Source organism: Cupriavidus sp. BIC8F, from assembly GCF_032465815.1.
GTDB lineage: Bacteria > Pseudomonadota > Gammaproteobacteria > Burkholderiales > Burkholderiaceae > Cupriavidus > Cupriavidus necator.
On the sequence record NZ_CP136094.1, the window covers coordinates 907,861 to 1,131,532 of the forward strand.

Here is a 223,672-nt window from a genome sequence, read left to right on the forward strand (position 1 = left end):
GAACCGATCGACGCGCTGACCGACCACGACGACGGCCTGTCCGACCTGCGGGCCATCGTCAGCGGTGCCGGCGCCCGGCTGCTGGCTGGCGGCTGGCTGCTGATGGAGCATGGCTACGACCAGGCGCAGGCCACCCGCCAGTTGCTGGAGGACGCCGGTTTCACCGGGGTCTTCACCGCCCGCGACCTGGCCGGCCTGGAGCGCTGCACCGGCGGACGCTGGCCAGGCGCTCAGCCCGGCGGCACCACTGCCACTCACTGAAGCCCGGCGGAGATTCCGGTAAAATCGTCGTCAGATCCCCGCCACGCGGCCAGGCCGCATGGTGTCCCATTCTCCCCAGGCGGCGCCCGCGACACGGCATCGCCCCACTGAAAAGCAAACCATGAGCGACGTGCAGCAAAAGATCGATCAGATCGTCAAGGGCAACCCGGTAGTCCTGTTCATGAAGGGCACCGCGCAATTCCCGATGTGCGGCTTCTCGGGCCGCGCCATCCAGATCCTGAAGGCCTGCGGCGTGGACGCGCCCACCACGGTCAACGTGCTGGATGACGAAGGCGTCCGCCAGGGCATCAAGGAATACGCGAACTGGCCGACCATCCCGCAGCTTTACGTGAACGGTGAGTTCATCGGCGGCTCGGACATCATGATGGAGATGTACCAAAATGGCGAACTGCAAACCCTGCTGAAGGGCTGAGCTCCTTCATGTCCGTGACTGGCGGCACACCCAAACGGCTGATCGTCGCCATCACGGGCGCCACCGGCGCCATCTACGGCGTGCGCCTGCTGCAGGTGCTGCGCGCGGCGCCTTCGGTGGAAACCCATCTGCTGATTTCGCCGGCTGGCGTGATGAACCTGCAGCACGAGCTGGACATCAGCCGTGCCGAGGTGGAGGCACTGGCCAGCGTCGTGCACAACGTGCGCGACATCGGCGCGACCATCGCCAGCGGCTCGTTCAGCGCACAGGCGATGGTGGTGGCCCCCTGCTCCATGCGCACGCTGGCGGCGATTGCGCACGGCCTGTCCGACAACCTGATCACGCGCGCCGCCGACGTCACGCTCAAGGAGCGGCGCAAGCTGGTGCTGATGGTGCGGGAAACGCCGCTGAACCTTGCGCACCTGCGCAATATGACGGCGGTGACGGAAATGGGCGGGATCGTGTTCCCGCCGGTACCGGGCTTCTACCAGAAGCCACAGAGCATTGCCGAACTGGTCGACCATACGGTCGGGCGCGTGCTCGACCTGGTGGATTTGCCGGAGATCGGCCAGACGCTCGCGCCCAGCTGGGGCGGGCTGAATACCCGGGCCGGCGACGCCGCCGGCAACTGAAATGCCGCCGGCGCGCAGCCTCTCTCTACGCGCCGGCATCCTCCCGCATTGTCGTGCCAACCGCGCTCATTACCAGCGGCGGTAGCCCCGGCCATAGTAGCCATAGCCATAGCCGCCGTAGTAGTACGGCCGCGGTGCCACCACCACCGGCGCAGGCGCCACGTACACCGGCGCAGGGCCGACCGCGGGGCCGGCAGGCGTGGGATAGACGGCGCAGCCGCCCAGCAGGGTGACGGATGCCGCAGCGGCAGCCAGTCCAATCGTCAGCATTCTCATCATTCGTCCTTGGGTCGGAACGGGCATGTGCCTGCCCTGCTGACGTTATACGGGCAGAAACCGTAATACGGCGTCAAAGGCGTGTAAAGCTTGTTACCGTTCCCTACGCGCCCTGTAACACACCCAGGGATGCCCGTCAGATCTCGAACCGTATCCCCTGCGCCAGCGGCAGCGAATCGCCATAGTTGATCGTGTTGGTGGCGCGGCGCATATAGCCCTTCCACGCATCCGATCCCGACTCGCGGCCCCCGCCCGTCGCCTTTTCCCCGCCGAAGGCGCCGCCGATCTCCGCGCCGCTGGTGCCGATGTTGACGTTGGCGATGCCACAGTCGCTGCCTGCCGAGGACAGGAAGCGCTCGGCCTCGCGCATCGATTCCGTGAAGATGCACGACGATAGCCCGTGCGCCGCGGCATTGTTCAGCGCGATGGCCTCATCCAGCGTGGTGTACGGCATCAGGTACAGGATCGGCGCGAAGGTTTCGGTCAGCATGGTGTCGTGCTGGGCGTCGGTCATTACCAGCGCGGGCCGCACGTAGTACGCATGTGGATAGCGGTCGGCCAGCAGCCGTTCGCCGCCGGTGACGATATTGCCCTGCGCGCGGCAGGCTGCCAGCGCATTGGCCATGGCATCGCCCGCGGCGGTGTCGATCAGGGGGCCGACCAGGGTGCTGTCAGCGAGCGGGTCGCCGACGGGCAGGCGGTCGAACACCGTGATCAGCCGGCTCGCCATGGTGTCCATCAGGTCGGCGTGGATAAAGCAGCGACGCAGTGTGGTGCAACGCTGGCCCGCCGTGCCGGCCGCGGCGAAGGTGATGGCCCGCACCGCCAGCTCGATGTCGGCCGAGGGTGCGACGATGGCGGCATTGTTGCCGCCCAGCTCCAGGATGCTGCGCTTGAAGTGCCCGGCGCAGGCAATGCCGACCTCGCGGCCCATGCGGGTCGAGCCGGTGGCGCTGACCAGCCGCACCGCCGGGTGCGACACCAGGTGGGTGCCCAGCATGCGCCCGCCCGGCAGCACCGCCGAGATGCCGGTGTGCTGCGGCGCCGCCGCGGCCAGCACGCGCTCCAGCAGGCCATGCGCGGCCAGCGCGCACAGGGTGACTTTTTCCGAAGGTTTCCAGATCACACCGTTGCCGCACACCAGCGCCAGCGCCGCATTCCACGCCCACACCGCCACCGGGAAGTTGAAGGCAGAGATCACACCACACAGCCCATACGGATGCCAGGTCTCGCGCATGGCGTGCTGCGGGCGCTCGGAGGCAATAGTCAGCCCGTGCAGCTGGCGCGACAGCCCGACCGCGAAGTCGCAGATGTCGATCATCTCCTGCACCTCGCCCAGGCCTTCCTGCAGGATCTTGCCGGACTCCAGCGACACCAGCCGGCCCAGCGCCGGCTTGTGTTCGCGCAGCACCTCGCCGAAGCGCCGCACGATCTCGCCGCGCGCGGGCGCGGGCAGCAGCGCCCAGGTGGTCTGCGCCGCGTGGGCACGGGCGATCAGCGCATCGGCCTGCGCCGGCGTGCAGGCCGGGACATGGCCGATGGCCTCGCCATCGACCGGCGAGCGGACCGTCACGGCGCCGGCCGGCGTGCCCTCCCGCCACGGCCGCGGCAGGCCCAGCGAATCCCAGCAGGCAGCAAACTCTTGCGCTTTCATATGACGGTCTCCTGGAGCGGATGCTGCGTGTAATGGCGGCCGAAGCGATTGGCAAGGAAGGCGTCCAGCGGCATCGACTCCTGCCGCACGAAGCCGGATTGCGGCAGCGCGCCGGTGGCCACCATGTCTAGCGCGGTGCAGATGCCCGCGGCAGTGGTCAGCTGGATGGCGTTGACATGACCACCCTTGCCATCCACCCCGCCGATGCGCGCCGAGAACGAAGCCTGCGTCAGCGGCCCGCGCCCGCGTTCGCCCCCGGCCGGGTAGCCGGTGGCGGTGGCGAACACGATCACCACGTCCTGGTCGGTCACCGGGATGGCGCGGTCGAAGATATCGCGCAGCCATTCGCGGCGTTCGCGCAGGCGCAGGTCGTTGAGCAGCAGTTTCATCAGCGCGCAATGGCCCGGATAGCGGATGGACTTGTAGTCGACATGGCGCGCGCGGCCGGCCAGCGTCTCGGGCAGCGTGCCCAGGCCGCCAGATGTATTAAAGGCTTCGTACTCGATGCCGTCCAGCGCGAAGCTCTCCAGCCCCTCCAGCGCCGTCAGTTCCACGCGGCGGCCGTCGACGATGGCCTCGCACGGGTTGCAGTACTCGTTGATCAGTCCCTCGGTGCTCCAGGTCAGGTTGTACTTGAGCGCATTGCTGGGGTAGCGCGGCAGCGCGCCGACCCGCATCTGCAGGTCCAGCAGTTCCCCTCCGCCGCGCAGGAAGCGCTGCGCCAGGTCATGCCCGACCACCCCGATGAAGCCCGGCGCCAGCCCGCACTGCGGCATCAGCACCGAGCGCGCGCTTTGCGCCAGCTGGCGGATGGCCTGGGTCGCGGCCACGTCCTCGGTCAGGTCGAAGTAATGCACGCCCAGGCGCGCCGCCACCGAAGCCACGCTGATCGCGGCATGGAAGGGCAGCGCGTTGAGCACGGCATCGGTGCCGGCCAGCAGCGCGGCGCAGGTGCCGGGCTCGGTGGGGTCGCCGGCGCGCGCCAGCACGCCACGCGGCAGGCCGTCGAGGCGGCGTGCGTCATGGTCGACCACGCTGACGCGGTAGTCGCCACTGTCATGCAGCATGCTGGCAATGGTGCGCCCGATCTTGCCCGCGCCCAGCACCGCCACGTGCAGCGGGCGGGTCGCCTTGGGCAGGTCGCGCGGGGCCTGCCGGCCCAGGTTCGAGGCTTGCATGGTGTCTCCGTCCACAAGATAGGGTTGTCCTGTTGACTGGAGTATGGATAGCCCGCGCGACACAATGAAGCCACAAGAACGACGAAAACCCGCCATAATCGAACGAAACGACGAACTATCCCGACGCAATGACCGAGCTCGACACCACTGACCGGCACCTGCTGTCGCTGCTGCAGGCCAATGCCCGCGAAAGCGCCGCCAACCTCGCCCGGCACCTGGGTATCGCCCGCACCACCGTGGTCGCGCGCATCGCGCGGCTGGAGCGCAGCGGGGTGATTGCCGGCTATGGCGTGCGGCTGGGGCAGCGCATGGAAGACAACGCCATCCTGGCCTACTGCGGCCTGTCGGTGCAGCCCAAGGCCGCATCCGCCATCCTGCGCGCGCTGCAGCGCCTGCCCGAGATCGAAGAGGTCAATTCCGTCAGCGGCCCGGTCGACTACCTGGTGGCGATCCGCTGCGACACGCATGACCGGCTGGACCGGCTGCTCGACGAGATCGGCATGCTCGACGGCGTCAACCACACCACCACCTCGATCGTGCTGGCGCGCAAGCTCGACCGCCGGCGCGCCGCCGGCTGACGCGGTATGCTGCCAACCCGATCAAGCGTTTGCGGAGCAAAAAGATGAACAACCCGATCCGTGTCGCCGTGGGCGGCGTGACCGGCTGGGCCGGCGGCGAACTGGCGCGCGGCGTGGCCCATGCGGCCGACATGACCCTGGTGGCCGGCTTGTCGCGCGGCGCCGCCGGGCAGCCTCTGGCGCAGCTGACCGGCCATGCCGATACGCCGGGCGTGGCGGCCGCCAGCATCGAGACCCTGGGGGCAACGCCCTACGACGTCTATGTCGAATACACCAAGCCGGGCATCGCCAAGCACAACATCCTGCAGGCGCTGGCACACGGCGCGCACGTGGTGGTGGGCACTTCGGGGCTGACCGACGAGGACTATGCCGAGATCGATGCGGCCGCGCGCCAGGCCGACCGCGGCGTGCTCGCCTGCGGCAATTTCGCCATCACGGTGGTGCTGCTGCAGAAGTTTACCGAGATGGCCGCGCGCCACCTGGAACACTGGGAGATCATCGACTACGCCAAGGCCGGCAAGATCGACGTGCCCTCCGGCACCGTGCGCGAGCTGGCCTACCGGCTCGGCCAGGTCAAGGCCGCCGCGCAAGCGGTGCCGGTCGACCAGGTCAACGGCCCGAAGGAAACCCGCGGTGCCACCATGTCGGGCACGCAGGTGCATGCGGTGCGGCTGCCGGGCTACCAGCTTGGCGTGGAAGTGATCTTCGGCGCGGACGGCCAGCGCCTGCATCTGAAGCACGAGGCCGGCGACGGCTCCACGCCCTATGTCGCCGGCGCGCTGCTGGCGATCCGCAAGGTCCACACCGTACGCGGCGTGGTGCGGGGGCTGGACAAGGTGATGGAAGGGCTCTGAGGCCAGGTCAGCAGGCGGCCAGGCCGCCTGCTGCGGGTGTTACCAGCTGCCAGGCTTCTCCGGCTTCGCGGCTGGCTTCGGCGCGGGCTTGGCGGCGGCAGCCTTGCCGCCCTTGGCCGCGGGCGCCGAGGCCGGATTGAGCTGCTTGTCCACCTCGGCATCCTTGTCCGCCATCAGCACGCGCGCCTGCGGCAGCAGCATTTCGATGGTGCCGGTGTTGGGGTCTTCCGGCATGGCGTAGAGCTCAACCGTCAGCGGCTTGTGCATCCAGCCGGCGTGCAGCGTCTTGACACTCTTGCCAGCCTTGTCGGGCATGTCGACCTGCTCCTGCCGGAACGGCTTGCCGTACAGCGCGCTGACGCTGTCGGCCGCGGCCTGCTGCGAGTTGGCGCCGGCGGTCGGCACCACCAGGCCGACCAGCGCGTTGCGGTCGACAAAGGCCAGCACAAAGGGGCCGTCCATGAAGGACGGGCGCTGCGCGCGCGGCACGCCGACCTGGCGCATCAGGCCATCGCCCTTCAGTTCGACACAGAATCCGGTGACATCGCGGCCATCGGGCGTGCGCTTGTCGGCGCAATCCGGCAAGGCCGGCAGCGGGTTGCCGATTTCCAGCATGGCCAGCAGCGGCGACAGCGCGCTGTTCTCGGCCTGCGCCTTGGCCGGTGCGGGGGCTGGCTTGGCGGCAGGGGCGGAAGCAGGGGCGGCAATGGCGCCGGCTGCGGCGCCCAGCAGGCCGGCAAGCGCCAGCCCGGCAACGGGGAATTTCAAATCGGACTCCTGATGAACGGCTCCGGGTTGGAGCCCGCCCCGGCCGGGTTGTTCCTGCGGGGCGCGGGCGGTGACGGAAAAGTCACCGCCGGCCTGCCGGGCCAGGGGCGAGCAGTAGCTTACCCCATGGCCTTGGCGGCTCCCGCACTTCCAGTCAGTCCAACGAAATGTTATTGGCCTTGATGACCTTGCCCCAGTGCTCGCGGTCGGCTTCGATATAGCGGTCGATCTCGGCCTGCGTGCGCGGGGCCTGCACGACCAGTCCCAGCGCGCTGAAGGTGGAACGGAACTGCGCGTCCTTGAGCACGTGGGCAGCGGCGGCCTGCAGCCTGGCCAGCGCATCGGGCGGCGTCTGCGCGGGCACGGCCAGGCCGAACCAGGTGGCGGCCTGGAAGTTGGGATAACCGCTTTCCGCCACGGTCGGCACGTTGGGCAGCACGTCCAGCCGGGTGCGGCCGGTGACCGCCAGGGCCTTGAGCTTGCCTGCCTTGATATGCGGCAGCGAGGTGCTGACCACATCCACCATCAGCTGCACGTCGTTGGCCAGCAGCGCCGACAGCGCCGGGGCGCTGCCGTTGTAGGGCACGTGGGTGACGCTGATGCCCAGCTCGGTCTTGAGCATTTCGGTGGCCAGCTGGAGCGCGTTGCCCAGGCCGACCGAGCCATAGTTGAGCTTGCCACCCGCGGCCTTGGCGTAGGCCGCGAACTCGCGGATATTGCTGGCCGGGACCTTGGGGTTGGTCACCACCACCAGCGGCACCTCGGCGCCAATGCTGAAGATCCTGAAATCCTTGGGCGGATCGTAGTTGATCTTCTTGTACAGCATCGGGTTGAGCACCATGCTGCCGTTGGTGGCCAGCACCATGGTGTAGCCGTCTGCCGGCGCACGCGCCACACTGGTGGTGCCGATCATGGTGGCAGCGCCGGGGCGGTTTTCCACCACCACGGTCTGGCCCAGCTGGCGCGACATGCCGTCGGCCAGCGCGCGGCCGAACTGGTCGGTCGAGCCGCCTGGCGTGTAGGGCACCACCAGCTTGATCGGGCGATCGGGATAGGCGGCCTGCGCGGCCCCGCCCCACATGGCCAGCGCGCACCCCGCGCCGGCTGCCATCGCGGCGAGCCAGGCGCGCCGTCCGCTCGGTTGGTTCTGCATCGCGTCTCCTCCTGTTGTTATCGGTCGTGATCCATGCAGGCCGGGCAGGCGCTCAGACGCGGCGCTGGCGGCCTTCCCAGTATCGGTCGCGCAGCCGGCGCTTGGCGAGCTTGCCGGTTTCATCGCGCGGCAGCTGCGTCTCGACCACGATGCTGCGCGGCACCTTGAAGCCCGACAGCCGCTGGCGCAGCCAGTCGATCACCTCGGCCTCGCGGATCTCCACGCCCGGCATCGGCTGCACCATGCCCAGCAGGCGCTCGCCGTATTCGTCGTCGGGGATGCCGAACACCACGCAGTCGGCCACGCCGGGGTAGCGCACCAGCTCGTGCTCGATCTCGGCCGGGTAGATGTTCACGCCGCCGGAGATCACCATGTCCGAGGCGCGGTCGCAGATAAACAGGTAGCCGTCGGCATCGACATAGCCCATGTCGCCCAGCGTCACCAGCCCGTCGCGGTCGATGGCGGCGCGCGCGGCGTCGTTGTTGCGGTAGCTGAAGTCGGGATAGGCGGGCTGGCGCACGTAGACCAGGCCGACTTCGCCGGGCGCGCACTGGCGGCCATTCTCGTCGAGGATGCGCAGCTGCGCGTCATCGACCGGCTTGCCGGCGGTCCCCGGGCGCGCGGCGGCATCGGCCGGCGTGGCCACGGTGATCATGCCGGCTTCGCTGGAGGCGTAGGTCTCATGGATGACCGGGCCCAGCCATTCCAGCATCGCGCGCTTCACGTCGGGCGAGCACGGCGAGCCGGTGGAGGCGACGAAGCGGATCGAAGACAGGTCGTACTTCGCGCGCACCTCGGGCGGCAGCTTGAGCAGGCGCACGTACATGATCGGCACCAGGTAGAGCACGTCGATGCGGTGCTTCTCCACCAGTGCCAGCACCTGCTCGGCGTCAAAGCGCGACGTGAGCACCAGGCGTTCGGCCATCTGCAGCGCGTTCTGGATAAACGAGCCCGGCGCACTGTGGTACAGCGGCGCCGACATCAGCGTGCGGCAGCCCGGCTCGATGCCGTAGGTCTGCCGCACCACCGAGCGCATGCGCGCGAGCTGTTCCTCCAGCCGGTCCAGCGGCAGCGGTTGGCGCACCACGCCCTTGGGCCGGCCGGTGGTGCCGGAGGTGTAGGCCATATGGCCGCGCGGCGCCACGCGCGGGCCGTCGTAGGCCGGCTGCTGCGCCAGCCAGCTTTCATAGTCGATGGCGCCTTCGGCGGGGCCGTCCACCGCCAGCACCGCCATGCCGGCCGGCACCGCGTCGCGCACGGCGGGCAGCAGGTCGGCCTGCACCAGCAGCACCCTGGCGCCGCTGTCGGTCAGCAGAAAGCGCACTTCCTCGGCCGTGAAGTGCCAGTTGATCGGGCAGTAGTAGCAGCCGGCGGTGCGGCAGGCATGGACCACGTCGGCATAGGCCGGATCGTTGCGCAGCAGCACCGCGACCACGTCGCCTTCCTGCACGCCCAGCGCGCGCAGGCCGCCGGCCAGCCGGGCGCCGCGCGCCAGCAGTTCTTCGCCGCTGCGGTGCATGTCTTCAAACCAGAGGTCCGTGGCCATCCGTTGTCTCCTGTATGCGATCCGTTCTGTCAGCCGACCACTGTATCGGCGTAGCCGTGGATCGACAATCACGCGCATCGGAATCACAATGTTGCACCATACGCGACAATCCTGCAGGCAATCCCCGATGGACCTCAACCTGATCCAGGCCTTCGTCGACATCGTCGATGCGGGCAACCTGGCCGAAGCCGGCCGGCGCCGCGGCGTGACGCGCTCGCAGGTCAGCCGCCAGCTGCGTGAGCTGGAGCACCAGGCCGGCGCCCAGCTGCTGCGCCGGACCACGCGCCGGCTGGAGCTGACCGGGCCCGGCCATGCGCTGTACCAGCATGGCGTGCGCATCCTGCAAGAAGTGGCCTCGGCGCAGGCGGAGATCGACAGCCTGGGCCAAACCCTGCGCGGCCACGTGCGCGTGAGCGTGCCCACCGGGCTGGGCGATGCCTATATCGCGCCGCTGCTGCTGCAGTTTGCGCAGAAGCACCCCGGCATCACGCTGCGCGTGTTCTTCGCGAACCGCGTCAACGACCTGATCGCGGCCGAGATCGATGTCGCGCTGAAGGTCACCTCGGCGCCGCCGCTGGATCACGTGGCGCGTGAAATCTGCGACATCCGCTGGCAACTGTATGCATCGCCGGAGTACCTCGCAGGCATTCCGCCGGTACAAGTGCCGCCGGACCTGACCGGCTGCAACTTCCTGTGCCCGCCGTACCCGCCGCGGCAGTTCCCGCTGTCGCTCTACCGCGACGGCCAGCGCGTGGACGTGGCGCTGACGCCAAAGCTGCAGTCGGAACACTTCCTGTTCCTGGCGCGCGCCGTGCGCGAGGGCCACGGCATCGGCATGCTGCCGGTCTACATCGGCTGGGAGGAAGTGCGCGCCGGCCGGCTGGTGCCGGTGCTGCCCGACTGGCGCCCGGAGGGGCTGGGCAACAAGCTCTTCATCATCACCACGCCCAACCTGCACCCGTCGATGGCCACCCGCGCGCTGATCGGGTTCCTGCGCGAGGAGCTGGACAAGCTTGAGGTGTTCCGCGACGCGGTGGCGTAGCCGGCACCGCTGGCCGGTGAACGAACGCTTTCCGGAGCCAAGGTCGCAGCCCGCCCTGCAAACTTTCGTTTTGCAAGCTATGCTCCAGAAAACTTGCATTTTGAAAGCAAGCCGACAGGACCAGAACGGCGGAAACCATGCCCCCTACCGATTTCACCTCGATGCCCTGCCCCGTGGCCCGCTCCATGGCGGTGCTGGGCGAACGCTGGGCCATCCTTGTGCTGCGCGAGGCCTTCTACGGCAGCACGCGCTTCGACGAGTTCGAACGCAACCTTGGCATCGCCCCCAACATCCTCAGCGCGCGCCTGAAGACACTGGTGGCGCATGGGCTGCTGGCCCGCGTCACGCCCGAGGGCGGCGCTCGTCACGTCTACCAGCTGACCGACAAGGGCAGCGACTTCTTCCCGGCCTATGTCGCGCTCAAGGCCTGGGCCGACCGCTGGATGACCGATGAAAAGGGTCCGCTGACGCTGCTGCAGGACCGCCGCACCGGCGCCGAGATTGCCGAGCCGGCGCTGGCGCGCGCCGACGGCAGCGCGATCACGCTGGACGACGTGCGCGTCTTGCCCGGCCCGGGCGCCGGCCGCTTCCTGCGGCAGCGCTTTGGAGAGGCCGAGACCGCTGGCGAGCAAGGGGAGGCCCGCCATGACTGACACCCGCGCATTGCCTGTGGGCGCCCTGCCCGCCGAGGCGGTACCGGCCACTGAAATTGCACGCCGCATCGGCAGGCTGGCCGGGCCGACCGCGCTGATCGCCGTGCTGCAGGCCTCGGCCCAGTTAATCGAAACCTGGCTGGCAGCGCGCCAGGGCACGGCGGCGCTGGCCGGCTGGGCGGTGGTGCTGCCGTTTGCGCTGCTGCTGCAGCAGATGTCGACCGGGGCCATGGGCGGCGGCGTGGTCGCGGCCATCGCCCGCGCGCTTGGCGCCAACAAGCGCGCGGAAGCGTCATCGCTGGTCGTGCACGCGCTGCTGATCGCGGTGACCGCCGGGCTGGCCTTTGCGGTGGTGCTGGCGGGCTTCCCGCGCGGCGTGCTGGGCGCGGTGGCCGGTGCCACGGCGGCGGACGCCGCTGCCAACTATGCGATCTGGCTGTTCGGTGTCGGCGCCATTCCGGCGTGGCTGGCCAATACGCTGGCCTCGGTGCTGCGCGGCGGCGGCCGCCATGCGCTGGCCGCACGCGTGCTGGCGCTGATGTGGATCGCCTTCCCGGTGCTGTCGTGGCTGCTGGCCGAGCCTGCCGGCATGGGGCTGGCCGGCATCGGCGCCGCGCTGGCGGCGGTGTCGTGGGCCGCGGCCCTGGCCATGGCGATCGTGGTGGCGCGCGGCGGCGCGGGCTTCGTGCCAGTGCTGCGGGTGCGGCCCTCGTGGGAGCTGTTCGCACGCATCCTGTCCGTCGGCCTGGTGGCGTGCGCGCTGGCCTCGGTGGCCAACCTGACCACCATCCTGGTGACCGCGCAGCTGCGCCACCACGGCACCGCGGCAGTGGCGGCCTATGGCATATCGGCGCGGCTGGAATTCCTGATGATCCCGCTGGCCTTTGGCGTGGGCTCGGCGCTGACCGCGCTGGTCGGCCGCGCCGTGGGCGCCGGCGACTGGCATACCGCCCGCCGCACGGCATGGGTCGGCGCGTTCCTGGCGCTGGTCATCGCCGGCACCGCCGGCATTGCCGTGGGCCTGGCGCCGGTGCGCTTTGCCAGCCTGTTCACCCATGACGCCGAAGTGATCGCCATCGCCGCGCGCGCCCTGTCATGGGTAGGGCCGGCCTTCGGCGGCTTCGGCCTGGGCATGGCGCTGTACTTTGCCTCGATGGGCGCGGGCCGCATGCGCTGGCCGGTGGCCGCGGGGCTGTGCCGGATCGCGCTGGCGGTAGGCGGCGGCTGGCTGCTGGCCAACGTGTTCGGGATGGGGCTGGACGGACACTTCCTGGGGGTGGCGCTGGGGATTACGGCCTATGGCGTGGTCACGGCTCTGGGGGTGCGGCAAGGGGAATGGTCGGCGCGGTAAGTGCGATGCGGCTGGCAGGCGCCAGCCGCCCCTGCTACCGTCTCAGGACCTTCGCATCTCCCTGCATGCCCGCCTCGCGCACATCCTGCGGCACCGACGGCCAGCCGCCGCCCAGCGACTTGTACAGCGCCGCGGTGCCGGTCAGCACATCCACCTGCCCCTGCACCGCCGCCAGCTGCGCGTTGAACAGCTTCTCCTGCGCCGTGGTGACCTCGAGGTAACTGGAATAGCCGCCCTCATAGCGCGCGCTCGACTGGTCGGCATAGACCACCAGGCTCTTCTCCTGCTGGCGCAGGCTGACCAGGCGGTTGCGGGTCTCGAGGCCATTGGACAGCGCGTTGTTGACGTCGGCCAGCGCCGCCAGCACGGTGCCCTGGTAGGCCAGCATGGCCTGCTCGCGCTGCGCCGAGGCGGTCTGCACCTGGCCGCGGATGGCGCCGCCCTGGAAGATCGGCTGGGTCAGGCCCGCGCCGAACCCCCACACCTGCGATGCGCTGTGCCACAGCCCCGCCGGTGTGCTGGCGACGGCGCCGAACAGGCCGCTCAGGTTGACCGCCGGCAGGTACAGCGCCTGCGCCGCACCGAGCTGCGCATTGGCGGCGATGGCGGCTTGCTCGGCCTGCAGCACATCGGGCCGGCGCGACAGCAGCGCCGCCGGCAGGTCGGCCCCCACGGGCGGTGGCTGCAGCTCATTGACGGGCTTGCCGCGCTCGATCGGTCCGGGCGCCCGGCCCAACAGCACCGACAACGCGTTTTCAGTCCGCATGATGGCGGTGCGTATCGGCGGGATGGACGCTTCCGTGGCATAGAAGTCGTCTTCCGCCTGTGACAGCTCCACCTGCGAGATCACCCCGCCCTCATAGCGTTGCCGGAAGATATCCAGCCCGTCCCCGCGCGCCTTCAGCGTCCGCTGCGCGATCTCCAGCTGCGCGTCCAGCCCGCGCAGCGTGGCATAGCCCTGCACCACCGACGCCGCCAGCGACAGCACCACGCCGCGGCGTGCGTACTCGGCGTTCCACAGGCTGGCATCGGCGGACTCCGCCTGGCGCCGGATGCGGCCCCACAGGTCGATCTCCCAGCTGGCATTGGCGAGCAGCTGGTAGGAATTGCGCGGCCCGTCGAGCGACGCGAACGGCGTGCCGTTGAAGGTGCCCAGGCGCTGCCGCGCGGCTGACGCCGACAGGTTCACCTGCGGGAAGAAGCCCGAGCGCGCCACCATCAGCTGGCCGCGGAACTCATCGATCCGGGCCGCGGCGATGCGCACGTCGTAGCTGTCGTGCAGCGCCGTCTCCACTAGCCCGTTCAGCACCGGATCGCCAAAACTGTCCCACCAGGCACTGTCCGCGGCGATCGACAGCACCCCGGTGTCGACGCGGTACTGCGCCGGGTCGGGCGTCTGCGGCCGCTGGTAGTTGGGGCCGATGGCGCAGCCGCCGAGCGCCACCGCCAGGCAGACCGCGGCCAGCTTGCGGCACGCGCTCATGATGGCTCTCCCGCTGCCGGCGTGGTGGGTGGCGCGGTCGGCGAGGCACCGGCCTTCGACTTGGGCTTGCGCTCGGCCATGACCTCCAGCCCCCAGAAGAACATCGGGATGAAGAACAACGCGATCACCGTGGCCCCCAGCATGCCGCCGATCACGCCCGTACCCAGCGATTGCCGGCTCGCCGCCGAGGCGCCGCTCGCGATGGCCAGCGGCACGCAGCCCAGGATGAATGCCAGCGAGGTCATGATGATCGGCCGCAGGCGCAGCTTGGCGGCGTGAATGGCCGCATCATAGGCGCTGAGCCCTTCCTTCTCCCGCATTTCCACCGCAAACTCGAAGATCAGGATGGCGTTCTTGGCCGCCAGCGCGATCAGCACGGTCAGGCCGATCTGGAAATAGACGTCGTTCAGCATGCCGCGCATCAGGATGGCCAGCAGCGCGCCAAACAGCGCGAACGGCACGGCCAGCAGCACCCCGATCGGCAAAGACCATTTCTCGTACTGCGCCGCCAGGATCAGGAACACCATCAGCAAGGCAAAAGCGAAGACGTACACGGCCGTGGAGCCCGCGGTCTTTTCTTCATAGGCCTGCCCGCTCCAGGAGTATGCATACCCCGACCCGAGCACTTCCTGGGCGATTTCCTCCATCGCCGCGATCGCCTGCCCCGAGCTGTAGCCGGGTGCGGCATCGCCCATGATCTTGGCCGCAGGGAAGTTGTTGAAGCGCGTGACGATATCGGCCCCAGGGATGTACTTGGTGGTGGTCACCGCCTTGATCGGCACCATGTCACCCTTGCTGTTGCGCACGTAGACGTTGTCCAGGTCCTCGGGGCGCGAGCGGTACTTCGGCTCGGCCTGCAGGATCACCTGGAAGAGCCGGCTGTTCTTCGGGAACTGGCTCACGTACAGCGAACCGAACATGGTCTGCAGCGCGGAGTACACCGACTCCACCGGCACGCCCTGCGTTTCGGAGCGCTCGCGGTCGACCTCCACCAGGAACTGGCGCGAGCGCGAATTGATGGTGGAGTTCACGCCGGTCAGCTCCGGCCGCTGGCGCGCCCTGGCAATGAACTGGTGCACCTTCTCCTCGAGCTGCTGGTAGGTGCCGTCCGCCGTGCTCTGCAGCCAGAACTCGAAGCCGCCGGTGGTACCCAGGCCCGGGATGGAAGGCGGATTGATGGGAATGGCCACGCCGTCCTGGTAGGTGGAGAACTCCTTCTTGGCCTTGAGGATCAGGTCCTCCGCGCTCTCGCCCGGGCCGCGCTCGCCAAAGCCCTTGAGCGTGATGAACAGCGTGCCCGCATTGGCCTTGTTCTGGGAATCGATCAGGCTGTAGCCGTCCACCGTCGCCACCGAGGATACGCCGGGCTGCCTGGCCAGCCACGCTTCGGCGCGTGCTGACAGATTGCCGGTTCGGTCAAGGCTGGCGGCATCCGGCATCACCACGGCACCGAACAGGTAGCCCTGGTCTTCCACCGGCAGGAAAGAACCCGGAATGCGCATGAACATCAGCACACTGACCGCCACCATCGCGATGATGATGGCGATCGACATCACGGTGCGCTTGATGACAACCTGCAGCGATTTGTCATAGCCGCCCACCAGCCGGTCGAACGAATTGTTGAACCAGGTGAAGAAGCGGTTCTTCTTGTGCTCGCCAGGCTTGAGCAGGATGGCCGCCAGCGCCGGCGACAGCGTCAGCGCCACCACGCCCGACAGCACCACCGACACCGCGATCGTGACCGCAAACTGCTTATAGAGCTGCCCCGTAATGCCCGACAGGAAGGCCACCGGGATGAACACGGCCAGCAGCACCAGCACAATGGCGACCACGGGTCCGCTGACCTCGTCCATCGCCTTCTTGGCGGCCTCCTTGGGTGGCAGCTTGAACTCGACCATGTTGCGCTCGACGTTCTCTATCACCACGATGGCGTCGTCCACCACGATGCCGATCGCCAGCACCATGCCGAACAAGGTCAGCATGTTCACCGAGAAGCCAAACGCGCTCATGCCGACAAAGGCGCCGATGATCGACACCGGCACGGCCAGGATCGGCACCAGGGTGGCGCGAAAACTTTGCAGGAACAGGTACACGACCAGGATCACCAGGATCACGGCATCGCGCAGCGTATGCACCACCTCGTCGATCGACTCCTGCACGAAGTTGGTCGTGTCCAGTGCGATTTCATACTCCAGCCCGGGTGGGAAGCTCTTCTTCAGTTCAGCCAGCGAGGCGCGCACCTGCTTCGACACGTCCAGTGCGTTAGCGCCCGGCTGCTGGTAGACCGCCATCAGCGTGGCGGTCTTGCCCTTGTAGCGGCTGCGCAGCGAATAATCCTTGGAGCCGAGCTCCGCGTGCCCGATATCCTTGAGACGCACCAGCGCCGCGTCGCCGGACTGCGCGCGCAAGATCATGTTGTCGAACTCGGCGGGCTCGGTCATGCGGCCCTTGGTCGCGATCGGGAAGGTCTGCTGGACCGGGCCGGCCGTGGGTGACTGCCCGATGCGTCCGGCCGAAAACTGCTGGTTCTGGTTGGCGACCGCATTCTTCACGTCCTCGGTGGTGATGCCGAGCGACGCCATGCGGTCCGGCTTCAGCCAGACGCGCATGGCGTAGTCCGGGCTGCCGAAGATGGAAGACTGGTTGGCGCCGGGAATGCGCTTGAGTGCGTCCAGCACGTAGATGTTGGCGTAGTTGCCGACAAAGGTCTGGTCGTAGCTGTTGTCCGGCGAGAAGATGGCGATCACCATCATGAACGCCGACGAGCGCTTCTGCACCGACACGCCCTGCGCCGTCACCGCCTCGGGCAGCGTGGGCAGCGCCAGGTTGACGCGGTTCTGCACGTCCACTTGCGCCAGTTCCGGATCGGTGCCGATCTCGAAGTATGTGGTCAGCGTCAGGTCACCCGTCGAGGAACTCGTCGAGTTCATGTACATCATCCGGTCCGCGCCGTTGACCTGCTGCTCGATCGGCGCGGCCACGTTCTGCGCGACCACCTCCGCGCTGGCGCCCGGGTACTTCGTGGTGACGGTGATCGACGGTGGCGTGATGTCCGGGAACTGGGCGATCGGCAGCTTGGTCAGCGCCACCAGCCCGCCCACGGTGATGATGATGGAGACGACCGACGCAAAGATGGGCCGGTCAATGAAAAAATGGGCGAGCTTCATGGCTTGCCTCCGCCGCTGCCGCTGCCCCCGACGCCGGCGCAGCGAGGCGCGGCCGGCGCGCCGCTGGCCGCGGCGTGCGCAACGCCCGGCCCGGCCTGCATCGCCTTGACGGGCGCCCCGGCGCCAGGCGCAGCGTGCCGCTCACGGCGACGCGCTCACCGGGCTTCAGCCCGGATCGCACCACCCAGTTGTTGCCGGTCCACTCGCCCACGTCCACCACCCGCTGCTGCGCCTTGTTGTCGGGCCCGACGATCCAGACCATCTGGCCGCGCTGGGTCTGGACAATCGCCTCCTGCGGCACCGCAATGGCCTTGGTGCGCATCGCGCCATGCACCTTCACCCGCACGAACTGGCCGGGCCGCAATGTGCCTTCCGGGTTCGCCACCTCGGCACGGACCAGGTAGGTGCCCGTTTCCGCATTGAACGACGCATCCGCAAAGGCGATCCGCCCGTGGTTCGGGAACTCCCTGCCGTCCGCCATCACCACCACGATATCGAATGCGTCCTGTTCCGGGTACTTGATGGCGCCTGACTCGCGCTCCCCCTGCATCTTCAGGACTTCGTTCTCTGACAGGCTGAAGTTGACCCACATGGGATCCAGCTTGGCCACGTAGGTCAGCAGGCTATTGCTGGGATCGATGTACGAGCCCGCCTGCCGCTTGGCAAAGCTCGACAGCCCCGCCACCGGTGACTTGATCGTCGTATAGCCCAGGTTGAGTTTGGCACTGATCACATTGGCGCGTGCCGCCTCCACGGCGGCAGCGGCGGCGTGGGCCTTGCCGGTGGCGTCATCCAGGTCGCGCTGGCTCAGGGCGTTGCGCTCGGCCAGCGGGCGCACGCGCTTGAGGTCGGCCTGGGCCGTGGTCAGGCGCGCCTGCTGCTGCGCCAGTTCCGCCTCGGCGGCCTGCAGGGTGGCCTGGAACGGCTTGGGATCCATCAGGAACAGGGTTTCTCCGGCCTTGACCAGGGCGCCTTCGGTGTAGACGCGCTTGTCCAGGAAGCCACTCACCCGGGCACGGATTTCCACCTGCTGCGAACTCTGCGTCTGGCCGACAAAGTCATAGACGATGGGCACGTCGCGCAGCGCCACGGTGATCACGCTGACTTCCGCCGCAGGCGGCGCCTGCGCTGCCGGTTTGTCCTTGCCGCAGGCCGCCAGCGTCATTGCGCAGGCAAGCCAGAGCGCGCCGCGCCAGTAGAAAGCAGTGTCCACAGATCCCTCTCCCGCCATAGTTATGCATGCGATGTCTGCGCGCGCACGCCGGGGGCTGGCAACGTTCCGTCGCGCCGTACCGGCGTCCGCGCTCGCGTCTTCTCTGGCAGGGTAAGGCCCGGCCCGGCAAGCGCCAATTCAATTCTTTTGTTGACGTCTTTACTGCTTTCGAATGCACCGTGTCAGCGGCGGAACCCGCCATGGAACCCACCACGCAAGCCCCCGGCACGGCCACCAAAGCCGCCGCCGAAGCCGCGCCCCTGCCACTGCTGGGCCGTGCCCTGGAAGCGCTGCTGGCCGGTTTCGCGTGCCTGGCGCTGCTGCTCCAGCCTGGCGGTCGCGTCGTTGTTGGGCTGCGCCGGCTCCCAGCCACTGGCGGTGTGCTTCTGCCAGCCGTCGTCGGTGTGCTGGTACACCGAGCCGTCGTGGCCCGCATACACGTTGCCGTTGTTCCACACCACCGCATTGTTCTTGTCCGGATTGGCGACAAAGCCACGGCTGCCGGCGGTGTGCTGGCCGGTCTGCGTATTACCGGCAATGCCCGCCTCGGCCGCGCCGACGCGGCCGGTCTGCGCGTTGTAGCCCGCCGCCTGGCGGCCGGCGGCATAGTTGCCGGTGTAGGTGTTGCCGGCCACGCCGCCGCGCGCCGCGCCCTCGCGCCCGGTCGACGGATTGGCGAACGAGCCCTGGCGGCCTGCCGCATAGTTGCCGGAATAGGGATTGAACGCCGCACCGCGGCTGCCCTGGTAGCGCGCCCCGGTGGCCGGGTTGTAGCCGGCGCCGGCGGTGCCGCGCCATTCGGTGCCGGTCCAGGCGTTCCAGCCCTGGGCGTGGGTCACGGTGCCCTGGCCCCAGCGTCCGTAGAAATTGGCCTGGTTCACGTTGACGTAGTTCCAGTTGTACGCGCCGCCCCACCAATAAGGGCCCCAGTACGGCGACGCCGCCCCCCAGAACGCGCCCGCGGCGAAGCCGAAGGCAAAGCCCTCGGCCATGCCGATGCCAAAGCCGGCGCCATAGCCATAGGTGGCCGGGTAGCCGTAGTAGACCGCGCCCACATAGGGCGGATAGACATAGCCGGTGCCATACACGACCGTGCCGTCGGCGCTGACCACCACGCCCATATAGCCGGGGGTATAGCCCACCACCACCGTCTCCGGCGTGACCGAGTAGATGCGCACGTAGGTCACGTAGTACACCGGCGAGGTCGGCGGGATGGTGTAAATCGCCGACGGCACCTCGGTGGCCACATGCCACGGACCGGACGGTGCCGGCGCGGTGAACCAGACGCCGTTGGCGACCGCGTAGTAGTGGCTGCTGTCCACCTCGATCACCGGCGTGCCGCTGTTGACCGCGTAGCTGAGCGAAGTGCCGGTGATCGGCGTGAAGCGCGGCGCGCCGTCATACGCCACCGTCACGCTGGCCTTGCTGCGCGACACCGTGGCGGTCTGCGGGATGGTCGCGGCGATCTCGGCCTCGCGTGCCTGCGGCGTGCCGGGCACCGAGACCAGCACATTGGCCTTGGGGTCGGTCGCCGGGATCCTGGCGAAGTCCGCCGGCAGCTGGCTGCCGGGCACGTACTCCCACGGCCCGGTCAGCATCGGCGCGCGGAACCAGCGGCCCGAGACCAGCACGTAATACTGGTTGGCAGCCGGATCGACAAAGACCGCGTGGTCGGCGTTGGACATCGTCAGCAGGCTGACGCCGCTGACCGGCGTCATCTGCGGCGCGCCGCTGGTAATGACCAGTTCAGTCGGCCGCGTGGCAAAGAGGATCGCCGGCGCCCTGGCCGGCCGCTTGCCGTCGGCCGGCAGCATCGTATCGGGCTTCATGCCGGCCGCCGCCTTGGTGGCCGCGCTCTCCAGCGTCTTGGGCACGGTCGTCATCACTTCCCAGGCGCCGCCGGCCGATTCGGAGCGATACCAGTAGCCGGCCGCCTTCAGGTGCAGCTCGCCGCCGGATTCGCGCAGCAGCAGCGCGCGGCTGTTCAGCGCCCGTTCGTACTGCGTGCCCGGCACGGCGCGCCAGGCCGGCTCGCCGTCGACCAGCACCAGCAGCGTCGGCGTGGTGGCAAAAAGGATCTGGGGCACGTCATTGCGCACCGCCACGCGGCCAGCCTTGGGCAGTTGCTGCGATACCGCGTAGCTGGCCTGCAGTTGATCCAGCGGCACCGTCAGCCCGTTGGCCGGCAGGCGCGACACCAGCGCCTGGCGCACCCGGTCGGCGGCGTCGGGCCGGGTCGGGACTTCGACGCTGTCCACCGTGATCCGGGTCAGCTGCACCAGCCCGGAGGGCTTGTCGATATCGCCGGTGGCCGAGAAATGCACCACGCCGTAGGTCGGCGAACCTGACTTCTCGCCCACCGCCACCGCCGCGCGCCCGGACAGCCGGTTGCCGTCCCAGGTCTCGATCTGGGGCTGGTACAGCTCCACATGATCGGTGGCGGCGTCAAAATTGCGCGGCCAGCTCAGGGCAGCCGCGGTTGGCCTGGACGGCGTGGCAGCCTGCGGGCTGAGCGGGGCGAGTGCAAGCCACGCCGCGGCAATCAGGGCGCTGGTCTGCTTCAGGCGAAAAGACATCGGTTTCTCCGGGAGGAAGCCGCCTGCGCCGGCGGATCGGCACCGCGGGCACGATGCTGCACAACAGGCAGCCCATCCCGCGAATCTAAATTAGGCCGCAAAGGCGAACAATCTGATTCGAAAACATTCAGGATCCGCCAGAAAAAAGACAGATCAGCCGGCCTCGACAGCGGCCTTCGTACAAGAAGGAGTCGGGGCGGCGGGCCGCCATGTCAAGCCGCAATGCGCCGTTGCGACGCGCGCAGGCAAGGCGGGTGTGCATCTTGCTTGGCCTGACACCACCCCACCGCCCCTTGAAGCCGCCCCCCGCGGCCTCATCTTCAAAGACTCCCTCCTGGCCCCGCCCCCATGCCTCCACGCACCACCATCCTGACCGCCGCCCTCGTGACAGCCCTGCTGCACGGCTATATCGGGCTGCGCCTGCTGCCGGCGATGCCGGTGCCGATGGCGGCCAAGGCATTGGCCGTCGCCTGGCTGGCCCTTTCCTGCGCCCTGCTGCCGGCCGGGCTGCTGGCGCGGCGCGTCAGCCAGCCCTGGTCGGACCTGGTTTCCTGGATTGGCATGCTGGCAATGGGATTCTTCTCATCCCTGCTGGTGCTGACGCTGGTACGCGACGTGGCACTGGCCTCCGCCTGGCTCGCCGGGCAAGTGCTCGGCTGGCCGGCGCCCGGCCTGGCCGCGGGCAGCGCCGTGGCCGTGCCGCTGCTGGCATTGCTGGTCACGCTGGCCGGCTATGTCAATGCCCGCCGGCTGGCGCGCGTGGTCGAAGTCGATGTGCCCGTGGCCGGCCTGCCCGAAGCCCTGCATGGCTTCACCATCGCGCAGATCAGCGACATCCATGTCGGGCCCACCATCAAGCGGCCCTACCTCGACCGCATCGTCGACCGCGTCAACAGCCTGCAGGCGGACGCCGTCGCCATCACCGGCGACCTTGTCGACGGCACCGTGCGCGAGCTGTCCGCCCACACCGCGCCGCTGGCCCGGTTGCAGGCGCGCCACGGCACCTACTTCGTTACCGGCAACCACGAGTACTACTCCGGCGCGGAACCATGGATCAGCGAACTGCGCCGCCTGGGCGTGCGCGTGCTGATGAATGAACACGTAGTGCTGCGGCACGACGGCGAGGCGCTGGTGCTGGGCGGCGTAACCGACTACTCCGCCGGCCGCTTCCACGAAAGCCACCGCAGCGACCCGCACCGCGCCATCGCCGGCGCCCCGGCACACGCCGGCGCGCGCGTGCTGCTGGCCCACCAGCCACGCACGGCTTCCGCCGCGGCGGAAGCCGGTTTCGACCTGCAGTTGTCCGGCCACACCCACGGCGGCCAGTTCTGGCCGTGGAACCTGTTCGTGCCGATGCAGCAGCCGTACACCGCCGGACTGGTGCGGCATGGCTCGCTGTGGATTTATATCAGCCGTGGCACCGGGTATTGGGGGCCGCCGAAGCGGTTTGGGGCGCCGTCGGAGATTACGCGGGTTAGGCTGGTGAAAGCGGGCTAGGAGATTGCCGTAGACGGCCGAAGAATAGTCGCAGGGGATGCGCAGCAAAAAGCCCCGCTCATTTGAGTCGGGGCTTTTGCTTATGGCACGAATGCTGTCCGCTCACCGCCGGCGCCGCTCGGGAGCTAACGTCAAGAGTGGTGTATGGGCATTTGATGGCGGTCGATTTCAAGCGGCGAGTTTCTGCTGAGCCGGTCGATCGTCTTTTACCGGTTCGCCGTCCTTGAAGGCAATGCCTTCCAGCAACGGCTTGATCTGTTCAGCGCCGTTGATGCGACGCCAGGTCTTCTCCGCTTCCTCGATCAGCTTGAACGCCAGGCCGAGGAAGGTCGCTCGGGACACGCAGTTGCGCGTGCGCGTCGTACGGTGGCGCACCGTCGCGAACGTCGACTCAATCGCATTCGTGGTTCGGATGTGCTGCCAGTGCTCGGCTGGGAAGTCGTAGAATGCCAGCAGACTATCTCGATCCTTGCTGAGCACACCCACAGCCTTGGGGTATTTGGCACCGTAAATCGTCGCAAAGCGGTCAAACGCCACATAGGCATCCGCCCGGGTAGCCGCCATCCAGATCGCCTGCAGATCCGCTTTGGCGCGCCCCTGTTGCGACTTCGGCAGCGCGTTGAGGACGTTGCCCATCTTGTGGAACCAGCAACGCTGAGGCAGCGTGGCAGGGAACACTTCCGAGAGCGCCGCCCAGAAGCCCATCGCGCCATCGCCGACCGCCAGCAGCGGGCCCGCTTGCAGACCGCGCGCTTTCAGATCCAGCAGCACTTCCTTCCAGGAATCCTTCGATTCCCGATAGCCGTCACCGATCGCAATGCGCTCCTTCTTGCCTTCCGGCGTGACCCCGATGATGACCAGCAGGCATTGCCCATCCGAGCCCTCGCTACGCAGACCCGTGTGGATGCCGTCGGCCCACCAGTACACGTAGCGCGACTGCGCCAGGCTTCGTTGCCCCCAGCGCGTATGCTCGTCTGCCCACTGCGCCTTCAGCCGACTCACCACATTGGCCGACAGTCCCTTGGCTTCCTCACCCAGCAGCACCGACAGCGCCTCGCTCATGTCGCCTGTCGAGATTCCCTTCAGATACAGCCAAGGCAACGCCGCGCTCACCCGCGGCGACTTCCTCACATACGGCGGCACGATCGATGAGTTGAATTTCACGCCAGACCCGGACCGGTCGCGCACCTTGGGCACCTTCACCGCAATCGGTCCGGCTGCCGTCAGCACCTCCCGTTCCGGGAGGTAGCCATTGCGCACCACAGCCCGCTGCCCACGCAACGTCCTGACGTTACCGAATCGCTCAAGCAATTCCCCAAGCTCCAACTCGATCGCCTCCTGGATGACCTGCCGGGCCCCGCGCCTGATCAGCTCGTCGAGCCCCAGACCGATTTCCGATAGACCGACAGCCTGTTTTTCCTTATCCTTACTCATGGTGGAGCGTTTCCTTGTGCTGGTTTCTGACTTCGACAATCAGATTCTCAGTTGAAACCTCCACCGCCTTCAACTCCCTGCCTCAACTCCCCGCCCGTACACCACTTTCAACTCTAGCTCGCCGCTCGGGGCCCATGGGCTTTACTTGCCCTTCAGGTTCATCGAGCTGAATGCCTTTCGAGCCAAGTCTGAGATGCGTTTCTTGTTCCGCCTTAGCTCGGCGATTTCGGATTTCGTCAGATGTACGGAAACCGATGAGGTAACCCGCTTCATCCGCGGTGAGGGCGTGGGTGGCAATGCCGAAGATCTCGCGGATTTCATCGCCGTACCTCCTTTCCAGTTCAAGAATTACCTTCCTGGGTGCCACCAGTCTACCAGAGCGTCCTGCGCACACCAGGACGACCGCAGCAACCACGCCGCCACGGTGGCTCTGGATATAGCTGGCCAGCTCGGCAAGCGTACCCCCCATCGTAGTGACGTCGTCCACCAGCACATAGCGCCCACCCGGCACCACATGCCCGGAGAAGCAGGCACGCAAACTCATCCGCTCCATTGGATCTGCGCCGGTGTGGAAGACCTTTGTTGTCTGCACGATGGATTCATCGACCGCCCCGTCCAGAACATGGTGCAAATACATCGCAAGGACCTGCGGTATGGCATTCTTGCCCTCGGCCTCTCTCGCGTGGGGCGCCACGAAGATGCATGAACTCGGGAAACCATCCTCCAGCAACCTTGCCACCAACGGGGGCGCGAGGTCGACAGCCAGTTGTATCGCCGCGTCGATGCTTCCGGCTTTGGCAGCCTTGTAGCTCGGATGCGCCTTGAGTTCGGCATCGGACCGATAGAGGAAGTGTGGGGACTCGACCGACGCCGGGAAGGGATATTCACGGTCCTGCCGTACTTCGAGGGGCCGTCTGCCATGACACCAGCGTGGCCGCTTCAGGATGAGGAGGTGGGCTGACTTTCGTATCCGCCCAACTTATCCGGCATCACTCCAATGCCGACGGATCGGCGGCATTTTTCAGAATCGTGGACAGCCAGCCCACTGCCTCCTGAAGCGAAGCACCACAAAAAAACCAGGCCCACAGGCCTGGTTTTCTCTCACACCCAACAACCCATCACCGCACAATCGGCTTATACCGAATCCGCTTAGGCTTGGCCCCTTCCTCACCCAGCCGCCGCTTCTTGTCCGCCTCATATTCCTGGTAGTTCCCCGGGAAGAACTCCACATGCGAGTCGCCCTCGAACGCCAGGATGTGGGTAGCAATCCGGTCCAGGAACCAGCGATCGTGCGAGATCACCATCACGCAGCCCGCGAATTCCAGCAACGCATCTTCCAGCGCCCGCAGCGTTTCCACGTCGAGGTCGTTTGACGGCTCATCCAGCAGCAGCACATTGCCGCCGGCGATCAGGGTCTTGGCCATGTGCAGGCGGCCGCGTTCGCCGCCCGACAGCGTGCCGACCTGCTTCTGCTGGTCGCCGCCCTTGAAGTTGAAGCGGCCGATATAGGCGCGCGACGGCGTTTCATACCTGCCTACCGTCAGGATGTCAGAGCCGCCCGAGATCTCTTCGAACACGGTCTTGGTGCCATCGAGCGCGTCGCGGCTCTGGTCGACGAAGGCCATCTTCACGGTCGGCCCGATCTTGATCTCGCCGCTGTCGGGCTGTTCCTTGCCCGTCAGCATCTTGAAGAAGGTCGACTTGCCGGCGCCGTTGGGGCCGATGATGCCGACGATGGCGCCCGGCGGCACCTTGAAGCTTAGGTTTTCGATCAGCATGCGGTCGCCAAAACCCTTGCTGACGTTGTCGAACTCGATCACCTCGTTGCCCAGGCGCTCACCCACGGGGATGAAGATTTCCTGGGTTTCGTTGCGCTTCTGGTAGTCCTGGCTGTTGAGCTCGTCAAAGCGGGCCAGACGCGCCTTGGACTTGGCCTGGCGGCCCTTGGGGTTCTGGCGCACCCACTCCAGTTCCTTGTGCAGCGCCTTCTGGCGCGCCGATTCGCTGGCCTCTTCCTGCTTCAGCCGCGCTTCCTTCTGGTCCAGCCACGAGCTGTAGTTGCCCTTCCAGGGAATGCCCTGGCCGCGGTCCAGTTCCAGGATCCATTCGGCGGCATTGTCGAGGAAGTAGCGGTCGTGGGTCACGGCCACCACGGTGCCGGGGAAGCGCGTCAGGAATTGCTCCAGCCATTCCACCGATTCCGCATCCAGGTGGTTGGTCGGCTCATCCAGCAGCAGCATGTCGGGGCGCGACAGCAGCAGGCGGCACAGCGCCACGCGGCGCTTTTCACCGCCGGAGAGATGCTCGATCCTGGCGTCCCACGGCGGCAGGCGCAGCGCGTCGGCGGCGATTTCCAGCTGCAGTTCGACGTTGTTGCCATCGCTGGCGGCGAGGATGGCTTCGTACTTGGCCTGGTCGGCGGCCAGCGCGTCGAAGTCGGCGTCCGGCTCGGCATAGGCCGCGTAGATCTCGTCGAGCTTCTTGCGCGCCTCGAACACGCCGCCCAGCGCCTCTTCCACCGATTCGCGCACGGTCTGCTCGGGATTGAGTTGCGGTTCCTGCGGCAGGTAGCCGATGTTCAGGTTCGGCATCGGCGTGGCTTCGCCCTCGATTTCCTTGTCGAGGCCGGCCATGATCTTGAGTACCGTGGACTTGCCCGAGCCGTTCAGGCCGAGTACGCCGATCTTGGCGCCGGGGAAGAACGACAGCGAGATGTCCTTCAGGATGTGACGCTTGGGCGGGACGATCTTGCCCACGCGGTTCATGGTGAAAACGTACTGTGCCATGGGTGCGTGTTGGAGGGTTGTTCGGGAATGGCGGGAGTGTATCAGGCAGGCGCGGCGCGCTGAGGTGCTCCTGCTTGATTCCGCCCTGGCCGGTACAATGCCAGGTTCGATTTTTCGCCGCTTTCCCGAGCCATCGCCATGAGCAAACCCGCCCTGACCCTGAAGTTCAAGTGCAAGAAGTGCACCAAACCCGTCACGCTGTACCTGCAGAAGACGTCGGCCTGCTCGCACATCACCCCGTACCAGGGCTTTTGCAAGTGCGGCGAGATGATGCGCCACGCCACCGGCGACAAGGACGCGGTCGAGTCCTTCGTCAATTCGCTGGACAACAGCTGGATGCACCACCATCACCACCACCACTGAGCAGGCCTCTGCCGTGAGTGAAACCTGGCGCCCCGCCGGCAAGGACCCGATGCGCTTCCTGGGCGGCTACCCGCCCGGCGTGCTGGAACAGGTGCGCGAGCTGATCGCCGCCGGCCGGCTCGGGGACCATATCGCTCGGCGCTACCCCGGGCGCCATACCGTGCAGACCGACCGCGCGCTGTACGAATACACCACGGACATCAAGCAGGAATACCTGCGCAGCGCGCCGCCGCTGCACAAGGTCGGCTTCGATGCGCGCCTTGATTCGGCCCAACGTGCGCTGGGCCTGCACACCGCGATCTCGCGCGTGCAGGGCGGCAAGCTCAAGGCCAAGAAGGAAATCCGCGTGGCGTCGCTGTTCAAGGAAGCGCCGCCGGAATTCCTGCGCATGATCGTCGTGCACGAGCTCTCCCACCTGAAGCAGAGCGATCACGACAAGGCCTTCTACCGGCTCTGTGAACACATGGAGCCGCGCTACCACCAGCTGGAGTTCGACACCCGCCTGTGGCTGGCGTGGCGCGAACTGGACAAGGCGGGGACGGCGGCCGCGCCCGCCCCGGCAATTACTCAGTCGCAGGCGTAGCGCGAGCTGCCGTCCAGGTTGGCCGGCATCACCAGCGTGCGCAGGTTCGCTGCCCTGGCCGCGGCACACAGCGCATTGCGCTGGGACACGGTCTTGTACCTCGACTTGTACTCGATGTTGAAGACCGCCTTGCCCTGGCCGGTGAACGCCGAATAGGCGCCGCACTCCTGGTACTGGAAACACTGCTCGTTGACGGCGAAATCAAAGTCCGCCGCCAGTTGCCCGACCTGGTCGATATCGTTTTTCAGGCCGATGGCAAGGCCGCGCGCATGCGCCTCAGTCGCCAGGAAGCGGTTGTAGTCCAGCTGCGTGTCGGCCGTCAGCGGCAGACCCGTGCTGTTGGTATAGCCGTCGACATTGTCCGCATCCACGCCATCGCAGCGCTTGGACACGGCCAGGTCCATGCGCGCCTGCATGATCCGTCGCACGTTGGCCGAGCGCGTATCCACCCAGCGCTCGCCGGCCCAGCCCGACAGCGGGCTGCCCAGATCGCTCGCGGTGAACTGGCTGTAGTCCGGACGCCAGTCTTCCGCGCTGCCGGCCGAGAAATAGCAGACCACGCGCTGGCCCTTGGCGTGCAGCGCGTCGATGGTGGCCTGCGGCGTGTCGAACAGGTCGAAGTCGTACATCACGACCGGGTAGCTGGTATTGAGCTTGCCGGTGAGCTGGATCTGCCAGGTGTCGGTGATCGCGGGCATCCAGCGCGTGGTTGTGCTGGTGACGGTGGTAGCCGTGGTGCCATACTTTGTGGCTTCCGTTGCCGTTGCTGCGGCTGGCGACGCCATCTCCGTCGCGCCCCCATCCCCGCCGCAGCCGCCCAGCGCCATTGACAGGGCAACAGACAGCGTGGCCCCCGCCATGGCTGCATATTTGCCGTGCATGATTCCCCCCCTTCCTTGTCGTAAACCCCGTCGAAAAGCAATCGGCCCATGTTGTCCCCGCCCTGCAGCGGCGGGCCTGCCGCTGTGGTTTATGCAATGTAGCGGATTGGTACCATGGTTTGGAATGCCCGTGCGCCTGCTGTTCGTGCGGCGCAACACATGATGCGCTTGACGCAACGCTGAGGCGCTATGTATAAAGAGCGCGTGGGTAGAAGCGGTCGATTGGACAGCAGCGGTGCAATGCCGCGAGGTTCAACTGGAGATTGCTCACTGACGGAGGGTTTCGTCGGTGGCGCAGTGGTCCAACAGCTCCCCTGACAAAGACTCCCGATAGCAGCATGCAAGGCCGGCCCGCGCGTTGTTCGCGCACGCCCGCCGCATGCGTGTCCAACCTAGTCATTGTTAGGGGATCTCCCATGATCATCGACACCAGCTGTTATCCGACCAACCTGGTGGACCTGGCCTGGCGCCACGACGGCGACCCGTTCACCGGCGAGCGCCTGATCCGGATGATGGACGGCCCGTTCACCATCAACGGCAAGCCGCGCCGCATCGACAAAGCCTTTATCCAGCCCCCGCAGGGCAACACCATCTACACCTACACCGACGGCGTGAAGTCAGGCAGCGAGTCCATCGACGCGTACATGGCCTACACCGTGGAGATGGTAAAGAAGTACCCGGAACGCTTTATCGGCTGCTTCGTCTACAACCCGCGCTGCGGTGTCGAGAACGGCGTCAATGCCATGGAGCACTACGTCAGGAAGCTGGGCTTCAAGATGGTCCAGTTCCAGGCCAACATGCATGCCTACCGCCCGGACCGCGCCCTCGACTGGCTGCGCCCGGCGCTGCAGAAGTGCGCCGAGCTGGGCGTGCTGGTCAAGCTGCATACCGGCGACGGCCCCTACAGTATCCCGACCGAATGGGTGCCGATGATGAAGGAGTTCCCGACGGTGAACTTCATCATGGCCCACTTCGGCGTGCAGACCGGCGGCGTGTATTGCTTCGAGCCGTTCCAGATGGCCATGGACATGCCCAACGTGTACTGCGAATCGGGCTGGTGCCTGCAGTCGCGCATCGTTGAGTTCGCCAAGGTGCTGCCCAGGCACAAGATCCTGTTCGGTTCCGACACCCCGCCCAACGAGCCCGGCATGTGGCTGCGCCTGCTGGAAGTGCTGTGCTTCGAGCCGCCCCAGGGCCTGAACCTGGATGAAGACACGCTGGAGGACTACCTCGGCAACAACGTCGCCCGGATGATCGGCCTGGAGCCGACGCCGGTCCCGCGCACGCTCGACGAAGCGAAAGCGCGCCTGGCCGCGTAAGCGCACACAAGCCCGCGCCACCGACAACGGACTCCGGAGCACACAACATGATTATCGATACCCATCTGCACCCGACCAATCTCGTCGACGAAGCCTGGCGCCACACCGGCGAGCCCTTCAACGGCGAGCGCATGCTCAAGATGATGGACGGCCCCTACATGATCAACGGCAAGCCGCGCCGCATCGACATGGGCTTTATCCAGCCGCCGCCGGGCAACACCGGCTACCGCGACGGCAACCGCCGCGGGCGCGAAGGCATCCGCGACTACATGGCCTACATCGCGGAGCTCTGCCAGAAGTACCCCGACCGCTTCATTGGCAACTTCACCTTCAACCCGCGCTGGGGTCCGGAGGAAGGCGCGCTGGAGCTGGAATTCCACGTGAAGGAATACGGCTTCAAGATGCTCAAGCTGCATGCCAACATGCACGGCTACCGCCCCGACCGCGCGCTGGACTGGCTGCGCCCGGCGATGAAGGTCTGTGCCAAGTACAACGTGGTGGTGCTGATCCACACCGGCGACGGCCCGTACACGATCCCGACCATGTTCTACCCGATCATCCGCGAGTTCCCGATGGTCAATTTCATCATCGGCCACTTCGGCATCCAGACCGGCGGCAACTACTCGTTCGAGGCCTTCTGGATGGCGATGGACACGCCCAACGTGTATTGCGAATCCGGCTGGTGCTTCCAGTCGCGCATCGTCGAGTTCGCGCGCCAGCTGCCGCGCGACAAGATCGTGTTCGGCACCGACACCCCGCCCAACGAGCCCGGCATGTGGCTGCGCGAGCTGGAGATGCTGTGCGGCCCCGCGCCGCAGGGCATGGACCTGGACGAGGACGGGCTGGAGGACTACATGGGCAACAACATCGCCCGGCTGGTCGGCATCGAGACCACGGCCCCGCCCAAGACGCAGGACGAGGCGCTGGCGCGGCTCAAGGATACGTACGCCAGCACGCGCTGACGCATGGTCCCTAGCCGTTAGCCACAAGCAGTTCGGCAGGCAGGCACGGCACGGCGGCCGGGAGTCTTCCCGGCCGCCGGGGCAGCCTTCGCCCTGGCCAACCCTGACCACAGGAGCCGATCCATGAACACACCCTCAGCGCCCTTTGCCTCAGCGGCATCGGCGCGCAAGCCCTTCCACGACACCTCGCAGGACTTCCACCAGTTCCTGGCCGCCTACCGCGAGGCCTTTCCCGAAGACGTGCTGCATATCCGCGAACCGGTCGGCGCCGACCAGGACCCGACCGCGCTGGTGTGGGCGCTGGCCGCGCAGGGCCGCCAACCGGCCTTGCTGTTCGACCATGTCGAAGGACTGGGCACGTCGCTGGCGACCAACCTCTTTGCCTCGCGCAAGCGCGTGGGGCGCATGCTGGGCGGGGTGCCGCCCGCCGGCATCCATGCCGAATACCAGGCCCGCAGCCGCCGCATGGTGGCGCCGCGCGTGCTGGACAGCGGCGCCGTCACCGGCCATGTCGAGACCCGACACATCGACCTGCGCACGATCCCGGCCATCAGGCACTTCGCCACCGACCGCGGCCCCTACATCACCAACGCGATCCTGATCGCGGAAGACCCCGACACCGGCATCGGCAACGCCAGCTACCACCGCTCGATGCTGCACTCGCCCACCGAGATCGCCACCAGCCTGCATTCGCGCGGGCACCTGTGGCGCATGCAGCAGCGCGCCACCGAACTGGGCCGGCCCCTGCCAGTGGCCATGGTAATCGGCGCGCATCCGCTATTCATGCTGGCCGGCGCCGCGCGGCTGCCCTACGGCGTGGACGAGCGCCACGTTGCCGGCGGCCTGTTCGGCGCGCCGCTGGAAGCGGTACGCACCCCGCGCCACGGCATCCTGGTGCCGGCGCATGCCGAGATCGTGCTTGAAGGCGTGATCGATCCCGACGCGCGCGTCGAGGAAGGCCCCTTCGGCGAATTCACCGGCTACTCGTCGGACCGCTCGACCAACAACCTGCTGCGCGTGGAAAGCGTAATGCGCCGCACGGATGCATGGCTGGTCGACGTGGTCGGCGGCAACTCGGCCGAACACCTGAACCTGGGCCGCATCCCGCGCGAATCGGAGATGGTCGAAAAGCTCAGGGAGCGCTTTCCCGGCGTCACCGCCGTGCACTACCCCAGTTCCGGCACGCACTTCCACGCCTACGTGGCGCTGCACCAGAGCCGCCCCGGCGAGGCGCGCCAGGTGATGCTGGGCCTGCTCGGCTGGGATCCATACCTGAAGACGGTGGTCGCGGTGGATGAGGACGTCGACATCACCCGCGATGAAGAGGTGCTATGGGCGATGGCCACGCACCTGCAACCGCACCTGGACGTGGTGGTGGTCGACGGCCTGCCTGGCAGCGCACTCGACCCCTCGGCGTCGGGTGCAGGCACCACGTCACGCATGGGGCTGGACGCCACGCGCGGGCCTGCCTTCGACGGTATCCGTGCGCGCATCGACCCTGCCGCGATGGAACGCGCGGCAGCACTGCTGAAGCGGCTGGAACGTGCGGGCTCCCACATGCCGTAAGGGATAACCCGCTGAAACCAGCGGATTCATCGTTTCACCCGATCGATAAATCCGCCGCGAACGTTGTACCTTCCCGCCGCCGCTGTCATGCTGGACCGACAAGACAGGACAGGCGCGGGCATCGCACGAGAAGGATGGCGACTGACCATCCCGGAAAGGAAACTGCCGGCGACCTTGGCGACACGTGAGCGCAATGCGCGACCGGCGTGGTACCGACCAAAGGAGACAGTATGAATTCCACCCTGCCTACGCAAGGGAATGCCCCCGTGCATCCCGTCGACGAGGTCCTGCCCCCGCCCCGCCTGCTGGCCCTTGGCCTGCAGCACGTGCTGGTGATGTATGCGGGCGCCATTGCCGTGCCGATGATCATCGGCGGCGCCCTCAAGCTGCCCAAGGACCAGGTGGCCTTCCTGATCGCCGCGGACCTGTTCTGCTGCGGCCTGGTGACGATGATCCAGAGCATCGGCATCTGGAAGATCGGCATCCGCCTGCCGGTGATGATGGGCGTCACCTTCACCGCCATCGCGCCGATCATCGCCACCGGCTCCAATCCGTCGCTGGGCCTGCCGGCCGTGTTCGGCGCGGTGATGGTGGCGGGCATCTTCACCTACCTTGCCGCGCCCTATGTCGGCAAGATGGTGCGCTGGTTCCCGCCGGTAGTGACTGGCACCGTGGTGCTGGTGATCGGCGTCTCGCTGATGCGCGTCGGCATCAACTGGGCGGCGGGCGGCAACCCGACCCTCAACACGGCGGCCGGTCCCGTGCCCAATCCCAACTTCGGCCTGCCGGTGAACATCGCCATCGCCACCGCGGTGCTGTGCACGGTGCTGGCGCTGGTGGCCTTTGCCAGGGGTTTCCTGTGCAACGTGGCGGTGCTGATCGGCATTGCGGTGGGATTCGTGATCGCGCTGTCGCTGGGCAAGGTCAACTTCGAAGGCCTGCACAACGCGCACTGGGTGGAGTTCATCACGCCCTTCCACTTCGGCTGGCCCACCTTCGATGCCATGACCGCGGTCACCCTGTGCGTGGTGATGATCGTGATCATGATCGAGGGCGTGGGCCAGTTCCTGGCGCTGGGCGAGATCGTGGGCCGCCCGGTGGGCTGCGACGACCTCGCGCGCGGCCTGCGTGCCGACGGCGTGGGCGCGCTGGTGGGGGCGGTGTTCAACACCTTCACCTACACCTCGTATGCGCAGAACGTGGGGCTGGTGCAGGTCACCGGCGTGCGCAGCCGCTGGGTCTGCGCCACCGCCGGCGGCATCCTGATCGTGCTGGGCTGCCTGCCCAAGCTGGCCTTCTTTGCCGCGTCGATCCCGCAATACGTGCTGGGCGGCGCCGCGCTGGTGATGTTCGGCATGGTGGCCGCCACCGGCGTGCGCATCCTCGGCCATGTGGATTTTGTCGAGAACAAGAAGAACGCCTATATCGTCGCCGTCAGCGTGGCGCTGGGCATGATCCCGCTGGTGTCGGACAAGTTCTTCGCGCAGATGCCGGAGCTGCTGGCCAAGTTCTGCCAGAACGGCATCCTGCTCGGCACGCTGACCGCGGTGCTGCTGAACCTGCTGTTCAACGCCCGCTCGCCGGCCCCCCAGGCCCACGGGCTGGCGAAGGAGCCGGCATGACGTAGTCAGGCTGCGTCGGCCAGTTTGGCGCGATAGCGCATCAGCAGATCGCGGAAAGCCTGGGCCGGCGGTGACAGCGACCGGTCCGCGTGCACCAGCAGCGAGATCTCGCGGTGGATCACCGGATCGGTCGGCATCACCGTGGCCAGCCCCAGCGCGGAAGTCAGCCGCGTGACCGCCGCGCTCATCACCGCGATGCCCAGCCCGGCATCCACCATGCCCACCATGGTCAGCGGCAGGAACACCTCGTGCACCCGCTGCAGCGAAATGCCGCGCGCGGCCAGCGCGGTATCCAGGCAGTCGCGGATCGGGTTGCCCTTGTGCGGCCCGATCACGGGCAGGCCCGCCACGTCTTCCCAGCGCAGCGTCTTGCGCCGCCGCAGCGGGTGGTGAGCCGGCATCACGATCACGAAAGGATCGGACATCAGCCGGTGCGCGCTCAGGTCGGGCTGGCCCTCGGGGATGGTGCCGATGCCGAAATCCACCTCGCCCGAGCTGACCATCTTGGTCACCTCATGCTCGGACACATCGTGCAGTTCCACCTTCACGCCGGGATGGCTCACGCAGAACTCGCGGATCACGCGCGGCAGCATCAGCGCCGCCTGGATCGACGAGGCCGAGATCGACACACGCCCGCGCCCCAGCGTGCGCAGCTCGCTGGAGTTCTCGATCACGCTGTCGATATCGGCCACCGCCTTCTTCACCAGCGGCAGCAACTCCGCGCCCGCCTGCGTGATGTGCAGCTGGCGCGTATGGCGGTCGAACAGCTTCAGGCCGAGGTTGCCTTCCAGCTCGTGGATCAGCGCGCTGACCGACGACTGCGACAGGTCCAGCTTCTCGGCCGCGCGGGTGAAGTGGCGCTCCTGCGCCACGGCAATGAACGCGCGCAGCTGGCGCAGCGACACGTTCATGTTGCTGAGGTTGGGCACGTTGTCTACCTCCGGGATGTCGGGGTGCGCGCTTGCTCTGCCAGGTTTGGCCGGCGCGTCTGATTCAGAGGGTAACACGATCAATTAATCCGTTTCCGGGTCTTTACCGATGAAGGCCATCCGCCCATGATGACTTCAACGGTGCGGCCCCACACGACAGGCAAGACGCCGCCGATGGCACAGACCAGGAGGAGCAATGAGAGCGTTTGAATACTTCGAACCGGCAACGCTGGCGGAAGCCTCGGCCATGCTGCACCGGTGCGGCGGCAAGGCCAGCGTGCTGGCCGGCGGCACGGACCTGCTGGTCCAGATCAAGGAGTCCGTGCGCAAGCCCGAGCAGGTGATCAACATCAAGAAGATCCCGGGCATGGACGTGCTGACGTTCGACCCCGTCAACGGCCTGCGCATCGGCGCGCTGGTGACCACGCGCGCGGTGGAGACCTCGGGCTTCGTGCAGCGCCACTATGCCAGCCTGGCGAAGGCCGTGACGGACTTCGCCTCGATCCAGGTGCGCCATCGCGCCACCGTGGTGGGCAACGTCTGCCGCGCGTCGCCGTCGGCCGATTCGATCGCGCCGCTGGTGGCCGATGGCGCTTCGGTGCACCTGTATGGCCTGTCCGGCTCGCGCGAGCTGCGCGTGGTGGACTTCGTCACCGGCGTCGGCAAGACCGCCATCGCGCCGGACGAGATCGTCACCCGCATCACCGTGCCGGCACCGCGCCCCCACACCGGCAAGGTCTACCTCAAGCATGGCCGCCGCGCGCAGATGGAACTGGCCACCGTCGGCGTGGCGGTATCGCTGACGGTCGAGAACGACTACTGCGCCGAGGTCGGCATCGTGCTCGCCGCGGTCGGCCCGACCCCAGTACGCGCCGTGCGTGCCGAACAGGTGTTGCGCGGCCAGCGCGTGACGGACGCGCTGATCCTGCAGGCCGCGCACGCCGCTATGGGCGAAGCGCGCCCCATCAGCGACGTGCGCGCCAGCGAAGCGTACCGGCGGCAGATGGTCAGCGTGCTGACCCGCCGCGCTCTCGAACAAGCCCTGGAGGCCGCAACATGCGAAAGATAATCGAACTCGTCATCAACGGCGAGCCGCGCGAACTGGCGGTGGAACCGCACGGCACGCTGCTCGACGCCCTGCGCAACGACGCCTGCCTGACCGGCACCAAGAAGGGATGCGACGTGGGCGAATGCGGTTCGTGCACCGTCATCATCGACGGCCAGCCGATGAATTCCTGCCTGGTGCTGGCACCCGAAGCGCACGGCTGCCACATCACCACCATCGAAGGCGTGCAGCCCGCGCCCGACACCGTGCACCCGATCCAGGAGCAGTTCATGCAGTGCGGCGCCGCGCAGTGCGGCTTCTGCACGCCGGGCTTCGTGGTGATGGCCAAGGCGCTGCTGGATGAGAACCCGCGTCCCACGCGCGACGAAATCCGCTTTGCCATTGCCGGCAATATCTGCCGCTGCACCGGCTACACCAAGATCATCGAGGCCATCGAGAGGACCGCCGAGGCCATGGACTTCGCGGGCTGCAAGGCCCGCGCCAGCGAGGAGGCATGATGACCCACGCCGTGATCGGACACAGCGTCAAGCGTACCGACCTGCTCGACAAGGTCACCGGCAACGCCAGATACGTTGCCGACATGCCCTTCCCCGGCCTGCTGTTCGGCAAGATGAAGCGCTGCAACCTCGCGCACGCGAAAATCCGCCGCATCGACACCTCGCGTGCGCTGGCATTGCCAGGCGTCAAGGCCGTGCTGACCCATGAGAACGTGCCGCGCGTGCTGCACGCCGGCTCGCCCCACCCGCGCTCCGCCTCGGTGACCTGCGACCAGTACATCCTGGATGACAAGGTGCGCTACTGGGGCGAAGGCGTGGCCGCGGTGGCCGCCATCAGCGAAGAGATCGCCGAGCGCGCGATCGAGCTGATCGAAGTCGAATACGAAGCGCTGCCCGCCGTCTTCACCACCGAGGACGCCGAGCGCTCCGATGCCCCGCGCATCCACGAGCGCGAACCCGGCGGCAACCTGGTGCTGCCGCCGGTGATCATCAAGCGCGGCGACGTCGAAGCGGGCTTTGCCGAGGCGGACTTCATCCTCGAAGGCATCTACGAAGGCGGCCGCCCCACCCCCGCCTACATGGAGCCCAACGTCTGCACCACCAGCTGGGACGGCAACGGCAACCTGACGGTGTGGATCTCCACCCAGACCGCCTTCATGGTGCGCGGCATCATGGCCGAGGTGCTGGGCCTGCCGCTGCACAAGGTGCGCGTGCTGGTCGACCACATGGGCGGCGGCTTCGGCGCCAAGCAGGACCTGTTCCAGCAGGAGTTCCTGTGCGCGCTGCTGGCGCGCGAGACGCGCCGCCCGGTGCGCATGGAATACACGCGCGAAGAAACCTTCCTCGGCGGCCGCACGCGCCATCCGGCCAGGATCTGGCTCAAGCAGGGCTTCCGCAACGACGGCACCATCACCGCGCGCCAGGCCAAAGTGGTGTTCAACTCCGGCGCCTATGGCTCGCATGGCCCGGGCGTGACCAATGTCGGCACGGCCGCCATGGTCTCGCTGTACCGCTGCGACAACGTGCTGCTGGAAGGCCGCTGCGTCTACACCAACAGCCCCATCGCCGGCGCCTTCCGCGGCTATGGCGTAGTGCAGACCTATTACGCGCTCGACGTGCAGATGGACGAGGCCGCCGAGCACCTGGGCCTGGACCCCGCCGGGCTGAAGCTGAAGAACGCCGTGCGCGAAGGCGACATTGCACCGTCCAACCATCCGCTGATCGGGCACGGCCTGGAGGCCTGCATCGAGAAGGGCATGGAACTCGTCGACTGGCCCGCGCTGCGCGGCCGCCAGCGCGACACCAGCGGCCCGATCCGCACCGGCTGGGGCCTGGGCTGCGAGATGCACGGCAGCAGCGCCTATCCCGGCATCAAGGAGCAGGGCAACGCCATCATCAAGATGAACGAGGATGGAACAGTGGTTCTGCTGACCGGCGCGGCCGGGCTGGGCACCGGTGCGCATACGGCCCTCGCGCAGATCGTTGCAGAAGAGCTGACCCTGCCGTTCGAAGCGGTGGCGGTCGTGCACGGCGATACCGACGTGGTGCCCTGGGACATCGGCGCCTTCGCCAGCCACACCACCTATATGGTCGGCAAGGCCGCGCAGATGGCAGCGGGCGAGATCAAGCGCCAGCTGTTCGATCGCGCCGCCAAGCTGATGGAATGCGAGCCCGCGGCCCTGACCCTGACCGCCGGCGTGATCGCCGTGCGCGACCGCGACGGCCCGACCCTGACCGTGCGCGAGGCCGTGATGCCGCGCAAGGGCATCCCCGCCGCGCAGCTGGTGGGCACCGCCACCTATCACCCGACCAAGTCGTATTCGTTCGCCGCGCATTTTGCCGAGGTGGCGGTCGATACCGAAACCGGCTTCATCACCGTGCAGCAGGTGGTGCCTGTGCATGACGTCGGCAAGGTGATCCACCCGGTCGCGGCCGCAGGGCAGATCGAGGGCGGCATCCAGCAAGGCATCGGCCATACGCTGTATGAGGACTACCAGATCGACATGCGCACCGGCCGCTCGCTCAACGCCAACTTCGTCGACTACAAGATGCCGCTGGCGATGGACATGCCGCCCATCCACACGGTGATCCTGGAGGTGGCGCCCGACCCCGGCGGCCCGTTCGGCGCCAAGGGCGTGGGCGAGGACCCCATCGTCGCGATCGGGCCGGCGATTGCCAACGCGGTGTTCGACGCCATCGGCGTGCGCTTCCGGCACTATCCGATCAAGCCGGAGCAAGTGCTGCAGGCACTGGCGGAGAAGGCAGCGAAGGAAGGCGCCACTCCATGACCCGCAAGCAACGCCTGGTGGTCGCCATCACCGGCGCCAGCGGCGCGGTGTACGGCGTGCGCGTGCTGCAGGCGCTGTCGGCGCTGGACGGCTGGGAGACCCACCTGGTCTGCTCGCCGTCCGGCCTGCTGACCGCGCACCATGAGCTGGGATTGCAGCGCCCGCAGATCGAAGCCATGGCCGACGTGGTGCACAACGTGCGCGACATCGGCGCCACCATCGCCAGCGGCTCGTTCCGCTGCGATGGCATGGTGGTGGCGCCGTGCTCCATGCGCACGCTGGCCGCCATCGCCACCGGGCTTGCCGACAACCTCGTCACCCGCGCCGCCGACGTGATGCTCAAGGAGCGCCGCCGGCTGGTGCTGCTGGCGCGTGAGACGCCCCTCCACCTGGTGCACCTGCGCAACATGACCGCGGTGACCGAGATGGGCGCCATCGTGCTGCCGCCGGTGCCGGCCTTCTACACACATCCGCAGTCAGTGGACGACATCGTCAACCACACCGTGGGGCGCGTGCTGGACCTGTTCGACGTGCCGCACGACGGGCTGGTGGAACGCTGGCAAGGCTTGCGCCCCAACGTGGCCACCGCTTGAAAAGAACTCTCGCCTCGCGGTAGCGAGGAACGCAGTACCCAACTCGGTACAAATCAGGAGACAACATGAACGCACCTGCCGTCGCACAACAGCCGCCCGTCCCGGTCACCATCCTTACCGGCTTCCTCGGCTCGGGCAAGACGACGCTGCTCAACCACATCCTGACGCAGAAGCACGGCCACCGCATCGCCGTGATCGAGAACGAGTTCGGTGAGGTCGATGTCGATTCCGACCTGGTGATGACCTCCGACGAAGAGATCTACCAGATGACCAACGGCTGCATCTGCTGCGTGGTCGATGTGCGCACCGACCTCGTGCGCATCCTGCAAAAGCTGCTGGAACAGCCCGATCGCTTCGACCATATCCTGGTCGAGACCAGCGGCCTGGCCGATCCCACGCCGGTGGCGGCCACCTTCTTCATGGACAACGAAGTCGCCAAGCAGGTCACGCTGGACGGCATCCTGACGCTGGTGGACGCGGTGCATATCGAGAGCCACCTCGATGATCCCCAGCTGACCGGCTTCGACAACCAGGCCGTCGACCAGATCGTGGCGGCCGACCGCGTGATCCTCAACAAGTCCGACCTGGTGAACGCCGCGCGGCTCGACCGGCTGGAGGCACGCATCCACCGGCTGAACGAGGGCGCGCAGATCCTGCGCTCCAGCTTTGCGCAGGTGGACCTGGGCAAGGTCCTCGGCATCGGCGGCTTTACCACGGGCACGATCCAGGCGGACGCGCACGATGACCACCACGATCATGCGCACGACCATGACCACGACCATCACGATCACGTTTGCGACGAGCATTGCGACCACGTGCACGATGACGACGCGCATGGCCACCGCCACGATCCGTCGGTCACGTCCGTATCGCTGGTGTTCGACCAGCCGTTCGACCGCCAGCGCCTGGAGCATGGCCTGAAGGCCCTGCTCGCGGCGCAGGGCGACGATGTGTTCCGGATGAAGGGGATCGTGGCCGTGGAGGGCGATGACCGCCGCTACGTGCTGCAGGCGGTGCACCGGCTGATGGATTTCCATCCCGCCGATGCCTGGGGACCGGAAGCCGCGCAAAGCAAGTTCGTGTTTATCGGCCGGCACCTCGACAAGCTGCGCTTGCAGACGCTGCTGAAGGTCTGCCTGCCTGTGGCCCAGGCAGCCTGACGGTCCTGACCAGCAGCGGGGGCTGACCTCCCGTCAGTCGCCGCTGCTGCCCGGCACGCGCTTGCGCAGCAAGTACCTTTGCGTCCCCTCCATGACGCAGACGTCGTTCTGGTTTCGCACCTCCGACCGCATCGCCAGCACGCCGGTCGTACGACCGGGAACCAGCTCGGTGACGGTGAGGCGGCAGTACAACGTATCTCCGACGTATACAGGTGCGAGGAAGCGGCTGCTCTGCTCGATGAAGCCCTTCAGGGACTCCTCGACCATATGGGGGAACAGGCCTGCCCCCGCGGCAGTCTGTATCACGACCTGGAAGCCGTGTGCCAGCATGTGCGGCATGCCGTGAGCACGGCAGTACTCGACATCGTAGTGAACCGGATGGTTGTCCCCGCTTGCCAGCTGGAACGCCGCGAACAGCGCGTCGGTCATGGTGCGGGACGGCAGATTGAAGTGCTCTCCGAGTTCGAAATCCTCAAAGTAGCGTTGCGGACAAAGTTGATAGGCATTCATGGCTTCTCCGTGTTCCTGATGGTTCGTTCCGGCGCTGGCGTGCGCGGATTTTGCTCAGTCGGCTTTCATATTCGTAGCGACGGCCACCCGCTTCCACTTCTCCAGTTCCGCCCGCAGGAATTTGTCGAGCCCCGCTGGTGTAGGCTGGGTCTCCAGCTGCAACCCGAGCTCGAAGGCCTTGCTTTGCAGGGCGGGATCGCTGAGTGCATCGCCAAGTGTCGAGACCAGCTTCTGGACAACTGTCGAAGGTGTTCGGGCTGGCACGAATACCGCATTCCAGGTGTACGCCTCATAGCCGGATACGGCTTCCGCAATCGCCGGCGTCTCCCTGGTCTGCGGCAGGCGTTTTTCCATCGACGTTCCCAGCAAGCGCACCGTTCCTGCCCGCACCTGCGCCAGCCCTGTCGGTGCGCTGTCGATCATGAATTCGACATGGCCACCGATAAGATCGGCCATGGCAGGCGCGCTCCCCCGATATGGGACATGGACCGCTTTCGTTCCTGCCGTGTAGTTCAGCAGTTCCCCGGCGAGATGCGGGGCACTGCCAACTCCGGCTGAGCCATAGTTGACCTGACCGGGACGCGACTTCAGATAAGCGATGAATTCCGGCAGTGTTTTCGCCGGAATGCCCTTGTTCACGACCAGCACCAGGGGCGCACGAGCTGCCAGCCCGACTGGCGCAAAGTCCTCGATCGTGCGATACGGCAGGCTGGCGTGAATGCTTGGGTTCACGGCGTGCGCGACGGTGGTCAGCAGCAAGGTATATCCGTCCGGTGCGGCCTTCGCCGCGAGCTCGGTGCCGACTATCGTGCCGGCCCCCGACTTGTTCTCGACAACCACCGAGGTGTTCAGCTTGCGGCCCCAGCTTGCAGCCAACGATCGGGCGAACGTGTCCGTCGGCCCGCCAGCGGGGTACGGAACGATGAGTCGGACAGGCCGCGCCGGGTAGTCTGTCTGCGCCACGGACGGGGACGCACAGGCCAGGAGTGTCGCGGCGCTCCCCAGCGCGCTGGTGATCCTGCGGAAGAATATGGTCATGTTGGTCTCCGATTCTTTTTTGCGTAGCACAGCGGTAGCTGCGGTGACGAGCCGAAATATAGAATCGGACCCTGCAAGGACACCAGTCGAAAGCTCCTGGGGTGTCGTTAGAATTCTTCTAAACATCCCCAGGAACTGTCGGGCAACGGAGACAAGCGTGCGTTTCGAACTCACCGATCTGCGAGTATTCCTCGCCATTGCGCAGGCCAAGAGTGTGACGGCGGGAGCGTCAGATGTGCATTTGACGGCGCCTTCCGCCAGCTACCGCCTCAAGAACCTCGAACAGGCGATGGGCGTTCCGTTGTTCAACAGAACACAGAAGGGCATGGCCCTGACGCCGGCGGGCGAGACGGTACTGCGCTATGCCGAGGCGATCATGGAGAACGTCGAACGCTTGCAGTCGGAGATGCGGCGCCATACCGACGGCATTGAAGGGCATATCCGTGTCTACGCGAACAGCAGCACCATGGCCAGCTTGCCCGCGGCACTTAGCCGGTTCCTGGCGGCGTACCCGAATGTCAATGTCGACCTGGAGGAGCACCTCAGCGAGGACAGCGTGCGCGCAGTGATCGAGGACCGTGCGGACGTCGGCTTGGTGGCCGGCGCCATCGACATGCGGGGCCTGGAGTTCATTCGATATGGCGTCGATGAGCTGATGTTCGTGGTTCCGGCACGCCACCCGTCAGGGTTGCTCGACAAGATGTCCCTTGCACAGGCGTTGGCGTACGATCTGGTATCCGTCGGCAGCAAGAGCAGCAATTTCCTCTTCCTCAATGACATGGCAGCGCGTGCCGGCATCAAGCCACGCGTTCGCGTGCATGCACCCGACTTTGCCGCGGCCATGCGTTGCGTACAGGAAGGCGCCGGCATCTCCCTCGTGCCACGTTCCGTAGCGGGTCCCCTGATTGAGCAAGGGGTGGTGGAAGGGGTCGCCCTGGATGAGCCATGGGCCCGGCGCGAGCAGCGGATAGTCGTGCGGAGCCAGAAGGCGCTCCCAGCCTATACGCGGGACTTTATCCGCTATGTCGCCGAATGGGGTGCACCGGACGCCGCGCCGTAAGGCCACGCATGCGACCGGTTTCGAAGACTTCGAAGCCGCCTTAGGAATTCTCGACTGTTCGGGGGAAGAGGACCGTTCCTATACTTCGTCGTCCGGCCCGCGTGCCGCCAGGTTCCCTCATTCTCCCTCCATGAAACCCAGCCTACGCCCCCTTGATGGCATCACCGTTCTGGCGCTCGAGCACGCTGTAGCGGCACCCTTTGCCAGCCGCCAACTCGCCGATCTCGGCGCCCGCGTCATCAAGGTGGAGCGCCCGGTTGTTGGCGATTTCGCCCGCGACTATGACCATTCCGTGCACGGCCAGTCGTCGTTCTTTGTCTGGGCAAATCGCGGCAAGGAAAGCCTCACGCTGGATCTCAAGAAGCCCGAGGCCAAGGCGATTATGCACAAGCTGCTCGCCGAAGCGGACGTGTTCATCCAGAACCTGGCGCCGGGCGCCGCCCAACGCATGGGGCTGGACTTCGAGTCATTGCATGCTGACTATCCTGAGCTGATCGTCTGCGATATCTCAGGGTATGGCGACAGCGGGCCATACCGCGACAAGAAGGCCTATGACCTGTTGATCCAGGCCGCTGCAGGCCTGATCTCGGTAACCGGTACGGAAGCTGCGCCGTCGCGCACCGGCATTTCCATCGCGGACATTGCCGCTGGCATGTACGCCTATACCGGCATCCTGTCCGCCTTGCTGCAACGCGCGCGGACTGGCGCTGGCCTCAGGGTTGAAGTCACCATGCTCGAGGCATTGAGCGAATGGATGTCATATCCCCTGAACTTCGCTCACTATGGCGGCATGCCGCCGGCACGCAATGGCGTTGCGCATCCGGGTATCGCCCCCTACGGCCAGTATCAGACCGGCGATGGGGCCAGCGTCATCTTCGGGCTGCAAAACGAACGGGAATGGGAGCGCTTCTGCACCGAGGTGCTGGAGGACCCGGCCCTGGCGGCAGATGCCCGCTTCAACTCCAATCTCCAACGCGTCGCCAATCGCGCGGCATTGGACCAGGAGATCGCCAGTCATCTCCGGTCCATGACCCGGGAGCAGCTGGTCAAGCGTCTCGATCGCGGGGGCATTGCCAACTCGCCCCTGAACGATATGCATGATGTGTGGCAGCACGCGCAATTTGCCGCACGCAATCGCTGGCGGGAAGTCCAGACGCCGGGTGGCGCGATCCAGGCACTTCTGCCGCCGGCAACGCTGTCGGGCGTGCCAGCTGCCATGGGGAATGTGCCGGCAGTCGGCGAGCACTCCACCCTTGTCCTGAAGTCACTCGGCATGAACGAGGCGGAGATCGAAGCCCTGGCGGCCGCGGGCACGATCTGAGCGCTGAAGGCCTTCCTGCCTGTGGCGCCGGCAGCCTGATGATCCTGAGCAACAGAGGGCTGGCTCGCCGTCAGCCCCCCTGCTGCGCTGCCGACCGCAAGGTCTGCGACGGCAGCTCGCCGAACTCGCGCCGGTACTCGCGCGAGAACAGGCTCAGGTGGGTAAAGCCGTGCCGCAGCGCAATCGCGCTGACCATCCCCTTCTGTTGCCGCGCCCGCTGCAGATCAGCGCGTGCGCCATGCAGGCGCAGCAGACGCAGGTACTCCATCGGCGTGGTGTTCTTGCTCTTGCGAAAGCCCAGCTGCAAGGTGCGCGCCGATACGCCGCAATGTGCGGCGATCTGCTCCAGCGTCAGCGGCTGGTCAAGATTGGCTCGCAGGTAGGCGATGGCATTGCGCACATAGTCCGGCAGCACCGCCTCGAACCGGCGCGGCAGCATATTGCCGTCCGCGGCAAAGCGGTCTAGCAGCAGTGTCGACAGCACGATGCGCTCGATGCTGCCATCCACCGCCGGCACGCCGCTGCCTTCGCGCCGCACCCGCGTTTCCGCGCGCAGGTAGCTCACCAGCGCCTGCCAGCGCTCGGCACGGCCATCGTCCGCCACCGGCTGCATGTCGAATTCAATCGGCACCGGCGGCTCGAAGCTGAACTGCTGGCGGAACGCCTCGTCGATCAGCTGCCGGCGGATCACCACGCTGAAGCGCTCGCAGCCAGGGTCCAGAGACAACGTGGCCGGCACGGTGGGCGAGAACACAAAGGTCGCCCCCGGCGGCATCAGCATCGCGCCACGCGGCGTCTGCACGCGACACGTACCCGCCAGCACAGTCTGGATTACGAACTCATCCTTGTTCGGCTGCGGCTCGATCTGCACCGCCTGGTTGTAGGCAATGGTGACCAGCGTCAGCCGACCGATGGTGCTGGTGTCGATACGGGCATCGAGCGCCGCATCGGCTTGCGTCGCGCGCAGCCGCGCAGGGCCGAACACGCGCCCGGAAAGCGACTGGATGCGATCCAGGTCACCGCCGCGGCTGACTGGCGAGCGGGAGGCTGCAGCAAACCATCCTGCGGTGGGCGACATGGCATTGGGAAAGTGGTGGAAGGAGCCGGAAATACGCCTTCGCTCTCAGCGCATTCGGATAGCAATGAAGGAGCGCATCCATCCTATGACCACCCCCGCCCTCACGCAACCCAAGGGAAACCCCTGATGCCCCGGGCGCGCATTTTGCAAGCGCGATTGCGGCCCGGTGCCAGGGCCTTCGCAATAACGCTATGACGGCATGCCGTGCATCACTACTGTGCAAGGCATGCGTCGGCCATGCGCCGAGCATGGCACCGTGACGGACCGAGCCCGGCAACCAACAGACCGGGCCAGCCGCCGCCGGCATGGCGCACTTTCCCCCAGCACGCGGCAGGAGACAACATCATGCAAGCAGCGGTTCACCCCGTCGACCAGGTCCTGCCGGCACGCGCCATGGCGTCGCTCGGCTTCCAGCACATGCTGGTCAGTTATCTCGGCGCCATCGCGGTGCCGATGATCGTGGCCGGCGCGCTCAAGATGTCGCCGGCGCAGACCACCATGCTGATCAGCACCGCCCTGTTCACCTCCGGCATCGCCACCCTGCTGCAGACCGTCGGCTTCTGGAAGTTCGGCGTGCGCCTGCCGCTGATGCAGGGCGTGGCGTTCAGCTCCGTGGGCCCGGTCATCGCCATCGGCACCGATCCGTCGCTGGGCTTCAACGGCGTCTGCGGCGCCATCATCGCCGCGGGCGTGATCGCGATGTTCCTTGCGCCCATCATCGGCAAGCTCAAGCGCTTCTTTCCGCCGGTGGTCAGTGGTTGCACCATCACCGCCGTGGGCCTGTCGCTGTTCCCGGTTTCGTTTCACTGGTTTGGAGGCGGAAGGGGGGCGCCGGATTTCGGCGCCCCCATCTTTTTCATCGTCGCCTTCGGCGTGGTGGCGCTGATCCTGTTCATCAACCGGCACGGCGGTGAACTGATCCGCAACCTGTCCGTGGTGATCGGCCTACTGGTTGGCGGCGCGGTGGCGTGGATGCTGGGCATGGGCAGCTTCGATGAAGTCGCGCGCGCACCGTGGTTCACCATGGTGACGCCGTTCGCCTTCGGCATGCCCACCTTCAACGTGGGCGCCATCACCACCATGGTGATCGTGATGGTGGTGCAGATGGTGGAATCGATGGGCCTGTTCATCGCCGTCGGCGATATCGTCAAGCGCCCCCTGACCGAGCGCGACGCCACCCGCGGCCTGCGCGCCAACGGCCTGGCCAGCGCCATCGGCGGCATGTTCGCGGCCTTCCCGTATATCGCGTTCATGGAGAACGTGGGGCTGGTCATCGTCACCGGCGTGCGCAGCCGCTGGGTGGTGGCCACCTGCGGCGCGATGTTGTGCGCCGTGGCGCTGGTGCCCAAGATCGGCGCGCTGTTTGCGTCGATCCCGGCAGCCGCGCTGGGCGGCGCCACCATGGTCATGTTCGGCGTCGTCGTCGCCGCCGGCATCAAGACCCTGGGCGAGGTCGAATACGACCGCAACCCCAACAACCTCTCCATCGTCTCCATCACGCTCGGCTGCGCGATGATGCCCGTGATGCTCCCCGTCATGCTGGAGAAGCTGCCCGGCTTCCTGCAGCCCTTTGTCCACAGCAGCGTGATCATCGCCTGCGTGGTCTCCGTGGTGCTCAACCTGATTCTCAACGGCGTGCCCGCCCGTGAAGCCGACGAGCTGCCCGCCAGTGCCGACAACGTCCAAGGAGTCTGAAACATGGTGCAGAACACCAACGCCACCACCAACGCGCCCGCCGGCGACCTGCTGATCCGCAACGCCGCTGCCGTGATGACGGGCAGCACCGGCAATGCCGCGCGAGCGGGCGCCGCCGACATCCGCATCCGCGACGGCCGCATCGCCGAGATCGGCGCAGCCCTGCCGCGCCAGGACGGCGAGGCTGTGCTCGACGCCACCGGCTGCGTGGTCTACCCGGGCTGGGTCAACACCCACCACCACCTGTTCCAGAACCTGCTCAAGGCCGTACCCAGCGGCATGAACGTGGGGCTGGAGCAATGGCTGGCCTCCGTCGCCTACCCGCGACTGGCACGCTTCACGCCGGAGATCTTCCGCACCGCCGTGCGGCTGGGGATGGCTGAGCTGCTGCTGTCCGGCACCACCACCTGCGCCGATCACCACTACCTGTATCACCACGGTCATGGGGCAGAGACCGGCGACGTGCTGTTCGAAGTAGCGGAGGAGCTTGGCATGCGCCTGGTGCTGTGTCGCGGCGGCGCCATCCAGTCAGCCTCAGATCACCCCGGCATGCGCGCGACTGCACTGGAGCCGGAAACGCTGGACGAGATGCTGGCCGATATCGAACGGCTCAAGGCCCGCTACCACGATGCCTCAGCAGATGGCCTGCGCCGCGTGGTGGTCGCGCCAACCACACCGACCTTCTCCCTGCCCCCCGCCCTGCTGCGCGAGCTGGCCGCCTTCGGGCGCGGCATGGATTTGCGGCTGCATTCGCACCTGTCCGAGACCGACAACTACGTGAAGTTCTGCCGCGAGAAGTATCAGTGCACACCGGTACAGTTCGTGGCTGACCACGACTGGCTGGGGCCCGATGTCTGGTTCGCGCACCTGGTTACCGTTAGTCCCGAAGAGATCCGCATGCTGGCCGTGACCAACACCGGCATGGCGCACTGCTCTGTCAGCAATGCGCGGCTTGGCAGCGGTATCGCACCAGTGCGCGCGATGGCCGATGCGGGCGTGCCGATCTCACTGGGCGTGGATGGCGTGGCGTCCAATGAATCGGGCAGCATGGTGCATGAGGCCAATTTCGCCTGGCTGGTGCACCGGGCACTGGGCGGGGCCGCGCAAACCCGCGTGGAGGAAGTCATCCATTGGGGCACCGCAGGCGGCGCGCAGGTGCTGGGGCTGCCGGGAATCGGCACGCTCGCGCCAGGGCAGTCTGCCGACCTGGCGATCTATGACGTCAACGGGCTGCGGTTCCATGGGTTCCATGACATCGGCACAGCTCCGGTGGCGGCTGGCGAGCCTGCGCCGGTGCGGGATGTGCTGGTGCGTGGGCGTCAGGTGGTGCGTGATGGCGCGATCGTGGGACTGGATCTGGAGAAGCTGCGCCGGGAGGCGCGGGAGGCATTGGCAACGCTGGTGGATTGAGGGAGGGTTTAGGCGTTTGGCTATTTGCTGGCGGGCGGAGGTCGGGCAGGATGCGGCGTCCGTGTGGGAATGCGAAGTGTCTTATCGAGTCGAGCGCCGTGACGCGGGAGACTGGGGCTGTCATCGAACAACGGTGACCGAGTGTGGAAACTCGACAGCTTCATCCAGGGCGATCGCTGCATGCGATTGCCCTCTTCCGCGTACGCGCCATTTCTCCATATGGCGGGCCGGACGAGGCAGCCGCAAGGCTGACCGGGATTGGGTGAAGCACCGGTTTTCCACCCTCGTCGTCAGGCCCGCCGCCCTCCCCTAACGTCGTGCGGCGGACCTTCACTCAACGATAGGAGGTCCTATGTCGGAAATCGATCTATCCACGGCGCGGTACAGCCTTCAGTCAGTTTCGGCTGGTATGGATGGTGTGCTTACCCTGCTGGAACAGCAGAGTGTGCAATTCGAGGGCTGCTTTAGTGCATTTTGCTTGTTGGGGCTGGTGAAAGCGCAGCTGGAGAGTGTGTTGGCGGATGAGCTGCCTGCGTCTTAACGGGTAGGCTTCCCGGCAAAGGCGCTGACAGTGAAGTCGGGAAGCCTCTCCCACCCCTGGTGTCGGCTCGCAGCGAATGCACCAATCCCAGAGCGTGGGAGCGCGCAGGTACACTTCAACCCATAAAAATAGTAGGTGGGTAAGGACGATGTACCACTACACAGACGGCGGCCTTAAAGACGTTTGGCTGGCCAATGGATACAAGATCCAGAGCACGCTCCACGGCAAAGGCGTATCGATCGAAGATCTGGATGGTCTTTGCGTCGCCATCTGCCTCGCCCTGGCCAAGAAGCCATCCCCTCTCACCGGTACCGAATTCCGCTACATCCGCAGCGCAGGCTTGATGCAATCGCAAGCCGGTCTGGCAAAACTGCTTGGGAACAATGAGCAGGCCGTCGCTCGTTGGGAGAAGACCGGCAAGTTGCCAAGGTGGGCCGACAAACTGGTACGCCTGCTTTACCTGGCCCGCGCAGAAGGCAGTGCCCCTATTGCCTCAGTCATCGAACGCATCAACGCAGTCGAGCGCGCGGAAAAGCAGAAGATCATGCTACGCGCGGCGAAATCCGGGTGGGCGTCTAAGGTCGAGTCACAGGGCAGTGACGAAGGCATTGCGGCATAAGAAGCGATGCGCGCGAAAAGCGCCTTCACCGCCGGCTGCCGACTCAGGGGCGAGAACTTCTATAGTTTCGGCAACTGGGAAACGACGGCGACTTGCGATCAAGCGTCCCAAGGGTTCAGGATGCTCACGCCAGTTGCCATGAAGTCGGCGACATTTCGTGTAACGACGGTCATACCGTGCACGATTGCTGTTGCGGCAATCAACGCATCCCGCTCCGATTGCCGGTCTGGTACGTGCAGCCGAGCGCAACGCAGGGCCACGGCGGTATCAATGGGCAAAACGCGGCCTGCGAATTCGGGCAATACATGGTGGTCCAGCCACGCCCGCAGCAGCGCGCCCTGGCGGGCATCCCGCCGCTCGATTTGCAAGACACCGGTTTCCAGTTCCATGATGGTGACGGCCGACACAAAGAGCCAAGCTGCATCAACGCTGGCAGACCACGCTGCAACGTTTGCATCAGCCTTACCGGCTCGGACCTTGCGCAGTTCGGAAACGACATTGGTATCGAGCACGAACATCATGTGAGATCAGCGGGGCGGAATTTGATGTTGGCACGTGGCGGATTGAACTCGATGTCTTCAATTCCGGGCATCGCGAGTGCGTCCGCAATATTGCGACGCTGCTGGGTGAGCCTCTGATATTCCTCGAAGCTCAACAGCACATGCGCCGGTTTGCCGCGGTCCGTGATGAAGACCGGACCATCCTTCGTCGCCTTCTTGGCTCTTGTCACGTCCTGATTGAGTTCTCGGCTCGATAGGGTTGTGATCGTCATGATGACACTCTCAGCAACTTCAATGTAGTTACGTTACTACAATGAAAAGAGCGGCGCAACCATGCTTTGCCTACATCACGAGGACATGGCCCGCCTATGTTGATATGCCCGCGCTGAGCTGCAAACCCTTGGTGGGGCCTCGCGGCGGTATCCGTGACTGGACGCACAGGCACTCGCGCTTCCCGCCCGCCCATCCACGAACTTAACCCGTCTATTCGGCCCATAGGCCTGGTACTGCTCTTTGTGGTGGCCTACCTCACGCATGACAACGAACTCCATGACGAGGTATCCCATGCACCACGCCTTCCCGCCCAATGACCCCAATGCCATGGCCTACTGGCGGGCGCGCCGCATGGTGCATGCCCTGCGCGGCTGGCCACCGCGATCCGGGCACTGGTACGGGGCTGGCGTGAAGCAACAGAATGGCGGCGCGATACTTCTCAATCACCCTTAAAGCCCGACGCCTTGATCACCGGCGTCCACCGTGCCGAAAGCGCGCTCGCATACCTGGCAACCTCATCAGAAGTGCCGCCCGGCAAGATGTCATACCCGGCGCGCGCCAGCTTCTCGCGCACGTCCGGCATGGCCAGCACCTTGCGCACGGCCTGATACCACTGCGTGGTCACGTCGGGCGGCGTGTTGGCGCGGACATAAAGCAGGTAGCGCGACGACGTCACCAGGTTGGGGAAACCAGACTCCGCAAACGTAGGCACATCCGGCAACGCATCGGCGCGCTTTTCCCCTGCCACGGCCAGCACGCGGAGCTTGCCGCCGCGATGCAGCTCGGTAAAAGTCGTGATGGCGTCCATGCCTGCCGCGATCTGGTTGCCCATCATTTCCGTTGCCATCGCCGAGCCACCGCGATACGGCACCAGCGTGCTGCCGGTGTGCGACTGGCTGACGAACTCCACGGCAAGGAAATGCAGCAGCGTGCCAACCGTGCTGATGCCAATCGAGTACTCGGCCGGCTTGGCCCTGGCAGCCTTGACGAAGTCGGCCAGCGTCTTGATGGGTGAGCTGGCGCTGACCGCAATGCCGAACTGGACGCCCGTCACATCGGTGATCGCCGTGAAGTCGGTGGCGGGGTTGAAACGCATATTGCTGTAAATCAGCGGCCCGATGAACATCGGATCGACGGGTGCAAGCAGCACGGTATTGCCGTCGGCCGGGGCGTTCTTCAGGAATTCGGCCGCCACGCGCGTCCCGGCACCGGGACGGTTGTCGACGATGACGGTACGACCCATGGCGTCCTTCAGCTTCTCGGACAGCAGGCGGCCCATGTAGTCGGCCGGCCCTCCCGGCGGGAACGGCACGATGATGCGCGATACGGTCTGCCCCCATGCGGCTCGGGAGAGCAGGCCACCGGTACACAAGGCGGCGGCGGTGCCGGCCAGCATGGCGCGGCGGGAAAGCCGTGGGGCGTAAGCAGGTTTGCGTTCGTTCATGGGAAGCTCCTGGGTCTAGATGCCGGTTTGCACGTCGGTGAAAGGGGTAAAACGCGCCGCGTCTTCAATGGCCTGGCCGGCGCGCAGCAACAGGTCTTCGCGGAAGCGCCATGCCATCAGTTGCACGCCGACGGGCACGCCGCCGGCCATGCCTGTCGGCACGGACAGCCCCGGCATGCCGAGCATGGCCGTTGCCAGCAAGGGGCTCTGCGCGTCCAGCAAGGCCTGGTTCTCATCTGGCGTGCGGATATCCGCGTCTTGCACGCTCGGGCGCTGCCACGACACCGGCATCAGGACCAGCGGATACGTTTGCATGAACAGCGACCAGTTGCGTGCGATCGCCTGGCGCCGCGCCAGGGCATCCAGAAAGCCATCGCGATCGGTTTCCTGCATCCCGTCAAGCATGTTGCGCTGGCTTTTCCGCATGGCCTCGTCACCATGCTGGTCAACGCCTGCGATGATGTTGCGGCGGCTGTCGTCGACCGTCAGCGTGCGCCACAGCGCCGCCGCTTCCATGAAGTCAGGCAGGCTGGCCTCCTCGACCGCGTAGCCCGCTTGCTGCAGCCATTGCGCGGCACTGTCCAGCGCTGCGCTGACCGCGGGGTCGACGGGAATGCCCGGACAACGCCGGAACAGCGCGACGCGTGTCGGCCCGGGCGGCAGCGGCAGTTCCAGCGGCACCGGCACCCATGCCGGGTCGCGCCCGTCATAACGGGCCATGGCGTGGTAGCCGAGCCGCAGGTCGGCAATGCTGCGCGCAAGCGGCCCCTGCACGGACATGAGTTGTGGCGTGATGCTGCGCTCGGCAGTGGCCGACGGGTTGTACGCGGGCACCCGCCCCGTCGTCGGCCGCAAGCCGACGACGCCGCAGGCATAGGCCGGATAGCGGATGGAGCCGCCGATGTCATTGCCATGCGCCAGCGCGCCCATGCCGGAAGCGACCGCGGACGCGGCACCGCCGCTGGAGCCACCGGGCGTGATGTCCGCATCCCACGGGTTCAGCGTGCGCCCGTGCAGGCCGTTGTCGGTGAACCAGCGCGAGGAATAGGTAGCCGTATTGCTGCGCCCGACGATGATGGCCCCGGCACTGCGCAAGTTTGCGACCACGGGGGCATCCTCACGCGCGATGTTGTGCTTCAGCGGGATCACGCCGTTGGTGGTGGCATGGCCTGCCTGGTCGACATTGATCTTGATCGTGACCGGCACGCCATGGAGCGGCCCCAGTTCTGCGCCCTCAGCAAGCTGGCGGTCCGCCGCATCCGCGCTGGCCAGCGCCTCTTCTGCCAGCACCTCCGGCAACGCATTCAGACGAGGGTTAAGGGCATCGATGCGGGCCAGCACACTGGCGGTGACCTCGCGGCAGGAAATCTCGCGCCGCCGCACGGCATCGGCAATGTCGACGGCGCTCCAGCGCCAAAGCAATTCAGCAGGTTTCACGTCAAGGCTCCCAGGATTCAGGCAATAGGAATCCCACCCGCCGTGTCGGATGCGACGATGGCGGTTGGGTGTGCGGAAAAAGGGGGGACGCTAGCGCGTCAGGGGATCAGTCGACCGGGCTCATCAGCAAGCTCCCGCGGTCCACCCGGGATTCGGCCTCCAGGGCCAGGGATTCCGCATGCTCCATGTGCTCCTGCATCAGGGCACGCGCACGCTCCGGGTCGCGCGACCGGAAGGCTTCGATCAGCGCGTTGTGACTGTGGAAGATCTCTTCATCAAAGTCGTCGAAATCATCCTGCGCATTACGGACCACGATGACGCGGCGGATGATGTCGTTGAGCAGGCGGCAGAACAACGCCAGCATCGGGCTGCTGCAGGCATCGGCCAGCCGGTCGTGGAACAGCAGGTCGGCCTCGCGCCGCTCATTCCAGTCCGTGCTGCCGCCATGTTCCGGGTGGCTCAGCCCGACCAGGGCTTCGAGATCGGCGATATCGGCATCGGTCAGGCGCAAGGCGGCGTTGGCGGCCAGCTCGGGCTCAACCGCGCGGCGCAGGGCGTACAGCGTGACGATATCGACCGACTGAAAGTACAGGAAGTTGGAAACCGCCTCCAGGCATCGCTCATAGGGCGGCTGCGTCAGCGTGGCACCGCCGTTCGGCCCTGTGCTGACCTTGACCAGCCCCTGCGCCTGCAGCGACGCAAGCGCCTCACGCACCGTCCCGCGTGCGACGCCCATCTGTTCGATCAACGCTGCTTCCTGCGGCAGCTTGTCTCCGACCTTCTGGTGCGTCTGCACGATCCAGCGCTTGATATCGTTGACCACCTGGTCCGAACGCTTCACGCGCCTGCTGCCCTCTATCTGCGGGGTTGGCTTGGAATCCATCACTTCGTATTTATGATCATAATTACCATGATTATGGTGAAGGACTGGGCTTTTCCTATGCGGGTATTCCCGGCGGCACGGGCGAAAAGTTGATCGGTCACAACATGTCGGGGGGCATGGAGGGAATGGACCCGCCGACATTCGCGGTATCCGCGCGCACACCGGCGAACGAAATCCGTCGATTCGGCCCATGGGCCTGGAGCGGCGCTTTGCGGTGGCCTATACCTGAGGCAAGCCAACCATCTTGATCACGAGGTATCCCATGCACCACGCCCTCCCGCCCAACGACGACCCCAACGCCATGGCCTACTGGCGCGCGCGCCGCATGGTGCGTGCCCTGCGCGGCTGGTATATCCACCTGCTGGTCTACGCTGTGGTCAATGGCTGGCTGTGGTTCCGCTTCTTCTACTTTCCCTTGCCGCGGTGGTCGCACTACGCCAGCACCGGCTGGCCGTGGCCGCTGACCACCACCCTGGCCTGGGGCCTGGCGCTGGCGGTGCATGGGTTGCTGGTATGGACGCGGCTGTCGCGCCGCGGACGTGACTGGGAACAGCGCAAGATCCAGGAATTCATGGATCGCCAGTGAATCCGTCAGCCGGCGGCGCAGTGGCGCCGCTGGCTGCCTTACATCTGCCGGAACCGGTGCATGTAGGCGCGAGATACCGGCAGTTCGGCTTCGCTGTCGCGCATCCGGACAAAGAGCCGCCCCGCCTCATCGCGGCGCGTGCCGGCCACGAATTCCATGTTGACGATGGACGAGCGGTGGATCTGCCAGAACACCTCGGGATCGAGGCCGGCAATCAACTCCGCCAGCGGCGTGCGGATCAGGTGTTCGCCATCGCGGGTATGCACGACCACGTACTTGTCGTCGCTCTGGAAGTACATCACCTCCTGGATCGGCACATGGCTGGTGGTATTGCCGCGGCTGGCGCGTACCCAGCGCAACTGGCCGCCGTTTTCCGCGCGCGGCTGGGCGCGCGTGAGCTGGTTCAGTAGCTGTGCCAGTTCCGGCAAAGGTGCCGCTTCCTGCAACGCCTTGCGCAGCCGCTCGATGGTGCGGCCGAGCCGTTCCTCGCTGACCGGCTTGACCAGGTAATCAACGGCCGCGCGCTCGAACGCGTCGAGCGCGAATTCGTCATAGGCCGTGACGAACACCAGCCGGGTATCGGTTTCAATCCCCTGCGCCACCTCCAGGCCGGACAGGCCCGGCATCTTGATATCGAGGAAGGCCACGCTCGGCGACAACCGTGCGATGGCGTCGGCAGCTTCGAGGCCGTTGGTCGCCTCGGCAACGATCTGCAACTCCGGCCAAAGGCGTTGCAGCTTGCTGCGCAGATATGCGCGCAGGTGCTCTTCGTCGTCGGCAATCAGGGCGGTGGGCGTCATGGAGCGTCTCCGTATCAGGATGCACGCGGCAGCGGGATTTCGATCAGCACAGCGGTGCCGGACGAGCGTTCTTCAATCCGTACGTGGGCGTCACCGTCATACAGCACAGCCAGCCGTTCACGCAGGTTCGAAAGCCCGACACCGGCGCCGGCCGAGGGGCGAAAGCCCATGCCATCATCCTCGATGGTTGCCAGCATGCGCGGGCCTCGCCGCTCCAGCCGGACCAGCAGCCGCCCGCCTTCGATCTTGGGCTCCAGCCCATGCTTGATCGCATTCTCGACCACGGGCTGCAGCAGCATCGGTGCGAGCGGCATCAATTCGAGTTCCGGGTCGACATCGACCGAGTAATGCAGCCGGTCCCCCATGCGGATGCGGATCAGCGCCAGATAGTCACGCAGCAGCTTCGCCTCCTGCGCCACCGTGCCTTGCGTGGCGCGGCTGGCTGCAAGCGATGCGCGCAGGTAGGCGATGAAATGCTCCAGCATCAGCGTGGCCTTCTGTGGCGCGGGCTCGATCAGGCTGACTACGTTGGCCAGGGTGTTGAACAGGAAGTGCGGTTCGATCTGCGCCTGCAGCAGGCGCATGCGGGCTTCGACCAACTGCTTCTCCGTCGACAGCGTGCGCACCTGCTCTTGCGCCATGTATTCCGCGATCTTGCGTTCTTCCCACTGCCGCCCGAGCAGGCCGACGCGACCCCAGGTCATGACGCCGTGTATCGCCAGGCCGATGCCCCAGCCCATGAGCGGTCCACCGGACCATGGACGATGCGGCGATCCCACCAGATGGAAGCCGATCAACAATGCATTGACCGCCACGTAGACCATGGCGTGCATGTAGAAGAAGCGCAGCGCGCGCACGCGGCGGCGGGCGTCTTCGTAGGCGCGCTGCTCGGGGGCGGATCGCCAGATGCGGGAGTCTGGGGAGTGCACGGGCGGGTGGTGGTGGGGGCGGAGATAGCGGGAGGTTACCACTGCGATCCGGGCTCTGATATGGGGGTGGCGGGAATCGACGGATCGGCGGCGCGGATCGCAGGAAAGCAGGCGCAGACCGCTTGGCAGCCCCGCCGGAGCCGCCGGCTCGCCAGTGTCGCCAGTGTCGCCAACCAGCAAATCACCAAAACTACCGAAATAGCCACCGTTACCGTTTTGTGCCTACAATTGCCGCATAACAAACTTGCCTGACCGCCGTCGCACCGGGTCCGCGGCACCAACCGTGGTCAGCGCAGTTCCTGAACGGGCAATAAGAAGAGCAACAACGCATGGCCACGCTGATTCCCGCGCTGGGTTCGGTCACTTCGCGCATGACCAGTGGAGAGAGACGCTTCGCCGAGCGTCTGGAGACAAAGCTGGAGGACGACTACCTGTGCTGGTATGACGTCGCCATCGGCGAGAAGACCAGGCATCCGGATTTCATCGTCTTCCATCCCAGCCGGGGTCTGCTGGTGCTGGAGGTCAAGGACTGGCGGCTGGATACCATCCGGGAAATCGACCAGCGCGATGTCACGCTGCTGACGGATCGCGGGCAGGTGCGGGAGATGAATCCCCTCGAGCAAGCCCGGCAGTACATGTTCTATGTCACCAACCTGCTGCAGCGTGATCCGCAACTGGTCTGGCCCAGCGGCTCACTGAAAGGCAAACCCTTCTTTCCCTACGGCTGCGGCGTCGTCCTGTCCAACATCACGCGTGCCCAGTTCGACAAGACCAACCTCGGGGACGTCCTGCCGCCGCACCTGGTGATCTGCCAGGACGAGATGTACGAGACGGTCGACGCAGAACACTTCCAGCAGCGCCTGTGGGAGATGTTCCCGGTCAAGTTCACCTTCAAGCTTTCCCTGCCGCAGATCGAGCGGATTCGCTGGCACCTGTTCCCGCAGATCCGTATGCCGGAGCAACGCGCGCTCTTTCCGGAGGATGCCGCTGAGCCGCTGGATATGCCCGACATCCTTCGCGTCATGGATCTTCAGCAGGAGCAGCTGGCACGCAGTCTCGGCGACGGCCACCGGGTCATTCATGGCGTCGCCGGCTCCGGCAAGACGATGATCCTCGGCTACCGGGCTGAGCATCTGGCAAAGATCGTCACACGGCCGGTCCTCGTGCTTTGCTACAACAAGACCCTCGCCGCCAAGCTGGCGGCGACGATGATCGAGAAAGGCATCGAAGAGAAGGTCCACGTCTATAACTTCCACGCGTGGTGCTCGCGGCAGTTGGAGACTTACAACATTGACCGCCCCAAGGGCCGCCCCAGTGATGCGCTGTTTGAGGAAATGGTGAATCGGGTCATCCAGGGCGTGGACCGAAAAGCGATCCCGGCCGGCCAGTACGACGCCGTGCTGATCGATGAGGGGCATGACTTCCGGCCGGAGTGGTTCAAGCTGGTCGTGCAGATGGTGAATCCGGAGAGCAATTCCCTGTTGGTGCTCTACGATGATGCGCAGTCCATTTATGGCGGCGCCAGGAAGCGCGGGATGACCTTCGCCAGCGTGGGCATCCAGGCCCGAGGCCGTACGACCATCCTCAAGCTGAACTACCGCAATACGCAGGAGATACTGGCCGTCGCGCGTAGTTTTGCGGATGAGTTGCTGCGGCCGACTGAGGCAGCCGAAGACGAAGCGCCTACCGTGCAACCTGTCGGTGCCGGGCGCCGCGGCAACAAACCGCTGCTGATCGAATTGCCAAACGTAGAGGCGGAAGCTGAGCGCATTGCGCAGATCCTGACTGACGAGAACCGGGCAGGCACGCCCTGGTCAGAGATGGCGGTGCTCTATCGTCATTGGGACACGGTCGGCCACGTCACCAGTGCGCTGACACGGAAAGGCATACCGTTCGAATGCCCCCAAATCACCAAACGATTTACGCCCGGTGCGGACAGCGTCAAGGTGATCACCATGCATAGCAGCAAGGGGCTCGAGTTTCCGCTGGTGTGCATTCCGGCCACGGGGATGCCGCATAAACATGATGAGGCCGATGAAGACGAAGCGCGGCTGATGTATGTGGCGATGACGCGGGCTACGCGGCAGTTGGTGATGACGTTTGGGGATGGGTCGCGGTTGGCCGGGAAGCTGCGGGACGCGGTTGAGCGCCTGCAGCAGTAGCTTGTTGGCGCATTGGAATTCCGTCCGGCGAGCGGCAGGGAGCCTGGCGCGGAAACCAAAAGAAAACGGCCTCCCGCATTGGGAGGCCGTCTCAATTCTGGTGCCGGCTGCAGGACTCGAACCCGCCACCTGATGATTACAAATCAACTGCTCTACCTGATGAGCTAAGCCGGCATATCTGGTGCAGACCGCGATTCTACTGCATTGCGGTCCGCTTTGGGATGGCTTACTTCACCACTTTCAGTGCGGGCTTCTTGCTGCCGATGCGCGGCACCGGGGGCGGCGTGTCGTCGTCGCCGGGGCCGGTGTCGGCGGTAGTTGCCGAGGTCTCGGCTTCCACCGGGGCCAGCTTGGGCGGCGGGTTGTTTTCGCGCTCGGTGGCGGCCTGGGTTTCGGGCACGCTGCGTTCGACCGGGAAGGCCATGCCCTGCCCGTTCTCGCGGGCGTAGATGGCCAGCACATTCTCGACGGGGACGTCGATCTTGCGCGAAACGCCGCCGAAGCGTGCGCTGAAGGTGATCCACTCGTTGCCCATGTCCAGGCCGCTGGTGGCGTCGAAGCTGACGTTGAGCACGATCTCGTTGTTCTTGACGAACTCACGCGGCACGCTGGTGTTGGCGTCGACGAAGACAGCGATGTACGGCGTGAAGCCGTTGTCCGTGCACCATTCATAGATGGCGCGGATCAGGTAGGGCTTGGTGGAGGTTTCAGGCATTGTGCTTCCAATGGCGCCGCGATGGCCCGAGGGCGAATGCCGTCGGGCCGTTGCCGGTTAGCGGCGCATCACCTTTTCGGACGGGGTCAGCGCTTCGATGTACGCGGGACGGCTGAAAATGCGTTCAGCATACTTCAGCAGCGGCGCGGCGTTCTTCGACAGCTCGATGCCGTAGTGGTCCAGGCGCCACAGCAGCGGCGCGATGGCAACGTCGAGCATCGAGAACTCTTCGCCCAGCATGTACTTGTTCTTGACGAAGATCGGCGCGAGCTGCGTCAGGCGGTCGCGGATCGCGGCGCGGGCGCGTTCGTGGTTCTTCTCGGCGGCCTTGCCCTTTTCGTTCTCCAGCACGTAGACGTGGGTGAACAGTTCCTTTTCGAAGTTGAACAGGAACAGGCGCGCGCGCGCGCGCTGGACCGGGTCGGCCGGCATCAGCTGCGGGTGCGGGAAGCGCTCGTCGATGTATTCGTTGATGATATTCGACTCATACAGGATGAGGTCGCGCTCGACCAGGATGGGCACCTGGCCGTACGGGTTCATCACCGAAATATCTTCGGGCTTGTTGAACAGGTCGACGTCGCGGATTTCAAAATCCATGCCCTTTTCAAACAGGACAAGGCGGCAACGTTGGGAAAACGGGCAAGTCGTACCCGAATACAACACCATCATGGTTGGATTCCTTGGGCTTAGCCGAAGCAGGGTCGGACAGTAAGGTCTGACATTCTGCCAAAGTCGGCCACCAGAAAGCAAATTAGTGGCACATAGCGCACTTTATTGGCGCACTTCGGCAGGTTTTCCAAGAGAAAAGGCCAGGGGCGGTGCTGCTTTCGCAGCGGCCACCCCTGGCCTTTGTCTTGTCCGGGCCCGGATTCGGGGCCCTGACCTGCCTTTACTTCACGTCTTTCCAGTACGCGGTGTTGAGGCGCCAGGCAAAGACGGTGAACACGCCCAGGAACAGCAGCACCCAGACGCCCAGGCGCTTGCGGTGGTTCTGCGCGGGCTCGGCCATCCAGTCCAGGAAGCCGACCAGGTCGGCGGTGGCCTGGTCGTACTCGACCTTGCTCAGCTTGCCCTGGCTCAGTTGCTCGAAGCCGGCGAACTTGTGCACCTTCTCGCCGTGCTCTTCCACTTCCGTGAACTTGGCGGCGCGCTGGCCCTGCAGTTCCCACAGGACGTGCGGCATGCCGACGCTCGGGAACACCAGGTTGTTCCAGCCGGTGGCGCGGCTGTCGTCACGGTAGAACGTGCGCAGGTAGGTGTAGAGCCAGTCGTCGCCGCGGGCGCGGGCGATCACCGACAGGTCCGGCGGCTGCGCACCGAAGAAGGCCTTGGCTTCCTTCGGCTGCATGGCGATGGTCATGGTCTCGCCAACTTTGTCCGCGCTGAACAGCAGGTTTTCGCGGATCTGGTCGTCGGTCAGGCCGATGTCCTTGAGCCGGTTGTAACGCATCATCGATGCGCCGTGACAGTTCAGGCAGTAGTTGACGAACACCTTGGCGCCGCGCTGCAGCGACGACAGGTCAGCAGTGTTCACCGGTGCCGGCTCAAGGGGGAAGCCCCCCTCGGATGCCATGGCAGGCGCGCCGGCAAAGCAGGCGCCGGCCAGCGCGAGGATCGAAAGCAGCTTTTTCATCTTGTGTCCTTGTGCTCTTGTCGGGGTTCGCTTCGCTCAGTGCGGGTGGAACGTGACACGCTCCGGGACCGGCTTGAACTCGCCGACACGGCTCCACAGCGGCATGGTCAGGAAGAAGGCAAAGTACAGCAGCGTACCGAGCTGCGACACCTTCTCACCGACCGGCGACGGCGGTTGCACGCCAAGATAGCCGAGCACCAGGAACACCACCACGAAGACGGTCAGGATGGTCTTGTGGAAGGCAGGACGATAGCGGATGGACTTGACCGGCGAGCAGTCCAGCCACGGCAGGAAGAACAGGATCACCACCGAGCCGCCCATCACCAGCACGCCCCAGAACTTGGCGTCGATGAAGTAGAAGCCCACGGCCAGGATCACCGCGATGGCGATGGCGCCGACCTTGATGCGTGCGTCCTTGCTGCGCAGGAACACCATGCCGAGCAGCAGCGCGAAGAACACCCACAGGATCGGCAGGAAGTTCGACGTGGTGGCGCGCAGCATCGAGTAGAACGGCGTGAAGTACCACACCGGCGCGATATGCGGCGGAGTCTTCAGCGGGTCAGCCGGGAAGAAGTTGTTGTGTTCCAGGAAATAGCCGCCCACTTCCGGGAAGAAGAAGATCACGGCCGAGAACAGGAGCAGGAAGCCGGCAACGCCCAGCGTGTCGTGCACCGAGTAGTACGGGTGGAACGGGATGCCGTCCAGCGGGATGCCGCTCTCATCCTTCTTGGCCTTGATCTCGACGCCGTCCGGGTTGTTCGAACCCACTTCGTGCAGCGCGATGATGTGGGCAATGACCAGGCCCAGCAGCACCAGCGGCACGGCGATGACGTGGAACGAGAAGAAGCGGTTCAGCGTTGCATCGCTCACCACGTAGTCACCGCGGATGAACAGCGACAGGTCCTGGCCGATCACGGGAATCGCCGAGAACAGGTTCACGATCACCTGGGCGCCCCAGTACGACATCTGGCCCCATGGCAGCAGGTAGCCCATGAAGGCTTCCGCCATCAGGCACAGGAAGATCAGGCAGCCGAAGATCCAGACCAGCTCGCGCGGCTTGCGGTACGAACCGTACAGCAGGCCCCGGAACATATGCAGGTAGACCACGACGAAGAAGGCCGAGGCGCCGGTCGAGTGCATGTAGCGCACCAGCCAGCCCCAGGGGACTTCGCGCATGATGTATTCCACGCTGGCGAAGGCCACGGGAATGCCGGCGGCGTTCAGCGTGGCGTCGGGCTTGTAGTTCATCACCAGGAAGATGCCGGTGACGATCTGGATCACCAGCACCAGCAGCGCCAGCGAACCGAAGAAGTACCAGAAGTTGAAGTTCTTCGGCGCGTAGTACTTGGAGAGGTGGTCTTCCCACAGTTGGGTTGCGGGGAAGCGGGCGTCGATCCAGCCCAGCAGGCCGGTCGTCTTGACTTGTTTTTCGGCCGCCATGATCAGGCTTCTCCTTTCTCGTCCTTGCCGATCACGATCTTGCTGTCGGTCAGGAACTGGTAGGGGGGAACATCGAGATTCTGCGGAGCCGGCTTGTTCTTGAAGACGCGCCCGGCGAGGTCGAAGGTCGACCCGTGGCAGGGGCAAAGGAAACCGGGATCGGTGCCGAGCTGAGAATTGGCACCGGGACCGAAGGGGCCCGAAGGCGAGCAGCCCAGGTGGGAACAGATACCCACCACGACCAGGACGTCCTTGTGGTCTGCGCGCGAACGGGTTTCGTTCTTGCAGTACTCAGGCGTCTTCATGGTGAATGGCACGTCGGAATTGGGATCGGCCACCTCGCCGTCCGTCTTCTTCAGCGACGCCAGTTGTTCGTCCGTGCGCCGCATGATCCAGACCGGCTTGCCGCGCCATTCGACAGTCATCATCTCGCCTGGCTTCAACGCGCCAATATCCGCCTCGACTGGAGCACCCGCGGCTTTGGCCTTCTCCGATGGTGCAAAAGTACTGACGAAAGGAACCGCTACCGCTACGCCTCCGACGCCGCCAGCGACGGATGTCGCGATCAACCAATTGCGGCGACCTTTATCCACGCTCTTCACGTCTTGCTGGTCACTCATTCCAAACCCCAGGGGAAGTCAATTTAGATTTTGCGTCAACCATAAAGTGTACCTTAGACACCAGCGCACTAGATAGGCAGAAAATGCCACGACCATGCGCGATTATCGGACGTGCAACCCGGAAAGCGGCTTCGGTGCTTGCTTTCCGGTGAGTGATGCGGCAGGCTTCGAGCTTGAAACCGTTCATCGCTAGTGACAAGAAGGAGAACCCCCCATGGGCATGATCTCGGAATTCCGAACCTTTGCCGTGCGCGGCAACGTCATCGACCTCGCGGTCGGTGTGATCATCGGCGCGGCATTCGGCAAGATCGTGGATTCAGTGGTCAACGACCTGATCATGCCGTTGGTGGGCCGCGTGATCGGCAAACTGGACTTCTCCAGCATGTTCATCCTGCTGGCGGATCCCCCAGCTGGGACACCGCTGACGCTCGATGCCTTGAAGAAGGCCGGCGTACCGGTGTTTGCCTATGGCAATTTCCTGACCATCGCTGTCAACTTCCTGATCCTGGCCTTCATCATCTTCCTGATGGTGCGTGCCTTTAATAAAATGCGCGCCGCGGAACCGGAAGCAGCGCCCGCCGCACCGCCTGAAGAAGTCGTGCTGCTGCGTGAAATCCGCGACAGCCTGAAGACCCGCTGATTGATGCGCCATATGCGCGCCGACCCCGGAAGATAAAACGGCCCCGATGGGGCCGTTTTGTTTTGCGTCAGATCAGACGGGATTAGGAATATCGATAAACGTATGGCGCAGGCCAAAGCGTTCGGCGACATGCTCGCCCAGCGAGCGGATGCCATAACGCTCGGTGGCGTGATGGCCGGCGGCAAGATAAGCCACGCCGCTTTCGCGCGCCAGGTGCGTGGTCTGCTCCGAGACTTCGCCGCTCAAATAAGCATCGACACCCGCGGCCACCGCGGCATCGAAATAACCTTGTGCCCCGCCCGTGCACCAGCCGACGGTGCGGATCATCTGGTCCGGCTCACCGATGGCCAGCGGCTCGCGCCCCAGCACGCCACCAACGTGCGCGGCCAGCGCAGAGAGCGGCATCGGCGCGGGCAGCGTGCCGGTCCAGCCGAGCTGGTCGTCGCTGAAGCGGCCGGTCGGGGTAAAGCCGAGTTGCAGGCCGAGCTGGGCGTTGTTGCCGAACTCCGGGTGGTTGTCCAGGGGCAGGTGGAAGGCGAACAGGTTGACGTCCGCGCCTAGCAGGCGCTTCAGACGCGCGTGCTTCTGCCCGACCACGCGTGCATCTTCGTTTTTCCAGAAGTAGCCGTGATGGACGAGGATGGCGTCGGCACCCGCTTCGATCGCGGCATCGACCAATGCCAGGCTTGCCGTCACTCCCGTGACGACGTGTGTGACTTCCGAGCGACCTTGCACTTGCAGCCCGTTGGGACAATAGTCCTTGTAGCGGGAAACTTCCAACAGGTCGTTCAAGTACAATTCAAGCTCTTTTGTTTTCATTTTCTGCTCAAAACTCCAATATGTTGCGGCGCTTTTGGCTGTTCTTTGCCCAGGCTGTCACCGTCGTGCTGGCGGTCTGGTTCGTCGTGGCAACGCTCAAGCCTGATTGGCTGCAGAGGGGGCGCGTCGCGGTCCAGTCCGGTTCGCCCATCGTGGCGCTCAAGGAAGTCGTGCCCAACGTGTCCGGTCCTGCGGCCGAAGGGTCTTACAGCGAAGCCGCCCAGCTGGCCATGCCGGCGGTGGTCAATATCTTTACCAGCAAGAACGGCAACAAGCGCTCGCCCAACCCGCAGGCCGAGGATCCGTGGTTCCGCTTCTTCTTTGGCGACCGCCTGCCTGAGCGGCAGGAGCCGGTCTCCAGCCTGGGGTCCGGCGTCATTGTCAGCGCCGAGGGTTACATTCTAACCAACCACCACGTGGTCGACGGCGCCGACGAGATCGAGATTGCGCTGACCGACGGCCGCAAGGCCAACGCCAAGGTGGTGGGCTCCGACCCGGAAACAGACCTGGCCGTGCTCAAGGTGACGCTTAAGGACCTGCCCGCGATCACGCTGGGCCGGCTCGAGAACGTGAAGGTCGGGGACGTGGTGCTGGCCATCGGCAACCCGTTCGGCGTCGGCCAGACGGTGACGATGGGCATTGTCTCGGCGCTGGGCCGCAGCCACCTGGGCATCAATACCTTCGAGAACTTCATCCAGACCGATGCGGCCATCAACCCGGGCAACTCGGGTGGCGCGCTGGTGGATGCGCAGGGCAATCTGCTGGGCATCAATACGGCGATCTACTCGCGTTCAGGCGGCTCGCTGGGGATCGGCTTTGCAATTCCCGTGTCGACCGCCAAGCAGGTGATGGAATCGATCATCTCCACCGGCAGTGTGACGCGCGGCTGGATCGGGGTCGAGCCGCAGGACATGACGCCCGAGATCGCCGAATCGTTCGGCCTCGATGCCAAGGAAGGCGCACTGATAGCCGCCGTGGTCCAGGGCGGGCCGGCTGACAAGGCGGGCGTGAAGCCCGGCGACGTGCTGACCAAGGTGAACGGCCAGGCGATCACGGACACGACCGCGCTGCTCAATGCGATCGCCCAGCTCAAGCCAGGTGTGGACATCAAGATGACGGTGATCCGCCGCAGCAAGCCAACCGACCTGACGGTGACGATCGGCAAACGCCCCCCGCCGCCGCGCAGGGCGCTGCCGTTCGAAGAGGAGGAATGAGGCTGGCGCGTGCCGGGCTCGATTGAAGGAAACCCGCCAGAAGCAAATGGCGGGTTTTTTTGTGCCCGTGAGAAGCCAGCGGTGCCCGCCGGTCAGGGGTAGGCCGAAATGGCCCCACGGAAACTGGCTGCGATGCCAGCCACTAGTACGGATGCCATGGCATTGAACAGGATCGGCCGCCAGCCCGGCCCTGCAAGCGAGTGGCTCAGCCAGTACACCGGTGATGCAAGCGGCAAGCCTGTTGCGGAAAATGGCCGCGGGCAGAGGAGTACTTGATCCTCCCTACGCTGCCCGCGCCGCACTGCCCCGCCCATGGACCTGGGGCGTTGACGGCCCTTCTTTCTTTCCACTTGCAGCATACCTGGCCCCGCAGAGGGTAGTGGCTTCGGCACACGCAGCGCGCCCAAAGGAAAACGCCGGCATCCTTTCGGATGCCGGCGTTTTTCAAGCCAACCTTAAGCGGGCTTACGCCCGCGTCAGATTAGAACTTGTGACGCAGACCAACCACAGCGCCGAACTGGTTGTCACCTTCGCCGTTGCTGGTGCTAACCGTGCCGAAGCCGTTCAGGCCCAGGTTGGAGTTGTTCTTGTTCAGAACATAGCCCATGCTCAGGTAAGCGTCGGTACGCTTCGAGAAAGCGTAGTCAGCCGAGGCCACGAAGCTCCACGGATCGCCCTTCTGGCCGCGGAAGTCCTGGTAGTAGGCAGCGCCGGTCAGCGACAGAGCCGGGGTCACTTGGTAGCCAACGCCCAGCCAGTACAGGTTCGACGAAGCCTTGGCGCCGGTGATTGCCTGGATGTTCTGGTTCAGGAACGGCAGCGCGCCCAGATCCACACCCTTGGCCCAACGGTAACCAGCGAAGACCTTGGCCGGGCCGAAGGCGTACGAACCACCCACCGTAGCGCGGCGGATCGTGGCGTCCGGGTTCACGATGACGCCGGTGCCCGAGGCCACCGTAGCCAGGTTCTGTTCGTCGTACGCAGCGCCAACGGCGAACGGGCCAGCTGCATAGGTCAGGTTTGCGCCAAACTCACGGCCGATCTTGGCCGAGCCCGGGTATTCGCCCGCGGCACCTGCGCCGGTGTTGGCACCGAAGCTGTACAGGGCGCTGGCGGTCAGGCCACCGAACGTGCCGATGTACTTGACCGAGTTGTCAGCACGGCTGGCGAAAGCGGCGTCCTGAGCGGTGATCGAGTACTTGTTCGCAATGGCCATCGGGTCGAACTGCAGACCGAAGTCATAGAACGGGGTCTGTTGACGACCCAGGGTCAGCTGGCCATATTGGCTAGCCAGACCGACGTAGGCTTGGCGGCCGAACAGACGACCGCCCTGAGCCGACTTGCCGTCGTCCAGTTCGAAACCGCTTTCCAGCACGAAGACGCCCTTCAGGCCGCCGCCCAGGTCTTCCACGCCACGCAGGCCCCAACGGCTGCCCGACAGGTTACCGGAGGTCATGCGGGTCACGCTGTGGCCACCAGTGACACCGGTGCCGGCTGCGGGTTGCTTGTTTTGGTATTCGATACCAGCGTCAACAACGCCGTACAGGGTCACGCTCGACTGGGCATAAGCGCCACCAGCGGCCAGAGCGGCGACGGCAGCAGCAAACAGTTTCATCTTCATATCGACACTTTCCTTGTCAACTGATTGGGAAATCTTGGTTGCCCAAGTACTTGGGCGACGCATTTACATTCACGTCTGCTGCGTATTATGTGCCAGCCCCCCCGGCCGTCAGAAGGCTTTTTCGGCGTAAACCATGCTGACCGGCGCTTTTTGTTGTGGGGGAGCAACAGGATCATATGAAAAAATCCCCGTTTTGGTGCAAAACGGGGATTCGCAGTCGGATTCGCCTACCTCAGGCGAATTAGTCAGGCTGAGTTTCCCCTGACGCGGCAGCTTCAGGGGACGGACGGCCGACAAAGCGGGCCATGATCAGGCCCAGCTCATAAAGCGCCACCAGCGGCACGGCCAGCAGCAGCTGCGACAGTACATCGGGCGGGGTCACGACGGCCGCGATGATGAACGCCCCCACGATCACATAGGGGCGGATCTGCTTGAGCTTTTCCAGTTCCACCACGCCAAAACGCACCAGCACGATCACCACCACCGGCACCTCGAAGGTAATGCCGAAGGCCAGGAAGGTGGTCATGGCAAAGCTGAGGTATTTGTCGATGTCGGTCGACATCTCCGCCCCCAGCGGGGCGTTGTAGTGCGCCATGAAATGAAACACCGTGGGGAACACCAGGAAATACGCGAACGCCACGCCGCACAGGAACAGGAAATAGCTGCTCGATACCAGCGGCAGGATCAGGCGCTTCTCATGCTGGTACAGGCCGGGCGCGACAAACTGCCAGATCTGGTACAGCACCCACGGCAGTGCGATCAGGAAGGCCACCAGCAAGGTGACTTTCATCGGCACGAAGAACGAGCCGGTGACGTCAGTCACGATCATCTTGCCGCCCTTGGGCAGCGACTCCATCAGCGGCGCGGCAAACAGGTTGAAGATGAGCGGCGCCCAGTAGACCAGGCTGACGAAGACCAGGATGATGCCGGCCACCGCCTTGACCAGGCGTTGGCGCAGTTCGACCAGGTGGGAAATAAAGGTTTCCTGCTGCGACTCGTCTTGCGGGTCTTGGGGATCTGGGGACCGGGTGTCGCTCATGGCGTGAACCGCTCAGCCGCGGGGGCTGGCAAGGTGGATCGATGGGGCCGCAACGCGGCGGCGCGCGAGTGCAACCAGGACTGCAGCCACGACAGCAGCGGCCGGAACGACGGCCGGCAAGGTGTTGCCGCGGCGCATGCTCACTCGAAGAAGGATCGGGATGGCCGTGTGACCGGCCGGTGGCGCTTGACGCGCGCCGCGCCTGACTGCACCCAGACGCGGACATTGTGCTGGCGCTTGAACCAGAGCGGGCGGGCGCCCTGCTTGACGCGCCAGCTCTTGCGCCCGTTGTGCGCCTTGTGGGCCGCATCCCAGCTTGGCACGAAGCCGCCACTGGCGTCGGCGCTGCCGGCGCTGGTTCCCTCGGCACCGCCCAGGGCTTCGTTCAGCGCCTGGGTCTGCTCGCTGACTTCCTTGTGGATGGTGCGCTCGACATCGCGCGCGGCGTCCTCGAATTCCGTGCGCATCTTGCGCAGCTCTTCCAGTTCGACCTCGCGGCTGACTTCGGCCTTGACGTCGTTGATGTAGCGCTGCGCCCGGCCGACCAGCGCGCCCACCGTGCGCGCAACCTTGGGCAGCCGTTCGGGACCGATCACGATCAGTGCAACGGCGCCGATCAGCGCCAGCTTGGAAATGCCGAGATCAATCATGCGGACACATCATGCGGACAACATGCGGAAAAGCGCAGGCGCGGGACGACGCGCGGGCAGCGAGGTTTGCGTAGAAGGAATGGCACACCGCCGGATTACTGCTGGCGGGTCTTTTCCTTGGCTTCGACGTCGATGGTGGTGGAGTCGCGCAGTTCCTTGGACTGGGCAGGATCGGCGGCCGCCTTGCCTTCGCCGTCCTTCATGCCATCCTTGAAGCCCTTGACCGCGCCGCCCAGGTCCTGGCCGATATTGCGCAGTTTCTTGGTGCCGAACACGAGCATGACGATCACCAGCACGATCAGCCAGTGCCAAATGCTAAACGAACCCATTTCTTGCTCCTGATGAAGCCGCGGGCGCAATCAGATATGCCCGGACCCGTTGTTCCGTCCCGTTATGGCCGCGCCGGGCGACGGTTGCCGGCGCAGCTTCTGCCCGGGGCGTTGCCGCCGCGAGCCTCCCATGCCAAGGCTGCCCGGTCAGGGCAGCGGTGCCTTCCACGCGTGGCGCGGCCCACCCAGCACATGCAGGTGCAGATGGTAGACCTCTTGCCCACCGTCCGGGCCGGTATTGATCACCGTCCGGAAACCGTTGGCGCAGCCTGCCGCGCGCGCCAGTTCAGGCACCTTCAGCATCATTCTAGCAAGCACCGCCCCTTCGCCGGCGCCGCAATCGGCCAGTGAGTCGACATGCAACCTGGGAATGACCAGAAAGTGTACCGGGGCCTTGGGATGGATATCGTGGAAGGCCACCATGTCGTCGTCTTCATAGACCTTGCGCGACGGTAGCTGGCCGGACACGATCTTGCAGAAGATGCAATTATCCTGAGCGTTCATGAAGATTTCATTGCGACGGCCGCGGCACCCGACGTGTCACCTTCGCGCGCCCGGCCTGCCCGGCATCAGAACTGCTGATCCGGGTACATCGGCTTGCTGTCATTCAGGTACAGCCAGCCCTTGACGATACGATACAGCATCCACAGCGACAGCACGCCCCAGACGGCAAAGGCCAGCGGCATCAGCACGACCGTCGCAAACAGCACCCCGCCCAGCACGCCCCAGACCACCGACCACCAGAACGAGCGGATCTGCCAGGCGAAGTGCGAGGCATACAGCGAGCCGCGCGCGTCGTCGCGCTTGACGTAGTCGATCACGATGGCGATCAGCGCAGTGATGCCGCCGGTCAGCCAGAAGATCGCATACAGGGCATACAGGATGTGCAGCAGCTTGCGCAGGCTGCTCAACTGTTCGCCGCTTGGAGTGGTGACTTGCCCGGTGTAGTCGTTCGCCATCATTGCCCTTGGTTGGAAGCCTGCCTTGCGGGCAGGCGGAAGACCGGCCGGCGCCTGCGCCAGCTAGTCCTTGCGCCGGGCCTTTTCCTCGAGACCGGACAGCCCCTCGCGCCGCGCGAGCTCGTTGACCACATCCGCCGGGGTCAGGCCGAAGTTGGCCAGCAAGACCATGCTGTGGAACCACAGGTCGGCCACTTCATAGACCACCTTGCCGGCCTCGGCGCCGCTCTGCCCGGCGGCGCGCGCGTCCTTGGCGGCCATCACGGTCTCGGTGGCTTCCTCGCCGATCTTCTTCAGGATGGCGTCGTCGCCCTTGCTGAACAGGCGCGCCACGTAGGATTTGTCAGGGTCGCCGCCGTTGGCGGGCTTGCGCGATTCCAGCACTTCGGCCAAGCGCGCCAGGACATCGTTGCTGCTGAGTTGGGTGTCGCTCATGGCTTGGTGTAGATCTGGGCAGGGTCCTTCAGCACCGGCTCGACCGTGTGCCAGTCGCCGGCTTCCACATCGCCCTCGAACTTCTGGAAGAAGCAGGAATGGCGCCCGGTATGGCAGGCGATATTGTCGATCTGGGTCACTTTGAGCAGCACCACGTCTTCATCGCAGTCCAGGCGGATCTCATGCACTTTCTGCACGTGGCCGGACTCTTCGCCCTTGTGCCACAGGCGCTTGCGCGAGCGCGACCAGAATACGGCCTCGCCAAGCTCCACGGTGCGCTGCAGCGCGTCGCGGTTCATGAACGCGAACATCAGCACGTCGTTCGAGCCGACTTCCTGCACGATCACCGGCACCAGGCCGTTATCGTCCCATTTGACCTTGTTGAGCCACTTCTTTGCCATGATCAGATCCGCACGGGAATGCCCTCGCGGGCCATGAATGCCTTGGCTTCGCCCACGGTATGTTGACCGTAGTGGAAGATGCTGGCGGCCAGCACCGCGTCGGCGCGGCCCTGGGTGATGCCGTCGGCCAGGTCCTGCAGGCCGCCGACGCCGCCCGAGGCGATCACCGGCACCGGCACGGCGTCGCTGACGGCGCGGGTCAGTTCCAGGTCGAAACCACTCTTGGTACCGTCGCGGTCCATGCTGGTCAGCAGGATCTCGCCGGCGCCGCGCGCGGCCATCTCTCGCGCCCATTCGACCGCATCCAGGCCGGTGGCCTTGCGCCCGCCGTGGGTGAAGACTTCCCAGCGCGGCGCTTCGCCCGGGGCGGAGCTGCGCTTGGCGTCGATCGCCACCACGATGCACTGCGAGCCGTACTTTGCGGTCGCGTCCGACACCAGCTGCGGATTGGCGATGGCCGACGAGTTGACGCTGATCTTGTCCGCGCCGGCATTGAGCAGGCGCCGCACATCTTCGACCGTGCGCACGCCGCCGCCCACCGTCAGCGGGATAAAGACCTGCGAAGCCACATCCTCGATGATGTGCAGCATCAGGTCACGCCCGTCGCTGGTCGCGGTAATGTCCAGGAATGTGATTTCATCGGCGCCCTGCTCGTCATAGCGGCGCGCGATTTCAACGGGATCGCCCGCGTCGCGCAGCTCGACAAAGTTGACGCCCTTGACCACCCGCCCGTTGGTCACGTCCAGGCAGGGGATGATACGTTTGGCTAGCATGAGATTCCTTGTCCGCCGCCAGTTCCGGCCTGGCGGCGGCTGCGCCCGCGGCGCGTTGCCTTATTGCCCGTCGCGCAACTTGTCCGCCAGTGCCTGCGCGGCGGCAAAGTTGAGATCCCCGGAGTAGATCGCGCGGCCGCAAATGACGCCTTCGACACCTTCGCCCTCGACCGCGCAGAGGTTGTCGATGTCGGCCAGGTTGGACAGCCCGCCGCTGGCGATCACCGGAATCGACATCGATTGCGCCAGCTTGACGGTGGCATCGATATTGATCCCCTGCAGCATGCCGTCGCGGCCGATATCGGTGTAGATGATGGCCTCGACGCCGTAGTCTTCATACTTGCGTGCCAGGTCCGCCACCTCGTGGCCGGTCAGCTTGCTCCAGCCGTCGGTCGCCACCTTGCCGTCCCTGGCATCCAGGCCGACGATGATATGGCCGCCGAAGGCCGAGCAGGCGTCCTTCAGGAAACCAGGGTTTTTCACCGCGGCCGTTCCGATGATGACGTACGACAGCCCGTCATCCAGCCAGCGTTCGATGGTGTTCAGGTCGCGGATGCCGCCCCCCAGCTGCACCGGGATCTCGTCGCCGACCTCGGCGATGATGGCCTTGATGGCCTCCTCGTTGCGGGGCTTGCCCACGAACGCGCCGTTCAGGTCCACCAGGTGCAGGCGGCGGGCGCCCTGCTCCACCCAGTGCCGTGCCATGGCGGCGGGATCTTCGGAAAAGACGGTGGCCTGGTCCATGTCGCCTTGTTTGAGGCGTACACACTGACCGTCCTTCAGGTCGATGGCCGGAATGAGCAACATATGCGTGACGAGCGTGGTTGAGTGATAGAGATTGAGCGAGACCGGCGCTGCCGGTCAGGTCGGGTCGATAGTCGATCGGAAACAGGTCGGGTGACGGGTCGAGTTAGCGGTCGATGATCGGTAAAAAAACGAATCGGGTCAGGGATTCCAGTGGACGAAGTTCCGGTACAGCTGCAGGCCCAGGGCCGCGCTCTTCTCGGGGTGGAACTGCGTCGCGAAAATATTATCGCGCGCTACCGCGCTGGTAAACACGACTCCGTATTCCGTTTCACCGGCAACATGGGCCGGGTCCTGCGCCTGCACATAGTAACTGTGGACGAAATAGAACCAGCTGTCGTCCGGAATACCGTCCCACAGCGGGTGAGGCCTGGCCTGGCGCACCCGGTTCCAACCCATCTGCGGCACCTTGTAGCGCGAGCCGTCGGGCTGCGTCATGCCGTCCAGCGCAAAGCGCACCACCTGGCCGGGCATCAGGCCCAGCGCCGGCGTACGGTCCGCGCCGGCCCGGCTTTCGGTGCTGAACTGGAACAGCATCTGCTCGCCCACGCACACGCCCAGCATCGGCTTGCTGGCGGCGGCCTGCACCACCGCCTCCTGCAGCCCGGACGCGCCCAGCGCCGACATGCAGTCAGGCATCGCGCCCTGGCCGGGCAGCACCACGCGGTCGGCCGAACGGATGCCTTCGGGGGCATCCACCACGCGCACGTCCGCTTCCGGCGCCGCGGCACGCAGCGCCTGCGCCACCGAGCGCAGGTTGCCCATGCCGTAATCCACAATTGCTATGGTAGTCATGATTTCAAAACAGGCAACAATGTCTTCAGCCCGTCCACAATGAATTCCACGGCCAGCGCCGACAGGATCAGCCCCATCAGGCGCGTGCCGATATTGATGCCGGTGCGGCCGATGACCCGGGCAATCGGGTCGGCCGCGCGAAACACCAGGTACACCACCGCACCGATCACCACGCCCAGGCCGACCAGGATCAGCAACTGGTACCAGTGCTGGGTCTTGCCGGCATAGACGATCACCGTGCTGATGGAGCCCGGCCCGGTCAGCAGCGGCAGCGCCAGCGGCACCACCGCGATGCTGGACTTCACCTCGGCCTCGTCCTCTTCTTCCGGCGTGGCCTTGGTGCGGCTGGTCTGCGCGTTCAGCATGTTCATGGCCATCATGATCATGATGAGCCCGCCACCCACCTGCAGCGACGCCACCGAGATATTGAAGAACTCGATGATCTGCTGCCCCAGCAAGGCCGACACCGCCACCACGATCGCCACCGAAACCGATGCAATCTTGATGGTACGCAGCTTTTCCGCTTCCGTCTGCAGGCTGGTCAGGCTGATGAAGAACGGGATTGCCCCGATCGGGTTGATCAGCGCCAGCAGCGAAATAAACGACTTGAGCGTATCCATCGGTTGCGGGTCGCCAGCATCGCTGGCCATGTTCAGGCTTGGAAGGTCAGCGGGCGCCGCAACCAGCCGGCACGCCTACCGTGGTGGAAAGGTCAGAGCGTACCCTTGGTCGACGGGATCGTGTTCGCCGCGCGCGGGTCCAGCTCCACCGCCATGCGCAGTGCCCGGCCAAAGGCCTTGAACACGGTCTCGCACTGATGGTGGGCATTGATACCGCGCAGGTTGTCGATATGCAGGGTCACGCCCGCATGGTTGACGAAGCCGCGGAAGAACTCGATGGTCAGGTCCACATCGAAGCTGCCCACGCGCGCACGCGTGAATGGCACGTGGAATTCCAGGCCGGGGCGGCCGGAGAAGTCGATCACCACGCGCGACAGGCATTCGTCCAGCGGGACGTAGCTGTGGCCGTAGCGGGTGATGCCCTTCTTGTCGCCGATGGCCTTTGCCACGGCCTGGCCGAGCGTGATGCCCACGTCTTCCACCGTGTGGTGGTCGTCGATATGCGTGTCGCCGGTGGCTTCGACCTCCAGGTCGAACATGCCATGCCGGGCGATCTGGTCCAGCATGTGGTCAAGGAACGGCACGCCGGACGCCAGTTTCTGGCGGCCGCTGCCGTCGAGATTCAGGGAAACGCGAATTTGCGTTTCCGAAGTATTGCGGGTGACCTCTGCAACACGCATGGTGTTAATCCTGCAGCGACGCTGCGAATGCCTCAAGGAACTGCGCGTTTTCTTCGGGGGTGCTGACCGTGACGCGCAGACAATTGGCCAGCAACGGGTGCATTTTACTCACGTTCTTGATCAATACCTTGCGCGCCAGCAGCCGGTCGAACGTCTGTGCGGCATCCGGCACGCGCACCAGCAGGAAGTTGGCGGCGCTGGGGAACACCGTGACCTCGGCCTGCGCGGCCATGCCGTCGGCCACGCGGCTGCGTTCGGCGCGCAGTTGCGCGGCCTGCTCGTCCAGCACCGACACGTGTTCCAGCGCGAACAGCGCGGCAGCCTCGGTCAGCACGTTGACGTTGTAGGGCGGGCGCACCTTGTCCAGCTGCGACAGCCATTCCGGCGCACCGGCCAGGTAGCCCAGGCGGATGCCGGCCAGGCCCAGCTTGGACACGGTGCGCATCACCAGCAGGTTGCCGAACTCCGCCAGGCGCGGCATCCAGCTTTGCTGGGCGAACGGCTGGTAGGCCTCGTCCACCACCACCAGGCTGTTGCAGACCTCGCCCTGGGCGGCGCGGACGATGGCCTCCATGTCGGCGGCATCGAACAGGTTGCCGGTCGGGTTGTTCGGGTAGGCCAGGTAAATGATGGCGGGCTGCTGCTCGGCCATCGCCGCCTGCATGGCAGCGCGATCGAGCGTAAAGTCCGCGCGCAGCGGCACGCCCACGAACTGCAGGCCGGCAAACTGAGCCGACATCGCGTACATGACAAAGCCCGGCACCGGCGCCATCACCTTCGCACCGGGCTTGGCCGCGGCCAACGCCAGCATGCTGATGATCTCGTCCGAGCCGTTGCCCAGCAGCACGTCCATGCCGGCGGGCACCTGCATCACGGCCTTCAGCTTGGCGCGCAGCGCCTCGCTGCTGGGCACTGGGTAGCGGTTCAGCGCGACTTCGCCCAGCCGCGCGGCCAGCTCCTGGCGCAGCGCGGGCGGCAGCCGGTACGGGTTCTCCATGGCGTCTAGCTTGACCAGACCGTGCGAATCCGGCACGTGGTAGGCGCCCATGGCGCGTACGTCGTCACGGATGATGCGTTCGATCAGGGAGGGCTCTACGGCTGACATGGGAACTCCAGGGTTGGCTGCTTTATCAGGCAGCGTGGGTCAGTAGATCAACTGCGTTTGTTGAAACGATATTCCGCGCTGCGGGCGTGGGCCTGCAGGCCTTCGCCGTACGCGAGTTCGGCGGCGATCTGGCCGAGCATCTGCGCCCCGCCCTCGCTCACTTCGATCAGGCTCGAACGCTTCTGGAAGTCATAGACCCCCAGCGGCGAAGAGAAGCGCGCAGTGCGCGAGGTCGGCAGCACGTGGTTCGGGCCCGCGCAGTAATCGCCCAGCGACTCGCTCGTATAGGGGCCCAGGAAGATGGCGCCGGCGTGGCGGATCTTCTCGCTCCACTGGCGCGGGTTCTCGGCCGAGATCTCCAGGTGCTCGGGCGCGATCGCGTTGGCGATCTCGCAGGCCTCTTCCATGTCGCGTACCTTGATCAGCGCGCCACGGCCGGAGATCGACGCGGCAATCACCTCGCGCCGCGGCATGGTGCCGAGCTGGCGCTGGATGCTGGCTTCGACGCGGGCGATATAGCCTGCGTCCGGGCACAGCAGGATCGACTGAGCCAGCTCGTCGTGCTCGGCCTGCGAGAACAGGTCCATCGCCACCCAGTCGGGGTCGGTGGTGCCGTCGCAGATCACCAGGATCTCGGACGGGCCGGCAATCATGTCGATGCCGACGGTGCCGAACACGCGCCGCTTGGCCGCGGCCACATAGGCATTGCCCGGGCCGACGATCTTGTCGACCTGCGGCAGCGTCGCCGTGCCGTAGGCCAGCGCGCCAATCGCCTGGGCGCCGCCGATGGTGAACACGCGGTCCACGCCGGCGATCTGCGCGGCGGCCAGCACCAGCTCATTGCGCACGCCACCCGGCGTGGGCACGACCATGATGATTTCCTTCACGCCCGCCACGCGCGCCGGGATCGCGTTCATCAGCACCGACGACGGATACGCGGCCTTGCCGCCCGGCACGTAGATGCCGACGCGGTCCAGCGGCGTCACCTTCTGGCCGAGCATGGTGCCGTCGGCTTCGGTGTATTCCCAGCTGTGGCTGCCGCATTCGATCTTCTGCTTCTCGTGGTAGGCGCGCACGCGCGCGGCGGCGGCCTCCAGCGCGGCGCGGCGCTTGGGTTCGAGGTCTTCGAGCGCGGCTTCCAGCTGCTGCTGCGACACCTCCAGCGCGCCCATTGACGACGCTTCCATGCGGTCGAAGCGCTTGGTGTATTCCAGCACCGCGGCATCCCCGCGCGCCTTCACGTCGGCCAGGATCTGCGCCGCGGCGCGATCGATGGCCTCGTCCTCGCCAGCCTCGAAGGCCAGCACCTGGCCCAGCGCCTCGGCAAAGCCAGGCTTGCTGGAATCGAGCCGGCGGATCGGCAGGTTTTCCATTTCGGTTGCGTTCATGACTACTTTCCTCTCAGTCGGCGCGGGCCTGGTGTGGCCTTACGCCAGCGCCGCCGAAGCTCGTTCGAATGCGTCGAGAATCGGCGCAAGCCGCTCGCGCTTGAGTTTGAGCGCGGCCTGGTTCACCACCAGCCGCGACGAGATCTGCACGATCTCTTCGACTTCGACCAGGTTGTTGGCGCGCAGCGTGCTGCCAGTGCTGACCAGGTCGACGATGGCATCGGACAGGCCCACCAGCGGGCCCAGCTCCATCGAACCGTACAGCTTGATCAGGTCGACGTGAACGCCCTTTTTCGCAAAATGCTCGCGCGCGGTCTGCACGTACTTGGTGGCCACGGCCAGGCGCGCGCCCTGGCGCACCGCGTTGGCGTAGTCAAAGCCGGCCGGCACCGCCACCGACATGCGGCAGCGCGCGATGTTCAGGTCGATCGGCGCGTACAGGCCGGCCATGCCGCTTTCCATCAGCACGTCCTTGCCGGCCACGCCGAAATCGGCGGCGCCGTACTGGACGTAAGTCGGCACGTCCGAGGCGCGCACGATCACCACGCGCACGGCCGGGTCGGAGGTCGGCAGGATCAGCTTGCGCGAGGTCTCGGGATCCTCGGTGACGCGGATGCCGGCGGCTTCCAGCAGCGGCAGCGTCTCGGTGAAGATGCGGCCCTTGGACAGCGCCAGCGTCAGCTGGTTGGGCGATGCGTTGAAAGTGGGGCTCATCGGACTTCCTCAGGCAATGCGGCGGATCTTCGCGCCCACTGCCGACAGCTTGTCTTCCATGCGGTCGTAGCCGCGGTCCAGGTGGTAGATGCGCTCGATCACGGTCTCGCCATCGGCCACCAGGCCGGCGATCACCAGGCTGGCCGAGGCGCGCAGGTCGGTCGCCATCACGTTGGCGCCCGACAGGCGCGGCACGCCGTTGACCACCGCGGTATTGCCTTCGACCGCGATGTCCGCGCCCAGGCGGTTCAGTTCCTGCACGTGCATGAAGCGGTTTTCGAAGATGGTCTCGGTCACGCGCGCGGTGCCTTCGGCCACGGCATTGAGCGCCATGAACTGGGCCTGCATGTCAGTCGGGAAGGCCGGGTACTCCGAGGTACGGAAGCTCACGGCCTTCGCGCGCTGCGGCATGGCCAGGCGGATCCAGTCGGCGCCGGTCTCGAGCTTTGCGCCGGCTTCGCGCAGCTTGTCGAGCACGGTGTCGAGGATGTCCGGCTGCACGCCGCGCAGCACCAGGTCCCCCAGCGTCGCGGCGGCGGCGCACAGGAAGGTGCCGGCCTCGATGCGGTCGGCGATCACGCTGTGGCTGGCGCCATGCAGGCGCTCCACGCCCTGCACCACCAGGCGGTCGGTGCCGATGCCTTCGATCTTCGCGCCCATCTTGACCAGCAGGTGGGCCAGGTCGGTCACCTCGGGCTCGCGCGCGGCGTTTTCCAGCACGGTCTCGCCTTCGGCCAGCGTGGCGGCCATCAGCAGGTTCTCGGTGCCGGTCACGGTGATCATGTCGGTGACCACGCGCGCGCCCTTCAGGCGCTTGGCGCGGGCATGGATAAAGCCGTGTTCGATGCTGATCTCGGCGCCCATCGCCTGCAGGCCCTTGATGTGCTGGTCGACCGGGCGCGCGCCGATGCCGCAGCCGCCGGGCAGCGACACGCGGGCCTCGCCGAAGCGGGCCACCAGTGGGCCCAGCACCAGGATCGAGGCGCGCATGGTCTTGACCAGCTCATATGGGGCCTCGAGCACGTTGACGTCGGCGCCGTTCAGGGTCACGCGGGCGCCATCCAGCTCGGCCTGCATGCCCATCTGGCGCAGCAGCTTGAGGGTGGTGCGCACGTCCTGCAGGTTCGGCACGTTGTCCAGCGAGACGGTATCCGCCGTCAGCAGGCCCGCGCACAGGATCGGCAGGGCGGCGTTCTTGGCGCCCGACACGCGGATTTCGCCCTTCAGCGGGCCATTGCCGTGGATCTGGAATTTGTCCATGTTCTGTCGTCTGGAGCCGGGCACGCGCCCGGCGTCATGGTTCTGGGGCCGCGCGGGTGGCGCGGCGCATATTGGCGGGACTTACTTGCCGTCGCCCGCCTGCCACTCGGCAGGCGTCAGCGTCTTCATCGACAGCGCATGGATCTCGGCACGCATGCGGTCGCCCAGCGCGGCATAGACGCGCTGGTGGCGCTGGATCAGCCGCTTGCCTTCAAATTCGGCGCTGACGATGGTGGCAAAGAAGTGCTGGCCATCGCCCTCGACTTGCAGATGTTCGCAGGGCAGTCCTTGGGCAATGTAATCCCTGACTTGTTCCGGTGTAGGCAGCATGGGGTTCTCTTCAGCGTGATTCAGTATGGCCGGCCACAGTTCAGTGGCGCAGCTTGTATCCGGACTTCAGCAAACGCAGCGCCAGCGCGGCCAGCACCACGAACGCCGATCCGACCACTGCCAGGCTGAACAGCGGCGACACGTCCGAGACGCCGAAGAAGCCATAGCGGAAGCCGTCGATCATGTAGAAGAACGGATTGGCATGGGACACCGCCTGCCAGAAGGCGGGCAGCGAATGGATCGAATAGAACACACCGGACAGGAAGGTCGCCGGCATGATCAGGAAGTTCTGGAACGCGGCCAGCTGGTCGAATTTCTCGGCCCAGATGCCGGCAATCAGGCCCAGCGTGCCGAGGATGCCCGCGCCCAGCAGCGCAAAGACGAGGATCCAGCCCACATAGGCAAAATGCAGATTGGCAAACCACGCCGTCACCAGCAGCACGCCCAGGCCCACGGTCAGCCCGCGGATCACCGAGGCCACCACATAGGCGCCGAACATCTCCCAGTGAGACAAGGGCGGCAGCAGCACGAACACCAGGTTGCCGGTGATCTTGGACTGAATCAGCGATGACGAGCTGTTGGCAAACGCGTTCTGCAGCACGCTCATCATCACCAGGCCGGGCACCAGGAAGGCGGTGTAGCTGATCTGGTCATAGACCTTGACCCGGTCTTCCAGCACATGGCCAAAGATCAGCAGGTACAGCACCGCGGTCAGCACCGGCGCGGCCACGGTCTGGAAGCTCACCTTCCAGAAACGCAGCACTTCCTTGTACAGCAGAGTGCGGAAACCCACCAGGCCGCCCACGGCCATCGGCCCAAGGCCGGTGTCTTCCAGGACCTCGATATCGCCAGGCTGCTTCATGCCACGGCCTCCATCGCCGGATCGGGCAGCGCACCGGGCATATGCCCCTCGCGGCGCATGATCTGCACAAATACGTCCTCGAGGTCGGCCTTGTTGATTTCCATGTCTTCGATGTCACAGCCCGCTTCGCGGCAGGCGGCCAGGATCGGTTCAACCGCCTGGTAGCCCGACAACCGCAGGCGCACCGCGCGCGCGCCGGGGTTGTCCGGCATGCGCAGCGCCTCCAGCGCCGGCGGCAGGCTGCCGCGCGCAAAGGTCAGCACCAGCTGCAACCCGGCAAACTGCGTCAGCAGGTTGCTGGTGCGGTCCAGCGTCACCACTTCGCCGAACTTGAGCATGGCGATGCGGTCGCACAGGGCCTCGGCCTCTTCCAAATAGTGCGTGGTCAGGATGATGGTGTGCCCTTCCCGGTTCAGGCGCGAGATGAATTTCCACAGCGTCTGGCGCAGTTCCACGTCCACACCGGCGGTGGGCTCGTCCAGCACGATCACCGGCGGGCGGTGCACCAGCGCCTGCGCCACCAGCACGCGCCGCTTCATGCCGCCCGAGAGCTGGCGCATATTGGCGTCGGCTTTCCCGGTCAGGTCCAGGTTGGCCATGATCTCGTCGATCCAGTCATCGTTGCGGGTCAGGCCAAAGTAGCCCGACTGCAGCCGCAGCGTCTCGCGCACCGTGAAGAACGGATCGAACACCAACTCCTGCGGCACCACGCCCAGCATACGCCGGGCCATCCGGTAGTCGGCGACGACATCGTGACCAAGCACACTGACGCGGCCGGAATCGGCGCGGTTCAGGCCGGCGAGGATCGAGATCAGCGTGGTCTTGCCGGCGCCGTTCGGCCCGAGCAGGCCGAAGAATTCGCCGCGTTCGACGGTGAAGCTGACGCCCTTGAGCGCCTGCAGGTTGCGGTAGCGCTTGCGAACGTCGTGGATTTCAATGGCTTTCATGGCCGATTGTTTGTGGCGGGTCCGGCTTTTTCGGGGCCGGCCGCCGGGAATTGGGGAGCAACTGCGTGCCCGAACTTCCTGGCCCGGCGTGGCATGAACCGGTAACAGGCGGGGGGATGGGCGAACAACCCGGAATTATAGGGGATGCGGGGAGGGTCCCGCTTGATCCGCCCCCAGGGGCTCGGCGACCGCGCAGGGCCGTCGCCGCGGCATCGCGGGCGGCCGCCGTGCTGGCGACCGGCGATGCCGGATCAATGTCGGTGGTGGTGCCCTTGCGGTGCGGCCGCGGGGCCAGGCCCAGCAGGCCGTCCACGCCGTACAGGCTGGCCAGTTGCGACAGCTGCGGCGGCACGCCGCGCAGCGACAGCGCCTGGCTGCGCGCGGCGGCGGCGCGGTTCCATGCCAGCAGCACGGCGACCGCGGAGGAATCCACCTGCGCCAGGCCGGTGCAGTCGACCTGCACCTCGCCCTGCGCCACGCGTGCCAGCCCGTCACGCAGCACGGCGGCGGCGTTCTGGTTGGTCAGCGAAGTACCTAGCGAGAGCATGGATGCGTGGCCTGGGGATCGGTAGCTTGAATACGGTGGCAAAAGCGACGACTCCCGCACATCGGGCGGGAGTCTGTGCCGCGAACGGCCATTGTAGAGCAGATCGGCGCGCCGTGCTGCATTGCAGCGGCGCACCGTTGGGCACGCGCCTCAGCTCTTGGCGCTGGCCAGTTGGCGGTTGCGGTCCTGCAGCGTCTTGATCACGCCCTCGACGCCTTGCTGGCCGACGATGGTGTTGAAGCTGCCCTTGTAGGCTTCGGTCAGCCAGGCGCCCAGCACGTTGATGTCATAGACCTTCCAGCCCTGGGCGGTCTTTTCCAGGCGGTAGTCCATCTGGATCGGCTCGCCCTTGTTGACGACCTGGGTGCGGATGGTGGCATCGGTATCGTCAGCCGTGCCGCGGTACGGGCGGTACTGCACGGTCTGGTCGCGGATCTGGGCGATGGCGCCGGCGTAGGTGCGGATCAGCAGGGTCTTGAACTCCTCGGTGATCTGCTTCTGCTGCTCGGGCGTGGCCTTGGACCAGTTGCGGCCCATGGCGATCTGCGTGGTCTTCTGGAAGTTGGCGTTGGGGATGATCTTCTGCTCGACCAGCGCGGCGATCTTGGCGATATTGCCGGCCTGCATGTCCTTGTCGGCCTTGACGGTCGTCATCACGTCACTGACCACGGCCTTGACCAGCCCGTCCGGGGTGGCCGCGTCCTGGGCCGCCACCTGGGCGTGCGCCGTGCCTGCGAAGGCAACTACCGTAAGGAAGGGGACCAACAGTCGCTTTATCATGGATTTTCCTTCTTCATCAAAGACGTTTTTCGCCAAGGGCGAACTGGCCGGGCGCCATGGCTGGCGCGCGGCCTTGCGGTGATTGGAACATAAGCGCGGAGCGGTGGTTGCCCCCGCAAGCGCCTTTGCCGCTACTTATAAACAAATTGTTTCAGCCCTCACAGGGCATTCACAGCCTGGCGCGGGCCCTGGAGCCGCCCGCGCCACGCAGGGTCAGCGGATACGGACACCCGGCACGATCCGCTGCATCGGATCCATGGGCGGTATCGGCAGGCTCTGGCTCTCAGGCTGCAGGTCGCCCGAGGGCGGCTGCGCAGGCGTGGCGGCCGGGGCCGAGGCGTCGGCCGGCGGCGCAGCGGGCGCCGGTGCTGCAGGCTGCGCCGGCGTAGCAGGCGTAGCAGGCGTAGCAGGCGTAGCAGGCGTAGCAGGCGTAGCAGGCGTAGCGGGCGTGGCAGGCGTAGCAGGCGTAGCGGGCGTGGCAGGCGTAGCGGGCGTGGCAGGCGTAGCGGGCGTGGCGGGCGTAGCGGGCGTGGCAGGCGTGGCAGGCTTTTCACCTTCGGCCCCGGCAGGGGCTTCAGGGCGCGCCGCCGGCGCCTCCGGGGCGCTGTCTGCATCCTCGTCGCCTTCGGGCGGGTTGCCGTCGTAGATCAGGTACTGGCGCCGCTGCAGGTAGGAATCACGCAGGAACGAGTACTTGTCCAGCGCCGCCTGCTCCAGCAGGTTGCTCGCGCCCAGCAGCTGCGCCCGGCCTGCGACGATGCGCACGCCGGTCAGCGAATTGCGCAGCGATACCGGATAGAAATAGGCCGACGGATCGAAACTGCGGTCCACCAGCATGCCGCCGGTGTCGCGCAGTGTGCTGGGCCCGAACAGCGGCAGCACCAGGTACGGCCCGGCCGGCACGCCCCACACGCCCAGCGTCTGGCCGAAGTCTTCCTTGTACTTGGGCAGCCCGGCCGGGGTGGCGATGTCGATCAGGCCGCCGATCCCCAGCACGGTGTTCATGGCCACCCGCATGGTGTCCTCGGCGGCGCGGGCGGGCTTGCCCTGCAGCAGGTTATTCGCCGCCGAGTAGACATCGCTCACGTTGGAGAAGAAGTTCTCCACCGCGCGCTGCACCGGCGTGGGCATGTAGTCGGCATAGACCTGGGCCACCGGGCGCAGGATGCCCTTGTCGAAGTCCTCGTTGATCTTCGCGACTTCGCGATTGAACGGCTCCAGCGGATCTTTCGGATTGGCGGTGGGGCCCGTGGCGCAACCGGCAAGCACGGCCGCGGCAGCCACCGCGGCCAGGCCCTTGCAGAAGGATGGGGCAACGCTCATTTGAGGTCCCCTGCCGGCGTCGGTGCGCTGGCACCGGCGGACGCACCGCCGCCGGCATCTGCCGCCTTGTTGTACAGGAACTGGCCGATCAGGTTTTCCAGCACCACCGCCGACTGCGTCATGGTGATGCGCCCGCCTTCGGCCAGCATGGCGGTGTCGCCGCCGGCTTCCAGGCCGATGTACTGCTCGCCGAGCAGTCCGGATGTCAGGATCTTGGCCGAGGTGTCCTTGGGAAACTGGTAGCGCTTCTCCAGGCTCATCTCGACGGTCGCCTGGTAGGTCTTGTCGTCGAAGCGGATCGCCGCCACGCGGCCGACCACCACGCCCGCGCTCTTGACCGGCGCGCGCGGCTTGAGCCCGCCGATATTGTCAAAGCGCGCCTGCACGCTATAGGTGTCCTGGAAGGAAAAGGCGCTCATGTTCCCCGCCTTGAGGGCCAGGAACAGCACGGCGACGAAGCCCGCCGCGACGAACAGCCCCACCCAGAAATCGAGTGCATTCTTTTTCATTGGAATCTCTTTCTTCAACCCCGTAGTGTTCTTGTCGCTGTCTTGTCTGTGTTGTCGTTGGTATGGCCGCGTCAGTTGCTGAACATCAGCGCGGTCAGCAGGAAATCCAGCCCCAGCACGGCCAGCGACGCAATCACCACGGTACGGGTGGTCGCGCGCGCGACGCCTTCCGGCGTGGGCTTGGCCTCGAAGCCCTGGTACAGGGCAATAAACGTCACAGCGATGCCAAAGATAAAGCTCTTGATCACGCCATTGAGCACGTCGGCGCGCACGTCGACGCCGCCCTGCATCTGCGACCAGAAGGCGCCGGCGTCAACGCCGATCAACTGCACGCCCACCACGTAGCCGCCCAGGATGCCGACCGCGCTGAAGATCGCCGCCAGCACCGGCATGGCGATCACGCCTGCCCAGAAGCGCGGCGCGATCACGCGCTGCAGCGGGTTCACCGCCATCATTTCCATGGCCGTCAGCTGCTCGCCCGCCTTCATCAGGCCGATCTCGGCAGTCAGCGAGGTGCCGGCGCGGCCGGCGAACAGCAGCGCGGTCACCACCGGGCCCAGTTCGCGCACCAGCGACAACGCCACCAGCAGCCCGAGTGCCTGCTCGGACCCGTAGCGGTTCAGCGTGTAGTAGCCCTGCAGGCCAAGCACGAAGCCCACGAACAGGCCCGACACCGCGATGATCACCAGCGACAGGTTGCCGACAAAGAAGACCTGGTCGGTCACCAGCCGGAAGCGGCGCAGCAGCGCCGGCGACAGGCCCAGCAGCGTCAGGAACATGCGCGTGGCACGGCCCAGCCCCGACAGGCTGCGGCGCACGGCCGCGCCGATGGTGGTAAAGAAGTCCGTCACCGCGCACCTCCGGCGAAATCCTCGGCCAGCGAAGGTCCGGCGTAGTGGAACGGCACCGGGCCGTCGGCCTCGGCATGGACGAACTGGTGCACGAACGGGTCGGTGGAGGCGCGCAGCGCCTCGGGCTCGCCCTGCGCGACGATGCGGCCGTCGGCAATGAAATAGACGTAGTCGGCGATCTGGAAGGTCTCGTGCACGTCGTGCGAGACGATGATCGTGGTGGCGCCCAGCGCGTCGTTCAGGCTGCGGATCAGCCGCGCGGTCAGCCCGAGCGAGATCGGGTCCAGCCCGGCGAAGGGCTCGTCATACATCAGCAGCGCCGGATCCAGCGCAATCGCGCGCGCCAGCGCCACGCGCCGCGCCATGCCGCCCGAGATCTGCGACGGCTGCAGGTCGCGCGCGCCGCGCAGGCCGACCGCGTTGAGCTTCATCAGCACCAGGTCGCGGATCATCGAGTCGGGCAGGTCGGTGTGCTCGCGCAGCGGGAACGCCACATTGTCGAACACCGACAGGTCGGTAAACAGCGCGCCGAACTGGAACAGCATGCCCATCTGGCGGCGCACCGCGTACAGGCCGCGGGTATCCAGCGTGTGGATATCGGTGCCGGCAAAGCTGACCGTGCCTGCCTGCGGGCGGACCTGGCCGCCGATCAGCCGCAGCACCGTCGTCTTGCCGCAACCCGAGCCGCCCATCACCGCAATCACCTTGCCGCGCGGGAAATGCATGGTCAGGCCGGACAGGATCGGCTTGCCGTGGTCCGCATAGGCGAAGTCCACCGCAGTCAGTTCGACGAGGTTTTGAGCAGAATCGGTCACGTTGGCACCGGTCAGGACAGTCGCGCATTATAAGGTGTACTACCTAGCCCTGCTGGCGCCCGTGTGCCCCGCGCCACATGCCCCCCGTCGACGGAGGCTCTCGGACTTGTCCTAGCCCTTCAAACCGGCCCACCCCTTTGCTGCTCAAGGCTCCTGTGTCGGCGTAACGTCCTTCAGGATCACCTGCCATTGGATCGATTCCGAGCGGATCGCGGTGGCAAACGCCTCCGGCGAGTCGCGCAGCGGCGTGACCCCCGCTGCCTGCAGGCGCGAACGCACCTCACGCTCGGACATGACGGCGTCGAGCTCGACCGCCAGCCTGGCGACGATTGCGCGCGGCGTCTTGGCCGGCGCCATCACGCCAAACCAGGCGGCCGCTGCATAGCCTTCCAGCCCCGACTCCTGCAGCGTCGGCACCAGCGGCGCCAGCGGCGAGCGGGCCACGCCCGTCACCCCGACCAGGCGCAGCCCGCCGCTCCTGACCTGGCCCTGGACCGCGGCAAACGAACAGAAACAGGCACTGATGCGGCCGGCCAGCATCTCCTGGACCACGGCGGCTTCGCCCTTGGCGGTGACCAGCGGCACGCCGCTGCGGATGCCGCGCACGGCGTACTCGGCGTACAGGTGGGAGGGGCTGCCCGGCTGGCCGTAGCCATAGCTGTAGGAGCCGGGGTTCGACTTCACCGCGGTCATCCATTGCTCCGGCGTGCGCATGGGCAGCCTGGCATCGATCACCAGGAACAGCGGCGTGGTGGCCACGCGCGCCACCGGCGTGAAATCGCGCACGACGTCGTACGGCACCGGCTCCAGTCCGGGCTGGATCAGCATATTGGCCTGGTGCAACAACAGGGTGTGGCCATCGGAGCTGGCCTTGGCGACCACGTCGCCGGCAATGGTGCCGGCGGCGCCGGGCCGGTTGTCGACCTCCACCGGCACGCCCAGCCGCGCGGAGAGGCGCTCGGCCAGCATGCGCGCCACCGCATCGGCAACGCCGCCGGCCGGGAACGGCACGATCAGGCGCATCGGGCGATCGGGGAACGACATGCTGCGCGCGAGCTGCTGGGTCCCGGCATGCGCCGGCATGGCTGGCACCGCCAGCGCCAGCGTGGCACACCCCAGGGCATACAGGCACAGGAAAGGCTGGAGCCAGCGCCGGACTGCGCCCATTGAGGGGCGCGGCACCAACTTTGCTTTACCTCGCCAAAGCCGCGACAAATTGCGCACTTCGGGCATCAATTTCCTCCGGCCGGTCTCCTGAGGAGGCGGCAAGCTGGTTCTGGGGAAAAAGGATTTGCGAGGCAGTTTCCGTTAGTTGTTTCTTGAAAATTGTAAGGACATTACCCAGGCCACCACAGACACGTAAACCATAGCCGGGAGAACCCTGAAGGCCCCGCCAGGCCTTGCCAAACGCGCCATGGCGGCCAGGGCGCACGGACCTCGCCGGCTATAATCGGCCGATGACGATTTACACCCTGCGGCCCATGGTCACTGCCGACCTGCCGGCCGTGCTGGCGGTGCAAGCCAGCTGCTATACCGAAGTCCTGCTGGAGAGCCAGGCCGCGCTGGCAAGCCGGCTGGCGCTGTCCCCCGCCACCTGCTGGGTCGCGGACGGTCCCGGGTATCCCGGCGCGCTCGCAGCCTACCTCTTTACCCACGCCTGGCCCGAAGCCACCCTGCCGCCGCTGGACGGCGTGCTCGACGATGGCTGGCGCCATGGCGCCGGGCCGGATGCCCTCACCTGGTTCGTGCACGACATGGCGGTGGCGCCCGCCGGACGCGGCGCCGGCCTGGCGCCGCGCCTGTACGAGGCGGCACTGGCAGCCGCGCGCGCGGCGGGGCTGCGGCATTCGCGGCTGATCGCGGTGCAGTCGGCCGCGCCTTGGTGGCGCAGGCTCGGGTACGCCCCGGTGGCGGCGCACACGGCCGCCGCCCATGCGGCCAAGCTGGCCAGCTACGGCGCCAGCGCGATGCTGATGGAGCGCACGCTGGCCGACTGAGCGCTGCGCCGGCGCCAGGATGACAAAAAGCCCGCCGGCTTGCGCCAGGCGGGCTTTTTGCTCTTGCCGGGGTGAATCAGCGCGGCAGTTCGGTGTGGCCCATCAGGAAGGCATCGACCGAACGCGCAGCCTGGCGGCCTTCGCGGATCGCCCACACCACCAGCGACTGGCCACGGCGCACATCGCCGGCGGCGAACACCTTGGGCACGTTGGTGTGGTAAGCACGCTCGCCCTCGGTCGAGGCCTTGGCGTTCTTGCGCGCATCGGTATCCACGCCAAACGCTTCCAGCATCGAGCCCACCGGGTTCGTGAAGCCCATCGCCAGCAGCACCAGGTCGGCCGGCAGGATGAACTCGCTGCCTTCGACTTCCTGCATGCGGCCATCCTTCCATTCGACGCGGCAGGCCTTCAGAGCCGTAACCTTGCCGTTCTCGCCGATGAATTCCTTGGTCGCGACCGACCAGTCGCGCTCGCAGCCTTCATCGTGCGACGACGAGGTGCGCAGCTTGATCGGCCAGTACGGCCACACCAGCGGCTTGTCCTCTTCTTCCGGCGGCTGCGGCAGCAGTTCAAACTGCGTCACCGAGGTGGCGCCATGGCGGTTGGACGTACCCACGCAGTCGGAGCCGGTATCGCCGCCACCGATCACGATCACGTTCTTGCCTTCGGCGCGGATCTCGTTTTCGCCGTCGCCGGCCACTTCCTTGTTCTGCGGGATCAGGAATTCCAGCGCGAAGTGGATGCCGGCCAGGTCGCGGCCCGGCACCGGCAGGTCGCGCGGCACTTCCGAGCCGCCCGCCAGCACCACGGCGTCGAACTGGTCCATCAGGGCCTGGGCCGAGATGGTTTCACGGGCGTAGTTCTTGATGCCGGCCGGCAGTTCGCCGTCGGTCACCATCACGCCGGCGCGGAAGGTCACGCCTTCGGCCTGCATCTGCTCGATGCGGCGGTCGATCAGCGTCTTCTCCATCTTGAAGTCGGGGATGCCGTAGCGCAGCAGGCCGCCGATGCGGTCGTTCTTCTCGAACACGGTCACGTCATGGCCGGCGCGTGCCAGCTGCTGCGCGACAGCCATGCCGGCGGGGCCGGAGCCGACCACGGCCACGGTCTTGCCGGTCTTGTGGCGCGGCAGCTGCGGCCTGACCCAGCCCTCTTCCCAGGCCTTGTCGATGATGGCGTGCTCGATCGACTTGATGCCAACCGGCAGTTCATTGATGCCCAGCGTGCAGGCGGCCTCGCACGGTGCGGGGCAGATGCGGCCGGTGAACTCGGGGAAGTTGTTGGTCTGGTGCAGCACCTCGATCGCCGACTTCCAGTCCTGGCGGTACACCAGGTCGTTGAAGTCGGGAATGATGTTGTTGACCGGGCAGCCGTTGTTGCAGAACGGGATGCCGCAGTCCATGCAGCGCGCACCCTGGATCTTCGCTTCGCTGTCGGACAGCGCGAACACGAATTCCTTGTAGTGCTTCACGCGCTTGACTACCGCTTCGTAGCCTTCGTTCTGGCGCGGAAATTCGAGAAAGCCAGTCGCCTTACCCATGTTGCGTCCTTGGTCATGCTGCGCGGGACCGGCGGCGTCGCCGGCCCTGCGGTGGGGTCAGAATCTTGTCAGGACCGCGGCGGCTGCCGCGGCCCCTCTGCGTCGTTGCGTTGCACTCGCTCAGGCCGCGATGGCTTCGCGGTCGCTGTCGCGGGCGGCCTGTTCCTTGGCGTACATCTCGCCCAGCGCGCGCTTGTACTCGGTCGGGAAGACCTTGACGAACTTGCGGCGTGCCGTGGTCCAGTCGGCCAGCAGCGCCTTGGCGCGCTCGGAACCGGTGTAGCGGAAGTGCTGCTCGATCAGGTTGCGCAGGATGACTTCATCCAGCACGCGCTTGCCGTCGACCTTGTGCCACGAAGCCGGGCCCTGGCCCTTCTCCTGGTCGGCGGCGGCCAGCACGGCCTCCAGCGCCACCATCGAGGTGTTGCAGCGCTTGTCGAACAGGCCGTCCTCGTCGTAGACGTAGGCCACGCCGCCCGACATGCCGGCCGCGAAGTTGCGGCCCGTGCCGCCCAGCACCACCACCGTGCCGCCGGTCATGTACTCGCAACCGTGGTCGCCGGTGCCTTCCACCACGGCAACCGCGCCCGAGTTGCGCACCGCGAAGCGCTCGCCGGCCACGCCGTTGAAGAACGCTTCACCGGCGATGGCACCGTACAGCACGGTGTTGCCGACGATGATGTTGCGGGTCGGGTCGCCGCGGAACTCGTGCGGGGCACGCACGATCACGCGGCCGCCCGACAGGCCCTTGCCGACGTAGTCGTTGCCGTCGCCCACCAGGTCCAGCGTGATGCCATGCGCCAGGAACGCGCCGAACGACTGGCCGGCGGTGCCTTGCAGCTGGATGTGGATGGTGTCGTCAGGCAGGCCTTCGTGGCCATGCTGCTTGGCGACCACGCCGGACAGCATCGCGCCGACGGTACGGTTGACGTTCTTCACCGGCTGGATGAACGAGACGCGCTCGCCCTTCTCGATGGCCGGACGCGCCTTGGCGATCAGCACGTGGTCGAGCGCCTTGCCGGCTTCCGCCGACAGGCCGTGGTCCTGCACGTCGGTGTGGTACAGCGGCACGTCCGCGCCCAGCGACACCTGGTGGAAGATGCGGCTGAAGTCCAGGCCGCGTGCCTTCCAGTGCTCGATGCCCGGCTTGGTGTCGAGCAGGTCGGCGCGGCCGATCAGCTCGTCGAACTTGCGGATGCCCAGCTGGGCCATGATCTCGCGGGCCTCTTCTGCAACGAAGAAGAAGAAGTTGACCACGTGTTCCGGCTTGCCCTGGAACTTCTTGCGCAGCTGCGGATCTTGCGTGGCCACGCCCACCGGGCAGGTGTTCAGGTGGCACTTGCGCATCATGATGCAGCCCTCCGCAACCAGCGGCGCGGTGGCAAAGCCGAACTCGTCGGCACCCAGCAGCGCACCGATGACGACGTCGCGGCCGGTCTTCATCTGGCCATCAGCCTGCACGCGGATGCGGTTGCGCAGGCCGTTGAGCAGCAGGGTCTGCTGTGTTTCGGCCAGGCCCAGCTCCCACGGCGTGCCGGCGTGCTTGATCGACGACCACGGCGAAGCGCCGGTGCCGCCGTCATGGCCGGCGATCACCACGTGGTCGGCCTTGGCCTTGGACACGCCCGCGGCCACGGTGCCGACGCCCACTTCGGACACCAGCTTGACCGAGATATCCGACGACGGGTTGACGTTCTTCAGGTCGTGGATCAGCTGTGCCAGGTCCTCGATCGAGTAGATGTCATGGTGCGGGGGCGGCGAGATCAGGCCCACGCCGGGCACCGAGTAACGCAGCTTGCCGATGTAGTCCGAGACCTTGTGGCCGGGCAGCTGGCCACCTTCGCCGGGCTTGGCGCCCTGCGCCATCTTGATCTGGATCTGGTCGGCCGAAGCCAGGTATTCGGCGGTCACGCCGAAACGGCCCGACGCCACCTGCTTGATCTTGGAGCGCAGCGAATCGCCGTCGCGCAGTTCCAGGTCGTTCTCGATCACGCCGTCGCCCAGCAGGCCCTTCAGGGTATCGCCCTGCTTGATGGGAATGCCGCGCAGCTCGTTGCGGTAGCGCTTCTCGTCCTCGCCGCCTTCGCCGGTGTTGGACTTGCCGCCGATGCGGTTCATCGCCAGCGCCAGCGTGGTGTGGGCTTCGGTCGAGATCGAGCCGAGCGACATCGCACCGGTGGCGAAGCGCTTGACGATTTCCTTGGCCGATTCCACTTCTTCCAGCGGAATCGCCTTGGCCGGATCGACCTTGAACTCGAACAAACCGCGCAGCGTCATGTGGCGCTTGCTCTGGTCGTTGATGATGTTGGCGTATTCCTTGTACGTCTGGTAGGCGCCCTTGCCGTCGTCAGCGCGCACCGAGTGCTGCAGCTTGGCGACCGAGTCCGGGGTCCACATATGCTCTTCGCCGCGGATGCGGAAGGCGTATTCGCCGCCGGCGTCCAGCATGCTTTCCAGCACCGGGTTGTCGCCAAAGGCGTCGCGGTGCAGGCGCAGGGCTTCCTCGGCCACTTCGAAGATGCCGATGCCCTCGACGTTCGACGGGGTGCCATGGAAGTACTTCTGCACCAGTTCGCGCGACAGGCCGATGGCTTCGAAGATCTGCGCGCCGGTGTACGACATGTACGTGGAGATGCCCATCTTGGACATCACCTTGAACAGACCCTTGCCGATCGCCTTGACGAAGTTCTTGACGGCCTTCTCGGGCGACAGGTCACCGGACAGGCCCTGGGCCATTTCGGCCAGCGTTTCCATCGCCAGGTACGGATGCACGGCTTCGGCACCATAGCCGGCCAGCAGCGCGAAGTGGTGCACTTCACGGGCGGTGCCGGTTTCGACCACCAGGCCGGTGGACGTGCGCAGGCCCTTCTCCACCAGGTGGTGGTGGATGGCGGACGTGGCCAGCAGCGCGGGAATCGCGACATGCTCGGCATCCACGCGGCGATCCGACACGATCAGGATGTTGAAGCCCGAACGCACCGCATCCACGGCTTCGGCGCACAGCGAGGCCAGGCGGGCTTCAATGCCTTCCTTGCCCCAGGCCTTCGGGTAGCAGATGTTCAGCTCGTACGAACGGAACTTGCCGCCGGTGTAGTGCTCGATGTTGCGGATCTTGGCGATGTCCTTGAAGTCCAGCACCGGCTGGGACACTTCGAGGCGCATCGGCGGGTTGATGTTGTTCAGCTCGAGCAGGTTCGGCTTCGGGCCGATGAACGACACCAGCGACATCACCATGTTCTCGCGGATCGGGTCGATCGGCGGGTTGGTCACCTGGGCGAACAGCTGCTTGAAGTAGTGGTACAGCGTCTTGTTCTTGGACGACAGCACCGCCAGCGGGCTGTCATTGCCCATCGAGCCGGTGGCTTCCTCGCCGGCCAGCGCCATCGGCGCCATCAGGAACTTGACGTCTTCCTGGGTGTAGCCGAAGGCCTGCTGGCGGTCCAGCAGCTTGGCCACCGGCTTCTTCTCGGCGGCAACGTCTTCCGGCTTGGCGTCGAGCTCATCGAGTTTGATGCGCACGGCGTCGATCCAGCTCTTGTACGGCTTGGCGTTGGCCAGGTTGTCCTTGAGTTCCTTGTCGTCGATGATGCGGCCCTGCTCCATGTCGATCAGGAACATCTTGCCCGGCTGCAGGCGCCACTTCTGCACGACGCGCGACTCGGGGAACGGCAGCACGCCGGCTTCCGAAGCCAGCACCACGACGTCGTCTTCGGTCACGTAGAAACGTGCCGGGCGCAGGCCGTTGCGGTCCAGCGTGGCGCCGATCTGGCGGCCATCGGTGAAGCAGATCGCGGCCGGGCCGTCCCACGGCTCCATCATGGCGGCGTGGTACTCGTAGAAGGCGCGGCGGTTGTCGTCCATCAGCGTGTGCTGTTCCCAGGCTTCCGGGATCATCATCATCATCGCGTGGACGAGCGGGTAGCCGGCCATCGTCAGCAGTTCGAGGCAGTTGTCGAACGATGCGGTGTCGGACTGGCCCGGGTAGATCAGCGGCCACAGCTTGGGCAGATCGTCGCCCAGCACCGGCGACGAGATCGCGCCGGTACGTGCGTTGATCCAATTGACGTTGCCCTTGACCGTGTTGATTTCGCCGTTGTGGGCGACCATGCGGTACGGGTGGGCCAGTTCCCAGGCCGGGAAGGTGTTGGTCGAGAAGCGCTGGTGCACCAGGGCCAGGGCCGAGACGGCGCGCTGGTCCAGCAGGTCCAGGTAGTACTCGCCGACCTGGTTGGCCAGCAGCAGGCCCTTGTACACCACGGTACGGGCCGACATGGACGGCACGAAGTATTCCTTGCCGTGCTTGAGCTTGAGCGCCTGGATGGCGTGGCTGGCGGTCTTGCGGATAACGTAGAGCTTACGTTCCAGCGCGTCCGTGGTCATGATGTCGCGGCCGCGCCCGATGAAGATCTGGCGGATCACCGGCTCGGTGGTGCGCACCGTCGGCGACATCGGCATCTTGGCGTCGACCGGCACATCGCGCCAGCCCAGCACGACCTGGCCTTCCAGGCGCACCGTGCGCTCCAGTTCCTGCTCGCAGGCCAGGCGCGAGGCGTGTTCCTTCGGCAGGAAGATCATGCCTACGCCGTATTCGCCGGCGGGCGGCAGGCTCACGCCCTGCGCGGCCATTTCCTCGCGGTAGAACTGGTCAGGGATCTGGATCAGGATACCGGCACCGTCGCCCATCAGCGCATCGGCGCCGACGGCACCCCGGTGGTCCAGGTTCTCCAGGATCTTCAGGCCCTGCGAGATGATCTCGTGGGACTTCTTGCCCTTGATATGCGCGACCATGCCGACGCCGCAGGCGTCATGCTCGTTGCTGGGATCGTACATGCCCTGCGCTTGCGGGCGCAGGTCAATGGCGTGGGAAGACTCGCTGGTCTGCGCTTGTGCCTGAGCTTGGGCCGAAAGATTTTTCGTTTGGTCCACGGGCTGAATTCCGGTGAAGGCTGCGCGAACTGGCTGGGCGTACCGGAACGGGGACCGCGCGCTTTCTCGTTTTCTTTATTCCTCCACCCAAACCGGAAACCGGCGGGACGGAAAATGGGGACGAAGCTGTCAGCGGGCCGCAGCGGCGTACACGAGCGTGACGCGCCGCACAATGACTGTGGGTGGAGCAACTATATGGGAATCGCGTTCGCCTCGCAAAATTTTTAAATGGGGTCAGATCATATTAAGTTACGCACCATTTCTGTGAGCCTTTTAAATGGGGACACATTAGTTATGCATCGAATCTGGCACATCTGTTGATGCCGTTTGCACCTTTTTGGGGCGTCCTTTCGGTAACGGTTGCACGCGCCGCATTGCGTGCCGCTCCAATTGGGCCAGGAATGCTTCGTCACCAAGTGGCCAGCCGCTGTGGGCATGGCCGCGCAGTGTCTCCAGGGTCTTGCCCGACAGGCCCTCGGCGGTCAGCATCCGGTAGTTCGACTGCCGCTCGAACGGCGTATTGCCCAGCTCCCAGTACGCGGAGTGGTCGCTCACAAACGGGCTGGCCTCGATGCCGGCGTGATGGTGGTAACTGCTCCAGCGATCGGCCTCGGGGGTGCTCACCTCGCCCGCGCGCAGCGCGTTGCCCTCGACATAGAGCATCGCCGGCAGCATCCACCGGGCGGGGTCGAACACCGCGGAGCGGAAGCGCCCTTCCCACAGCGTGCCGGTGCGGCCGGCCACCCGGTTGAAGTAGCGCGCATAGCGCCGCCCCACCGCCTGCATGGTCAGGCTCAGCGAGTCTGTGCCCTTGGGCGTGGCCACCAGGTGCACGTGGTTGGGCCGCAGCGTGTAGGCGTGGATGGCAAGGTCATGCTCTCGCGCGGCCATGCGCAGGCAGTCTAGGTAGTGCAGGTAGTCGTCCGGCCCCAGGAACACAGGCTGGCGGTTGTTGCCGCGCTGCAACACCAGGGCGGGCAGACCGGCGGGGGAAAAGCGGGGAAGGCGTGCCATGACAGGTCATGCGAGCATTGATGCCCGCATGATAGCCTGATCCGTCCCTATTTATGCGGCAGGCTGGCGCGCCGATCGCAGGGCCAGCGCGAACGCGGCCGTCAGTTGCCTTCGCTGACCGCGAAGATGCGGCGGTGCTCGCGGATCGCGTAGCGGTCGGTCATGCCCGCGATGTAGTGGGCAATCAGCCGCGACTGGTCGCCCCCATGGCTGGCCTGGTACTGCGGCGGCAGCAGGCGCGGGTCGGACATGAAGGCCTGGAACAGGTCGCCGACAATGCGCTGCGCCTTGGCCGACATGCGCATCACCAGATAGTGCCGGTACAGGTGCCGGAACAGGAAGCGCTTGAGTTCGGCCGCTTCTTCATGCATCTGCGGGCTGAAGCCGACCAGCGGGCCGGCGGCGCGCACCGCGTCGATATTGCGCGGGTTGGCCGCGGCGATATTGCGGCTGGTGGTCTCGATCAGGTCGACGATCAGCGTATTGATCATGCGCCGGACCGTCTCGTTGATGGCGCGCCGGCCGTTGACGCCGGGGAAGACAGCGGCCACCTCGGCGCGGTGGCGGGCCCACATCGGCACCTCGTCGAGCTGCTCCAGCGTCAGCAGCCCCGAGCGCAGGCCATCGTCGATATCGTGGTTGTTGTAGGCGATCTCGTCGGCCAGGTTGGCCAGCTGCGCCTCCAGCGACGGCTGCGTGCCCTCCAGGAAGCGCCGGCCCAGCTCACCCAGCGCCGAGGCGTTGACCCGCGAGCAATGCTTGAGGATGCCCTCGCGCGTCTCGAAGGTCAGGTTCAGCCCGTTGAAGCCGCCGTAGCGCTCTTCCAGCTCGTCCACCACCAGCAGGCTCTGCAGGTTGTGCTCGAAGCCGCCGTGGTTCTTCATGCAGGTATTGAGCGCATCCTGCCCGGCGTGGCCGAAGGGGGTGTGCCCCAGGTCGTGCGCCAGCGAGATCGCCTCGACCAGGTCTTCATTGAGGCGCAGGTTGCGCGCGATCGATCGGGCGATCTGCGCCACCTCCAGGCTGTGGGTCAGCCGGGTGCGAAACAGGTCCCCTTCATGGTTGACGAAGACCTGGGTCTTGTACTCGAGCCGCCGGAACGCCGTGCTGTGGATGACCCGGTCGCGGTCGCGCTGAAATTCGCTGCGCGACAGCGATGCGGGTTCGGCATGTACCCGCCCGCGCGTCTGCGCGGAGCGGGCGGCGTAAGGGGCGAGATGGCTTTCAAAGTCGGTCATGCGGCGCGTCCGGTGGCTGGGGCGGGGTGGCGAGGCATAACCGATCGGTCAGGCGACCGGGGCCTCGGTGGGAGGTTTGAGCACGGCGTGCGCGAGCGTAGCGCGCAGGTCAGCGTCCGGCACGGTGGTGATGAACGCTTCGCCGAGCCGCTTCAGCAGGATGAACTTGATGCTGCCCGCCTCGGCCTTCTTGTCGACCTTCATCAGTTCGATATAGCGGTCGGCACCGAGTTCCGGCGCCACCACGGGCAGGTTGGCAGCCTGCGTCAGTTCGCGGATGCGGGCGCGGGTCTCGGTGTCGATGAAGCCCAGCCGGTGCGACAGGTCGGCGGCCATCACCATGCCGCAGCCGACGGCCTCGCCGTGCAGCCAGGCGCCGTAGCCCATGCCGGCCTCGATCGCATGACCGAAGGTGTGGCCGAAATTGAGGATGGCGCGCAGGCCGCCCTCACGCTCGTCCTGGGCCACCACGCCGGCCTTGATCTCGCAGGAGCGCTGCACGGCGAGCGCCATCAGGTCCGGGTCGCAGGCATTCAGCGGCTTGATGTTGCGCTCGATCCAGCCGAAGTACTCGGCATCGGCGATGGCGCCGTGCTTGATGACCTCGGCCATGCCGGCGGCCAGCTCGCGCGGGGGCAGCGTGCGCAGCGTGTCGATGTCGGCGATCACCGCGTTGGGCTGATGGAACGCGCCGATCATGTTCTTGCCCAGCGGGTGGTTGATGCCGGTCTTGCCGCCCACCGACGAATCCACCTGCGCCAGCAGCGTGGTCGGCATCTGGATAAAGGGCACGCCGCGCATGTAGCAGGCGGCGGCAAACCCGGTCATGTCGCCCACCACGCCGCCGCCCAGCGCGACCAGCGTGGTCTTGCGGTCGGCGCCGGCCTGCAGCAGCGCGTCGAAGATCCGGTTCAGCGTTTCCCAGTGCTTGAAGGCCTCGCCGTCGGGCAGCGTAACGGTGCACACGGTCTTGCCGAGCGCGGCCAGCGCAGCCTCGACGCGCGCCGCATAGAGCGGGCCGACGGTTTCATTGGTGACGATGACGGCGTGCTGGCCGCGCACATGCGGGCGCAGCAGTTCGGCGTTGTCCAGCAGGCCGGTACCGATATGGATGGGGTAGCTGCGCTCGCCCAGGTCGACTTCAAGCGTAATCATGGATTGGGGTCCTGCGCCGGCGGCTCCGACGCTTCCGGCGGCACGGGGGCCGGCTGCGGGGGATCGATCGGGAAACCGGCCATTTCAAGTTGCATCAACACCATATTAGCAAGCTGCGCCACCGAAGGCTTGCCGGTTTCGATGATGAAGTCGGCGACCTCGCGGTAAAGCGGGTCGCGCTCAGCATAGAGCGCCTCGAGCTTGCCCTTGGGGTCCTCGGTCTGCAGCAGCGGGCGGTTGCGGTCGTGGCGGGTGCGCAGCCACAGGTCGTGCGGGCTGGCGCGCAGGTACACGACCGTGCCGCAGGCCTTCAGCACCTCGCGGTTCTCGGCGCGCAGCACGGCGCCGCCGCCGGTGGCCAGCACGATGCCCTGGCGCGCGGCCAGCTCGCGGATCATCGCGGCCTCGCGGTCGCGGAAGCCGGCTTCGCCCTCGACCTCGAAGATCACCGGGATGCGCACACCGCAGTGCGCTTCCAGCTCATGGTCGGAATCGAAAAACGGATAGTGCAGGCGCCGCGCCACCGTGCGGCCCACGGTGGTCTTGCCGGCGCCCATCAGGCCGACGAAAAAGAGGTTGGGTCGATCGGATTCCGGTCGCTCGGAGTCGGATCGATCGGCGTCGCACCGATCCTGGGCCTGGCGCTGTGCCGCCGGGCCTGTCGCTGAGGCTGTCACTGGACTGTCGTTCGGGAGCGTGGCATGCGGGCCGTCCTCCCCAGTTGGGAACTGCATCATCTTCTTATGTTGTGGCGCGGCCGGCAAGTGGCGAATGCGGCATGGCCCACATGGCCGGCCCGTCCCGGGGCCGCCTCCGGGCCTCCCGCGGCGCGCAAAAAAAGGCCGCATCCCTCGATGCGGCCTGCCAGTCTACTGTATCCGGCGCCTCCGGACGCCATGTCCCTACCTGAGCGACACGCTCTCGTTCAGGATGCGCGGGGTCAGGAACACCAGCAGCTCGGTGCGGTTGCGCACCTTGGCGTTGCTCTTGAACAGGTTGCCCAGCACCGGGATGTCGCCCAGCAGAGGCACCTTGTCGGTGTCGTTGGACTCGGTCTGGGTGTAGATGCCGCCGATCACCACCGTGCCGCCGTTCTCCACCAGCACCTGGGTCTGCACGTGCTTGGTGTCGATGGCAAAGCCCGAGGTGGTCTGGATGCCCACACTGTCCTTGTTCACGTCCACATCGAGCAGCACATTGCCTTCGGGCGTGATCTGCGGCGTCACTTCCAGCTTCAGGTTGGCCTTGCGGAACTGCACCGAGGTCGCACCGCTGGAGGTCGCCGCCTGGTACGGCAGCTCGGTACCCTGCTCGATCAGCGCCTTGATGTTGTTGGCCGTGACCACGCGCGGGCTGGAGATGATCTTGCCCTTGCCGTCTGCTTCCAGTGCCGACAGCTCCAGCGCCAGGAAACGCGTGGCGGCGCTGTTGAACAGGCTCACCGCGATATTGGCCGGATTGGTGCCGTTGATGGCGCCTGCCGGCAGGCTCAGGAACGGGCCGTTGTCCGAGGTCGAGCCCGGCAGCACGTTGTTGTAGGTGTTGCCGACCTTGGCGTTGTTGTACTGCCCGGCAAAGCCCAGCTTCACGCCCAGGTTGCGGCTGAAGGTATCGGTGGCCTCGACGATGCGCGCCTCGATGATCACCTGGCGCACCGGGATGTCGATCTTGCCGATGAAGTTCTGCACCTCTTCCAGCTTGGTCGCGATATCCGAAACGAAGAGCTGGTTGGTGCGCGCATCGGCCGTCAGCGAACCGCGCTTGGACAGCATGCGCGTGCTGGCGCCCGCCGCCCCTGCCACGCCAATGGGCGCCGCCGCAGCAGCGCCGCCGCCCGCCCCCAGGCCCAGCAGCATCTTGCGCACGTCTTCGGCACGCTGGTAGTTGAGCTGGAACACCTGGCTGCGGATCGGCTCCAGGTCACTGATCTGCTGCTGCGACTCCAGCTCCAGCTTCTCCTTGGTCTGCAGCTCCGCCTTGGGCGCCACCCACAGCACATTGCCGTTGCGGCGCGAGGCCAGGCCCTTGGCATCCATCACGATCTGCAGCGCCTGGTCCCACGGCACGTCCTTCAGGCGCAACGTGATGTTGCCCTGCACGCTTTCGCTGGTGATGATGTTCAGGTTGGTGAAATCGGCGAACACCTGCAGCAGCGAGCGGATGTCGATGTTCTGGAAGTTCAGCGACAGGCGCTCGCCGCGATAGCCCGGGCCACTGATCAGCTTGGTCGGGTCTTCCTTGACGGGGCGCACCTCGACCACGAACTGGGTATCGGTCTGGTACGAGCTGTATTCCCAGTTGCCGCGCGGCTCGATCGTCAGGCGCGCGTTGCCGTTGGCGTCCGAAGCATGCATGCCCTGCACCGGCGTGCCGAAGTCGCTGACGTCGAAGCGACGCCGCAGGTTGTCAGGCAGCGTGGTGCCGAGGAAATCGACCACGACGTTCTTGCCCTGCTGCGCGATATTGATGCCCGAATCGCGCGAGGACAGGTCCACCACCACGCGCCCGGCGCCATCGGCACCGCGGCGGAAGTCGACATTGCGCAACGACGGCCGTGCCGCCGCGGCTGCAGGCGTCGCCGTCGCAGCCGGCGCAAACGTGGGCGCGGCGTTCTTGAGCGCCGGCGCCACATTATCCAGCGCCACCACGAAGTAGTTGCCGCGCTGGTCGGTGCGATAGGTGGCGTTGCGCGTGAGGTCGAGGATCACGCGGGTACGGTCGCCGATCTGCACCACGTTGGCGGACTTGACCAGCTTGCCGCCGTAGTCGTACTGCGCGCGCCGGTTGGCAAAGCCGGTATCGAAGAAATCGATCGCGAGCCGTGCCGGGTTCTGCGTGGTGAAGTCCGCCGGCTTCTGCGACAGCGGCCGTTCGAGCTCGATCGTGAACACGGTCTGCTCCCCGACCATGCTGACGTCAACCGCCTTGATCCGGTTGCTTTGTGCCAGCGCGGCCGGCGCGGCAATCACCAGCAACAGCGCCAGCGCCAGCGCCAGCGCCATCGTTGTCTTTGCGGCGCCCGCAAGCGCACGGTACCAGCGCGTGAGGGTCATGCCGCCACCTCCAGCTTCAGGCTGGTCATTTTCTCTTTCCACTCTGATACCCCCTCCCGGACCAATTCGCGCAGCACGATCTCCTGATCGGTGATGCGGACCACCCGGCCATAGCTCTGGCCGAGATACTGACCCACCTTGATATGGTGGATCTTGTTATCAACCCGCACGATGCCAAAGGTCTCCCCGTGCTTCATCATCATCCCGAGCATCTTGAAGTTCTCGAGCGGGTAGTCCTCCAGCGGCTCGCGGCGCCGCCCGGCTTCGGGCGAATCCGCCAGCGTCTTGTTCAGCTCGCCGATCTTGGCCTGCGCGAACGGCTCGGGCGCCTTGGCTGCGGCGTACTCGCGCGGCACATAGGGCCGGGCGTCGGGCAGCGGCTCGGGCGGCTTGGCGCGCGCGCTGCGGGTGGCATCCATCCACTGGCGCAAGGCGTCTTCATCGCTGGCGCCGCAGGCGCCCAGCAGGCCGACGGCCAGCGCCGCCACCGCGAACGTGCGTGGCGCCGTGGTCCAGGCGAGGCTGCGGGTACGCGCGGTGGGGCTCATTTGGCACCTCCTGCCTTGGCTGCCGCAGCGGCTGCCGCGGCCTTGCGCTGCGCGGCCTGCTCGTCCGGGTCGAGCGCGCGGTAGGCCATCGCCACCGCCTCCATCGACATCCCGCCATCCTTGGTATTGGCCAGCTGCAGGTTCTGCATCGACACGATCCGCGACAATGCCGCCACGTCGGCATTGAACTGCGCCACCTCGTGGTAGCGCCCGGTCACGCGCAGGTTCACCGGGATCTCGGCGAAGTAGGGCTTGATCACCGCCCCCTGCGGCTTGAACAGCTCGAACTGCAGCCCGCGTGCGACGCCGGCGTGGTTGACGTCGGCCAGCAGTGCATCCATCTCGGCCTTGTTGGGCAGCTGCCGCTCAAGCAGCGCCACGCGCTGCTCCACTTGCTTCTTCTGCTCGCGCAGCGCGTCCAGGTTGGCCACCTGCGCCACCTTGGACTGGTACGCCTGCTTCAGGCTTTCCTGTTCCTGGCGCTGGCGGTCGAGTTCGTCGAACCTGGCGCTCCAGTAGAACTGCCAGCCCAGCAGCAGCGCCACGGCGGCGGCCAGCACCGCGAACAGCACGCGCGGCGCGGCCGGCCACGTCTCCGGTTCGCTCAGGTTGAGCCCGCGGAACTGGCCGGTCAGGTCGGCCAGGTTGATTTCAGTATTGAGCGCCATGGTCAGGCCTTTCCGGCTGCGGGTGCGGGAACTGGGGCGGCTGCGGGGGCGCCCGGCACGGCCTTCTTGCCGTCGGCCGCCGCTTCCGGCGCGCGATACGTGAAGCGCATCGAGAACTCGAACAACCGGCGCTGCTCGCGCAGGTTGTTGGTCATGGTGACGGCCTTGGATTCGACCAGCTCGGCCTTGTCCAGCCAGGCCACCCCGCTCAGGTTGCGCAGCAGCTCGGAAATGCGCTCGTTGGACTGCGCCACGCCCGCAATGGTGAAGGCCTCGCCGGTCTGCTTCAGGCTGGTCAGGTAGACGCCCTCTGGCACCTGCCGCACCAGTTCCTCAAGCAGTTGCACCGGGCGGTTGCGCTCGGTCTGCAGGCTTTCAACGGCCTTCTGGCGCTGCAGCAGCGCATCAATGTCCTTCTTCAGGCTGTTGACCTCGCGGATCTGCCCGTCCAGCTTGGCGTTCTCAGCGCTCAATACCTGGTTGAGCGCGACCACCGATGCGATGCGCCCGTCGATATAGTAGCCACCCAGCAGCACCACGGCAGCGCCAGCCACTGCGGCGCCGGCAAGCATCGTATAGACCTTCTTGCGGCGTGCTGCCTTGCGGGCTTCGTGGTAAGGCAGCAGGTTGACCGAAGGCAGTGTGTTCGTAGACATCTGATGCCTCCGGTGCGTTATTGCAGGCCGCGCAGGGCCAGGCCGGCACTGACGATGTACGCCGGCAGGTCGCGCTGCAGGTAGCGCTCGTTGACCTTGGCGTTGGTCGCCATGTTGGCGAACGGGTTCGCCAGCGTGGTGGTGATCTTGGCCTGGTGCTGGATCGCCGATTGCACGCCGAGCAGCGACGCATGCCCGCCCGAGAGCAGGATCTCGTCGACCCGGCCCAGGCTGGAACTGGCGATGAAGTTGCCGACCGCGGACTGCACTTCCATCGCCAGTGCATCCAGCGACGGCTTGAGCAGCTGCGCGCGCCAGGCTTCAGGCAGCGTGTTCTTGCGTTTCTTGATCTCGGCCTTGAGCGCGTCGAGGGTGAACATGCGCGCCGCACTCTGCGTGAGCTGGTCGCCGTAGCTGTTCAGCGGCTGCTCGTAGAGTTCTTTCCAGCCCTGGTAGAAGATCGCCTTGGAACGGCTGCCGCCCAGGTGGATCACCGCCACCACCGGCAGCGCGCGCGCATCGGCCTCGGGCATCTCGTGCGGCACGCCCAGCATCTGCACGATCGAGCGCTGCACCGCGTATTCCTCGACATCCATGACCTGGGGCTTGAGCCCGGCCATCTCGGCCGCGGTCACGCGCTCCTGCACGCGGTCGCTGTTGGCCGCCGTGACGCGCACGCCGATACCGCCCTCGGTCTCGCTGGGGCCGATCACGGCGAAGTCGAAGTTGACCGCCTGCGACGGCGGATAGAGCCGGTGCGCCTCGGATTCGACCTGGGAATACAGTTCGTCTTCGGACAGGTTGTCCGGCAGGCTGACCGTCTGTGACTCCGTCAGCATGGATGGCACGCCCAGCACCACGTCCTTCGAACGGATTCCGGCCTTGCCCAGCGCGCGTTTGAGCGCGATCCCGACGGCCTCGATATTGATGACGTTGCCATCGGCAACGGCGTTGCGGTCCAGCAGTTCGCTGGCGCATTTTTCCAGCCGATAGTCTTGCCTGCTGCCCCCTGCGGACAGCTCGACTACCTTGACACTGGACGACCCGATATCCACACCGACCGTAGTCCGGCGTAGAAGCCCCGACAAAATGCCCCGACGCAAGGTGACCCCCTGACTTTTGAACTCGCCCCTGGCTTGAACGCTCTAATCGGGCGAGCCTTGTTTCTTGAATGAAACGTTTGCTCTTTTATGTTGGTCGATTCTCACAAAATCCAGCATCGGTGGCAATGTGCCGAACTGGCGCCGAGTTCTTTTTGAGAAGACCCTCGCCAATCCGTTGCCAAAACCCCACGGTCGTCGGGTTCCCTTCCGTGCGCGCTTGTGCGCCCGCCCGTACGCCTTTAGCTGCATGCAACGTCGCCGTGCATGCCAGCTTTCGCCACATTACATCTTGTAACAGCGCGATAGCGGTGCCCGCACCACTGTACGCCCGGACGGGCCCATGCCGGAAGATATAATCCCGGGCACCCCTGACTAGGTATTTCCCTTATGGCCACCGCACAACACAAGTCCCACCCTGCCCGCCGCTCGATCTGGGCGCGGCTCATGTTCGGGGCGGTCGGACTGGTTGTCGCCGGAGCCGTCGTGATCGCGCTGCTGCTTGGCTACGCGCTGCTGGTGGCTGCGCCCAACCTGCCATCGCTGGACACCATCACCGACTACCGGCCCAAGATCCCGCTTCGCATCTACACCGCGGACAATGTGCTGATCGGCGAATTCGGCGAAGAGCGGCGCAACTTCGTACCCATCGCCGAGATTCCGGACGTGATGAAAAAGGCGGTCCTGGCGATCGAGGACGACCGCTTCTACGAGCACGGCGGCGTCGACTTCGTCGGCGTGTTGCGCGCCGGGCTGGCCAACCTGCGCGGCGGGCTGTCGCAGGGCGCCTCCACCATCACCATGCAGGTGGCGCGCAACTTCTTCCTCTCCAGCGAGAAGACCTACACGCGCAAGATCTACGAAATGCTGCTGGCGTACAAGATTGAGGCCAACCTGAACAAGGACCAGATCCTCGAGCTGTACATGAACCAGATCTACCTGGGGCAGCGCGCCTACGGCTTCGACAGCGCCGCGCGCGTGTACTTCGGCAAGTCGGTGCGCGACGTGACCCCGGCCGAGGCCGCCATGCTGGCGGGCCTGCCCAAGGCACCGTCGGCGTACAACCCGGTGGTCAATCCGCGCCGCGCCAAGGTGCGCCAGGAGTACATCCTGCAGCGCATGCGCGACCTGCGCTACATCACGGCCGAGCAGTACGACGAGGCCGTGCGCTCGGAGCTGAAGGTGCGCACCGAGGGCAACGAGTTCTCCACCCACGCCGAGTACGTCGCCGAGATCGTGCGCCAGCTGATGTACGCGCAGTACCGCGAAGAAACCTATACGCGCGGCCTGACGGTCTACACCACGCTGACCAAGCCGGACCAGGACGCCGCCTATGAGTCGGTGCGCACCGGCATCATGAACTACGAGCGCAAGCACGGCTACCGCGGCCCCGAGGCCTTTATCGACCTGCCTTCCGACCCGGCCGAGCGCGAGCAGGCCATCGACGATGCGCTGGTCGAGCACCCCGGCAGCGGCGACCTGCGCTCGGCCGTGGTCACCAGCGTGTCGGCCAGGCAGGTGAAGGCGACGCTGCTGTCCGGCGAAGTGGCAACCATCGAAGGCCCGGCGCTGCGCTTTATCTCGCCGTCGCTGTCGTCCAACGCGCAACCCAAGATGAAGATGCGCGCCGGCGCGGTCATCCGCGTGACCCAGGACGAGAAAGGCAGCTGGTCGGTGACCCAGCTGCCGGAAGTGGCCGCGGCGTTCGTGTCGATCAACCCGCAGGACGGCGAGATCCGCTCGATGGTGGGCGGCTTCGACTTCAACCGCAACAAGTTCAACCACGTGACGCAGGCCTGGCGCCAGCCGGGTTCCAGCTTCAAGCCGTTCATCTACTCGGCCGCGCTGGAAAAGGGCTTCTCGCCGGCCACGGTGATCAACGACGCACCGCTGACGATCGGCCCCGACACCGGCGGCCAGGTGTGGGAACCGAAAAACTATGACGGCCGCTTCGAGGGTCCGATGACCATGCGCCGCGCGCTGGCCAAGTCCAAGAACCTGGTCTCGGTGCGGATCCTGCGCGCGATCGGCACGCAGTACGCGCAGGACTACATCACGCGCTTCGGCTTCGAGGCCGACAAGCATCCGGCCTACCTGCCGATGGCGCTGGGTTCGGGCGCCGTGACGCCGCTGCAGATGGCGGGCGCATACTCGGTGTTCGCCAACGGCGGCTACCGCGTCAACCCGTACCTGATCCAGAAGGTGGTGGACGCGCGCGGCAACGTGATCTCCGAAACCCAGCCGCAGCGCGCCGGCAGCGACGCGGTGCGGGTGCTTGACGCACGCACCGCCTTTATCGCCGACACCATGCTGCGCGACGTGGTGCGCATGGGCACCGCCAACAGCGCCAAGCAGCGCCTGGGCCGGAACGACCTGGCGGGCAAGACCGGCACCACCAACGACGCGGTCGATGCCTGGTTCGCCGGCTACACTCCCAACCTGGTGGCGATCGCCTGGATGGGCTACGACCAGCCCAAGAGCCTGGGCGTGCGCGAAACCGGTGGCGGCCTGGCCCTGCCGATCTGGGTGGGCTATATGAGCAAGGCGCTCAAGGGTGTGCCGGAGTCGCCCGAGCGCCCTGCGCCGGAAGGCGTGCTGATGGTGGGCGGCGACTGGACCTTCGAAGAGAACGCCGGCGGCGCCGGGGTGGCTTCGGTGGGCCTGGGCGATCCGTGGCCGGGCAAGCAGGAGGAATCGGCCACCGCGCCGGCCGACACCGAGGCCGAGAAGAAGAAGATCCTGGAGATGTTCGGCGGCGCCTGATCACGGCCGCCAGACAGCAGAAAGCCGGCCACAAGGCCGGCTTTTCTTTTGCCCGCGAGGCAGGCTTTGCGTCAGCCCAGCGTGAGGGCCGCGCCGGCCTGCTCGCTGACGTAGCCCGACAGCGCCGCATACAGCTCGCCGCCGTTGCGGGTGTCGATCCAGCGCTCGCCGTCGCGGCGGAAGTGGAAGCCGCCGGCGCGCGCGGCCACCCACAGCTCCTGCATCGGCGCCTGGCTGTTGATGATGATCTTGGTGCCGTTCTCGAACTCCAGCTCCATCACGTTGCCGGTGCGGCTGATCTCAATATCGGCGTCGGCCGCGTCGGCGGCCGCCTCGACCGTGGCTTCGATGCGGTCCAGCTCCTGCGTGGCCAGGGCCAGGAACTCGCTTTCGCTCAAGGGGGGCATGCTAAACTCCGAGACCGCCGTTGCCGCCGCTGCCCGGACCGGGAGTACGTGGCGCGAACGGCTTTTTTGTTAAGAATCCTTCGGATGCCCGGCCGTTGCGCGTCGGGCATCCAACGCCTTGCCAACAGCCTAAAGGACGACCCGATGCTGCGTCGTGTTGCGATTGTATCGGCGTTTGCCGCCGCCCTTGCGATGCCCCTACTGGGCGGATGCGGCATCCGCGGGCCGCTGACCATGCCCAAAGTGCCGCCCGAGCCGACCCCGCCGACCGTGACGGATCCGGGCCTGGGCCGCGCCGATGCCATGCCGGCCCCGCCCGCCACCCCTGCCCCCGCCACGCAACCGGCCTCGTCCCCTGCCGCCCCCACCACCCGATAACCATGACCGCATTTTTCCATCGCCAGGACGGCGCGCTTGCCGTCGAGCAGGTGCCGCTGGCGCGCATCGCCGCTGAATTCGGCACGCCGACCTACGTGTACTCGCGCGCGGCGCTGACCGCTGCCTACCAGGCCTACGCCGCCGCCTGCCAGGGCCGCAAGGCGCAGGTCCAGTACGCCATGAAGGCAAACTCCAACTTGGCGGTGCTGCAGGTGTTTGCCAAGCTCGGTGCCGGCTTCGACATCGTCTCGGGCGGCGAGCTCAAGCGCGTGCTGGCCGCCGGCGGCGACCCGCGCAAGGTGGTGTTCTCCGGCGTGGGCAAGAGCGCGGCGGAAATGGAACTGGCGCTGGCACACGACGTGCGCTGCTTCAATGTCGAGTCGATCCCCGAACTGGACCGCCTGAACGAAGTGGCCGGCCGCATGGGCAAGCGTGCGCGCGTGTCGCTGCGCATCAACCCGGACGTGGATGCGAAGACGCACCCGTATATCTCCACCGGCCTGAAGGGCAACAAGTTCGGCATCGCCTTCGAGGACGTGCTGCCGACCTACCGCGCCGCGGCCGCGCTGCCGCACCTGGAAGTGACCGGCATCGACTGCCATATCGGTTCGCAGATCACTGAGGTGGAGCCCTACCTTGAAGCGCTGGACAAGGTGCTGGACGTGGTCGAGGCGCTCGAGCGCGACGGCATCCGCCTGGAGCATATCGACGTTGGCGGCGGCCTGGGCATCACCTACACCGACGAAACCCCGCCGGACATCACCGGCTTTGCCACCACGCTGCTGGAACGCGTGGCCGCGCGCGGCCACGGCCACCGCGAGGTGCTGTTCGAGCCGGGCCGCTCGCTGGTGGGCAACGCCGGCGTGCTGCTGACGCAGGTGGAGTTCCTCAAGCCCGGCGCGGCCAAGAACTTCTGCATCGTCGATGCCGCCATGAATGACCTGGCACGCCCGGCGATGTACGAGGCCTACCACCGCATCGAGCCGGTGGTGCTGCGCGACGCGCAAGCGGTGACCTACGACATCGTCGGCCCGGTGTGCGAATCGGGCGACTGGCTGGGCCGCGACCGCGCGCTGGCTGCGCAGCCGGGCGACCTGCTGGCAGTGATGTCGGCCGGCGCCTACGGCTTCACCATGAGCTCCAACTACAACACCCGCCCGCGCGCCGCCGAAGTGATGGTCGATGGCGCCAGCGTGCACCTGGTGCGCGAGCGCGAACTGGTCGAGGACCTGTTCCGCGACGAACGCCTGCTGCAGGACTGAACCCCAAAGCCCGGCCCGCCTACGCGGCGGGCTGGCGCGCCCCAGCGGGCTTGCGCAGCCGCCACCACAGCCGCATCCCCAGCAGCACGAACACCACCGCCGCGTAGATCGACACTTCGCCAAAGTCGTTCTTGCCCGCCTTGTGCCACCAGTAGTGCAGGATGGCCAGCACCGCGATCGCATAGACCAGCTTGTGCAGCGCCTGCCAGCGCTTGCCGCCCAGCCAGCGCACCATGCCGTTGGTCGAGGTCAGCGCCAGCGGGATCATCAGCATGAAGGCAGTGAAACCCACCGTGATGAAGGGCCGCTTGTACACGTCCTTGATCATGTAGGCGAAGTCAAAGCCGCGGTCCACCCCGATCCACAGCAGGAAGTGCTGCAGGCCGTAGAAGAACGCAAACAGGCCCAGCATGCGCCGCAGCTTGATCAGCCAGTTCCAGCCTGTGAGGCGGCGCAGCGGGGTGATGGTCAGCGTCAGGCACAGCATCACCAGCGTCCAGGTGCCGGTGGAGCGGGTCACGAATTCAAGCGGATTGGCGCCGAACTGTTCCGTGGCACCCAGGTACAGCAGCCGTACGAACGGCAGCAGCGCCAGCAGCCAGAGCGCAAGCTTGAGCGCGCGCACGCGCTGCGGCGACAACGTGGCCAGGCCGGCCGGCTTGCGCGCCGCCACGGCGGCGGCGCTGGTGGAAGAGGTAGCCATGCGCTCGCCTTGCATCAGAAGAACTTCTTCAGGTCCATGCCCTGGTACAGCGACGCCACCTGCTGGCCGTAGCCATTGAACGGCAGGGTCTTGCGCTTGGGCGCGAACAACGCGCCAAAGCCGCTGCCGCGCTCCTCGCCGATGCGGCGCTCAGTGGCCTGGCTCCAGCGCGGATGGTCCACGTCCGGGTTCACGTTCGAATAGAAGCCGTATTCCTGCGGCGCGGCCAGGTTCCAGCAGGTGGGCGGCTGCTTGTCGACAAAGCGGATCTTCACGATCGACTTGGCGCTCTTGAAGCCGTACTTCCACGGCACCACCATGCGCACCGGGGCGCCGTTCTGGTTGGGCAGGGTCTCGCCATACAGGCCGAAGGTCAGCAACGCCAGCGGGTGCATGGCCTCGTCCATGCGCAGGCCCTCGCTGTACGGCCAGTCGAGCACGCCGCTGCTGACGCCGGGCATCTGCTTCTTGTCGGCCAGCGTGATGAACTGGATGTACCTGGCACCAGGCTGCGGCTCGACGCGCCGGATCAGCTCGGCCAGCGGGTAGCCGACCCACGGGATCACCATCGACCAACCCTCCACGCAGCGCAGGCGGTAGACGCGCTCTTCCATTGCCGCCAGCTTCATCAGCTCGTCTAGGTCATAGACCTTGGGCTTCTTCACCAGCCCTTCCACCGACACCTGCCACGGGCGCGGGCGCAGCGTGCCGGCGTTGCGCGCCGGGTCGGACTTGTCGGTGCCGAATTCGTAGAAGTTGTTGTAGGTGGTGACGTCCTCGAAGGGCGTGCGCTTGTCCGTGATGACATAGGCGTTGTTGGGCGTGGCGGCCAGCTTCTGGCCGTGCTGCCCCTGCGCCAGGGCCTGGCGCGCAAACCACGGCGCCAGCGTGCTGCCGGCGGCGCCGGCGGCGGCCAGCGCCAGCACGCGGCGGCGCGCTTCGAAGACGTGGCGGGGCGTAATCTCGCTGGCGGCGATATCGCCGCCGCGCAGCCATTTGGGGGAAGGGATCAGCATGGTTTTCCTCGTTGCCTGGCCGTGCCGGCGCCGGTCGCGCCCACACGCTCGCAGGATTGGACTCTGGCCTTGGTCGGAGAGTGCGGGCCAGTCCTGACAGTTTTTTGTGCCCGCGTCGGAATGCCGCGGGTCATGAGGCGTCAGGCGCACGCAATGTGCCGCCTGCACCTCGCACCCCGCTATCCGCCCTGATATTGCTGGTACACCACCTGCGCCAGCGTCAGCAGCCGCGCCCGTTCCAGCGGGCCCGCCAGCGCAAAGCCGAGGTCGCGGTCGATCCAGTAGAAGGCCATCATCGGGTCGCGGCCGGCGGCTGGCCGCCTGGTGCCTCCGCCTGGCATGCGCTCGACGCGGAAGCCCGTATCGGGGGTGCCCTGTGCCATGCGCCGCAGCTGCAGCGACAGGCGCGTGCCATCGTCCGCTTCATACATCAGGATGGCCGACGGGCCGCCTTCGGCCACGCCCAGCCGGCCGCCGATCAGGTGGAAGCCCTGCGCGCGCAGGTCCGGCACCTGCAGCGCCGTGCCCAGGCGCTTGGACAGCCATGCGATCAGGTGGGCCTCTTCCGTCGCCGCGACTTCAACCGGGTGGCGCATTTCCGGGGCGTAGACCGCGTGCGTGGCCAGCGCCTCGCGCGCAAAGCGCTCGCCGGGCGCCATCGCCACGGACACGCCGCCAAGGCGGCCATGGGCCAGCCAGCCGAGAACGCCGCCGACAGACAGCAGCGCCACCGACGCGCAGGTGGCCGCCAGTGCCATGGTCCAGCGCGGCCGCCGTGGTCGCGCGGTCTCGCGCCGGCCATCGCCATGCAGCCCGGGCGGCAAGGCCGCGAGCGGCACCGGTTCGTTCAGTATCGGATCCAGCCCCCCGTGCAGGGCGTCGGCCTGCCGGCGCCAGGCGGCAACCTGCGCCGCCGCGTCCGGGTGCTGCGCCAGGTACGCCTCCACGGCCGCGCGGCGCGCGCCGGAAAGCTGGCCATCGGCGTAGGCGTGGAGATCGGCTTCGTGGATGGCGGACATCATTTCACCCGCTGCAGGGGCTTGCCGGAAGCTGCCGGCACGGCAGCGGGCGCCTTGCCGTCGAGCAGCCGGCGCATCTGCTCGCGCGCCCGCGCCAGGCGCGACATCACCGTGCCCTGCGGCACGTCGAGCACGCGCGCGGCCTCGGCATACGTCAGTTGCTCCAGGCTGACCAGCAGCAGCACCGCGCGTTGCGCCTCCGGCAGTTGCGCCAGCGCCTGCACCAGGTCGCGGCGCAAGCCGGGGTCGTCAGCGGGGGCGCTGACCTCGGGCAGCGTGTCGGTGGTGACCACCAGTTCCTTCCTACGCACGGTATTCAGGCGCAGGCGGTGCATCAGGGTCAGCAGCCACGGCAGCAGGCCATCGGCGCCGTCGCCCCACCAGGCGCCGGGGCGCAGGCGGAAGCGCCAGCGGTAGCGCAGCGCGCGCTCGAGCGTGTCCTGCACCAGGTCGTCGGCCAGCGCCGCGTCGCCGGTGAGGCCGCGCGCATGGCGCCGCAGCCGCGGCGCCAGCGCGACGAGCTGGCCGTCAAACCCTTCCATGCCGTGGCTGCGGTGGTGGCTGCTGAAGCGTCAGGGCTTGGCCACGTGCCAGACGTTGTTGAGGTTGTCGCCGGCGCGGTCGCCCGGCTTGGCGTCCTTGGCAAAGCGGTACAGCGGCATGCCGCGGTACGCCCACTGCTTGCCGCCGTCATCGCGCGTGATGATGGTGTACTGGCCCGACGCACTGGTGCCAGGCGCTGCCATCAGCGGCGGCCAGTTGGTGGCGCACGGACCGTTGCAGGCGCTCTTGCCGCTACCGGCGGTGTCGCGGTCGAAGGTGTACAGCGTCAGTCCCTGCGGATCGGTCAGCACGCCACTGGCCACCTTCACCGTGGGCGGCATATTGCCGGCAGTGCCGCCCATACCGGCACAGCCGGCGAGCAGGACCGCCGCGCAGCCGAGCGCGAGCGCGGCGGGACGAACGAGGGATGCTGCAGCGTTACGACGCAGACTTGCCATGATCTTATTCTCCATGCAAACCGATGCCGCCAACCGGCACCGCTCCTCAAGTAAACACCGGATGTGATGCGTTTATTCCCTGGGCGGCCAAAAAAATTGAAAAAAAAGACGAAAAAAAACCTGCCCGGAGGCAGGTTTTTGCATTGCAGCATGACGCCGCGTCACAGTTCGCCGTAGCTGTGCAGTCCCGACAGGAACATGTTGACGCCCAGGAACGCGAAGGTCGTCACCAGCAGACCGACCAGCGCCCACCAGGCCGCCACCGTGCCGCGCAGGCCCTTCATCAGCCGCATGTGCAGCCACGCCGCGTAGTTCAGCCAGACGATCAGCGCCCAGGTTTCCTTCGGGTCCCAGCTCCAGTAGCCGCCCCAGGCCTCAGCCGCCCACAGCGCGCCCAGGATGGTGGCGATGGTGAAGAAGGCAAAGCCGACCGCGATGGCCTTGTACATCACATCATCAAGCAGCTCCAGCGATGGCAGGCGTTCGGCCAGGATGCCACGCTGCTTGAGCAGGTAGGCCACCGAGACCATCGCCGCCAGCGCAAAGGTGCCGTAGCCGATAAAGTTGGCCGGCACGTGGATCTTCATCCACCAGCTCTGCAGCGCCGGCACCAGCGGCTGGATCTCCTGCGCATTGCGGCTGACCGTGTACCACAACAGGAAGCCCACCGCGGCCGACACCACCAGCATCACGAACGGGCCCAGCGCGCGCGTGGCGTAGCGGCCTTCGTAGTACAGGTAGAACAGCGAAGTGATCAGCGTGAACAGCACGAACACTTCATACAGGTTGGAAATGGGGATATGGCCGATGTCCGTGCCGATCAGGTAGGACTCGTACCAGCGCACCAGCAGGCCGGTGAAGCCCAGCACCACCGCGCCCCAGCACAGCTTGCTGCCGAGGCTGTAGCCCGTGTTCGAGCGCGTCGCCAGTCCGAGCCAGTAGAACAGCGTGGACAGGAACACCAGTGCGCTCATCCACAGGATGGCCGACTGGCTCGACAGGAAATACTTCAGGAAGAAAGCCTGGTCGGCGCGCGCCAGCTGCCCCTGATAGAGCTGGATCGCGAACAGCGACAGCGCGGTGAGCGCCAGCATCAGCGGGCGCACCGCCTTCCAGTGCCAGCCAAGCAGCGCAAAGGTAGGCACGGCGCCGATCAGCACGGCCTTGTCGTAGCCGTCCATCCATTGCCCGTATTGCGACAGCGCCACGCCGGCGCCAACCGCCAGTGCCAGCGCAAAGAGCCAATCCACCCAGGTCAGGCGGCGCAGGAAGGAAGGTTCGAGATAGGCCTCGTCAGCGCCGGTGTCGGCGCGCGTGGTGCCGCGCATGGCGGGACCGGCCTGGTTCACATTTGAGGACATAGCGTACCTGCTCAATTCAGTGGGGAGTGCCGGCGGGCCCGGGCGCATCGCTGCGGCCCCCTGCGGCGCGGCCGATATCGTCGCGCAGCGCCGTGAATTCCTTTTCGAAATCCATCGTGCGGCGCTGAGTCGACATCGCCATCAGCACATGGCTGCCAGGCTCGGTGTCGCCCTCGGCGGGCTTGTCTTTCACCCAGATCCAGACCCGGCGCTCACGGATATAGAACATCGCGAACACGCCCAGCACCAGCAGCAGACAGCCAAGATACACGATGTTCTTGCCCGGCGCACGGGTCAACTGGAACACGCTGGCCTTGATCTCCTTGAAGTCGTCGAGCTGCAGGAACACCGGCGCGCCGTAGAAGAAACTGTCCGACAGCGCGTTGATGGCCTGCTGCAGGAAGGTGCCGCTCTGGGCGCTGTTGGCCACCACCGGCAGCTTGTCCTGGGCGCGCGCCAGCTGCCACAGCTCCCACATCGAGCCATTCAGGATCTTCAGGAGCACGTCGGCGGCCTTCTGCTGCTCGGCCGGGGGCACGGATTTCTCCAGGAAGGCTGCGATCGCGGTGAAGCCGCCCGGGGGCGAATCCGGCGAGGGCCGCGTGGCGCCGGCGAACAGGTCGAGCGCACGCAGCGAGCTTTCGGCCAACTGGCGGCGCAGGTCGGCCTTGTCATCGCCCGGCATCGACGCCAGCGCAAAGCGGCGCGCGGCCTCGCCGCGCAGCGCGCGGTCCTGCAGCGCGGCGCGCAGGCGCATCCAGTCGGCCACGCTGCCCTGGTCGTCGGCGGGGATGCGCAGATAGCGGAATTGTTCGCTGGGCGATTCGCGCATGCCGGCCAGGAACACCGACTGGCCGTCCATCTGCACCGGCACCATGTAGTTGTTGTACTCGCGCGCCTGGCCGGTGCGGTCGCGCAGCTTGTACTGCACCGACGGGCCGACGTTGCGCAGCGTCTTGGCGCGGTCAGTGCTGGCGGCGGCGCCCAGGTGCTTTTCCAGCGTCTCGTTGAACGACTTGCGCGCCACGCCGCGCGCGTCGGGCTTGCCCGAGGCATCGGTGACGTTCTCGATATTCATCAGCCGGAAGTCGCTGAACTCGACCGTCAGGCCTTCACTGTCGGCGCTGGTGCCGGTGCCCGCCAGCGGCTTGTTGCCGCCCACCGCTCCATCGACGGTGAAGGTGGCGTGGCCGCTGCCCTGCATCGGGTAGCCGACGAACTTCAGGCGCGAGCCGCCATCCTCGAAGCTGGACTGGTAGATGGCGATGCCGTCGACGATCAGCGGCTCGTTCACCTTGATGGTGGCCTCGGTCTGCTTGCCGGTGGCGCGGTCGGTCACGACCACATCCGAGGCAAACAGCTTGGGCATGCCGGTCTCGTAGAAATCGACCTTGAACTTCTTCAGCGTGATCGCGAACGGCAGGTCCTGCACCAGCGCGCCATCGGCGATGTTCAGGATGGCGGTGGAGACAGTGGAGCCTTCGGGCACGTAAGCGTTGCCGCGGAAGCCCGGGTTGCTCGCCGACAGCCGGTGCTGCGGCGGGATCTCGCTGATGACCGCGTTGCCGCTGATCGGGGTCTTGCCGCCCAGCCACATCTGCGCGCGGATCAGCAGGTCGCCGTCCAGCAGGCCGCCAATGCAGATCACCACGATGGCGGTGTGCGCCAGGATATAGCCGGCCTTGTTGGCCGCACCGGCCTTGGCCGCCAGCAGCGTGGCGCCGTCATGCTCGGCCGCCTTGAGGCGGTAGCCGCGGTTGCGCAGCAGCGCCGACAGGCGGCTCACCGCCTCGGTGCGCGGGCGCGCGCCGTCGAATTCGCCGCGGTGATGGAAGGCGCGCAGGCTGCGCTCGCGCACATGGTCCTTCCACGAACGCATGTCCGCCACCATCTTGGGCGCGTTGCGCACCAGGCAGAGGCTGGTCGACACCACCAGGAACGCCAGGATCAGCAGGAACCACCAGGACCCGTAGACCTTCTGCAGCGACAGCGTGTGGAACACATCGGCCCAGAACGGCCCGAACTGGTTGACGTAGTTGGGATACGGCTCGTTCTGCTTGAGCACGGTGCCGATCACGCTGGCGATGGAGATCACCGTCAGCAGCGCAATCGCGAAGCGCATCGAGGACAACAATTCGACCGCGTCGCGCAGCACGCGGTGAGAGGTCTTCAGGTGCAGCCCTGAAGTGGAAGCGGTCGACATGTGCAGGGAAACCTAAAACAACGTGCGGCTTGGAAATGAAAAAAGGGCGGACATGCTTTGGCAAGCAGGCCACCCTTTTCGATTGTGACAGGCGCGTTCGGTTGCATGCCGCGGCACACCCGCCGGAACGGGGGCCGTCAAACCAACGCGCCGGCGCCTGGCGGGCGCCAGCGGAGTCGCGGAATCGTTATCGAACGCCGGCGACGTAATCCGCCACCGCCTTGATCTCGGCATCCGACATCTTGGCGGCGATGGTCGTCATGACCGGGTTGTTCTTGCGGGTGCCCTGGCGGAATGCCACCAGTTGTGCCTCGGTATAGTCCGCCCACTGGCCGCCGATGCGCGGGTACTGGGCGGGGATGCCGGCGGCAGTAGGACCATGGCAGGCGGCGCAGGCGGGCACGCCCTTGGCAGCGATGCCGCCGCGGTAGATCTTCTGGCCGGCTTCGATGGTGTCCTTGTTCTTGGCGGTGGCCGGCTTGAGCGACTGCTTGGCCAGGTAGGCGCCGACGTTGCGCATTTCCTCGTCGGTCAGCACCGACGCCATCGGGACCATGATCGCGTTGTTGCGTGCCTTGGACTTGAAGTCGGCCAGCTGCTTGTGGACGTACTCGGGATGCTGGGCGGCCAGCTTCGGATTGGCGGCGGCGGCGCTGTTGCCGGCGGCGCCGTGGCAGCTCAGGCAGGCGGGCACATTGCGGTCGGGGGCACCTTGCGTGTACAGCGTTTCACCCTTGGCCGGGTCAGCCTTTGCGGCGGCCTGCTCTGCGGCAGATGCCAGTCCGGAAAGGGCGGCGGCAGGAACGGCCAAAGCCAGGACACCCAGAATCTTCGCAATGCGGTTCATTCGCACACCTTCTCTGAATTGTTTTGGATACCGTGATGCGTGCCGGCCCTGCGCTTTGCCGGCGGTGAGGACGCGCCGGTGCAAAGGCTGGTATCGTGGCGACCCGCGCGCGGCTGACCGATCCGCAAAGCGCTGGCCGTGGCGGCAGACCCCGCCAGCCCGCTCCCGCCGCCGCCGCACCCTCCGGTGCAACGCGCAATGCGGGGCAAGGGCCCTGCCCACGATGGAACGACACACTAGGCTTCCCGCCCGGACGACGGCAGCCGAGGCACGCGGCCATGGATGCCACGCGTCACCCGTTCAGGAGACCGTTAACCGGCGTATTGTACAATAAGTTATGTGCCGGATTGATGCCTTGCGCCTTGTCATGCCCCTTTCGGGCTGCGCCAGATCAACCCCGGCGGGCGGCCCAGGCCGCCAGCCATCCCACCCTGGCGAGACCCCGGCCCCGGCATGCGCAATGCGCACAGCCTCCGCGGCCCGCCCCACCGCTCTAGCGCATGTCCCTTCTTCACCAGGCCCGCTTCTTCATCACCGTGAACCACCTGCGCGACCTGCCCGCCACAGCCGTGCCGGAGGTGGCATTCGCCGGCCGCTCCAACGCCGGCAAGTCCACGGCCATCAATATCCTGTGCAACCAGAAGCGGCTGGCGTTCTCGTCGCGCACGCCCGGGCGCACGCAGCACATCAACTATTTCTCGGTGGCGCCGGTCAAGGCGCCCGACCCGCTCGCCTTCCTGGTCGACCTGCCCGGATACGGCTATGCCGAGGTCTCGGGCTCGGCCAAGTTCCACTGGCAGGGGCTGCTGAGCGACTATGTGCAGACGCGCCAGCAACTGTCCGGCCTGATCCTGATGATGGACGCGCGCCGTCCGTTCACGGATCTCGATTGCCAGATGGTGGAATGGTTCCTGCCGACGGCGCGCCCCATCCATGTGCTGCTGACCAAGGCCGACAAGCTCACCAACAGCGACAACGCCAAGGCGCTGCGCGAGACCCGCAAGATGCTGCAGGGCTACGCCGAGCAGATGGAGACACCGGTGCCCATGACGGCACAGCTCTTCTCCAGCCTCAAGCGCCGCGGCATCGAAGAGGCGCAGGGCGTGATCGCCGGCTGGCTGAACCTGCCGGAAGCGCAGAAGGCCGAGCCGAAGGCCGTCCCCGAAAAGACGGACCCGCCCACCGCCGATCCGGCTGAGTAAGCCTCATCCCGGCGCGCAAAAAAAAGCCCCGTCGCAAGCAACGGGGACAAACTTTCCCGCCGCTGGGGCGGGTACCCGCTCAGGGAGGAGTAGCGGGGGACACCGCGCCACGCAGGGCGCAACGCAAAGTGTCCGCGAGTATGATAGCGGGCACGCTCAAAAGTTTAGTTTTTCTTCGGCCAGCCGCCTTGGACCGCGCTTTGCCGCGCGCGCCGTGCTTGCCGGCCCGCTTTCCTGTCCAGCTCTACAGTCAAGAAGCCCGCCATGTCCACCTTCCCCGAATACCGCCCGCGCCGCATGCGCCGCGATGATTTCTCCCGCCGCATGATGCGCGAGCATCGCCTGTCTCCCGACAACCTGATCTACCCCGTCTTCATCCTCGACGGCCAGAACCAGCGCCAGGCGGTGGCGTCGATGCCGGGCGTCGAGCGCGTGTCGGTCGACCTGCTGATGCCGGTGGCCGAAGACTGCGTCAAGCTGGGCATCCCCGTGATCGCGCTGTTCCCGGTGATTGACCCGTCGCTGAAGACGCCGGACGGCATCGAGGCCACCAACCCCGAGGGCCTGGTGCCGCGTGCCGTGCGCGCGCTCAAGGACTGCTTCCCCGAGCTCGGCGTGCTCTGCGACGTGGCGCTCGACCCTTACACCAGCCACGGCCAGGACGGTGTGCTGGACGACAACGGCTACGTCATCAACGATGTGACCGTCGAGATCCTGGTGCGCCAGGCACTGGCACAGGCCGAAGCGGGTGTCGACATCGTGGCCCCGTCCGACATGATGGATGGCCGCATCGGCGCGGTGCGCACGGCGCTGGAAGACAACGGCCATATCCATACACGCATCATGGCGTACTCGGCCAAGTATGCGTCGGCGTTCTACGGCCCCTTCCGCGACGCGGTGGGCTCGGCCGCCAACCTGGGCAAGGGCAACAAGATGACCTACCAGATGGATCCGGCCAATACCGACGAAGCCCTGCGCGAAGTGGCGCAGGACATCCTGGAAGGCGCCGACATGGTGATGGTTAAGCCCGGCATGCCGTACCTGGACATCGTGCGCCGCGTGAAGGACGAGTTCCGCTTTCCCACCTACGTCTACCAGGTCAGCGGCGAATACGCGATGCTCAAGGCCGCCGCGCAGAACGGCTGGCTGGACCACGACAAGGTGATGATGGAATCGCTGCTGGCCTTCCGCCGCGCCGGCGCCGACGGCATCCTGACCTATTTCGCGCGCGATGCCGCGCGGCTGCTGACGGCCTGAGCGGCCAACGGACAGAGCGCCTATGGAACTGCTAGGCTTCTCGGCCAGCCAGGTACACCCGCTCGCCTCACTCACCGAGGCGGGCAACTTCCTCAACGGCAATGCCGCCGCGCTCTTCGTCTGGGCGGACTTTTCCACCGAGGAAGTCACCGCCGCGCCGGATGCCTGGCGCGAGAGCGTGCGCCAGCTTGCCGGCGCGCCGATCCTGGACCTGCACTTGACCGACGCCACCAATGCCGCGCATCCGTCGTATTTCGATACGACCAATGCGTACGACATGGTGATCTTCCGCAAGCTGACCTTCGAGACCAGCCGCGCCGTCGCCGAGGCCGAGCCGCAGGATCCCGCGGCCGGCACGGCGAAGCCACCCGCTGCCGAGACCTCGGCCCGCCAGAAGCGCTATCCGCCCGGCTTCCTCCCGGCACTGGCCAGGATCGACACACAGCCGGTCACGTTCTTCATGTTCGACACGGTGCTGGTCACGGTGCGCTCGGGGCAATCGCGCACCATCGACCAGGTGCGCCAGCGCCTGCTGGAGCTGTGCCAGGCACCGCGCCCGCAGGCCACGCCCGTGCGCGGCAACGGGCAGGCGTTGCTGCATGGCGTGCGCCCGCCCAGCCGGCCCGAGGACCTGATGCTGCGCCTGCTCAATGCGATGGTCGACCGCTACCTGGAACTGCGCGCGCCGCTGACGCGCCAGCTCGACCGCTGGCAGCGCGCGCTGCTCAACTCGCGCCGCAGCTTCTCAAGCTGGGAGGGACTGCTGGATGCCCGCATCCAGCTGCGCAAGCTGGAACACCTGAGCGAAGAGCAACGCGACGCGCTGCAGGAATTCCGCGACAGCCTGCTCGACAACCGCTACAGCAGCGACCAGCCCGGCGGCGCGGCCAATGCGCCGGGGCGCGACGAGGTGCTGCTGGTGCGCATCAACGACGTGATGGAGCATATTCAGCGCGTGCTGGCGCATGCCAGGCGGCTGGAGGATTCGATCGAGTCGGCGGTGCAGATCCACTTCTCGGCGGTGGCGCATCGGACCAACCGCACCATGCGCACGCTGACGCTGATCACGGCGCTGTTCATGCCGCTGACGCTGATCACCGGCGTCTTCGGCATGAACTTCGACCGCATGCCCTGGCTGCGCGAGCCGGACGGGTTCTGGTGGTCGATCGGCCTGATGGGCGCCGTGGCGCTGGGGCTGGCCGCGCTGTGGGCGCTGGGGCGGCGGCTGGAACGGTAACCGCAGCGCAGCGCCAGGTACGCCTCAGGTACTGGTACGCGTGCCGAAGGCCCGCTCCAGGCTTTCCAGGAAGCGGTTGGCCGACTGGTAGCCGATCACGCGCACCGGGCGCTCGCGCCCGTCGGCCCCGAACAGGATGATGCCGGGCGGCCCGAACAGGCCGAAGCGCTTGAGCAGCGCCTTGTCGTCGGCATTGTTGGCGGTCACGTCCGCCTGCAGCAGCACGATCTCCGACAGCCGCGCGCGCACGCGCGGATCGACGAAAGTCATGTGCTCCATTTCCTTGCAGCTGACGCACCAGTCGGCGTAGAAATCCAGCAGCACCGGCTTGCCTGCGGCCGCGGCCTGCGCCACGCGGGCATCGAGCTCGGCCACGCTGCGCACGCGCTCGAAGCGCACCGTCTGCGCGCCAGAAGAGGCTTCTGCGCCACCGCGTGCCACGCTCAGGTGCGACAACGGCTGCAGCGGATCGCGCCCGCCCGAGGCCACGCCGATCAGCACGATCGCCGCTGCGATCGCAAACAGAACGCCCACGCCCTTGCCCACCCGCGCCAGGTTGCGCGGATCCGGACCCAGGCCGTCAAAGGCGCCCAGGAACACCGCCGCCACCAGCAGCAGCGCCGCCAGCGCCAGCATCGAGGCCCAGGCCGGCAGCACCGGCCCCAGCATCCACAGCGCCACGCCCAGCAGCAGAAAGCCGAAGAAGCGCTTGGTGACCTCCATCCAGCGCCCGGCGCGCGGCAGCAGGTTGCCCGCGCCCACGCCCACCAGCACCAGCGGCACACCCATGCCGAGCGCCATGGCAAACAGCGCCGCGCCGCCGATCACGGCATCGCGGGATTGCGCGATATAGGCCAGCGCCCCGGCCAGAGGCGCGGTGACGCAGGGCCCGACGATCAGCGCCGAGATCGCGCCCATCGCCGCCGCACCTGCCAACTGGCCGCCCTGGCGGCGGTTCGACGATTCGGTCAGGCGGGTCTGCCAGCGCTGCGGCAGTTGCAGTTCGTACAGCCCGAACATCGACAGCGCCAGCGCCACCATCAGCGCCGCGAACAGGCCCAGCACCCACGGTGTCTGCAGCGCGGCCGACAGGCCCTCGCCCAGCAGCCCGGCAGCCACGCCGACCGCGGTGTACACCACCGCCATGCCCAGCACGTAGGCCAGCGACACCACCAGCGCACGGCCGCGCGTGACGTGCTCGCCCACCACGATCGAGGACAGGATAGGCACCATCGGCAGCACGCAGGGGGTGAACGTCAGCAGCAGGCCCAGGCCGAAGAACAGCGCGGCGATCAGGGCCAGGTTGCGGCTCGCCAGCGCCCCGGCGATGCGGTCGCTGTCGTCGGCACGCAGCACCGCCGCCGCGCCAGGCGTGGCCGGCTCCGGTGCCAGCGTCGCCGCGGGCGCGTCCGAGCGCCCGCGCTTGCCGAACAGGTCGGCCAGCCCGCTGCCGCCGACCTTGTACACGCTCTCCATCGGCGGATAGCACAGGCCCTTGTCGGCGCAGCCCTGCGAAGTGACCGTCAGCGACCACTTGCCGTCGGCGGGCGCCGCGTCCACCGGCACGCGGATGACCACGCTGTCGCGGTAGGTCTCCATCTCCTTGCCGAAAGTCTCGTCGAACTTGACCTTGCCGTGCGGATACGCCGGCGTCCCCAGCTTCACGTCGGCGGGCTGCGCGGCGAAGGCGAAGCGCTCGCGGTACATGTAGTAGCCGGGCGCAACCTCGAAGCGTACCTCGACAGTCTTGTCGTCAAGCTGGCGCGCGGCAAAGCGGAAGGCCTGCTCCGGCGGCAGGAAGTCGTCTTCCGTGGCGGCATGCGCGCCGCCCGCCAGGCACACCCAGGCCAATGCCGCCAGCAGCGCTGCGGCAATATGCCGCGCCCAGGCCTGCCCGCGCGCGCGCTCCGGAAGTGCCAAACCGATGTTCATGTCGCTGTTTCCTGTCTGTCTTGAACTGGAGTTACCTGCGTACCTGCTGCTGCGCTGCGGGCGCCGTTGCCCCTACTTTGCCGGCGCTGCGGCGGACTCGGTCTCGCTGCGGACCCAGGCCAGGTACGGCGCGTAGCCAGCCGTCACCGGCCAGGCGATGAGCTCCGGGACGTCGTAGGGGTGATGTTGCCGGATCACGGCCTCCAGCGCAGGGTAGCGTGCACGCGTGGTCTTGATCAGCAGCGGCCACTCCTGCGCGCGCTCCAGCTTGCCCTGCCACCAGTACTCGGACTCGACCGGCGCCAGGCGGTTCACGCAGGCGGCGGCCCGCGCCTGCAGCACTACCTGCGACAGGTGCGCCGCGGTCTCGGCATCGGGGGTATTGGTGATCACGACGATCACCTCGGCCGGATCGCCCGGGGCGCCGGCATCCGGCTGGCTGGCATGGCTTTGCATCGACATCTCCTCGCGGCAGGCACGGCGGCGGCCCAAAACAAAAGAGCCAGGCAGAAGCCTGGCTCGATTGTAAGCGGTGTGCCCGGACCCGTCGCCGCAGCGGCGGGCGGGAAACTACCTTATTCCGCGGCTTCTTCGGCCGGGGCTTCGGTGATTTCCGGACGATCCACCAGTTCGACCAGCGCCATCGGCGCATTGTCGCCCTGACGGAAACCGAACTTCAGGATGCGGGTGTAGCCGCCCGGACGGGTGGCGTAGCGCGGGCCCAGTTCGGTGAACAGCTTGGTGACCATGTCGCGGTCGCGCAGGCGGGCGAAAGCCAGGCGGCGGTTGGCAACGGTGTCCTTCTTGGCCAGCGTGATCAGCGGCTCGACAACCTTGCGCAGTTCCTTGGCCTTGGGCACGGTGGTCTTGATCAGCTCGTGCTGGAACAGCGAGTTGGACATGTTGCGCAGCATCGCGAGACGGTGCGACGAGGTGCGGTTCAGTTTCCGCAGACCATGACGGTGACGCATGATGATTCCTTTCAGTTAAGTGTTTGACCAGCTCTTCTATCGTCCGATGCGACTGGACGCGGGCCGGTAGTCATACGAGCCCCGGGCCGAAGCCAGGGCGGTTACCGCGGTGCGGGACAAGTGTCCCGCACCACAATTACTTCTCCAGACCTGCGGGCGGCCAGTTCTCGAGCTTCATGCCGAGGGTCAGGCCACGCGAGGCGAGGACTTCCTTGATCTCGTTGAGCGACTTGCGACCCAGGTTCGGGGTCTTGAGCAGTTCGTTCTCGGTACGCTGGATCAGGTCGCCGATGTAGTAGATGTTTTCGGCCTTCAGGCAGTTGGCCGAACGCACCGTCAGCTCCAGGTCGTCGACCGGGCGCAGCAGGATCGGATCGATCTGCGGCGTGCGGCTCGAAGCGGCTTCAGCCGCCGACTCGGTGCCTTCCAGCGCGGCGAACACGGACAGCTGGTCGACCAGGATGCGGGCCGACTGGCGGATCGCTTCCTCGGGCGAGATCACGCCGTCGGTTTCGATGTTCATCACCAGCTTGTCCAGGTCGGTACGCTGTTCCACGCGAGCGGATTCCACAGCGTACGACACGCGGCGCACCGGCGAGAACGAAGCGTCCAGCACGATGCGGCCGATGACCTTGCCCGACTCGTCGCCGAACTTGCGCACGTTGCCCGGCACATAGCCGCGGCCTTGCTCGACCTTGATCTGCATGTCCAGCTTACCGCCGGCGGACAGATGGGCGATCACGTGGTTCGGGTTAATGATCTCGACGTCATGCGGCAGCTCGATATCGGCAGCCGTGACCACGCCTTCGCCATCCTTGCGCAGCGATACCGTGACTTCGTCGCGGTTGTGCAGCTTGAACACCACGCCCTTCAGGTTGAGCAGCAGGTTGACGACATCTTCCTGCACGCCGTCGATGGTGGAATACTCGTGGACCACCCCAGCGATCGTGACTTCGGTCGGTGCATAGCCGACCATCGACGACAGCAGCACGCGACGCAGGGCGTTACCGAGCGTATGGCCGTAGCCGCGCTCGAACGGCTCCATCACGACTTTGGCGTGATGGTCGCCCAGAGGCTCGACGGCGATGATTTTTGGCTTGAGGAGTGCTGTTTGCATTAGGTTGTCCTTTTCAATACCCTCGGCTCGTTACACCGATAAGGCTGACGTTTGGAACCTGAAAATCCCATCGCGAGATGGGCGAAGCCCGACCGCGCATACAGCGCGTCGGGCTGAAAGGGAAGCTTTGCGGCGAACGCAAGCTCTGGGCCGTTCCGCTCGCGTGATTAACGCGAGTAAAGTTCGACGATCAGGCTTTCGTTGATGTCGCCCGAGATATCGGCGCGATCCGGTACTTGCTTGAAGGTGCCTTCGAACTTCTTCGAATCCACCGCCACCCAGGTCGGGAAGCCCGACTGCTCGGCCAGCGACAGCGATTCAGCGATACGGACTTGCTTCTTCGACTGTTCGCGGATGGTGACGACGTCGCCAGACTTGATCTGGGCCGACGGCACGTTCAGGGTCTGACCGTTCACCAGGATCGCCTTGTGCGACACCAGCTGGCGCGCTTCAGCGCGGGTCGAGCCAAAGCCCATGCGGTACACGACGTTGTCCAGGCGCGATTCCAGCAGTTGCAGCAGGTTTTCGCCGGTGTTGCCCTTGCGGCGGTCGGCTTCGGCGAAGTAGCGGCGGAACTGGCGCTCGAGCACACCGTAGATGCGCTTGACCTTCTGCTTTTCACGCAGCTGGTTGCCGTAGTCGGAGGTGCGGGCACCCGAGGTGCGGCCGTGCTGGCCGGGCTTGCTGTCCAGCTTGCACTTGTCGGCGAGCGAGCGGCGGGCGCTCTTCAGGAACAGGTCGGTGCCTTCACGGCGGGAAAGTTTGGCCTTCGGGCCGGTATAACGTGCCACGTTGTCTTCCTTTGATCGATCGCGACGCCTTCAAGACGCGCCGCGAGTCCGCCAACGCAGTGCTTCCGCAGTGCATTTCTGCACCCGGGAGACCGTGACGGACGGTGGGCTTATTAAGCGCGTCCCGTTGCCGGGAACGACGCTGCAAGCATTTTCAGTGCGCCGGCATGGAAATGTGCCGTAAGAGACATTCCCCCGACGCAAAACGAAAACCTGCCGCATTAAAATGCAGCAGGTCAGCGCGCGATATTACCATATCCGGAACCGGCAGGTAAACCCACCGGACCCGGACACACCAACGCTCAGATGCGGCGGCGCTTCGGCGGACGGCAGCCGTTGTGCGGAATCGGCGTGACGTCTTCGATGATCGCGATCTTGATGCCCAGCGCGTTCAGCGCGCGGACAGCCGATTCACGACCCGGGCCCGGGCCCTTGATGCGCACTTCCAGGTTCTTGATGCCCTGGTCTTGCGCCACGCGGCCGGCGTTCTCGGCAGCAACCTGGGCAGCGAACGGGGTCGACTTGCGCGAACCCTTGAAGCCCTGGCCACCGGCGGTCGCCCACGACAAGGCGTTGCCCTGGCGGTCGGTGATCGTGATGATGGTGTTGTTGAACGAGGCGTGGACGTGCGCAATGCCGTCGGCAACGTTCTTCTTGACCTTTTTACGCGCGCGAGCGGCGTTATTCGGACCTTTTGCCATTAGTTTCTTCCTCTGCCTTCGGCTTTACTTCTTCAGAGCCACGCCGGCCTTGCGCGGACCCTTGCGGGTGCGGGCATTGGTCCGGGTACGCTGGCCGCGCATGGGCAGGCCCTTGCGGTGACGCATGCCACGATAGCAACCAAGGTCCATCAGACGCTTGATGTTCATCGTGGTTTCACGACGCAGGTCACCCTCGACCGTGACCTTGCCCACTTCGTCACGAAGCTTTTCCAGGTCGGCGTCGGTCAGATCCTTGACCTTCTTGTCAAACGGTACACCGGTGGCCTCGCAAATCTTGCGAGCGCGCGAGCGGCCGACACCATAAATTGCCGTCAGGCCGATTTCGGTGTGCTTGTGGTTCGGGATGTTAACCCCTGCGATACGTGCCATTCGTCAATCCTCTTTCCGATTAGCCTTGGCGTTGCTTGTGGCGGGGATCCGACGAGCAGATCACGCGCACGACACCGTTGCGCTTGATGATTTTGCAGTTGCGGCAAATGCGCTTAACAGAAGCCAGCACTTTCATAATTTTCCTCTTCCTTCAATTCCTGTTCGCTCACTTCGTCCGGAAGACGATTCGTGCGCGCGACAGATCATATGGGGTCAGCTCGACCGTCACCTTGTCACCCGGAAGAATCCGGATGTAGTTCATTCGCATCTTGCCGGAGATATGGCCCAGTACTACGTGGCCATTCTCCAGCTTGACCCGGAACGTCGCATTGGGAAGGTTTTCCAGGACCTCCCCCTGCATCTGGATGACGTCGTCTTTTGCCATACCTAGCCTGTACCGATCCGAAGTCAGCGCAAGGTCAGATTGCCCTTGAAATTCGCCTTCTTCAGCAGCGACTCATATTGCTGCGACATCACGTAAGACTGAACCTGAGCCATGAAGTCCATCGTGACGACCACGATGATCAGCAGCGAGGTTCCGCCAAAGTAGAACGGAACGTTCCACCGCAGCACCAGGAATTCCGGCAACAGGCAGACCAGTGTGATATAGACCGCACCAGCCAGCGTCAGGCGCACCAGAATCTTGTCGATATAGCGCGTCGTCTGCTCGCCCGGACGAATGCCCGGAATGAAGGCACCGCTTTTCTTCAGGTTGTCTGCCACTTCACGGCTGTTGTAAACCAGGGCCGTGTAGAAGAAGCAGAAAAATACAATCGCAGCAGCGTACAGCAGGATGTAGACCGGCTGGCCCGGCGACAGCGTGGCAGCCAGGTCCTTGATGAACCCGCCAACCGCACCTCTCGAGTCAGACGTGAACCAGCCCGCGATCGTCGCCGGGAACAGGATGATCGACGATGCGAAGATCGGCGGAATCACCCCTGCCATGTTCAGCTTCAGCGGCAGGTGCGACGACTGACCGCCGTACACCTTGTTGCCGACCTGACGCTTGGCATAGTTCACCAGGATCTTGCGCTGGCCCCGCTCGACAAACACAACGGCGAAGGTTACACCGATCACGATCGCCACGATGAAGATCGCCGCGATGATGCTCATGGAACCCGTGCGGACCAGTTCGAACAGTCCGCCGATCGCGTTGGGCAGGCCCGCCGCGATACCGCCAAAGATGATGATCGAGATGCCGTTGCCCAGACCACGCTCGGTGATCTGCTCACCCAGCCACATCAGGAACATCGTGCCGGTCACCAGCGTAATCACTGCCGTGGCCCGGAACATCAGGCCCGGATCGAGCACCAGCCCAGGCTGCGACTCCAGCGCCACCGCAATCGACAACGCCTGGAACGTGGCCAGGACCACCGTGCCGTAGCGCGTGTACTGCGTGATCTTGCGTTGCCCTGCCTGCCCTTCCTTCTTCAGCGCTTCCAGCTGCGGCAGCACGATCGTCAGCAACTGCATGATGATCGACGCCGAGATGTACGGCATGATGCCGAGCGCGAAGACGGTAAAGCGCGACAGCGCCCCGCCCGAGAACAGGTTGAACATCCCGAGGATGCCACCCGACTGACTCTGGAAAAGCTTCGCAAGCTGCTCCGGATCGATACCGGGCACCGGAATATGAGCGCCGATGCGGTACACGATCAGGGCCAGCACCAGGAACATCAGCCGGCGCTTGAGATCGCCGTACTTCGCCGTGTTCCTGGCTTGCGCGCTTGCATTGGGTTTCGCCGTGGCCAAACGATGCTCCGACTATGACTGCCTATGCTGCGATAAATGCCTGTCAGGCTGCGATCTGGCCGCCGGCGGCTTCGATCGCGGCCTTGGCGCCAGCGGTGGCGCCCAGACCCTTGATCGTCACCTTGCGGGTCAGTTCGCCAGCCTTGATGACCTTGGCGCTCTTGACCAGCTCGCCCACCAGGCCAGCTTGCTTCAGGACCAGCAGGTCGACTTCGGCCGCTTCCAGGCGCTCGATGTCACGCAGCGTGACCTCGGCGTTGAACGCCTTGGTCAGCGAGGTGAAGCCGCGCTTCGGCAGACGACGATACAGCGGCATTTGACCGCCTTCGAAGCCCACCTTGTGGAAGCCGCCCGAACGCGACTTCTGACCCTTGTGGCCGCGACCGGCAGTCTTGCCCAGGCCGGAGCCGATACCGCGGCCGACGCGACGCTTGGCGTGCTTCGAACCGGCGGCCGGTTTCAGGTTGTTCAGTTGCATCTTGCTCTCCGAGTTCCCGGTATCAGGCCAGAACCTTGACCAGGTACGAGACCTTGTTGATCATGCCGCGCACAGCGGGCGTGTCCTGCAGCTCCGACACCGAGTTGATGCGGCGCAGGCCCAGGCCACGAACAGTGGCGCGATGATCCTCGCGCGTGCCGATCAGGCTTCGCACGAGTTGCACTTTTACGGTTTTCTGCGACATTGCGTTCACCTTAACCCAGGATGTCTTCGACCGACTTGCCACGCTTGGCGGCGATTTCGCCCGGCGTGCTCATCTTCTGAAGGCCGTCCAGCGTGGCGCGAACCATGTTGTACGGGTTGGTGGAGCCGTGCGACTTGGTCACCACGTTGGTGACGCCCATCACTTCGAAGATCGCGCGCATCGGGCCGCCGGCGATCACGCCGGTACCTTCCTTGGCGGGCATCATCAGCACCTTGGCGGCGCCGTGCTTGCCAACGACTTCGTGTTGCAGCGTGCCGTTCTTCAGCGAGACCTTGACCATCTTGCGACGGGCTTCGTCCATTGCCTTCTGAACAGCAACCGGCACTTCCTTAGCCTTGCCCTTGCCCATGCCGATGCGGCCATCGCCGTCACCAACCACGGTCAGCGCAGCGAAACCGAGAATCCGGCCACCCTTCACCACCTTGGTGACACGGTTGACCGAGATCATCTTCTCGCGGAGGCCGTCGTCGCGTTCGTCCTGTTGGACTTTTGCTTGCATCTTTGCCATGACGTATCTCTCTCTATGCGCTTAGAACTTCAGGCCGGCTTCGCGGGCGGCGTCTGCCAGGGCCTTAACGCGGCCATGGAAACGGAAGCCGGCGCGATCGAACGCGACGGTTTCCACGCCGGCAGCCTTCGCCTTCTCGGCGATGCGCTTGCCAACCACGGTGGCGGCAGCGGCGGTAGCGCCCTTGCCATCCAGTTCCTTGCGCACTTCCACCTCGGCGGTCGACGCGGAAGCCAGCACCTTGGTGCCGCACTCCGAGAAAACCTGGGCGTAAATATGCGAATTCGTACGGAACACGGTCAGACGATTGACTTTCATCTCCGCGATCTTGGCGCGGGTCTGACGTGCACGGCGCAAACGAGCGTCTTTCTTGTTCATCATTGCACCCCTTACTTCTTCTTGGTTTCCTTCAGGATGACGCGCTCGTCCGAGTAACGCACACCCTTGCCCTTGTAGGGCTCAGGCGGGCGGTACGCGCGGACTTCCGCGGCAACCTGACCGACTTTCTGCTTGTCCGCACCCTTGATGATGATCTCGGTCTGCGTCGGCGTTTCCGCCTTCACGCCTTCCGGCATCTCATGGATCACGTCGTGCGAGAAACCAAGCTGGAGCTTCAGCGCAGCGCCTTGCAGCTGGGCACGATAGCCCACGCCGACGAGGTTCAGCTTGCGCTCGAAACCGGTGGTTACGCCCTTGACCATGTTGGCCACCAGAGCACGCATGGTGCCCTGCAGAGCATTTGCTTCACGCGATTCGTCAGCCGGGCTGAAGGTCAGCGTGTCGTTTTCGACATTGACCTTGACCAGGCTGTGAATCGGCTGCGACAGCGTGCCGAGCGGGCCCTTTACGGAGAGCACGCCAGCCGCCACGTTCACTTCCGCGCCCTTGGGGAGCGCGATGGGAGCCTTACCTACACGGGACATGGTTCTCTCCTTAAGCGACGTAGCAGAGAACTTCGCCGCCCACGCCAGTGGCGCGAGCCTTGCGGTCGGTCATCAGACCCTGCGGGGTCGAAATGATCGCCACACCCAGGCCGTTCATCACTTGGGGGATGTCGCTGCGGCCCTTGTACACGCGCAGGCCGGGCTTCGAGACGCGCTCAATGCGCTCGATGACCGGACGGCCGGCGTAGTACTTGAGACCGATGCTCAGTTGTGCCTTGCCGCCATCTTCCTGGACGGCGTAGTCGTCGATGTAGCCTTCGTCCTTCAGGACCTTGGCGATTGCCACTTTCAGCTTCGACGACGGCATGACAACCGACGCTTTCTGCACGCCCTGGGCGTTGCGGATGCGCGTCAGCATATCGGCGATAGGATCGCTCATGCTCATACTGTTTCTCCTGTAGCCTGTGCGTAATTACCAGCTGGCTTTCGTCAGACCCGGGATTTCGCCCTTGAAGGCGATTTCGCGGATCTTGTTACGCGCCAGGCCAAACTTGCGGAAGGTACCGCGGGGACGACCGGTGATCGCGCAGCGGTTACGCTGGCGAGTCGGGTTCGCGTTGCGCGGGAGCTGTTGCAGCTCGAGACGCGCGCTGTAACGCTCTTCTTCCGACTTCTCTTGGTCGTCGATAATGGCCTTGAGGTTGGCGCGCTTGGCGGCATACTTCGCCACCAGCTTGGCGCGCTTCTTCTCACGTTCAATCAGAGCCAGTTTAGCCACGGTTACCCCTTAATTGCGGAACGGGAACTTGAACGCACCGAGGAGTGCCTTGGCTTCCTCGTCGTTCTTTGCCGTCGTCGTGATGCTGATGTTCAGACCACGCAGTGCGTCGATCTTGTCGTACTCGATTTCGGGGAAAATGATCTGCTCTTTCACACCGATGTTGTAGTTGCCACGACCGTCGAACGACCGGCCCGACACACCACGGAAGTCACGCACGCGCGGCAGGGCCACGGTAACGAAACGATCGAGGAATTCGAACATGCGCTCGCCGCGCAGGGTCACCATCGCACCGATGGGGTAGCCCTGGCGGATCTTGAAGCCGGCGATAGCCTTCTTGGCCTTCGTCACGACCGGCTTCTGACCGGCGATCTTGGTCAGGTCGCCCACGGCGTTCTCAATGATCTTCTTGTCATTGATGGCTTCGCCAAGACCCATGTTCAGGGTGATCTTGGTGATGCGCGGCACTTCCATGACCGACTTGTAGCCGAACTGTTCGATCAGCTTCGGCACAACCTGTTCTTTGTAAAACTCTTGCAGACGTGCTGCCATGCTCAACTCCTATACGTGCCCAGAATCAAGCTGCCACGACGGCGCCGGTGGTCTTCAGCACGCGCACGCGCTTGCCGTCTTCCACCTTGATGCCGACGCGCGACGGCTTGCCATTGGCATCCACGAGCGCAACGTTGGAAATATGGAGGGGCATGACCTTGTCGACCACACCACCGGTAGTGCCCAGCATCGGGTTCGGGCGGGCATGCTTCTTGGCGATATTCACGCCTTGCACCGCAACCTTGTCGCCCAGGACGGCCTGCACGGTACCGCGCTTGCCCTTGTCCTTGCCGGTCAGCACAATGACTTCGTCGCCTTTGCGAATCTTGTTCATGGCGGCTCCTTACAGCACTTCCGGAGCGAGCGACACGATCTTCATGAAGCGCTCGGTACGGAGTTCACGAGTCACCGGCCCGAAGATACGGGTGCCGATCGGCTCGAGCTTGTTGTTCAGCAGGACGGCGGCGTTGCCGTCGAACTTGATCAGCGAACCGTCAGCGCGGCGCACGCCCTTGGCGGTACGCACGACGACGGCGTTGTAGATGTCGCCCTTCTTCACGCGACCGCGCGGCGCTGCGTCCTTGACGGTCACCTTGATGATGTCGCCAACGCTTGCGTAGCGGCGCTTGGAGCCACCCAGCACCTTGATGCACAGCACTTCGCGCGCACCAGTGTTATCGGCTACTTCGAGCCGGCTTTCTGTCTGAATCATGGTGTTTGTCTTCCCAACTTAATCCGTCAGGTGCAAAAAGCGCCCATCGGTCAGTCTTGGTCCCGTCGGCTCCGGCATTGCGCCAGCTCCGTATGGGTTGATCAACTTTGAAGTCGGTAGGAACCAGGCGATCTCAACAACTTGCTGAGGCCGCTCGGCCCTGGCTCGCTCCACAGGCCCGCCCGGGTGGTACTACAAAGGCGAACGCAACAAAGCGGAAGTCCAGGATTATAGCTACATAATCCTGGACTTGCAAGTCAAGCTAAGAACGTGTTGTTCTTAGATGACGCGTGCAGCCTCTACCAGCCGGGAAACCACCCAGGACTTGGTCCGCGACAGCGGACGGCCTTCCTGGATCTCGACCTTGTCGCCTTCCTTGTACTGGTTGGCTTCGTCGTGTGCGTGGTACTTCTTCGAACGCAGCACGTACTTGCCGTACAGAGGATGCTTGACGCGGTTTTCCACCAAGACCGTAACGGTCTTGTCCATCTTGTCGCTCACGACACGGCCGACCAGGGTACGGCGAAGCGACTTTTCCGTTTGTGCAGCTTCAGTCATTTCGCGTTTGCCTTTTGAGTCAGCACGGTTTGCACACGCGCGATGTCCTTGCGAACCTTCTTCAGCTGGCTGGTGTTCTGCAGCTGTTGGGTCGCCTTTTGCATGCGCAGGCTAAATTGGGCCTTCAGCAGCTCGGAGAGCTCCTGGTTCAGCCCGGCGGCGTCCTTGCCGCGAAGTTCGGATGCTTTCATCCCTGCTCTCCTTACGTCCCGACCTGGCGCACCACGAAATTGGTGGCGATCGGCAGCTTGGCGGCTGCGAGGCGGAACGCCTCACGCGCCAGGTCTTCGGTCACGCCGTCCATTTCGTACAGCATCTTACCCGGCTGGATTTCAGCCACGTAGTACTCCGGATTGCCCTTACCGTTACCCATACGGACTTCGGCAGGCTTCTTCGAGATCGGCTTGTCCGGGAAAATCCGGATCCAGATGCGGCCGCCACGCTTGATGTGGCGGGTCATCGCACGACGTGCCGACTCGATCTGACGAGCCGTCAGGCGGCCACGGCCCATGGCCTTCAGGCCGAATTCGCCGAAAGACACGGCGTTACCACGAGTAGCCTTACCCGTGTTGCGGCCCTTCTGCTCCTTGCGGTATTTTCTGCGCTTAGGTTGCAGCATCGTTATTCTCCACTCTTCGCATCGCCAGGCGCACCGCGGCGACCGGCACCTGCACCGGCGCCACCGCGACGGTTGCCACCCGGGCGGCCTTCGCCTTCACGGCGGCGGCCTTCCGGACGACCCGGGCGACGACGACGGTCGTCTTGCGGCTCTTCCACCACCGGCGCGTCGTTGCGGCCGAGGTGATCACCCTTGTAGACCCACACCTTGACACCGATGATGCCGTAGGTGGTTTCTGCTTCGGAGAAGCCGTAGTCGATGTCGGCGCGCAGGGTGTGCAGGGGCACACGGCCTTCGCGGTACCACTCGGTACGTGCGATTTCGATACCGTTCAGACGGCCGGCGCTCATGATCTTGATACCCTGGGCACCCAGGCGCATCGCGTTCTGCATCGCGCGCTTCATGGCGCGGCGGAACATGATGCGGCGCTCGAGCTGCTGGGTGATCGAGTCGGCGATCAGCTGAGCATCGGTTTCCGGCTTGCGGATTTCCTCGATGTTCACGTGCACGGGCACGCCCATGCGACGCTGCAGTTCAGCCTTGAGCAGTTCGATGTCCTCACCCTTCTTGCCGATCACCACGCCCGGACGCGAGCTGTAAATGGTGATGCGTGCATTGCGGGCGGGGCGCTCGATCACGACGCGGCCAACCGATGCGTTCTTCAGCTTCTTCTTCAGGAAGTCTCGAACTTCGATGTCTTCCTTCAGCATGCCGGCGAACTTCGTGTTGCTGGCGTACCAGCGCGAAGCCCAGTTACGGCTGACAGCCAGGCGGAAGCCAGTCGGATGAATCTTCTGTCCCATCGTGACTCCTTAGTTGCCGAGCGTCACAGTGATGTGACAGGTTTGTTTCTCGATGCGGTTGCCGCGGCCCTTCGCCCGTGCGGTGAAGCGCTTGAGCGAGGTTGCCTTGTCGACGAAGATCGATTTGACCTTCAGTTCGTCGATGTCGGCGCCTTCGTTGTGCTCAGCGTTGGCGATGGCCGATTCGACCACCTTCTTCACGATCCCGGCAGCCTTTTTCGGGCTGAACTGCAGGACATTGAGCGCGCGCTCGATCGGCAGACCACGGATCTGGTCAGCGACCAGGCGCGTCTTCTGGGCGGAGATGCGGGCACCGCGATGAATCGCTTTCACTTCCATGATGGCACCTTACCTCTTCGCTTTCTTGTCAGCCGCGTGGCCCTTGAACGTGCGGGTAATCGCAAATTCACCGAGCTTGTGGCCAACCATGTTTTCCGTAACGTACACCGGCACGTGTTGACGGCCGTTGTGCACGGCGATCGTCAGGCCAATGAACTCCGGCAGAATGGTCGAGCGACGCGACCAAGTCTTGATGGGCTTCTTGTCCTTGCCGCTCGAGGCGACTTCCACCTTCTTCAGCAGGTGGGCGTCGCAGAACGGACCCTTTTTAGCGGAACGAGTCATATCTTTAGCTCCTACCTACCGATTAACGCTTGTGGCGCTTCTGGACGATCATGCTGTCCGTGCGCTTGTTGCTGCGGGTACGGTAACCCTTGGCCGGGGTACCCCACGGCGAAACCGGATCGCGACCAGCGGCGGTCTTGCCTTCACCACCACCGTGCGGGTGATCCACCGGGTTCATCACGACACCACGCACCGTCGGGCGGATACCGCGCCAGCGGGTGGCACCGGCCTTGCCGATGACGCGCAGGCTGTGCTCTTCGTTGCCCACTTCACCGATGGTGGCGCGGCACTCGATGTGCACGCGGCGCACTTCACCGGAGCGCAGGCGAACCTGGGCGTACAGGCCTTCACGAGCCAGCAGCACGGCGGAACCGCCGGCGGCACGTGCGATCTGCGAACCCTTGCCTGGCAGCATTTCCACGTTGTTGATCGTGGTACCGACCGGAATGTTGCGGATCGGCAGGTTGTTACCGGCCTTGATCGGCGCTTCCGAGCCGTTCATCAGCGGCTGGCCGGCAACCATGCCCTTGGTGGCGATGATGTAGCGGCGCTCGCCGTCGGCGAACAGCACCAGCGCGATATTGGCGCTGCGGTTCGGATCGTGTTCCAGGCGCTCGACCTTGGCGGGGATGCCGTCCTTGTCGTTGCGCTTGAAGTCGACCACGCGGTAGTGGTGCTTATGACCACCGCCCTTGTGGCGGGTGGTGATATGACCATTATTGTTACGGCCCGACTTCTGGAATTGCTTTTCCAGCAGCGGAGCGTGCGGGGCGCCCTTGTGAAGGTCCTTGTTGACCACCTTCACCATCGAGCGACGACCCGGGGAAGTCGGCTTGGTCTTGACGAGTGCCATGATTACTTGGCCTCCGCTTCAAAATTGATTTCCTGACCCGGCTTCAGCGAAACGTAGGCCTTCTTCACGTGGTTGCGACGCCCCATGAAACGGCCAAAACGCTTCTGCTTGCCCTTCTGGTTCAGGATCTGAACGGACTGCACCTCGACCTTGAACAGCAGTTCGACGGCGGCCTTCACTTCTGCCTTGTTGGCATCGCGGGCCACTTCGAACACGACTTGTTCATTCTTGTCGGCGACCAGGGTTGCCTTTTCGGAAACCACCGGCGCGAGCAGCACCTGCATCAAACGATGATCGTTCTTGGCTACTTGCGTCATTTCAGCAACTCCTCGATCTGCGCGACGGCCGCCTTGGTCACCAGCACCTTCTTGTAGTGCACGAGCGACAGCGGATCAGCCTGGCGCGGCTCCACGACTGCCACGTGCGGCAGGTTGCGCGAAGCCAGGTAGAGGTTTTCGTCGAGGCTGTCGGTGATGATCAGCACCGAGTCCAGGCCCATGGCCTTGAACTTGTCGGCCAAGAGCTTGGTCTTGGGCGCGTCGACAGTGAAACCGTCCACCACATTGATACGGCCTTCACGTGCGAGCTGCGAGTAAATCGAGCGCATGCCGGCACGGAACATCTTCTTGTTGACCTTCTGGGTGAAGTTCTCTTCCGGCGAATTCGGGAAGATACGGCCGCCCCCGCGCCACAGCGGCGAGGAAGACATACCGGCACGAGCACGGCCCGTACCCTTCTGGCGCCACGGCTTCTTGGTCGTGTGCTTGACCTCTTCACGATCCTTCTGCTTACGGTTACCGCTGCGAGCGTTGGCCTGGTAAGCGACGACGATCTGGTGAACGAGGGCTTCGTTGTAGTCACGGCCGAACACTTCGGGCGAAGCATCAACGCCCGCGCCGATCTGGCCATTGTCCTGGAGGAGCTTGAGTTCCATTACATGCGCTCCTTAAGCTTTGGCTTTGGCCTTGACGGCCGGGGTGACGATGACCTTGCCGCCCTTGGAGCCGGGAATGGCACCCTTGACCAGCAGCAGCTTGCGCTCTGCGTCGATCTTGGCGATTTCCAGGTTCTGCACGGTGCGGGTAACATCGCCCAGGTGACCGGTCATGCGCTTGCCCGGGAACACGCGGCCCGGATCCTGCGCCATACCGATCGAGCCCGGCACGTTGTGCGAGCGCGAGTTACCGTGGGTGGCACGGCCGGAGGCGAAGTGATAGCGCTTGATGGTACCGGCGTAGCCCTTACCGATCGACACGCCCTGCACGTCGATCTTCTGACCGACTTCGAACAGGTCGACCGACAGCGAACCGCCAGCTTGCAGTTCGGCAGCCTTGGCTGCATCGATACGGAATTCGCGGATGATTTCGCCGGCTTCCACGCCGGCTTTGGCGAGATGACCCGCCAGCGGCTTGGTAACGCGGCTTGCGCGTCGTGCGCCGAAGGTGACTTGAACCGCGGTATAACCGTCGGTCTCGTCCGTCTTGATTTGCGTCACGCGGTTGTCGCCGACCTCGACCACGGTAACGGGAATCGAATCACCGTCGTCCGTGAAAATACGGGTCATGCCAACCTTGCGACCTACAAGGCCAAGGCTCATGGTTTGCTCCATTCCCAGCTGCGATTGGCCGGGGCTGATTGATACACGAAAACTGTGTTTGCTGTGGACCTGCGCTAAAGAAGACTGCGCGCGGCCAAAGTGGCCAGCCCACTACCCGAGGAAACGGGTAGCCTTACACTATATCGCAGCGGTTTGGAAAGGGCAATATGAATTGCGGATTCGCCTGCGGGGTTGTAGGCAGGCGTGCCGCAGCAGTGGCGCTTGCGTGGCTTGAGGTGTGGTGTGGAGGCGACGGCGGGTGGATAAAGCGCTGTGAGGCGCACGCAGAGACGTTTGCTCAGGCGGCGATGCGCACAAAATCGCCGCCATAGAATACCAGCGGTTCGCCCTCCCCTGCGTCGAACGCCTCGACGGCGCCGACGATCAGCAGGTGATCGCCCACCGGGTCGGCCCGCTCCACGCGGCACGCCAGCGTCGCCAGGGCCTCGTCCGGGTAGGGCACGCCGCGATCGCAGCGCCGGTGGGCGACGCCCGCGAACTTGTCCGCCGCCGGGGTCGCGAAGCGGCGCGCCAGTTCGCCATGGCCCGCGCGCAGGATACTGACACCGAATGGCGCGCCGGGTAAAAACAGACCCGCATTCGGCGAGTGCATCGCCAGGCTCCACAGGATCAGCGGCGGCGCCAGCGAAAGCGAGGCAAACGAGTTCACGGTCAGGCCGACGGGCCGGCCCTGCGCCCCGCAGGCGCCGATGACGGCCACGCCGGTGGCATAGCGACCGCAAACCCGGCGCAGTTCGCGGGGATCGGGGACGGAAGTGGCAGGCGTGGCGGCGCGCATGTCAGGCGGCCTCGGCGACGTACTGGTTGATCAGTTGGTGGCAGGCCTGTGGATCCAGCCACCACGGGAAGTAGTCCGGCGGATTGTCGAAGCCGTTGGCGATGCGCGCGGCCAGTGCCGGCGCCTGGCCCGCTGCGCCCAGCAGCGCCAGGATATGCGGCGGCGGCGGGGTCAGCAGCGAGTTGGTCCACGCCACCACGTCGCCCGCGTACTGCCAGTACTGGTCAAAGGTGCGCTCCATCCAGGCCTGGTCGAAGGACTGGTCGCCGCGAGCCAGGATCGCATCGAGATAGACCTTGCAGCATTTGGCGGCGTTGTTCGAGCCCTGCCCCGTGATCGGGTCGTTGACCACCACGGCATCGGCCATGCCGAACACCAGCCGTCCGGACGGCAGTGTCAGCACTGGCTTGCGCACCGTTGGCGCGAAGCGCCCGGCAAGGATGCCGTTGTCGTCGGTCAGCTGGACCCGCTCGCAGCGCTCGGCTTCCCATGGCAGATAGGTCTGCAGGATGCGCAGGCTTTCGGCCAGGTGCTGCGCCGGCGTGCGCGCTTCGGCCCAGCGGTCCATCGGGCCGCCCGGGATGCCTTCGAACACCATGATCTCGCACGGCCCGGACAGCGTCAGCGCGGGGAAGACGAAGTACTCGCCCACGCCCGGGATCAGGTTGAAGCAAACCCGCGAGAACGGCGTGCGCGGCTCCATGCCGTTCACATAGGTCAGCGCCAGCGCGCGCTGCGGCTTGTCGAAGGGGCTGCGGGAAGCATCGCGCTCGAAGCGGCTGACGATCTCGCCCTTGCCGGCGGCCAGCAGCACGAGGTCATGCTCGCGGGTCAGGTCCTCCAGCTCGTCCAGGCCGACATCGACGATGCGCAGGTCGCCGCCTCGTGCAACGAAGGCCTCCATCCACGCCGGCATCTTCAGGCGCTGGTCCACCGCCTGCGCCGGGCGGTCCAGCGGCGCGGCCCAGTCGATCGCGCGGGCACCGGCCCGCTCGGGATGCGGCACGGCCAGGCCGATGCCCTCCACCGGAGGGCAGGCATCGTCCCACCAGTTCAGCCCGAGCTCGCGCTCGGCCTGTAGCGCGCGGTCGAACATGCACTGGCTGGACATGACTTTGCCGCCGCGGATCTGCTCGGGTGTCCGGTTGGACACCAGCGTGACCCGGTAGCCGTTGGCTTGCAGCCCGAGGGTCATTTGCAGGCCCGACTGGCCGGCTCCGACGATGGCGATGCGTTGGCTCATGATTTTCTCCTGAAGGGTCGTTCGGCGGCGTTCAGCCGGCCAGCTTGCCGATGGCGGGCACATTTTGCTCCGGCCCCATGGCGGAATAGCCGCCGTCGACGGCATAGTCGGCACCGGTGACGAAGCTGGCATGGTCGGAACAGAGGAAGAGCACCACCTGGGCCACCTCGTCGGGCTCGCCGACGCGGCCCAGCAGGTGGAACGGCGCGGCCACCGCATCGGTGCGGGCGCGGTTGCCGCCGCTGACCTCGTCCATCAGCCGGCACCAGGTCCAGCCCGGCGACACCGCGTTGACGCGGATGCGGTCCGGCGCCAGGTCCATCGCCATGCTGCGCGTCAGCTGCGCGATGGCGGCTTTCGACACCGGGTAGAGCCAGCGCCCGGTCTGCGCCACGTTGGCAGAGATACTGGTGAAATTGACGATCGCGCCGCCGCCGCGTGCCCGCATGTGCGGATGCACCGCCCGCGCCAGCATCACGCCCGACACCACGTTGACGTCGAGTGCCGCCAGCCAGTCGGCACGATTCGAGCGGAAGCCGTCATCGAGATAGGTGCAGGCCAGGTTGACCAGGCAGTCCACGCCGCCAAAGCGCTGCACCACCTGCGCCACGGCATCGCGGACCTGCTCGTCACGCGTGATGTCGGTGGCGATGAAGAGCGCATTCGCTCCCAGCGCCGCGGCCACGCGCTCGCCATTGGCGGCATCGATATCGAAGATCGCAACGCGCGCGCCGGCCTCGACAAAGGCCCGCGCCACGCCGCCGCCGATCAGCGTGGCGCCGCCGGTGACAATGGCCACCTTGCCCTGCAGTCCTTTCATGCTTGTCTCCTGTGCCGGCAATAGCCGGCGATGGTTGCGGGCGGGCCTCTGCGGGCCCGTTCCGGATCAATGCCGCGCGCTGCCTACTTGCCTTCGCTCTGCTGCCAGCGCGCCATCAGCGTGTTCGATGGCAGCGCCTCGTCCAGCAGCTTGCGCGCGGTCTCCACGCCCGCCACCGGCAAACCCGCCGGGTCCAGCTTGCCGATCTGCACCAGCACGCTGGCCTGGTCCCAGTAGATATGCTCGTGGTACAGCTTGTCGCCGCGGAACTTGACGATGGCGACCAGCGGGATCTCCACGCGCTTGCCGGTGGGCGGCACGCCGGGCAGCATCCAGTCGATCTCGCAGGTATGCGTGAAGCAGAACAGCATCTCGTCGACGATCTGCGTGGCCCCGACCGTGCGCGAGAGCGGGATCAGCATGGTGTCGGGCGGGTTGCTGTGCACGAAGTGGTGCTGGTAGAAGCGCCGCAACTGCGCGTAGCCGACGCCGCCGGTCATGGTCGGGATATGGTTCACATAGGGCTGCGGCACCATCGTCGCCATGGTGGCGTCGACATCGCGGGTGGCGAATTCATACTCGCAGTGCTTGTCCCACAGCGCGGAGAAATCATAGTGCGGCCCCATCTCGCCGCGCAGCGCCGCGATCGAGCGCTGGTGCGCCATCAGCGCCGAGGGCTTGTCGAAGTGCTCACCGCCCGTCCGTGCAAAGGCATGATCTACGCCGGCGTAGACGTAGACCTCGATGTTCTCGCGCCCGGCCAGCGCTTCGCGGATCGCAGCCTGCGCCTGCGGCGGGCAGAACCCGTCTTTCTCGGCGATATGCAGCACCAGGCGGCCGCGCACGTTGGCGGCCTCGCCCAGCGCGTGCTCGATGCCCACGCCGTAGTACGCCACCGCGCAGGCCACGTCGGGCAGCCGGCAGGCCGCCAGGTAGGCCAGCTTGCCGCCCAGGCAGAAGCCCAGCACGCCGGCCTGGCCAACGCATTCCGGCTGCGCCCGCAGTGCCTCAAGCGCGGCGCCCACATCCTGCACGCCCGTGGCCTCGTCGAACTGCTGGTACAGGCCCAGCGCCCGCTGGAAGTCCTCGCCGCGGTCGGTCAGCTCGATCCCGGGCGCGATGCGCCAGAACAGGTCGGGCACCAGCACCGTATAGCCCTCCTCGGCATAGTAGTCGGCCACCTGCCGCATGGTCGCGTTGACGCCGAAGATCTCCTGGCACAGCACGATGCCCGGGCCCTTGCCTGCCGCCGGGGTGGCGAGATAGCCGCTGAAACTGCCGTCGGGGGTCTGGATCTGGATGGTCTGGCCCATGGCCTGCGCTCCTTGTCGTTCTCTTTCCGGTATCTGGTGGGACTGCCGTGCTGGCTTCCATGATGGTGGCTCCGCACCGCAGCAAACTAGCCGCTGGACGCAGCGGCTATCCGATTAGTGCAGGAAACTTTGGACTCGGTCAACGCCGCAGCGCTGACAGCGGGGCCATCCGCTATAGTGGATCGCGTGGGAAACCGTGCCCGGCCGTCATGCCGGGCCGGCCCCGGAACCAGCGGCGCGCACGGTCACCGGCAGCGCCGCGGCCCCGCCAGAGGAGCGAGACAATGCAGCTGCCCCCCGCCGCCGGACCGCTGGCCAGCGCCCTGCTCGGCGATCCCGCCCGGTGCGTGTTCGCCTCGACCGACCTGGCCGAGACGCGCGCCGCGGTCGGGCGCGTGTTCAAGCCGCACCGGCTCGAGATACGCGGCACCCGCTTGCAGGCACGCATGCACCATGCGCCGCTTGGCGCGGTCTCGTTCAACCGCCTCGCCTACGGCGCCGACGTCACCATCGACCCCGGCCCGCTCGGCGACTTCCTGCTGGTGCAGATGCCGCTGCAAGGACAGGCCGAGATCCGCTGCGGCGACCAGCACATCGTTTCCACGCCCGACTGCGCTTCGGTGCTGACGCCCAGCGATGCGCTGGCCATGCGCTGGAGCGCCGACAACGACCAGCTGATCGTGCGCATCGAACGCAGTGCGCTGGAACGCGTCTGCGCCGCCCACCTGGGCCGGCGCCCCGAGCAGCCGCTGCGCTTCGCGCTCGGCATGGCCTGGCGCAGCGGCGCCTGGTACGAACTGATGCGCTATCTCGCGGCGATGCTGGAGACCGCGCCGGAGACCGCGCGCCATCCGCTGACCGCCTGCCAGCTGGAGCAGCTGGTGATCGGCACGCTGCTGACCTGGCAGCCGCACAGCCTGTCGGATGCATTGCGCGATCACGGCAAGCCGCTGGCACCGCGCCATGTGAAGGTGGTGGAGGAGTACATTCACGCGAACGCCGCGGCGGAGCTGACGCCCGCCTTGCTGGCCGAGGTCGCCGGCGTCAGCGTACGCAGCCTGTTTGCGGGCTTCCGCGAGCATCGTGGTACGGGGCCGATGGCCTACCTACGCACGGTGCGCCTCGAGCGCGTGCGGCACGACCTGCTGAACGAGGCGTCGGTGTCGTCAGTGAGCGGGGCCGCGCTGCGCTGGGGCTTTGCCCATCTGGGGCGCTTCAGCGCGGAGTACCGGCGCGCGTTCGGGGAGTGCCCCGCGCAGACGTTGCGGCGGCGCGGGGCGGGCTAGGCTGGTGATCGCTCAGTTCGTCGCGCAACTGTAGCTGGCAGCAAGACTGGCATCTCCCGACCCCGAGTACTTCGGGAATTTCGGGTACACGCACAGCGGCATGGTGCGCACCACGGTCTGCCGCGCGTCCATCTTCGAACTCTGCAGCTGTTCAGGGGCCACCGATTTCTCGACCCAGTCGATCATGGCCCCGAGATAGTCGACCTGATCCGGGCCGACGCCGCCTTGCACATGCCCGACACCCGGCTCGAGGTAGAAGCGTGCATTGGCCGCCCCGGCGCCCGCAAGCTGGGTCATCGCCATGAAATTGCGAACGTGGTCCCTGCCGCTGAGCAGCGAGCCGGCGCCGCCGTGCCAGGAAATCAGCTTGGTAGATGCCGGCGGCAACCGGATCGATTCGTCGCCCTCGCTCGCACGGTAGGGGAGCCATCGGGGGACAAGGCTGCTGCATGCAAGCCTTGAAAACAAAAACGGCGAACCGAGGTTCGCCGTATTGCTGCAGCAGGCCGCGGGCGCGGCCCGAAGCATGATTACACCTTGATCTCGACGTCCACGCCTGCCGGCAGGTCGAGCTTCATCAGCGCGTCAACCGTCTTGTCGGTCGGGTCGACGATGTCCATCAGGCGCTGGTGCGTGCGGATCTCGAACTGATCGCGGCTGGTCTTGTTGACGTGCGGCGAACGCAGGATGTCAAAGCGCTGGATGCGGGTCGGCAGGGGCACCGGGCCCTTGACGATTGCGCCGGTACGCTTGGCGGTATCCACGATCTCGGCGGCCGACTGGTCGATCAGGCGGTAGTCGAAAGCCTTCAGGCGGATACGGATCTTCTGGTTCTGCATGATATTTCCTTAAAAGAGCGATTGGGCAACGTGCCCGTTGAATGGGGACATGCCCGACAGGCATGTCCCAGGAAGTGCTTAGTCGAGGATCTTTGCCACGACGCCGGCGCCGACGGTACGGCCGCCTTCGCGGATTGCGAAGCGCAGGCCTTCTTCCATGGCGATCGGGGCGATCAGCTTGACGGTGATCGACACGTTGTCACCCGGCATGACCATTTCCTTGTCCTTCGGCAGCTCGATCGAGCCGGTCACGTCGGTCGTACGGAAGTAGAACTGCGGGCGGTAGTTGTTGAAGAACGGGGTGTGACGGCCGCCTTCGTCCTTCGACAGGATGTACACCTCGCCGGTGAAGTGGGTGTGCGGCTTGATCGAACCAGGCTTGCACAGCACCTGGCCGCGCTCGACGTCTTCACGCTTGGTGCCGCGCAGCAGCAGGCCAACGTTGTCGCCGGCTTGACCCTGGTCCAGCAGCTTGCGGAACATTTCCACGCCGGTGCAGGTGGTCTTCACCGTCGGCTTGATACCGACGATTTCGATTTCCTCACCGACCTTCACCACGCCGCGCTCGATACGGCCGGTCACCACGGTGCCGCGACCCGAGATCGAGAACACGTCTTCCACCGGCATCAGGAAGGTACCGTCAACGGCACGCTCCGGCGTCGGGATGTAGGTGTCCAGTGCGTCGGCCAGGTTCATGATGGCCACTTCGCCCAGCTCGCCCTTGTCGCCTTCCAGCGCCAGCTTGGCCGAACCCTTGATGATCGGGGTGTCGTCGCCGGGGAACTCGTACTTCGACAGCAGCTCGCGAACTTCCATCTCGACCAGTTCGAGCAGTTCAGCGTCGTCCACCATGTCGCACTTGTTCAGGAACACGATGATGTAAGGCACGCCAACCTGGCGGGCCAGCAGGATGTGCTCACGCGTTTGCGGCATCGGGCCGTCAGCGGCCGAGCACACCAGGATGGCGCCGTCCATCTGGGCGGCACCCGTGATCATGTTCTTCACATAGTCAGCGTGGCCCGGGCAGTCAACGTGCGCGTAGTGGCGGTTGGCCGTTTCGTATTCGACGTGGGCGGTATTGATGGTAATACCGCGTGCCTTTTCTTCCGGCGCTGCGTCGATTTCGTCGTACTTCTTGGCGGCACCGCCGAACTTCGCTGCCAGCACCGTGGCGATCGCTGCGGTCAGCGTGGTCTTGCCATGGTCAACGTGACCAATCGTACCAACGTTCACGTGCGGCTTGGTCCGCTCGAACTTTTCCTTTGCCATTTTTCAGCTCCTAATGGAATTCAGTGTGATTCGATTCATTACACCGCCACGCCGGATAAAGCGTGGCGGCAAAGCTTTTATTACTTGCCCTTGGCCGTCATCACGGCTTCGGCGATGTTCTTCGGTGCTTCAGCGTAGTGCTTGAATTCCATGGTGTACGTGGCACGGCCTTGCGTGGCCGAGCGCAGCGACGTCGAATAACCGAACATTTCCGACAGCGGGACTTCGGCCTTGATGATCTTGCCGCCGCCCACCATGTCGTCCATGCCCTGCACGATGCCGCGGCGGGACGACAGGTCGCCCATCACGGTACCCGTGTAGTCTTCCGGCGTTTCCACTTCCACGGCCATCATCGGCTCGAGCAGAACCGGGCTGGCCTTGCGCATGGCTTCCTTGAAAGCCATCGAGCCGGCCATGCGGAACGCGTTTTCGTTCGAGTCCACGTCGTGGTACGAACCGAACGTCAGCGTGACCTTCACGTCCACCACCGGGAAGCCAGCCAGGATACCGTTCGGCAGCGTGTCGACGATACCCTTCTCGACCGCCGGGATGTATTCGCGAGGAATCACACCGCCCTTGATGGCGTCGATGAACTCGAAGCCCTTGCCCGGCTCTTGCGGTTCCAGCGTGATCACGGCGTGACCGTACTGGCCGCGGCCGCCCGACTGCTTGACGAACTTGCCCTCGACGCCTTCGGCCGTCTTGCGAATGGTTTCGCGGTAGGCCACCTGCGGCGCGCCGATGTTGGCTTCCACGCCGAATTCGCGCTTCATGCGGTCGACCAGAATTTCGAGGTGGAGCTCGCCCATGCCCGAAATGATGGTCTGACCCGATTCTTCATCGGTACGCACGCGGAACGACGGATCTTCAGCGGCCAGGCGGTTCAGGGCGATGCCCATCTTTTCCTGGTCAGCCTTGGTCTTCGGCTCGACAGCCTGCGAGATCACCGGCTCCGGGAACACCATGCGCTCGAGCACGATCGGTGCAGCCGGATCGCACAGCGTGTCGCCCGTGGTGGCGTCCTTCAGGCCCACCGCAGCGGCAATGTCGCCGGCCAGCACTTCCTTGATTTCTTCGCGCTGGTTGGCATGCATCTGCAGAATACGGCCGAGGCGTTCCTTCTTGCTCTTGACCGGGTTGTACACGGTGTCGCCCGAATTGATCTTGCCCGAGTACACGCGGAAGAAGATCAGCTGACCAACGAACGGGTCGGTCATGATCTTGAACGCCAGTGCCGAGAACTTTTCGTTGTCGTCAGCCTTGCGCTCGAGCTTCTTCTCGCTGTCGTCCTCGTCCGTGCCCGTAACCGGCGGAATGTCGACCGGCGACGGCAGGAAGTCGATCACGGCGTCGAGCATGCGCTGCACGCCCTTGTTCTTGAACGCGGTGCCGCACAGCATCGGCTGGATTTCGCAGGCGATGGTACGGTCACGCAGCGCCTTGACGATCTCGGCGCGGGTCAGCTCTTCGCCGCCCAGGTACTTTTCCATCAGCTCTTCGCTGGCTTCGGCGGCGGACTCGACCATCTTCTCGCGCCATTCGTCAGCGGTGGCTTGCAGCTCGGCCGGGATGTCCTGGTATTCGAACTTCACGCCCTGGCTGGCTTCGTCCCAAACGATCGCCTTCATTTCCAGCAGATCGACGACGCCCTGGAAGCCGTCTTCAGCGCCGATCGGCACCACGACGGGCACCGGGTTGGCCTTCAGGCGGGTCTTCAGCTGGTCGTAGACCTTGAAGAAGTTCGCGCCGGTACGGTCCATCTTGTTGACGAACGCCAGACGCGGCACCTTGTACTTGTTGGCCTGACGCCACACGGTTTCGGACTGCGGCTGCACGCCACCCACTGCGCAGTAGACCATGCAGGCGCCATCCAGCACGCGCATGGAACGCTCCACCTCGATGGTGAAGTCCACGTGCCCCGGGGTGTCGATGATGTTGAAGCGGTGCTCGGGGTAGTTGCCGCCCATGCCCTTCCAGAAGGCGGTGGTCGCAGCAGACGTGATGGTGATGCCGCGCTCCTGCTCCTGCTCCATCCAGTCCATGGTGGCCGCGCCATCATGCACTTCACCGATCTTGTGGTTCACACCGGTGTAGAACAGGATGCGCTCGGTCGTGGTGGTTTTACCCGCGTCAATGTGAGCCGAGATACCGATATTGCGGTAGCGCTCAATGGGAGTCTTACGAGCCACTTTAATCCTCTATTCGTCCGTGAGGCGCCGGCATCTCATGGCCCGCGCCCCTAACACAAACGGGCGAGATGTGTAAAAACACAGCCCGCCCGGCAACCAACAAACGCTATCGCGCGCTTAGAAGCGGAAATGCGAGAACGCCTTGTTGGCTTCGGCCATGCGGTGCACTTCGTCACGCTTCTTCATTGCGCCGCCACGGCCTTCCGATGCTTCCAGCAGCTCACCTGCCAGGCGCAGCGCCATCGACTTCTCGCTGCGTTTCTTCGCGGCCTCGCGCAGCCAACGCATCGCCAATGCCAGACGACGCGACGGACGGACTTCGACCGGAACCTGATAGTTGGCGCCGCCCACGCGACGGCTCTTCACTTCCACCACCGGCTTCACGTTGTTGATGGCAACGGAGAACACTTCGATGGGGGCCTTGCCTGCCTTCTTTTCGATCTGGTCGAACGCGCCATAGACGATACGTTCGGCAACCGACTTCTTGCCGTCCAGCATCAGCACGTTCATAAACTTGGCAACTTCAACGTTACCGAACTTCGGATCAGGCAGAACATCCCGCTTGGGGACTTCACGACGACGTGGCATCTTCTTTCCTTTAGATTCAGTTGAGAGCGCGGTCAGTTGTTTCCGCTCTCCGGCCACCAACTAGCTTGCATGCAATAGACAGCAAATTCGCCGGGTGACCACTTACTCGACGGCACGGTTGCCAAAAAGGCGCTCCGTTGTACCGCCGCCTGGTGACAGCACCATGACTCGCGCCACAGGCTATCGTTTGTTGCTGCTTTGGGTCTTTCGGACCCGGGCACCCTAAGCTTAGGCCGCCTTCGGACGCTTCGCGCCGTACTTCGAACGGGCCTGCTTGCGGTCCTTCACGCCTTGCAGATCCAGCGAGCCACGGACGATGTGGTAACGCACACCCGGCAGATCCTTCACACGGCCGCCGCGGATCAGCACGACCGAGTGTTCCTGCAGGTTGTGGCCTTCACCGCCGATATACGAAATGACTTCGAAACCGTTGGTCAGGCGCACCTTGGCGACCTTACGCAGTGCCGAGTTCGGCTTCTTCGGCGTCGTGGTGTACACGCGGGTGCACACACCACGGCGCTGGGGGCAGTTCTCAAGCGCCGGGCTCTTGCTCTTGACGACTTCAGAGACGCGCGGCTTGCGAACCAGTTGGTTGATAGTTGGCATTGTTCAATCCAGCTTGGTTTTACGAAAAACGCCCCTCGCGCCGGCATGCGCCAGGATGGAGAGGCAACTACGGGTTTTTGGGCGGGAGAGATGAGCGGACGCGCTCTGGAGACGGGACTGTGCGGTAACAGCATGCCAAAGAGCGCGAGCCGGCACCCGGATCCCGCGTCTGCCGCCACCGGTCCATCAAAACCGGTCCGGAAGGCTTGCCAGCAGCGGCATGAAAGCCACTTATCCGACGGGCGAGCGAAATCCAAAGCCAAAAACTCGAATCTGGCATCCTAGCAGGGGAATCGTATACCGTCAAGCCGTATACCCGACTGACAAGCAGAGCCGGCTAGACCCCGCGCAGGGTGTCGAGGATGCCCTGCCCGTAGCGCTCCAGCTTGGATGCACCAATCCCCGGAATGCCTTGCATCGCCGACAGCGAATCCGGTGCCGTGCGCGCCAGTTCGGCCAGCGTGGCGTCATGGAAGATCACGTAGGCCGGTACGCCGTGCTCGCGCGCGGCTTCGGTACGCCAGCGGCGCAGCGCCTCCCAGTTCGCCAGCGTGTCGGCATCCATGTCCGCAGTATGGTCGGTGCGGGTGCCGCGCGCCGCGCGCTCGCCGGACTTGCCCGGCTTGGCGGCCTGGCGTCGCAGGATGATCTGCCGCTCGCCCTTGAGCACCTCGCGCGCGCGCTCGCCCAGCAGCAGCGCGCCGTGGCCGCCATGATCGATCATCAGCAAGCCCTGGGCGATCAGCTGGCGGAACACCGTGTGCCATTCGTGCACCGAACGATCCTTGCCGATGCCGAAGGTCGATACCTTGTCATGGCCCCACTGCTTGATCTTTTCCGAGGCATTGCCGCGCAGCACGTCGATCAGGTGAGTCGAGCCAAAGTGGACCCGGCTTGCCTGCGCGGTGCGGTACACGCAGGACAGCGCCATCTGTGCCTCGCGCGTGCCATCCCAGGTGGCCGGCGGCTCCAGGCAGGTGTCGCAGTTGCCACACGGCTCGCTGGCTTCATCGAAGTAGGCCAGGATGCGCTGGCGCCGGCAGCCGGCGGTTTCGCATAAACCCAGCAGCGCATCGAGCTTGGACGACGACACGCGCTTGAAGGCCTCGTCCGCCTCGGACTCGTCGATCATGCGCTTCTGCTGCACCACGTCGCCCAGGCCGTAGGCCATCCAGGCATTGGCGGGCATACCGTCGCGGCCGGCGCGGCCCGTCTCCTGGTAGTAGCCTTCCATGCTCTTGGGCAGGTCAAGGTGAGCGACGAAGCGGACGTCCGGCTTGTCGATCCCCATGCCGAAGGCAATGGTGGCCACCATCACCAACCCCTCTTCCTCGCGGAAACGTGCCTGGTGGCGCTGGCGCGTGCCGGGATCCATGCCGGCATGGTAGGGCAGCGCGTTGATGCCCTGCCCCTCCAGCCACGCCGCGGTGTCTTCCACCTTCTTGCGTGACAGGCAGTAGACGATGCCGCTGTCGTGGGTGCCGTCGGCGGCGGTGTGCTCGGCCTTGATAAAGGCCAGCAACTGCTGGCGCGCATTGTCCTTCTCGACGATGCGGTAGCGGATATTGGGCCGGTCGAAACTGGAGACGAAAACGCGGGCGTCATCGAGCGCCAGCCGCTCGATGATCTCGTTGCGCGTCAGCGCGTCGGCGGTGGCAGTCAGCGCAATGCGCGGCACGTACGGGAAGCGTTCGTGCAGCACCGACAGCTGGATGTACTCCGGCCGGAAATCATGGCCCCACTGCGATACGCAGTGGGCCTCGTCGATGGCGAACAGTCCGACGCGGGTGCGCTCGAGCAAGTCGAGGAAGCGCGGCGTCATGAGCCGCTCGGGTGCGACGTAGAGGATCTCCACCCTGCCGGCCAGCAGGTCGCGCTCGACGGCGGACGCTTCTGAGCCGGTCAGCGTCGAATTCAGCACCGCAGCGCGCACGCCGGCTTCGGTCAGCGCCGCGACCTGGTCCTGCATCAGCGCGATCAACGGCGATACCACGATGCCGACGCCCTGCCCTGAACGCTGGCGCAGCAACGCCGGAATCTGATAGCACAGCGACTTGCCGCCGCCGGTCGGCATCAGCACGAGGCTGTCGCCGCCTTCGGCAACATGGTCGATGATCTCGGCCTGGCGCCCGCGGAAGGCGTGGTAACCGAAGACATCCTTGAGGATCGCCAGTGCTTGCGACATGGACTGCGGGATTGCTGGAGCCGGAAAAGCCGTAACCTTACCACTAAGGAAGCCGGCCACCGCGCCTGGCGGGCAAACTCTCCGACGTTTCTCACGAAAGGTCACGCTACGCGCGTGCATAAAAAAAGCCCGGCTGATTCAGCCGGGCTTTTGACCGCCTTGCGGCGGGCAATCACTACTGCAAGATCAGGCGTTGTCGCCTTCACCTTCGGTCGTCGCCTGCACCACCGGCGCCGGCTCGATGAAGAGCGACTGCTCTTCTTCGGCGATCGCCTGGGCGCGTTCGCGCTCGGAGGCCTCGCGCGCCTTGCGGGCACGGTGGTAGGCCAGGCCGGTACCGGCCGGGATCAGACGGCCGACGATCACGTTTTCCTTCAGACCACGCAGGTCGTCGGTCTTGCCCATGATCGCGGCTTCGGTCAGCACGCGCGTGGTTTCCTGGAACGATGCCGCCGAGATGAAGCTGTCGGTCGACAGCGACGCCTTGGTAATACCCAGCAGCAGGTTCTCGTAGGTCGCCGGACGCTTGCCTTCGGCGATCACGCGGTCGTTCTCGTCGAGCAGTTCCGAGCGCTCCACCTGTTCACCCGGGATGAACTTGGTGTCGCCCACGTCGGCGATCTGCACACGACGCAGCATCTGGCGAACGATCACCTCGATGTGCTTGTCGTTGATCTTCACGCCCTGCAGACGGTACACGTCCTGCACTTCGTCCACGATGTAGTGCGCCAGCTCTTCGATGCCCTTCAGGCGCAGGATGTCGTGCGGGTCCGCCGGACCTTCCACGATCATTTCACCCTTGTTCACCACCTGGCCGTCGTGCACCAGCACCTGCTTTTCCTTCGCGATCAGGAACTCGTGGGCATTGCCGTCCAGGTCGGTAATGACCAGGCGCTGCTTGCCCTTGGTGTCCTTGCCGAACGAGGTCGTGCCGGTGACTTCCGCCAGCACGGCGGCATCCTTCGGCGAACGCGCTTCGAACAGCTCGGCCACACGCGGCAGACCACCGGTAATGTCTCGGGTCTTCTGCGATTCGGTCGGGATACGCGCGAGCACTTCACCCACGTGTACCTGCTGGCCGTCCTTCACGGTAATCAGCGCGCCGACCTGGAAGCCGATGGTCACGGAGTGGTCCGTGCCCGGGATCTTCACTTCCTGACCGTTGGCGTCGAGCAGCTTCACCTGCGGGCGGATGCCCTTGGTTGCAGCCGTGCGGCGCTTGGCGTCAATCACCACCAGGGTCGACAGGCCCGTCACTTCGTCCATCTGCTTGGCGACGGTCACGCCTTCTTCGACGTTCTCGAACTTGGTCGTACCGGTGTATTCCGAAACGATCGGGCGCGTCAGCGCATCCCACGTGGCCAGCTGCGTGCCAGCCTTGATGGCCTGGCCGTCCTGCACCAGCAGCGTGGCGCCGTACGGGATCTTGTGGCGCTCGCGCTCACGGCCGTGGTCGTCGGTGATCAGCGCCTCGCCCGAACGCGAGATGACGATCAGCTCGCCCTTCGCGTTGGTGACGTAACGCATGGTCGCCGTGAAACGCACGGTACCGGTTGCCTTGGCTTCCACGCTCGATGCCACTGCCGCACGCGATGCCGCACCACCGATGTGGAACGTACGCATGGTCAGCTGCGTGCCCGGCTCACCGATCGACTGGGCGGCAATCACGCCAACCGCTTCGCCGGAGTTCACCAGCACGCCGCGGCCCAGGTCGCGGCCATAGCACTTGCCGCACAGGCCGTAGCGCGTGTCGCACGACAGCGGGGTGCGGACCTTGACTTCGTCCACGCCGATGTTGTCGATCAGCTCGACCAGGTCTTCGTCCAGCAGCGTGCCGGATTCGATCGCGGTTTCCTGGGTTTCAGGGTTCACCACGTCGGCCACGGTAACGCGGCCGAGAATACGGTCGCGCAGGGCTTCGATCACTTCACCGCCTTCGACCAGGGCCTTCATGGCCACGCCGTTGGAGGTGCCGCAATCGTCTTCCACCACCACCAGATCCTGCGTCACGTCGACCAGACGACGGGTCAGGTAACCCGAGTTCGCGGTCTTCAGTGCCGTATCGGCCAGGCCCTTACGGGCGCCGTGGGTCGAGATGAAGTACTGCAGAACGTTCAGGCCTTCACGGAAGTTCGCCGTAATCGGCGTTTCAATGATCGAGCCGTCCGGCTTTGCCATCAGGCCACGCATACCGGCCAGCTGGCGGATCTGCGCGGCGGAACCCCGTGCGCCCGAGTCGGCCATCATGTAGATGGAGTTGAACGACTCTTGCTTCACGGTCTTGCCTTCGCGGTCGACCACGTCTTCGTGCTGGAGCTGCTCCATCATCGCCTTGCCCACCTGGTCGCCGGCGGCGCCCCAGATGTCCACGACGTTGTTGTAGCGTTCCTGGTCGGTCACCAGACCCGACATGTACTGCTTGTCGTATTCCTTCACCTTGGCCGAGGCCTCGGCGATGATCTTCTCCTTGGCGGGCGGCACCAGCATGTCGTCGATGGCGATCGAGATACCGGCGCGGGTTGCCAGGCGGAAGCCCGACTGCAGCAGCTTGTCGGCGAAGATCACGGTCTCGCGCAGGCCGCACTTGCGGAATGCCGTGTTGATCAGGCGCGAGATTTCCTTCTTCTTCAGCGGCTTGTTCAGCACCGAGAACGGCAGCCCCTTGGGCAGGATCTCGGACAGGATCGCGCGGCCGACCGTGGTGGCCTGCAGCGTGATCTTGGGTGCGAAACGGGCGTCGCCCTCGGCGTCCTTGTCGACCAGCTCATACTCGGTGATACGCACGTTCACGCGCGAAGCCAGTTCGACTTCCTTGTTCTCGTAGGCGCGGATCACTTCGCTGATGTCGGCAAAGGTCATGCCCTCGCCGCGGCCGTTGATCTTGTCGCGGGTCGTGTAGTACAGACCCAGCACCACGTCTTGCGACGGCACGATCGACGGGTCGCCGTTGGCCGGGAACAGCACGTTGTTGGAGGCCAGCATCAGCGTGCGGGCTTCCATCTGCGCTTCCAGCGACAGCGGGACGTGGACAGCCATCTGGTCGCCGTCGAAGTCGGCATTGAACGCCGCGCAGACCAGCGGGTGCAGCTGGATTGCCTTGCCTTCGATCAGCACCGGCTCGAACGCCTGGATACCCAGGCGGTGCAGCGTCGGCGCACGGTTCAGCATCACCGGGTGCTCGCGGATCACCTCTTCGAGGATGTCCCACACCACCGGGGTCTGGCTTTCCACTTCCTTCTTCGCCGCCTTGATGGTGGTGGCGATGCCCATCGTTTCCAGCTTGTGGAAGATGAACGGCTTGAACAGCTCGAGCGCCATCAGCTTGGGCAGGCCGCACTGGTGCAGCTTGAGCGTCGGGCCCACCACGATGACCGAACGGCCCGAGTAGTCGACGCGCTTGCCCAGCAGGTTCTGACGGAAACGGCCGCCCTTGCCCTTGATCATTTCGGCCAGGGACTTCAGCGGACGCTTGTTGGCGCCGGTCATCGCCTTGCCGCGACGGCCGTTGTCCAGCAGCGAGTCAACCGCTTCCTGCAGCATGCGCTTTTCGTTGCGCACGATGATTTCAGGCGCCTTCAGCTCCAGCAGGCGCTTGAGGCGGTTGTTACGGTTGATGACGCGGCGATACAGGTCGTTCAGGTCCGAGGTCGCGAAGCGGCCGCCGTCCAGCGGCACCAGCGGACGCAGCTCGGGCGGCAGCACCGGCAGCACTTCGAGGATCATCCACTCGGGCTTGATGCCCGAACGCTGGAAGGCCTCGAGCACCTTCAGGCGCTTGGCGAACTTCTTGATCTTGGCTTCGGAGCCGGTGGCCTGCAGCTCGGCGCGGATCTGTTCGATCTGCTTTTCGATGTCGATGCCGCGCAGCAGTTCACGGATGCCCTCGGCACCCATCATGGCGACGAACTCGCCCTCGCCGTACTCGTCGCACTTCGCCAGGTAGTCGTCTTCGGACATGATCTGGCTCTTCTTGAGCGGGGTCATGCCGGGTTCGATCACCACGAATGCTTCAAAGTACAGCACGCGCTCGATGTCGCGCAGCGTCATGTCCAGGACCATGCCCAGGCGCGACGGCAGTGACTTCAGGAACCAGATGTGCGCGGTCGGCGCGGCCAGTTCGATGTGGCCCATGCGCTCGCGGCGCACCTTGGCCAGCGTCACTTCAACGCCGCACTTCTCGCAGATCACGCCACGGTGCTTCAGGCGCTTGTACTTGCCGCACAGGCACTCGTAGTCCTTGATCGGGCCAAAGATCTTGGCGCAGAACAGGCCGTCGCGTTCCGGCTTGAAGGTACGGTAGTTGATCGTTTCCGGCTTCTTGACTTCGCCGAACGACCACGAACGGATCTTCTCGGGCGAGGCCAGACCGATCTTGATCGCGTCGAACTGCTCTTCCTGCTGTACCTGCTTAAAGAGATCGAGCAATGCTTTCATTGCAACTCCTTGTTTCGCCACCGCCCCGGAGTTGGTCCGGGTCGATGGCATTCATCCTGTGGGAAATCCTTCGCCTGTAGTGTCGACGGGGAACCGGCCGCAACCGGCTCCCCTCACCTGCCCGATCAGTAGCGATCGAGGTCGATGTCGATACCCAGCGAGCGGATTTCCTTCACCAGCACGTTGAACGATTCCGGCATGCCGGCATCGATCGAGTGCTCGCCCTTGACGATGTTCTCGTACACCTTGGTACGGCCGTTCACGTCATCGGACTTGACCGTCAGCATTTCCTGCAGCACGTACGACGCGCCGTAGGCTTCCAGTGCCCACACTTCCATTTCACCGAAACGCTGGCCACCGAACTGGGCTTTACCACCCAGCGGCTGCTGCGTCACCAGCGAGTACGGGCCGGTGGAACGCGCGTGCATCTTGTCGTCGACCAGGTGGTGCAGCTTCAGCATGTGCATCACACCCAGCGTGACCGGACGCTCGAACGCTTCGCCGGTGCGGCCGTCGAACAGCGTGACCTGCTGCTTGGAAGCCGTCAGGCCCTTCTCCTTCGCAATCTCTTCCGGATAGGCGAGGTCCAGCATGCGGCGGATTTCATCCTCATGCGCACCATCGAACACCGGCGTCGCGAACGGCACGCCCTTCTTCAGGTTCTCGGCCAGTTCCAGGACTTCCGAATCCGACAGGCTGTCGAGGTCCTCGACCTTGCCGCTCTCGTTGTAGATCTGCGTGAGCAGCTTGCGCACTTCGGCTGCCTTGGCTTGCGCCTTCAGCATGTTGCCGATGCGCTCGCCCAGACCGCGCGCGGCCCAGCCCAGGTGGGTCTCGAGAATCTGACCCACGTTCATCCGCGAAGGCACGCCCAGCGGATTCAGCACGATGTCGGCAGGCGTACCGTCGGCCATGTAGGGCATGTCTTCGATCGGGGTGATCTTGGACACGACACCCTTGTTGCCGTGACGGCCGGCCATCTTGTCGCCAGGCTGCAGGCGGCGCTTGACGGCCAGGTACACCTTGACCATCTTGATCACGCCCGGTGGCAGTTCGTCGCCCTGCGTGAGCTTCTTGCGCTTCTCTTCGAAGGCCAGGTCGAACTCGTGACGCTTCTGCTCGATGGCTTCCTTGACGGCTTCCAGCTGGGCAGCCAGTTCCTCGTCGGCCGGACGGATGTCGAACCAGTGGTACCTGTCGATGTCCGCCAGGTATTCCTTGGTGATCTTGGCACCCTTGGCCAGCTTCTTCGGACCGCCATTGACGGTCTTGTCGATGAGCAGGCGCTCCAGACGCTGGAACGCGTCGCCTTCCACGATACGCAGCTGGTCATTCAGGTCCAGGCGGTAGCGCTTCAGTTCGTCGTCGATGATCGACTGGGCACGCTTGTCGCGGGTCACGCCTTCGCGGGTGAAGACCTGGACGTCGATCACGATGCCGCTCATGCCCGACGGCACGCGCAGCGAGGTGTCCTTCACGTCCGAAGCCTTCTCGCCGAAGATCGCGCGCAGCAGCTTCTCTTCCGGGGTCAGCTGGGTCTCGCCCTTCGGCGTGACCTTGCCCACCAGCACGTCGCCGGCTTCGACTTCAGCGCCGATGTAGGTGATGCCCGACTCGTCCAGGCGCGCCAGCTGGGCTTCGGCCAGGTTCGAGATATCGCGCGTGATTTCTTCCGGTCCCAGCTTGGTGTCGCGGGCAACGACCGACAGTTCCTCGATGTGGATCGAGGTATAGCGGTCTTCGGCCACCACACGCTCCGAGATCAGGATCGAATCCTCGAAGTTGTAGCCGTTCCACGGCATGAACGCCACCAGCATGTTCTGGCCCAGGGCCAGTTCACCCAGGTCGGTCGAGGCGCCGTCGGCGATCACATCGTTGCGGGCAACGATATCGCCAACCTTGACCATCGGACGCTGGTTGATGTTGGTGTTCTGGTTCGAGCGCGTGTATTTGATCAGGTTGTAGATGTCCACGCCGACTTCACCGGCCACGGCTTCGTCGTCGTTCACGCGGATCACGATACGCATCGCGTCGACGTAGTCGACCACGCCGCCACGCATGGCCTGCACGGCCGTACCCGAGTCGACCGCAACGGTGCGCTCGATGCCGGTGCCAACCAGCGGCTTGTCCGGACGCAGGCAAGGCACGGCCTGGCGCTGCATGTTGGCGCCCATCAGTGCACGGTTCGCGTCATCGTGTTCCAGGAACGGCACCAGCGAGGCAGCGGCCGACACGATCTGCGACGGCGCCACGTCGATGTACTGCACGCGGTCCGGCGTCACCATGCGGGTTTCCCGCTCGGAGCCTTCACGCGCCGACACCAGTTCGTCGGTCAGGTTGCCCTCGGCATCGACCGTCGCGTTGGCCTGCGCCACCACGTACTTGCCTTCCTCGATCGCGGACAAGTAGTCGACCTGGTCGGTCAGCTTGCTGTCGACCACCTTGCGGTACGGCGTTTCGAGGAAGCCGTATTCGTTCAGGCGCGCATACAGTGCCAGCGAGTTGATCAGGCCAATGTTCGGACCTTCCGGCGTTTCGATCGGGCACACGCGGCCATAGTGGGTCGGGTGCACGTCACGGACTTCAAAGCCGGCGCGCTCGCGCGTCAGGCCGCCCGGGCCCAGTGCGGAGACACGGCGCTTGTGCGTGATCTCGGACAGCGGGTTGGTCTGGTCCATGAACTGCGACAGCTGCGACGAACCGAAGAACTCGCGGATCGCCGACGAGATCGGCTTCGAGTTGATCAGGTCGTGCGGCATCAGGTTCTCGGTCTCGGCCTGGCCCAGACGTTCCTTGACGGCACGCTCCACGCGCGACAGGCCGGCGCGGAACTGGTTTTCGGCCAGTTCGCCGACGCAACGCACGCGACGGTTGCCCAGGTGATCGATGTCATCGACCTCGCCCTTGCCATTGCGCAGGTTGACCAGGATCTTGATGGTCTCGAGGATGTCCTCGTCCTGCAGCACCATGGCGCCTTCGCCGGTGGGGCGGCCCAGGCGGCTGTTGACCTTCATGCGGCCAACGCGCGACAGGTCGTACGACTCTTCGCTGTAGAACAGGCGCTGGAACAGCGCTTCCACGGCTTCCTCGGTCGGCGGCTCGCCCGGGCGCATCATGCGGTAGATCGCGATACGCGCAGCGGTCTGGTCGGCGGTCTCGTCCACGCGCAGGGTCTGCGACATGTACGGGCCCTGGTCCAGGTCGTTGGTGTACAGGGTCTGGATCTGCTTGACGCCGGCTTCGCGCAGGTTTTCCAGCAGCGTTTCGGTCAGCTCGTCGTTGGCGTTGGCAATCACCTCGCCGGTATCCGGGTCGATGATGTTCTTGGCCAGCACGCGGCCCAGCAGGTAGTCTTCCGGCACGCTGATCAGCTTGGTGCCGGCCGAATCCAGGTCGCGGATGTGCTTGGCGTTGATCCGCTTGTCCTTCTCGACCACCACGCGGCCGTTCTTGTCGGCGATGTCGAAGCGCGCGACTTCACCGCGCAGGCGCTCGGGCACGAACTCCAGCTGCGCGCCTTCGGCCTGCAGCGTGAAGTTGTCGAACACGAAGAAGTGCGCGAGGATCTGTTCCGGGGTCAGGCCGATCGACTTCAGCAGGATCGTCACCGGCATCTTGCGGCGGCGGTCGACGCGGAAGTACAGGATGTCCTTCGGGTCGAACTCGAAGTCCAGCCACGAACCGCGGTAGGGGATGATACGTGCCGAGAACAGCAGCTTGCCCGAGCTGTGGGTCTTGCCCTTGTCGTGCTCGAAGAACACGCCCGGCGAGCGGTGCAGCTGCGAGACGATGACACGCTCGGTGCCGTTGATGACGAACGAACCCGTGGAAGTCATCAGCGGGATTTCGCCCATGTAGACTTCCTGTTCCTTCACTTCCTTGACCTTGCCAGGATTCTCGCGATCGTTGATGATCAGGCGAACCTTGGCACGCAGCGCCGAGTGGAAGGTCAGGCCACGCTGTTGACATTCCTTGACGTCGAACGGCGGGTTGGACAGGTGATACGAGACGAACTCCATACGGGCAAGCCCGTTATGCGAGGAGATCGGGAAGATTGCGTTGAAAGCGGCCTGGAGGCCTTCGGTCTTGCGACGCGCGGTCGGCGTTTCCGCTTGCAAGAACTGAGTGTAGGATTCAATCTGGGTGGCAAGCAGGAATGGAACCTGATGTACCGTCGCGCGCTTCGCAAAGCTTTTGCGAATGCGCTTCTTTTCGGTGAAGCTGTACGCCATGGGATCTCCGAATCATCGCAGGGCTGGCTGGACCTGGCCGGACCTGAGGTGTTCAGCGACTGGGAGGGGATTTGGCGGTTGGCCGCTACCAACCTCTGGCTGACGGTGTCCGCACGCTGCGGGCGGTGTGGTCGTCGCATCAAGCGCAACGCCTGTACTCGCCCGGGGGACACCCGACCAAACTTGTCTTCTGCAGTCGGTTCAGAAGACAAACATCAGCAGCAACCACTTAGTGTGCCACTGATGTTTGGCCTCTGCTGAGACTCCGGCATGCCCAAGGGCACCGGCACTCGCAAACATCACTTTTTGTTGCGAAGAGTGCTTCTCAAAACACTTTCGCACAAGCGCAAAAAGGCTGGCGCCGGGAATTTCCCTTTGCCAGCCCCATCCGCGTGCCGGAAGGGCACGCGAGCAATGCCTTACTTGACGTCGACCTTCGCGCCAGCGTCTTCCAGCTTCTTCTTGGCTTCGGCAGCAGCAGCCTTGTCCACGCCTTCCTTGACGGGCTTCGGTGCGCCATCGACCAGGTCCTTGGCTTCCTTCAGGCCCAGGCCGGTGATTTCGCGAACAGCCTTAATCACACCAACCTTGTTGGCGCCGACTTCGGCCAGGATCACGTTGAACTCGGTCTGCTCTTCAGCAGCGGCGGCACCGCCGGCGCCCGGGGCTGCAGCCACGGCCATGGCAGCGGCGGACACGCCAAACTTCTCTTCAAACGCCTTGACCAGGTCGTTCAGTTCCATCACGGACATCGCGCCAACGGCTTCCAGGATGTCGTCTTTGGTGATTGCCATTTGAAATACTCCTACTAGATTTGATTCGGTATCGGTAATGCGATCTTTCGATGCGAGGCCTGGATTGCCTTAGGCGCCAGCGGCTTCCGCTTCCGCGGGAGCGCCTTCGGCGTTCTTGGCAGCCAGTGCAGCCAGCAGACGGGCGAAGCCCGACACCGGTGCCTGCATCACGCCCAGCAGCTGAGCAATCAGTTCGTCGCGGCTCGGGATCGATGCCAGCGCCTTCACGGCGGCAGCGTCGAGAACCTTGCCGTCATACGACCCAGCGCGCAGGACCAGCTTGTCGTTGGTCTTGGCAAAGTCGTTCAGAACCTTGGCCGACGACACTGCATCTTCGGAAATACCGTAGATCAGCGGACCGGTCATTTGCTCTGCGAGGCTTGCAAACGGCGTACCTTCGACGGCACGGCGGGCCAGCGTGTTCTTCAGAACACGCAGGTACACGCCTTGCTGACGAGCGGTGGAACGCAGCTTGGTCAGATCGCCAACCGTAATGCCGCGATATTCGGCCACGACGATGGTCTGGGCCTTGGCGACTTGCGCCGAAACCTCAGCAACGACGGCCTTCTTATCTTCAATATTGAGTGGCACGGTTAAGCTCCAAAATGACGCTAGCCCTCCGGCAATACCGGAGTCTTCACGTCAGCACAAACGAACGGCGTCCGATTGGCCCGAATCACCCGGGACAGGCCCGGATTCATCAATCCCTTCGGGTGCGCCATCTGCGCTGGTTGCCCGGGGTTGGTCATGCACGGCACCTGGCCCTGCCTGTACGTCCCGGCCGATTAAGCCCCCATGCCTGACTGCGGTCATGTGGACACCAGCGGTCTTTGATAACCAGCGGCAACTGCCTGAACACCATGTGTCCGGCTGCCGCCACTGCCCAAAGCCTTGCTCCCTATCCTTGTCCCGCCGCTTGGCAGAACCAGGTCCGGAGCCGATCCCCGCTTACGCCAGGATCTTCAATTCGCGGCCGACCGGTGTTATCGGGTCCGGTCAGCCTGTGCCGTCAGCTCAGGCCGACAGCGAAGCTTGTTCCACGCGCACGCCAACGCCCATGGTGGACGAGACGGCGATCTTGCGCAGGTACACGCCCTTGCTCGTAGCCGGCTTGGACTTGACCAGGGCTTCCAGCAGTGCGGACAGGTTGCTCTTCAGTGCTGCGTCTTCGAACGAGCGGCGGCCGATGGTGGCGTGGATGATACCGGCCTTGTCGACACGGAACTGCACCTGACCAGCCTTGGCGTTCTTCACGGCCTGGGCCACGTCGGGCGTCACGGTACCGACCTTCGGGTTCGGCATCAGGCCGCGCGGACCCAGGATCTGGCCCAGCGTACCGACGATACGCATCGTGTCCGGCGAAGCGATCACGACGTCGAAATTCAGGTTGCCGGCCTTGACTTGCTCAGCCAGGTCTTCCATGCCGACGATGTCAGCACCAGCGGCCTTTGCCGCTTCGGCCTTTTCGCCCTGGGCGAACACAGCCACGCGAACCGACTTGCCGGTACCTGCGGGCAGCACGACCGAACCACGAACCACCTGGTCCGACTTCTTGGCATCAATGCCCAGCTGCACTGCCACGTCGATCGACTCGTCGAACTTCGCCGAGGCGCAGCCCTTCACCAGGCCCAGGGCCTCGTCGATCGGGTAAAACTTGGTACGCTCGATCTTCGCCTTGTTGGCGGCGACGCGCTTGGAAACCTTAGCCATTTACAGACCCTCCACGGTGATGCCCATCGAACGAGCCGAACCGGCGATGGTACGCACGGCGGCGTCCAGGTCGGCGGCGGTCAGGTCAGCGTTCTTGGCCTTGGCGATTTCTTCAGCCTGGGCGCGGGTGATCTTGCCAACCTTGTCGGTGTGGGGCTTCGGCGAACCCTTGGTGATGCCAGCTGCCTTCTTGATCAGCACGGTCGCCGGGGGCGACTTCATCACGAAGGTGAAGCTCTTGTCGGCGAAGGCGGTAATCACCACCGGCACCGGCAGACCGGGTTCCATACCCTGGGTCTGGGCGTTGAACGCCTTGCAGAACTCCATGATGTTCAGACCACGCTGACCCAGTGCGGGACCAACGGGCGGGGAGGGATTTGCCTTACCAGCCGGAATCTGCAGCTTGATAAAGCCAATGATCTTCTTGGCCATCTTTACTCCAATCCGGATCGCTCTTTCGGGATGCGATCCTGTTGAGTCGTAACGCGCTGTCGCCGCACCTTCGGCACGGCCTCACGCTCCTCTTGGCGCCGCCACCGGGGCGTCGCCGTTGCCAGTTGCCGCCCTTTCAGGCCGCAGCCGGCAAATTCCTTAAACCTTCTCGACCTGGCCGAACTCGAGTTCGACCGGCGTGGCACGCCCGAAGATCGTGACCGAGACACGCAGGCGCGATTTCTCGTAGTTCACTTCTTCCACGTTGCCGTTGAAGTCGGTGAACGGGCCATCCTTGACGCGCACCATTTCGCCCACCTCGAACAGCGTCTTGGGACGCGGCTTCTCGACCCCTTCCTGCATCTGGGTCATGATCTTGTCGACTTCGCGCTGCGAGATCGGGCTCGGGCGGTTGCGGGCGCCGCCCACGAACCCGGTGACCTTGCTGGTGTTCTTCACCAGGTGCCAGGTCTCGTCGGTCATTTCCATTTCCACCAGCACGTAGCCGGGGAAGAAACGACGCTCGGTGACCGACTTGTGGCCACCCTTGATTTCCACGACTTCTTCGGAAGGCACCAGGATGCGGCCAAACTTGTCCTGCATCTCGGCGCGTTCGATGCGCTCCTGCAGCGCCCGCTGCACGCTCTTCTCCATGCCGGAGTAGGCATGCACGACATACCAGCGCTTCTTCGATGAAGGCGATTCCGGCGCGGTGGTTTCCTGCTGAGCGTTATCCGTCATGTGCTACCTCTTATTTCCAGCCCAGCACGAGCGAGAAGACGACCCACTCGATGAGCTTGTCAGCCGACCACAGGAACAGCGCCATGATGACGACAAAGACGAAGACCAGCCCCGTCATTTGCCCGGCTTCCTTGCGCGTCGGCCAGACGACCTTGCGAACTTCCCGATACGATTCCTTGGCGAACCCGACAAAGTCCTTGCCCGGTGCCGACACCAGCGCAACTACGATAGCCAGTGCAATACCACCGAACAGTGCGGCGCCACGTACATAAGACGGTTGCTGTGCCAGTGCATAGAAACCGATGACGCCCGCAACCACCAGCAGCACCGCCACGCCAAGCATCCACTTGCCGCTGCTGGCGTTCACGGTTTCAACATTGGGATTGGCCATGTTTCGCAAACGAGACTAAGCCGCGTCACGATTGCTCTTCGCGACGCGGCTGATTGATTTGGCAGGGGCAGAGGGAATCGAACCCCCAACCTTCGGTTTTGGAGACCGACGCTCTGCCAGTTGAGCTATACCCCTAAAACAACTGTGGGGCCGGCGCTGGCGCCAACCCCTTCTGGCAACGAACGCGGCCGGTTGGTGCCGCGTTCGCTATCAAACAACTTAGTCGAGGATCTTTGCCACGACGCCGGCGCCGACGGTACGGCCACCTTCGCGGATTGCGAAGCGCAGGCCTTCTTCCATGGCGATCGGGGCGATCAGCTTGACGGTGATCGACACGTTGTCACCCGGCATGACCATTTCCTTGTCCTTCGGCAGCTCGATCGAGCCGGTCACGTCGGTCGTACGGAAGTAGAACTGCGGGCGGTAGTTGTTGAAGAACGGGGTGTGACGGCCGCCTTCGTCCTTCGACAGGATGTACACCTCGCCGGTGAAGTGGGTGTGCGGCTTGATCGAACCAGGCTTGCACAGCACCTGGCCGCGCTCGACGTCTTCACGCTTGGTGCCGCGCAGCAGCAGGCCAACGTTGTCGCCGGCTTGACCCTGGTCCAGCAGCTTGCGGAACATTTCCACGCCGGTGCAGGTGGTCTTCACCGTCGGCTTGATACCGACGATTTCGATTTCCTCACCGACCTTCACCACGCCGCGCTCGATACGGCCGGTCACCACGGTGCCGCGACCCGAGATCGAGAACACGTCTTCCACCGGCATCAGGAAGGTACCGTCAACGGCACGCTCCGGCGTCGGGATGTAGGTGTCCAGTGCGTCGGCCAGGTTCATGATGGCCACTTCGCCCAGCTCGCCCTTGTCGCCTTCCAGCGCCAGCTTGGCCGAACCCTTGATGATCGGGGTGTCGTCGCCGGGGAACTCGTACTTCGACAGCAGCTCGCGAACTTCCATCTCGACCAGCTCGAGCAGTTCAGCGTCGTCCACCATGTCGCACTTGTTCAGGAACACGATGATGTAAGGCACGCCAACCTGACGGGCCAGCAGGATGTGCTCACGCGTCTGCGGCATCGGGCCGTCAGCGGCCGAGCACACCAGGATGGCGCCGTCCATCTGGGCGGCACCCGTGATCATGTTCTTCACATAGTCAGCGTGGCCCGGGCAGTCAACGTGCGCGTAGTGGCGGTTGGCCGTTTCGTATTCGACGTGGGCGGTATTGATGGTAATACCGCGTGCCTTTTCTTCCGGCGCTGCGTCGATTTCGTCATACTTCTTGGCGGCACCGCCGAACTTCGCTGCCAGCACCGTGGCGATCGCTGCGGTCAGCGTGGTCTTGCCATGGTCAACGTGACCAATCGTACCAACGTTCACGTGCGGCTTGGTCCGCTCGAACTTTTCCTTTGCCATTTCGCGACTCCTGTCTCGGTAGCGATATTGCCAGTGCGTGGTATTTGGTGCCCATGGGCAGGATCGAACTGCCGACCTCTCCCTTACCAAGGGAGTGCTCTACCACTGAGCCACATGGGCGAAACTTGACGTACTACTCTGACAGCAACCGCGCGACTGGAGCGGGTGAAGGGAATCGAACCCTCGTCGTAAGCTTGGAAGGCTTCTGCTCTACCATTGAGCTACACCCGCCCGGTTCTTTCCTGCTTCTTCACCGGCACTGCCGGCTGCTGTCTTGCATTCTGGTGGAGAGGGCTGGATTCGAACCAGCGTAGGCGTAAGCCAACAGATTTACAGTCTGCCCCCTTTAGCCACTCGGGCACCTCTCCGCAGAGAACTATCGATTATGGGGCTTCCCACCTTGCCTGTCAAGCACTTTCCGTTGCGGATACTGTACTTGGCCAGACCAGGGAAGGCGTTCCAGCGTGGCGCTTGAACCGCCTGATCGCTCCCACAAGCGCAGTTTAGATTTCTGCGTTCTCACCCTATAGGGGCTTTCCAGCGTGGCTCCTGGAGGCTCTGAGGCCGCCTGGCAGGCGCCGCGAGGCTGCACGCGGCGGCGGCCGGAAAAGACAAAACCCCTCGCAGCACATGCTGTCGAGGGGTTTTGGGAATAAGAGCCTGGCGATGACCTACTTTCACACGGGTATCCGCACTATCATCGGCGCGGAGCTGTTTCACGGACCTGTTCGGGATGGGAAGGGGTGGTTCCAGCTCGCTATGGTCACCAGGCATGAGGGGTTGCAGCGCTGAGGTTGAGGTCAACGCTGCGAATAGGGATGTAGTTGGGGTTGTGCGTCTTGTGTCAACTGTTTCGGCACAGTCGCGATCACACACCAGGTGAAACACACTGGTTATAGGATCAAGCCTTACGGGCAATTAGTACTGGTTAGCTTAACGCATTACTGCGCTTCCACACCCAGCCTATCAACGTCCTGGTCTCGAACGACCCTTCAAGGAGGTCAAGCCTCCAGGGAATCCTCATCTTCAGGCGAGTTTCCCGCTTAGATGCTTTCAGCGGTTATCTCTTCCGTACATAGCTACCCTGCGATGCCTCTGGCGAGACAACAGGTACACCAGCGGTACGTCCACTCCGGTCCTCTCGTACTAGGAGCAGCCCCCGTCAAGATTCCAACGCCCACGGCAGATAGGGACCAAACTGTCTCACGACGTTTTAAACCCAGCTCACGTACCTCTTTAAATGGCGAACAGCCATACCCTTGGGACCGGCTACAGCCCCAGGATGAGATGAGCCGACATCGAGGTGCCAAACACCGCCGTCGATATGAACTCTTGGGCGGTATCAGCCTGTTATCCCCAGAGTACCTTTTATCCGTTGAGCGATGGCCCTTCCATTCAGAACCACCGGATCACTATGTCCTGCTTTCGCACCTGCTCGACTTGTCGGTCTCGCAGTTAAGCACGCTTTTGCCATTGCACTTTAGGTACGATGTCCGACCGTACCAAGCGTACCTTCGAACTCCTCCGTTACACTTTGGGAGGAGACCGCCCCAGTCAAACTGCCTACCATGCACTGTCCCCGACCCGGATTCACGGGTCAAGGTTAGAACCTCAAACAAACCAGGGTGGTATTTCAAGGACGGCTCCACGTGAACTAGCGTCCACGCTTCAAAGCCTCCCACCTATCCTACACAGATCGGTTCAAAGTCCAATGCAAAGCTACAGTAAAGGTTCATGGGGTCTTTCCGTCTAGCCGCGGGGAGATTGCATCATCACAAACACTTCAACTTCGCTGAGTCTCGGGAGGAGACAGTGTGGCCATCGTTACGCCATTCGTGCAGGTCGGAACTTACCCGACAAGGAATTTCGCTACCTTAGGACCGTTATAGTTACGGCCGCCGTTTACCGGGACTTCAATCAAGAGCTTGCACCCCATCATTTAATCTTCCGGCACCGGGCAGGCGTCACACCCTATACGTCCACTTTCGTGTTTGCAGAGTGCTGTGTTTTTATTAAACAGTCGCAGCCACCATTTTATTGCAACCCCTTCACCCTTCTGGCGCAGGCCAGTCAAGCTACCAGGGCGTACCTTATCCCGAAGTTACGGTACCAATTTGCCGAGTTCCTTCTCCCGAGTTCTCTCAAGCGCCTTAGAATACTCATCTCGCCCACCTGTGTCGGTTTGCGGTACGGTCTCGTATGACTGAAGCTTAGAGGCTTTTCTTGGAACCACTTCCAATTGCTTCGCAGCACTAGGCCGCTTGCCCCGCATCCTTGAATTCCGCGCCCGGATTTGCCTGAGCGCCTTCTCCAATGCAGGGACCGGGACTTCCAACACCCGGACAACCTTCCGCGATCCGTCCCCCCATCGCATCATACGACGGTGCAGGAATATTAACCTGCTTCCCATCAGCTACGCATCTCTGCCTCGCCTTAGGGGCCGACTCACCCTACGCCGATGAACGTTGCGTAGGAAACCTTGGGCTTACGGCGAGGGGGCCTTTCACCCCCTTTATCGCTACTCATGTCAGCATTCGCACTTCCGATACCTCCAGCATCCTTTACAAGACACCTTCACAGGCTTACGGAACGCTCTCCTACCACGCACATTACTGTGCGTCCGCAGCTTCGGTATATAGCTTAGCCCCGTTACATCTTCCGCGCAGGACGACTCGATCAGTGAGCTATTACGCTTTCTTTAAAGGGTGGCTGCTTCTAAGCCAACCTCCTGACTGTTTTAGCCTTCCCACTTCGTTTCCCACTTAGCTATATTTGGGGACCTTAGCTGGCGGTCTGGGTTGTTTCCCTCTTGACACCGGACGTTAGCACCCGATGTCTGTCTCCCGTGATTGCACTCTTCGGTATTCGGAGTTTGCTATGGCGGGGTAATCAGCAATAGACCCCCCAACCATGACAGTGCTCTACCCCCGAAGGTGAGACACGAGGCACTACCTAAATAGTTTTCGGAGAGAACCAGCTATTTCCAGATTTGTTTAGCCTTTCACCCCTATCCACAGCTCATCCCCTAACTTTTCAACGTTAGTGGGTTCGGTCCTCCAGTACGTGTTACCGCACCTTCAACCTGGCCATGGATAGATCATCTGGTTTCGGGTCTACACCCAGCGACTCAACGCCCTGTTCGGACTCGCTTTCGCTACGCCTTCCCTAATCGGTTAAGCTTGCCACTGAATGTAAGTCGCTGACCCATTATACAAAAGGTACGCCGTCACCCGTTGCCAGGCTCCGACTGTTTGTATGCATGCGGTTTCAGGATCTATTTCACTCCCCTCCCGGGGTTCTTTTCGCCTTTCCCTCACGGTACTGGTTCACTATCGGTCGATCACGAGTATTTAGCCTTGGAGGATGGTCCCCCCATCTTCAGACAGGATTTCACGTGTCCCGCCCTACTTGTCGTACACCTAGTTCCACAACGCTGTTTTCGCATACAGGGCTATCACCTGCTATGGCCGGGCTTTCCATCCCGTTCTGCTAACAATGCTGCTAAAGAGTACAAGGCTCTTCCCATTTCGTTCGCCACTACTTTGGGAATCTCGGTTGATTTCTGTTCCTGCAGCTACTTAGATGTTTCAGTTCGCCGCGTTCGCTTCCCTGACCTATGTATTCAGTCAGGGATGACCCATACGGGCCGGGTTTCCCCATTCGGACATCTCCGGATCAAAGCTTGTTTGCCAGCTCCCCGAAGCTTTTCGCAGGCTACCGCGTCCTTCATCGCCTGTGATCGCCAAGGCATCCACCACATGCACTTGTTCGCTTGACCCTATAACGAGTGTGTCTCGATTGCTCGAAACAGTCGCTACAGGATGAGTTCTCGCATTTGTGCCGTATTCCAAGTCATCTTTCGATCACTTAAATACATTTTGGTTGATACAATCACAACCCGGTATCGCGTTTGGTACTGCAGCGTCTCATCAACGCTTCGCGACACCTTTACTACATCCCATATTGTTAAAGAACAGCCGATCTTGCGATCGCTTGGCAATGCCAAATGAAAACACTCGCAACTCAGCGTCGCGAAGCGCTTTCATTTGACAACCAATCCAAGGTACCAGGTGATGGTGGAGGATGACGGGATCGAACCGACGACCCCCTGCTTGCAAAGCAGGTGCTCTCCCAGCTGAGCTAATCCCCCTTCCGGATAACTTGGTGGGTCTGGTAGGACTTGAACCTACGACCCCCGCCTTATCAAGACGGTGCTCTAACCACCTGAGCTACAGACCCTTGGCTGTAACAGCAAACAAACCGATAAGTGTGAACGCTAGGCTTGAGACACAAGCCTCTAGAAAGGAGGTGATCCAGCCGCACCTTCCGATACGGCTACCTTGTTACGACTTCACCCCAGTCATGAACCCTGCCGTGGTAATCGCCCTCCTTGCGGTTAGGCTAACTACTTCTGGCAAAACCCACTCCCATGGTGTGACGGGCGGTGTGTACAAGACCCGGGAACGTATTCACCGCGGCATGCTGATCCGCGATTACTAGCGATTCCAGCTTCACGTAGTCGAGTTGCAGACTACGATCCGGACTACGATGCGTTTTCTGGGATTAGCTCCCCCTCGCGGGTTGGCAACCCTCTGTACGCACCATTGTATGACGTGTGAAGCCCTACCCATAAGGGCCATGAGGACTTGACGTCATCCCCACCTTCCTCCGGTTTGTCACCGGCAGTCTCTCTAGAGTGCCCTTTCGTAGCAACTAGAGACAAGGGTTGCGCTCGTTGCGGGACTTAACCCAACATCTCACGACACGAGCTGACGACAGCCATGCAGCACCTGTGTCCACTTTCCCTTTCGGGCACCTAATGCATCTCTGCTTCGTTAGTGGCATGTCAAGGGTAGGTAAGGTTTTTCGCGTTGCATCGAATTAATCCACATCATCCACCGCTTGTGCGGGTCCCCGTCAATTCCTTTGAGTTTTAATCTTGCGACCGTACTCCCCAGGCGGTCAACTTCACGCGTTAGCTACGTTACTGAAGAAATGAATCCCCAACAACTAGTTGACATCGTTTAGGGCGTGGACTACCAGGGTATCTAATCCTGTTTGCTCCCCACGCTTTCGTGCATGAGCGTCAGTGACGTCCCAGGGGGCTGCCTTCGCCATCGGTATTCCTCCACATCTCTACGCATTTCACTGCTACACGTGGAATTCTACCCCCCTCTGACATACTCTAGCCTTGCAGTCACAAGCGCCATTCCCAAGTTGAGCTCGGGGATTTCACGCCTGTCTTACAAAACCGCCTGCGCACGCTTTACGCCCAGTAATTCCGATTAACGCTCGCACCCTACGTATTACCGCGGCTGCTGGCACGTAGTTAGCCGGTGCTTATTCTTCCGGTACCGTCATCGACCCCGGGTATTAACCAGAGCCATTTCTTTCCGGACAAAAGTGCTTTACAACCCGAAGGCCTTCTTCACACACGCGGCATTGCTGGATCAGGGTTGCCCCCATTGTCCAAAATTCCCCACTGCTGCCTCCCGTAGGAGTCTGGGCCGTGTCTCAGTCCCAGTGTGGCTGATCGTCCTCTCAGACCAGCTACTGATCGTCGCCTTGGTAGGCTTTTACCCCACCAACTAGCTAATCAGACATCGGCCGCTCCTGTAGCGCGAGGCCTTGCGGTCCCCCGCTTTCACCCTCAGGTCGTATGCGGTATTAGCTAATCTTTCGACTAGTTATCCCCCACTACAGGGCACGTTCCGATGTATTACTCACCCGTTCGCCACTCGCCACCAGGCCGAAGCCCGTGCTGCCGTTCGACTTGCATGTGTAAGGCATGCCGCCAGCGTTCAATCTGAGCCAGGATCAAACTCTTCAGTTCAATCTCTGTGTGGACCCTCGCGGATCCTCGCTCTTTCGAGCGGTCGCTCACTCTCAGAAAACTGACTGACCAGATCCGAAGACCCAGTCACGTTTTGCTGTGCGAGCACTGTATAACTTGTGAAGCAACACCGTCCGAAGACAGTGGCGTCCGCTACCCAGCGCTCACACTTATCGGTTGTTTGTTTGTTAAAGAACTTCGCTGCCGGCTTTGCCGTTCAGCGCTGCTGCGTTGTCTGCAGCAGAGAAACGAGATTATGCAGAGCTTTCTTCGTTTCGTCAACCGTTTCAGCAATCTTTTTTCGCTGCGGTCAGCGCGCTAACTTCGCTGCGCCAACCTCTCCGGTCGACCCCGCAACCCTTGCTGCGTCTGCTTTGCAGCGCTGCGTTGTGTTGCGAGGGGGCGAATATTAAGGGACGCAGGACCGACTGGCAAGCGATTTCGCGAAATAATTCGAAGCGCCCGGAAAAGCGGCGCATGGGGCGCAAATGTCGCGCTGGTGACAACATCCAGCGGCGCCTCGGCTTAAGCTGACGCTGTGGGCGTTGGCCCAACCCGAAACGCCTTCCTCTATATATAGGCGTCGAATGCCAAGCAGAGCAGTGGAAGGAGACAAGATGACCCGACCCGTGACGCCCGGCCTCTCCCTGGTCGCCGGCAGCACCGACACCCCCCTGTCTGATCAGACGATTCCGGCACTGCTGGCGCGCACGGTCGCCGCAAGGCCGGACGGCCCGGCCGTGGTGTTCCGCGAGCATGGTGTGCGCTGGCGCTGGGCGGAGTTCAGCGACCAGGTCGATCGCCTGGCCAGCGGCCTGCTCCAGCGCGGCATCCAGCCGGGCGATCGCGTCGGCATCTGGGCGCCGAACCGGCCCGAATGGCTGGTGACCCAGTTCGCCACCGCGCGCATCGGCGCCATCCTGGTCAATATCAACCCTGCCTACCGCCAGGCGGAGCTGGAATACGCGCTGAACAAGGCGGGTGTGCGCATGCTGATCACGGCCGCGCGCTTCAAGACCAGCGACTATCTGGCCACCCTGCAGGCGCTGGCGCCGGAACTGGCCGAGGCCGAGCCGGGTGAGCTGCGCGCCGCCCGGCTGCCCCGGCTGCAGTGGGTGGTGCGCATGGGATCCGAGGCGACGCCCGGCATGCTTAATTACGATGCACTCCTGGCCGAACCCGATACTGCGCGCCTGGGCGCGGTGACCGCCACGCTCTCCGCGCATGACGCCATCAATATCCAGTTCACCAGCGGCACCACTGGCAACCCCAAGGGCGCCACCCTGACGCACCACAACGTGGTCAACAACGGCCGCTTTGTCGCCATGGCGATGCGCCTTGGCGACAGTGACGCACTGTGCATCCCGGTGCCGCTCTATCACTGCTTCGGCATGGTGCTGTCGGTGCTGGCCTGCGTCTCGGTCGGCGCCTGCATGGTGTTCCCGGGCGAGGCCTTCGATGCGCTCGCGACCATGCAGGCGGTCAGCGAGGAACGCTGCACTGCCCTGCATGGCGTGCCGACCATGTTTATCGCCCAGTTGGACCATCCGGAGTTCAACCGCTTCGACTTCTCGACCCTGCGTACCGGCATCATGGCCGGCGCCCCCTGCCCGATCGAGGTCATGAAGCGCGTGGTGGCCGACATGCATATGTCAGAGGTCACTATTGCCTATGGCATGACCGAAACCAGCCCGGTCTCGTTCCAGAGCGCCACCGACGATCCGCTGGACAAGCGCGTCGCCACCGTCGGGCGGGTGCAGCCGCACCTGGAATGCAAGGTGGTCGACGCCCTCGGCGAGGTCGTGCCGACCGGCGCCACCGGCGAGCTCTGCACCCGCGGCTATTCCGTGATGCAAGGCTACTGGGAAGACGGCGAGCGCACCCGCGAGGCCATCCGCGACGGCTGGATGCACACCGGCGACCTTGCCACCATTGACGACGAGGGCTACTGCAACATCGTCGGCCGGGTCAAGGACATGCTGATCCGCGGCGGCGAGAACATTTACCCGCGCGAGATCGAGGAATTCCTGTTCCGCCATCCCAAGGTGCAGGCGGTGCAGGTCTTTGGCGTGCCTGACCAGAAGTACGGCGAGGAGGTCTGCGCCTGGATCGTGCTCAAACCCGGCCAGACCGCCACCGAGGACGAGATCCGGACGTTCTGCCGCGACCAGATCGCCCACTACAAGATTCCGCGCTATATCCGCTTTGTCTCGGAAATGCCGATGACTGTGACGGGCAAGGTGCAGAAGTTTGTCATGCGCGACACCATGATTCATGATCTGGGACTTTAGCCGGACGCACACGCGTCGGCAGACATGAGCGGGATCCTCCATGACCATCCGAATCGTAAGACTGGGCGCGCCGCGCGCGGCCGATGAAGGCCTGCGCATCGGCACCGTGCGCCGGCCGCCGCGGGGCGTGCCCAAATCCGAATTTGCCAGCCGCGATTTCTACGATGTCTGGTATCCCGTGCTGTCGCCATCGCCCGAGCTGGTGGCCCAGGCGCTGCAGGCCACCGATGACAAGCAATGGCGCGCGTTCGTGCGGCACTTCCGCAAGGAAATGGCCGAGCCGGACGCCAGCCGCACGCTCGACCTGCTGGCGGCGCTGTCGCACCAGACCAATTTCTCAGTGGGCTGCTACTGCGAGAACGAGGCGCACTGCCACCGCTCGATCCTGCGCGAGCTGCTGGCCGAACGCGGGGCCGTGGTCGGCTGAGCTGCTCGCCGTGCCGGGAATCTCCCCGGTTTAATTTCCCCGCTTCCCGCATTCCGATGGCCCTGAACGTTGTCTGGCTCGGCTTTTTCCTGATTTCCTTTGTCGCCGCCTGCGTCCGCCTGGCCAGCGGCGATCTCACCGTGTTCCCGGCGATGCTGGCGAGCCTGTTCGACAGCGCGCGCACGGCCTTCGAGATCGCGCTAGGCCTGGCCGGGGTGATGAGCCTGTGGCTTGGCATCATGCGCATCGGCGAGCGCGCCGGCGTGGTCGATGCCTTCGCCCGGCTGGTGAACCCGCTGCTGCGCCATTTCTTCCCCGGTGTGCCGCAGGGCCATCCGGCACAGGGGGCGATGATGATGAACGTGTCGGCCAACCTGCTCGGGCTGGACAATGCCGCGACGCCGCTCGGCCTGAATGCCATGCGCGAGCTGCAGACGCTGAACCGGCGCCCGGACGTGGCCACCGATGCGCAGATCATGTTCATCGTGCTGAATACGGCAGGGCTGACGCTGATCCCGACCTCGGTAATCGCAATCCGGCAGGCCATTGCGGTCAAGCAGGGGCTGGTGGGTTTCAATGCGGCCGATATCTTCCTGCCGACGCTGCTGGCCACCGGCGGCTCATGCCTGGCCGGCCTGCTGGCAGTGGCGTGGGTGCAGCGGCTGAACCTGCTGCGCCCGGCCGTGCTAGTGGCGTTCGGGCTGGTCGCGGCGCTGCTGGGCGGGATGTTCGCCTGGCTGCGGCGCGCGCCGCCGGAGCAGGTCGGCAGCATGACGGCACTGGCCGGCGCCGGCTTCATCCTGTCGCTGATCACGCTATTCCTGGTCTGCGGCGCGCTGCGCCGAGTCAATGTCTATGAAGCCTTTATCGATGGCGCCAAGGAAGGCTTTGGCGTCGCCGTGCAGATCATTCCCTACCTGGTGGCGATCCTCGTAGCCATCGGCCTGTTCCGGGCCACCGGCTGCATGGACGTGCTGATGGGCTGGCTGACGCTGGGCTTTGCCCAGTTAGGCGTCAATACGGACTTCGTGCCGGCGCTGCCGGTCGGGCTGATGAAGATCCTGTCCGGCGCCGGCGCGCGCGGGCTGATGGTGGATGTGATGACGACCTATGGGGTGGACTCGTTCCAGGGACGGCTGGCGGCGATCATCCAGGGCTCGACCGAGACCACTTTCTATGTGCTGGCGGTCTACTTCGGCAGCATCAATGTGCGCAATACGCGCCATGCGCTGGGTTGTGCGCTGGTGGCCGATGCTGCCGGGATCGTGTGTGCGGTAGGTGCCGCCTATCTGTTCCGTTAGGACACGATCGGATGGGCGGAAACCGGACTTTGTTGCATCGATACAACGCTATTGTGCGCATTGTCGGACATTGACACATGGCCACTTGGTGCGTCGCAACAAATCATGTATAGTGAAGTCTGTCTCCTCCACCACCTCGGTGGATTCCAACCCACGCACAACCTGCGTGGGTTTTTTTTCGCCTTCACGCCGGAACGGTCACAACCCCTGTGCACGCTTGCCCCTGCTGGCGCAGCACTCGTGCTTGGGTCCTCGCCACGCGGCTTTCTCGCTTCATCGTGGTGCGGCGAGCCGCTGCGGTGGGCAACAGGCCAGTTTTGTTGCGGCGCAGCAAACGGTATCGTAGAGTGGCCTCACGACGGGCGCCCGACCTGGCAGGCCCGCGTAGATCCCGGCCCTGTATGTTCGCCTCCGCCCTCCTTGCCCGCTACTGGCCTGACCCCGTGCTGCTCCGGCGCGGGATCATCTATGCGCTGTCGTTCCTGGCCCTTGCCGGTATTGGCTGGCTGACCGGAGATGCAGGCTATCTGTGGTCGGCCACGGCCTCGATCTGGACCTGCCTGGCGGACCGGCAAGGCACAGCGTCGGCACGGCTTTCCAGTCTGGGAGCGGTCGGCATTGGCGGGGCGGTGGCCAGCGCGCTGGGCGCGGCCGTGGCGCCGGCGCCCTGGCTGGCCGTGCTGGTGGTGATGGCGGGAGGGCTTGCCGCAGGCCTGGCAGAGACGCGCGGCCCGGCCAGTGCGCTCGCGGCCAAGCTGCTCTATGTCGTGCTGGTGGCCGCCTGCCTGCAGCCTGCGGCCGGGCCCGACCTGGCCGTGCAGGCCCTGCAAAGCGGGCTCGACTTCCTGCGCGGCGGCGTGTTCGCGTGCCTGGCTTGCCTGGCACTGATCCCGTCGGCCCGCGACGACCGGCCACGCACCGAGATCGTGGCCGCCTACGACGCGCTGGTCCGGCTCGCCACGGCACTCACCGATACCCGCCACGGCAATGACCTCGCCACCTGCAAGCAGGACATCCGCAACCGCATCGAGGCCGCGCGCCGGGCCATCGAGGCCCGACGCAGCCTGCGCGACCCCAGCAGTCTCCTGCACTATGCCTATGCCGTGGGTGTCGCCGACGCCCTGTTTGCGCTGCTGATCGTCGCGGGCGAGCTGCGCGAGCGCGCCGGCGCCGCCCATGGCTTGCCGATGCAGCCGCCGTTGCGTCATATCGCGCGCTGCGTCGCCGACGCCCGCGAGCAAGTTGGCCAGGCACTGGCGCGGCACGGGCCCGACCTGCCGGCATTGAGCGCGGCGCTGCGCCACGAACTGCGGCGCCTGACCGCGCCCGTGGCCAATGCCAGCGCCCCGCCCCCCTATCAGTCGGCACTATCCGCCCTGGCGCGCCATCCGGATTTCGACCGATGGCGCGCAAGCTTCCGCTGGCCGCGGCGCGGCATCGGGCACGGGCTGGCCCAGATGCTGCGCGGGCTGGCCGACCACGCCGCAGGCGATGCCCTGGCCACGCGCCACGCCCTGCGGCTGGCGCTGGCCGGCAGCCTCAGCCTGGTGCCGGCGCAGTGGTGGCGGCTGGACCACGGCTACTGGGTGGCGGTGACCGTGATCATGGTGCTCAGCCCCCAGCTGCAGACCACCCGGCAGGTTTCCGTGAAGCGCTTTGCGGGCTCGCTGGCGGGCGCACTGTGCGCCTGTGTGATTGGCCTGCTCCATCCGGCGCCGGTGGTGGCGCTGGGCATCAGCGCGGCCTTCCTGGCCGGGGCTTATGCCAGCCGCCTTGCCGGGCAGTCCGGGGCGTTCGCGTTCTGCCTGACGCCGGCCGTGATCCTGTTCTCATGGGTGGGCGCGCCGGCCGTCGACAGCAGCCACTTTGCCGCGCTGCGCGGCATCGATACCGCGCTCGGCTGCCTGATCGCGCTGGCCACGTACTATGTGCTGGCACCGCGCGCGGAGATGTCGCGCGTGTTCCGCCATGCCGTCGACACGGTGGCAGTCAACGCGGTCTACCTGCGTGCCGCCTTCGCCGCCAGCCGCGTGGCTGAGGCCGCGACGCCGCGCGCCGTGCGGCGGCTGGAAGCCTTGCGCATTGCCGCCGGCCGGGCTTCCACCCGCGCGGAACACACGCTGGCGCAGACCGCCGGCGCGCTGGCGCCGGACTTTGCCGGGGCCTACCAGCGCGTGCATGCGAATGCGCGCCGCATGGCCGCGCTGGCCGGCCTGGTGCGAGCCGGGGTGGAGTCGGGCGTTTTCACGCTGCCCGCCGGGGCTGAAGTGCGCGCGCTCCTGACGCAACTGGAAGCGCAACTGGCCGAGCTGGCGATGCGGCCGGGCCTGGCAGACCCTGCCGGCAGCGCCGAGTGCCCTGCGCTGCCACCCGCCGCCGCTCTCGACGCCTTCCTGGCGGAACAGGCCGACTACGCCGCCACACATATCGCCGCCGCCCATGCCGCGGTGGCGGACCTGCGCACGCTGGGCGCGGCCACGCGCAATCTGCCGGGGCGCCGGCGGGCGCACAGCGGCTGAGCGGAAGCAAAAAAGAAGGCTGCCGGACCGGCCGGGCTTTACGGAACGCGGCGATGGCCTATATTGATTTAATACGCCCGCCGCCAGCACGAGGCACGCCATGTCCGACATCACGTTCCCTCGCAGCCTCCCGACCTACTGCGCAGCCAGCCTCACGCTGTCCTGCCCCGCCACGGTCAACGGCAGTCCCACCTTGTATTCCGTCACCGCCGAGGCCCTCGAAGCCCATTTCGGCGCGCGTTCGCCGCGCGAGGAAGACCTGGTCGCAGCCTTCACCAGCAATCGCCAGCGCATCGAGCGCCTGGCCGAAAGCCTGTTCGAGCTGACCGAGGCGCGCGAGATCGTGCTGCGCAGCGGCCATTTCCGCTTTGCCGGCTGAATCCCGTCGCCTGTCCTGGCGCCCCCGATCGGGGGCGTGATTTCATTCGGCCATTCAGTCGGCCTTCGCCTCGCCGCGCACCAGCAGCACCGGCATGGTGGACTGGCGCATCACCGCCTCGGCCACGCTGCCCAGCACCAGCCGGCGCACGCCGCGACGTCCGTGCGTGCCGATCACCAGCAGGTCGGCGCCCCACTGGCGCGCGGCCTCGTTGATCGACGCCCCCATGTCGCCGGGCACCGGCGCTTCGGTCACCAGCCGGGTTTCATGCGCCACGCCGGCTGCGGCCAACCGCTGCGAGGCGGCCTGCAGCGCGCGCTGGCCGCTTTCTTCGAATGCCTTCTGCAGCTGGCTCGGGTCGTAGTACCCGGCATCGAACATGGGCGTGCCGGTGTCCACGACATAGAGCGCCAGCACGGTGGCGCCGCCCGGGGCCGCCACGCGGATGGCTTCGCCCAGTGCCAGGTCGGACGTGCTGCTGCCGTCCACCGCCACCACGATCTTGCTGTATGCCGTGCTAGTCATAGGTATTGCCTCCGTTGACAGGGAAAAGGATCGCGGCGGTAACGCCGCCTGTCTTCGATACTACCCGTGCGGCAGCCGCCACGTGGCTAGCAGGATCAAACCACGGCCACAGTAGCGGGCTTTCCCTTAAATTGACCGACCGGTCGGCATATATATAATAGGGCCAGTCGCTACCCGCGATCCGAGCGGCATCCCCGCCAGAGGAGACAAAATGTACACGCAGAGTCTTGACCTGCCCGGCCAGCATGCCGAAACGGCACAGGCCAGCGCACCCCAGGACGAAGCCGCCCGCCAGGCCGCGTTCGACGCCTGCATGGCCGCCGACGGCAAGATCGAGCCGCAGGACTGGATGCCGCAGGCCTACCGCAAGACCCTGGTGCGCCAGATCTCGCAGCACGCGCACTCGGAGATCGTCGGCATGCTGCCGGAGGGCAACTGGATCAGCCGGGCCCCGTCGCTCAAGCGCAAGGCCATCCTGCTGGCCAAGGTGCAGGATGAAGGCGGCCATGGGCTCTACCTGTATTCCGCCGCCGAGACGCTGGACGCCTCACGCGATGACCTGGTCGACGCGCTGCACAGCGGCAAGGCCAAGTATTCGTCGATCTTCAACTACCCGACGCTGACCTGGGCCGACGTGGGCGTGATCGGCTGGCTGGTCGACGGCGCGGCGATCATGAACCAGATCCCGCTGTGCCGCTGCTCGTACGGTCCGTATGCACGCGCCATGATCCGCATCTGCAAGGAAGAGTCGTTCCACCAGCGCCAGGGCTTCGACGCGCTGCTGGCGATGATGCGCGGCACCGAGGCCCAGCGCGAGATGGTGCAGGACGCGGTCAACCGCTGGTGGTTCCCGGTACTGATGATGTTCGGCCCGCCCGACGCGGCCTCGACCAACAGCGCCCAGACCATGGCCTGGGGCATCAAGCGCATCTCCAACGACGACCTGCGCCAGAAGTTTGTCGATGCCACGGTCGAGCAGGCCCGCGTGCTGGGCGTGACCCTGCCCGACCCCGGCCTGCAATGGAATGCTGAGCGCGGCCACTATGACTACAGCCCGCTGGACTGGGATGAATTCTGGCGCGTGATCAACGGCGACGGACCCTGCAACCGCGAGCGCCTGGCCACCCGCGTGAAAGCGCATGAAGACGGCGCCTGGGTGCGCGAGGCCGCGCTGGCGCACGCCGCCAAGGTGGCCGAACGCGAAGCCCGCGCGAGCCGCGCGGCGGCCTGAACCCCGCGCCCGAGGACGGAGGAGACAAACGATGCAACGCAAGGAATGGCCGCTGTGGGAAGTGTTCGTACGCAGCAAGCAAGGCCTGGAACACAAGCATTGCGGCAGCCTGCACGCCGCCGATGCGCAGCAGGCGCTGCACATGGCGCGCGACGTCTATACGCGGCGCCAGGAAGGCGTGTCGATCTGGGTGGTGCCGTCCGCGGCCATCACCGCGAGCGTGCCCGAGGAAAAGCCGGAGCTGTTCGACCCGATGGCCGACAAGATCTACCGCCACCCGACGTTCTACCAGCTGCCCGACGAAGTCAACCACATGTAAGGCCCGCACGATGACCGCGTCCCCACAGCCGACTGTGCCCGCCTCGCTCGACCACCTGCCGCCGGCACGCACCGCGGCCTTGCGCTACGTGCTGCGCCTGGCCGACAACGCCCTGGTCCTGGGCCAGCGCAACGCCGAATGGTGTGGCCATGGCCCGGTGCTGGAAGAAGACATCGCACTGGCGAACATCAGCCTGGACCTGATCGGCCAGGCGCGGCTGCTGTACGGCCGCGCCGGCGAGCTGGAAGGCGAGCTGACCGGCCTGCCCCACCATGAAGACGACTACGCTTACTGGCGCGCCGAGCGCGACTTCCGCAACTGGACCCTGCTGGAGCTGCCGCACCGCGGCCCGCTGGCCGGCAACGCCGCCGCCGAGCGCGACTACGCCGTCACCATCATGCGCAACTTCCTGTACAGCGCGCTGATGGTCGAGCTGTGGGAAGCATTACTGGCCAGCCGCGATAACCAACTTGCCGCGATCGCCGCCAAATCGGTCAAGGAAGCGCGTTACCACCTGCACCACGCGGCTGGCTGGGTAGTGCGCCTGGGCGACGGCACCGAGGCATCGCACGCGCGCATGCAGCGCGCGCTGGAGCACCTGCTGCCCTATATGAACGAGTGCTTTGCCGAGGACGCGGTAGAAGCCGAGGCCACCGCGCAGGGCATCGGCGTCATCACGGCCACGCTGCGCCCGGCCTGGGATGCCACCGTCGCCGAGACGCTGCAGGCCGCCACGCTAACCCTGCCCCAGGCCACGAGCTTTGTCTCGACCGGCAAGCACGGCGTGCACTCCGAACACATGAGCTACCTGCTGGGCGAGATGCAGGGGCTGGCGCGAGCCCATCCGGGCGCACAATGGTAAGCGCCCGCTTCGCCGCAAAGGGTTGACCAACATGACCATCGCCGCCCTCCCCCTGCGCAATGACCGCGCCACCGATGGCCGCATCGCGCGTGCATGGGCGGCGCTGGAGGCGGTGCCGGACCCGGAGATCCCGGTGGTGTCGATCCGCGACCTGGGCATCCTGCGCGATGTCTTGGTCGCCGCCGACGGCGCGCTGGAGATCGTCATCACGCCCACTTACTCCGGCTGCCCGGCAATGTCGCAGATCGCCGAGGACATCGGCCGGTCACTGGACGACGCCGGGCTGGCGCCGTGGCGCATCCGCACCGTGCTGGCGCCGGCCTGGACCACCGACTGGATCACTCCGACCGCGCGCGAGCGCCTGCGCGCCTTCGGCATTGCGCCGCCGGGCCAGTGCGGCACGCCGGCCGCGGCGCAGCCGCTGGGCTTTGTGCCTCGCGCCGCCCGCGCGGGCGCGCCCGATGTCGTGGCCTGCCCGCGCTGCGGCAGCGTGCATACGCAGGAAATCTCGCGCTTTGCCTCGACCGCCTGCAAGGCGCTGTACCGGTGCCTGGACTGCCGCGAGCCGTTCGACTATTTCAAACCCTACTGAGCCCCGCCGGGCCGAAGCCAGGCTGCCATGACTCCACAGTTCCATCCGCTGCGCGTGGCGCAGGTGCGCCCCGAGACCGCCGACACCATCTCGATCGCCTTCGAGGTGCCGGACACGCTGCGCGATGCCTACCGCTTCACCCAGGGCCAGTTCCTGACGCTGAAGGCGCCGATCGACGGCAAGGACCTGCGCCGCTCCTACTCGATCTGCTCGGCCGTGCAGGACTACGACGCGCACGGCGAGCTGCGCGTGGCGGTCAAGCTGGTCGAGGATGGACTCTTTTCCACGCACCTGCATGACTCCATCGCCCCGGGCCAGGTGATCGACGTGATGACCCCCGACGGGCGCTTCCACGTGCCGCTCGATCCCGCCGCCGCGCGCCACTACGTGGCCTTTGCCGCCGGCAGCGGCATCACGCCGGTGCTGTCGCTCGTCCGCACCACGCTGCAGGCCGAGCCGCACTGCCGCTTCACGCTGGTCTACGGCAACCGCAACGTCGACAGCATCATCTTCTCCGAGGCACTGGAAGACCTGAAGAACCAGTACCTGGCGCGCTTCACGCTCTACCACGTGCTGTCGCGCCAGCCGCAGGAGGTGGACCTGCTGCACGGCCGGCTCGACCATGCCCGCGTGACGGCCTTTCTGCAGACCCTGATCCCGGTGGAAGACATCGACGCGGCCTTTGTCTGCGGGCCAGCCTCGATGATCGACGAGGCCGAGGCGGCGCTGCGTGATGCGGGCCTCGACCCGCACCGCATCCACGCCGAGCGCTTCGGCGTGCCGCTGGCCCAGGCCAGGCGCAAGCCGGCCCCCGCGCACGCCGACCATGCCGGCACCGCCGAACTGGTGGTGGTGCTCGACGGCAAGCAGCACAGCATGCGCCTGCCGCTGGAAGACGCCAACGTGCTCGACACCGCGCTGGCCGCTGGGCTGGACCTGCCCTACGCCTGCAAGGGCGGTGTCTGTTGTACCTGCCGCGCCAAGGTGCTGGAAGGCCAGGTGGAGATGGAAAAGAACTACACGCTCGAGCCGTGGGAGATGGAGAAGGGCTTCGTGCTCACCTGCCAGGCGCGGGCGCTGACGCCGCGGGTGGTGGTCAGCTACGACGAACGCTGATCCTGGCACGCCGGCGCGTGCGTATTCAGACAATTGCCGACATTGGCCAGCACGGGCCGTGGCTACAATGGCGGCAGGCGGCTTCCTGCTGGCGCGATGCTTGCAGGACAGTGACCGGGCGGGCGGCGACCCCGCCTGTCGCATCGCCGCCGCGGCGGTGCCAGCGAACCGTCCCACCCATATACAATCACGGCCATGCAATATATCCACGTCGTCAATGGTGATGTAGCAGGCACGACCCTGCGCCAGGCCCTGGCCCAGGCTGCGCGGCCGGACCCTGTCGTGGTGCTGCGCGACGACCTGGCGGTGGGACCGCTGGCCGACATCGACAGCACCGGCCTGATCCGATCCGGCTTCTGGCAGCGGGTCGCCCCGCATACCGACATCGATTTCGGCGCCGAGATGCGCCAGGCGCTGGACCAGCTCCAGGCGCTGCGCCAGGACGACATGGAAGTGGCGATCTGGCACGGCCAGAGCGCGGCCGACCAGCTGATGCTGCGCCGGGTGGTGTTCCACCTGTACCAGGCGCCGCAGCGGATCAATGAAGTCGCCATGGACCTGCGCGAGCTGGAAATGCCCGCGCAGGGCAATCTGGCGGCGATCGGCATGTACACGCCCGCGCGGCTGGCGCGGCGCTTTTCCACTATCGCCCCGGTCTCGGTGCTGCGCCTGGGCCGCCTCGGCTACGAGTGGCAGCAGAACGTCAAGGAAAACGCCGACGTGCGGCTCTGGAAGGGCAACACGCTGGTGCCGGCGGCGTACCACACCATCGACGAGATCATCATGGAGCGCGCCCCGTCCGAGTGGACGCCCGCGGCGCAGATGGTGGGCAGCGTGATGGGCGCGATCGAGGGCCTGCTGGCCAGCGACTGGTTCGTGTTCTGGCGCTGCCGCGAGCTGATCGCCATGGGCCAGCTGGTGCTGCGCGGCAATGCTGACTCGCTCGATACCTGCGAACTGCGCCGCCATATCGGCAGCAGTGGCACCGGCGGCGAATAAACGAGAATATGGCCCGTACCAAGGCACCCGATTTCGAGGCGCAGCGCGAGCAGATCCTGGACCTGGCCGCCGCCGCCTTTGCCAACAGCAGCTACCCCAGCACCTCGATGGCCGACCTGGCCGCCGCCTGCGGCACCTCCAAGGCGCGGCTGTACCACTATTACGAGAGCAAGGAAGCAATCCTGTTCGACCTGCTGGACCGCTACACGCGCCGGCTGATGCTGCTCGTCACAGAAGTGGAGGCCGACGCCGAGCGCCACGCGCGCACCGACAAGGCAGCCTTCGGCAACCTGATCCGTGCCTTTCTGGCCGAGTACGAGACCTCGCAGACGCGCCATATCGCGCTGATCAACGACGTCAAGTTCCTGGCCGAGACCCAGCGCGACCTGATCCTGGGCCGCGAGCGCGACGTGGTCGCGGCCTTCTCGCGCCTGCTGCGCCGGGCCTACCCGGAGCGCGTCACGCGCGAGAACCAGACCGCGCTGACCATGACCATCTTCGGCATGATCAACTGGACCTTCACCTGGCTCAAGCCGGGCGGCCGGCTGTCCTATGCAGAGTTTGCCGAGATGGTGGTCGACCTGCTCGAAGGCGGCCTGCCCGGCCGGGCCGCGGCCGCGCGCTGACGCGGCGCTGGCCCGTCGCCCTGCCACTCACATCCACTCGGCCTCTTCGCGCTGGCGCCGCTGCTCGCGGTCCTGGCGGAACATCTCTTCCAGTTCGTCGCGCGCCTGGCGCGCCAGCGAGACCAGCTTCTTCTGGTCGGTGTAGTGCGGATAGAAGCGGTCGATCGCCTGGATGTTGTGGCGCCGGAAACGCAGGGCCACGTTGCGGGCCTCGGCCGGATCGAAGCCCAGCCCCTCCAGCACGCGGCGGCCCAGCATCAGCGAGCCCTCGAACATCTCGCGCTCGAACAGGTGCACGCCGCGGTCCTTGAGCTGGTAGACATGTGATACATGGCGCGCCCGGGCGTAGATCTGCAGTTCGGGAAAGCGCTGGCGCACGCGGTCGATCAGTTCCAGGCCTTCGTCCATGCCGTCGATGGCGACTACCAGGATGCGCGCGTCGGCAATGCCCGCGGCCTCCAGCAGGTCCAGCCGGGTGGCGTCGCCATAGAAGACCTTGAAGCCGTACTGGCGCAGGAACTCGATCTGGTCCGGGTCGTGGTCCAGCACTGTCACGCCCACGCCCTGGGTGTACAGCAGGCGGCCGACGATCTGGCCGAAGCGCCCGAAGCCGGCGATCAGCACCGGATTGTGCTGCGGCGTAATGGTCTCGTCCGGGCGGGCCTTGCCGCTGCCCAGGCGCGGCGCCACCAGCCGGTCATAGGCCAGCAGCAGCAAGGGCGTGGCCACCATCGACAGCGCCACCACCAGCACCAGCAGGGCCTCGGTCTCGCGCGGCAGCAGGCCGGCGGTGCCGGCCACGCCGAACACCACGAAGGCGAACTCACCGCCCTGCGAGATCAGCAGGGCAAACAGCAGCCGCTGGCCGCGGGCGATGGCGAAATGCCGCGCCAGCAGCGCCAGCAGCGCGGTCTTGGCAACCACGAAAGCGGCCACCAGACCCAGCACCAGCCAGGGCGAGCGCGCCAGCACGGCAAAGTCGATCGACATGCCGACGGCCATGAAGAACAGGCCCAGCAGCAGGCCCTTGAACGGCTCCAGGTCGGCCTCGAGCGCGTGGCGGTATTCCGAATCGGCCAGCAGCACGCCCGCCAGGAAAGTGCCCAGCGCCATCGACAAGCCCACCGCGTCCATCATCAACGCAATGCCCACCACCAGCAGCAGCGCAAACGCGGTGAACATCTCGCGCATGTCGGTGCGGGCGATAAAGCGCAGCGCCGGGCGCACCAGGTAGCGGCCGCCGACCACCACCGCACCGATCACCGCAACCGCCTTGCCTGCCGCCAGCCAGCCGGCCGCGCCCGGACCCGCGCCTTCGGCGCCCTGCGTGGCCAGCAGCGGCAACAGCGCGATCATCGGGATCGCGGCGATGTCCTGGAACAGCAGGATGCCGAAGCTGGCCGCCCCCGCCGGCGTGCCGAAGAGGTTGCGCTCGGTCAGTGTCGCCAGCGCGATCGCGGTGGACGACAACGCCAGTCCCAGGCCCGCCACCAGGGCCACCTGCCACGGCGCGCCCGCCAGCGCCGCCACCGCGCCGATCACCAGCGCGCAGGCAGCCAGTTGCGCGCCGCCGTAGCCAAAGATGCTCCGCCGCAGTGCCCACAGCTTGCGCGGCTCCAGCTCCAGGCCGATGACGAACATCATCAGCACCACGCCGAACTCGGAGAAATGCAGGATCGATTCGACATTGGTCACCAGGCGCAACGCAAACGGCCCGATCGCCGCCCCCGCCAGCAGGTAGCCCAGCACCGCGCCCAGGCCGCCGCGCCGCGCCAGCGGCACCGCCACCACCGCCGCCACCAGGAACACCAGCAGCGCAATCAGGAAATCGTGCTGGTTCATGCCTGCCCCCCCGCCGGTGCGGCGCCGGTGCCCAGCCGCCCGCAGACATGGGCGATATGCTCGGCCAGCGCCTGGGCGTCGGCATTGTTGGCGTCGTGCAGCACCACCGGCGGCAGCCAGTTCATGCCGCACAGCAAGGCGGTCTGCTCCAGCGGCAGCAGGAAGTCCCCGATCGGGTGGCCATGGGTGCCGTCCGGCCCGTAGGCATCGGCCGTGCCGCCGGTGCTCACCACCGCCAGCAAGGACTTGCCTCGCAGCGCGGTGCCGCCGGGGCCATAGGCCCAGCCTGGCTCCAGCACCTCATCGAGCCACAGCTTGAGCAGCGCCGGCACGCTGTACCAGCGCACCGGGAACTGCAGCACGATGGTGTCAGAGACCGACAGCACGCGCTGCTCGGCGACGACGTCGATGTCATAGTCGACATAGTTCCGGTAGAGATCGCGGACCTGTACCTGCGGCAAGACGGCCAGTGCATCGGCCAGCGGCCGGTTGACGCGCGAACGGCTGGGCGTGGGATGCGCGTAGATTACAACGATTGGGGGCTCGGTCATCAAAGGCGATCGGCTGGGCAAGGGAGTGGATGAACCTGCGTGGAAAGCGCGGAATTGTGGCGTTGCACCAAATCCACATCCAGCGCCATGCAACAATTCATCACATTTTTTCAAGCTGTTGATTTTATTCGATTTTTATTGATGTTGTGGCGAGACAACGGCCTGCTGCGGCGCGGGAAGCTTACGCCGAACTGACAATTCCACTACAATACTTTCGGCACCGCATCAAGATGGTGTTTTCCCCGAATCCCGCACCGAAGCAGGGAAAAGTGCCTGGAAAAACACCAACGCAGTGCTATGTTTATCTGTGACTGCACCTGGAAGGAAATAACGTGAATCCGCTCGAACTGAGCAAGGCCGTCGGCGCACTGACCGACGAAGATCTGCGCAAGGCAGCCGAAGCCGCACAGGCCACCCACCGCGCCACCGTACTGGTGCGCGAGCTGGCGGCCCACCACCGCTCGCGCCTGCTGAAGCATTTCCTCGCCCTGGGCGAGGAGGATCGCCTGCTCCGTTTTGGCCAGTCCGTGGGCGACCACGTGATCGAAGCCTATGTCGACAGCATCGACTTCGACCATGACAGCGTGTTCGGCGTGTACGACGACAAGCTCGAGCTGATCGGCGTGGGCCACTTCGCCAACCTGCGCGACAACGCCCAGGGCCGCGTGGCGGAGTTCGGCGTGTCGGTGTCGGGCCGCGCCCGCGGTCGCGGCATCGGCAGCGCGCTGTTCGAGCGTGCCGCGATCCACGGCCGCAACACCAATGTGCGCACGCTGTACATGCATTGCCTGTCGCGCAACGCCGCGATGATGCACATTGCCAAGAAGGCCGGCATGAAGGTCCAGTACGCCTACGGCGAGGCCGATGCCTACCTGGAACTGCCGCCGGCCGACACCGCCAGCCGCCTGACCGAAGCGCTGGACGAGCAGCTCGCCGACCTGGACTACGCGGTGCGCCGCAACCTGCGCGACGCGCGCCGCTTCGGGCTGCGCTTCTGGCGCACCATGGTGCCGCAGAAGCACACCGCCTGAGCTCCGCGGGTCCGCTTATTGCGGGTTCCACGCAAACGGCGCATCGCATCGATGCGCCGTTTTTATTTGCGGCCTCAGGCTTGCCGCATCAGGCCGCGCCGCCCACTGGCAGCGCCGTGGTGTCCTTGATGCTTTCCAGCGCAAAGCTGGAACGCACGTCGATCACCGACGGGTGCGCCAGCAGCTGTTCCTGCATGAAGCGCGCGAAGTGCTCCATGTCTTCGACGTAGACCTTGAGCAGCAGATCCATTTCGCCGGTCATGGCGTGGCACGCGGCCACCTCCGGCCAGACCGCGATCGAGGCGCGGAACAGGTCCAGCGGTGCCTTGCCCTTGGGCGCGCCGCCATGCTTTTCCAGCCGGACATTGATATAGGCCAGCAGGCCAAGTCCGATCTTGTTGGGCTCCAGCAGCGCTGCGTACTGCCGGATCACGCCGATCTCCTCCAGCCGCCGGATGCGGCGCAGGCAGGGGCTGGGCGACAGGTTGACGCGCTCGGCCACTTCCAGGTTGGTCAACCGGCCGTTGGTCTGCAGCACTTCCAGGATCTTCCGGTCGATCTTGTCCAACTCCACCTTGCTCACGATATTGTTGCTCCGCAATATGTTTATTGGCAATTTTTTTGCGCAAATTTAGCAAACCGTGCACAAGTACGCAATTTTTTGTGTAATTACGTCCGATACAGGGCCGCTTCTGATGAGCTGACAGCCTTATCGGTCACTCGCGCGGCAGCCGGTCGGGCTGGGCAGACCTGTGCGGGGCGCCACCGCGAATCGCGGCCGCGCCCCGCCGGCCGGGAGCAGGCAAGGATGGTGCCAAGCCCGGCAAACAGGGAAGCGGCATTCTACGGGCGTTTGCGGACGAGGTCAGATTCTTCCTGGTGCACGCACAAGGCGAACAGGCAAAAAAAAAGCGCGCGAACCCTAAGGCTCGCGCGCTTGGCGGCGTCGCTGGCAGTGTCCGCTGGCGCGGCCCTGCCAGGGCTAGTCACCCGCCGCTGGCAGACGGGGAGCCCGGCGCCGCGGGTGCCGGCTGGCTGCCCGGAGCCCCCTGGCCACGCGGGCCGCGGTCGCCGCGCTGCAAGTGCTCGCGATGCATCTTCTCCATGCCGGCGCGGATTTCGTCGCGGGTCAGCTTGCCGTCGTGGTTGGCGTCAAGCTGGTCGAAACGCTTGGCCAGGCGCGGCAGGCCGGCGTTGGCCTCAGCCTTGGTCAACGCGCCGTCGCCGTTCTTGTCGGCAGCCTTGAACTTCTCGTCGAAGGCTGCCTGCATGCGCGCATGATGCTCGGCCATGGCGGCCTTCCGGTGCGCATCCATCTCGGCCTTGTCGATCTTGCCGTCGTGGTTGGTGTCGAGCTTGTTGAACCAGGCGTCGGCTTCCGCCTTGGAGATCGCGCCATCGCCGTCGGTATCGATCGACTTCATCCACATGCCGCCACCGTGGTGGTGATGGTGACCCATGCCGGGCTTGCCGGCCGGCGCAGCGGGTGCGGCGGGGGCGCTGGCCTGGGCAAATGCGCCACCGGCGACCAGGAGGGCGGCCGATGCGGCCAGGAACTGCTTCAGGATCTGCGGCTTGTGATTGCGTTGCATGTCTTGCTCCTTTTCATCACGTTTGGCATGTACGGATTAGAACGCAGACGATGCGGGGAAGTTGGCGCTTTTAATACGATGTTACCCGGCTCACAGAAAGGCCCGCGCGCCGTAAGGGAACGCAAGCAAGTGCGAATATTTGGCGCCCGGAATCAGTCCTTCGGCGCCAACTGGCCTTCGCCGGCCGCCTGCGGTGCCATCACCGGCTGGTACTGGCGCGGATCGACCGGTTGCGGCTGCGGTTGCGCGGGCTGGGCCTGCTGCGCAGGCGCCTGGCCTTGCGGCTGCTGGGCCGGGAGCTGGCTCACGACCGGCGCCGGGGGCGGCATCGGCGTTGCCATCGGTGCCGCGGCGCCGGCGGGCGGCGTGGGCAAGGCACCGGCCGCTGCCGGTGCGCCGCGCGCGGCACCGGCCTGCAGCGGCAGCACGATTTCCTGGCGCACGCCGCTGCGCTCGATCACCACCGCACGCTGGCGGATCTCCGCCAGCCGGATCTGCGGCGACAGCTCGGCGCCGGCGCGCACCGCTTTGGGCGGGCCGCCATCGATCGACACGATTGCCGCGCCCGCGCCGCCATCCACCTCGGCCACTACGCCGATCAGCTGCACGTCGCGCGGGCCGCCCTGCGCCGAGCCGCCGAACAGCGTCGCGACCGCGCCGGTCTCGACCGCCTCGGTCTGGGCCACGCGCGCGCTCTGCGGCACCGGGATGGTACGCATCGCGCTGAAGGTCAGCACCCAGTAGGTGGCAAGCGCACACAGCGCGATAAACAGCACCAGGCTGGCCAGGCGCGGCAGCCAGGGCGCGGAGGCATCGAAGCGAAGCGAAGGCCGGAGGGACAGTTGCATGGGATCGGGACCCTGGATACCCACAAGGCGGGCAATGGCGCGTGAGCGCAGACGCGCCAAGCGTACCAGAGCCCCATGACACTGTCTGCCGCGCCGGTGCCGCGCTGCCAACCCTTAGAGCAGGTCGTCCAGCAGGTCCGGCCCGAACACCTCACGCTCGATATGCGCCACCGGCACGCCCGCGCTGACCAGCGCATGACGCTGCGCCTGCATGAAGCCGAGCGGTCCGCACAGGTAGAAGCTGCCGTCGACAAAGCGCTGCAAGTCGGGCTGGCGCAGCAGTTCTGCCACCGGCATGGTGCCGGCGTGGTCGTAGTCGCGGCCGGCCACGTCACTTGCTTCCGGGGTTTCATAGCTGATGTGGGTGACCAGCTGCGGCAGGCGTTCGCGCGCCCATTGCAGGTCGGCGCGATGGGCGTGGTGGCGGCCATCGCGCGCGGCATGGGCAAACAGCACCTGGCGCTGCGATCCCTGCGCGGCCAGGGTGCGCAGCACCGACAGCATCGGCGTGATGCCGATGCCGGCCGACAGCAGCACCAGCGGGCGGCGCCCGTCGAGCGCCGGCGTGAACTCGCCGAACGGCGCGCTCACCTTGAGTTCAGTGCCCTCCTGAGCATTGGCGTGCAGCCAGTTGGACACCGCGCCGGCCGGGGTGGTGCGGTCGCCCGCCTCGCGCTTGACCGAGATGCGCCAGGTCGGCAGCCCGTTTTCGGCCGACAGCGAATACTGGCGCAGCTGGCGCTGGCCATCGTCGAGGCGCGCCTCGACGCTGATGTACTGGCCCGGGCGGAACGCACGCAGCGGCTGGCCGTCGGCGGCAGCCAGGGTGAGCGCCACCACCTGGTCGCCCTGCGCCTCGCGCCGCACCACGCGCACCGGCGTCAGCTCGCCGGCGGCCACGCCGGTGCGCTGGTACAGGCGCGCCTCGGCGGCGATCAGCTCGCCGGCCAGCAGCCAGTAGGCCTCGTCCCAGGCGGCCAGCAGCGGCGGCGCGGCGGCCTCGCCCAGCACCGCGGAGATGGCGCCCAGCAGGTGGCGGCCGACGATCGGGTAGTGCGCGGGCGTCAGGCCCACGGCCGCATGCTTGTGGACGATGCGCTCGAGCACCGGCCCCAGCGCCGCCGCGTTATCGATATTGGCCGCATAGGCGAACACGGCCGAGGCCAGCGACTGCTGCTGGCTGCCGTTGGCCTGGTTGCCCATGTTGAACATCTGCGTCAGCTCGGGCCGGTCCGCGAACATCTCGCGGTAGAAATGCGTGGTGATGGCCAGGCCGTGCTCGCGCAGCACGGGAACGCTTGCATCGATATAGGGGCGGGAAGCGGCGGACAGCATCAGGAAACACTCCGTTTTAAATCATGCAAATAAAATGCATGTTTTTGCTCAAAATAGAACCGGCTCTCGCCGGCCCGCGCGGACAGGATCCGCTCAGGCCGAACGCCGGTCCAGGAAATCGCGATGCAGGCGGATGATCGACTCGGCCGTCTGGCTGCCGGTGACATCGGCCAGCGTGACGTCGTCCAGGGCGCGGTAGAAAGCCTGCTCGGCCACGTCCAGCGCGCGCTTCAGGCGGCAGTTGCCGTTCAGCGCACAGGGCGGGTTGTCGCAGTCGATCACCGCCTTGTGCCCTTCCAGCTCGCGCAGGATGGTGCCGATGGTCAGCCGCTCGGCGCCGGGGCCCAGCTGCAGGCCGCCGTGGCGGCCGCGCGTGGCACTGATCCAGCCCAGCTTCGACAGCCGCGCCGCCACCTTGACGAGGTGGTTGTGCGAGATGCCGAACTGCTGCCCCACCTCGGCAATGGTGATCGGCCGGCTGCCGTCGCCACGGGCGACGTACATCAGCAGGCGCAACGCATAGTCGGAAAAGCGGGTCAGTTGCATCGTGCCGCCATCTTAAAAAAGATGCATCCAGGATGCAAGTTATTTCCCTGCCGGATGCCCGTCCTCGGGACCTGTGATCCGGATCAGACATTGCTGAGGTGCCGAAGGGGCCGCCCATAAAACAGTCATGTGGCGCCGGTTATACTGACTGGCGAACCCGGCCCGCCGCCCCCCAACCGGTGCGGGCCCAGCCATTCAAGCCAAGAGGTCCACTGACGATGCGCAGATTCACTCCCCAGATTGCCAGCCCCGCCCGTTCCGTGCGTGCCCGCCGTGCGCGCGGCTTCACCCTGATCGAGATCATGGTCGTGATCGTGATCCTTGGCGTGCTGGCGGCGCTGGTGGTGCCCAAGATCATGAGCCGTCCGGACGAGGCCCGCATCGTGGCCGCGCGCCAGGACATCTCGTCGATCATGCAGGCGCTCAAGCTGTATCGCCTGGACAACAGCCGCTACCCCACCACCGAGCAGGGCCTGGCCGCGCTGGTGGCCAAGCCCACCACTGAGCCCGTGCCCAACAACTGGAAGGGCGGCGGCTACCTGGAAAAGCTGCCCAAGGATCCCTGGGGCCATCCGTACCAGTACCTGAACCCGGGCGTGCGCGGCGAGATCGACGTGTTCAGCTTCGGCGCCGACGGCCAGGCCGGCGGCAACGGCAACGACGCCGACATCGGCAACTGGGAATAAGCACAGCCCCGCCACCACCCCTGCAACCATGACCACGGCGCCGCGCCGCCGCGCGACCGGCCCCCGGCGCCGCGGCTTTACACTGCTAGAGCTGCTGGTGGTCATGGTGATCGCCGGCATCGTGATCTCGCTGGTGGCGGTCAACGCCTCGCCCAATGAACGGGGCCGCGTGCTCGACGACGGCCAGCGCATCGCGCGGCTGTTCGAGCTGGCGCAGGAAGAGGCGCAGCTTGGCGCCCGCCCGCTCGCCTGGGAGGGCGACGCCAGCGGCTGGCGCTTCCTGGAATCGACCCCCAACGGCTGGATCCCCATGCGTACCGACGTGTTTGCCCCGGGCCACTGGCGCCTGGCGCTGGACCAAGTGATCGTGGCCGAAGGGGGCCGCCGCACCGGAACCAGCAGCCCGCCCCGGCTGATCTTCGGGCGCGAGCTGATCGATACCCCGCAGCGGCTGATCCTGGTGCGCGGCGATATCCGCGTGGACGTTGCCGGCGACGGCAGCGGCCGCTATTTCGCCAGCACGCCATGAAACCCTGCCTTCGCTCTTTGCCCCGGCCGGCCCGGCGCGGGCGCAACGCTGGCTTTACGCTGATCGAAGTGCTGGTGGCGCTGACCATCCTGGCGGTCGCGCTGACCGCGGCGATGCGCGCGATGGGCTCGATGGTCGATGCCAGCGCGTCCCTGCAGGCGCGCATGCTGGCCGAGTGGAGCGCCGAGAACCACCTGGCCGCGCTGCGCCTGGCCAAGACCTGGCCCGAGCCTGGCGTCAGCGGCTATGCCTGCCCGCAGGGCGGCACCCCGCTGTATTGCGAGCAATCCGTCTCGGGCACGCCCAATCCCGTTTTCCGCCGCGTCGAGATCGCGGTCTACCCGTCCGCCGCGGACAAATCCGTACGCCTGGCGTGGCTGGTCACCATTGTCCCCAATGAAACCCGCAACGTGCTCTGAACGCCGCCGCCCGCGGCGGCCCGGCGGCTTCACGCTGCTGGAGATGCTGGTCGCCATCACGCTGCTGGCGGTGATGGCGGTGATCGGCTGGCGCGCGCTGGACAGCCTGACGCGCAGCCGCGAGCGCCTCACCGACCACGATGCGCGCCTGGACGCGCTGAAGGTGCTCTACGGCCAGCTCCAGGCCGACTGCGAGCACCTGGCCAACCCCACGCTGCTGCAGGCCAGCCCGGTCGAGATCGGCCAGAACCGGCTGCTGCTGGTGCGCGACCGGCGCGATGAAGGCCAGCCGCCGACTTGGCAGGCGCTGTCGTACCAGCTCGACGGCAATACCCTGGTGCGCGTGGCCGCGCCGCCGGTGAACAGCCGCGCCGGCCTGCAATCGGCCCTGCTGGCGCTGCGCCAGGGCGGCGGCAACACCGCGCAGGTGCGGCGCGTGCTGGCCGACGTGGGCGGCATGAGCATGCGCGCATGGGTGGAGCCCGCCGGCTGGCAGGCCGACAGCGGGCGCATCCGCAACGTGCTGTTCGCGGGCAACGCCGCCAGCGCCGTGGCCGCCTCCGCGCCCGGCGCCGCGCAGCCCAACACCGCGGTGCGCGCGGTGGAACTGACCATCTTCGCCCGCATGGGCGACGGCGATGCGCCGCGGCAGTTCCAGAAGATCTGCATGACCGGGCTATGAGGCAAGCCAGCCGCCCGCCTCGCCTGGTGCCGTTGCACCGCCGCCCGCGCGGTGCGGCCGTCGTCACCGCGCTGCTGATGGTGACGCTTGCCGTGGTGGTGGTGTCCGGCATGCTGTGGCGCCAGCAGGTGCAGATCCGCGCCGTCGAAAACCAGCGGCTGCTGGCCCAGGCCACCTGGATCGAGCGTGCCGCCGTGGACTGGGCGCGGCTGATCCTGCGCGACGACCAGCGCCGCACCAATGTCGACGAACTGGGCGAGCCGTGGGCGGTGCCAATCGCCGAGACGCGGCTGTCGGACTTCCTCGGCGCGGCACTGCGCACCGACGTCGCGGGCGAGACCTCGTTCCTGTCAGGCCGCATCCTGGATGCGCAGGCGCGCCTGAACCTGGCCAACCTGGTGGTGTGGACCGCCACTGGCGGCGAAGGCGGCCAGGCAGGCCGCGCGGCCTCGGTCGACCCGGCGGCGCAGGCCGCATACCGCCGCCTGCTGCAGACGGTCGGCCTGAACCCGGCGCTGGCCGAGACCACGGCGCGCTACATGCTGCAGGCCGCGCAGGGCGGCAATGCCAGCGGCCAGCCGGCGCCGCGCCCGCTGGACAGCGTGCAGGGGCTGATGGCGCTACCCGGCTACACGCCGGAGATGGTGGCGGTGCTGGAACCCTTTGTCACCGTGCTGCCCGAGCGCACGCTGGTCAACGCCAACACCGCCGAGGCCGAGGTGCTGGCCGCGGTCATCGACAAGCTGCCGCTGGAGCGCGCGCGCGAACTGGTGCGCCAGCGCGACCGCGCCTACTTCAACAACCTGGGCAACCTGCAGACCCAGCTGGCCGCGGTGGCGCCGCAGGCGGATGCCGCCAACCTCGGCAACCTGCTCGACGTGCGTACGCACTACTTCCTGGTCTACGGATTGGTGCGGCACGAGCGCGCCACCCGGCTGCAGGTGTCGCTGATCTTCCGCGGCGAGCCGCTGGGCACGGCCAACACCACCCGTGTGGTCTGGATCCAGGATGCGGACCGACTGCCGGACCTGCGCTGAGCGGCGCCCGCCAGGCCAGGCGACAGGCCGAATTTGCACGCGCAAGCAACCGGGGAGAATGGTATTGACGCGGTTTAGTCACACAGGCAAGGTATGCTGCGGCGCTGGCGCGAGCGTGGCCCCAGCCCACCCGCCGCCGTCCGGCCTTCCTGGCCGCCCGCCGGCATCCCCGCGCTCCGGCAAGTTTCTAACTCCGGGGCGATCCAGGGCGCATCCCAACCGGCCATGCGCCTGCCCGAGCCGTTCCACTGACGCCAAAGCAAGGAAACCTTGAGCACCACCCTGTACGTCCGCCTGCCACACCGGCCGCATGACCAGCCGCAACCGTGGCAGTTCGGCACCCTGCCGTTCGCGCTGGTGCGCACGGCCACGGCCGACACGGCGCGGCGTGGCCAGGCCCGTGCGGCGCCGGAAGTGTTGCGTGAAGGCCACGCCCGCATCGCTGACCTGCCCGCGGCCGAGCGCCTGGTGCTGATCCTCGCCGCCAGCGACGTACTGCTGACCACGGCCAGCGTGCCGCCGCTGCCGCCCGCCCGTTTGAAACAGGCGCTTCCCAACCTGGTCGAGGACGCGCTCGCGACCGATGCGCAGCCGTGCCATATCGGCGTGGGCCCTGCCCTGGACGGCAGCGCCGCGCGCGGAGCGCGCCAGCGGCTGCTGATGGTGGCCGACCGCGCCTGGCTGCGCGCCGTGCTCGACGCCTTTGCCGAACACCGCCACCGGCGCCGCCATGTGCTGGCCGCGCAGCTGTGCGTGCCGCTGGCCGCCGCCGCGCAAGCCAGCACCGAGCCGTCACTGGCGAGCGCCGACGCGCCGCCGCCGGCGGCTACGCTGGTGGTCGAAGCCGCCGCCAGCGCCCTCGCCCTGAGCGGCGAGTTGAGCGATGAGTTAAGCGGCGAACTGCCCGGCACCGCCGCCGACGCCGCACGCCAGTGGCAACTGACCGTGCGCACCGGCGCACACGCCGGCTACGGCTTGCTGCTGGGCGACGATGCCCTGGCCGCATGGCAGGCGCTTGCGCCCGCCGGCACCTGGTATGCCGATGCCGACGCTGCCGCCGCGGCGCCGGTGCCCGACATGAGCCAGGCCGCCCGCACCAGCTGGCACCTGTGGATCGAAGGCGCGCAGGACTGCCTGCGCGAGCCGGCGCTGGACCTGGCGCAGTTTGAATTCGCGCAGGGCCGTGCCGACCGCTGGAACCTGGTGGCATGGCGCGTGCCGCTGGCATTGCTGGCGGGCATCGTGCTGGTCCAGGTCATTGGCATGAACACCCACTGGCTGCTGCTGCGGCGCGAGCAGCAGCGGCTGGAAGCCGCGCAGCTGCAGGCGCTGCACGGCGCCTTCCCGCAGATCCAGACCGTGCTCGACGCGCCGCTGCAGATGCGGCGGCAGGTCGAGCAGCTGCGCACCGCCAGCGGCCGCAGCACGCCGGAAGACTTCCTGCCGCTGGCCGACCGCTTTGCCCAGGCCGCGCGCAGGCTGCCGCCCGACGCGCTGCAGGCGCTGGAGTACCGCGGCCGCATGCTGGTGGTGACGCTCAAGCCAGGCACGGACACGGCCGGGCTGCGCAGCGCCGCGCGCCAGGCCGGGCTGCAGATGGAAGAAGACAAGGCCGGAGGTGCGGCTGGCAGTACCAGCAGCAGCGCAGGCACCCCGGTGACGCCCGGCTCGCGCTGGACCGTCAGGCCCGGCCTGTAAGCGGGCCCACCAGCATGAACCCCATGAAAGACACAGACCGAAGCCAGACGCCACGCGCCAGCCGGCCAGGCGCGACCTCTGCGCTGCGCACGCGCCTGGCGCGGCTGCGCCCGTCCGTGCCGCAGGCGTGGCAGGAACGCTTCAACGCCTTCTGGTCAGCGCGCAACCCGCGCGAACAGGCCATCCTGGCCGGCGGCGGCGCCGTGCTGGCGCTGGTGATCGGCTACCTGGTGCTGTGGGAGCCGGCCGCCGACGGCCGCGAGCGCCTGGCGCACAGCCTGCCCAAGCTGCGCGCCGACCTGGCCGAAATGGAAACCCTGGCGCAGGAAGCCCGCGGCCTGAAGGCCACGCCGGCGCCGTCGCTGCGCGGCGACGCGCTCACACAGGCGCTGCAGGACAGCCTGGGCCAGCACGGCCTGAAGGCGACCCGGCTTGCCGCCGGCGCCGACAACAGCGTGCAGGTGCAACTGGACAAGGTGCCCTTCGGCGCGGTCAGCGGCTGGCTGCAGGACGTGCGCCAGCAGCAGCGCATGAAGGTGATCGACGCCCGTATCGTCTATGTCGGCGCCACGGCGCTGGTGAACGTCAGCGCGACCCTGCAGGGTCCGGGCGGCCGCAGCTGATGGTACGGCTGGAAACGCTGCGCCTGCCGCGCCGCAAGCTGCGCCAGCCGGCCGCATGGCGGCGCCTGCGCTGGCTGGGGCTTGGCCTGGCGAGCGCCGCGGTGACCGTGGTGGCGATGCTGCCGGCGACATGGATCGCCGCGCGCGTGGCCACGCAGACGCAGGGACGGGTACTGCTGGCCGATGCCAGCGGCTCGCTCTGGCATGGCAGCGCCACGCTGGCGCTGTCGGCCGGCGCCGGCAGCCAGACCGCCACCGTGCTGCCCGGCCGGCTGCAATGGACGCTGGCGTTCTGGCCGCTGCTGGGCGGCAGCGCGCGCCTGGTGGTGAGCCACTCCGAGGCCATGGCCGCGCCGGTCGCCATCACCGTGACGCCCGGCGGCTGGAGCGCGCAGGCAGGCGCCATCCGGCTGCCCGCGGCGCTGCTCGAAGGCATCGGCGCGCCGTTCAATACGCTGCGCCCGGACGGCCTGATGCGCGTGGACTGGTCCACGCTGCAGGGCCGCTTTTCAGGCCAGGGCATGAGCGGCCATATGACGCTGCGCATCGAACAGGTGTCGTCGGCCGTGAGCCGGCTGCGCCCGCTGGGCAGCTACCGCGCCGAGCTCGACTGGACCGGCGAGGGTGGCGGCAAGCTGCAGCTGAGCACCATCGCCGGGCCGCTGCACCTGGAGGGCAGCGGCACGCTGGGGCGGCAGGCGCGCTTCGAGGGCACCGCGCACGCCGAGCCCGAAGCGGCAACGCAACTGACCAGCCTGCTGAGCCTGCTGGGACGACGAGACAATAATGTGACAAGGCTGCGCTTCTGATGCCAGGCCAATCCAGGAGCGCCCGGAAATGACTATGAAAACCCACGCCATCCGACCTGTTTTCCATACCGCCTGCGCCCGCGCCGTGGCCCTGCTGTGCGGGCTCTCGCTGCTGGCGCCCGCGCCGTTGTGGGCCCAGCCCGGCGCGCGCACCGGCACCCCGCCCGCGCCGCCCGACATCACGCCGTCCAATCGCGACCAGGTGGTGCTGAACTTCGTCAACGCCGACCTTGATTCGGTGATCAAGGCGGTCGGCCAGGCCACCGGCAAGAACTTCGTGATCGACCCGCGCGTGAAGGGCACGGTCAACCTGGTCACCGAGCAGCCGGTCTCGCGCGCGCAGGCGCTGCAGACGCTGGGCTCGGTGCTGCGCATGCAGGGCTATGCCATGGTCGAGAGCAACGGCTTCACCAAGGTCGTGCCCGAGGCCGACGCCAAGCTGCAGGGCTCGCCCACGGTGATCGGCGCCAGCCCCAGCCGCGGCGACCAGGTGGTGACGCAGGTGTTCCGGCTGAACTATGAATCGGCCAACAACCTGGTGCCGGTGCTGCGGCCGATGATCGCGCCCAACAACACCATCACCGCCTACCCGGCCAACAACACGCTGGTCATCACTGACTACGCCGACAACCTGCGCCGGCTGGCGCGCATCATCGCCGCGGTCGATGCGCCGGCCTCGGGCGAGGTCGAGCTGGTGCCGCTCAAGCACGCCCTGGCCAGCGATACCGCGGCGGTGCTGCAGAAGCTGCTCGACCCCGGCGCCGCGGGCGCCACCGGCGGCGCCGCACCGGGCGTCGACGCCAGCCTGCGCACCTCGGTGGTGGCGGAGCCGCGCAGCAATTCGCTGATGATCCGCGCCACCAGCCGCGCGCGGCTGCAGCAGGCGCGCCAGCTGATCGAAAAGCTCGACCAGCCCTATGCGCGCCCCGGCAATATCTGGGTGGTGCCGCTGAAGAACGCCGATGCGGTCAAGCTGGCGGCCACGCTGCGCGCCATCGTCGCCGCCGACAGCAGCTTTGCCAGCGCCACCCAGCCCGGCGGGCAGGCCGGCGGCATCGGCGGCGCGGCGGGCATGACCAATGTCTCGACGCCGGCCGGCGGCCAGTTCACCGGCGGCGCCACCGGCACCCAGGCCAGCATGCGGGGCGGCGCAGCGGGAGGCTCCGGCGGCGCCTACGGCAACTCGGCCTTCGCCGCGTCGTTCGGCACCAGTACCCAGCCGACCACCGGCGGCATCATCCAGGCCGACCAGTCCACCAACTCGCTCATCATCACCGCCAGCGAACCGGTCTACCGCAACCTGCGCGGCGTGATCGACGACCTCGACGCGCGCCGCGCGCAGGTCTACATCGAATCGATGATCGTCGAGGTCACCGCCACGCAGGCGAGCCAGCTTGGCATCCAGTGGCAGGGCCTGATCAGCTCGCCAGGCGGCAACAACAACGTCTTTGCCGGCACCAACTTCGGCACCGGCGGGCAAAATATCCTGAACCTGACCCTGGCCGGGGCGCTGGCCGACAGCAACCGCACCGCCGGCATCGCCGCTGCGCAGCAACTGGTCCCCGACCTCGGCGGCCTGAACCTGGGCATCGTCAACAAGGCCCTGGGGCTGGGCGCTCTGCTGCGCGCGCTGGGCACCAACGGCAGTGTCAACCTGCTGTCCACGCCGAACCTGATCACGCTGGAGAACGAGGAAGCCAAGATCCTGATCGGCCAGAACATCCCGATCACCACCGGCTCCTATGCCCAGACCGGCGGCGCGGCCTCGGTCACGCCGTTCCAGACCTTCGACCGCAAGGACGTGGGCATCACGCTGCGCGTGAAGCCGCAGATCACCGACGGCGGGCTGGTGAAGATGCAGATCTTCCAGGAATCATCATCAGTGGTGCAGTCGACCGCCAACCTGATCCAGGGCCCGACCACCAATGTGCGCTCGATCGAGACCAATGTGCTGGTCGACGACGGCCAGATCATCGTCCTGGGCGGCCTGATCGAGGACTCATACGGCGACGGCGTGCAGAAGGTGCCGCTGCTGGGCGACATCCCATGGATCGGCGGCCTGTTCCGCTACGAGAACAAGAACCGCTCCAAGACCAACCTGCTGGTGTTCCTGCGCCCCTATGTGATGCGCACGGCCGGCGCCGCCGACCGCCTGACGCAGGACCGCTACGACTATATGCGCGCGCAGCAGCAGGGCTTTGTTTCGCCTAACATCATGGTGCGTGATACCAACACGCCGTTGCTGCCGCCGGCCGACGCACCGTCCACGCCGTTCGTCGATCCGCGTGCAAATGGCCCGGTCGCGGCCCCGCTGCCCCTGCAGCAGACCCTTCCGCAGAATGCCCCGCAGCCCGGCGTGCCGGGCCAGCCACAGCCCGTGCAGCCGGCGAACGCACCCCAGCCGCTGAGCCTGCGCGGCGAGTCTGCGTTCCAGAACTAAGCCCCGACATGGCTAGCGAAGTCCAAACTGCCCTGCCCGCCGGCGCCAACGCGCCGGCCGAGACCCTGGAGCCGCCCTCGCCGATGGCCGCTCGGCTGGTTTCATACGGCTTTGCGCGCGAGGCGCCGCTGCTGGTCGCGCACCAGCGCCCTGACGGACTGGAAGTCTGGGTGACCCGCGCCACCTCTCCGACCGCGCTGGCCGAGGTCGCGCGCGTGCATGGCGCGCTGCGCCTGCGCGTGCTGGAGCCCGAAGCGCTGGAACGCGCCATGGCCGATGCCTACAACCGCCAGGACGCCGGCAGCGCCGCGCAGGTGGTCGGCGAGGTCGAAGGCGAGGTCGACCTGTCGCGCCTGATGCAGGACATCCCGGCGGTGGAGGACCTGCTTGAATCCGAGGACGACGCGCCGATCATCCGCATGATCAATGCGCTGCTGACGCAGGCCGCGCGCGAAGGCGCCTCGGATATCCATATCGAGCCGTTCGAGTCGTCGTCAGTCGTGCGCTTCCGCGTGGACGGCACGCTGCGCGACGTGGTGCGGCCGAAAAAGGCGCTGCACGGCGCGCTGATCTCGCGCATCAAGATCATGGCGCAACTCGACATCGCCGAGAAACGCCTGCCGCAGGACGGCCGCATCACGCTGCGCGTGGGCGGGCGCCCGGTCGACGTGCGGGTCTCGACCCTGCCCACCGGCCACGGCGAGCGCGCGGTGCTGCGCCTGCTGGACAAGGAAGCGGGCCGGCTCGACCTGGCCAAGCTGGGCATGGCGCCCGTCACGCTGCGCGGCTTCGACCACCTGATCCGCCAGCCGCACGGCATCGTGCTGGTGACCGGGCCGACCGGCTCGGGCAAGACCACCACGCTGTATGCGGCGCTGTCGCGGCTGGATGCGCGCACCACCAACATCATGACGGTGGAAGACCCGATCGAGTACGACCTGGACGGCATCGGCCAGACCCAGGTCAACGCGCGCATCGACATGACTTTCGGCAAGGCCCTGCGCGCGATCCTGCGCCAGGACCCGGACGTGGTCATGATCGGCGAAATCCGCGACCTGGAAACCGCGCAGATCGCGGTGCAGGCCTCGCTGACCGGCCACCTGGTGCTGGCCACGCTGCACACCAACGACTCGGCCTCGGCGGTGACGCGGCTGGTCGACATGGGGATCGAGCCGTTCCTGCTGTCGTCGTCGCTGCTGGGGGTGCTGGCGCAGCGGCTGGTACGCCGCCTGTGCCAGCACTGCAAGCGCGAGGATGTGATCGAGGTCACTGCCGCCGAGGCCGAGGTGCTGCACGCGCAGGGCAAGCCGCTGCAGACCGTGTGGCACCCGGTGGGCTGCGACAAGTGCGGCCAGTCCGGGTACCAGGGGCGCATGGGCGTGTATGAGCTGCTGACCGTCGGTGACGAGATCCGCACCATGATCCACCGGCAGGCGCCGGAGTCCGAGATCAAGCAGGTGGCGCTGGCGCACGGCATGCACACCATGCGCGGTGACGCGCAGCGCTGGGTCGACAGCGGCGCGACCTCGCTCGAGGAAGTGCTGCGCGTGACGCGCGACTAAAGCGGAGCCGCCCGGATGCCAGCCTTCCGCTATGAAGCCGCCGACGCCGCCGGCAAGACCGACCGCGGCGTGATCGAGGCCGACAGCCCGCGACAGGCGCGTTCGCAGCTGCGCGCGCGCGGGCTGACACCACTGACCGTCGACCCGCTGGCCGGTGCCGGCCTGGTGCCGCGCAGCGGCAGCCAGCTGTTCGCGCGCAGGCTGTCGACGCAGGAGCAGGCGCTGTTCACGCGCCAGCTGGCCAGCCTGATCGTGGCGGGGCTGCCGCTGGACGAGGCCCTGGGGGCACTGGCCGACCAGGCCGAGCGCGCCTATGTGCACGAGCTGCTGGCCGGCATCCGCGCCGAGGTGATGGGCGGCAGCTCGCTGTCGGTGGCGCTGGCGCAGCACCCGCGCGACTTCCCCGACATCTACCGCGCGCTGGTCTCGGCCGGCGAGCACTCCGGCCACCTGGGACTGGTGCTGGAGCGGCTGGCCGGCTATATCGAATCGCGCAACACGCTGAGCTCAAAGATCCGGCTGGCCTTCACCTACCCGGCCATCGTCACGGTGGTGGCGTTTGCCATCGTGATCTTCCTGCTGTCGTACGTGGTGCCGCAGGTGGTGAGCGTGTTCGCCAACACCAAGCAGAAGCTGCCGACGCTGACCATCGTCATGCTGGCGCTGTCGGACTTCGTGCGCAACTGGTGGTGGGCGGCGCTGGCGGTGATCGCGGTGGCGGCGTTCAGCATCCGCCGCCTGCTGCGCCAGCCCGCGGTGCGGCTGGAATGGCACCGCTGGCTGCTGACCGCGCCGCTGCTGGGCAAGCTGATCCGCGGCTACAACACCGCGCGCTTTGCCGGCACGCTGGCCATCCTGGTGTCGGCCGGGGTGCCGATCCTACGCAGCCTGCAGGCCGCGGGCGAGACCCTGACCAACGAGGCGCTGCGCGCCAACGTGGAAGACGCCAACACCCGTGTGCGCGAAGGCGCCTCGCTGGCGCGCGCGCTGGCGGCGCAGAACCAGTTCCCGCCGGTGCTGGTGCATCTGATCCGCTCCGGCGAAGCCACCGGCAACCTGCCGGTGATGCTGGACCGCGCCGCCCAGGGCGAGGCGCAGGAACTGGAACGCCGCACGCTGTTCCTGACCAGCCTGCTGGAACCGCTGCTGATCCTGACCATGGGCGTGGTGGTGCTGCTGATCGTGCTGGCGGTGCTGATGCCGATCATCGAAATCAACCAGTTGGTGCGGTAAGGGCCTCTGCCAAAGAAAACGCCGGCGCGAAGCCGGCGTTTTCTTTGGCGGGTAGGGCCGGCATTGCGCCGGCCGGCCACATCACTCCGCTTTCTTGGCCGGGCGCTTGCGTGTCTTCCTGGCCGGTGCCCGGGCGGGCGCCGCCTCGGCAGCGGCTGTCTCGGGCTGGGGCTGGGCTTCTGGCTGCACTTCAACCTGCGCCGACAGCACCGTCGTGCCCGGCGCGGCAAAGATCGACTGGTCGATGGGCCACGGGGTTTCGCTCAGCGTCACGTCGGGGCGGCGCGTGGCGCGCTTGCGTGCGGGGCGGGCCTTGGACTCAGCCTGCGGCGCTGCCTCCGCCACCGGCTCGCCCACGGACTCCGGCTCGACCACTTCGGCCGCGACGACCGACAGCTCAATAGCGGGTTCGCGCACTGGCACCGGCTCAGGCGCCGCCTCTGGCTGGGCCACGACGGGCGCAGGCGGATCCGCGGGCACGGGCGCCGGTGCCGGCTGGCGGCGCGCTTCAGGCTGTGCCTGGGCCTGCTGGGCCGGGCGCTGCTGCTGCGACTGTTGTGGCTGGGATTGCTGCGGCTGGCCACGCCCGTCGCTCTCCCCGCCACCCTTGGAACGCTTCTTGAGCCGGATCCAGATGGTCTTGTTGTTGCCGCCGTTGCGGGTCTCGACCTCGAACAGGCCGGTGGCCTGCACCAGCTCGGAAAGCTTGCCGTAGCCGTAGTTGCGCGAGTCGAATTCCGGCGCCTGCTTGGCGATATGATTGCCCATGCTGCCCAGCGTCAGCCAGCCGTCTTCGTCCGACACGGCCTGCGCCGCGTTCTGCAGCAGGCGCACCAGGCGCGAGTCCTGGCGCAGTTCGCCGGTGCTGCGCTTGCGCGTGGGCGCGGCAGCCCCGTCGACGCCTTCGGCCCCTTCCGTATCCGCGTCGGCGCGCAGCACGTCGGAGTAGATGAACTTGTCGCAGGCGGTGACAAAGGGCTTGGGGGTCTTGCGCTCGCCGAAGCCGTAGACGGTCAGCCCCTGCTCGCGGATGCGCGAGGCCAGGCGGGTGAAGTCGCTGTCGCTGGAGACAATGCAGAAGCCGTCGAAGCGCCCGGTGTAGAGCAGGTCCATGGCGTCGATGATCATGGCGCTGTCGGTGGCGTTCTTGCCCACGGTGTAGCGGAACTGCTGGATCGGCTGGATAGAGTGCGACAGCAGGCGCTCCTTCCAGCCGGCCAGGTTGGGCCGGGTCCAGTCGCCGTAGATGCGCTTGACGGCGGCCACGCCGTACTTGGCGACCTCGGCCAGCAGGCCTTCGACGACGGCGGGCGCCGCGTTGTCGGCGTCGATCAGCACGGCCAGGGTCGCAGTGCCCTGGCGGGGGGAATTGGTCATGTTCAGGTAGTCACTGGTTTGCCCGTCTCATGCGTACATCAGGACGGGCAATCGGAAATCAGGTTGCACCAGGCTGGCTGTGCAGGTGTGGCGCATCGCAGACAGCCTGGCAGCGGCACGGGCCATCTCGATGCAACGCAGTGTACACGCGAACCCCTGTCCATACGGGAAATCACGGGCGCGACAGGCACGCTTTGTGCTGCATCGCAAGGTACCGCCAATTTTGTGGCGGTGCTACCATGCCGCGCAGAGACACGACCGTCCTACGCCTTCACAAGAGGCTACGAGGCGGTCGCCCACAACTGTAGGTGTCGGTGATCCCGACAGCACGCCCATAGAGGAGCACCTATGAATGCCCCCCTGACCTCCCCGGTCAGCGACGCCATCCGCCGCGCGCTCGAAAACGTTTCCCTCGAAGACAAATACACGCTGGAGCGTGGCCGCATCTATATCAGCGGCACGCAGGCCCTGGTACGTCTGCCGATGCTCCAGCAGGAACGCGACCGCGCCGCCGGGCTGAACACCGCCGGCTTTATCTCCGGCTACCGGGGCTCGCCGCTGGGCGCGCTGGACCTGTCGCTGTGGAAGGCCAAGAAGCACCTCGCCGCGCACAATATCGTGTTCCAGGCCGGCCTGAACGAAGACCTGGCCGCGACCTCGGTGTGGGGTTCGCAGCAGGTGAACATGTATCCGGATGCCAAGTTCGATGGCGTGTTCGGCATGTGGTACGGCAAGGGGCCGGGCGTGGACCGCACCGGCGACGTGTTCAAGCACGCCAACTCGGCGGGATCGTCGAAGCACGGCGGCGTGCTGGTGCTGGCCGGCGACGACCATTCGGCCAAGTCCTCGACGCTGGCGCACCAGTCCGAGCATATCTTCAAGGCCTGCGGCCTGCCGGTGCTGTATCCGTCCAACGTGCAGGAATACCTGGACTACGGCCTGCACGGCTGGGCCATGAGCCGCTACTCCGGGCTATGGGTGGCGATGAAGTGCGTGACCGACGTGGTGGAATCGTCGGCCTCGGTGGAACTGGACCCGCACCGCGTGCAGATCGTGCTGCCGGACGACTTCATCATGCCGCCGGGCGGCCTGAACATCCGCTGGCCGGATCCGCCGCTGGAACAGGAAGCGCGCCTGCTTGACTACAAGTGGTACGCGGGCTTGGCCTATGTGCGCGCCAACAAGATTGATCGCATCGAGATCGATTCGCCGCACGCGCGCTTCGGCATCATGACCGGCGGCAAGGCCTACCTCGACACGCGCCAGGCACTGGCCGACCTGGGCCTGGACGATGCCACCTGCTCGCAGATCGGCATCCGCCTGTACAAGGTCGGCTGCGTGTGGCCGCTGGAGGCGCACGGCGCCCGCGCCTTTGCCGAAGGCCTGCAGGAAATCCTGGTGGTCGAAGAGAAGCGCCAGATCATGGAGTACGCGCTCAAGGAAGAGCTGTACAACTGGCGCGATGACGTGCGCCCCAAGGTCTACGGCAAGTTCGACGAGAAGGACAACGCGGGCGGCGAATGGTCGATCCCGCAAAGCAACTGGCTGCTGCCAGCGCACTATGAGCTGTCGCCGGCGATCATCGCCAAGGCCATCGCCACGCGCCTGGACAAGTTCGACATGCCGGTGGACGTGCGCGCGCGCATTACCGCGCGCCTGGCCATCATCGAGGCCAAGGAAAAGGCGCTGGCCACGCCGCGCGTGACGGCGGAGCGCAAGCCGTGGTTCTGCTCGGGCTGCCCGCACAACACCTCGACCAATGTTCCCGAGGGCTCGCGCGCGCTGGCCGGCATCGGCTGCCACTACATGACGGTGTGGATGGACCGCAATACCAGCACCTTCAGCCAGATGGGCGGCGAAGGCGTGGCGTGGATCGGCCAGGCGCCGTTCGCGGGCGACAAGCACGTGTTCGCCAACCTGGGCGACGGCACCTACTTCCACTCCGGGCTGCTGGCGATCCGCGCGTCGATCGCGGCCAACGTCAACATCACCTACAAGATCCTGTACAACGATGCGGTGGCGATGACCGGCGGCCAGCCGGTGGACGGCCAGCTGTCGGTGCGGGACATCGCCTGGCAGGTGCACAGCGAAGGCGCGAAGAAGATCGTCATCGTCAGCGACCAGCCGGAGAAGTACAACGGCGCGATCAAGCTGCCCGAAGGCATCACGATCTATCACCGCGACCAACTCGACAGCGTGCAGCGCGAGCTGCGCGAGGTGCCGGGTTGCACCATCCTGATCTACGACCAGACCTGCGCCACCGAGAAGCGCCGCCGCCGCAAGCGCGGCACGATGGAGGATCCGCAACGCCGCGCCTTTATCAATGACGCGGTCTGCGAAGGCTGCGGCGACTGTTCGGTCAAGTCGAACTGCCTGTCGGTGGAACCGCTGGAAACGGATTTCGGCACCAAGCGCCAGATCAACCAGTCGTCGTGCAACAAGGACTTCTCGTGCGTGAACGGCTTCTGCCCGAGCTTTGTCACGGCCGAAGGCGCGCAGGTGCGCAAGCCCGAGCAGCACGGCGTATCGATGGACACCCTGCCGGCGCTGCCTGAGCCGGAACTGCCGGCGATCCGCCGCGCCTACGGCATCCTGGTGACCGGCGTGGGTGGTACCGGCGTGGTCACCATCGGCGGCCTGCTCGGCATGGCCGCGCACCTGGAGAACAAGGGCGTGACCGTACTGGACATGGCGGGCCTGGCGCAGAAAGGCGGCGCGGTGCTGTCGCACGTGCAGCTGGCCGCGCGCCCGGACGACCTGCATGCCACGCGTATCGCGATGGGCGAGGCGGACCTGGTGATCGGCTGCGATGCGATCGTGTCGGCCACCGACGAAGTCATCTCCAAGACGCAGGCCGGCCGCACCCGTGCCGTGGTCAACACCGCGCAGACGCCGACCGCCGACTTCATCAAGAATCCGAAGTGGCAGTTCCCGGGCCTGTCGGCCGAGCAGGACGTGCGCACCGCCGTGGGCGAGAAGTGCGAGTTCATCAACGCCTCGGGTCTCGCCGTCGCGCTGCTGGGCGACGCGATCTACACCAACCCGCTGGTGCTCGGCTTTGCCTGGCAGAAGGGCTGGATCCCGCTGACGCTGCAGGCATTGGAGCGCGCCATCGAACTCAACGGTGTCGCCGTCGAGAAGAACAAGGCCGCGTTCGACTGGGGCCGCCATATGGCGCACGACCCTGAGCACGTGCTGTCGCTGACCGGCAAGCTGAATAGCACCGCGGAAGGCGCGGAAGTGGTCAAGATGCCGACTTCGAGCGGTGCGATGCTGGAGAAGCTGATCGCCCGGCGCATGGAACACCTGACGGCCTACCAGGATGCCGCGTACGCGCGCACCTACCGCGAAGCCATCGATCGCGTGCGCGTGGCCGAGAGCACGCTGGCTGGCAGCGGCAAGGCCCTGCCGCTGACCGAGGCCGCGGCGCGCAACCTGGCCAAGCTGATGGCGTACAAGGACGAGTACGAAGTGGCGCGGCTCTACACCGACCCTGTTTTCCTGGACAAGCTGCGCGCCCAGTTTGAAGGCGAGCCGGGCCGCGACTACCAGCTCAACTTCTGGCTGGCACCGCCGACGACGTCAAAGCGCGACGACAAGGGCCACCTGGTCAAGCGCAAGTTCGGTCCGTCGACGATGAAGCTGTTCCGCGTACTGGCGAAGATGAAGGGCCTGCGTGGCGGCATGTTCGATATCTTCGGCAAGACTGAAGAGCGCCGCATGGAACGCGCGCTGATCGGCGAGTATCGGGAGCTGCTGGATGAGCTGGTTGCGGGCCTGAGCCTGGCTAACTATGACACCGCGGTGACGCTGGCGAACCTGCCGGACGACATCCGCGGCTTTGGCCACGTGAAGGAAAACAACCTGAAGGCGGTACGCGCACGCTGGGCCAAGCTGCTGGAGCAATTCCGCCATCCGGAGACGGCGCAGCGCGCGGCCTGACTGGCCACGGCATGACACGACGGCCTCGCTTTGCATGAAGCGAGGCCGTTGTGCTTTCAGGGCTGTGCCAGCGTCGCTTCGCCCGGCTTCACATACATCGAGTTGCGCGGCTGCGCCAGCACGCGCCGCACCATCGGCTCGAAAAACGACAGCGGCAGCGTGTCGTAGTCCGTCATGAAAGCGGCGCCGTCGTACTTGCGGCAGAACTCCGCGGTGCGCTCGAACAGTTCGGGCTGGCTGCGGTATTGCTCGCGCAGGTTGCGGTCCAGGCCGAGGTGATGGAAGAAGTAGTAGCCCTGGAACACGCCGTGCTTTTCCACCATCCACAGGTTCTCGGGGCTGACGAATGGCTTGAGGATAGCGGCGGCGATATCGGGATGGTTGAAGCTGCCGAGCGTATCGCCGATATCGTGCAGCAGCGCGCAGACCACGTATTCCTCGTCCTGGCCGTCGCGGTGCGCCAGCGTCGCGGTCTGCAGCGAATGCGTGAGCCGGTCCACGGGAAAACCGCCGCAATCGCCATCCAGCAGGCGCAGGTGCGCCAGCACGCGCTCCGGCAGCGCCCGCGCGAACGGCATGAACTCGGCGGAGATGGCGGCCCAGTCGTCGCGGGTGCCGTGTTCCATATGGCTGAAGGTGGCGCGTGCAGGCGCGTGGATGTCGCTCATGCGGGTCTCCTGTTGTGGCAGCGTGCGCGATGGCCGCGCATCGTCTCGTCATGTTTTGCAGGCATTGTGGCACCCGCAGCGGCGCTACACTGTCAAAAAGCTAACAATGTGCCGGCATATTGCGGCGCACCACCAAGCATGCTGATCCGTCCTTTCCGACCGGAAGACCAATCCCGCGTCATTGCCTTGTGGCAGGCCTGCGGCCTGACCCGTCCGTGGAACGACCCGCAGCGCGATATCGCGCGCAAGCTGACCGCGCAGCCTGAGCTGTTCCTGGTCGGCGACATCGACGGCCATCCTGTCGCCACTGCCATGGTGGGGTTCGACGGGCATCGCGGCTGGGTCTACTATCTGGCGGTACAGCCCGGCCTGCAGGGCAAGGGGTACGGGCGCATGCTGATGGCGCATGCCGAACAGCTGCTGATCGAGCGGGGCTGTCCCAAGATCAACTTGCTGGTACGCGCAGGCAACCGCGCCGTGATCGATTTCTACGACAAGCTGGGCTACGCGCCCGACGAGGTGGTCAGCCTGGGAAAACGACTGATTCCCGATATTTAGTGGACACGCCGGACCGACAACAAGGAGACGACATGACTTTCCACGGAAGCTGCCACTGCGGCGCCATTGCCTTCGAAGTGGAGGCCGACAGCATCCCCAGCGTGATCCGCTGCAACTGCTCGATCTGCCGCCGGCGCGGCCACCTGCTGTGGTTCGTGCCGCGCGCGACGTTCAAGCTGGAAACGCCAGAGAGCAATGCCTCCACCTACCGCTTCAACACCATGAAGATCGCGCACCGCTTCTGCCCGGTGTGCGGCTGCGGCCCGTATGCGGACGGGCAGGACAAGGACGGCAAGCCGATGGCCGCGGTCAATGTGCGCTGCCTGGACAATGTCGACCTGGACAGCCTGAAGGTCATCGACTACGACGGGCTGCACCACTGAGGCCGCCATGTTCCGCATCCTGGGCATCGACCACCTGGTACTGCGCAGCGCCGACGTGGACGCGCTGCGGCGCTTCTATGTCGAGGTGCTCGGCTGCAGCGTGGAGCGCGAGCAAACCGACCTGGGCCTGACGCAGCTGCGCGCGGGCAGCGGGCTGATCGACCTGGTCGCGCTCGACGGCCCGCTCGGGCGCGCCGGCGGCGCGGGACCGGGTGCGCAGGGCCGCAACCTGGACCATTTCTGCCTGCGCATCGACCCGTTCGATGCCGACGCGGTGCGGGCGCAACTGGCACGGCATGGCGTGCAGGCCGGCGAGGTGGCGCAGCGCTTTGGCGCCGAAGGCAAGGGACCATCGCTCTATGTGAGCGATCCGGACGGCAACGTGGTCGAGCTCAAGGGACCGCCCGCGCCGGTGACCGCACAGTAACGCGCGTGCCCACGGCACCCCGCGCGCAGAGTGCGCGCGGGATCGCTACAATTTCCGACTGGCCCCACGCGCCGCCACCCATGGCGACCACCCCCGCCGGGCCCGCCATGACAACATTGGAAGCCAGCTCCGACGCGGACGCCGCCAGCACAGACCCAGACGCCAGCCCGGCACGCACCGGACCCGCGCACCCCGCCACGCCGCCGCGCCGGCTGGTCTGGATCCTCGGCCTGACCGAGACCATCTCCTGGGGCACGCTGTTCTTCGCCTTCACGGTTTTCATCGACCCCATGATCCGCAGCCTGGGCTGGTCCAAGCCCTTCCTGGCGGGCGGCTATTCGCTGGGGCTGCTGGTATGGGCGTTGTGCTCGTTCGCGGTGGGGCGGCTGCTGGACCGCGCACCGGCGCGCAAGGTGATGGGCGCGGGCTCGGTGCTGGCCGGGCTGGGCCTGCTGCTGTGGGCGTGGACGCCGTCGCAGAGCGTGTTCCTGCTGATGTGGGTGCCGATCGGGCTGGCCATGGCGACCACGCTGTACGAGCCCGCCTTCGTGGTGCTGCGCCAGGCCTATGGCGACCAGTACCAGAAGCCGATCGTGGTGGTCACGCTGATGGCCGGCTTTGCCAGCACGATCTTCGTGCCGCTGGCGCAATGGCTGGTGATCCATCTGGGCTGGCGCCCGACGCTGATGGGCTTCGCCGCGCTGAACCTGCTGGTCTGCGCGCCGCTGCACGCGCGCATGCGCTACGCGCTGCATCCCACCTACACCGGCATGACCCCCGCCGACGGCCAGGCCGGCAGCCGCGACATTGCCCGCGCCACGCTGCGCCAACCGGTGTTCTGGGCGGTGGTGCTGGCCTTTACTGCGACCGCGGTAGTGGCTTCGCTGCTGGGCGCGCACCTGATCCCGATGCTGACTGAGAAGGGTATGCCGGTGGCGCAGCAACTGGTGGTAGCCGCCCTGATCGGCCCGGCCCAGGTGGCGGGCCGCATGCTGATGATGCGCGCGGGGGTGCGCCACCCGGTGCGGCTGTCGCTGCCGGTCTATGCGCTGATGGGCGCCGGGCTGCTGTGCTTTGCGCTGGGGCACGGTGCCTGGCTGATGGTGGCCGCGGTGCTGTACGGCTGCGCCAATGGCGTCAACACCATGCTGCGCGCGATGGCCATGCCTGAGCTGATCTCGCGCCATCACTACGCCACGCTCAACGGGCTGATGATGACGCCGGTGCTGCTGATGCAGGCCGCCGCGCCGTGGCTGGGCGCGCTGCTGTGGCGTGCCGCCGGCGGCTACTGGCTGATGCTGTGGGTGATGGTGGCGCTGGCGCTGGGCGCGCTGCTGGCCTTCGGCTACGCGCTGCACCGGCGCGGACTGCTGCGCGTGGATGCCGCCAGCCGCTAGTGCTAGTGCGGTGCTGTCATGCCCGCCCCACGCCGATGCGGGACAATGACGGCTTTTGCAGGGGCACCACTGCCCCGCCTGCCGCACCCTCCCATGCCTGATCCGCATTCCCCGACTGCCACCGCGCCCTTGCCGGCCGCGGTGTCGCGCGCCACGCGCGACACCATGGCGCTGTTCTTCGTCAACGGCGCCACCTTTGCCACGTGGGGCGTGCATATTCCCACCATCAAGGCACGCTTCGGCCTGTCCGACGCGATGCTGTCGCTGGCGATGCTGGCCGTGGCCGGCGGCGCCATCCTGGCGATGGGCCCGGTCGGGCGCCGGGTGGCACGTGCGGGCAGCGCACGGGCGTCGATGACGGGCGGGCTGCTGTTCGCGCTGGCCACGGTGGCGATCCTGGCGATGCCGTCGTTCTGGCTGCTGCTGCCCGCGCTGGCGGCGTTCGGCATGGCCAATGCGGCCTTCGATGTCGCCATGAACGCGCAGGCCGCCACGGTCGAGGCCAGCCGCACGCGGCCCGTGATGTCGGCGCTGCACGGCATGTTCAGCCTGGGCGGCATGGCAGGTGCGGGCGCGGGCGGCTTGATGCTGTCGCTGGGCGTGGCGCCACTGGCGCATGCGGCGATGATGGCGGGCGTGACCGCGGCGGTGGCGCTCGGTACGCTGCCCGGGCTGCTGGCGGATCATCCGGTGCTGCCATCGGCGGCCCACCATCGCGACCATGCGGTGCGCGCGCTGTGGCTGCTGGGGCTGCTGGCCTTCCTCGGGCTGATCGGCGAAGGCGCGATGTACGACTGGACCAGCGTCTATATGCGCGACGTGGCGCAGGCGCCCGATGGCTGGATCAGCCTCGGCTACGCCGCGTTCTCGGGCGGGATGGCATGCGGACGCTTCGGCGGCGACCGCCTGCGCGCGCGCCTGGGCGACGGCGCCACGCTGACTGGCAGTGCCTGGCTGGGCTTTGGCGGCATCGCGCTGGCGCTGCTGGCGCCGCTGCCGCTGGCCGCGCTGGCGGGCTTTACGCTGATGGGGCTGGGCGCGGCCAATATGGTGCCGATCTTCTTCGTTGCCGCGTCGCGGCTGCCGGGGGTCGCCCCGGCCGAAGCGATTGCGCGCGTGGCGCGCTTTGCCTACCTGGGGCTGCTGCTGGGGCCGGTGCTGATCGGCGGGGTGGCGCACCTGGCCAACCTGCGCATCGGGCTGGCGCTGGTGGCGCTGACCATGGGCTGGATTGCGCTGGCGGGCGCGCGCTCGGCACGGCGCTACCTGCCGGCGCGCGCCGGCACGCCGGCGGCATAGGTCGCGGCCGAGCCGTAAGGCATCAGGCGGCCGCGCGCAGCGGCGCGCCGGCGCCCAGGCCCTCGAACACGAAGCTGTCCATGGCGAGCACGCCATAGGTCACTTCATCGGCAACCCGCGACACGCTGGCCGGCGCCACTCCTGCGCCACTGGCAACCTGCGGCCCCAACGCCGCGCCCAGCGCCACGAAGAACGGCAGCAGATGCTCGTCGGTCGGGTGCGCGCGGCGCGCATACGGCGCCAGGGCGCGGTAGTCGGCAATGCGGCCGGTATCGCCGGTGGCCAGGGCTTCGTCCAGGGCATCCGCCATCCAGCCGCGGAAGGCTTCCACATACGGCTCAGCCTGCGGCCCATGCTGGTCGCGCCGGCCGCCGCCAAACACTTCCTGCAGGTTGTGCGTGAAGCTGCCGGACGCCAGCACCAGCACGCCCTCGTCGCGCAGCGGGGCCAGCGCGCGGCCGATCTCGATCTGCGTGGCGGGCGACAGGTAGGGGTTCAGCGCCAGCTGCACCACCGGCACGTCGGCATCCGGGAAGAAGTGGCGCATCGGCATCCAGGCGCCATGGTCCAGCGGACGCTCGTCGTCATGGCCGACAAACCCGGCGCCAGGGATCGCTGCCGCCTCGATCAGGGCCTTGACCCGCTCGGCCAGCGCCGGCGAGCCCGGGGCGTCGTAGCGCAGTGCATACAGCTCGCGCGGGAAGCCGCCGAAGTCATGCCAGGCTTCCTGGCGCTCGCGGCTGGTGACAGCCAGCGTGCTGTAGATCCAGTGCGCAGAGATCACCAGCACCGCGCGCGGGCGCCGGGCGCGCAGCTGCCCGCCCAGCGCATCGAAGGCGGCGCCGGTGGGGCCGGGGTCGATGGCGAGCATCGGGGAACCGTGGGAAATATAAAGTGAGGGAAGCATGGTAGGACCACCTTCAAACTGTTTGTGTACCTGCATCCAGTTTGGCAAAGATTCGCGCTGGGCACGGGCGCCATTTGCGGACACGTTGTGCAAAAAAGTTGAATGCCCGGGCGCAGCGTGGCGTGGCGCACACAGCGCCTCGGGCACCGGCAGCGCAGCCAGCGGCGATCAGCCTATGATGCAGCCGTGAGCCCGCCGGCGGTGTCATTCGGCGGGTTCCTGCAACGCCTTGATGCCACCGGCACGCCCCGCGCGCCATGTGGCCGGAGACTTCGGTGGTACCGCGCATCCCGCGCCGCCCCGGGCGGCACCTTCCCTTCCTGGCCCACTGGTGGCAACCGGGCGTCTACGGCAGCGTGCCCGCCGTCGCCCTGTGGATCCTGGCGCGCCTGCCGGCCGGCTTGCTGGCATCCCTGGCCGGCACGCCCGCGGCGGCAGCCTGGCTGAACCATGCCGGCGACACCGTGTTCGTGACCGGCTGGGCCACCAGTGCCCTGCTGCTGTGGCTCACGCGCCGCCGGCCGGCGCCCGCCTGTCCGGCCATGCCGGCTACGCCGCCCTCCCCGCCTGCCTCGCCCCCCAGGCCGTCAACCCGACGCCATCCTGCCGGCTGACCGCCGCCGCGCCGATGCAAGACGGCAACAGTCCGATCTGAAAGATTTCGCGCGACGCTCCTACCCTATCCTGCGTCGCTAGAATGCGCGGGAGACCGCCGCATGCCGCACTGCAGCGCGCACCCGCACCGACTGCACAGAGATTGTCCATGTCCGCACGCCAGCGACACCGCCGGTTCCACCCCGCGCCAAGCCGCCGCTCGCGGCCCCTTTGGCGGGCGGCCCTGGCGGCCATGGGCGCGGCGGCGCTGCTGGCCGCCGGCGCGGCAAATGCCCAGAGCACGCCCGGGCTGCGCCTGGCCGGGGCCAATGTGCAGCGGCACGCCAACGCGGTGCTGTCGCTGATGGCGTACTCAGTGGTGCCGGACCTTACCTCCAGCTCACTGTCGATCAACAACACCAGCACCAACGATCCCGGCATCGTCATGTCGCAGCTGGGCGGCGGTTTCACCATCAGCAAGTCGTTCCCGCTCTACCTGGAAGGCGCCATCGCCTACAGCCGCTACGATCCCACCTTCGTTGCCACCAATGGCGCCGACTCCCGCGCCATCCCGACCCGCTGGAACACCTTTTCCGGCACCATCGGCGTGGGCTGGGACTTTCCGCTGACGGCCAACAAGGAACTGGTGTTCCGGCCGATCTTCAACGCCTCGCTGGGCAATGTCTCCAGCGACCTGTCAATCGGCAAGTTCGCGGTCGAGCAGGTCACCGACCGCCAGATCAACTTCCTCGACGGCGGCAGCCTGAACGCCTACGGGCTGGGCGGCTCGGTGATGCTGGACTGGGAGCACTACCGCGAGAACTACGAGATCGACGTGGAACTGCGCTACACCAATATCCACCTGCAGAGCTTCGGCGGCACGACCAGCTCGGTGACGGGCACGGCCACGGCGCAGACCGCCAACCTGTGGGCGCGCTGGCGGGCGCCAACCGGGATGCGTGCGTTCGACCGGCCGGTGCGATACGTGCTGGAGCTGTCACATTCACACTACCTCGGCAGCCAGGCCGGCATCCTCGGCTTCAATTACCTGACCACGCTCGGCACCGGGCTGGAACTGGACACCAGCGCGCACGAAGTCTTTGTCACGCGGATCCGGGCGGTGGTGCGCTATGTGTTCGGCAATAACGTGTCGGGGGTTTCGCTGGGGCTGGCGGCCAGCTTCTGAGCGCGTTCGCAGCGGATCAGGAGCGGATCGAAAATTAAGGAATCGCTTAACATTGCGGTTTCCCTTTCCGACGCTTCATGACCGCGACTACCGCCCCCATCCCCGACATTTCCGCCGCCACCCGACGAAAGGCGATCATCGCCGCCACCATCGGCAACGGCCTGGAATGGTTCGACTTCACCGTCTACAGCTTCTTTGCCGTCATCATCGCCAAGCTGTTCTTCCCGACCGGCGATGACCTGACCTCGTTCCTGCTGACCGTCGCCACCTTCGGCGTGGGCTTCTTCATGCGCCCGGTCGGCGCCATCGTGCTGGGCGTCTACGCCGACCGCGTGGGCCGCAAGGCAGCGCTGACGCTGACCATCCTGCTGATGGCGCTGGGCACGGCCATCATCGGCCTGGCCCCGACCTACAACCAGATCGGCCTGTGGGCACCGGCGCTGATCGTGCTGGCGCGCCTGATCCAGGGCTTCTCCGCCGGCGGCGAGGTGGGCGGCGCCACCGCCTTCCTGATCGAGCACGCGCCCGACGCCGAACGCGGCGCCTACGCCAGCTGGCAGCAGGCCAGCCAGGGCATCTCCTTCATGCTGGGCGCGGCCATGGGCGCGCTGGTCACCAACGGCCTGTCGCCCGAGCAGATCGATGCCTGGGGCTGGCGCATCCCGTTCCTGTTCGGCCTGCTGATCGGCCCGGTCGGCATGTATATCCGCTCGCACCTGGACGAGCCGCCCGAGTTCGAGGCGCGCCAGGCCGCCCGCAAGGCCGCCAGGGTCAAGTTCTCGCCGCTCACGCAGGTGCTGCGCGACCACCCGCGCGAAGTGCTGGCCGGCCTGGGCGTGACCATCCTGTGGACGGTGTGCACCTACGTGCTGGTGTTCTACATGCCGTCGTACGCCAAGCAGCAGCTGGGCCTGCCGCTGGGCGCGACCTTCAAGTCGACCGCGCTGTGCGGCGCCATCATCCTGGTGCTGTGCCCGCTGATGGGCATGCTGTCGGATCGCATGGGCCGCAAGCGCATGCTGGGCATCGTGGCGCTGCTGATCGGCGTGCTGGCCTATCCGCTGTTCCACTGGCTCAATGTGTCGCCGAGCACGCAGACGCTGCTGCAGGTGCAGATCGTGCTGGGCATCCTGCTGGCGGCCTTCACCGGCCCGGCCCCGGCGGTGCTGGCCGAGCAGTTCCCGACCGAAGTGCGCTCCACCGGGCTGTCGCTGGCCTACAACTTCGCCGTGACCATCTTCGGCGGCTTTGCGCCGCTGATCGTGACCTGGCTGATCGAGTCGACGCAGAACAAGCTGGCGCCGGCTTACTACGTGATTGCTGCTGCCGTGGTGAGTTTTATCGCGCTGGTGTTCATGCACGACCGTACGGGCAAGAAGCTGGCCTGAGCCGTCTGCGCCAGTTCCAGGCAAGAAAGCCAGCCGCGAGGCTGGCTTTTTTTGTTGTCCGCTGACAGGCCGCCTAGCCGGCTTCGTCCTCGTCCCGGTGGATATTGATCACATGCCGCGCCTCGAAGCACAGCGGCATGCCCGGGTTCATCTCCTCGGTGCAATACGGCTGGTTGTCGAGCTCGCCGGTGTAAAGGCTGCCCTCGCGCCCGGTGACGATCACCCACATCCGCTCCACGTGGACCTCTTCGCTGCCCGCCTCGTCGGCGACCAGGATGCGGAAGATCAGCTTGACCAGCTGGCCGGGTGCGAGTGCATCACGTTCCTCGCGCGACGGCATCCAGAAGGTGTCGGGATGGGCGGCGGCAATGGGCTCGGCGTCGTCGAGCTCCCATCCGTCTTCGTCCAGGGTTGTCAATCGCATGTCCATTTTCAGCCTTCCGCAATCTCTCAGGTGCGGGCATGATCGCAGCAAATGCGCCGGTCGGCGAGAGCCTGGCCGGCGTCCGGGACTTTCAAAAGGGAACAGGTACCCATGACAAGCAAGAAGGAAGCACCGGTGCGCTGCGGCTGGTGCGGCACGCTGGAGGACTATTGCCACTACCACGACACCGAGTGGGGCTTCCCGGTCGCCGATGATCGCCGGCTGTTCGAGAAGCTGTGCCTGGAAGGCTTCCAGTCCGGCCTGAGCTGGCTGACCATCCTGCGCAAGCGCGAGGCCTTCCGCAAGGCGTTTGCCAATTTCGACATCGAGAAGGTGGCGCGCTTCAGCGAGCGCGATATCGCACGCCTGCTCGGCGATGCCGGCATCGTGCGCCACCGCGGCAAGATCGAGGCGGCCATCAACAATGCGCAGCGGGCTCGCGAACTGCTGGAGACGGAATCGTCGCTGGCCGCCTACTTCTGGCGCTTCGAACCCGATCCGGCCAGCCGGCCCAGGGTGCTGACACCCGAGGTGCTGCGCACCATGGCGACCTCGCCGGAATCCACGGCGCTGTCAAAGGACCTGAAGAAGCGCGGCTGGCGCTTTGTCGGTCCCACCACCATGTACGCGCTGATGCAGGCGATGGGCCTGGTCAATGACCACCAGGAAGGCTGCACGACCCGTCCCGAGGTGTTGGCTGCGCGCAAGGTGTTCAAGGTGCCGCGCTAGCGGTGGGCGGACGTATACCCGGTGCGCACCAGGTATACGTCCGCGTGCGCCGGCTGGCGGCGGCGGTATACGCCGGCGCATGACCATGCCCGCGTAAACGTCAGGCCACCGCGAACAGCGCAACGGTCCTGCCTATGTCTTTAATATTGTTTACATATGTAAACATAGTAGTAGTAGGTAAACCAGGCTTCAGGCCGTGGATAAGTCACCTTTTCCCTTTCGGCTCAGGGACTTGCAGCAAAGATAACCACTCCGGGATAACCCTGATTCGCCGGGATAGTCCGGCAGTTACGTATACGTCGGCAATGCGGGCGCCGGAGTTATCCGTATACGTCCCACAAGGCGCCCCCAGGCGGGGCACAGCTTGTCCGGGCGGTTATCCCCAGCAACCGGCGAAGATGTCCACAAGCCGGGCTCAGGCAGCGCTGGCCTGGCTGCCCATGTATACGGGGTCGACGTGCGTCATTACATTGAGTACGTGATGATGTTCCAGGGTGCGGCGCCGGGCTTCGACTGCGATGGCATGGCCCTGCGCCACCGTCAGCGTGGCATCGATCTCCAGGTGCACGTCCACCAGCACCTGGTCGCCCATCTTGCGGGTGCGCAGGTCGTGCAGGCCCAGCACGCCGGGCGTGCCCAGCATGGTCGCGCGGATCTCCGCGACGGTCTCCTCGTCGGCCGCCCGGTCCATCAGGTCGTCGAGCGCATCCCAGCCGAAACGCAGGCCCATGCGCGCCACCATCAGCCCGACCACAATGGCCGCCACCGGGTCGAGCATGTGGTAGCCCAGCAGGTTGCCGCCGATGCCCAGCGCCACCACCAGCGACGAGGCCGCATCCGAGCGCGCATGCCACGCATTGGCCACCAGCATGCCCGAGCGCACGCGCCGCGCCACCACCAGCATGTAGCGGAACAGCAGCTCCTTGGACGCCAGCGCGGCCAGCGCCACCCACAAGGCCACCGGCTGCACCGGCTGCAGGCTGGCCGGATGCTGCAATTTATCCACCGCCGCCCACAGCATGCCCGCGCCCACCGCCAGCAGCAGCCCCCCGAGTGCCAGCGATGCCGCGGTCTCGAAGCGCAGGTGGCCGTACTGGTGGTCGGCGTCCGGGTCCTTGCGGCTCTGCCAGCCGGCCAGCAGCACCACGAAGTCGGACAGCAGGTCTGAGAGGGAATGCGCGGCGTCTGCGATCAGCGCCTGCGAGCCGGACATGACGCCGGCCACCGCCTGCGCGGCGGTCAGGCCAATATTGACGGCCACGCTGACCAGCGTGCTGCGCCGGCCGGCCCGGTGGCGCGCGTCGGCCTCGGCCGGGCTGGCGGCGGTGGCGTCGTCCGGCAGGCCGGCGGAGGCTGGCCGCAGAGGGTTGTGTTCCGATTCCATCGGGTGACTATAGCCCAACATCCGCGATGGGCGAACCGGGCCATGGCGGCGCTGCCGTGCCGATTTCGTAACAGCGCTGGCGAAGTTTTGGTGGCGCCTTTACCGTTACACAGGACGGGCACACCCGGACACTGCAAGGAGGACCCAACGATGGCGATTCGGTCACTTGCCTCGCACAGCACATCCCAGCTGCGCCGCCTGGTCGGACAGATGCAGGCGGAAGTCGACGCATTAGAAAACCTTTCCACCCCTGACGCCGACGCGCAAAGCCGTCTTGGCTATGCCATCGGCCGCCTGCGCGACGGCATCGAGGCGGTCGAGGACGCGCTGCAGTCGCTGCGCGCGCTGCAACAGGTACGGCCGTCGGCAATGAAGGCCCGCCGGCCGACCCGGGTGGCCTAGCCTAGCCGCGCCTGCACGCTGGCGCGATCCACATGGCCGGGCAGATCGCCCGCGCTCCTTGTTGTCCCCACGGGCTGGCTCACGCCGCCGGGCAATAGCGCAGCGCCTGCGACATGGCTTCGCATGCGGCCGGTACCGGGCCGATGACGGGAATCGGAAAGCGCTGGCCCAGCGCCCGGGCGGCCTCGCCCAGCGGGCCGCCGCCGATGATCACGGCTTGCGCGCCATCGGCGCGGATGCAGGTATCGACCGCGCCCGCCAGCAGGTCTTCCTGCTGCTGCGGCGTGCCGCCCAGCGCGCGCGGATCGCCCTCGGTGAAGCGCGCGCCCGTGAACAACTCGTCCAACCCCTGCCGGCGCACGCTGGCGCTGATCGACGCCGCCAGCCGCGGCGTGGTCGTGGCAATGCCGAAGCGCCGCCGCCCGGCCGCGGCCGCATGCATCGAGGCTTCGCCGATGCCCACCACCGGCACCGACAGGCACGCGCGCAGGGTCTCGATGCCGGGGTCGCCGAAGGCGCCGACGATCACGCCGTCGGCACGGCCGGCCAGGCGCAGCATGTCTGCATCGCAGATGGCCTCGGCGGCCACGGCAAGGTCGTCTTCGTCGATGATCATCGGCGCCCCGCGCGTGACCGTGGCGCCGACCACGGCCGGCGGCGCGGCCATGGCCTGCGCGAACCAGGCGCGCGCGATCTCGACCATCATCTGCGTGGTGGCGCTCGACGTATTCGGGTTGATCAGCAGGATGTGGCTCATGGATGTCTCTTGAGATTCAGGAATACTGGCCGGAATTGGACACATTGGCCAGCCCGGCCAGCTCAGGCGCTGCGTCCGACGAACGATTTCCTGTTGGCTTGCATGGGATCGAGCAAGGCCCCGGCGGGCGTAGGTTGGCGGCGGCACAAGGCGCGTACGCCTGTGCCGAGGGGTCAACGATAGCGTATGGCAGCTGCCAGTGCGAGATGGCGGACAGCGCAGGCGGCAGAAACACAAAAGCCCCGGAAAGCGTTGGCTTTCCGGGGCTTTTACGAGTGATATCTGGTGGACCGAAGGAGGATCGAACTCCCGACCTCTGCATTGCGAACGCAGCGCTCTCCCAGCTGAGCTATCGGCCCGTGGCGGTTGATTGTAGCGTAATACGGCAGCGCCCTTCAATCCTCGGCGCGGCACATGAGGGGGGCTGTGCAACATCAGGCGGCCATGCCCGGATTGCCGTCCATGCCGCGCACGCGCGGCAGGTTCAGCGGGCGGGCGCTGACTTCCCTGGTGCTGCGCAGCCACTGCGCCATCACGTCCCAGATCGGGGCGCCGCCGGCCTGGCGCGCCTCTTCGGCCACCGGGGCCCAGCCCGCCACCTTGTAGGTCTTGCCGGCTTCCAGCGGCTTGCCGGCCAGGCGCATGTCGCTGATGCGCTTGCCCATGCCGGCGGCAGGATCGATGGTGTACTGCAGCCCGCCCACGCGCACCATGTCGCCGCCCTGCTGGTAGTACGGGTCGGGGTTGAACAGGTTGTCGGCCACATCTTCCAGGATGGTCTTGATGGTCTCGCCGCTCATCTGCGTCACCGTGGTGTACGGGTAGGTGATGGCGGTCTGGTCCATCAGGTGTTCCATGGTGATGGCCTCGCCCGGCAGCAGCGTGGTGCCCCAGCGGAAGCCCGGCGAGAACGCGATCTGCGCGCCCTGGGCCTGCATCAGGCCGTCCAGGATCAGCTGGTCGAAGGTGCCGTTGAAATTGCCGCGGCGGTACAGCAGGCCGCGGTTGACGGCCAGCACTTCGCTCAGTTTTTGCTCATAGGGCGCGCGAACCGTCTTGATCAGCGCGTCCATGGCCGGGTCGGCCGGCAGGTAGTTGGCGAATACCGGCAGCAGCCGGTAGCGAAAGTCCGCGACTTTGCCACCCTTCACGTCAAAGTCCAGCACGCCGAGGAACTTGCCGTTGGAGCCGGCATTGGTCACCAGCGTGGTGCCGCCGGCATTCTTCACCGGCACCGGCGCGGGCATGCCGTCATGGGTATGGCCGCCCAGGATGGCGTCGAGCCCGCGCACGCGCGAGGCCAGTTTCAGGTCCACATCCATGCCGTTGTGGGACAGCAGCACCACTGCCTGCGCGCCCTTGCCGCGCGCTGCGTCGATGACCTGCTGCAGGTTCTCTTCCTGGATGCCGAAGGTCCAGTCCGGCACGAAGTAGCGCGGGTTGGCAATGGGCGTGTATGGGAAGGCCTGGCCGATGATGGCCACCGGCACGCCGTTGATCTCGCGGATCACGTATGGATCAAATACCGGATCACCGAAATCATTGGTCTTGATGTTCTGCGCCAGGAAGGCGACCTTGCCCTTGAAGTCCTTGTCGACGATCTCCTTGACGCGGTCCGCGCCCAGGGTCATCTCCCAGTGCGGCGTCATCACGTCCACGCCCAGCGCCAGCGCGGCATCGACCATGTCCTGGCCCTTGGTCCACAGCGCGGTGGCCGAGCCCTGCCAGGTATCCCCGCCATCGAGCAGCAAGGCACCCGGCCGGCCCGCCTTCAGCCGTTTCACCAGCGTGGCCAGGTGCGCAAACCCGCCGACCTTGCCATAGCGGCGCGCGGCCTCGTTGAAATCCAGGTAGGTGAACGCATGCGCCTGCGGCGTGCCGGGACGGATGCCGTACTGGCGCAGCAGCGCGTCGCCGACCAGGTGCGGCGGCTTGCCGGCATAGTCGCCGATGCCGAGGTTGACATTGGGTTCGCGGAAGTACACCGGCCGCAGCTGCGCATGGCAGTCGGTGAAATGCAGCAGGTGGACGTTGCCGAAGCGCGGCAGGTCGTACATGGCCTCGGCGGCCTGCGCGTCTTGATGGGGGAACGTCATGCCGCCGGCGCCGGCAATGGCCAGCACCTGCAGGAACTCGCGTCGGTTCATGTCTCTTCCTGGAATTGGCGGTGGCGGTCGGCCCGTGGACGCGGGCGTCCGCCATCGCAAAACTATGGCCGCGCGTACCGCTCCAGCGCCGCCACGTCGTCTTCGAGCATTTCGCCCACTTCCTTCTGCACCACGCGGCCGCGCGCGTCGATCACGTACAGCTCCGGCAGCCCCTTGCGCTTGCCGAACACGGCCTGCAGCGCGGGGGAGTCCATCGTCGCCTGGAAGGTGTAGCCGCGCTTCTTCATGTAGTCGGCAGCCTCGCGCGGATCCT

217 protein-coding genes, 8 tRNA genes, 3 rRNA genes and 2 pseudogenes (2 of these 230 running past the window's edge) are annotated in these 223,672 nt (G+C 65.9%); 75 read left to right on the forward strand and 155 right to left on the reverse strand.

All coding sequences use genetic code 11. The annotated features are described in order from the left end of the window. The 3 genes from prmC to RS901_RS04195 form a co-directional block, all read left to right on the forward strand. On the forward strand, positions 1–261 hold the final stretch of the coding sequence (gene prmC, locus RS901_RS04185) for a peptide chain release factor N(5)-glutamine methyltransferase (RefSeq protein WP_316151648.1). It extends 633 nt beyond the left edge of the window; the window shows 261 of its 894 coding nt (coding positions 634–894); its start codon lies off the left edge, out of view; its stop codon occupies positions 259–261. Positions 262–382: 121 nt separating this feature from the next. Continuing rightward, entirely contained in the window at positions 383–694 is a 312-nt protein-coding gene (gene grxD, locus RS901_RS04190; RefSeq protein WP_041228169.1) for a Grx4 family monothiol glutaredoxin, read from the forward strand. 8 nt (positions 695–702) lie between these two features. Next, complete coding sequence (locus RS901_RS04195; RefSeq protein WP_316151650.1) at positions 703–1,326, forward strand: UbiX family flavin prenyltransferase; 624 nt, start codon at positions 703–705, stop codon at positions 1,324–1,326. Between the two features lie 69 nt (positions 1,327–1,395). Here the strand turns inward: RS901_RS04195 and RS901_RS04200 are convergent, their stop codons facing one another. The 3 genes from RS901_RS04200 to RS901_RS04210 form a co-directional block, all read right to left on the reverse strand. Further along, positions 1,396–1,596: a hypothetical protein gene (locus RS901_RS04200; protein WP_316151651.1), complete on the reverse strand. Its 201-nt coding sequence runs from the start codon at positions 1,594–1,596 to the stop codon at positions 1,396–1,398. 142 nt (positions 1,597–1,738) lie between these two features. After that, a complete protein-coding gene (amaB, locus tag RS901_RS04205; RefSeq protein ID WP_316151652.1) occupies positions 1,739–3,256 on the reverse strand; it encodes an L-piperidine-6-carboxylate dehydrogenase in 1,518 nt (505 codons plus the stop codon). Beyond that, positions 3,253–4,434, reverse strand: coding sequence for a saccharopine dehydrogenase family protein (locus RS901_RS04210; protein WP_316151653.1), 1,182 nt, complete (start codon positions 4,432–4,434; stop codon positions 3,253–3,255). The genes amaB and RS901_RS04210 overlap by 4 nt, the downstream gene beginning before the upstream one ends. Positions 4,435–4,562: 128 nt before the next feature. On the opposite strand from RS901_RS04210, the gene RS901_RS04215 reads away from it, so the two are divergent. Both RS901_RS04215 and dapB read left to right on the forward strand, forming a co-directional pair. Then, positions 4,563–5,012: an Lrp/AsnC family transcriptional regulator gene (locus RS901_RS04215; RefSeq protein WP_316151654.1), complete on the forward strand. Its 450-nt coding sequence runs from the start codon at positions 4,563–4,565 to the stop codon at positions 5,010–5,012. A gap of 44 nt (positions 5,013–5,056) precedes the next feature. Further along, positions 5,057–5,866, forward strand: coding sequence for a 4-hydroxy-tetrahydrodipicolinate reductase (gene dapB, locus RS901_RS04220; protein WP_316151655.1), 810 nt, complete (start codon positions 5,057–5,059; stop codon positions 5,864–5,866). A gap of 39 nt (positions 5,867–5,905) precedes the next feature. On the opposite strand, the gene RS901_RS04225 is transcribed toward dapB, so the two are convergent. From RS901_RS04225 to RS901_RS04235, 3 genes are all read right to left on the reverse strand, one after another. Continuing rightward, positions 5,906–6,634 carry a hypothetical protein gene (locus RS901_RS04225; RefSeq protein ID WP_316151656.1) on the reverse strand — a complete coding sequence of 243 codons (729 nt, stop codon included), beginning with the start codon at positions 6,632–6,634 and terminating at the stop codon, positions 5,906–5,908. Positions 6,635–6,788: 154 nt separating this feature from the next. Further along, positions 6,789–7,787 (reverse strand): tripartite tricarboxylate transporter substrate binding protein, encoded by a 999-nt coding sequence (locus RS901_RS04230; RefSeq protein ID WP_316151657.1) that lies wholly within the window; start codon positions 7,785–7,787, stop codon positions 6,789–6,791. A 52-nt stretch (positions 7,788–7,839) separates the two neighbouring features. Beyond that, on the reverse strand, positions 7,840–9,333 hold the full coding sequence (locus RS901_RS04235) for an acyl-CoA synthetase (protein ID WP_316151658.1): 1,494 nt from the start codon (positions 9,331–9,333) through the stop codon (positions 7,840–7,842). Between the two features lie 127 nt (positions 9,334–9,460). Between RS901_RS04235 and RS901_RS04240 the strand changes: the two genes are divergently transcribed. From RS901_RS04240 to RS901_RS04250, 3 genes are all read left to right on the forward strand, one after another. Next, positions 9,461–10,375 carry a LysR family transcriptional regulator gene (locus RS901_RS04240; RefSeq protein ID WP_316151659.1) on the forward strand — a complete coding sequence of 305 codons (915 nt, stop codon included), beginning with the start codon at positions 9,461–9,463 and terminating at the stop codon, positions 10,373–10,375. Between the two features lie 137 nt (positions 10,376–10,512). Further along, a complete protein-coding gene (locus RS901_RS04245) occupies positions 10,513–11,028 on the forward strand; it encodes a helix-turn-helix domain-containing protein (protein WP_316151660.1) in 516 nt (171 codons plus the stop codon). Beyond that, a complete protein-coding gene (locus RS901_RS04250; protein WP_316151661.1) occupies positions 11,021–12,379 on the forward strand; it encodes an MATE family efflux transporter in 1,359 nt (452 codons plus the stop codon). The genes RS901_RS04245 and RS901_RS04250 overlap by 8 nt, the downstream gene beginning before the upstream one ends. A 34-nt stretch (positions 12,380–12,413) precedes the next feature. Here RS901_RS04250 and RS901_RS04255 read toward each other — a convergent pair whose 3' ends face one another. From RS901_RS04255 to RS901_RS04270, 4 genes are all read right to left on the reverse strand, one after another. Then, positions 12,414–13,862: an efflux transporter outer membrane subunit gene (locus RS901_RS04255; protein ID WP_316151662.1), complete on the reverse strand. Its 1,449-nt coding sequence runs from the start codon at positions 13,860–13,862 to the stop codon at positions 12,414–12,416. After that, entirely contained in the window at positions 13,859–17,029 is a 3,171-nt protein-coding gene (locus RS901_RS04260) for a multidrug efflux RND transporter permease subunit (RefSeq protein WP_316151663.1), read from the reverse strand. The genes RS901_RS04255 and RS901_RS04260 overlap by 4 nt, the downstream gene beginning before the upstream one ends. Further along, positions 17,004–18,242 carry an efflux RND transporter periplasmic adaptor subunit gene (locus tag RS901_RS04265; protein ID WP_316151664.1) on the reverse strand — a complete coding sequence of 413 codons (1,239 nt, stop codon included), beginning with the start codon at positions 18,240–18,242 and terminating at the stop codon, positions 17,004–17,006. Before RS901_RS04265 ends, RS901_RS04260 begins: the two co-directional genes overlap by 26 nt. 182 nt (positions 18,243–18,424) lie before the next feature. Next, positions 18,425–20,818, reverse strand: a complete 2,394-nt coding sequence (locus RS901_RS04270; protein WP_316151665.1) for a carbohydrate-binding family V/XII — start codon at positions 20,816–20,818, stop codon at positions 18,425–18,427. A 348-nt stretch (positions 20,819–21,166) separates the two neighbouring features. Between RS901_RS04270 and RS901_RS04275 the strand changes: the two genes are divergently transcribed. After that, the gene (locus RS901_RS04275) at positions 21,167–22,315 is read left to right on the forward strand and encodes a metallophosphoesterase (RefSeq protein ID WP_316151666.1); all 1,149 of its coding nucleotides are present in this window, start codon (positions 21,167–21,169) and stop codon (positions 22,313–22,315) included. Positions 22,316–22,483: 168 nt separating this feature from the next. On the opposite strand, the gene RS901_RS04280 is transcribed toward RS901_RS04275, so the two are convergent. From RS901_RS04280 to ettA, 3 genes are all read right to left on the reverse strand, one after another. Further along, positions 22,484–23,749, reverse strand: coding sequence for an IS256 family transposase (locus RS901_RS04280; protein ID WP_316153370.1), 1,266 nt, complete (start codon positions 23,747–23,749; stop codon positions 22,484–22,486). 82 nt (positions 23,750–23,831) lie between these two features. After that, complete coding sequence (locus RS901_RS04285) at positions 23,832–24,386, reverse strand: phosphoribosyltransferase (RefSeq protein WP_316151667.1); 555 nt, start codon at positions 24,384–24,386, stop codon at positions 23,832–23,834. Positions 24,387–24,867: 481 nt separating this feature from the next. Continuing rightward, positions 24,868–26,535 carry an energy-dependent translational throttle protein EttA gene (ettA, locus tag RS901_RS04290; RefSeq protein ID WP_316151668.1) on the reverse strand — a complete coding sequence of 556 codons (1,668 nt, stop codon included), beginning with the start codon at positions 26,533–26,535 and terminating at the stop codon, positions 24,868–24,870. Between the two features lie 138 nt (positions 26,536–26,673). Between ettA and RS901_RS04295 the strand changes: the two genes are divergently transcribed. Both RS901_RS04295 and RS901_RS04300 read left to right on the forward strand, forming a co-directional pair. Further along, on the forward strand, positions 26,674–26,898 hold the full coding sequence (locus RS901_RS04295) for a hypothetical protein (protein WP_010812270.1): 225 nt from the start codon (positions 26,674–26,676) through the stop codon (positions 26,896–26,898). A gap of 49 nt (positions 26,899–26,947) precedes the next feature. Further along, complete coding sequence (locus RS901_RS04300; protein WP_316153372.1) at positions 26,948–27,481, forward strand: M48 family metallopeptidase; 534 nt, start codon at positions 26,948–26,950, stop codon at positions 27,479–27,481. On the opposite strand, the gene RS901_RS04305 is transcribed toward RS901_RS04300, so the two are convergent. Continuing rightward, positions 27,466–28,362: an endo alpha-1,4 polygalactosaminidase gene (locus RS901_RS04305; RefSeq protein ID WP_316151669.1), complete on the reverse strand. Its 897-nt coding sequence runs from the start codon at positions 28,360–28,362 to the stop codon at positions 27,466–27,468. The two genes, RS901_RS04300 and RS901_RS04305, sit on opposite strands and share 16 nt — an antisense overlap. A 416-nt stretch (positions 28,363–28,778) precedes the next feature. On the opposite strand from RS901_RS04305, the gene RS901_RS04310 reads away from it, so the two are divergent. The 4 genes from RS901_RS04310 (at position 28,779) to RS901_RS04325 (ending at position 33,831) form a co-directional block, all read left to right on the forward strand. Then, positions 28,779–29,681: an amidohydrolase family protein gene (locus RS901_RS04310; RefSeq protein ID WP_316151671.1), complete on the forward strand. Its 903-nt coding sequence runs from the start codon at positions 28,779–28,781 to the stop codon at positions 29,679–29,681. A gap of 47 nt (positions 29,682–29,728) precedes the next feature. After that, the gene (locus RS901_RS04315; protein ID WP_316151672.1) at positions 29,729–30,643 is read left to right on the forward strand and encodes an amidohydrolase family protein; all 915 of its coding nucleotides are present in this window, start codon (positions 29,729–29,731) and stop codon (positions 30,641–30,643) included. Positions 30,644–30,766: 123 nt separating this feature from the next. Next, positions 30,767–32,209, forward strand: coding sequence for a UbiD family decarboxylase (locus tag RS901_RS04320; protein WP_316151673.1), 1,443 nt, complete (start codon positions 30,767–30,769; stop codon positions 32,207–32,209). 230 nt (positions 32,210–32,439) lie between these two features. Then, complete coding sequence (locus RS901_RS04325) at positions 32,440–33,831, forward strand: nucleobase:cation symporter-2 family protein (protein ID WP_316151674.1); 1,392 nt, start codon at positions 32,440–32,442, stop codon at positions 33,829–33,831. 5 nt (positions 33,832–33,836) lie between these two features. Here RS901_RS04325 and RS901_RS04330 read toward each other — a convergent pair whose 3' ends face one another. Then, entirely contained in the window at positions 33,837–34,742 is a 906-nt protein-coding gene (locus RS901_RS04330) for a LysR family transcriptional regulator (RefSeq protein ID WP_011616129.1), read from the reverse strand. Positions 34,743–34,956: 214 nt separating this feature from the next. Here RS901_RS04330 and RS901_RS04335 point away from each other — a divergent pair, with 214 nt between their 5' ends. From RS901_RS04335 to RS901_RS04355, 5 genes are all read left to right on the forward strand, one after another. After that, the gene (locus RS901_RS04335) at positions 34,957–35,829 is read left to right on the forward strand and encodes a xanthine dehydrogenase family protein subunit M (RefSeq protein WP_316151676.1); all 873 of its coding nucleotides are present in this window, start codon (positions 34,957–34,959) and stop codon (positions 35,827–35,829) included. Continuing rightward, positions 35,817–36,323, forward strand: a complete 507-nt coding sequence (locus RS901_RS04340; RefSeq protein WP_316151677.1) for a (2Fe-2S)-binding protein — start codon at positions 35,817–35,819, stop codon at positions 36,321–36,323. Before RS901_RS04335 ends, RS901_RS04340 begins: the two co-directional genes overlap by 13 nt. Continuing rightward, positions 36,323–38,611, forward strand: a complete 2,289-nt coding sequence (locus tag RS901_RS04345) for a xanthine dehydrogenase family protein molybdopterin-binding subunit (RefSeq protein ID WP_316153373.1) — start codon at positions 36,323–36,325, stop codon at positions 38,609–38,611. Before RS901_RS04340 ends, RS901_RS04345 begins: the two co-directional genes overlap by 1 nt. Further along, the gene (locus RS901_RS04350) at positions 38,608–39,204 is read left to right on the forward strand and encodes a UbiX family flavin prenyltransferase (protein ID WP_316151678.1); all 597 of its coding nucleotides are present in this window, start codon (positions 38,608–38,610) and stop codon (positions 39,202–39,204) included. Before RS901_RS04345 ends, RS901_RS04350 begins: the two co-directional genes overlap by 4 nt. 65 nt (positions 39,205–39,269) lie before the next feature. Further along, on the forward strand, positions 39,270–40,364 hold the full coding sequence (locus tag RS901_RS04355) for a GTP-binding protein (RefSeq protein WP_316151680.1): 1,095 nt from the start codon (positions 39,270–39,272) through the stop codon (positions 40,362–40,364). A 33-nt stretch (positions 40,365–40,397) separates the two neighbouring features. Here the strand turns inward: RS901_RS04355 and RS901_RS04360 are convergent, their stop codons facing one another. After that, a complete protein-coding gene (locus tag RS901_RS04360; RefSeq protein WP_058698058.1) occupies positions 40,398–40,874 on the reverse strand; it encodes a MaoC family dehydratase in 477 nt (158 codons plus the stop codon). Between the two features lie 54 nt (positions 40,875–40,928). Next, a complete protein-coding gene (locus tag RS901_RS04365) occupies positions 40,929–41,912 on the reverse strand; it encodes a tripartite tricarboxylate transporter substrate binding protein (protein ID WP_316151681.1) in 984 nt (327 codons plus the stop codon). A 157-nt stretch (positions 41,913–42,069) separates the two neighbouring features. Between RS901_RS04365 and RS901_RS04370 the strand changes: the two genes are divergently transcribed. Together RS901_RS04370 and RS901_RS04375 are read left to right on the forward strand one after the other, a co-directional pair. Next, complete coding sequence (locus tag RS901_RS04370) at positions 42,070–42,972, forward strand: LysR family transcriptional regulator (protein WP_316151682.1); 903 nt, start codon at positions 42,070–42,072, stop codon at positions 42,970–42,972. A gap of 130 nt (positions 42,973–43,102) precedes the next feature. Further along, positions 43,103–44,293 carry a CaiB/BaiF CoA-transferase family protein gene (locus tag RS901_RS04375; protein ID WP_316153375.1) on the forward strand — a complete coding sequence of 397 codons (1,191 nt, stop codon included), beginning with the start codon at positions 43,103–43,105 and terminating at the stop codon, positions 44,291–44,293. Positions 44,294–44,363: 70 nt separating this feature from the next. Here the strand turns inward: RS901_RS04375 and RS901_RS04380 are convergent, their stop codons facing one another. Beyond that, positions 44,364–45,371: an AraC family transcriptional regulator gene (locus tag RS901_RS04380; RefSeq protein ID WP_316151683.1), complete on the reverse strand. Its 1,008-nt coding sequence runs from the start codon at positions 45,369–45,371 to the stop codon at positions 44,364–44,366. A gap of 345 nt (positions 45,372–45,716) precedes the next feature. Here RS901_RS04380 and RS901_RS04385 point away from each other — a divergent pair, with 345 nt between their 5' ends. The 4 genes from RS901_RS04385 to RS901_RS04400 all read left to right on the forward strand — a co-directional run bounded on the left by RS901_RS04385 (position 45,717) and on the right by RS901_RS04400 (position 49,636). Continuing rightward, the gene (locus RS901_RS04385) at positions 45,717–47,066 is read left to right on the forward strand and encodes a nucleobase:cation symporter-2 family protein (protein ID WP_316151684.1); all 1,350 of its coding nucleotides are present in this window, start codon (positions 45,717–45,719) and stop codon (positions 47,064–47,066) included. Positions 47,067–47,069: 3 nt separating this feature from the next. Further along, entirely contained in the window at positions 47,070–48,476 is a 1,407-nt protein-coding gene (locus RS901_RS04390) for an amidohydrolase family protein (protein WP_316151685.1), read from the forward strand. 352 nt (positions 48,477–48,828) lie between these two features. Next, the gene (locus RS901_RS04395) at positions 48,829–49,017 is read left to right on the forward strand and encodes a DUF1484 family protein (protein WP_316151686.1); all 189 of its coding nucleotides are present in this window, start codon (positions 48,829–48,831) and stop codon (positions 49,015–49,017) included. A gap of 148 nt (positions 49,018–49,165) precedes the next feature. Next, positions 49,166–49,636, forward strand: coding sequence for a hypothetical protein (locus RS901_RS04400; protein ID WP_316151687.1), 471 nt, complete (start codon positions 49,166–49,168; stop codon positions 49,634–49,636). Positions 49,637–49,734: 98 nt separating this feature from the next. On the opposite strand, the gene RS901_RS04405 is transcribed toward RS901_RS04400, so the two are convergent. Both RS901_RS04405 and RS901_RS04410 read right to left on the reverse strand, forming a co-directional pair. Continuing rightward, positions 49,735–50,157, reverse strand: coding sequence for a type II toxin-antitoxin system VapC family toxin (locus RS901_RS04405; RefSeq protein WP_316151688.1), 423 nt, complete (start codon positions 50,155–50,157; stop codon positions 49,735–49,737). Beyond that, on the reverse strand, positions 50,154–50,408 hold the full coding sequence (locus tag RS901_RS04410; protein ID WP_316151689.1) for a type II toxin-antitoxin system Phd/YefM family antitoxin: 255 nt from the start codon (positions 50,406–50,408) through the stop codon (positions 50,154–50,156). The genes RS901_RS04405 and RS901_RS04410 overlap by 4 nt, the downstream gene beginning before the upstream one ends. A gap of 292 nt (positions 50,409–50,700) precedes the next feature. Here RS901_RS04410 and RS901_RS39035 point away from each other — a divergent pair. Next, positions 50,701–50,784, forward strand: a pseudogene (locus tag RS901_RS39035) (2TM domain-containing protein); the annotation flags it as partial. A gap of 64 nt (positions 50,785–50,848) precedes the next feature. On the opposite strand, the gene RS901_RS04415 reads toward RS901_RS39035, so the two are convergent. The 3 genes from RS901_RS04415 to RS901_RS04425 form a co-directional block, all read right to left on the reverse strand. Continuing rightward, entirely contained in the window at positions 50,849–51,853 is a 1,005-nt protein-coding gene (locus tag RS901_RS04415) for a Bug family tripartite tricarboxylate transporter substrate binding protein (RefSeq protein ID WP_316151690.1), read from the reverse strand. 15 nt (positions 51,854–51,868) lie between these two features. Beyond that, positions 51,869–53,290: an amidase family protein gene (locus RS901_RS04420; protein ID WP_316151691.1), complete on the reverse strand. Its 1,422-nt coding sequence runs from the start codon at positions 53,288–53,290 to the stop codon at positions 51,869–51,871. A 106-nt stretch (positions 53,291–53,396) separates the two neighbouring features. Beyond that, positions 53,397–54,131 (reverse strand): FadR/GntR family transcriptional regulator, encoded by a 735-nt coding sequence (locus RS901_RS04425; protein WP_316151692.1) that lies wholly within the window; start codon positions 54,129–54,131, stop codon positions 53,397–53,399. A gap of 304 nt (positions 54,132–54,435) precedes the next feature. Here RS901_RS04425 and RS901_RS04430 point away from each other — a divergent pair, with 304 nt between their 5' ends. Then, entirely contained in the window at positions 54,436–54,759 is a 324-nt protein-coding gene (locus RS901_RS04430) for a 2TM domain-containing protein (RefSeq protein ID WP_316151693.1), read from the forward strand. A gap of 38 nt (positions 54,760–54,797) precedes the next feature. On the opposite strand, the gene RS901_RS04435 is transcribed toward RS901_RS04430, so the two are convergent. Both RS901_RS04435 and RS901_RS04440 read right to left on the reverse strand, forming a co-directional pair. Beyond that, on the reverse strand, positions 54,798–55,559 hold the full coding sequence (locus tag RS901_RS04435; protein ID WP_316151694.1) for a LytTR family DNA-binding domain-containing protein: 762 nt from the start codon (positions 55,557–55,559) through the stop codon (positions 54,798–54,800). 14 nt (positions 55,560–55,573) lie between these two features. Further along, positions 55,574–56,668 carry a sensor histidine kinase gene (locus RS901_RS04440; protein WP_410054152.1) on the reverse strand — a complete coding sequence of 365 codons (1,095 nt, stop codon included), beginning with the start codon at positions 56,666–56,668 and terminating at the stop codon, positions 55,574–55,576. A 149-nt stretch (positions 56,669–56,817) separates the two neighbouring features. Between RS901_RS04440 and RS901_RS04445 the strand changes: the two genes are divergently transcribed. Next, on the forward strand, positions 56,818–58,650 hold the full coding sequence (locus RS901_RS04445; protein WP_316151696.1) for a DEAD/DEAH box helicase: 1,833 nt from the start codon (positions 56,818–56,820) through the stop codon (positions 58,648–58,650). Between the two features lie 98 nt (positions 58,651–58,748). Here RS901_RS04445 and RS901_RS04450 read toward each other — a convergent pair. From RS901_RS04450 to petA, 6 genes are all read right to left on the reverse strand, one after another. Further along, a tRNA-Thr gene (locus RS901_RS04450) sits at positions 58,749–58,824 on the reverse strand. Positions 58,825–58,876: 52 nt separating this feature from the next. Further along, complete coding sequence (locus RS901_RS04455; protein WP_114132232.1) at positions 58,877–59,365, reverse strand: ClpXP protease specificity-enhancing factor; 489 nt, start codon at positions 59,363–59,365, stop codon at positions 58,877–58,879. Between the two features lie 57 nt (positions 59,366–59,422). Beyond that, positions 59,423–60,034, reverse strand: coding sequence for a glutathione S-transferase N-terminal domain-containing protein (locus tag RS901_RS04460; RefSeq protein ID WP_008643086.1), 612 nt, complete (start codon positions 60,032–60,034; stop codon positions 59,423–59,425). Positions 60,035–60,254: 220 nt separating this feature from the next. Continuing rightward, positions 60,255–60,998, reverse strand: coding sequence for a cytochrome c1 (locus RS901_RS04465; RefSeq protein WP_316151697.1), 744 nt, complete (start codon positions 60,996–60,998; stop codon positions 60,255–60,257). Between the two features lie 36 nt (positions 60,999–61,034). Continuing rightward, entirely contained in the window at positions 61,035–62,438 is a 1,404-nt protein-coding gene (locus tag RS901_RS04470) for a cytochrome bc complex cytochrome b subunit (RefSeq protein ID WP_316151698.1), read from the reverse strand. 2 nt (positions 62,439–62,440) lie between these two features. Continuing rightward, positions 62,441–63,058, reverse strand: coding sequence for a ubiquinol-cytochrome c reductase iron-sulfur subunit (gene petA, locus RS901_RS04475; protein WP_013958189.1), 618 nt, complete (start codon positions 63,056–63,058; stop codon positions 62,441–62,443). Between the two features lie 214 nt (positions 63,059–63,272). Here petA and mscL point away from each other — a divergent pair, with 214 nt between their 5' ends. Next, positions 63,273–63,698 (forward strand): large conductance mechanosensitive channel protein MscL, encoded by a 426-nt coding sequence (mscL, locus tag RS901_RS04480; RefSeq protein WP_316151699.1) that lies wholly within the window; start codon positions 63,273–63,275, stop codon positions 63,696–63,698. 72 nt (positions 63,699–63,770) lie between these two features. Here the strand turns inward: mscL and RS901_RS04485 are convergent, their stop codons facing one another. Next, positions 63,771–64,517, reverse strand: coding sequence for a Nif3-like dinuclear metal center hexameric protein (locus RS901_RS04485; protein WP_013958190.1), 747 nt, complete (start codon positions 64,515–64,517; stop codon positions 63,771–63,773). Between the two features lie 20 nt (positions 64,518–64,537). Between RS901_RS04485 and RS901_RS04490 the strand changes: the two genes are divergently transcribed. Then, positions 64,538–65,731: a Do family serine endopeptidase gene (locus RS901_RS04490; protein WP_316151700.1), complete on the forward strand. Its 1,194-nt coding sequence runs from the start codon at positions 64,538–64,540 to the stop codon at positions 65,729–65,731. 481 nt (positions 65,732–66,212) lie between these two features. Here the strand turns inward: RS901_RS04490 and RS901_RS04495 are convergent, their stop codons facing one another. From RS901_RS04495 to RS901_RS04625, 27 genes and pseudogenes are all read right to left on the reverse strand, one after another. After that, complete coding sequence (locus RS901_RS04495; protein WP_316151701.1) at positions 66,213–67,352, reverse strand: porin; 1,140 nt, start codon at positions 67,350–67,352, stop codon at positions 66,213–66,215. A gap of 241 nt (positions 67,353–67,593) precedes the next feature. Next, entirely contained in the window at positions 67,594–68,391 is a 798-nt protein-coding gene (gene tatC, locus RS901_RS04500; RefSeq protein WP_316151702.1) for a twin-arginine translocase subunit TatC, read from the reverse strand. 140 nt (positions 68,392–68,531) lie between these two features. Beyond that, positions 68,532–69,041 carry a Sec-independent protein translocase protein TatB gene (gene tatB / locus RS901_RS04505; RefSeq protein WP_316151703.1) on the reverse strand — a complete coding sequence of 170 codons (510 nt, stop codon included), beginning with the start codon at positions 69,039–69,041 and terminating at the stop codon, positions 68,532–68,534. Between the two features lie 95 nt (positions 69,042–69,136). Continuing rightward, a complete protein-coding gene (tatA, locus tag RS901_RS04510; protein WP_010812321.1) occupies positions 69,137–69,370 on the reverse strand; it encodes a Sec-independent protein translocase subunit TatA in 234 nt (77 codons plus the stop codon). Positions 69,371–69,517: 147 nt separating this feature from the next. After that, on the reverse strand, positions 69,518–69,874 hold the full coding sequence (locus tag RS901_RS04515) for a histidine triad nucleotide-binding protein (RefSeq protein ID WP_316151704.1): 357 nt from the start codon (positions 69,872–69,874) through the stop codon (positions 69,518–69,520). A gap of 65 nt (positions 69,875–69,939) precedes the next feature. After that, positions 69,940–70,332 (reverse strand): DUF4870 family protein, encoded by a 393-nt coding sequence (locus RS901_RS04520; RefSeq protein ID WP_010812323.1) that lies wholly within the window; start codon positions 70,330–70,332, stop codon positions 69,940–69,942. A gap of 60 nt (positions 70,333–70,392) precedes the next feature. Next, on the reverse strand, positions 70,393–70,764 hold the full coding sequence (locus tag RS901_RS04525) for a phosphoribosyl-ATP diphosphatase (protein ID WP_013958199.1): 372 nt from the start codon (positions 70,762–70,764) through the stop codon (positions 70,393–70,395). Beyond that, positions 70,761–71,165, reverse strand: a complete 405-nt coding sequence (gene hisI, locus RS901_RS04530) for a phosphoribosyl-AMP cyclohydrolase (protein ID WP_013958200.1) — start codon at positions 71,163–71,165, stop codon at positions 70,761–70,763. The genes RS901_RS04525 and hisI overlap by 4 nt, the downstream gene beginning before the upstream one ends. A 2-nt stretch (positions 71,166–71,167) precedes the next feature. Then, positions 71,168–71,938 carry an imidazole glycerol phosphate synthase subunit HisF gene (gene hisF, locus RS901_RS04535; protein ID WP_013958201.1) on the reverse strand — a complete coding sequence of 257 codons (771 nt, stop codon included), beginning with the start codon at positions 71,936–71,938 and terminating at the stop codon, positions 71,168–71,170. Positions 71,939–71,998: 60 nt separating this feature from the next. Continuing rightward, positions 71,999–72,745, reverse strand: coding sequence for a 1-(5-phosphoribosyl)-5-[(5-phosphoribosylamino)methylideneamino]imidazole-4-carboxamide isomerase (gene hisA, locus RS901_RS04540; RefSeq protein ID WP_010812327.1), 747 nt, complete (start codon positions 72,743–72,745; stop codon positions 71,999–72,001). A 138-nt stretch (positions 72,746–72,883) separates the two neighbouring features. Next, a complete protein-coding gene (gene hisH / locus RS901_RS04545) occupies positions 72,884–73,537 on the reverse strand; it encodes an imidazole glycerol phosphate synthase subunit HisH (protein ID WP_316151705.1) in 654 nt (217 codons plus the stop codon). Further along, a complete protein-coding gene (locus RS901_RS04550) occupies positions 73,534–74,157 on the reverse strand; it encodes a YchE family NAAT transporter (RefSeq protein ID WP_010812329.1) in 624 nt (207 codons plus the stop codon). The genes hisH and RS901_RS04550 overlap by 4 nt, the downstream gene beginning before the upstream one ends. A 92-nt stretch (positions 74,158–74,249) precedes the next feature. Beyond that, positions 74,250–74,837, reverse strand: a complete 588-nt coding sequence (hisB, locus tag RS901_RS04555; protein ID WP_013958203.1) for an imidazoleglycerol-phosphate dehydratase HisB — start codon at positions 74,835–74,837, stop codon at positions 74,250–74,252. Positions 74,838–74,841: 4 nt separating this feature from the next. Next, on the reverse strand, positions 74,842–75,942 hold the full coding sequence (hisC, locus tag RS901_RS04560) for a histidinol-phosphate transaminase (protein ID WP_316151706.1): 1,101 nt from the start codon (positions 75,940–75,942) through the stop codon (positions 74,842–74,844). A gap of 47 nt (positions 75,943–75,989) precedes the next feature. After that, positions 75,990–77,330 (reverse strand): histidinol dehydrogenase, encoded by a 1,341-nt coding sequence (gene hisD, locus RS901_RS04565; RefSeq protein ID WP_316151707.1) that lies wholly within the window; start codon positions 77,328–77,330, stop codon positions 75,990–75,992. Positions 77,331–77,369: 39 nt separating this feature from the next. Beyond that, positions 77,370–78,044: an ATP phosphoribosyltransferase gene (gene hisG / locus RS901_RS04570; protein WP_010812333.1), complete on the reverse strand. Its 675-nt coding sequence runs from the start codon at positions 78,042–78,044 to the stop codon at positions 77,370–77,372. Between the two features lie 9 nt (positions 78,045–78,053). Then, a complete protein-coding gene (murA, locus tag RS901_RS04575) occupies positions 78,054–79,304 on the reverse strand; it encodes a UDP-N-acetylglucosamine 1-carboxyvinyltransferase (protein WP_114132220.1) in 1,251 nt (416 codons plus the stop codon). A gap of 81 nt (positions 79,305–79,385) precedes the next feature. Further along, positions 79,386–79,634: a BolA family protein gene (locus RS901_RS04580; protein ID WP_018313917.1), complete on the reverse strand. Its 249-nt coding sequence runs from the start codon at positions 79,632–79,634 to the stop codon at positions 79,386–79,388. A gap of 40 nt (positions 79,635–79,674) precedes the next feature. Beyond that, a complete protein-coding gene (locus RS901_RS04585; protein ID WP_410054153.1) occupies positions 79,675–80,496 on the reverse strand; it encodes an ABC transporter permease in 822 nt (273 codons plus the stop codon). Further along, a complete protein-coding gene (locus tag RS901_RS04590; RefSeq protein ID WP_316151709.1) occupies positions 80,493–81,443 on the reverse strand; it encodes an ABC transporter ATP-binding protein in 951 nt (316 codons plus the stop codon). The genes RS901_RS04585 and RS901_RS04590 overlap by 4 nt, the downstream gene beginning before the upstream one ends. A 251-nt stretch (positions 81,444–81,694) precedes the next feature. Beyond that, positions 81,695–81,990 (reverse strand): annotated as a pseudogene (locus RS901_RS04595) (STAS domain-containing protein). A gap of 150 nt (positions 81,991–82,140) precedes the next feature. Then, positions 82,141–82,770 (reverse strand): ABC transporter substrate-binding protein, encoded by a 630-nt coding sequence (locus RS901_RS04600; RefSeq protein ID WP_316151710.1) that lies wholly within the window; start codon positions 82,768–82,770, stop codon positions 82,141–82,143. A 213-nt stretch (positions 82,771–82,983) separates the two neighbouring features. Next, complete coding sequence (locus tag RS901_RS04605) at positions 82,984–84,093, reverse strand: VacJ family lipoprotein (RefSeq protein ID WP_316151711.1); 1,110 nt, start codon at positions 84,091–84,093, stop codon at positions 82,984–82,986. Next, complete coding sequence (gene mlaD, locus RS901_RS04610) at positions 84,090–84,602, reverse strand: outer membrane lipid asymmetry maintenance protein MlaD (RefSeq protein ID WP_316151712.1); 513 nt, start codon at positions 84,600–84,602, stop codon at positions 84,090–84,092. The genes RS901_RS04605 and mlaD overlap by 4 nt, the downstream gene beginning before the upstream one ends. A gap of 71 nt (positions 84,603–84,673) precedes the next feature. Next, positions 84,674–85,453: a lipid asymmetry maintenance ABC transporter permease subunit MlaE gene (gene mlaE / locus RS901_RS04615; protein ID WP_316151713.1), complete on the reverse strand. Its 780-nt coding sequence runs from the start codon at positions 85,451–85,453 to the stop codon at positions 84,674–84,676. After that, a complete protein-coding gene (locus RS901_RS04620) occupies positions 85,450–86,268 on the reverse strand; it encodes an ABC transporter ATP-binding protein (RefSeq protein ID WP_316151714.1) in 819 nt (272 codons plus the stop codon). The genes mlaE and RS901_RS04620 overlap by 4 nt, the downstream gene beginning before the upstream one ends. 144 nt (positions 86,269–86,412) lie before the next feature. Beyond that, the gene (locus RS901_RS04625; RefSeq protein ID WP_316151715.1) at positions 86,413–87,501 is read right to left on the reverse strand and encodes a tripartite tricarboxylate transporter substrate binding protein; all 1,089 of its coding nucleotides are present in this window, start codon (positions 87,499–87,501) and stop codon (positions 86,413–86,415) included. A 224-nt stretch (positions 87,502–87,725) separates the two neighbouring features. Between RS901_RS04625 and RS901_RS04630 the strand changes: the two genes are divergently transcribed. After that, the gene (locus tag RS901_RS04630; RefSeq protein WP_316151716.1) at positions 87,726–88,265 is read left to right on the forward strand and encodes a GNAT family N-acetyltransferase; all 540 of its coding nucleotides are present in this window, start codon (positions 87,726–87,728) and stop codon (positions 88,263–88,265) included. A 76-nt stretch (positions 88,266–88,341) separates the two neighbouring features. On the opposite strand, the gene RS901_RS04635 is transcribed toward RS901_RS04630, so the two are convergent. The 11 genes from RS901_RS04635 to pilM form a co-directional block, all read right to left on the reverse strand. After that, on the reverse strand, positions 88,342–89,805 hold the full coding sequence (locus tag RS901_RS04635; RefSeq protein ID WP_114132210.1) for a glutamate synthase subunit beta: 1,464 nt from the start codon (positions 89,803–89,805) through the stop codon (positions 88,342–88,344). A 120-nt stretch (positions 89,806–89,925) separates the two neighbouring features. Next, the gene (locus RS901_RS04640; protein WP_316151718.1) at positions 89,926–94,731 is read right to left on the reverse strand and encodes a glutamate synthase-related protein; all 4,806 of its coding nucleotides are present in this window, start codon (positions 94,729–94,731) and stop codon (positions 89,926–89,928) included. A gap of 288 nt (positions 94,732–95,019) precedes the next feature. Then, the gene (locus tag RS901_RS04645; RefSeq protein ID WP_316151719.1) at positions 95,020–95,745 is read right to left on the reverse strand and encodes a transposase; all 726 of its coding nucleotides are present in this window, start codon (positions 95,743–95,745) and stop codon (positions 95,020–95,022) included. 101 nt (positions 95,746–95,846) lie between these two features. After that, on the reverse strand, positions 95,847–96,983 hold the full coding sequence (locus RS901_RS04650; RefSeq protein ID WP_018313931.1) for a deoxyguanosinetriphosphate triphosphohydrolase: 1,137 nt from the start codon (positions 96,981–96,983) through the stop codon (positions 95,847–95,849). Positions 96,984–97,031: 48 nt separating this feature from the next. Next, positions 97,032–98,138: a 3-dehydroquinate synthase gene (gene aroB / locus RS901_RS04655; protein ID WP_316151721.1), complete on the reverse strand. Its 1,107-nt coding sequence runs from the start codon at positions 98,136–98,138 to the stop codon at positions 97,032–97,034. Further along, positions 98,135–98,695 carry a shikimate kinase gene (locus RS901_RS04660; RefSeq protein ID WP_316153380.1) on the reverse strand — a complete coding sequence of 187 codons (561 nt, stop codon included), beginning with the start codon at positions 98,693–98,695 and terminating at the stop codon, positions 98,135–98,137. The genes aroB and RS901_RS04660 overlap by 4 nt, the downstream gene beginning before the upstream one ends. Before the next feature lie 345 nt (positions 98,696–99,040). Then, positions 99,041–101,191 (reverse strand): type IV pilus secretin PilQ, encoded by a 2,151-nt coding sequence (gene pilQ / locus RS901_RS04665; protein WP_316151722.1) that lies wholly within the window; start codon positions 101,189–101,191, stop codon positions 99,041–99,043. Continuing rightward, positions 101,188–101,739 (reverse strand): pilus assembly protein PilP, encoded by a 552-nt coding sequence (locus tag RS901_RS04670; RefSeq protein ID WP_316151723.1) that lies wholly within the window; start codon positions 101,737–101,739, stop codon positions 101,188–101,190. Before RS901_RS04670 ends, pilQ begins: the two co-directional genes overlap by 4 nt. Further along, positions 101,736–102,407, reverse strand: a complete 672-nt coding sequence (locus RS901_RS04675) for a type 4a pilus biogenesis protein PilO (RefSeq protein ID WP_316151724.1) — start codon at positions 102,405–102,407, stop codon at positions 101,736–101,738. Before RS901_RS04675 ends, RS901_RS04670 begins: the two co-directional genes overlap by 4 nt. A 2-nt stretch (positions 102,408–102,409) precedes the next feature. Then, the gene (locus tag RS901_RS04680; protein ID WP_316151725.1) at positions 102,410–103,063 is read right to left on the reverse strand and encodes a PilN domain-containing protein; all 654 of its coding nucleotides are present in this window, start codon (positions 103,061–103,063) and stop codon (positions 102,410–102,412) included. 17 nt (positions 103,064–103,080) lie between these two features. After that, the gene (pilM, locus tag RS901_RS04685; RefSeq protein ID WP_316153382.1) at positions 103,081–104,151 is read right to left on the reverse strand and encodes a type IV pilus assembly protein PilM; all 1,071 of its coding nucleotides are present in this window, start codon (positions 104,149–104,151) and stop codon (positions 103,081–103,083) included. 402 nt (positions 104,152–104,553) lie between these two features. Here pilM and RS901_RS04690 point away from each other — a divergent pair, with 402 nt between their 5' ends. Further along, the gene (locus RS901_RS04690) at positions 104,554–106,926 is read left to right on the forward strand and encodes a penicillin-binding protein 1A (RefSeq protein WP_316151726.1); all 2,373 of its coding nucleotides are present in this window, start codon (positions 104,554–104,556) and stop codon (positions 106,924–106,926) included. Between the two features lie 71 nt (positions 106,927–106,997). On the opposite strand, the gene cyaY is transcribed toward RS901_RS04690, so the two are convergent. Next, the gene (gene cyaY, locus RS901_RS04695) at positions 106,998–107,333 is read right to left on the reverse strand and encodes an iron donor protein CyaY (protein WP_010812358.1); all 336 of its coding nucleotides are present in this window, start codon (positions 107,331–107,333) and stop codon (positions 106,998–107,000) included. Positions 107,334–107,477: 144 nt separating this feature from the next. Here cyaY and RS901_RS04700 point away from each other — a divergent pair, with 144 nt between their 5' ends. After that, entirely contained in the window at positions 107,478–107,711 is a 234-nt protein-coding gene (locus RS901_RS04700) for a hypothetical protein (protein WP_316151727.1), read from the forward strand. A gap of 2 nt (positions 107,712–107,713) precedes the next feature. Further along, complete coding sequence (gene lysA, locus RS901_RS04705) at positions 107,714–108,973, forward strand: diaminopimelate decarboxylase (protein WP_316151728.1); 1,260 nt, start codon at positions 107,714–107,716, stop codon at positions 108,971–108,973. Positions 108,974–108,992: 19 nt separating this feature from the next. On the opposite strand, the gene msrQ is transcribed toward lysA, so the two are convergent. The 8 genes from msrQ to RS901_RS04745 all read right to left on the reverse strand — a co-directional run bounded on the left by msrQ (position 108,993) and on the right by RS901_RS04745 (position 117,123). Continuing rightward, on the reverse strand, positions 108,993–109,691 hold the full coding sequence (gene msrQ, locus RS901_RS04710) for a protein-methionine-sulfoxide reductase heme-binding subunit MsrQ (RefSeq protein ID WP_316151729.1): 699 nt from the start codon (positions 109,689–109,691) through the stop codon (positions 108,993–108,995). Further along, positions 109,691–110,692, reverse strand: a complete 1,002-nt coding sequence (gene msrP / locus RS901_RS04715; protein WP_316151730.1) for a protein-methionine-sulfoxide reductase catalytic subunit MsrP — start codon at positions 110,690–110,692, stop codon at positions 109,691–109,693. Before msrP ends, msrQ begins: the two co-directional genes overlap by 1 nt. Before the next feature lie 179 nt (positions 110,693–110,871). Beyond that, positions 110,872–111,714 (reverse strand): anti-sigma factor, encoded by an 843-nt coding sequence (locus RS901_RS04720; protein WP_316151731.1) that lies wholly within the window; start codon positions 111,712–111,714, stop codon positions 110,872–110,874. Continuing rightward, entirely contained in the window at positions 111,711–112,253 is a 543-nt protein-coding gene (locus RS901_RS04725; protein ID WP_316151732.1) for an RNA polymerase sigma factor, read from the reverse strand. The genes RS901_RS04720 and RS901_RS04725 overlap by 4 nt, the downstream gene beginning before the upstream one ends. A gap of 30 nt (positions 112,254–112,283) precedes the next feature. After that, positions 112,284–112,712, reverse strand: coding sequence for a hypothetical protein (locus RS901_RS04730; protein WP_316151733.1), 429 nt, complete (start codon positions 112,710–112,712; stop codon positions 112,284–112,286). Between the two features lie 161 nt (positions 112,713–112,873). After that, positions 112,874–114,040, reverse strand: coding sequence for a c-type cytochrome biogenesis protein CcsB (gene ccsB / locus RS901_RS04735; protein WP_316153384.1), 1,167 nt, complete (start codon positions 114,038–114,040; stop codon positions 112,874–112,876). Positions 114,041–114,089: 49 nt separating this feature from the next. After that, positions 114,090–116,276 carry a cytochrome c biogenesis protein ResB gene (locus tag RS901_RS04740; RefSeq protein ID WP_316151734.1) on the reverse strand — a complete coding sequence of 729 codons (2,187 nt, stop codon included), beginning with the start codon at positions 116,274–116,276 and terminating at the stop codon, positions 114,090–114,092. 187 nt (positions 116,277–116,463) lie between these two features. Continuing rightward, positions 116,464–117,123: a c-type cytochrome gene (locus tag RS901_RS04745; RefSeq protein WP_316151735.1), complete on the reverse strand. Its 660-nt coding sequence runs from the start codon at positions 117,121–117,123 to the stop codon at positions 116,464–116,466. A 500-nt stretch (positions 117,124–117,623) separates the two neighbouring features. Here RS901_RS04745 and yihA point away from each other — a divergent pair, with 500 nt between their 5' ends. The 3 genes from yihA to RS901_RS04760 all read left to right on the forward strand — a co-directional run bounded on the left by yihA (position 117,624) and on the right by RS901_RS04760 (position 120,819). Then, positions 117,624–118,325 (forward strand): ribosome biogenesis GTP-binding protein YihA/YsxC, encoded by a 702-nt coding sequence (yihA, locus tag RS901_RS04750; RefSeq protein WP_316151736.1) that lies wholly within the window; start codon positions 117,624–117,626, stop codon positions 118,323–118,325. A 264-nt stretch (positions 118,326–118,589) separates the two neighbouring features. Beyond that, positions 118,590–119,582, forward strand: coding sequence for a porphobilinogen synthase (gene hemB, locus RS901_RS04755; RefSeq protein WP_316151737.1), 993 nt, complete (start codon positions 118,590–118,592; stop codon positions 119,580–119,582). Between the two features lie 22 nt (positions 119,583–119,604). Continuing rightward, on the forward strand, positions 119,605–120,819 hold the full coding sequence (locus RS901_RS04760; RefSeq protein WP_316151738.1) for a magnesium transporter CorA family protein: 1,215 nt from the start codon (positions 119,605–119,607) through the stop codon (positions 120,817–120,819). A 24-nt stretch (positions 120,820–120,843) separates the two neighbouring features. Here RS901_RS04760 and dsbD read toward each other — a convergent pair whose 3' ends face one another. From dsbD to RS901_RS04930, 34 genes are all read right to left on the reverse strand, one after another. Further along, entirely contained in the window at positions 120,844–122,751 is a 1,908-nt protein-coding gene (gene dsbD, locus RS901_RS04765; RefSeq protein WP_316151739.1) for a protein-disulfide reductase DsbD, read from the reverse strand. A 72-nt stretch (positions 122,752–122,823) separates the two neighbouring features. Next, a complete protein-coding gene (gene cutA / locus RS901_RS04770; RefSeq protein ID WP_316151740.1) occupies positions 122,824–123,207 on the reverse strand; it encodes a divalent-cation tolerance protein CutA in 384 nt (127 codons plus the stop codon). A gap of 119 nt (positions 123,208–123,326) precedes the next feature. Continuing rightward, positions 123,327–123,722, reverse strand: coding sequence for a 50S ribosomal protein L17 (rplQ, locus tag RS901_RS04775; RefSeq protein ID WP_010812373.1), 396 nt, complete (start codon positions 123,720–123,722; stop codon positions 123,327–123,329). Positions 123,723–123,858: 136 nt separating this feature from the next. Continuing rightward, complete coding sequence (locus RS901_RS04780) at positions 123,859–124,839, reverse strand: DNA-directed RNA polymerase subunit alpha (RefSeq protein WP_010812374.1); 981 nt, start codon at positions 124,837–124,839, stop codon at positions 123,859–123,861. Positions 124,840–125,006: 167 nt separating this feature from the next. Then, on the reverse strand, positions 125,007–125,630 hold the full coding sequence (gene rpsD / locus RS901_RS04785) for a 30S ribosomal protein S4 (protein WP_013958240.1): 624 nt from the start codon (positions 125,628–125,630) through the stop codon (positions 125,007–125,009). A gap of 302 nt (positions 125,631–125,932) precedes the next feature. After that, positions 125,933–126,331 (reverse strand): 30S ribosomal protein S11, encoded by a 399-nt coding sequence (gene rpsK, locus RS901_RS04790; protein WP_010812376.1) that lies wholly within the window; start codon positions 126,329–126,331, stop codon positions 125,933–125,935. A gap of 24 nt (positions 126,332–126,355) precedes the next feature. Beyond that, entirely contained in the window at positions 126,356–126,721 is a 366-nt protein-coding gene (gene rpsM, locus RS901_RS04795; protein WP_010812377.1) for a 30S ribosomal protein S13, read from the reverse strand. Positions 126,722–126,740: 19 nt separating this feature from the next. Further along, the gene (rpmJ, locus tag RS901_RS04800) at positions 126,741–126,857 is read right to left on the reverse strand and encodes a 50S ribosomal protein L36 (RefSeq protein ID WP_008642959.1); all 117 of its coding nucleotides are present in this window, start codon (positions 126,855–126,857) and stop codon (positions 126,741–126,743) included. Positions 126,858–126,887: 30 nt separating this feature from the next. Continuing rightward, positions 126,888–127,106 carry a translation initiation factor IF-1 gene (infA, locus tag RS901_RS04805; protein WP_010812378.1) on the reverse strand — a complete coding sequence of 73 codons (219 nt, stop codon included), beginning with the start codon at positions 127,104–127,106 and terminating at the stop codon, positions 126,888–126,890. Between the two features lie 23 nt (positions 127,107–127,129). After that, positions 127,130–128,473 carry a preprotein translocase subunit SecY gene (gene secY, locus RS901_RS04810; RefSeq protein WP_114132189.1) on the reverse strand — a complete coding sequence of 448 codons (1,344 nt, stop codon included), beginning with the start codon at positions 128,471–128,473 and terminating at the stop codon, positions 127,130–127,132. 43 nt (positions 128,474–128,516) lie between these two features. After that, positions 128,517–128,951 (reverse strand): 50S ribosomal protein L15, encoded by a 435-nt coding sequence (gene rplO / locus RS901_RS04815; RefSeq protein WP_010812380.1) that lies wholly within the window; start codon positions 128,949–128,951, stop codon positions 128,517–128,519. Positions 128,952–128,973: 22 nt separating this feature from the next. Then, entirely contained in the window at positions 128,974–129,156 is a 183-nt protein-coding gene (gene rpmD / locus RS901_RS04820; RefSeq protein WP_010812381.1) for a 50S ribosomal protein L30, read from the reverse strand. 10 nt (positions 129,157–129,166) lie between these two features. Beyond that, the gene (gene rpsE, locus RS901_RS04825) at positions 129,167–129,685 is read right to left on the reverse strand and encodes a 30S ribosomal protein S5 (RefSeq protein WP_006160449.1); all 519 of its coding nucleotides are present in this window, start codon (positions 129,683–129,685) and stop codon (positions 129,167–129,169) included. A gap of 21 nt (positions 129,686–129,706) precedes the next feature. Further along, positions 129,707–130,063 (reverse strand): 50S ribosomal protein L18, encoded by a 357-nt coding sequence (gene rplR / locus RS901_RS04830; protein WP_010812382.1) that lies wholly within the window; start codon positions 130,061–130,063, stop codon positions 129,707–129,709. Between the two features lie 11 nt (positions 130,064–130,074). Continuing rightward, entirely contained in the window at positions 130,075–130,608 is a 534-nt protein-coding gene (gene rplF / locus RS901_RS04835) for a 50S ribosomal protein L6 (protein ID WP_010812383.1), read from the reverse strand. A gap of 10 nt (positions 130,609–130,618) precedes the next feature. After that, positions 130,619–131,014, reverse strand: a complete 396-nt coding sequence (rpsH, locus tag RS901_RS04840; RefSeq protein ID WP_010812384.1) for a 30S ribosomal protein S8 — start codon at positions 131,012–131,014, stop codon at positions 130,619–130,621. A 27-nt stretch (positions 131,015–131,041) separates the two neighbouring features. Continuing rightward, positions 131,042–131,347, reverse strand: a complete 306-nt coding sequence (gene rpsN / locus RS901_RS04845; RefSeq protein ID WP_010812385.1) for a 30S ribosomal protein S14 — start codon at positions 131,345–131,347, stop codon at positions 131,042–131,044. 9 nt (positions 131,348–131,356) lie between these two features. Further along, positions 131,357–131,899 carry a 50S ribosomal protein L5 gene (rplE, locus tag RS901_RS04850; protein ID WP_010812386.1) on the reverse strand — a complete coding sequence of 181 codons (543 nt, stop codon included), beginning with the start codon at positions 131,897–131,899 and terminating at the stop codon, positions 131,357–131,359. A gap of 25 nt (positions 131,900–131,924) precedes the next feature. After that, on the reverse strand, positions 131,925–132,233 hold the full coding sequence (gene rplX / locus RS901_RS04855; RefSeq protein ID WP_010812387.1) for a 50S ribosomal protein L24: 309 nt from the start codon (positions 132,231–132,233) through the stop codon (positions 131,925–131,927). Between the two features lie 9 nt (positions 132,234–132,242). Further along, complete coding sequence (rplN, locus tag RS901_RS04860; RefSeq protein WP_010812388.1) at positions 132,243–132,611, reverse strand: 50S ribosomal protein L14; 369 nt, start codon at positions 132,609–132,611, stop codon at positions 132,243–132,245. Positions 132,612–132,890: 279 nt separating this feature from the next. Further along, the gene (gene rpsQ / locus RS901_RS04865; RefSeq protein WP_010812389.1) at positions 132,891–133,169 is read right to left on the reverse strand and encodes a 30S ribosomal protein S17; all 279 of its coding nucleotides are present in this window, start codon (positions 133,167–133,169) and stop codon (positions 132,891–132,893) included. Next, positions 133,166–133,360 carry a 50S ribosomal protein L29 gene (gene rpmC / locus RS901_RS04870; protein WP_010812390.1) on the reverse strand — a complete coding sequence of 65 codons (195 nt, stop codon included), beginning with the start codon at positions 133,358–133,360 and terminating at the stop codon, positions 133,166–133,168. The genes rpsQ and rpmC overlap by 4 nt, the downstream gene beginning before the upstream one ends. An 11-nt stretch (positions 133,361–133,371) precedes the next feature. Then, positions 133,372–133,788: a 50S ribosomal protein L16 gene (rplP, locus tag RS901_RS04875; RefSeq protein WP_013958242.1), complete on the reverse strand. Its 417-nt coding sequence runs from the start codon at positions 133,786–133,788 to the stop codon at positions 133,372–133,374. A gap of 2 nt (positions 133,789–133,790) precedes the next feature. Further along, positions 133,791–134,591: a 30S ribosomal protein S3 gene (rpsC, locus tag RS901_RS04880; protein WP_013958243.1), complete on the reverse strand. Its 801-nt coding sequence runs from the start codon at positions 134,589–134,591 to the stop codon at positions 133,791–133,793. Positions 134,592–134,600: 9 nt separating this feature from the next. Next, entirely contained in the window at positions 134,601–134,930 is a 330-nt protein-coding gene (gene rplV / locus RS901_RS04885; protein WP_013958244.1) for a 50S ribosomal protein L22, read from the reverse strand. A 9-nt stretch (positions 134,931–134,939) separates the two neighbouring features. Beyond that, positions 134,940–135,215, reverse strand: coding sequence for a 30S ribosomal protein S19 (gene rpsS, locus RS901_RS04890; protein ID WP_010812394.1), 276 nt, complete (start codon positions 135,213–135,215; stop codon positions 134,940–134,942). A 22-nt stretch (positions 135,216–135,237) separates the two neighbouring features. Beyond that, complete coding sequence (rplB, locus tag RS901_RS04895) at positions 135,238–136,068, reverse strand: 50S ribosomal protein L2 (RefSeq protein ID WP_316151760.1); 831 nt, start codon at positions 136,066–136,068, stop codon at positions 135,238–135,240. Between the two features lie 2 nt (positions 136,069–136,070). Continuing rightward, entirely contained in the window at positions 136,071–136,385 is a 315-nt protein-coding gene (gene rplW / locus RS901_RS04900; RefSeq protein WP_006576245.1) for a 50S ribosomal protein L23, read from the reverse strand. Next, the gene (rplD, locus tag RS901_RS04905; RefSeq protein WP_010812396.1) at positions 136,382–137,002 is read right to left on the reverse strand and encodes a 50S ribosomal protein L4; all 621 of its coding nucleotides are present in this window, start codon (positions 137,000–137,002) and stop codon (positions 136,382–136,384) included. Before rplD ends, rplW begins: the two co-directional genes overlap by 4 nt. A 12-nt stretch (positions 137,003–137,014) precedes the next feature. Further along, a complete protein-coding gene (gene rplC / locus RS901_RS04910; RefSeq protein WP_013958246.1) occupies positions 137,015–137,665 on the reverse strand; it encodes a 50S ribosomal protein L3 in 651 nt (216 codons plus the stop codon). A 298-nt stretch (positions 137,666–137,963) separates the two neighbouring features. Next, a complete protein-coding gene (locus tag RS901_RS04915; protein ID WP_316151761.1) occupies positions 137,964–138,464 on the reverse strand; it encodes a flavin reductase family protein in 501 nt (166 codons plus the stop codon). Position 138,465: 1 nt separating this feature from the next. After that, positions 138,466–139,707 carry a styrene monooxygenase/indole monooxygenase family protein gene (locus tag RS901_RS04920; RefSeq protein WP_316151762.1) on the reverse strand — a complete coding sequence of 414 codons (1,242 nt, stop codon included), beginning with the start codon at positions 139,705–139,707 and terminating at the stop codon, positions 138,466–138,468. 31 nt (positions 139,708–139,738) lie between these two features. After that, on the reverse strand, positions 139,739–140,527 hold the full coding sequence (locus RS901_RS04925; protein WP_316151763.1) for an SDR family oxidoreductase: 789 nt from the start codon (positions 140,525–140,527) through the stop codon (positions 139,739–139,741). A gap of 83 nt (positions 140,528–140,610) precedes the next feature. After that, on the reverse strand, positions 140,611–141,840 hold the full coding sequence (locus RS901_RS04930) for a dienelactone hydrolase family protein (RefSeq protein WP_316151764.1): 1,230 nt from the start codon (positions 141,838–141,840) through the stop codon (positions 140,611–140,613). A 284-nt stretch (positions 141,841–142,124) separates the two neighbouring features. Here RS901_RS04930 and RS901_RS04935 point away from each other — a divergent pair, with 284 nt between their 5' ends. Beyond that, entirely contained in the window at positions 142,125–143,126 is a 1,002-nt protein-coding gene (locus RS901_RS04935; RefSeq protein WP_316151765.1) for an AraC family transcriptional regulator, read from the forward strand. Between the two features lie 12 nt (positions 143,127–143,138). Here RS901_RS04935 and RS901_RS04940 read toward each other — a convergent pair whose 3' ends face one another. The 9 genes from RS901_RS04940 to rpoB form a co-directional block, all read right to left on the reverse strand. After that, the gene (locus RS901_RS04940; protein ID WP_316151766.1) at positions 143,139–143,654 is read right to left on the reverse strand and encodes a tannase/feruloyl esterase family alpha/beta hydrolase; all 516 of its coding nucleotides are present in this window, start codon (positions 143,652–143,654) and stop codon (positions 143,139–143,141) included. 2 nt (positions 143,655–143,656) lie between these two features. Continuing rightward, positions 143,657–143,965: a 30S ribosomal protein S10 gene (gene rpsJ, locus RS901_RS04945; protein WP_006160488.1), complete on the reverse strand. Its 309-nt coding sequence runs from the start codon at positions 143,963–143,965 to the stop codon at positions 143,657–143,659. Positions 143,966–144,043: 78 nt separating this feature from the next. Next, on the reverse strand, positions 144,044–145,234 hold the full coding sequence (gene tuf / locus RS901_RS04950; protein ID WP_010810470.1) for an elongation factor Tu: 1,191 nt from the start codon (positions 145,232–145,234) through the stop codon (positions 144,044–144,046). Positions 145,235–145,314: 80 nt separating this feature from the next. Then, entirely contained in the window at positions 145,315–147,423 is a 2,109-nt protein-coding gene (gene fusA, locus RS901_RS04955; protein ID WP_029049804.1) for an elongation factor G, read from the reverse strand. Positions 147,424–147,540: 117 nt separating this feature from the next. Further along, on the reverse strand, positions 147,541–148,011 hold the full coding sequence (gene rpsG / locus RS901_RS04960) for a 30S ribosomal protein S7 (RefSeq protein WP_010810459.1): 471 nt from the start codon (positions 148,009–148,011) through the stop codon (positions 147,541–147,543). 228 nt (positions 148,012–148,239) lie between these two features. After that, on the reverse strand, positions 148,240–148,617 hold the full coding sequence (gene rpsL, locus RS901_RS04965; protein ID WP_010810460.1) for a 30S ribosomal protein S12: 378 nt from the start codon (positions 148,615–148,617) through the stop codon (positions 148,240–148,242). A 337-nt stretch (positions 148,618–148,954) separates the two neighbouring features. Then, complete coding sequence (recQ, locus tag RS901_RS04970) at positions 148,955–150,802, reverse strand: DNA helicase RecQ (protein ID WP_316151770.1); 1,848 nt, start codon at positions 150,800–150,802, stop codon at positions 148,955–148,957. Between the two features lie 186 nt (positions 150,803–150,988). Beyond that, positions 150,989–155,236, reverse strand: coding sequence for a DNA-directed RNA polymerase subunit beta' (gene rpoC / locus RS901_RS04975; protein ID WP_316151771.1), 4,248 nt, complete (start codon positions 155,234–155,236; stop codon positions 150,989–150,991). 125 nt (positions 155,237–155,361) lie between these two features. Further along, positions 155,362–159,468: a DNA-directed RNA polymerase subunit beta gene (rpoB, locus tag RS901_RS04980; protein WP_013958260.1), complete on the reverse strand. Its 4,107-nt coding sequence runs from the start codon at positions 159,466–159,468 to the stop codon at positions 155,362–155,364. On the opposite strand from rpoB, the gene RS901_RS04985 reads away from it, so the two are divergent. Then, positions 159,349–159,729, forward strand: coding sequence for a hypothetical protein (locus tag RS901_RS04985; protein ID WP_162166395.1), 381 nt, complete (start codon positions 159,349–159,351; stop codon positions 159,727–159,729). The two genes, rpoB and RS901_RS04985, sit on opposite strands and share 120 nt — an antisense overlap. Positions 159,730–159,887: 158 nt before the next feature. On the opposite strand, the gene rplL is transcribed toward RS901_RS04985, so the two are convergent. The 16 genes from rplL to RS901_RS05065 form a co-directional block, all read right to left on the reverse strand. Then, entirely contained in the window at positions 159,888–160,262 is a 375-nt protein-coding gene (gene rplL, locus RS901_RS04990) for a 50S ribosomal protein L7/L12 (protein WP_010810464.1), read from the reverse strand. 69 nt (positions 160,263–160,331) lie between these two features. Next, complete coding sequence (rplJ, locus tag RS901_RS04995) at positions 160,332–160,853, reverse strand: 50S ribosomal protein L10 (RefSeq protein ID WP_010810465.1); 522 nt, start codon at positions 160,851–160,853, stop codon at positions 160,332–160,334. Positions 160,854–161,276: 423 nt separating this feature from the next. Continuing rightward, the gene (rplA, locus tag RS901_RS05000; protein ID WP_013958262.1) at positions 161,277–161,972 is read right to left on the reverse strand and encodes a 50S ribosomal protein L1; all 696 of its coding nucleotides are present in this window, start codon (positions 161,970–161,972) and stop codon (positions 161,277–161,279) included. Then, complete coding sequence (gene rplK, locus RS901_RS05005) at positions 161,973–162,404, reverse strand: 50S ribosomal protein L11 (RefSeq protein WP_010810467.1); 432 nt, start codon at positions 162,402–162,404, stop codon at positions 161,973–161,975. A 159-nt stretch (positions 162,405–162,563) separates the two neighbouring features. Beyond that, a complete protein-coding gene (gene nusG / locus RS901_RS05010) occupies positions 162,564–163,145 on the reverse strand; it encodes a transcription termination/antitermination protein NusG (protein WP_010810468.1) in 582 nt (193 codons plus the stop codon). Positions 163,146–163,155: 10 nt separating this feature from the next. Continuing rightward, positions 163,156–163,536: a preprotein translocase subunit SecE gene (gene secE, locus RS901_RS05015; RefSeq protein ID WP_316151773.1), complete on the reverse strand. Its 381-nt coding sequence runs from the start codon at positions 163,534–163,536 to the stop codon at positions 163,156–163,158. Between the two features lie 59 nt (positions 163,537–163,595). Next, a tRNA-Trp gene (locus tag RS901_RS05020) sits at positions 163,596–163,671 on the reverse strand. An 84-nt stretch (positions 163,672–163,755) separates the two neighbouring features. Further along, entirely contained in the window at positions 163,756–164,946 is a 1,191-nt protein-coding gene (gene tuf, locus RS901_RS05025) for an elongation factor Tu (RefSeq protein WP_010810470.1), read from the reverse strand. 45 nt (positions 164,947–164,991) lie between these two features. Beyond that, positions 164,992–165,066 (reverse strand) — tRNA-Thr (locus tag RS901_RS05030). 37 nt (positions 165,067–165,103) lie between these two features. Continuing rightward, a tRNA-Gly gene (locus RS901_RS05035) sits at positions 165,104–165,177 on the reverse strand. A 51-nt stretch (positions 165,178–165,228) separates the two neighbouring features. Next, positions 165,229–165,314, reverse strand: a tRNA-Tyr gene (locus RS901_RS05040). Positions 165,315–165,604: 290 nt separating this feature from the next. Continuing rightward, positions 165,605–165,717: ribosomal RNA gene (gene rrf / locus RS901_RS05045) — 5S ribosomal RNA — on the reverse strand. Positions 165,718–165,843: 126 nt separating this feature from the next. Continuing rightward, positions 165,844–168,724: ribosomal RNA gene (locus RS901_RS05050) — 23S ribosomal RNA — on the reverse strand. Positions 168,725–169,020: 296 nt separating this feature from the next. Then, positions 169,021–169,096: transfer RNA gene (locus tag RS901_RS05055), tRNA-Ala, on the reverse strand. Between the two features lie 12 nt (positions 169,097–169,108). Next, positions 169,109–169,185, reverse strand: a tRNA-Ile gene (locus tag RS901_RS05060). A gap of 62 nt (positions 169,186–169,247) precedes the next feature. Beyond that, a 16S ribosomal RNA gene (locus RS901_RS05065) occupies positions 169,248–170,779 on the reverse strand. The 16S, 23S and 5S rRNA genes sit together here with 5 tRNA genes alongside, the layout of an rRNA operon. A 617-nt stretch (positions 170,780–171,396) precedes the next feature. On the opposite strand from RS901_RS05065, the gene RS901_RS05070 reads away from it, so the two are divergent. From RS901_RS05070 to RS901_RS05090, 5 genes are all read left to right on the forward strand, one after another. After that, positions 171,397–173,070 (forward strand): AMP-binding protein, encoded by a 1,674-nt coding sequence (locus RS901_RS05070; protein WP_316151774.1) that lies wholly within the window; start codon positions 171,397–171,399, stop codon positions 173,068–173,070. A gap of 40 nt (positions 173,071–173,110) precedes the next feature. Further along, positions 173,111–173,497 carry a DUF488 domain-containing protein gene (locus RS901_RS05075; RefSeq protein WP_316151775.1) on the forward strand — a complete coding sequence of 129 codons (387 nt, stop codon included), beginning with the start codon at positions 173,111–173,113 and terminating at the stop codon, positions 173,495–173,497. Positions 173,498–173,553: 56 nt separating this feature from the next. After that, positions 173,554–174,798: a nucleoside recognition domain-containing protein gene (locus tag RS901_RS05080; RefSeq protein ID WP_316151776.1), complete on the forward strand. Its 1,245-nt coding sequence runs from the start codon at positions 173,554–173,556 to the stop codon at positions 174,796–174,798. 401 nt (positions 174,799–175,199) lie between these two features. Continuing rightward, positions 175,200–177,317 (forward strand): FUSC family protein, encoded by a 2,118-nt coding sequence (locus tag RS901_RS05085; protein WP_316151777.1) that lies wholly within the window; start codon positions 175,200–175,202, stop codon positions 177,315–177,317. Positions 177,318–177,417: 100 nt separating this feature from the next. Beyond that, positions 177,418–177,696, forward strand: a complete 279-nt coding sequence (locus RS901_RS05090; protein ID WP_013958269.1) for a DUF1488 domain-containing protein — start codon at positions 177,418–177,420, stop codon at positions 177,694–177,696. Between the two features lie 54 nt (positions 177,697–177,750). Here the strand turns inward: RS901_RS05090 and RS901_RS05095 are convergent, their stop codons facing one another. Continuing rightward, positions 177,751–178,221 (reverse strand): universal stress protein, encoded by a 471-nt coding sequence (locus tag RS901_RS05095; protein ID WP_114134455.1) that lies wholly within the window; start codon positions 178,219–178,221, stop codon positions 177,751–177,753. Between the two features lie 211 nt (positions 178,222–178,432). Between RS901_RS05095 and paaA the strand changes: the two genes are divergently transcribed. From paaA to RS901_RS05130, 7 genes are all read left to right on the forward strand, one after another. Next, entirely contained in the window at positions 178,433–179,452 is a 1,020-nt protein-coding gene (gene paaA, locus RS901_RS05100) for a 1,2-phenylacetyl-CoA epoxidase subunit PaaA (protein ID WP_114134454.1), read from the forward strand. 31 nt (positions 179,453–179,483) lie between these two features. Then, entirely contained in the window at positions 179,484–179,771 is a 288-nt protein-coding gene (gene paaB / locus RS901_RS05105) for a 1,2-phenylacetyl-CoA epoxidase subunit PaaB (protein WP_012354162.1), read from the forward strand. A 10-nt stretch (positions 179,772–179,781) separates the two neighbouring features. After that, positions 179,782–180,633, forward strand: coding sequence for a 1,2-phenylacetyl-CoA epoxidase subunit PaaC (paaC, locus tag RS901_RS05110; RefSeq protein ID WP_316151778.1), 852 nt, complete (start codon positions 179,782–179,784; stop codon positions 180,631–180,633). Between the two features lie 31 nt (positions 180,634–180,664). Next, complete coding sequence (gene paaD, locus RS901_RS05115) at positions 180,665–181,225, forward strand: 1,2-phenylacetyl-CoA epoxidase subunit PaaD (protein WP_316151779.1); 561 nt, start codon at positions 180,665–180,667, stop codon at positions 181,223–181,225. 27 nt (positions 181,226–181,252) lie between these two features. Then, positions 181,253–182,341 (forward strand): 1,2-phenylacetyl-CoA epoxidase subunit PaaE, encoded by a 1,089-nt coding sequence (gene paaE, locus RS901_RS05120; RefSeq protein ID WP_316151780.1) that lies wholly within the window; start codon positions 181,253–181,255, stop codon positions 182,339–182,341. Between the two features lie 195 nt (positions 182,342–182,536). Further along, positions 182,537–183,340 carry a DUF1835 domain-containing protein gene (locus RS901_RS05125; protein WP_316151781.1) on the forward strand — a complete coding sequence of 268 codons (804 nt, stop codon included), beginning with the start codon at positions 182,537–182,539 and terminating at the stop codon, positions 183,338–183,340. A gap of 8 nt (positions 183,341–183,348) precedes the next feature. After that, a complete protein-coding gene (locus tag RS901_RS05130) occupies positions 183,349–183,966 on the forward strand; it encodes a TetR/AcrR family transcriptional regulator (RefSeq protein WP_316151782.1) in 618 nt (205 codons plus the stop codon). A gap of 27 nt (positions 183,967–183,993) precedes the next feature. On the opposite strand, the gene kefC is transcribed toward RS901_RS05130, so the two are convergent. Then, entirely contained in the window at positions 183,994–185,808 is a 1,815-nt protein-coding gene (gene kefC, locus RS901_RS05135; RefSeq protein WP_316151783.1) for a glutathione-regulated potassium-efflux system protein KefC, read from the reverse strand. Beyond that, a complete protein-coding gene (locus RS901_RS05140) occupies positions 185,805–186,359 on the reverse strand; it encodes an NAD(P)H-dependent oxidoreductase (protein ID WP_316151784.1) in 555 nt (184 codons plus the stop codon). The genes kefC and RS901_RS05140 overlap by 4 nt, the downstream gene beginning before the upstream one ends. A 332-nt stretch (positions 186,360–186,691) precedes the next feature. On the opposite strand from RS901_RS05140, the gene RS901_RS05145 reads away from it, so the two are divergent. After that, positions 186,692–187,390, forward strand: a complete 699-nt coding sequence (locus RS901_RS05145) for a GNAT family N-acetyltransferase (protein ID WP_316151785.1) — start codon at positions 186,692–186,694, stop codon at positions 187,388–187,390. Positions 187,391–187,478: 88 nt separating this feature from the next. On the opposite strand, the gene RS901_RS05150 is transcribed toward RS901_RS05145, so the two are convergent. The 5 genes from RS901_RS05150 to RS901_RS05170 all read right to left on the reverse strand — a co-directional run bounded on the left by RS901_RS05150 (position 187,479) and on the right by RS901_RS05170 (position 191,711). Further along, entirely contained in the window at positions 187,479–187,973 is a 495-nt protein-coding gene (locus RS901_RS05150) for an Lrp/AsnC family transcriptional regulator (protein WP_010813460.1), read from the reverse strand. 403 nt (positions 187,974–188,376) lie between these two features. Further along, positions 188,377–188,982 carry an EF-hand domain-containing protein gene (locus tag RS901_RS05155; RefSeq protein WP_316151787.1) on the reverse strand — a complete coding sequence of 202 codons (606 nt, stop codon included), beginning with the start codon at positions 188,980–188,982 and terminating at the stop codon, positions 188,377–188,379. A 152-nt stretch (positions 188,983–189,134) separates the two neighbouring features. Further along, a complete protein-coding gene (locus tag RS901_RS05160; protein WP_316151788.1) occupies positions 189,135–189,830 on the reverse strand; it encodes a type II secretion system protein N in 696 nt (231 codons plus the stop codon). Positions 189,831–189,944: 114 nt separating this feature from the next. Continuing rightward, positions 189,945–191,165: a globin domain-containing protein gene (locus tag RS901_RS05165; protein ID WP_316151789.1), complete on the reverse strand. Its 1,221-nt coding sequence runs from the start codon at positions 191,163–191,165 to the stop codon at positions 189,945–189,947. Positions 191,166–191,258: 93 nt separating this feature from the next. Then, positions 191,259–191,711: an RrF2 family transcriptional regulator gene (locus RS901_RS05170; RefSeq protein ID WP_114131647.1), complete on the reverse strand. Its 453-nt coding sequence runs from the start codon at positions 191,709–191,711 to the stop codon at positions 191,259–191,261. A gap of 218 nt (positions 191,712–191,929) precedes the next feature. Between RS901_RS05170 and gspG the strand changes: the two genes are divergently transcribed. The 11 genes from gspG to gspF all read left to right on the forward strand — a co-directional run bounded on the left by gspG (position 191,930) and on the right by gspF (position 203,429). Further along, positions 191,930–192,397: a type II secretion system major pseudopilin GspG gene (gspG, locus tag RS901_RS05175; protein WP_035823430.1), complete on the forward strand. Its 468-nt coding sequence runs from the start codon at positions 191,930–191,932 to the stop codon at positions 192,395–192,397. A gap of 28 nt (positions 192,398–192,425) precedes the next feature. After that, positions 192,426–192,926 (forward strand): GspH/FimT family pseudopilin, encoded by a 501-nt coding sequence (locus RS901_RS05180; protein WP_316151790.1) that lies wholly within the window; start codon positions 192,426–192,428, stop codon positions 192,924–192,926. Then, positions 192,923–193,345 carry a type II secretion system minor pseudopilin GspI gene (gene gspI, locus RS901_RS05185; protein WP_316151791.1) on the forward strand — a complete coding sequence of 141 codons (423 nt, stop codon included), beginning with the start codon at positions 192,923–192,925 and terminating at the stop codon, positions 193,343–193,345. Before RS901_RS05180 ends, gspI begins: the two co-directional genes overlap by 4 nt. Beyond that, positions 193,323–194,027, forward strand: a complete 705-nt coding sequence (locus tag RS901_RS05190; RefSeq protein WP_316151792.1) for a PulJ/GspJ family protein — start codon at positions 193,323–193,325, stop codon at positions 194,025–194,027. Before gspI ends, RS901_RS05190 begins: the two co-directional genes overlap by 23 nt. Next, on the forward strand, positions 194,024–195,064 hold the full coding sequence (gspK, locus tag RS901_RS05195) for a type II secretion system minor pseudopilin GspK (protein ID WP_316151793.1): 1,041 nt from the start codon (positions 194,024–194,026) through the stop codon (positions 195,062–195,064). The genes RS901_RS05190 and gspK overlap by 4 nt, the downstream gene beginning before the upstream one ends. 270 nt (positions 195,065–195,334) lie before the next feature. Next, complete coding sequence (gene gspL, locus RS901_RS05200) at positions 195,335–196,762, forward strand: type II secretion system protein GspL (protein WP_316151794.1); 1,428 nt, start codon at positions 195,335–195,337, stop codon at positions 196,760–196,762. A gap of 14 nt (positions 196,763–196,776) precedes the next feature. Beyond that, complete coding sequence (locus tag RS901_RS05205) at positions 196,777–197,385, forward strand: type II secretion system protein M (protein ID WP_316151795.1); 609 nt, start codon at positions 196,777–196,779, stop codon at positions 197,383–197,385. Further along, entirely contained in the window at positions 197,385–198,194 is an 810-nt protein-coding gene (locus RS901_RS05210; protein WP_316151796.1) for a type II secretion system protein N, read from the forward strand. The genes RS901_RS05205 and RS901_RS05210 overlap by 1 nt, the downstream gene beginning before the upstream one ends. Before the next feature lie 34 nt (positions 198,195–198,228). Further along, positions 198,229–200,634: a type II secretion system secretin GspD gene (gene gspD / locus RS901_RS05215; protein WP_316153389.1), complete on the forward strand. Its 2,406-nt coding sequence runs from the start codon at positions 198,229–198,231 to the stop codon at positions 200,632–200,634. An 8-nt stretch (positions 200,635–200,642) separates the two neighbouring features. After that, positions 200,643–202,196: a type II secretion system ATPase GspE gene (gspE, locus tag RS901_RS05220; protein WP_316151797.1), complete on the forward strand. Its 1,554-nt coding sequence runs from the start codon at positions 200,643–200,645 to the stop codon at positions 202,194–202,196. Positions 202,197–202,211: 15 nt separating this feature from the next. Beyond that, positions 202,212–203,429: a type II secretion system inner membrane protein GspF gene (gene gspF / locus RS901_RS05225; protein WP_316151798.1), complete on the forward strand. Its 1,218-nt coding sequence runs from the start codon at positions 202,212–202,214 to the stop codon at positions 203,427–203,429. A gap of 81 nt (positions 203,430–203,510) precedes the next feature. Here the strand turns inward: gspF and RS901_RS05230 are convergent, their stop codons facing one another. Continuing rightward, complete coding sequence (locus tag RS901_RS05230) at positions 203,511–204,806, reverse strand: NYN domain-containing protein (RefSeq protein WP_316151799.1); 1,296 nt, start codon at positions 204,804–204,806, stop codon at positions 203,511–203,513. Positions 204,807–205,154: 348 nt separating this feature from the next. On the opposite strand from RS901_RS05230, the gene RS901_RS05235 reads away from it, so the two are divergent. Further along, the gene (locus RS901_RS05235) at positions 205,155–208,748 is read left to right on the forward strand and encodes an indolepyruvate ferredoxin oxidoreductase family protein (RefSeq protein WP_316151800.1); all 3,594 of its coding nucleotides are present in this window, start codon (positions 205,155–205,157) and stop codon (positions 208,746–208,748) included. Positions 208,749–208,804: 56 nt separating this feature from the next. Here the strand turns inward: RS901_RS05235 and RS901_RS05240 are convergent, their stop codons facing one another. Beyond that, positions 208,805–209,416 carry an HD domain-containing protein gene (locus tag RS901_RS05240; RefSeq protein ID WP_316151801.1) on the reverse strand — a complete coding sequence of 204 codons (612 nt, stop codon included), beginning with the start codon at positions 209,414–209,416 and terminating at the stop codon, positions 208,805–208,807. A gap of 138 nt (positions 209,417–209,554) precedes the next feature. On the opposite strand from RS901_RS05240, the gene RS901_RS05245 reads away from it, so the two are divergent. The 5 genes from RS901_RS05245 to RS901_RS05265 all read left to right on the forward strand — a co-directional run bounded on the left by RS901_RS05245 (position 209,555) and on the right by RS901_RS05265 (position 213,480). Continuing rightward, positions 209,555–209,974 carry a GNAT family acetyltransferase gene (locus RS901_RS05245; protein WP_316151802.1) on the forward strand — a complete coding sequence of 140 codons (420 nt, stop codon included), beginning with the start codon at positions 209,555–209,557 and terminating at the stop codon, positions 209,972–209,974. A 32-nt stretch (positions 209,975–210,006) separates the two neighbouring features. Further along, on the forward strand, positions 210,007–210,357 hold the full coding sequence (locus RS901_RS05250; RefSeq protein ID WP_013958300.1) for a GFA family protein: 351 nt from the start codon (positions 210,007–210,009) through the stop codon (positions 210,355–210,357). Between the two features lie 7 nt (positions 210,358–210,364). Then, entirely contained in the window at positions 210,365–210,784 is a 420-nt protein-coding gene (locus RS901_RS05255) for a VOC family protein (RefSeq protein WP_316151803.1), read from the forward strand. A gap of 80 nt (positions 210,785–210,864) precedes the next feature. Then, positions 210,865–212,181 carry an MFS transporter gene (locus RS901_RS05260; RefSeq protein ID WP_410054154.1) on the forward strand — a complete coding sequence of 439 codons (1,317 nt, stop codon included), beginning with the start codon at positions 210,865–210,867 and terminating at the stop codon, positions 212,179–212,181. A 93-nt stretch (positions 212,182–212,274) separates the two neighbouring features. Continuing rightward, the gene (locus RS901_RS05265; RefSeq protein ID WP_316151804.1) at positions 212,275–213,480 is read left to right on the forward strand and encodes an MFS transporter; all 1,206 of its coding nucleotides are present in this window, start codon (positions 212,275–212,277) and stop codon (positions 213,478–213,480) included. Between the two features lie 22 nt (positions 213,481–213,502). Here the strand turns inward: RS901_RS05265 and RS901_RS05270 are convergent, their stop codons facing one another. Then, positions 213,503–214,387, reverse strand: coding sequence for a class III extradiol ring-cleavage dioxygenase (locus RS901_RS05270; RefSeq protein ID WP_316151805.1), 885 nt, complete (start codon positions 214,385–214,387; stop codon positions 213,503–213,505). A gap of 275 nt (positions 214,388–214,662) precedes the next feature. On the opposite strand from RS901_RS05270, the gene RS901_RS05275 reads away from it, so the two are divergent. From RS901_RS05275 to RS901_RS05285, 3 genes are all read left to right on the forward strand, one after another. After that, a complete protein-coding gene (locus RS901_RS05275; protein WP_316151806.1) occupies positions 214,663–215,001 on the forward strand; it encodes a hypothetical protein in 339 nt (112 codons plus the stop codon). 149 nt (positions 215,002–215,150) lie between these two features. After that, positions 215,151–216,167: a hypothetical protein gene (locus RS901_RS05280; protein ID WP_410054155.1), complete on the forward strand. Its 1,017-nt coding sequence runs from the start codon at positions 215,151–215,153 to the stop codon at positions 216,165–216,167. Positions 216,168–216,244: 77 nt separating this feature from the next. Next, positions 216,245–217,555, forward strand: a complete 1,311-nt coding sequence (locus RS901_RS05285) for an MFS transporter (RefSeq protein WP_316151807.1) — start codon at positions 216,245–216,247, stop codon at positions 217,553–217,555. Between the two features lie 73 nt (positions 217,556–217,628). Here the strand turns inward: RS901_RS05285 and RS901_RS05290 are convergent, their stop codons facing one another. After that, entirely contained in the window at positions 217,629–217,985 is a 357-nt protein-coding gene (locus RS901_RS05290) for a DUF2314 domain-containing protein (RefSeq protein WP_316151808.1), read from the reverse strand. A gap of 105 nt (positions 217,986–218,090) precedes the next feature. On the opposite strand from RS901_RS05290, the gene RS901_RS05295 reads away from it, so the two are divergent. After that, positions 218,091–218,708 carry a DNA-3-methyladenine glycosylase I gene (locus RS901_RS05295; protein WP_316151809.1) on the forward strand — a complete coding sequence of 206 codons (618 nt, stop codon included), beginning with the start codon at positions 218,091–218,093 and terminating at the stop codon, positions 218,706–218,708. 415 nt (positions 218,709–219,123) lie between these two features. Here the strand turns inward: RS901_RS05295 and RS901_RS05300 are convergent, their stop codons facing one another. Continuing rightward, positions 219,124–220,092, reverse strand: a complete 969-nt coding sequence (locus RS901_RS05300) for a cation diffusion facilitator family transporter (RefSeq protein ID WP_316151810.1) — start codon at positions 220,090–220,092, stop codon at positions 219,124–219,126. A 150-nt stretch (positions 220,093–220,242) separates the two neighbouring features. Between RS901_RS05300 and RS901_RS05305 the strand changes: the two genes are divergently transcribed. After that, a complete protein-coding gene (locus tag RS901_RS05305) occupies positions 220,243–220,494 on the forward strand; it encodes a hypothetical protein (protein ID WP_010813430.1) in 252 nt (83 codons plus the stop codon). A gap of 79 nt (positions 220,495–220,573) precedes the next feature. On the opposite strand, the gene RS901_RS05310 is transcribed toward RS901_RS05305, so the two are convergent. From RS901_RS05310 to RS901_RS05325, 4 genes are all read right to left on the reverse strand, one after another. Further along, on the reverse strand, positions 220,574–221,251 hold the full coding sequence (locus RS901_RS05310; RefSeq protein ID WP_316151811.1) for an aspartate/glutamate racemase family protein: 678 nt from the start codon (positions 221,249–221,251) through the stop codon (positions 220,574–220,576). Positions 221,252–221,534: 283 nt separating this feature from the next. Continuing rightward, positions 221,535–221,610 (reverse strand) — tRNA-Ala (locus RS901_RS05315). A 75-nt stretch (positions 221,611–221,685) separates the two neighbouring features. Next, a complete protein-coding gene (soxB, locus tag RS901_RS05320; RefSeq protein WP_316151812.1) occupies positions 221,686–223,398 on the reverse strand; it encodes a thiosulfohydrolase SoxB in 1,713 nt (570 codons plus the stop codon). A 62-nt stretch (positions 223,399–223,460) separates the two neighbouring features. Next, positions 223,461–223,672 carry the 3' portion of a TlpA disulfide reductase family protein gene (locus tag RS901_RS05325; RefSeq protein WP_316151813.1) on the reverse strand. 283 nt of this gene lie beyond the right edge of the window, so 212 of the gene's 495 nt are visible here — the last part of the coding sequence; the start codon falls outside the window, past its right edge; the stop codon is at positions 223,461–223,463.

What these genes read in the sequence shown, in the direction of transcription:
- grxD (WP_041228169.1), top strand. Translation starts at nt 383, where the DNA reads ATGAGCGACGTGCAGCAAAAGATCGATCAGATCGTCAAGGGCAACCCG.
- RS901_RS04195 (WP_316151650.1), top strand. Translation starts at nt 703, where the DNA reads ATGTCCGTGACTGGCGGCACACCCAAACGGCTGATCGTCGCCATCACG.
- RS901_RS04200 (WP_316151651.1), bottom strand. Translation starts at nt 1,596, where the DNA reads ATGCTGACGATTGGACTGGCTGCCGCTGCGGCATCCGTCACCCTGCTG.
- amaB (WP_316151652.1), bottom strand. Translation starts at nt 3,256, where the DNA reads ATGAAAGCGCAAGAGTTTGCTGCCTGCTGGGATTCGCTGGGCCTGCCG.
- RS901_RS04210 (WP_316151653.1), bottom strand. Translation starts at nt 4,434, where the DNA reads ATGCAAGCCTCGAACCTGGGCCGGCAGGCCCCGCGCGACCTGCCCAAG.
- RS901_RS04215 (WP_316151654.1), top strand. Translation starts at nt 4,563, where the DNA reads ATGACCGAGCTCGACACCACTGACCGGCACCTGCTGTCGCTGCTGCAG.
- dapB (WP_316151655.1), top strand. Translation starts at nt 5,057, where the DNA reads ATGAACAACCCGATCCGTGTCGCCGTGGGCGGCGTGACCGGCTGGGCC.
- RS901_RS04230 (WP_316151657.1), bottom strand. Translation starts at nt 7,787, where the DNA reads ATGCAGAACCAACCGAGCGGACGGCGCGCCTGGCTCGCCGCGATGGCA.
- RS901_RS04235 (WP_316151658.1), bottom strand. Translation starts at nt 9,333, where the DNA reads ATGGCCACGGACCTCTGGTTTGAAGACATGCACCGCAGCGGCGAAGAA.
- RS901_RS04240 (WP_316151659.1), top strand. Translation starts at nt 9,461, where the DNA reads ATGGACCTCAACCTGATCCAGGCCTTCGTCGACATCGTCGATGCGGGC.
- RS901_RS04245 (WP_316151660.1), top strand. Translation starts at nt 10,513, where the DNA reads ATGCCCCCTACCGATTTCACCTCGATGCCCTGCCCCGTGGCCCGCTCC.
- RS901_RS04250 (WP_316151661.1), top strand. Translation starts at nt 11,021, where the DNA reads ATGACTGACACCCGCGCATTGCCTGTGGGCGCCCTGCCCGCCGAGGCG.
- RS901_RS04255 (WP_316151662.1), bottom strand. Translation starts at nt 13,862, where the DNA reads ATGAGCGCGTGCCGCAAGCTGGCCGCGGTCTGCCTGGCGGTGGCGCTC.
- RS901_RS04260 (WP_316151663.1), bottom strand. Translation starts at nt 17,029, where the DNA reads ATGAAGCTCGCCCATTTTTTCATTGACCGGCCCATCTTTGCGTCGGTC.
- RS901_RS04270 (WP_316151665.1), bottom strand. Translation starts at nt 20,818, where the DNA reads ATGTCTTTTCGCCTGAAGCAGACCAGCGCCCTGATTGCCGCGGCGTGG.
- RS901_RS04275 (WP_316151666.1), top strand. Translation starts at nt 21,167, where the DNA reads ATGCCTCCACGCACCACCATCCTGACCGCCGCCCTCGTGACAGCCCTG.
- RS901_RS04280 (WP_316153370.1), bottom strand. Translation starts at nt 23,749, where the DNA reads ATGAGTAAGGATAAGGAAAAACAGGCTGTCGGTCTATCGGAAATCGGT.
- RS901_RS04285 (WP_316151667.1), bottom strand. Translation starts at nt 24,386, where the DNA reads ATGTATTTGCACCATGTTCTGGACGGGGCGGTCGATGAATCCATCGTG.
- ettA (WP_316151668.1), bottom strand. Translation starts at nt 26,535, where the DNA reads ATGGCACAGTACGTTTTCACCATGAACCGCGTGGGCAAGATCGTCCCG.
- RS901_RS04295 (WP_010812270.1), top strand. Translation starts at nt 26,674, where the DNA reads ATGAGCAAACCCGCCCTGACCCTGAAGTTCAAGTGCAAGAAGTGCACC.
- RS901_RS04300 (WP_316153372.1), top strand. Translation starts at nt 26,948, where the DNA reads ATGCGCTTCCTGGGCGGCTACCCGCCCGGCGTGCTGGAACAGGTGCGC.
- RS901_RS04305 (WP_316151669.1), bottom strand. Translation starts at nt 28,362, where the DNA reads ATGCACGGCAAATATGCAGCCATGGCGGGGGCCACGCTGTCTGTTGCC.
- RS901_RS04310 (WP_316151671.1), top strand. Translation starts at nt 28,779, where the DNA reads ATGATCATCGACACCAGCTGTTATCCGACCAACCTGGTGGACCTGGCC.
- RS901_RS04315 (WP_316151672.1), top strand. Translation starts at nt 29,729, where the DNA reads ATGATTATCGATACCCATCTGCACCCGACCAATCTCGTCGACGAAGCC.
- RS901_RS04320 (WP_316151673.1), top strand. Translation starts at nt 30,767, where the DNA reads ATGAACACACCCTCAGCGCCCTTTGCCTCAGCGGCATCGGCGCGCAAG.
- RS901_RS04325 (WP_316151674.1), top strand. Translation starts at nt 32,440, where the DNA reads ATGAATTCCACCCTGCCTACGCAAGGGAATGCCCCCGTGCATCCCGTC.
- RS901_RS04330 (WP_011616129.1), bottom strand. Translation starts at nt 34,742, where the DNA reads ATGAACGTGTCGCTGCGCCAGCTGCGCGCGTTCATTGCCGTGGCGCAG.
- RS901_RS04335 (WP_316151676.1), top strand. Translation starts at nt 34,957, where the DNA reads ATGAGAGCGTTTGAATACTTCGAACCGGCAACGCTGGCGGAAGCCTCG.
- RS901_RS04340 (WP_316151677.1), top strand. Translation starts at nt 35,817, where the DNA reads ATGCGAAAGATAATCGAACTCGTCATCAACGGCGAGCCGCGCGAACTG.
- RS901_RS04345 (WP_316153373.1), top strand. Translation starts at nt 36,323, where the DNA reads ATGACCCACGCCGTGATCGGACACAGCGTCAAGCGTACCGACCTGCTC.
- RS901_RS04350 (WP_316151678.1), top strand. Translation starts at nt 38,608, where the DNA reads ATGACCCGCAAGCAACGCCTGGTGGTCGCCATCACCGGCGCCAGCGGC.
- RS901_RS04355 (WP_316151680.1), top strand. Translation starts at nt 39,270, where the DNA reads ATGAACGCACCTGCCGTCGCACAACAGCCGCCCGTCCCGGTCACCATC.
- RS901_RS04360 (WP_058698058.1), bottom strand. Translation starts at nt 40,874, where the DNA reads ATGAATGCCTATCAACTTTGTCCGCAACGCTACTTTGAGGATTTCGAA.
- RS901_RS04365 (WP_316151681.1), bottom strand. Translation starts at nt 41,912, where the DNA reads ATGACCATATTCTTCCGCAGGATCACCAGCGCGCTGGGGAGCGCCGCG.
- RS901_RS04375 (WP_316153375.1), top strand. Translation starts at nt 43,103, where the DNA reads ATGAAACCCAGCCTACGCCCCCTTGATGGCATCACCGTTCTGGCGCTC.
- RS901_RS04380 (WP_316151683.1), bottom strand. Translation starts at nt 45,371, where the DNA reads ATGTCGCCCACCGCAGGATGGTTTGCTGCAGCCTCCCGCTCGCCAGTC.
- RS901_RS04385 (WP_316151684.1), top strand. Translation starts at nt 45,717, where the DNA reads ATGCAAGCAGCGGTTCACCCCGTCGACCAGGTCCTGCCGGCACGCGCC.
- RS901_RS04390 (WP_316151685.1), top strand. Translation starts at nt 47,070, where the DNA reads ATGGTGCAGAACACCAACGCCACCACCAACGCGCCCGCCGGCGACCTG.
- RS901_RS04395 (WP_316151686.1), top strand. Translation starts at nt 48,829, where the DNA reads ATGTCGGAAATCGATCTATCCACGGCGCGGTACAGCCTTCAGTCAGTT.
- RS901_RS04400 (WP_316151687.1), top strand. Translation starts at nt 49,166, where the DNA reads ATGTACCACTACACAGACGGCGGCCTTAAAGACGTTTGGCTGGCCAAT.
- RS901_RS04405 (WP_316151688.1), bottom strand. Translation starts at nt 50,157, where the DNA reads ATGATGTTCGTGCTCGATACCAATGTCGTTTCCGAACTGCGCAAGGTC.
- RS901_RS04410 (WP_316151689.1), bottom strand. Translation starts at nt 50,408, where the DNA reads ATGACGATCACAACCCTATCGAGCCGAGAACTCAATCAGGACGTGACA.
- RS901_RS04415 (WP_316151690.1), bottom strand. Translation starts at nt 51,853, where the DNA reads ATGAACGAACGCAAACCTGCTTACGCCCCACGGCTTTCCCGCCGCGCC.
- RS901_RS04430 (WP_316151693.1), top strand. Translation starts at nt 54,436, where the DNA reads ATGCACCACGCCCTCCCGCCCAACGACGACCCCAACGCCATGGCCTAC.
- RS901_RS04435 (WP_316151694.1), bottom strand. Translation starts at nt 55,559, where the DNA reads ATGACGCCCACCGCCCTGATTGCCGACGACGAAGAGCACCTGCGCGCA.
- RS901_RS04445 (WP_316151696.1), top strand. Translation starts at nt 56,818, where the DNA reads ATGGCCACGCTGATTCCCGCGCTGGGTTCGGTCACTTCGCGCATGACC.
- RS901_RS04455 (WP_114132232.1), bottom strand. Translation starts at nt 59,365, where the DNA reads ATGCCTGAAACCTCCACCAAGCCCTACCTGATCCGCGCCATCTATGAA.
- RS901_RS04460 (WP_008643086.1), bottom strand. Translation starts at nt 60,034, where the DNA reads ATGATGGTGTTGTATTCGGGTACGACTTGCCCGTTTTCCCAACGTTGC.
- RS901_RS04465 (WP_316151697.1), bottom strand. Translation starts at nt 60,998, where the DNA reads ATGAAAAAGCTGCTTTCGATCCTCGCGCTGGCCGGCGCCTGCTTTGCC.
- RS901_RS04470 (WP_316151698.1), bottom strand. Translation starts at nt 62,438, where the DNA reads ATGGCGGCCGAAAAACAAGTCAAGACGACCGGCCTGCTGGGCTGGATC.
- petA (WP_013958189.1), bottom strand. Translation starts at nt 63,058, where the DNA reads ATGAGTGACCAGCAAGACGTGAAGAGCGTGGATAAAGGTCGCCGCAAT.
- mscL (WP_316151699.1), top strand. Translation starts at nt 63,273, where the DNA reads ATGGGCATGATCTCGGAATTCCGAACCTTTGCCGTGCGCGGCAACGTC.
- RS901_RS04485 (WP_013958190.1), bottom strand. Translation starts at nt 64,517, where the DNA reads ATGAAAACAAAAGAGCTTGAATTGTACTTGAACGACCTGTTGGAAGTT.
- RS901_RS04490 (WP_316151700.1), top strand. Translation starts at nt 64,538, where the DNA reads ATGTTGCGGCGCTTTTGGCTGTTCTTTGCCCAGGCTGTCACCGTCGTG.
- RS901_RS04495 (WP_316151701.1), bottom strand. Translation starts at nt 67,352, where the DNA reads ATGAAGATGAAACTGTTTGCTGCTGCCGTCGCCGCTCTGGCCGCTGGT.
- tatC (WP_316151702.1), bottom strand. Translation starts at nt 68,391, where the DNA reads ATGAGCGACACCCGGTCCCCAGATCCCCAAGACCCGCAAGACGAGTCG.
- tatB (WP_316151703.1), bottom strand. Translation starts at nt 69,041, where the DNA reads ATGATTGATCTCGGCATTTCCAAGCTGGCGCTGATCGGCGCCGTTGCA.
- tatA (WP_010812321.1), bottom strand. Translation starts at nt 69,370, where the DNA reads ATGGGTTCGTTTAGCATTTGGCACTGGCTGATCGTGCTGGTGATCGTC.
- RS901_RS04515 (WP_316151704.1), bottom strand. Translation starts at nt 69,874, where the DNA reads ATGAACGCTCAGGATAATTGCATCTTCTGCAAGATCGTGTCCGGCCAG.
- RS901_RS04520 (WP_010812323.1), bottom strand. Translation starts at nt 70,332, where the DNA reads ATGATGGCGAACGACTACACCGGGCAAGTCACCACTCCAAGCGGCGAA.
- RS901_RS04525 (WP_013958199.1), bottom strand. Translation starts at nt 70,764, where the DNA reads ATGAGCGACACCCAACTCAGCAGCAACGATGTCCTGGCGCGCTTGGCC.
- hisI (WP_013958200.1), bottom strand. Translation starts at nt 71,165, where the DNA reads ATGGCAAAGAAGTGGCTCAACAAGGTCAAATGGGACGATAACGGCCTG.
- hisF (WP_013958201.1), bottom strand. Translation starts at nt 71,938, where the DNA reads ATGCTAGCCAAACGTATCATCCCCTGCCTGGACGTGACCAACGGGCGG.
- hisA (WP_010812327.1), bottom strand. Translation starts at nt 72,745, where the DNA reads ATGTTGCTCATTCCGGCCATCGACCTGAAGGACGGTCAGTGTGTACGC.
- hisH (WP_316151705.1), bottom strand. Translation starts at nt 73,537, where the DNA reads ATGACTACCATAGCAATTGTGGATTACGGCATGGGCAACCTGCGCTCG.
- RS901_RS04550 (WP_010812329.1), bottom strand. Translation starts at nt 74,157, where the DNA reads ATGGATACGCTCAAGTCGTTTATTTCGCTGCTGGCGCTGATCAACCCG.
- hisB (WP_013958203.1), bottom strand. Translation starts at nt 74,837, where the DNA reads ATGCGTGTTGCAGAGGTCACCCGCAATACTTCGGAAACGCAAATTCGC.
- hisC (WP_316151706.1), bottom strand. Translation starts at nt 75,942, where the DNA reads ATGTCAGCCGTAGAGCCCTCCCTGATCGAACGCATCATCCGTGACGAC.
- hisD (WP_316151707.1), bottom strand. Translation starts at nt 77,330, where the DNA reads ATGAACGCAACCGAAATGGAAAACCTGCCGATCCGCCGGCTCGATTCC.
- hisG (WP_010812333.1), bottom strand. Translation starts at nt 78,044, where the DNA reads ATGAGCCCCACTTTCAACGCATCGCCCAACCAGCTGACGCTGGCGCTG.
- murA (WP_114132220.1), bottom strand. Translation starts at nt 79,304, where the DNA reads ATGGACAAATTCCAGATCCACGGCAATGGCCCGCTGAAGGGCGAAATC.
- RS901_RS04580 (WP_018313917.1), bottom strand. Translation starts at nt 79,634, where the DNA reads ATGCTGCCTACACCGGAACAAGTCAGGGATTACATTGCCCAAGGACTG.
- RS901_RS04585 (WP_410054153.1), bottom strand. Translation starts at nt 80,496, where the DNA reads ATGAAGCAGCCTGGCGATATCGAGGTCCTGGAAGACACCGGCCTTGGG.
- RS901_RS04590 (WP_316151709.1), bottom strand. Translation starts at nt 81,443, where the DNA reads ATGAAAGCCATTGAAATCCACGACGTTCGCAAGCGCTACCGCAACCTG.
- RS901_RS04600 (WP_316151710.1), bottom strand. Translation starts at nt 82,770, where the DNA reads ATGATAAAGCGACTGTTGGTCCCCTTCCTTACGGTAGTTGCCTTCGCA.
- RS901_RS04605 (WP_316151711.1), bottom strand. Translation starts at nt 84,093, where the DNA reads ATGAGCGTTGCCCCATCCTTCTGCAAGGGCCTGGCCGCGGTGGCTGCC.
- mlaD (WP_316151712.1), bottom strand. Translation starts at nt 84,602, where the DNA reads ATGAAAAAGAATGCACTCGATTTCTGGGTGGGGCTGTTCGTCGCGGCG.
- RS901_RS04625 (WP_316151715.1), bottom strand. Translation starts at nt 87,501, where the DNA reads ATGCCCGAAGTGCGCAATTTGTCGCGGCTTTGGCGAGGTAAAGCAAAG.
- RS901_RS04630 (WP_316151716.1), top strand. Translation starts at nt 87,726, where the DNA reads ATGACGATTTACACCCTGCGGCCCATGGTCACTGCCGACCTGCCGGCC.
- RS901_RS04635 (WP_114132210.1), bottom strand. Translation starts at nt 89,805, where the DNA reads ATGGGTAAGGCGACTGGCTTTCTCGAATTTCCGCGCCAGAACGAAGGC.
- RS901_RS04645 (WP_316151719.1), bottom strand. Translation starts at nt 95,745, where the DNA reads ATGGCACGCCTTCCCCGCTTTTCCCCCGCCGGTCTGCCCGCCCTGGTG.
- RS901_RS04650 (WP_018313931.1), bottom strand. Translation starts at nt 96,983, where the DNA reads ATGACCGACTTTGAAAGCCATCTCGCCCCTTACGCCGCCCGCTCCGCG.
- aroB (WP_316151721.1), bottom strand. Translation starts at nt 98,138, where the DNA reads ATGATTACGCTTGAAGTCGACCTGGGCGAGCGCAGCTACCCCATCCAT.
- RS901_RS04660 (WP_316153380.1), bottom strand. Translation starts at nt 98,695, where the DNA reads ATGGGCGCCGGCAAGACCACCGTGGGCCGCACGGTGGCGCGGCGCCTG.
- pilQ (WP_316151722.1), bottom strand. Translation starts at nt 101,191, where the DNA reads ATGACCCTCACGCGCTGGTACCGTGCGCTTGCGGGCGCCGCAAAGACA.
- RS901_RS04670 (WP_316151723.1), bottom strand. Translation starts at nt 101,739, where the DNA reads ATGAGCCCCACCGCGCGTACCCGCAGCCTCGCCTGGACCACGGCGCCA.
- RS901_RS04675 (WP_316151724.1), bottom strand. Translation starts at nt 102,407, where the DNA reads ATGGCGCTCAATACTGAAATCAACCTGGCCGACCTGACCGGCCAGTTC.
- RS901_RS04680 (WP_316151725.1), bottom strand. Translation starts at nt 103,063, where the DNA reads ATGTCTACGAACACACTGCCTTCGGTCAACCTGCTGCCTTACCACGAA.
- RS901_RS04690 (WP_316151726.1), top strand. Translation starts at nt 104,554, where the DNA reads ATGGCCACCGCACAACACAAGTCCCACCCTGCCCGCCGCTCGATCTGG.
- cyaY (WP_010812358.1), bottom strand. Translation starts at nt 107,333, where the DNA reads ATGCCCCCCTTGAGCGAAAGCGAGTTCCTGGCCCTGGCCACGCAGGAG.
- RS901_RS04700 (WP_316151727.1), top strand. Translation starts at nt 107,478, where the DNA reads ATGCTGCGTCGTGTTGCGATTGTATCGGCGTTTGCCGCCGCCCTTGCG.
- lysA (WP_316151728.1), top strand. Translation starts at nt 107,714, where the DNA reads ATGACCGCATTTTTCCATCGCCAGGACGGCGCGCTTGCCGTCGAGCAG.
- msrQ (WP_316151729.1), bottom strand. Translation starts at nt 109,691, where the DNA reads ATGCAAGGCGAGCGCATGGCTACCTCTTCCACCAGCGCCGCCGCCGTG.
- msrP (WP_316151730.1), bottom strand. Translation starts at nt 110,692, where the DNA reads ATGCTGATCCCTTCCCCCAAATGGCTGCGCGGCGGCGATATCGCCGCC.
- RS901_RS04720 (WP_316151731.1), bottom strand. Translation starts at nt 111,714, where the DNA reads ATGATGTCCGCCATCCACGAAGCCGATCTCCACGCCTACGCCGATGGC.
- RS901_RS04725 (WP_316151732.1), bottom strand. Translation starts at nt 112,253, where the DNA reads ATGGAAGGGTTTGACGGCCAGCTCGTCGCGCTGGCGCCGCGGCTGCGG.
- RS901_RS04730 (WP_316151733.1), bottom strand. Translation starts at nt 112,712, where the DNA reads ATGGCAAGTCTGCGTCGTAACGCTGCAGCATCCCTCGTTCGTCCCGCC.
- ccsB (WP_316153384.1), bottom strand. Translation starts at nt 114,040, where the DNA reads ATGCGCGGCACCACGCGCGCCGACACCGGCGCTGACGAGGCCTATCTC.
- RS901_RS04740 (WP_316151734.1), bottom strand. Translation starts at nt 116,276, where the DNA reads ATGTCGACCGCTTCCACTTCAGGGCTGCACCTGAAGACCTCTCACCGC.
- RS901_RS04745 (WP_316151735.1), bottom strand. Translation starts at nt 117,123, where the DNA reads ATGAACCGCATTGCGAAGATTCTGGGTGTCCTGGCTTTGGCCGTTCCT.
- yihA (WP_316151736.1), top strand. Translation starts at nt 117,624, where the DNA reads ATGTCCCTTCTTCACCAGGCCCGCTTCTTCATCACCGTGAACCACCTG.
- hemB (WP_316151737.1), top strand. Translation starts at nt 118,590, where the DNA reads ATGTCCACCTTCCCCGAATACCGCCCGCGCCGCATGCGCCGCGATGAT.
- RS901_RS04760 (WP_316151738.1), top strand. Translation starts at nt 119,605, where the DNA reads ATGGAACTGCTAGGCTTCTCGGCCAGCCAGGTACACCCGCTCGCCTCA.
- dsbD (WP_316151739.1), bottom strand. Translation starts at nt 122,751, where the DNA reads ATGAACATCGGTTTGGCACTTCCGGAGCGCGCGCGCGGGCAGGCCTGG.
- cutA (WP_316151740.1), bottom strand. Translation starts at nt 123,207, where the DNA reads ATGCAAAGCCATGCCAGCCAGCCGGATGCCGGCGCCCCGGGCGATCCG.
- rplQ (WP_010812373.1), bottom strand. Translation starts at nt 123,722, where the DNA reads ATGCGTCACCGTCATGGTCTGCGGAAACTGAACCGCACCTCGTCGCAC.
- RS901_RS04780 (WP_010812374.1), bottom strand. Translation starts at nt 124,839, where the DNA reads ATGCAAACAGCACTCCTCAAGCCAAAAATCATCGCCGTCGAGCCTCTG.
- rpsK (WP_010812376.1), bottom strand. Translation starts at nt 126,331, where the DNA reads ATGGCAAAAGGTCCGAATAACGCCGCTCGCGCGCGTAAAAAGGTCAAG.
- rpsM (WP_010812377.1), bottom strand. Translation starts at nt 126,721, where the DNA reads ATGGCACGTATCGCAGGGGTTAACATCCCGAACCACAAGCACACCGAA.
- rpmJ (WP_008642959.1), bottom strand. Translation starts at nt 126,857, where the DNA reads ATGAAAGTGCTGGCTTCTGTTAAGCGCATTTGCCGCAACTGCAAAATC.
- infA (WP_010812378.1), bottom strand. Translation starts at nt 127,106, where the DNA reads ATGGCAAAAGACGACGTCATCCAGATGCAGGGGGAGGTCCTGGAAAAC.
- rplO (WP_010812380.1), bottom strand. Translation starts at nt 128,951, where the DNA reads ATGCAACTGAACAACCTGAAACCGGCCGCCGGTTCGAAGCACGCCAAG.
- rpmD (WP_010812381.1), bottom strand. Translation starts at nt 129,156, where the DNA reads ATGTCGCAGAAAACCGTAAAAGTGCAACTCGTGCGAAGCCTGATCGGC.
- rpsE (WP_006160449.1), bottom strand. Translation starts at nt 129,685, where the DNA reads ATGGCAAAGATGCAAGCAAAAGTCCAACAGGACGAACGCGACGACGGC.
- rplR (WP_010812382.1), bottom strand. Translation starts at nt 130,063, where the DNA reads ATGAACAAGAAAGACGCTCGTTTGCGCCGTGCACGTCAGACCCGCGCC.
- rplF (WP_010812383.1), bottom strand. Translation starts at nt 130,608, where the DNA reads ATGTCCCGTGTAGGTAAGGCTCCCATCGCGCTCCCCAAGGGCGCGGAA.
- rpsH (WP_010812384.1), bottom strand. Translation starts at nt 131,014, where the DNA reads ATGAGCATGAGCGATCCTATCGCCGATATGCTGACGCGCATCCGCAAC.
- rplE (WP_010812386.1), bottom strand. Translation starts at nt 131,899, where the DNA reads ATGGCAGCACGTCTGCAAGAGTTTTACAAAGAACAGGTTGTGCCGAAG.
- rplX (WP_010812387.1), bottom strand. Translation starts at nt 132,233, where the DNA reads ATGAACAAGATTCGCAAAGGCGACGAAGTCATTGTGCTGACCGGCAAG.
- rplN (WP_010812388.1), bottom strand. Translation starts at nt 132,611, where the DNA reads ATGATTCAGACAGAAAGCCGGCTCGAAGTAGCCGATAACACTGGTGCG.
- rpsQ (WP_010812389.1), bottom strand. Translation starts at nt 133,169, where the DNA reads ATGACTGAAGCTGCACAAACGGAAAAGTCGCTTCGCCGTACCCTGGTC.
- rpmC (WP_010812390.1), bottom strand. Translation starts at nt 133,360, where the DNA reads ATGAAAGCATCCGAACTTCGCGGCAAGGACGCCGCCGGGCTGAACCAG.
- rplP (WP_013958242.1), bottom strand. Translation starts at nt 133,788, where the DNA reads ATGCTGCAACCTAAGCGCAGAAAATACCGCAAGGAGCAGAAGGGCCGC.
- rpsC (WP_013958243.1), bottom strand. Translation starts at nt 134,591, where the DNA reads ATGGGACAGAAGATTCATCCGACTGGCTTCCGCCTGGCTGTCAGCCGT.
- rplV (WP_013958244.1), bottom strand. Translation starts at nt 134,930, where the DNA reads ATGGAAGTGAAAGCGATTCATCGCGGTGCCCGCATCTCCGCCCAGAAG.
- rpsS (WP_010812394.1), bottom strand. Translation starts at nt 135,215, where the DNA reads ATGACTCGTTCCGCTAAAAAGGGTCCGTTCTGCGACGCCCACCTGCTG.
- rplB (WP_316151760.1), bottom strand. Translation starts at nt 136,068, where the DNA reads ATGGCACTCGTCAAGACCAAGCCGACTTCCCCGGGTCGTCGCTCGATG.
- rplW (WP_006576245.1), bottom strand. Translation starts at nt 136,385, where the DNA reads ATGACGCAAGTAGCCAAGAACGATCATCGTTTGATGCAGGTGCTGCTC.
- rplD (WP_010812396.1), bottom strand. Translation starts at nt 137,002, where the DNA reads ATGGAACTCAAGCTCCTCCAGGACAATGGCCAGATCGGCGCGGGCGTT.
- rplC (WP_013958246.1), bottom strand. Translation starts at nt 137,665, where the DNA reads ATGAGCCTTGGCCTTGTAGGTCGCAAGGTTGGCATGACCCGTATTTTC.
- RS901_RS04915 (WP_316151761.1), bottom strand. Translation starts at nt 138,464, where the DNA reads ATGCGCGCCGCCACGCCTGCCACTTCCGTCCCCGATCCCCGCGAACTG.
- RS901_RS04920 (WP_316151762.1), bottom strand. Translation starts at nt 139,707, where the DNA reads ATGAGCCAACGCATCGCCATCGTCGGAGCCGGCCAGTCGGGCCTGCAA.
- RS901_RS04925 (WP_316151763.1), bottom strand. Translation starts at nt 140,527, where the DNA reads ATGAAAGGACTGCAGGGCAAGGTGGCCATTGTCACCGGCGGCGCCACG.
- RS901_RS04930 (WP_316151764.1), bottom strand. Translation starts at nt 141,840, where the DNA reads ATGGGCCAGACCATCCAGATCCAGACCCCCGACGGCAGTTTCAGCGGC.
- RS901_RS04935 (WP_316151765.1), top strand. Translation starts at nt 142,125, where the DNA reads ATGCAGCTGCCCCCCGCCGCCGGACCGCTGGCCAGCGCCCTGCTCGGC.
- RS901_RS04940 (WP_316151766.1), bottom strand. Translation starts at nt 143,654, where the DNA reads ATGCTTCGGGCCGCGCCCGCGGCCTGCTGCAGCAATACGGCGAACCTC.
- rpsJ (WP_006160488.1), bottom strand. Translation starts at nt 143,965, where the DNA reads ATGCAGAACCAGAAGATCCGTATCCGCCTGAAGGCTTTCGACTACCGC.
- tuf (WP_010810470.1), bottom strand. Translation starts at nt 145,234, where the DNA reads ATGGCAAAGGAAAAGTTCGAGCGGACCAAGCCGCACGTGAACGTTGGT.
- rpsG (WP_010810459.1), bottom strand. Translation starts at nt 148,011, where the DNA reads ATGCCACGTCGTCGTGAAGTCCCCAAGCGGGATGTTCTGCCTGATCCG.
- rpsL (WP_010810460.1), bottom strand. Translation starts at nt 148,617, where the DNA reads ATGCCAACTATCAACCAACTGGTTCGCAAGCCGCGCGTCTCTGAAGTC.
- recQ (WP_316151770.1), bottom strand. Translation starts at nt 150,802, where the DNA reads ATGTCGCAAGCACTGGCGATCCTCAAGGATGTCTTCGGTTACCACGCC.
- rpoC (WP_316151771.1), bottom strand. Translation starts at nt 155,236, where the DNA reads ATGAAAGCATTGCTCGATCTCTTTAAGCAGGTACAGCAGGAAGAGCAG.
- rpoB (WP_013958260.1), bottom strand. Translation starts at nt 159,468, where the DNA reads ATGGCGTACAGCTTCACCGAAAAGAAGCGCATTCGCAAAAGCTTTGCG.
- rplL (WP_010810464.1), bottom strand. Translation starts at nt 160,262, where the DNA reads ATGGCAATCACCAAAGACGACATCCTGGAAGCCGTTGGCGCGATGTCC.
- rplA (WP_013958262.1), bottom strand. Translation starts at nt 161,972, where the DNA reads ATGGCTAAGGTTTCCAAGCGCGTCGCCGCCAACAAGGCGAAGATCGAG.
- rplK (WP_010810467.1), bottom strand. Translation starts at nt 162,404, where the DNA reads ATGGCCAAGAAGATCATTGGCTTTATCAAGCTGCAGATTCCGGCTGGT.
- nusG (WP_010810468.1), bottom strand. Translation starts at nt 163,145, where the DNA reads ATGACGGATAACGCTCAGCAGGAAACCACCGCGCCGGAATCGCCTTCA.
- secE (WP_316151773.1), bottom strand. Translation starts at nt 163,536, where the DNA reads ATGGCCAATCCCAATGTTGAAACCGTGAACGCCAGCAGCGGCAAGTGG.
- tuf (WP_010810470.1), bottom strand. Translation starts at nt 164,946, where the DNA reads ATGGCAAAGGAAAAGTTCGAGCGGACCAAGCCGCACGTGAACGTTGGT.
- RS901_RS05070 (WP_316151774.1), top strand. Translation starts at nt 171,397, where the DNA reads ATGACCCGACCCGTGACGCCCGGCCTCTCCCTGGTCGCCGGCAGCACC.
- RS901_RS05075 (WP_316151775.1), top strand. Translation starts at nt 173,111, where the DNA reads ATGACCATCCGAATCGTAAGACTGGGCGCGCCGCGCGCGGCCGATGAA.
- RS901_RS05080 (WP_316151776.1), top strand. Translation starts at nt 173,554, where the DNA reads ATGGCCCTGAACGTTGTCTGGCTCGGCTTTTTCCTGATTTCCTTTGTC.
- RS901_RS05085 (WP_316151777.1), top strand. Translation starts at nt 175,200, where the DNA reads ATGTTCGCCTCCGCCCTCCTTGCCCGCTACTGGCCTGACCCCGTGCTG.
- RS901_RS05090 (WP_013958269.1), top strand. Translation starts at nt 177,418, where the DNA reads ATGTCCGACATCACGTTCCCTCGCAGCCTCCCGACCTACTGCGCAGCC.
- RS901_RS05095 (WP_114134455.1), bottom strand. Translation starts at nt 178,221, where the DNA reads ATGACTAGCACGGCATACAGCAAGATCGTGGTGGCGGTGGACGGCAGC.
- paaA (WP_114134454.1), top strand. Translation starts at nt 178,433, where the DNA reads ATGTACACGCAGAGTCTTGACCTGCCCGGCCAGCATGCCGAAACGGCA.
- paaB (WP_012354162.1), top strand. Translation starts at nt 179,484, where the DNA reads ATGCAACGCAAGGAATGGCCGCTGTGGGAAGTGTTCGTACGCAGCAAG.
- paaC (WP_316151778.1), top strand. Translation starts at nt 179,782, where the DNA reads ATGACCGCGTCCCCACAGCCGACTGTGCCCGCCTCGCTCGACCACCTG.
- paaD (WP_316151779.1), top strand. Translation starts at nt 180,665, where the DNA reads ATGACCATCGCCGCCCTCCCCCTGCGCAATGACCGCGCCACCGATGGC.
- paaE (WP_316151780.1), top strand. Translation starts at nt 181,253, where the DNA reads ATGACTCCACAGTTCCATCCGCTGCGCGTGGCGCAGGTGCGCCCCGAG.
- RS901_RS05125 (WP_316151781.1), top strand. Translation starts at nt 182,537, where the DNA reads ATGCAATATATCCACGTCGTCAATGGTGATGTAGCAGGCACGACCCTG.
- RS901_RS05130 (WP_316151782.1), top strand. Translation starts at nt 183,349, where the DNA reads ATGGCCCGTACCAAGGCACCCGATTTCGAGGCGCAGCGCGAGCAGATC.
- kefC (WP_316151783.1), bottom strand. Translation starts at nt 185,808, where the DNA reads ATGAACCAGCACGATTTCCTGATTGCGCTGCTGGTGTTCCTGGTGGCG.
- RS901_RS05140 (WP_316151784.1), bottom strand. Translation starts at nt 186,359, where the DNA reads ATGACCGAGCCCCCAATCGTTGTAATCTACGCGCATCCCACGCCCAGC.
- RS901_RS05155 (WP_316151787.1), bottom strand. Translation starts at nt 188,982, where the DNA reads ATGCAACGCAATCACAAGCCGCAGATCCTGAAGCAGTTCCTGGCCGCA.
- RS901_RS05160 (WP_316151788.1), bottom strand. Translation starts at nt 189,830, where the DNA reads ATGCAACTGTCCCTCCGGCCTTCGCTTCGCTTCGATGCCTCCGCGCCC.
- RS901_RS05165 (WP_316151789.1), bottom strand. Translation starts at nt 191,165, where the DNA reads ATGCTGTCCGCCGCTTCCCGCCCCTATATCGATGCAAGCGTTCCCGTG.
- RS901_RS05170 (WP_114131647.1), bottom strand. Translation starts at nt 191,711, where the DNA reads ATGCAACTGACCCGCTTTTCCGACTATGCGTTGCGCCTGCTGATGTAC.
- gspG (WP_035823430.1), top strand. Translation starts at nt 191,930, where the DNA reads ATGCGCAGATTCACTCCCCAGATTGCCAGCCCCGCCCGTTCCGTGCGT.
- RS901_RS05180 (WP_316151790.1), top strand. Translation starts at nt 192,426, where the DNA reads ATGACCACGGCGCCGCGCCGCCGCGCGACCGGCCCCCGGCGCCGCGGC.
- gspI (WP_316151791.1), top strand. Translation starts at nt 192,923, where the DNA reads ATGAAACCCTGCCTTCGCTCTTTGCCCCGGCCGGCCCGGCGCGGGCGC.
- RS901_RS05190 (WP_316151792.1), top strand. Translation starts at nt 193,323, where the DNA reads ATGAAACCCGCAACGTGCTCTGAACGCCGCCGCCCGCGGCGGCCCGGC.
- gspK (WP_316151793.1), top strand. Translation starts at nt 194,024, where the DNA reads ATGAGGCAAGCCAGCCGCCCGCCTCGCCTGGTGCCGTTGCACCGCCGC.
- RS901_RS05205 (WP_316151795.1), top strand. Translation starts at nt 196,777, where the DNA reads ATGAACCCCATGAAAGACACAGACCGAAGCCAGACGCCACGCGCCAGC.
- RS901_RS05210 (WP_316151796.1), top strand. Translation starts at nt 197,385, where the DNA reads ATGGTACGGCTGGAAACGCTGCGCCTGCCGCGCCGCAAGCTGCGCCAG.
- gspD (WP_316153389.1), top strand. Translation starts at nt 198,229, where the DNA reads ATGAAAACCCACGCCATCCGACCTGTTTTCCATACCGCCTGCGCCCGC.
- gspE (WP_316151797.1), top strand. Translation starts at nt 200,643, where the DNA reads ATGGCTAGCGAAGTCCAAACTGCCCTGCCCGCCGGCGCCAACGCGCCG.
- gspF (WP_316151798.1), top strand. Translation starts at nt 202,212, where the DNA reads ATGCCAGCCTTCCGCTATGAAGCCGCCGACGCCGCCGGCAAGACCGAC.
- RS901_RS05230 (WP_316151799.1), bottom strand. Translation starts at nt 204,806, where the DNA reads ATGACCAATTCCCCCCGCCAGGGCACTGCGACCCTGGCCGTGCTGATC.
- RS901_RS05235 (WP_316151800.1), top strand. Translation starts at nt 205,155, where the DNA reads ATGAATGCCCCCCTGACCTCCCCGGTCAGCGACGCCATCCGCCGCGCG.
- RS901_RS05240 (WP_316151801.1), bottom strand. Translation starts at nt 209,416, where the DNA reads ATGAGCGACATCCACGCGCCTGCACGCGCCACCTTCAGCCATATGGAA.
- RS901_RS05245 (WP_316151802.1), top strand. Translation starts at nt 209,555, where the DNA reads ATGCTGATCCGTCCTTTCCGACCGGAAGACCAATCCCGCGTCATTGCC.
- RS901_RS05250 (WP_013958300.1), top strand. Translation starts at nt 210,007, where the DNA reads ATGACTTTCCACGGAAGCTGCCACTGCGGCGCCATTGCCTTCGAAGTG.
- RS901_RS05255 (WP_316151803.1), top strand. Translation starts at nt 210,365, where the DNA reads ATGTTCCGCATCCTGGGCATCGACCACCTGGTACTGCGCAGCGCCGAC.
- RS901_RS05260 (WP_410054154.1), top strand. Translation starts at nt 210,865, where the DNA reads ATGGCGACCACCCCCGCCGGGCCCGCCATGACAACATTGGAAGCCAGC.
- RS901_RS05265 (WP_316151804.1), top strand. Translation starts at nt 212,275, where the DNA reads ATGCCTGATCCGCATTCCCCGACTGCCACCGCGCCCTTGCCGGCCGCG.
- RS901_RS05270 (WP_316151805.1), bottom strand. Translation starts at nt 214,387, where the DNA reads ATGCTTCCCTCACTTTATATTTCCCACGGTTCCCCGATGCTCGCCATC.
- RS901_RS05280 (WP_410054155.1), top strand. Translation starts at nt 215,151, where the DNA reads ATGTCCGCACGCCAGCGACACCGCCGGTTCCACCCCGCGCCAAGCCGC.
- RS901_RS05285 (WP_316151807.1), top strand. Translation starts at nt 216,245, where the DNA reads ATGACCGCGACTACCGCCCCCATCCCCGACATTTCCGCCGCCACCCGA.
- RS901_RS05290 (WP_316151808.1), bottom strand. Translation starts at nt 217,985, where the DNA reads ATGGACATGCGATTGACAACCCTGGACGAAGACGGATGGGAGCTCGAC.
- RS901_RS05295 (WP_316151809.1), top strand. Translation starts at nt 218,091, where the DNA reads ATGACAAGCAAGAAGGAAGCACCGGTGCGCTGCGGCTGGTGCGGCACG.
- RS901_RS05300 (WP_316151810.1), bottom strand. Translation starts at nt 220,092, where the DNA reads ATGGAATCGGAACACAACCCTCTGCGGCCAGCCTCCGCCGGCCTGCCG.
- RS901_RS05305 (WP_010813430.1), top strand. Translation starts at nt 220,243, where the DNA reads ATGGCGATTCGGTCACTTGCCTCGCACAGCACATCCCAGCTGCGCCGC.
- RS901_RS05310 (WP_316151811.1), bottom strand. Translation starts at nt 221,251, where the DNA reads ATGAGCCACATCCTGCTGATCAACCCGAATACGTCGAGCGCCACCACG.
- soxB (WP_316151812.1), bottom strand. Translation starts at nt 223,398, where the DNA reads ATGAACCGACGCGAGTTCCTGCAGGTGCTGGCCATTGCCGGCGCCGGC.